Origin of the sequence: Streptomyces sp. MST-110588, from assembly GCF_022695595.1 — a bacterium.
Taxonomy (GTDB): domain Bacteria; phylum Actinomycetota; class Actinomycetes; order Streptomycetales; family Streptomycetaceae; genus Streptomyces.
Genome location: NZ_CP074380.1, coordinates 5,183,015 through 5,397,500 on the forward strand (window position 1 = coordinate 5,183,015; position 214,486 = coordinate 5,397,500).

167 protein-coding genes, 5 tRNA genes, 8 pseudogenes and 3 riboswitches (1 of these 183 only partly in view) are annotated in these 214,486 nt (G+C 70.8%); of the genes and pseudogenes, 85 read left to right on the forward strand and 95 right to left on the reverse strand.

Going from position 1 to position 214,486, the window contains the following annotated elements:
• Both KGS77_RS22690 and KGS77_RS22695 read left to right on the forward strand, forming a co-directional pair.
• Positions 1–824, forward strand: partial view of an immune inhibitor A domain-containing protein gene (locus KGS77_RS22690; RefSeq protein ID WP_242584819.1) — the final stretch only. The gene continues 1,582 nt to the left of window position 1, outside the view; the window shows 824 of its 2,406 coding nt (coding positions 1,583–2,406); its start codon lies beyond the left edge, outside the window; the stop codon is at positions 822–824.
• A gap of 255 nt (positions 825–1,079) precedes the next feature.
• Positions 1,080–1,352: a hypothetical protein gene (locus KGS77_RS22695; RefSeq protein WP_242587625.1), complete on the forward strand. Its 273-nt coding sequence runs from the start codon at positions 1,080–1,082 to the stop codon at positions 1,350–1,352.
• Positions 1,353–1,440: 88 nt separating this feature from the next.
• Here the strand turns inward: KGS77_RS22695 and KGS77_RS22700 are convergent, their stop codons facing one another.
• Positions 1,441–2,037, reverse strand: coding sequence for an isochorismatase family protein (locus KGS77_RS22700; RefSeq protein WP_242584821.1), 597 nt, complete (start codon positions 2,035–2,037; stop codon positions 1,441–1,443).
• A 159-nt stretch (positions 2,038–2,196) separates the two neighbouring features.
• Positions 2,197–3,525: a nicotinate phosphoribosyltransferase gene (locus tag KGS77_RS22705; protein ID WP_242584823.1), complete on the reverse strand. Its 1,329-nt coding sequence runs from the start codon at positions 3,523–3,525 to the stop codon at positions 2,197–2,199.
• A gap of 254 nt (positions 3,526–3,779) precedes the next feature.
• Here KGS77_RS22705 and clpS point away from each other — a divergent pair, with 254 nt between their 5' ends.
• From clpS to KGS77_RS22770, 13 genes and pseudogenes are all read left to right on the forward strand, one after another.
• Positions 3,780–4,073 (forward strand): ATP-dependent Clp protease adapter ClpS, encoded by a 294-nt coding sequence (gene clpS / locus KGS77_RS22710; RefSeq protein ID WP_242587626.1) that lies wholly within the window; start codon positions 3,780–3,782, stop codon positions 4,071–4,073.
• The gene (locus KGS77_RS22715) at positions 4,073–4,720 is read left to right on the forward strand and encodes a DUF2017 domain-containing protein (protein ID WP_242584826.1); all 648 of its coding nucleotides are present in this window, start codon (positions 4,073–4,075) and stop codon (positions 4,718–4,720) included. Before clpS ends, KGS77_RS22715 begins: the two co-directional genes overlap by 1 nt.
• Positions 4,721–5,342: 622 nt before the next feature.
• On the forward strand, positions 5,343–6,827 hold the full coding sequence (locus tag KGS77_RS22720; RefSeq protein WP_242584828.1) for an amino acid permease: 1,485 nt from the start codon (positions 5,343–5,345) through the stop codon (positions 6,825–6,827).
• A gap of 207 nt (positions 6,828–7,034) precedes the next feature.
• A complete protein-coding gene (locus KGS77_RS22725; protein ID WP_242584830.1) occupies positions 7,035–7,460 on the forward strand; it encodes a M67 family metallopeptidase in 426 nt (141 codons plus the stop codon).
• Positions 7,461–7,566: 106 nt separating this feature from the next.
• Positions 7,567–7,641, forward strand: a riboswitch (cobalamin riboswitch).
• Between the two features lie 60 nt (positions 7,642–7,701).
• Positions 7,702–8,754: an ABC transporter substrate-binding protein gene (locus tag KGS77_RS22730; protein WP_242584832.1), complete on the forward strand. Its 1,053-nt coding sequence runs from the start codon at positions 7,702–7,704 to the stop codon at positions 8,752–8,754.
• 131 nt (positions 8,755–8,885) lie between these two features.
• Entirely contained in the window at positions 8,886–9,899 is a 1,014-nt protein-coding gene (locus tag KGS77_RS22735) for an iron ABC transporter permease (RefSeq protein ID WP_242587627.1), read from the forward strand.
• A gap of 128 nt (positions 9,900–10,027) precedes the next feature.
• On the forward strand, positions 10,028–10,873 hold the full coding sequence (locus KGS77_RS22740) for an ABC transporter ATP-binding protein (protein WP_242587628.1): 846 nt from the start codon (positions 10,028–10,030) through the stop codon (positions 10,871–10,873).
• Positions 10,870–11,742, forward strand: a complete 873-nt coding sequence (locus KGS77_RS22745) for a (2Fe-2S)-binding protein (RefSeq protein WP_242584834.1) — start codon at positions 10,870–10,872, stop codon at positions 11,740–11,742. Before KGS77_RS22740 ends, KGS77_RS22745 begins: the two co-directional genes overlap by 4 nt.
• A gap of 89 nt (positions 11,743–11,831) precedes the next feature.
• Entirely contained in the window at positions 11,832–12,002 is a 171-nt protein-coding gene (locus KGS77_RS22750) for a putative leader peptide (RefSeq protein WP_242584836.1), read from the forward strand.
• Between the two features lie 282 nt (positions 12,003–12,284).
• Positions 12,285–12,554: pseudogene (locus KGS77_RS22755) on the forward strand (MoaD/ThiS family protein); the annotation flags it as partial.
• A 128-nt stretch (positions 12,555–12,682) separates the two neighbouring features.
• On the forward strand, positions 12,683–13,633 hold the full coding sequence (locus tag KGS77_RS22760; protein ID WP_242584838.1) for a cysteine synthase: 951 nt from the start codon (positions 12,683–12,685) through the stop codon (positions 13,631–13,633).
• Positions 13,634–13,817: 184 nt separating this feature from the next.
• A complete protein-coding gene (locus KGS77_RS22765; RefSeq protein WP_242584840.1) occupies positions 13,818–14,024 on the forward strand; it encodes a hypothetical protein in 207 nt (68 codons plus the stop codon).
• 376 nt (positions 14,025–14,400) lie between these two features.
• Entirely contained in the window at positions 14,401–15,153 is a 753-nt protein-coding gene (locus KGS77_RS22770) for an MBL fold metallo-hydrolase (protein ID WP_242584842.1), read from the forward strand.
• 97 nt (positions 15,154–15,250) lie between these two features.
• Here KGS77_RS22770 and KGS77_RS22775 read toward each other — a convergent pair whose 3' ends face one another.
• Positions 15,251–16,522, reverse strand: coding sequence for a PTS transporter subunit EIIC (locus tag KGS77_RS22775; protein WP_242584844.1), 1,272 nt, complete (start codon positions 16,520–16,522; stop codon positions 15,251–15,253).
• Positions 16,523–16,745: 223 nt separating this feature from the next.
• A complete protein-coding gene (locus KGS77_RS22780) occupies positions 16,746–18,068 on the reverse strand; it encodes a PTS transporter subunit EIIC (protein ID WP_242584846.1) in 1,323 nt (440 codons plus the stop codon).
• A 227-nt stretch (positions 18,069–18,295) separates the two neighbouring features.
• On the opposite strand from KGS77_RS22780, the gene KGS77_RS22785 reads away from it, so the two are divergent.
• The 6 genes from KGS77_RS22785 to rdgB all read left to right on the forward strand — a co-directional run bounded on the left by KGS77_RS22785 (position 18,296) and on the right by rdgB (position 21,354).
• Positions 18,296–18,529, forward strand: a complete 234-nt coding sequence (locus KGS77_RS22785; protein ID WP_242584848.1) for a PTS glucose/sucrose transporter subunit IIB — start codon at positions 18,296–18,298, stop codon at positions 18,527–18,529.
• Positions 18,530–18,681: 152 nt separating this feature from the next.
• The gene (gene rph, locus KGS77_RS22790; RefSeq protein WP_242584851.1) at positions 18,682–19,413 is read left to right on the forward strand and encodes a ribonuclease PH; all 732 of its coding nucleotides are present in this window, start codon (positions 18,682–18,684) and stop codon (positions 19,411–19,413) included.
• A 201-nt stretch (positions 19,414–19,614) separates the two neighbouring features.
• Positions 19,615–19,752: an SCO1431 family membrane protein gene (locus KGS77_RS22795; RefSeq protein ID WP_242584853.1), complete on the forward strand. Its 138-nt coding sequence runs from the start codon at positions 19,615–19,617 to the stop codon at positions 19,750–19,752.
• Between the two features lie 89 nt (positions 19,753–19,841).
• The gene (locus KGS77_RS22800; protein ID WP_242584855.1) at positions 19,842–20,297 is read left to right on the forward strand and encodes a hypothetical protein; all 456 of its coding nucleotides are present in this window, start codon (positions 19,842–19,844) and stop codon (positions 20,295–20,297) included.
• A 211-nt stretch (positions 20,298–20,508) separates the two neighbouring features.
• Positions 20,509–20,733, forward strand: coding sequence for a hypothetical protein (locus KGS77_RS22805; RefSeq protein ID WP_242584858.1), 225 nt, complete (start codon positions 20,509–20,511; stop codon positions 20,731–20,733).
• A gap of 18 nt (positions 20,734–20,751) precedes the next feature.
• Complete coding sequence (gene rdgB, locus KGS77_RS22810; RefSeq protein WP_242584860.1) at positions 20,752–21,354, forward strand: RdgB/HAM1 family non-canonical purine NTP pyrophosphatase; 603 nt, start codon at positions 20,752–20,754, stop codon at positions 21,352–21,354.
• 73 nt (positions 21,355–21,427) lie between these two features.
• Here rdgB and KGS77_RS22815 read toward each other — a convergent pair.
• From KGS77_RS22815 to KGS77_RS22825, 3 genes are all read right to left on the reverse strand, one after another.
• Positions 21,428–21,512, reverse strand: a tRNA-Leu gene (locus tag KGS77_RS22815).
• Positions 21,513–21,556: 44 nt separating this feature from the next.
• The gene (locus KGS77_RS22820) at positions 21,557–22,459 is read right to left on the reverse strand and encodes an HNH endonuclease signature motif containing protein (protein ID WP_347404521.1); all 903 of its coding nucleotides are present in this window, start codon (positions 22,457–22,459) and stop codon (positions 21,557–21,559) included.
• 170 nt (positions 22,460–22,629) lie between these two features.
• Positions 22,630–24,174: an MFS transporter gene (locus tag KGS77_RS22825; protein WP_242584862.1), complete on the reverse strand. Its 1,545-nt coding sequence runs from the start codon at positions 24,172–24,174 to the stop codon at positions 22,630–22,632.
• Positions 24,175–24,613: 439 nt separating this feature from the next.
• Here KGS77_RS22825 and KGS77_RS22830 point away from each other — a divergent pair, with 439 nt between their 5' ends.
• Positions 24,614–25,120, forward strand: a complete 507-nt coding sequence (locus tag KGS77_RS22830; protein ID WP_242584864.1) for a hypothetical protein — start codon at positions 24,614–24,616, stop codon at positions 25,118–25,120.
• On the forward strand, positions 25,120–26,445 hold the full coding sequence (locus KGS77_RS22835; protein WP_242584865.1) for a HAMP domain-containing sensor histidine kinase: 1,326 nt from the start codon (positions 25,120–25,122) through the stop codon (positions 26,443–26,445). The genes KGS77_RS22830 and KGS77_RS22835 overlap by 1 nt, the downstream gene beginning before the upstream one ends.
• Here KGS77_RS22835 and bcp read toward each other — a convergent pair.
• Positions 26,426–26,893 (reverse strand): thioredoxin-dependent thiol peroxidase, encoded by a 468-nt coding sequence (gene bcp, locus KGS77_RS22840; protein ID WP_242584866.1) that lies wholly within the window; start codon positions 26,891–26,893, stop codon positions 26,426–26,428. The two genes, KGS77_RS22835 and bcp, sit on opposite strands and share 20 nt — an antisense overlap.
• Positions 26,894–27,143: 250 nt before the next feature.
• On the opposite strand from bcp, the gene KGS77_RS22845 reads away from it, so the two are divergent.
• The 3 genes from KGS77_RS22845 (at position 27,144) to KGS77_RS22855 (ending at position 28,438) form a co-directional block, all read left to right on the forward strand.
• Entirely contained in the window at positions 27,144–27,464 is a 321-nt protein-coding gene (locus KGS77_RS22845) for a DUF3618 domain-containing protein (RefSeq protein ID WP_242584867.1), read from the forward strand.
• A gap of 113 nt (positions 27,465–27,577) precedes the next feature.
• Positions 27,578–27,880 carry a co-chaperone GroES gene (locus KGS77_RS22850; RefSeq protein WP_242587630.1) on the forward strand — a complete coding sequence of 101 codons (303 nt, stop codon included), beginning with the start codon at positions 27,578–27,580 and terminating at the stop codon, positions 27,878–27,880.
• A 135-nt stretch (positions 27,881–28,015) separates the two neighbouring features.
• Positions 28,016–28,087: riboswitch (guanidine-III (ykkC-III) riboswitch) on the forward strand.
• 30 nt (positions 28,088–28,117) lie between these two features.
• Positions 28,118–28,438: a multidrug efflux SMR transporter gene (locus KGS77_RS22855; RefSeq protein ID WP_242584868.1), complete on the forward strand. Its 321-nt coding sequence runs from the start codon at positions 28,118–28,120 to the stop codon at positions 28,436–28,438.
• A gap of 67 nt (positions 28,439–28,505) precedes the next feature.
• Here the strand turns inward: KGS77_RS22855 and KGS77_RS22860 are convergent, their stop codons facing one another.
• Positions 28,506–30,839, reverse strand: coding sequence for a transglycosylase domain-containing protein (locus tag KGS77_RS22860; RefSeq protein WP_242584871.1), 2,334 nt, complete (start codon positions 30,837–30,839; stop codon positions 28,506–28,508).
• A 397-nt stretch (positions 30,840–31,236) separates the two neighbouring features.
• Between KGS77_RS22860 and KGS77_RS22865 the strand changes: the two genes are divergently transcribed.
• The 4 genes from KGS77_RS22865 (at position 31,237) to KGS77_RS22880 (ending at position 34,716) form a co-directional block, all read left to right on the forward strand.
• Positions 31,237–32,052: an ABC-2 family transporter protein gene (locus tag KGS77_RS22865; RefSeq protein WP_242587631.1), complete on the forward strand. Its 816-nt coding sequence runs from the start codon at positions 31,237–31,239 to the stop codon at positions 32,050–32,052.
• A gap of 70 nt (positions 32,053–32,122) precedes the next feature.
• Entirely contained in the window at positions 32,123–32,935 is an 813-nt protein-coding gene (locus KGS77_RS22870) for an ABC transporter permease (RefSeq protein ID WP_242587632.1), read from the forward strand.
• A 5-nt stretch (positions 32,936–32,940) separates the two neighbouring features.
• The gene (locus KGS77_RS22875) at positions 32,941–33,927 is read left to right on the forward strand and encodes an ATP-binding cassette domain-containing protein (RefSeq protein WP_242584873.1); all 987 of its coding nucleotides are present in this window, start codon (positions 32,941–32,943) and stop codon (positions 33,925–33,927) included.
• A 93-nt stretch (positions 33,928–34,020) separates the two neighbouring features.
• Positions 34,021–34,716, forward strand: a complete 696-nt coding sequence (locus KGS77_RS22880) for a DUF1707 domain-containing protein (RefSeq protein WP_242584874.1) — start codon at positions 34,021–34,023, stop codon at positions 34,714–34,716.
• Between the two features lie 85 nt (positions 34,717–34,801).
• Here KGS77_RS22880 and KGS77_RS22885 read toward each other — a convergent pair whose 3' ends face one another.
• Entirely contained in the window at positions 34,802–36,100 is a 1,299-nt protein-coding gene (locus KGS77_RS22885; protein WP_242584875.1) for an SGNH/GDSL hydrolase family protein, read from the reverse strand.
• 363 nt (positions 36,101–36,463) lie between these two features.
• Here KGS77_RS22885 and KGS77_RS22890 point away from each other — a divergent pair, with 363 nt between their 5' ends.
• From KGS77_RS22890 to KGS77_RS22900, 3 genes are all read left to right on the forward strand, one after another.
• Positions 36,464–37,900, forward strand: a complete 1,437-nt coding sequence (locus KGS77_RS22890) for a DUF445 domain-containing protein (RefSeq protein ID WP_242584876.1) — start codon at positions 36,464–36,466, stop codon at positions 37,898–37,900.
• Between the two features lie 130 nt (positions 37,901–38,030).
• Positions 38,031–38,228 carry a DUF3311 domain-containing protein gene (locus KGS77_RS22895; RefSeq protein ID WP_242584877.1) on the forward strand — a complete coding sequence of 66 codons (198 nt, stop codon included), beginning with the start codon at positions 38,031–38,033 and terminating at the stop codon, positions 38,226–38,228.
• Complete coding sequence (locus tag KGS77_RS22900) at positions 38,225–39,856, forward strand: sodium:solute symporter family protein (protein WP_242584878.1); 1,632 nt, start codon at positions 38,225–38,227, stop codon at positions 39,854–39,856. The genes KGS77_RS22895 and KGS77_RS22900 overlap by 4 nt, the downstream gene beginning before the upstream one ends.
• An 88-nt stretch (positions 39,857–39,944) precedes the next feature.
• Here the strand turns inward: KGS77_RS22900 and KGS77_RS22905 are convergent, their stop codons facing one another.
• The gene (locus KGS77_RS22905) at positions 39,945–40,940 is read right to left on the reverse strand and encodes an SCO0930 family lipoprotein (protein ID WP_242584879.1); all 996 of its coding nucleotides are present in this window, start codon (positions 40,938–40,940) and stop codon (positions 39,945–39,947) included.
• Between the two features lie 267 nt (positions 40,941–41,207).
• Here KGS77_RS22905 and KGS77_RS22910 point away from each other — a divergent pair, with 267 nt between their 5' ends.
• From KGS77_RS22910 to KGS77_RS22920, 3 genes are all read left to right on the forward strand, one after another.
• Positions 41,208–41,525, forward strand: coding sequence for a DUF6412 domain-containing protein (locus KGS77_RS22910; RefSeq protein WP_242584880.1), 318 nt, complete (start codon positions 41,208–41,210; stop codon positions 41,523–41,525).
• Positions 41,526–41,873: 348 nt separating this feature from the next.
• Complete coding sequence (yidC, locus tag KGS77_RS22915; RefSeq protein WP_242584881.1) at positions 41,874–42,701, forward strand: membrane protein insertase YidC; 828 nt, start codon at positions 41,874–41,876, stop codon at positions 42,699–42,701.
• 142 nt (positions 42,702–42,843) lie between these two features.
• A complete protein-coding gene (locus KGS77_RS22920; protein WP_242584882.1) occupies positions 42,844–43,773 on the forward strand; it encodes a fumarylacetoacetate hydrolase family protein in 930 nt (309 codons plus the stop codon).
• Positions 43,774–43,824: 51 nt separating this feature from the next.
• Here KGS77_RS22920 and KGS77_RS22925 read toward each other — a convergent pair whose 3' ends face one another.
• Both KGS77_RS22925 and KGS77_RS22930 read right to left on the reverse strand, forming a co-directional pair.
• A complete protein-coding gene (locus KGS77_RS22925) occupies positions 43,825–44,301 on the reverse strand; it encodes a heme-degrading domain-containing protein (RefSeq protein WP_242587633.1) in 477 nt (158 codons plus the stop codon).
• A gap of 71 nt (positions 44,302–44,372) precedes the next feature.
• The gene (locus KGS77_RS22930; RefSeq protein WP_242584883.1) at positions 44,373–45,557 is read right to left on the reverse strand and encodes a Gfo/Idh/MocA family oxidoreductase; all 1,185 of its coding nucleotides are present in this window, start codon (positions 45,555–45,557) and stop codon (positions 44,373–44,375) included.
• A gap of 55 nt (positions 45,558–45,612) precedes the next feature.
• Here KGS77_RS22930 and KGS77_RS22935 point away from each other — a divergent pair, with 55 nt between their 5' ends.
• A complete protein-coding gene (locus KGS77_RS22935) occupies positions 45,613–46,893 on the forward strand; it encodes an ROK family transcriptional regulator (protein WP_242584884.1) in 1,281 nt (426 codons plus the stop codon).
• A 128-nt stretch (positions 46,894–47,021) separates the two neighbouring features.
• Here KGS77_RS22935 and KGS77_RS22940 read toward each other — a convergent pair whose 3' ends face one another.
• On the reverse strand, positions 47,022–47,801 hold the full coding sequence (locus tag KGS77_RS22940) for an HAD-IIA family hydrolase (RefSeq protein WP_242584885.1): 780 nt from the start codon (positions 47,799–47,801) through the stop codon (positions 47,022–47,024).
• A gap of 195 nt (positions 47,802–47,996) precedes the next feature.
• Entirely contained in the window at positions 47,997–48,329 is a 333-nt protein-coding gene (locus KGS77_RS22945; RefSeq protein WP_242584886.1) for a hypothetical protein, read from the reverse strand.
• Between the two features lie 577 nt (positions 48,330–48,906).
• On the opposite strand from KGS77_RS22945, the gene KGS77_RS22950 reads away from it, so the two are divergent.
• Complete coding sequence (locus KGS77_RS22950) at positions 48,907–49,110, forward strand: hypothetical protein (RefSeq protein WP_242584887.1); 204 nt, start codon at positions 48,907–48,909, stop codon at positions 49,108–49,110.
• 21 nt (positions 49,111–49,131) lie between these two features.
• Here KGS77_RS22950 and KGS77_RS22955 read toward each other — a convergent pair whose 3' ends face one another.
• Positions 49,132–49,794 (reverse strand): SDR family oxidoreductase, encoded by a 663-nt coding sequence (locus tag KGS77_RS22955; protein ID WP_242587634.1) that lies wholly within the window; start codon positions 49,792–49,794, stop codon positions 49,132–49,134.
• Between the two features lie 188 nt (positions 49,795–49,982).
• Between KGS77_RS22955 and KGS77_RS22960 the strand changes: the two genes are divergently transcribed.
• Positions 49,983–50,582, forward strand: coding sequence for a TetR/AcrR family transcriptional regulator (locus KGS77_RS22960; protein WP_242584888.1), 600 nt, complete (start codon positions 49,983–49,985; stop codon positions 50,580–50,582).
• 170 nt (positions 50,583–50,752) lie between these two features.
• Here the strand turns inward: KGS77_RS22960 and KGS77_RS22965 are convergent, their stop codons facing one another.
• Positions 50,753–51,610 (reverse strand): CbtA family protein, encoded by an 858-nt coding sequence (locus KGS77_RS22965; RefSeq protein WP_242584889.1) that lies wholly within the window; start codon positions 51,608–51,610, stop codon positions 50,753–50,755.
• A gap of 17 nt (positions 51,611–51,627) precedes the next feature.
• Positions 51,628–51,846, reverse strand: coding sequence for a CbtB-domain containing protein (locus KGS77_RS22970; RefSeq protein ID WP_242584890.1), 219 nt, complete (start codon positions 51,844–51,846; stop codon positions 51,628–51,630).
• Between the two features lie 53 nt (positions 51,847–51,899).
• A riboswitch (cobalamin riboswitch) is annotated at positions 51,900–51,977 on the reverse strand.
• Positions 51,978–52,541: 564 nt separating this feature from the next.
• Here KGS77_RS22970 and KGS77_RS22975 point away from each other — a divergent pair.
• A complete protein-coding gene (locus KGS77_RS22975) occupies positions 52,542–53,525 on the forward strand; it encodes a glycoside hydrolase family 6 protein (protein WP_242584891.1) in 984 nt (327 codons plus the stop codon).
• 113 nt (positions 53,526–53,638) lie between these two features.
• Here KGS77_RS22975 and KGS77_RS22980 read toward each other — a convergent pair whose 3' ends face one another.
• Positions 53,639–55,078 (reverse strand): MFS transporter, encoded by a 1,440-nt coding sequence (locus tag KGS77_RS22980; RefSeq protein WP_242584892.1) that lies wholly within the window; start codon positions 55,076–55,078, stop codon positions 53,639–53,641.
• A gap of 58 nt (positions 55,079–55,136) precedes the next feature.
• Here KGS77_RS22980 and KGS77_RS22985 point away from each other — a divergent pair, with 58 nt between their 5' ends.
• On the forward strand, positions 55,137–55,742 hold the full coding sequence (locus KGS77_RS22985) for an ABATE domain-containing protein (RefSeq protein ID WP_242584893.1): 606 nt from the start codon (positions 55,137–55,139) through the stop codon (positions 55,740–55,742).
• A 76-nt stretch (positions 55,743–55,818) separates the two neighbouring features.
• Here the strand turns inward: KGS77_RS22985 and KGS77_RS22990 are convergent, their stop codons facing one another.
• From KGS77_RS22990 to KGS77_RS23005, 4 genes are all read right to left on the reverse strand, one after another.
• Complete coding sequence (locus KGS77_RS22990) at positions 55,819–57,885, reverse strand: kelch motif-containing protein (RefSeq protein ID WP_242584894.1); 2,067 nt, start codon at positions 57,883–57,885, stop codon at positions 55,819–55,821.
• Positions 57,882–59,900, reverse strand: a complete 2,019-nt coding sequence (locus KGS77_RS22995) for a cellulose synthase catalytic subunit (RefSeq protein ID WP_242584895.1) — start codon at positions 59,898–59,900, stop codon at positions 57,882–57,884. Before KGS77_RS22995 ends, KGS77_RS22990 begins: the two co-directional genes overlap by 4 nt.
• 354 nt (positions 59,901–60,254) lie before the next feature.
• On the reverse strand, positions 60,255–60,923 hold the full coding sequence (locus KGS77_RS23000; protein ID WP_242584896.1) for a FadR/GntR family transcriptional regulator: 669 nt from the start codon (positions 60,921–60,923) through the stop codon (positions 60,255–60,257).
• A gap of 184 nt (positions 60,924–61,107) precedes the next feature.
• Positions 61,108–61,181: transfer RNA gene (locus tag KGS77_RS23005), tRNA-Lys, on the reverse strand.
• A 498-nt stretch (positions 61,182–61,679) separates the two neighbouring features.
• Here KGS77_RS23005 and KGS77_RS23010 point away from each other — a divergent pair.
• A complete protein-coding gene (locus KGS77_RS23010; RefSeq protein WP_242584897.1) occupies positions 61,680–62,273 on the forward strand; it encodes a lytic polysaccharide monooxygenase auxiliary activity family 9 protein in 594 nt (197 codons plus the stop codon).
• A gap of 245 nt (positions 62,274–62,518) precedes the next feature.
• The gene (locus KGS77_RS23015) at positions 62,519–63,103 is read left to right on the forward strand and encodes a lytic polysaccharide monooxygenase (RefSeq protein ID WP_242584898.1); all 585 of its coding nucleotides are present in this window, start codon (positions 62,519–62,521) and stop codon (positions 63,101–63,103) included.
• A gap of 128 nt (positions 63,104–63,231) precedes the next feature.
• On the opposite strand, the gene KGS77_RS23020 is transcribed toward KGS77_RS23015, so the two are convergent.
• From KGS77_RS23020 to KGS77_RS23030, 3 genes are all read right to left on the reverse strand, one after another.
• Positions 63,232–63,305: transfer RNA gene (locus KGS77_RS23020), tRNA-Lys, on the reverse strand.
• Positions 63,306–63,425: 120 nt separating this feature from the next.
• A complete protein-coding gene (locus KGS77_RS23025; protein WP_242584899.1) occupies positions 63,426–64,184 on the reverse strand; it encodes an IclR family transcriptional regulator C-terminal domain-containing protein in 759 nt (252 codons plus the stop codon).
• Between the two features lie 281 nt (positions 64,185–64,465).
• Positions 64,466–65,965: an amidase gene (locus KGS77_RS23030; protein ID WP_242584900.1), complete on the reverse strand. Its 1,500-nt coding sequence runs from the start codon at positions 65,963–65,965 to the stop codon at positions 64,466–64,468.
• Between the two features lie 190 nt (positions 65,966–66,155).
• Between KGS77_RS23030 and KGS77_RS23035 the strand changes: the two genes are divergently transcribed.
• Positions 66,156–67,283, forward strand: coding sequence for an LLM class flavin-dependent oxidoreductase (locus KGS77_RS23035; RefSeq protein ID WP_242584901.1), 1,128 nt, complete (start codon positions 66,156–66,158; stop codon positions 67,281–67,283).
• Positions 67,284–67,511: 228 nt separating this feature from the next.
• Here the strand turns inward: KGS77_RS23035 and KGS77_RS23040 are convergent, their stop codons facing one another.
• A complete protein-coding gene (locus KGS77_RS23040) occupies positions 67,512–69,854 on the reverse strand; it encodes a GGDEF domain-containing protein (RefSeq protein WP_242584902.1) in 2,343 nt (780 codons plus the stop codon).
• Positions 69,855–70,215: 361 nt separating this feature from the next.
• Here KGS77_RS23040 and KGS77_RS23045 point away from each other — a divergent pair, with 361 nt between their 5' ends.
• Positions 70,216–71,457, forward strand: a complete 1,242-nt coding sequence (locus tag KGS77_RS23045) for a M6 family metalloprotease domain-containing protein (RefSeq protein WP_242584903.1) — start codon at positions 70,216–70,218, stop codon at positions 71,455–71,457.
• Positions 71,458–71,568: 111 nt separating this feature from the next.
• On the opposite strand, the gene KGS77_RS23050 is transcribed toward KGS77_RS23045, so the two are convergent.
• From KGS77_RS23050 to KGS77_RS23080, 7 genes are all read right to left on the reverse strand, one after another.
• A tRNA-Lys gene (locus KGS77_RS23050) sits at positions 71,569–71,642 on the reverse strand.
• Positions 71,643–71,973: 331 nt separating this feature from the next.
• Positions 71,974–72,594 carry a bifunctional DNA primase/polymerase gene (locus KGS77_RS23055; protein WP_242587635.1) on the reverse strand — a complete coding sequence of 207 codons (621 nt, stop codon included), beginning with the start codon at positions 72,592–72,594 and terminating at the stop codon, positions 71,974–71,976.
• Between the two features lie 462 nt (positions 72,595–73,056).
• Positions 73,057–73,440 carry a hypothetical protein gene (locus tag KGS77_RS23060; protein WP_242584904.1) on the reverse strand — a complete coding sequence of 128 codons (384 nt, stop codon included), beginning with the start codon at positions 73,438–73,440 and terminating at the stop codon, positions 73,057–73,059.
• A gap of 149 nt (positions 73,441–73,589) precedes the next feature.
• Positions 73,590–74,945 carry an AAA domain-containing protein gene (locus KGS77_RS23065; protein WP_242587636.1) on the reverse strand — a complete coding sequence of 452 codons (1,356 nt, stop codon included), beginning with the start codon at positions 74,943–74,945 and terminating at the stop codon, positions 73,590–73,592.
• A gap of 134 nt (positions 74,946–75,079) precedes the next feature.
• Entirely contained in the window at positions 75,080–76,789 is a 1,710-nt protein-coding gene (locus KGS77_RS23070) for a hypothetical protein (protein WP_242584905.1), read from the reverse strand.
• Positions 76,780–78,147, reverse strand: a complete 1,368-nt coding sequence (locus KGS77_RS23075) for a hypothetical protein (RefSeq protein WP_242587637.1) — start codon at positions 78,145–78,147, stop codon at positions 76,780–76,782. Before KGS77_RS23075 ends, KGS77_RS23070 begins: the two co-directional genes overlap by 10 nt.
• Positions 78,128–79,198 carry a phosphatase PAP2 family protein gene (locus KGS77_RS23080; RefSeq protein WP_242584906.1) on the reverse strand — a complete coding sequence of 357 codons (1,071 nt, stop codon included), beginning with the start codon at positions 79,196–79,198 and terminating at the stop codon, positions 78,128–78,130. The genes KGS77_RS23075 and KGS77_RS23080 overlap by 20 nt, the downstream gene beginning before the upstream one ends.
• Before the next feature lie 241 nt (positions 79,199–79,439).
• Here KGS77_RS23080 and KGS77_RS23085 point away from each other — a divergent pair, with 241 nt between their 5' ends.
• Positions 79,440–80,033 (forward strand): histidine phosphatase family protein, encoded by a 594-nt coding sequence (locus tag KGS77_RS23085; RefSeq protein ID WP_242584907.1) that lies wholly within the window; start codon positions 79,440–79,442, stop codon positions 80,031–80,033.
• Positions 80,034–80,084: 51 nt separating this feature from the next.
• On the opposite strand, the gene KGS77_RS23090 is transcribed toward KGS77_RS23085, so the two are convergent.
• The gene (locus tag KGS77_RS23090; protein WP_242584908.1) at positions 80,085–81,626 is read right to left on the reverse strand and encodes a tetratricopeptide repeat protein; all 1,542 of its coding nucleotides are present in this window, start codon (positions 81,624–81,626) and stop codon (positions 80,085–80,087) included.
• A 424-nt stretch (positions 81,627–82,050) separates the two neighbouring features.
• Between KGS77_RS23090 and KGS77_RS23095 the strand changes: the two genes are divergently transcribed.
• Both KGS77_RS23095 and KGS77_RS23100 read left to right on the forward strand, forming a co-directional pair.
• On the forward strand, positions 82,051–82,617 hold the full coding sequence (locus tag KGS77_RS23095; RefSeq protein WP_242584909.1) for a hypothetical protein: 567 nt from the start codon (positions 82,051–82,053) through the stop codon (positions 82,615–82,617).
• Positions 82,618–82,717: 100 nt separating this feature from the next.
• The gene (locus KGS77_RS23100; protein WP_242584910.1) at positions 82,718–83,578 is read left to right on the forward strand and encodes a fused MFS/spermidine synthase; all 861 of its coding nucleotides are present in this window, start codon (positions 82,718–82,720) and stop codon (positions 83,576–83,578) included.
• A gap of 115 nt (positions 83,579–83,693) precedes the next feature.
• Here the strand turns inward: KGS77_RS23100 and KGS77_RS23105 are convergent, their stop codons facing one another.
• Positions 83,694–84,296: a hypothetical protein gene (locus KGS77_RS23105; RefSeq protein WP_242584911.1), complete on the reverse strand. Its 603-nt coding sequence runs from the start codon at positions 84,294–84,296 to the stop codon at positions 83,694–83,696.
• 150 nt (positions 84,297–84,446) lie between these two features.
• On the opposite strand from KGS77_RS23105, the gene KGS77_RS23110 reads away from it, so the two are divergent.
• From KGS77_RS23110 to KGS77_RS23120, 3 genes and pseudogenes are all read left to right on the forward strand, one after another.
• Positions 84,447–85,139, forward strand: a complete 693-nt coding sequence (locus KGS77_RS23110; protein WP_242584912.1) for a response regulator transcription factor — start codon at positions 84,447–84,449, stop codon at positions 85,137–85,139.
• Positions 85,136–86,680 (forward strand): HAMP domain-containing sensor histidine kinase, encoded by a 1,545-nt coding sequence (locus KGS77_RS23115; protein ID WP_242584913.1) that lies wholly within the window; start codon positions 85,136–85,138, stop codon positions 86,678–86,680. Before KGS77_RS23110 ends, KGS77_RS23115 begins: the two co-directional genes overlap by 4 nt.
• A 447-nt stretch (positions 86,681–87,127) precedes the next feature.
• Positions 87,128–88,021: pseudogene (locus tag KGS77_RS23120) on the forward strand (chitinase); the annotation flags it as partial.
• A 100-nt stretch (positions 88,022–88,121) separates the two neighbouring features.
• Here the strand turns inward: KGS77_RS23120 and KGS77_RS23125 are convergent.
• The 4 genes from KGS77_RS23125 to KGS77_RS23140 form a co-directional block, all read right to left on the reverse strand.
• On the reverse strand, positions 88,122–89,555 hold the full coding sequence (locus tag KGS77_RS23125; RefSeq protein ID WP_242584915.1) for a GH1 family beta-glucosidase: 1,434 nt from the start codon (positions 89,553–89,555) through the stop codon (positions 88,122–88,124).
• Between the two features lie 244 nt (positions 89,556–89,799).
• Positions 89,800–90,642, reverse strand: a complete 843-nt coding sequence (locus KGS77_RS23130) for a carbohydrate ABC transporter permease (RefSeq protein WP_242584916.1) — start codon at positions 90,640–90,642, stop codon at positions 89,800–89,802.
• A 12-nt stretch (positions 90,643–90,654) separates the two neighbouring features.
• Positions 90,655–91,677: a sugar ABC transporter permease gene (locus KGS77_RS23135; RefSeq protein ID WP_242584917.1), complete on the reverse strand. Its 1,023-nt coding sequence runs from the start codon at positions 91,675–91,677 to the stop codon at positions 90,655–90,657.
• Positions 91,678–91,728: 51 nt separating this feature from the next.
• Entirely contained in the window at positions 91,729–93,099 is a 1,371-nt protein-coding gene (locus tag KGS77_RS23140) for an ABC transporter substrate-binding protein (RefSeq protein ID WP_242584918.1), read from the reverse strand.
• Between the two features lie 190 nt (positions 93,100–93,289).
• Here KGS77_RS23140 and KGS77_RS23145 point away from each other — a divergent pair, with 190 nt between their 5' ends.
• The gene (locus KGS77_RS23145; RefSeq protein ID WP_242584919.1) at positions 93,290–94,402 is read left to right on the forward strand and encodes a LacI family DNA-binding transcriptional regulator; all 1,113 of its coding nucleotides are present in this window, start codon (positions 93,290–93,292) and stop codon (positions 94,400–94,402) included.
• 183 nt (positions 94,403–94,585) lie between these two features.
• Here the strand turns inward: KGS77_RS23145 and KGS77_RS23150 are convergent, their stop codons facing one another.
• The 3 genes from KGS77_RS23150 to KGS77_RS23160 form a co-directional block, all read right to left on the reverse strand.
• Entirely contained in the window at positions 94,586–96,019 is a 1,434-nt protein-coding gene (locus tag KGS77_RS23150; RefSeq protein ID WP_242584920.1) for a glycoside hydrolase family 6 protein, read from the reverse strand.
• Between the two features lie 106 nt (positions 96,020–96,125).
• Complete coding sequence (locus KGS77_RS23155; RefSeq protein WP_242584921.1) at positions 96,126–97,268, reverse strand: cellulase family glycosylhydrolase; 1,143 nt, start codon at positions 97,266–97,268, stop codon at positions 96,126–96,128.
• A 225-nt stretch (positions 97,269–97,493) separates the two neighbouring features.
• Positions 97,494–98,474: an AraC family transcriptional regulator gene (locus KGS77_RS23160; protein ID WP_242584922.1), complete on the reverse strand. Its 981-nt coding sequence runs from the start codon at positions 98,472–98,474 to the stop codon at positions 97,494–97,496.
• Positions 98,475–98,621: 147 nt separating this feature from the next.
• Between KGS77_RS23160 and KGS77_RS23165 the strand changes: the two are divergent.
• A pseudogene (locus KGS77_RS23165) lies at positions 98,622–99,271 on the forward strand (NAD(P)H-binding protein).
• A 201-nt stretch (positions 99,272–99,472) separates the two neighbouring features.
• Here the strand turns inward: KGS77_RS23165 and KGS77_RS23170 are convergent.
• The 8 genes from KGS77_RS23170 to KGS77_RS23205 form a co-directional block, all read right to left on the reverse strand.
• Positions 99,473–99,862 (reverse strand): hypothetical protein, encoded by a 390-nt coding sequence (locus tag KGS77_RS23170; protein WP_242584923.1) that lies wholly within the window; start codon positions 99,860–99,862, stop codon positions 99,473–99,475.
• The gene (locus tag KGS77_RS23175) at positions 99,859–100,311 is read right to left on the reverse strand and encodes a hypothetical protein (protein ID WP_242584924.1); all 453 of its coding nucleotides are present in this window, start codon (positions 100,309–100,311) and stop codon (positions 99,859–99,861) included. Before KGS77_RS23175 ends, KGS77_RS23170 begins: the two co-directional genes overlap by 4 nt.
• 84 nt (positions 100,312–100,395) lie before the next feature.
• Positions 100,396–101,238, reverse strand: a complete 843-nt coding sequence (locus KGS77_RS23180) for a helix-turn-helix transcriptional regulator (protein ID WP_242584925.1) — start codon at positions 101,236–101,238, stop codon at positions 100,396–100,398.
• The gene (locus KGS77_RS23185) at positions 101,235–101,975 is read right to left on the reverse strand and encodes a DUF6879 family protein (RefSeq protein ID WP_242584926.1); all 741 of its coding nucleotides are present in this window, start codon (positions 101,973–101,975) and stop codon (positions 101,235–101,237) included. The genes KGS77_RS23180 and KGS77_RS23185 overlap by 4 nt, the downstream gene beginning before the upstream one ends.
• A gap of 425 nt (positions 101,976–102,400) precedes the next feature.
• Positions 102,401–102,473 (reverse strand) — tRNA-His (locus KGS77_RS23190).
• A gap of 108 nt (positions 102,474–102,581) precedes the next feature.
• Positions 102,582–103,187 carry an oligoribonuclease gene (gene orn, locus KGS77_RS23195; RefSeq protein ID WP_242584927.1) on the reverse strand — a complete coding sequence of 202 codons (606 nt, stop codon included), beginning with the start codon at positions 103,185–103,187 and terminating at the stop codon, positions 102,582–102,584.
• Between the two features lie 5 nt (positions 103,188–103,192).
• Positions 103,193–104,626, reverse strand: a complete 1,434-nt coding sequence (locus tag KGS77_RS23200) for a helix-turn-helix domain-containing protein (RefSeq protein WP_242584928.1) — start codon at positions 104,624–104,626, stop codon at positions 103,193–103,195.
• A gap of 348 nt (positions 104,627–104,974) precedes the next feature.
• Positions 104,975–105,280 (reverse strand): hypothetical protein, encoded by a 306-nt coding sequence (locus KGS77_RS23205; protein ID WP_242584929.1) that lies wholly within the window; start codon positions 105,278–105,280, stop codon positions 104,975–104,977.
• 373 nt (positions 105,281–105,653) lie between these two features.
• Here KGS77_RS23205 and KGS77_RS23210 point away from each other — a divergent pair, with 373 nt between their 5' ends.
• Positions 105,654–106,175, forward strand: a complete 522-nt coding sequence (locus KGS77_RS23210; RefSeq protein WP_242584930.1) for a universal stress protein — start codon at positions 105,654–105,656, stop codon at positions 106,173–106,175.
• A 421-nt stretch (positions 106,176–106,596) separates the two neighbouring features.
• On the opposite strand, the gene glmS is transcribed toward KGS77_RS23210, so the two are convergent.
• Together glmS and KGS77_RS23220 are read right to left on the reverse strand one after the other, a co-directional pair.
• Positions 106,597–108,426 (reverse strand): glutamine--fructose-6-phosphate transaminase (isomerizing), encoded by a 1,830-nt coding sequence (gene glmS, locus KGS77_RS23215; protein WP_242584931.1) that lies wholly within the window; start codon positions 108,424–108,426, stop codon positions 106,597–106,599.
• Positions 108,427–108,601: 175 nt separating this feature from the next.
• Entirely contained in the window at positions 108,602–108,901 is a 300-nt protein-coding gene (locus KGS77_RS23220) for a hypothetical protein (protein ID WP_242584932.1), read from the reverse strand.
• Positions 108,902–109,111: 210 nt separating this feature from the next.
• Between KGS77_RS23220 and KGS77_RS23225 the strand changes: the two are divergent.
• Positions 109,112–110,739: pseudogene (locus tag KGS77_RS23225) on the forward strand (beta-N-acetylhexosaminidase).
• 203 nt (positions 110,740–110,942) lie between these two features.
• Here the strand turns inward: KGS77_RS23225 and KGS77_RS23230 are convergent.
• Genes KGS77_RS23230 through KGS77_RS23245 form a run of 4 tightly spaced genes read right to left on the reverse strand, consistent with a single transcriptional unit; the run spans position 110,943 to position 117,041 of the window.
• On the reverse strand, positions 110,943–112,103 hold the full coding sequence (locus KGS77_RS23230; protein ID WP_242584933.1) for an acyl-CoA dehydrogenase family protein: 1,161 nt from the start codon (positions 112,101–112,103) through the stop codon (positions 110,943–110,945).
• A 5-nt stretch (positions 112,104–112,108) separates the two neighbouring features.
• A complete protein-coding gene (locus KGS77_RS23235) occupies positions 112,109–113,101 on the reverse strand; it encodes a hydroxymethylglutaryl-CoA lyase (protein ID WP_242584934.1) in 993 nt (330 codons plus the stop codon).
• Positions 113,098–115,386, reverse strand: coding sequence for a biotin carboxylase N-terminal domain-containing protein (locus KGS77_RS23240; protein ID WP_242584935.1), 2,289 nt, complete (start codon positions 115,384–115,386; stop codon positions 113,098–113,100). The genes KGS77_RS23235 and KGS77_RS23240 overlap by 4 nt, the downstream gene beginning before the upstream one ends.
• Positions 115,387–115,409: 23 nt before the next feature.
• Positions 115,410–117,041 carry a carboxyl transferase domain-containing protein gene (locus KGS77_RS23245; protein WP_242584936.1) on the reverse strand — a complete coding sequence of 544 codons (1,632 nt, stop codon included), beginning with the start codon at positions 117,039–117,041 and terminating at the stop codon, positions 115,410–115,412.
• 158 nt (positions 117,042–117,199) lie between these two features.
• On the opposite strand from KGS77_RS23245, the gene KGS77_RS23250 reads away from it, so the two are divergent.
• The 3 genes from KGS77_RS23250 to KGS77_RS23265 all read left to right on the forward strand — a co-directional run bounded on the left by KGS77_RS23250 (position 117,200) and on the right by KGS77_RS23265 (position 120,397).
• On the forward strand, positions 117,200–117,805 hold the full coding sequence (locus tag KGS77_RS23250) for a TetR/AcrR family transcriptional regulator (protein ID WP_242584937.1): 606 nt from the start codon (positions 117,200–117,202) through the stop codon (positions 117,803–117,805).
• Between the two features lie 187 nt (positions 117,806–117,992).
• On the forward strand, positions 117,993–119,150 hold the full coding sequence (locus tag KGS77_RS23255) for an acyl-CoA dehydrogenase family protein (protein ID WP_242584938.1): 1,158 nt from the start codon (positions 117,993–117,995) through the stop codon (positions 119,148–119,150).
• A 164-nt stretch (positions 119,151–119,314) separates the two neighbouring features.
• Positions 119,315–120,397, forward strand: coding sequence for an acyl-CoA thioesterase II (locus KGS77_RS23265; protein WP_242584939.1), 1,083 nt, complete (start codon positions 119,315–119,317; stop codon positions 120,395–120,397).
• Positions 120,398–120,630: 233 nt separating this feature from the next.
• Here KGS77_RS23265 and KGS77_RS23270 read toward each other — a convergent pair whose 3' ends face one another.
• Positions 120,631–121,425: a phosphatase gene (locus KGS77_RS23270; RefSeq protein WP_242584940.1), complete on the reverse strand. Its 795-nt coding sequence runs from the start codon at positions 121,423–121,425 to the stop codon at positions 120,631–120,633.
• Positions 121,426–121,537: 112 nt separating this feature from the next.
• Here KGS77_RS23270 and speB point away from each other — a divergent pair, with 112 nt between their 5' ends.
• Positions 121,538–122,530, forward strand: coding sequence for an agmatinase (gene speB / locus KGS77_RS23275; RefSeq protein WP_242584941.1), 993 nt, complete (start codon positions 121,538–121,540; stop codon positions 122,528–122,530).
• A gap of 166 nt (positions 122,531–122,696) precedes the next feature.
• Here the strand turns inward: speB and KGS77_RS23280 are convergent, their stop codons facing one another.
• The 5 genes from KGS77_RS23280 to KGS77_RS23300 form a co-directional block, all read right to left on the reverse strand.
• Positions 122,697–124,967 carry an ATP-binding protein gene (locus tag KGS77_RS23280; protein ID WP_242584942.1) on the reverse strand — a complete coding sequence of 757 codons (2,271 nt, stop codon included), beginning with the start codon at positions 124,965–124,967 and terminating at the stop codon, positions 122,697–122,699.
• A gap of 191 nt (positions 124,968–125,158) precedes the next feature.
• A complete protein-coding gene (locus KGS77_RS23285; RefSeq protein ID WP_242584943.1) occupies positions 125,159–126,784 on the reverse strand; it encodes an amidase in 1,626 nt (541 codons plus the stop codon).
• Positions 126,785–126,940: 156 nt separating this feature from the next.
• Positions 126,941–127,291 (reverse strand): hypothetical protein, encoded by a 351-nt coding sequence (locus KGS77_RS23290; protein ID WP_242584944.1) that lies wholly within the window; start codon positions 127,289–127,291, stop codon positions 126,941–126,943.
• 351 nt (positions 127,292–127,642) lie between these two features.
• Positions 127,643–129,907 (reverse strand): SUKH-4 family immunity protein, encoded by a 2,265-nt coding sequence (locus KGS77_RS23295; protein WP_242584945.1) that lies wholly within the window; start codon positions 129,905–129,907, stop codon positions 127,643–127,645.
• A gap of 78 nt (positions 129,908–129,985) precedes the next feature.
• The gene (locus tag KGS77_RS23300) at positions 129,986–131,005 is read right to left on the reverse strand and encodes a hypothetical protein (RefSeq protein WP_242584946.1); all 1,020 of its coding nucleotides are present in this window, start codon (positions 131,003–131,005) and stop codon (positions 129,986–129,988) included.
• Here KGS77_RS23300 and KGS77_RS23305 point away from each other — a divergent pair.
• Positions 130,996–132,188 (forward strand): IS3 family transposase gene (locus KGS77_RS23305; protein WP_242584947.1). Its coding sequence is split into 2 segments (ribosomal slippage): positions 130,996–131,260 and positions 131,260–132,188, totalling 1,194 coding nucleotides; the frame shifts between segments, so codons are not numbered across the junction. The genes KGS77_RS23300 and KGS77_RS23305 overlap by 10 nt on opposite strands.
• A 223-nt stretch (positions 132,189–132,411) precedes the next feature.
• Here the strand turns inward: KGS77_RS23305 and KGS77_RS23310 are convergent.
• The 12 genes from KGS77_RS23310 to KGS77_RS23365 all read right to left on the reverse strand — a co-directional run bounded on the left by KGS77_RS23310 (position 132,412) and on the right by KGS77_RS23365 (position 150,062).
• Positions 132,412–132,762 carry a hypothetical protein gene (locus tag KGS77_RS23310; protein ID WP_242584948.1) on the reverse strand — a complete coding sequence of 117 codons (351 nt, stop codon included), beginning with the start codon at positions 132,760–132,762 and terminating at the stop codon, positions 132,412–132,414.
• 46 nt (positions 132,763–132,808) lie between these two features.
• Positions 132,809–133,756 (reverse strand): SUKH-4 family immunity protein, encoded by a 948-nt coding sequence (locus KGS77_RS23315; RefSeq protein WP_242584949.1) that lies wholly within the window; start codon positions 133,754–133,756, stop codon positions 132,809–132,811.
• Positions 133,753–134,994 (reverse strand): hypothetical protein, encoded by a 1,242-nt coding sequence (locus KGS77_RS23320; protein ID WP_242584950.1) that lies wholly within the window; start codon positions 134,992–134,994, stop codon positions 133,753–133,755. Before KGS77_RS23320 ends, KGS77_RS23315 begins: the two co-directional genes overlap by 4 nt.
• Positions 134,995–135,035: 41 nt before the next feature.
• Complete coding sequence (locus KGS77_RS23325; protein WP_242587638.1) at positions 135,036–141,353, reverse strand: toxin glutamine deamidase domain-containing protein; 6,318 nt, start codon at positions 141,351–141,353, stop codon at positions 135,036–135,038.
• Between the two features lie 145 nt (positions 141,354–141,498).
• Complete coding sequence (locus KGS77_RS23330) at positions 141,499–142,014, reverse strand: hypothetical protein (RefSeq protein ID WP_242584951.1); 516 nt, start codon at positions 142,012–142,014, stop codon at positions 141,499–141,501.
• Between the two features lie 170 nt (positions 142,015–142,184).
• The gene (locus KGS77_RS23335; protein ID WP_242584952.1) at positions 142,185–142,679 is read right to left on the reverse strand and encodes a hypothetical protein; all 495 of its coding nucleotides are present in this window, start codon (positions 142,677–142,679) and stop codon (positions 142,185–142,187) included.
• A gap of 124 nt (positions 142,680–142,803) precedes the next feature.
• On the reverse strand, positions 142,804–143,586 hold the full coding sequence (locus KGS77_RS23340; RefSeq protein ID WP_242584953.1) for a VC0807 family protein: 783 nt from the start codon (positions 143,584–143,586) through the stop codon (positions 142,804–142,806).
• Positions 143,587–143,650: 64 nt separating this feature from the next.
• Complete coding sequence (locus KGS77_RS23345; RefSeq protein ID WP_242584954.1) at positions 143,651–145,099, reverse strand: MFS transporter; 1,449 nt, start codon at positions 145,097–145,099, stop codon at positions 143,651–143,653.
• Entirely contained in the window at positions 145,099–146,106 is a 1,008-nt protein-coding gene (locus tag KGS77_RS23350) for a MerR family transcriptional regulator (protein WP_242584955.1), read from the reverse strand. Before KGS77_RS23350 ends, KGS77_RS23345 begins: the two co-directional genes overlap by 1 nt.
• Positions 146,107–146,249: 143 nt before the next feature.
• The gene (locus KGS77_RS23355) at positions 146,250–146,945 is read right to left on the reverse strand and encodes a TetR/AcrR family transcriptional regulator (RefSeq protein ID WP_242584956.1); all 696 of its coding nucleotides are present in this window, start codon (positions 146,943–146,945) and stop codon (positions 146,250–146,252) included.
• A 32-nt stretch (positions 146,946–146,977) separates the two neighbouring features.
• Complete coding sequence (locus KGS77_RS23360) at positions 146,978–149,266, reverse strand: YhgE/Pip domain-containing protein (protein ID WP_242584957.1); 2,289 nt, start codon at positions 149,264–149,266, stop codon at positions 146,978–146,980.
• The gene (locus KGS77_RS23365) at positions 149,238–150,062 is read right to left on the reverse strand and encodes an ATP-binding cassette domain-containing protein (protein ID WP_242584958.1); all 825 of its coding nucleotides are present in this window, start codon (positions 150,060–150,062) and stop codon (positions 149,238–149,240) included. The genes KGS77_RS23360 and KGS77_RS23365 overlap by 29 nt, the downstream gene beginning before the upstream one ends.
• Before the next feature lie 345 nt (positions 150,063–150,407).
• On the opposite strand from KGS77_RS23365, the gene KGS77_RS23370 reads away from it, so the two are divergent.
• The 4 genes from KGS77_RS23370 (at position 150,408) to KGS77_RS23385 (ending at position 160,412) form a co-directional block, all read left to right on the forward strand.
• A complete protein-coding gene (locus tag KGS77_RS23370; RefSeq protein WP_242587639.1) occupies positions 150,408–153,158 on the forward strand; it encodes a discoidin domain-containing protein in 2,751 nt (916 codons plus the stop codon).
• A gap of 182 nt (positions 153,159–153,340) precedes the next feature.
• Entirely contained in the window at positions 153,341–155,053 is a 1,713-nt protein-coding gene (locus KGS77_RS23375; RefSeq protein ID WP_242584959.1) for a penicillin-binding transpeptidase domain-containing protein, read from the forward strand.
• A 73-nt stretch (positions 155,054–155,126) separates the two neighbouring features.
• A complete protein-coding gene (locus KGS77_RS23380; protein ID WP_242584960.1) occupies positions 155,127–156,386 on the forward strand; it encodes an esterase-like activity of phytase family protein in 1,260 nt (419 codons plus the stop codon).
• 150 nt (positions 156,387–156,536) lie between these two features.
• On the forward strand, positions 156,537–160,412 hold the full coding sequence (locus tag KGS77_RS23385; RefSeq protein ID WP_242584961.1) for an ABC transporter ATP-binding protein: 3,876 nt from the start codon (positions 156,537–156,539) through the stop codon (positions 160,410–160,412).
• Between the two features lie 57 nt (positions 160,413–160,469).
• Here the strand turns inward: KGS77_RS23385 and KGS77_RS23390 are convergent, their stop codons facing one another.
• Entirely contained in the window at positions 160,470–160,880 is a 411-nt protein-coding gene (locus tag KGS77_RS23390) for a hypothetical protein (protein ID WP_242584962.1), read from the reverse strand.
• Positions 160,881–161,460: 580 nt separating this feature from the next.
• Here KGS77_RS23390 and KGS77_RS23395 point away from each other — a divergent pair.
• Positions 161,461–162,888, forward strand: coding sequence for a S28 family serine protease (locus KGS77_RS23395; protein ID WP_242584963.1), 1,428 nt, complete (start codon positions 161,461–161,463; stop codon positions 162,886–162,888).
• A gap of 63 nt (positions 162,889–162,951) precedes the next feature.
• On the opposite strand, the gene KGS77_RS23400 is transcribed toward KGS77_RS23395, so the two are convergent.
• Both KGS77_RS23400 and KGS77_RS23405 read right to left on the reverse strand, forming a co-directional pair.
• A complete protein-coding gene (locus tag KGS77_RS23400) occupies positions 162,952–163,563 on the reverse strand; it encodes a hypothetical protein (RefSeq protein WP_242584964.1) in 612 nt (203 codons plus the stop codon).
• Positions 163,564–163,814: 251 nt separating this feature from the next.
• Positions 163,815–165,704: a glycoside hydrolase family 3 protein gene (locus KGS77_RS23405; protein WP_242584965.1), complete on the reverse strand. Its 1,890-nt coding sequence runs from the start codon at positions 165,702–165,704 to the stop codon at positions 163,815–163,817.
• A gap of 333 nt (positions 165,705–166,037) precedes the next feature.
• Between KGS77_RS23405 and dnaE the strand changes: the two genes are divergently transcribed.
• A complete protein-coding gene (gene dnaE / locus KGS77_RS23410) occupies positions 166,038–169,634 on the forward strand; it encodes a DNA polymerase III subunit alpha (RefSeq protein ID WP_277994259.1) in 3,597 nt (1,198 codons plus the stop codon).
• 167 nt (positions 169,635–169,801) lie between these two features.
• Entirely contained in the window at positions 169,802–171,832 is a 2,031-nt protein-coding gene (locus KGS77_RS23415) for a protein-arginine deiminase domain-containing protein (RefSeq protein ID WP_242584966.1), read from the forward strand.
• Positions 171,833–172,113: 281 nt separating this feature from the next.
• Here the strand turns inward: KGS77_RS23415 and KGS77_RS34675 are convergent, their stop codons facing one another.
• On the reverse strand, positions 172,114–172,239 hold the full coding sequence (locus KGS77_RS34675) for a hypothetical protein (RefSeq protein ID WP_277994260.1): 126 nt from the start codon (positions 172,237–172,239) through the stop codon (positions 172,114–172,116).
• 165 nt (positions 172,240–172,404) lie between these two features.
• Entirely contained in the window at positions 172,405–173,322 is a 918-nt protein-coding gene (locus KGS77_RS23420; RefSeq protein ID WP_242584967.1) for a LysR family transcriptional regulator, read from the reverse strand.
• Positions 173,323–173,426: 104 nt separating this feature from the next.
• Between KGS77_RS23420 and KGS77_RS23425 the strand changes: the two genes are divergently transcribed.
• Entirely contained in the window at positions 173,427–174,464 is a 1,038-nt protein-coding gene (locus tag KGS77_RS23425) for an EamA family transporter (protein WP_242584968.1), read from the forward strand.
• A gap of 167 nt (positions 174,465–174,631) precedes the next feature.
• Here the strand turns inward: KGS77_RS23425 and KGS77_RS23430 are convergent, their stop codons facing one another.
• Together KGS77_RS23430 and KGS77_RS23435 are read right to left on the reverse strand one after the other, a co-directional pair.
• The gene (locus KGS77_RS23430; protein ID WP_242584969.1) at positions 174,632–175,486 is read right to left on the reverse strand and encodes a sugar phosphate isomerase/epimerase family protein; all 855 of its coding nucleotides are present in this window, start codon (positions 175,484–175,486) and stop codon (positions 174,632–174,634) included.
• Positions 175,487–175,535: 49 nt separating this feature from the next.
• Positions 175,536–176,468, reverse strand: coding sequence for a bifunctional helix-turn-helix transcriptional regulator/GNAT family N-acetyltransferase (locus KGS77_RS23435; protein ID WP_242584970.1), 933 nt, complete (start codon positions 176,466–176,468; stop codon positions 175,536–175,538).
• Between the two features lie 272 nt (positions 176,469–176,740).
• Here KGS77_RS23435 and KGS77_RS23440 point away from each other — a divergent pair, with 272 nt between their 5' ends.
• From KGS77_RS23440 to KGS77_RS23460, 5 genes and pseudogenes are all read left to right on the forward strand, one after another.
• On the forward strand, positions 176,741–177,892 hold the full coding sequence (locus KGS77_RS23440; protein WP_242584971.1) for a Gfo/Idh/MocA family oxidoreductase: 1,152 nt from the start codon (positions 176,741–176,743) through the stop codon (positions 177,890–177,892).
• A 209-nt stretch (positions 177,893–178,101) separates the two neighbouring features.
• Positions 178,102–179,141, forward strand: a pseudogene (locus KGS77_RS23445) (dihydrodipicolinate synthase family protein).
• Positions 179,138–179,998: a sugar phosphate isomerase/epimerase family protein gene (locus KGS77_RS23450; RefSeq protein WP_242584972.1), complete on the forward strand. Its 861-nt coding sequence runs from the start codon at positions 179,138–179,140 to the stop codon at positions 179,996–179,998. The pseudogene KGS77_RS23445 and the gene KGS77_RS23450 overlap by 4 nt, the downstream one beginning before the upstream one ends.
• Before the next feature lie 260 nt (positions 179,999–180,258).
• A complete protein-coding gene (locus tag KGS77_RS23455; protein WP_242584973.1) occupies positions 180,259–182,469 on the forward strand; it encodes an ATP-dependent RecD-like DNA helicase in 2,211 nt (736 codons plus the stop codon).
• A gap of 211 nt (positions 182,470–182,680) precedes the next feature.
• Positions 182,681–183,970: a citrate synthase gene (locus KGS77_RS23460; RefSeq protein WP_242584974.1), complete on the forward strand. Its 1,290-nt coding sequence runs from the start codon at positions 182,681–182,683 to the stop codon at positions 183,968–183,970.
• A 611-nt stretch (positions 183,971–184,581) separates the two neighbouring features.
• On the opposite strand, the gene KGS77_RS23465 is transcribed toward KGS77_RS23460, so the two are convergent.
• On the reverse strand, positions 184,582–184,887 hold the full coding sequence (locus KGS77_RS23465; protein WP_242584975.1) for a heavy-metal-associated domain-containing protein: 306 nt from the start codon (positions 184,885–184,887) through the stop codon (positions 184,582–184,584).
• 263 nt (positions 184,888–185,150) lie between these two features.
• On the opposite strand from KGS77_RS23465, the pseudogene KGS77_RS23470 reads away from it, so the two are divergent.
• A pseudogene (locus tag KGS77_RS23470) lies at positions 185,151–185,573 on the forward strand (VTT domain-containing protein); the annotation flags it as partial.
• A 341-nt stretch (positions 185,574–185,914) separates the two neighbouring features.
• Here the strand turns inward: KGS77_RS23470 and KGS77_RS23475 are convergent.
• From KGS77_RS23475 to KGS77_RS23500, 6 genes are all read right to left on the reverse strand, one after another.
• Entirely contained in the window at positions 185,915–186,916 is a 1,002-nt protein-coding gene (locus KGS77_RS23475) for a Gfo/Idh/MocA family oxidoreductase (protein ID WP_242584976.1), read from the reverse strand.
• Positions 186,917–186,976: 60 nt separating this feature from the next.
• On the reverse strand, positions 186,977–187,531 hold the full coding sequence (locus tag KGS77_RS23480; RefSeq protein WP_242584977.1) for an SMI1/KNR4 family protein: 555 nt from the start codon (positions 187,529–187,531) through the stop codon (positions 186,977–186,979).
• 57 nt (positions 187,532–187,588) lie between these two features.
• A complete protein-coding gene (locus tag KGS77_RS23485; RefSeq protein ID WP_242584978.1) occupies positions 187,589–188,551 on the reverse strand; it encodes a 2-dehydropantoate 2-reductase in 963 nt (320 codons plus the stop codon).
• A 113-nt stretch (positions 188,552–188,664) separates the two neighbouring features.
• Complete coding sequence (locus tag KGS77_RS23490) at positions 188,665–188,871, reverse strand: MarR family transcriptional regulator (RefSeq protein ID WP_242584979.1); 207 nt, start codon at positions 188,869–188,871, stop codon at positions 188,665–188,667.
• 328 nt (positions 188,872–189,199) lie between these two features.
• Positions 189,200–190,228 (reverse strand): Gfo/Idh/MocA family oxidoreductase, encoded by a 1,029-nt coding sequence (locus tag KGS77_RS23495; protein WP_242584980.1) that lies wholly within the window; start codon positions 190,226–190,228, stop codon positions 189,200–189,202.
• Positions 190,229–190,328: 100 nt separating this feature from the next.
• Positions 190,329–191,276, reverse strand: coding sequence for a sugar phosphate isomerase/epimerase (locus KGS77_RS23500; RefSeq protein ID WP_242584981.1), 948 nt, complete (start codon positions 191,274–191,276; stop codon positions 190,329–190,331).
• 276 nt (positions 191,277–191,552) lie between these two features.
• Between KGS77_RS23500 and iolC the strand changes: the two are divergent.
• The 7 genes and pseudogenes from iolC to KGS77_RS23535 all read left to right on the forward strand — a co-directional run bounded on the left by iolC (position 191,553) and on the right by KGS77_RS23535 (position 202,382).
• Positions 191,553–192,583: pseudogene (iolC, locus tag KGS77_RS23505) on the forward strand (5-dehydro-2-deoxygluconokinase).
• 162 nt (positions 192,584–192,745) lie between these two features.
• Positions 192,746–193,633 carry a deoxyribose-phosphate aldolase gene (locus KGS77_RS23510; protein ID WP_242584982.1) on the forward strand — a complete coding sequence of 296 codons (888 nt, stop codon included), beginning with the start codon at positions 192,746–192,748 and terminating at the stop codon, positions 193,631–193,633.
• 125 nt (positions 193,634–193,758) lie between these two features.
• Entirely contained in the window at positions 193,759–194,730 is a 972-nt protein-coding gene (locus KGS77_RS23515; protein WP_242584983.1) for a 5-deoxy-glucuronate isomerase, read from the forward strand.
• Positions 194,727–196,736: a 3D-(3,5/4)-trihydroxycyclohexane-1,2-dione acylhydrolase (decyclizing) gene (gene iolD, locus KGS77_RS23520; protein WP_242584984.1), complete on the forward strand. Its 2,010-nt coding sequence runs from the start codon at positions 194,727–194,729 to the stop codon at positions 196,734–196,736. Before KGS77_RS23515 ends, iolD begins: the two co-directional genes overlap by 4 nt.
• An 85-nt stretch (positions 196,737–196,821) precedes the next feature.
• On the forward strand, positions 196,822–198,315 hold the full coding sequence (locus KGS77_RS23525) for a CoA-acylating methylmalonate-semialdehyde dehydrogenase (protein ID WP_242584985.1): 1,494 nt from the start codon (positions 196,822–196,824) through the stop codon (positions 198,313–198,315).
• A 147-nt stretch (positions 198,316–198,462) separates the two neighbouring features.
• Positions 198,463–201,393: an alpha/beta fold hydrolase gene (locus tag KGS77_RS23530; RefSeq protein WP_242584986.1), complete on the forward strand. Its 2,931-nt coding sequence runs from the start codon at positions 198,463–198,465 to the stop codon at positions 201,391–201,393.
• Between the two features lie 116 nt (positions 201,394–201,509).
• Positions 201,510–202,382 (forward strand): ABC transporter permease, encoded by an 873-nt coding sequence (locus KGS77_RS23535; RefSeq protein WP_242584987.1) that lies wholly within the window; start codon positions 201,510–201,512, stop codon positions 202,380–202,382.
• Between the two features lie 67 nt (positions 202,383–202,449).
• Here KGS77_RS23535 and KGS77_RS23540 read toward each other — a convergent pair whose 3' ends face one another.
• Complete coding sequence (locus tag KGS77_RS23540; RefSeq protein WP_242584988.1) at positions 202,450–202,776, reverse strand: nuclear transport factor 2 family protein; 327 nt, start codon at positions 202,774–202,776, stop codon at positions 202,450–202,452.
• A 29-nt stretch (positions 202,777–202,805) separates the two neighbouring features.
• The gene (locus tag KGS77_RS34680; protein ID WP_277994261.1) at positions 202,806–202,931 is read right to left on the reverse strand and encodes a hypothetical protein; all 126 of its coding nucleotides are present in this window, start codon (positions 202,929–202,931) and stop codon (positions 202,806–202,808) included.
• A gap of 150 nt (positions 202,932–203,081) precedes the next feature.
• Between KGS77_RS34680 and KGS77_RS23545 the strand changes: the two genes are divergently transcribed.
• Positions 203,082–203,630, forward strand: coding sequence for a hypothetical protein (locus tag KGS77_RS23545; RefSeq protein ID WP_242587641.1), 549 nt, complete (start codon positions 203,082–203,084; stop codon positions 203,628–203,630).
• A gap of 98 nt (positions 203,631–203,728) precedes the next feature.
• Here the strand turns inward: KGS77_RS23545 and KGS77_RS23550 are convergent, their stop codons facing one another.
• Positions 203,729–204,748 (reverse strand): alpha/beta hydrolase-fold protein, encoded by a 1,020-nt coding sequence (locus tag KGS77_RS23550; protein ID WP_242584989.1) that lies wholly within the window; start codon positions 204,746–204,748, stop codon positions 203,729–203,731.
• A 273-nt stretch (positions 204,749–205,021) separates the two neighbouring features.
• Between KGS77_RS23550 and KGS77_RS23555 the strand changes: the two genes are divergently transcribed.
• Entirely contained in the window at positions 205,022–207,355 is a 2,334-nt protein-coding gene (locus KGS77_RS23555) for an FUSC family protein (RefSeq protein ID WP_242584990.1), read from the forward strand.
• A gap of 285 nt (positions 207,356–207,640) precedes the next feature.
• Entirely contained in the window at positions 207,641–208,723 is a 1,083-nt protein-coding gene (locus KGS77_RS23560; protein ID WP_242584991.1) for a rod shape-determining protein, read from the forward strand.
• A 309-nt stretch (positions 208,724–209,032) separates the two neighbouring features.
• On the opposite strand, the gene KGS77_RS23565 is transcribed toward KGS77_RS23560, so the two are convergent.
• Positions 209,033–209,917: a TetR/AcrR family transcriptional regulator C-terminal domain-containing protein gene (locus tag KGS77_RS23565; RefSeq protein ID WP_242584992.1), complete on the reverse strand. Its 885-nt coding sequence runs from the start codon at positions 209,915–209,917 to the stop codon at positions 209,033–209,035.
• A 102-nt stretch (positions 209,918–210,019) separates the two neighbouring features.
• Between KGS77_RS23565 and KGS77_RS23570 the strand changes: the two genes are divergently transcribed.
• A complete protein-coding gene (locus KGS77_RS23570) occupies positions 210,020–211,390 on the forward strand; it encodes an FAD-dependent monooxygenase (RefSeq protein WP_242584993.1) in 1,371 nt (456 codons plus the stop codon).
• Between the two features lie 8 nt (positions 211,391–211,398).
• Here the strand turns inward: KGS77_RS23570 and KGS77_RS23575 are convergent.
• A pseudogene (locus tag KGS77_RS23575) lies at positions 211,399–212,606 on the reverse strand (acyltransferase).
• 325 nt (positions 212,607–212,931) lie between these two features.
• A complete protein-coding gene (locus KGS77_RS23580) occupies positions 212,932–213,744 on the reverse strand; it encodes an SDR family oxidoreductase (protein ID WP_242584994.1) in 813 nt (270 codons plus the stop codon).
• Positions 213,745–214,486: the final 742 nt, after the last annotated feature.

Here is a 214,486-nt window from a genome sequence, read left to right on the forward strand (position 1 = left end):
GGACCCCGCTGGACGGCACCGCCGACGGCAAGGCCATCGGCCGGGACGGCAGCAACCAGCCCGCGCTGAGCGGCACGTCGGGCGCGTACAAGGACCTCGTCTACCCGCTGGACGCCTACGCGGGCAAGAAGTTCGACCTCCGCTTCCGCTACCGGACCGACGGCGGCACCTCGCTGAAGGGCTTCGCGGCCGACACCGTCGCCGTCGTCGCCGACGGCAAGCCGCTGTTCACCGACAACGCCGAGAGCGGCGACAACGGCTGGACGGCCAAGGGCTTCTCGCGGATCGGCGCCTCGTTCACCAAGAGCTACCCGCAGTACTACATCGCCGAGAACCGCCGGTACGTCTCCTACGACAAGACCCTCAAGTCCGGCCCGTACAACTTCGGCTTCCCCGACCGCCGCGGCTGGGTCGAGCACTTCCCCTATCAGGATGGCGTGCTGCTCTGGCTGTGGGACACCTCCCAGCCGGACAACAACGTCAGCCAGCACCCGGGCCACGGGCTGATCCTCCCGGTGGACGCCCACCCCAAGGCCGAGAAGTGGGCCGACGGCAAGGTGATGTCCAACCGCTTCCAGGCGTACGACTCGACCTTCGGCCGGGACCGCACGGACGCGCTGACGCTCCACAAGGGCGGCCAGACCAGCAAGATCAAGTCCAAGCCCGGGGTGACGGTCTTCGACGACCACAAGGGTGTCTACACCGACCCGGAGAACCCGACCGGTGGCGTGACCGTTGCTGACACCAACACCCGCATCAGGATCCTCAAGGAAGCCCATGACGGCTCCACGGTGATCCTCCAGGTGGGTCCCTCCACCCGGTAATCAGTAGAACCGCAGGTCAGATGCGAATCGGCCGTCGCCCACTAGCGGGCGGCGGCCGTTCGCGTTTAGATGCACCCAGCGATTCCTTGTTGACGAAACGTCTCGCGGGGGAGCTATGGGGTGATGTCCATGACCGGTGGCTCCGGCAGGTCCGGTGGCTCCGGCGGTACCGGTGGTACTGGTGGTGGATCCGGTCGTACTGGTGGTGGTTCCGGTGGGGGCTCGGGGTTCGCCAGGCTCCCGGGCGGGAGCGTGGTGGTCGCCCTCTCGCTGCCCAGGCCCGACGGCGGCAGCCGCCGCGTACGCGTCCTGGTGCACGCCGTGAACCGCCAGCGCGCCCTGACCAGGCTGCGCAACCTCGGTCTGCGCTCGGTCTACCTGCGCGGCAACACCCAGCCGCCGACCCCGGACGAGATCACCGCCGTACTGCACCACCCCGACGGGCTGGTCTGGCGCGCGGCACCGGAGGACGACACGGAGTCCTGGCACCCGATAACCGCCCTGCTGCGGCCCGCGGCACACACCTGAACAGCTTGGGCTCCCGAACAGCTTGGGCTCCGGTCCGCACCGCGTTGCCGGGTCCCGTCCCGCCAAAGGTCGGGTCGCCAAGGGGCGGTCAGTCCGTGATGAGCACCGGCTTCCCGGACAGTTCCACCGCCGCCTGCTGGAGCTCCTTGAGCGCCGCCTCGGTCGTCCGCCGGGCCACCCCCGCCGTCAGGTCCAGCAGCACCTGCGTGCGGAAACCTTCCCGTACGGCATCCAGGGCCGTGGCCCGTACGCAGTGATCGGTGGCGATCCCGACCACGTCCACCTCGCTCACACGGTGGTCGCGCAGCCAGTCCGCGAGCAGCCGGCCATTCTCGTCCGCCCCCTCGAAGCCGCTGTACGCGGCGGTGTGGGCGCCCTTGTCGAAGACCGCGTCGACGGCGCCCGAGGCGACGGCCGGCGCGAAGTTGGGATGGAAGCCGCCGCCCTCCGTGCCCGCCACGCAGTGGACCGGCCACGAATGCTCGTAGTCCGGCCGGTCGGAGAAGTGGTCGCCCGGATCGATGTGGTGGTCACGGGTCGCCACGACGTGCCGGTAGCAGCTCCCGGCCGCCTGCCCCACCAGGTCCGTGATGGCGGCGGCGACGTCCGCACCTCCCGCCACCGCGAGGCTGCCGCCCTCACAGAAGTCGTTCTGCACATCGACGACGATCAATGCCCGGTGCATGGTGCAGGCCTTTCGGCTGGAAATCATAAGGATGGGCGCGGGGTATGTGACCGAGGGTAGCCACTGCACCGCTTTTAGGGGAGTGGGCACTTGGGCCCCGCGGGAGCGCGCGGCGCGGACTCCCGAGCGGAACCCGGCGCTCCGCCCGGGCCCGCGCCCTCAGGCGTACTCGGTGGGCAGCACGGCCTCGCCGCGCGAGAGCTGCATCGCCGACATCGGCAGCCCCGCCAGCGCGGCGGTGTGCCGCTCGCGGGCGGCCTCCAGCGGCTCGCGGGCCACCACCCGCCCCTCGCGCACCAGCGGCACCGCCAGCTCCCGCCCGGCCAGCTCCGGCGGCACCGGCCCCGTGCCGATGACCTCCGCCTCGGCGATCCCGTCCTCGTCCAGCCGCCGCGCGGACCACTTCCGGCCGCCGAGCGAGGTCTTGGCGCCCATCGACTTCTTGGCCACCGGCCGCAGCGGGGCGTCCGGATCGTCGCTGTCGGCGCGCGCCACGAGCTTGTAGACCATCGAACAGGTGGGGTGGCCGCTGCCGGTCACGACCTGGGTGCCGACGCCGTAGGCGTCCACCGGCGCGGCGGCCAGCGAGGCGATGGCGTACTCGTCCAGGTCGCTGGTCACCACGATCTTGGTGTTCTTGGCGCCCAGCTCGTCCAACTGCTGGCGCACCCGGTGCGCGAGCAGCAGCAGGTCGCCGGAGTCGATCCGTACGGCGCCCAGGCCCGGACCCGCCACCTCCACGGCCGTACGGACCGCCTCGGCCACGTCGTAGGTGTCCACGAGCAGGGTCGTACCGCTGCCCAGCGACTCGACCTGCGCGGTGAAGGCGTCCCGCTCGCTGTCGTGCAAAAGAGTGAAGGCGTGTGCGCTGGTGCCGACGGTGGGAATGTTGTAGCGGAAGCCGGCCGCCAGGTCGGAGGTGGAGTGGAAGCCGCCGACGTACGCCGCGCGGGCCGCGGCCACCGCGGACAGCTCATGGGTGCGCCGGGCGCCCATCTCGATCAGCGGGCGGTCACCTGCCGCCACGGCCATACGGGAGGCCGCCGCGGCCACCGCCGAGTCGTGGTTGAGGATCGAGAGGATCACCGTCTCCAGCAGCACCGCCTCGGCGAAGGTGCCCTCCACCCGCATGACGGGGGAGCCGGGGAAGTAGACCTCGCCCTCCGGATAGCCCCAAATGTCGCCGCGGAAGCGGAAGTCGGCCAGCCAGGAGAGCGTGGGCTCGTCGAGGATGCCGCGGCCCCGCAGGAAGTCCAGGATCGTCGGGTCGAAGCGGAAGTTCTCCACCGCGTCCAGGACCCGGCCCGTACCGGCCACCACGCCGTAGCGGCGGCCTTCGGGCAGGCGGCGGGTGAAGACCTCGAAGACCGAGCGGCGCTCGGCGGTCCCGCCGCGCAGCGCCGCCTGCAGCATGGTGAGTTCGTACTGGTCGGTGAAGAGCGCAGTCGACGGCACGGCCACCGGCAGCCCCAGGTCTGCTGTGTTCATGCGGAAATGCTACCCCCGTTACTCGTCACTCTGACGATTTCCCTGGGCCGTTTGTCCCCGGGCCGTTTGTGCGATGCCCCACTGTGGGTGGCAGCATGGGGAAGGTGAGCGCCCACCTGTCACCCACCGCCGTCATCGCGTCGCCGCAGCACTGCGCGCTCAGCGTGCCCACAGAACTCGGCTTGCCCGCGGAACTGCACGTTCCCGCGGAACTGCGCTTCCCCGCGGGACTGCGCTTCCCCGCGGAACTCAGCGTGCCCACGGAGATCGAGCGCCCCGAGGCCGGTGAGGCACCCGTGGAGGCGCTGGAACCGGACCTCCCCTGGGTCACGGTCGTGCACAACGACCCGGTCAACCTCATGAGCTACGTGGCGTACGTGTTCCAGTCCTACTTCGGCTACTCAAAGGACAAGGCCCGCCAACTCATGCTCGACGTCCATCACAAGGGCCGCGCGGTGGTCTCCAGCGGCAGCCGCGAAGAAATGGAGCGCGACGTGCAGGCCATGCACGGCTACGGCCTGTGGGCGACCCTTCAGCAGGACCGCTGATGGCCGGCCACTTCGAGCCCCTGCCGGGCGGCGGTGCCGCCGCCCCCCTCGACGAGGTCGAGATCTCCATCCTGCGCAGCCTGGCCGTACAGCTCCTGGAGCTGATCGGGCCCGGCGAGGAGCCCGTCGAGAACGAGGACCCGCTCGCCGCGCTCTTCTCGGAGGGCCCCAGCGAGCCGCCCTCCGACCCGGCGCTGGCCCGCCTCTTCCCCGACGCGTACGGCGGCCCCGACGTCGTCCCGGACGACGACACCCACGCCGCCTCCGCGGAGTTCCGCCGCTACACGGAGAACGACCTCCGCGCCCGCAAACGCGAGGACGCCCTCGCCGTCGTACGGGCCCTGGACGCCCTCCTCCCCGACGGCAGAACCCCCACGGCCTCCGAAACCGCCACCCACAGCCCCAGCGCCCCCACCGGCCCCGGCGGCGCGGTACTCCGCCTCAAGCCGGACGAGAGCCGCCAGTGGCTCGGTGCCCTCAACGACCTCCGCCTGGCCATCGGCACCCGCCTGGAAGTCACCGACGAGGACGACGGCGGCGAACTCCTCCGCCTCCCCGACGCCGACCCCCGCAAGCCCATGGTCATGGCCTACCTGTGGCTGGGCGCCCTCCAGGAGTCCCTGGTGGAAACCCTCCTCCCCGACTAACCCCCCGCTCCCCTAGAAGCCACCCACCCCACTCCCCAAGCCCCCACCCGCCCGAAGCGAGCCACTCCGCCCGGGCAGCGCCACTCCGGCGCGGGGCCACTACTCCGCCCGGAGGGCGCCACTCCGGCAATTGGAGAGCGCTGCTCCGATGCGAGATCAGCGCTCCGGTTCCAGTTCACCGTTCCGGTTCAAGATCACCGCTCCGATACGAGATCACCGCTCCGATGCGAGATCACTGCTCCGGTTCGAGTTCACCGTTCCGATTCGAGATCAGTGCTCCCGGAGCGAGAGCGCTGCTCCGAATCGGGTTGCCTGATCTTGATCGTTCGTTCAACGAACGCTTACATCCGGATAACGATCGCATCACCGGGGCGGTGGGTGTTCCTGCCTGTTTCTGGGAGATGTCCCATTTTGTGGGTGTTTTTTCGGGAGCTTGATCCAAGTCATCACTGGTCGACATCCAAGCTGCCGTGATAGATGTTCACGACCTGCCGTGAGTGACGCCACCCCTGTCGCTGCGGGAGCGCTGAGCCGACCGACCGTCGGCGTGCAGGACTCCATCCGGGGGGATCGGGACCCGATCCGGAAGATCCGGGTCGGAATGGAGAAAGGCGCACCACTCATGACCTCAGTGCAGGTCGACAAGCAACACGACGGCAACGAGGCCGCAGGTTCCGCCCCGGAAGAGGGCTACCAGCGGGGTCTGGGCAACCGACAGATCCAGATGATCGCCATTGGTGGCGCCATCGGAACGGGCCTGTTCCTCGGAGCGGGCAAGGCGATCTCCAAGGCCGGCCCCAGCATCATCCTCGCCTACGCGATCGTGGGCCTGGTCATCTTCTTCATCATGCGGGCCCTGGGCGAGCTGCTCATGTACCGGCCGGTGTCGGGTTCCTTCTCGGAGTACGCCCGCGAGTTCCTCGGCCCGTTCATGGGGTTTGTGACCGGCTGGACGTACTGGCTCTTCTGGGTCGTCACCGGCATCACGGAAGTGACCGCAGCGGCCACCTATGTGCAGTACTGGAACAAGGGCATACCTCAATGGGCCGCCGCGCTGGTCTTCACGGTGGCGCTCTTCGGCATCAACCTGATCTCCGTCAAGCTCTTCGGTGAGCTGGAGTTCTGGTTCTCGATGGTCAAGGTCACCGCGATCATCGGCATGATCCTCATCGGTCTCGGCGTGATCATCCTGGGCTTCTCCGACGCCGGTGACACCGCTTCCTTCAGCCTCCTGTGGTCCGACGGCGGATTCTTCCCCAAGGGCATCGGCGGGACGCTGATGACCCTGCAGATCGTGATGTTCGCCTTCCTCGCCGTCGAGCTCGTCGGCGTCACCGCGGGCGAGGCGACCAACCCCAAGAAGGTCCTTCCGCAGGCCATCAACACCGTGCCGTGGCGGATCGGCCTCTTCTACATCGGCGCGCTCATCATCATCCTGTCCGTCGTGAGCTGGACGGTCTTCGAGCCGGGCGTCAGCCCCTTCGTCGCCGCCTTCGCCAAGATCGGCCTCCCGGCGGGCGCGGGCATCGTCAACTTCGTGGTGCTCACCGCCGCGCTCTCCTCGGCCAACTCCGGCATGTACTCCACCGGCCGGATGCTGCGCGACCTGGCCCTCAACGGCCAGGGCCCCAAGCTCTTCACCTACCTGAGCAAGAACGGCCTGCCGACCCGCGGTACCGCCGTCTCGGTGGCGATGATGCTGGTCGGCGTCTGGATCAACTACCAGTGGCCGGGCGAGGCGTTCAACTACGTCGTCTCCTTCGCGACCATCTCCGGTATGTGGGCCTGGGTCGTCATCCTGCTCTCCCAGCTCCGCTACCGCGCCAAGGCCAACCGCGGCGAGCTGCCGCAGTCCGAGTTCAAGGCACCCGGTGCCCCCTACACCTCGATCTTCGCGCTGGCCTTCATCGCCATGGTCGTCGTGATGATGGGTGTCGACAAGGACGCCCGGATCTCGCTGTACGCGGCTCCGGTCTGGGCGCTGATCCTCGGCGTCGGCTACCTGGCCCTGCGGTCCCGTAACCCCGACGCCTTCGCCGCGGGCAAGGGCGGCGACCGGGCAGGCCAGACGGGTCAGGAGGCCGTGAAGCGGGGTACGAAGGGCTGACGCCCGCCCGACGCCCGCCCGACGCCCGCCCGAACCCCACCTGGTGCCCGCCGGATGCGCGCAGGTACCTGCCGGTACCTGTCGGGCATCCGTCGCCACCCGCCCCTCTCGCGCCTTTGTCCAGCATGCGGGCCCGTACGTACCACCCCTCGGTACGTACGGGCCCGTCCGGCTCTCCGCCCCCGACGCCCTCTTATTCTTGGCGCCATGCTGACCCTCACCAAGGCCCTGTACGACCAGATCGTCGAGCACGCCCGCCAGGACCACCCCGACGAGGCGTGCGGCGTGGTCGCGGGCCCGGCCGGCAGCGGCCGTCCCGAGCGGTTCATCCCCATGCTCAACGCCGCCCGCTCGCCCACCTTCTACGAGTTCGACTCCGCCGACCTGCTCAAGCTCTACCGCGAGATGGACGACCGGGACGAGGAGCCCGTGATCATCTATCACTCGCACACCGCGACCGAGGCATACCCCTCCCGTACGGACATCTCCTACGCCAACGAGCCGGGCGCCCACTACGTCCTGGTCTCCACCGCCGACACCGATGACGCCGGCCCCTTCCAGTTCCGCTCGTTCCGCATCGTGGACGGCGTGATCACGGAGGAAGACGTCGAGGTCGTGGACGCGTACGCCTGAGCGCTCCGAGACAGCGGCGCTCTGAGACAGCGGTGTCCTGAGACAGCGGTGTTCTGAGACAGCGGCGCTCTGAGAGACTGGGCGCATCATCCCGGGCGGCAGGACCCAGGAACCCGGTGCGAATCCGGGACGGTCCCGCCACTGTGACCGGGCTCCTCGCGAGCCCGTGAGTCAGGAACTGACCTGCCGCCTCTCAGCACCGACCAGGGGACGCGGATCCCCCGGAGGAGGCACGGCCAGCATGTCCCGGCGTCGTACGTTCATCGCCGCCGCCCTGCTCGTCCCGCTCACGGCCTGCGGTACCCCGCAGTCCGGCGACGACGGCAAGGCGCCCACCGCCAAGAAGGCGGGCTTCCCGTACACCGTCACCAACTGTGGCGTACGGACCACCTTCAAGGCCCCGCCCGAGCGCGTCGTCACGATGAACCAGCACGTCACCGAGGTGATGCTGGCCCTCGGTCTCAAGGACCGGCTGGTCGGCACCGCCTACCTCGACGACAAGGTGCTGCCGCGCTTCGAGAAGGACTACAAGAGCGTCAAGGTCCTCGCCGCCAAATACCCGTCGTACGAGACGCTGCTCGGCGCCAACCCCGACTTCGTCTACGGCGGCTATGCCAGCGCCTTCGACAAGCAGGAGGGCCGCGACCGGGCCGATCTGGAGAAGGCCGGGATCGCCACCCGCATGAACGTGGAGGGCTGCCCCGGCGGCAAGGCCACCGGCATGGCGCGGCTCCGCCAGGAGATCCGGGAGACCGGCGCCACCTTCGGCGTCCCCGAGCGCGCCGAGGCGCTGATCAAGGAGGCCGACGCCGCGATCGCCGGCACCGAGAAGGCGCTCAAGGGCGTCCGGCCGCTCCGTACGGTGGTGTACGACAGCGGCGACACCGCGGCCTTCACCGCCGGCGGCAAGGGCATCGGCAACGAGATCATCGGCCTGGCGGGCGGCGAGAACGTCTTCGCCGACCTGGACCGGACCTTCGGGGACGTCTCCTGGGAGCAGGTCGTCCAGCGCAGGCCGGAGGTCATCCTCATCTACGACTACGGCGGTACGAGCGTGGCCGCCAAGAAGAAGCGCCTCCTGGAGGACCCGGCGCTCGCCGACGTCCCCGCCGTGAAGAACAAGCGCTTCGCGGTGCTGCCGCTGTCCAGTGTGGTGCTGGGTGTACGTGTCCCCGACGCGGTCGACGCCCTGGCCCGGCAACTGCACCCCGAGGCCTTCAAGAAGCCGGTCGCCGGTGAGAAGACCGCGGCGGACGCAGCGGAGACGGCCACAGCGGAAACGGCTCGGCGGTGACCCGCGGGACACCGGCGTCGACGCCCGCACCGGCTCCGGCACAGACACCGCCCCAGGCGTCGGCCCCCGCACCGTCCCACGCACCCGCACCGGCACCGGCACCACCCCACGCACCCGCACCGCGCCGCCGGCTGCGCCTCACCCTGACCGTCGGCGGGCTCCTGGCGGTACTCCTGGCGGCGACCCTGGCCGGCCTGGCCCTCGGCGCCGTCCGCATCCCGCCCGCCGACGTCCTGCGCGCCCTGACCGGCGGCGCGGAGCCGGGCCCGTTCACCACGATCGTGCGCGACGTACGGCTGCCGCGGATCGTGCTGGGCGCCGTGGTCGGCGCCGGTCTGGCCGTCATCGGTACGGTGCTCCAGGCCCTGGTCCGCAACCCGCTCGCCGACCCCTTCCTGCTCGGCGTCTCCTCCGGCGCGTCCACCGGCGCGGTGCTGGTCGTGGTCCTGGGCATCGGCACCGGCGTGGCGACCACCGTCTCCATGCCGCTGGGCGCCTTCGCCGGCTCGCTGGGCGCGCTGGTCGTCGTCTACGCGATGGCCCGGCGCGGCGGCACCATGACCACCGGGCGGCTGGTGCTGGCGGGCGTCGCGGTCCAGTACATCCTCACCGCCCTCACCAGCCTGGTCCTGGTGACCGCCGCCGAGGCCGAGCACTTCCGGGCCATCGTCTTCTGGACCCTCGGCGGGCTCGGCCAGGCCCGCTGGGACAGCCTGCCGCTGCCCGCCGCCGTCCTGCTAGCCGGGCTCGCGCTGCTCATCGCGCTGGCCCGGCCGCTGGACCTGCTGCTGGTGGGGGAGGAGGGCGCCACCGTCCTCGGGCTGGACACCGGGCGCTTCCGGGCCGCGGTGTTCGTACTGGCCTCGCTGGTCACCGGCGTGCTGGTGGCGGTCAGCGGCTCGATCGGCTTCGTCGGCCTGATGGTGCCGCACGCCGCCCGTATGGTCGTCGGTGCCTCGCACCGCGTACTGCTGCCGGTCGTCGCGCTGGCCGGCGCCGCCTTCGTCGTCCTGGCCGACCTGCTGGCCCGTACGGTCGCCGCGCCGCAGGAGATCCCGGTAGGCGTCGTCACGGCGCTGGCCGGCGGCCCCTTCTTCCTGTGGATGCTGCGCCGGAACTCCCGTGCGGAAGGGGTTACGGCATGACGTCCCGCGCCGCCGACCGCACACCGTCCCGCGACGGGACCACGTACGGCGCCCGGACCGCCTCCCGCGCCGGCACACCACCCGATATCGACACACCACCCGATATCGACACACCACCTCATACCGACATGCCGTCTCCCGCCGCGCTGCGCACCGAAGGGCTCTCGTACGGGATCGACGGCCGGCGCCTGGTCGACGCCGTCGACCTGGATGTCGTGCCGGGCGAGACGGTCGGCCTGGTCGGGCCCAACGGCAGCGGCAAGACGACCCTCTTGCGCTGCGTCTACGGCACCCTGGCCGCCACCCACGGCCGGGTCCTGCTGGACGGCGAGGACCTCGCGCGGGTCACCGCCAAGGCGCGCGCCCGGCGCATCGCGACCGTTCCCCAGGACAGCGTCGGCGGCTTCGAACTGACCGTACGCGAGGTGGTCGCCATGGGCCGCTCCCCGCACAAGAGGTTCTGGGAGGCCGACAACGCGCGGGACGCGGCGGCGGTCGGGCGGGCGCTGGACCGGGTCGGCGTCGCGGAGCTGGCGGAGCGGCCGTTCGCCGGGCTCTCCGGCGGCGAACGCCAGCGTGTCCTGGTGGCACGGGCGCTGGTCCAGCAGCCGGCCCTGCTGGTGCTGGACGAGCCGACCAACCACCTCGACGTCCGCTACCAGTTGGAGATCCTCTCCCTGGTACGGGGCCTGGGCACCACCAACCTGCTGGCGCTGCACGACCTCAACCTCGCCGCGTACTACTGCGACCGCCTCTATGTCCTGCGGGCGGGTCGGGTCGTCGCCCACGGCACTCCGCGGGACGTCCTCACCGCCGAACTGCTGGCCGAGGTGTACGGGGTGGCCGCGGAGGTCGGCGTCCACCCGGTCACGGGCGCGCCGACGGTGGTCTACCTGCCACCGGAACACCGGCCGGCACCGGAACACCGGCTGACACCGGAACACCGGCCGCGAGCGGCGGAGGAGCCGCGGTGACGGGCGGCGTGATGCCGGGCGGTGTGGTGCCGGGCGGCCCGGCGCCCGGCGCCGCGTTCGCCCTTCTCGACGGGCACGGCCCCCGCTACCGCCTGACCGCCGGTGAACCGCCCACCCACGAACCCGGCTGGCTGGCCGCGCACAGGCTGCTGGACCCGTACGGCGCGGAACTGGCCGTTCTGCTGGACACCGAGCACCGAGGCAGCGGCCACCGCACCGCCCACGCAGCCGCCCTCACCCTGATCGCCGTGTACGCGGGCCGGGTCACCGCCGCGGCGGTCCTGTACTGGGCGCTGACCGGCCGTGTTCTGGACGTACGGCCAAAGAACGTGCTGGTGCGCCCGGACCCGGGCCACGGCATCGCGGACGTCCGGCTCCGCGTCCCGCGCCTCCTGGACCCGCCACCCGCCACGCACCCGCCCGCCTCTTCCACCCCTTCCGCTCCTTCCGCCTCTTTCCCTTCCGCCCCTTCTCCTTCTTCCCTCGCCCTCCTCCAACAGACGGTCCTGTCCGCCCACCTGCTGCCGCTGGCCACCGCCCTGCACCGCCGTACCCGCGCCGGGCTGCGGCAACTGCGCGGGGGAGTGGCCCACGGCTGCGCCACCGCCCTGGCGGCCTCCCGCGCCGACCCGGCCCTGATGGCCCGCCGCTGGTCCGCCTTCGCGCGGTCGGCTCCCGGCGGGCTGGCGGACCTCGGCGAGGTCGCCACCGTCACGCGTCCCGACGGCACCCCGCGCCTGGTCTACCTCCGCCGTACCTGCTGTCTCTTCTATACGAGTGCCGAGGCCGTACGCTGCGCCAGTTGCTGTCTGACCAGCGTCGACGACCGGCTCGCGGCTTATGCGCGGCAGCCGCGGCAGCCGTCCTGACCGCGCCGCGTCCCACCTGATGTGCACCGCGGTTCCGTATCCCGAGACGAGCTTCCAGTCCCCGGACCGGGAATCGATACGATGACCGCATGGTTCTCCACGACGTGAGCGATATGACGCCGGGCAGCCTGGCCGCCACGCTCGCTTCGCGTCGCTCGGCCTCCGCCTTTCTCGGGGTCTTCGGATGCGGGGCCGCGCGGCTGCACGTCGACCTGTGCCGCCTCGCCAGCGCGATGTGTACGGGCGGCGCCGCCGCCTGAGCCGGCCCGGGACCCCGCCCGTGACGTACGAGCGCGTACGCTCCTGCCCGCCGCCCGCCCGCCCCTTCGCGCCCTTGCCGGCAGCCGGGACGGACGGGGCGCGCCGGAAGCGCCCTGCACGGCGCGATCGAGCAACAGCACGGCAGACGCAGACGGCAGCACAGCAGCAGTCACCAGCACACCAGCAGTCACCAGCCCGGCAACCACGCCACCGCACAGCACGGCAACCACCACGCCACCGCACCCGGCATCTCGCCACCGCACTCCGACAGGAGCTCTCTCATGGCCATCGAGGTCCGCATCCCGACCATCCTCCGCACCTACACCGACGGCCAGAAGGCCGTCGAGGGCAGCGGAGAGACCCTCGCCGACCTCTTCGCCGACCTGGAGAGCCGGCACGCCGGCATCCGGGAGCGCCTCGTCGAGGGTGACGAGCTGCGCCGCTTCGTGAACGTCTACCTCAACGACGAGGACGTGCGCTTCCTGGAGGGCATCTCCACCCGGCTCACCGACGGCGACAGCATCACCATCCTCCCGGCGGTCGCCGGCGGTTCCGTCCCGGCCGTCGCCGCGGGCTCCCTCCCCACCGCCGCAGGCTCCCTCCCCGCCGCCGCGGGCGCTTCCGCCCCGGCCGCAGACGCCGTCCCGCGTCCGGTGTCCGGCTCCGCCCGGATGCGCTGATGCGGTACGACTCCCCGCTGGCGGCGGTCGGGAACACCCCCCTGGTCCGCCTGCCGCGCCTGTCGCCCTCCGACGACGTCCGCATCTGGGCCAAGCTGGAGGACCGCAACCCCACGGGTTCGGTCAAGGACCGCCCCGCGCTCCACATGATCGAGCAGGCGGAGAAGGACGGCCGGCTGACGCCGGGCTGCACCATCCTGGAGCCCACGTCCGGCAACACCGGCATCTCCCTGGCGATGGCGGCCAAGCTCAAGGGCTACCGCATCGTGTGCGTGATGCCGGAGAACACCTCCGCCGAGCGCCGCGACCTGCTCGCCATGTGGGGCGCGCAGATCGTCTCCTCGCCGGCGGCGGGCGGTTCCAACACGGCCGTACGCGTCGCCAAGGAGCTGGCCGAGCAGAACCCGGACTGGGTGATGCTCTACCAGTACGGCAACCCGGACAACGCCGGTGCCCACTACGCGACCACCGGCCCGGAGATCCTCGCCGATCTGCCCTCCATCACCCACTTCGTGGCGGGACTGGGGACCACGGGCACGCTGATGGGGGTGGGCCGCTATCTGCGCGAGCACGTCCCCGGCGTACAGATCGTCGCCGCCGAGCCGCGCTACGACGACGTCGTCTACGGGCTGCGCAACCTGGACGAGGGCTTCGTTCCCGAGCTGTACGACGAGTCCGTACTGACCTCGCGCTTCTCCGTGGGTTCGGAGGACGCGGTGCGCCGGACCCGTGAACTTCTCGCGCAGGAAGGTATCTTCGCGGGTATTTCGACGGGTGCCGCCCTGCATGCCGCGATCGGCGTCGCCAAGAAGGCCGTACGGGCCGGACAGGCCGCCGACATCGCCTTCGTCGTCGCCGACGGGGGCTGGAAGTACCTTTCCACCGGTGTCTACACCGCCGAGTCCACCGAGGCCGCCATCGAGACCCTGCACGGCCAGCTCTGGGCCTGAACCCGGGCCGGTGCCCACCGGCCCGCCAGGGGCCTCCCGGCACCTCTCCGGGCCCTCTGACCTGCGACGGATCGCCGTACGTAAACACGCAACTGCACAGAAATGCGAAGAATGTCCGGTCGTGTCACGCTGGCTCTGGGCCACCGAGGCCCACGCCCCCTTCACCCAATGAGGAGTGACTTCGATGGGCATAAAGGACGAGATGCAGGGCAAGGCGCAACAGGCCAGGGAGAAGGCGCAAGGCGCCAGGGACCAGGCTTCCGAGCGCGGCCGGCAGGCCGGGGACAAGGCGCGTCAGCGCGCCCAGCAAGGCCAGGACAAAGCGCGCCAACGCGGCCAGAACCGCCAGCAGTCCTTCGACGACATACGTGACGAACTCGACGAGCAGTAGCCGCGCCCGCTGCACGCACGCGTACACGTGCACACGCACGTTCACATACACGTGCACGTACGCACACGCTTACGCGTAGCGCACCCGGCGCACACCCGGAAGGGGCGCACCCGCCAACCGGTGCGCCCCTTCCGCATGCCCGGGCCGGAGTGGGAGCAGTGCTCCCCGAGCGCCCACCCGGACTGGTGATTCCGCCCACAGCTCGCCCCGCCGGAGGAGCCACCAGCCCTTTCGCGCCTTACGCTCGTGGGCACCGCAAAGACCGCCAAGGCCCCGGAACGGACCTGGCAAGGACCTGACAAGGGCCTGGCGGGGTTCCACCGAACCCCCTGGAGGACCCGCCGCCCCGTCCCCGCCCACGGAGGTTCACGCCCGTATGAAGCTCACTGTCGTCGGTTGTTCGGGCTCGTTCCCCTCCGCGGAATCGGCCTGCTCCAGCTACCTCCTGGAGGCCGACGGCTTCAGGCTGCTCCTCGACATGGGCAACGGCGCCCTCGGCGAGCTGCAGCGCCACTGCGGACTGTACGACCTGGACGCCGTACTGCTCTCGCATCTGCACGCCGACCACTGCATCGACCTGTGCGGCTACTTCGTCGTCCGCTACTACCGCCCCGACGGCGGACGTTGCGCGCCGATGCCGGTCTACGGCCCGGCCGGCACCGAACGCCGGCTGACCGCCGCGCACGCGGACCTGCCGTCCGAGAAGGCGATGAGCGAGGTCTTCGACTTCCGTACGCTGACGCCCGGCACCTTCACCATCGGGCCCTTCGCCATCCGTACGGAACTGGTGAGCCACCCGGTGGAGGCGTTCGGCTTCCGCATCGAGCACGACGGCAAGTCACTGACGTACTCCGGGGACACCGGGACCTGCGAGGCCCTGCACACGCTCGCCGACGGCACCGACTTCTTCCTGTGCGAGGCGTCCTTCACGCACGGCAAGGAGGACATCCCGGACCTGCACCTCAACGGGCGGGAAGCCGGCGAGCACGCCGAGCGGGCCGGCGCGGGACGGCTCGTACTGACCCACATCCCGCCGTGGACCGACCCGGGCATCAACCTGCGTGACGCCCAGGACGCCTTCGGCGGCCCGGTCGAGGTCGCCAAGGCCGGCGCGGTCTACGAGATCTGACGCGGCCCGCGCAACGCCGAGGCCCCCGGAACCGCTGACCGGCGGTTCCGGGGGCCTTTTCGTCAGTGCGCCGGGGGGCGGGCCCCAGCGGTGAGGATCAGCCCTTGAACTGGGCCTTCTCCTGCTCGGCGATCTCCTCGTCCGACTCCCGGCCCGGAGTGGGGAGGTTGAACTTGACGATCGCGAACCGGAAGATCACGTAGTAGAGCGCGGCGAAGCACAGGCCCACCACGGCCAGCATCAGCGGCTTGGTGGCGATGCCCAGGTTCAGTACGTAGTCGATCGCGCCGGCCGAGAAGCCGAAGCCGTCCTTCATGCCCAGGGCCCAGGTCAGGGCCATCGAGACGCCGGTGAGCACCGCGTGGATCGCGTACAGCACCGGGGCGATGAACATGAAGGTGAACTCGATGGGCTCGGTCACGCCGGTGACGAAGGCGGTCAGCGCGAGCGAGAACATCATGCCGCCGACGACCTTGCGGCGCTCGGGGCGGGCACAGTGGGTGATCGCCAGGCAGGCGGCCGGCAGGGCGAACATCATGATCGGGAAGAAGCCGGTCATGAACTGGCCCGCGCTCGGGTCCTGGTGCAGGAAGCGGGCGATGTCGCCGTGGTAGCCCTTGTAGTCACCGGCCTGGAACCACGGGAAGGAGTTCAGCAGGTGGTGCATGCCGACCGCGATCAGACCGCGGTTGGCGACACCGAAGATGCCGGCGCCGACCGCGCCGGAGCCGACCAGCCACTCGCCGACGTTGTGCAGGCCGGTGCCCAGGACGGGCCAGATGTAGCCGAAGACGATGCCGATGAGCAGACCGGCGAAGGACGACAGGATCGGGACCAGGCGGCGTCCGCTGAAGAAGCCCAGCCAGTCCGGGAGCTTGGTGCGGCTGTAGCGCTGGTAGATCAGGGCGACCACGATGCCCATCACCACACCGCCCAGGACCTTGGCGTCGGCGGGCTGCGCGACCTCGACTATCTTGCCGTCGACGACCTTTTGGACCTTGGCCAGGCTGTCGTCGGAGAAGGTCGCCAGCACCTTGTTGAAGACCAGGTAGCCGACGACGGCGGCCAGCGCGGTGGAGCCGTCGGACTTCTTGGCGAAGCCGATGGCGATGCCGACGGCGAACAGCAGCGGCATGTTGTCCAGGAGGGCACCGCCGCCCGCGGCCATGAACTCGGCGATCTTCCGCAGGAACGCCGGGAACGACTCGCGGCCGAGCATGTCGGTCTGGCCGAGCCGGACCATCAACGCCGCGGCGGGCAGCGTCGCGATCGGCAGCATGAGGCTGCGGCCGATGCGCTGGGCGACTGCCATGGCCTTGGAGCCGCGGCCCTTCTTCTTGGGGGCCGCCGTGGCGGTGGCCGTACTCATCGGATTCCTCCTGGTGAGGCGGGCGCTCTGAAGGGGGGTGGCCCGCTGGCTTGGTCTACACCACACAGTGGTTTAGACCATTTTTAGCATGTTGGCATCACATAAAGGAATCCGTCATTCCCGGTGGTATGAGCCACACAGGCACCGCAGGCCCAAGCGCCCCCATGCCGGACGGCTTGAGGGCCGGCGGCTGCTTAAGACCTACTTCGGACCTGCTTCAGACCTACTTCAGACCCTGCTTCTCCAGCTCCTCCTCCACCTCTTCGGGCTCGCGGCCCGGGGTGGCGAGGTCGAAGCGGGTGATCACGAAGCGGAAGAGGAGGTAGTAGACGACCGCGAAACACAGACCGATCGGGACGATCATCCATGGTTCGGTGGCCAGACCCCAATTGATCACGTAGTCGATCAGGCCGGCCGAGAAGCTGAAGCCGTCCTTGACGCCCAGCGCCCAGCTCACGGCCATCGAGACACCGGTCAGTACGGCGTGGATCCCGTACAGCACCGGCGCGATGAACAGGAACGAGTACTCGATGGGCTCGGTCACGCCGGTGACGAACGAGGTGAGGCCGACCGAGAGCATCATGCCGCCCACCTCCTTGCGGCGGTGTGGCTTGGCGCAGTGCGCGATGGCCAGCGCGGCGGCCGGCAGGGCGAACATCATGATCGGGAAGAAGCCGGTGGTGAACTGCCCGGCGTGCGGGTCACCGGCCAGGAAGCGGTTGATGTCCCCGTGCACGGCCGTGCCGTCCGGCTTGGTGAAGTCACCGAACTGGAACCACATGAACGTGTTCAGGAACTGGTGCATCCCGATCACCAGCAGCGCGCGGTTGGCCACGCCGAAGATGCCCGAGCCGGTCCCGCCCAGGTCGGTGAGCCACTTGCTGAAGCTCGTCAGCGCGTCCCCGACCGGCGGCCAGATCCACAGGCACACCGCGGCGAAGGCCAGCCCGACGAAGGCCATCACGATCGGCACCAGGCGGCGGCCGTTGAAGAAGCCGAGCCAGTCCACCAGCTTGACCCGGTGGTAGCGCTGCCAGAACCAGGCGGTCAGGAACCCCATGACGATGCCGCCGAAGACCCCGGGGTTCTGGAAGGCGGCCGGGGCCGCGCTGCGGTCCCTGGCCACACACACCCCGCTCCACTGCCCGGCACCGCTGTACGTGGCGCCGGCCGGGCAGTCCTGCGGGAACTGGTGGAGCACCGAGTAGTAGACGAGGAAACCGGCCACCGCCGCCAGGGCCGTGGAGCCGTCGGACTTCTTGGCCATGCCGATCGCGACGCCGAGGCAGAACAGCAGCGGCAGGCCGAGCGAGGAGTCCAGCAGCGCGCCGCCCGCGCCCGCGAAGACCTTGGCCACGTCCCGCCACCCCAGGCCGTCCGCGCCGAAGACGTCGGGCTGGCCGAGCCGGTTGAGGATGCCGGCGGCGGGCAGCACGGCGATGGGGAGCTGGAGGCTGCGGCCCATCTTCTGCAGGCCCTGGAAGAGGCCGGAGGTCCACTTCCTCTTCTGCGGCTCCCGCCGGTGACCCGCCGCGCTGGAACTCATCGGCTTCCTCCGGGCCGCCGGTCCCGCCGACGGCCGACTCGGTACGTGCCGCATACTGGTGGTGTAGACCACTTCGGGTACGCGTTCGGGCGCCCGGAACGTTGCTGCCGGGTGGTCGCCATCTTTCGCCAGGGAACGGACATACGCCTGCATACGTGGGCTGAACGTGCGTTACCGTGTGATCACCGCTCGGCGGACGCCGGCGGCCGAGACAAGCAGGAGTGGACATGGCCAGCAAGGCTGAGAAGATCGTCGCCGGGCTCGGCGGCCTCGACAACATCGAAGAGGTCGAGGGCTGCATCACCCGCCTGCGTACCGAGGTCGCCGACCCGGATCTGGTCGACGAGGACGCGCTCAAGGCCGCCGGCGCCCACGGCGTCGTGAAGATGGGCAGCGCGATCCAGGTCGTCATCGGCACCGACGCCGACCCGATCGCCGCCGAGATCGAAGACATGATGTGAGCCGGAGCCACTGAGCTTCCGCGAACCCCGCGGTCCGCGCAGCAGTTCCCATAGCCCTCGTGGCTGCCCCGGCGCTGCGCCTTCCGTACGAAGGCCCCCTTCCGTGTGTACGCCGGAACGGGGCCCTCGGCATTCCCGATAGGGTCTGTGCCATGTCTCGTATCGACGGCCGCACCCCCGACCAGCTCCGCCCCGTCACCATCGAACGCGGATGGAGCAAGCACGCCGAGGGCTCCGTGCTCATCTCCTTCGGCGACACCAAGGTCTTCTGCACCGCCTCGGTCACCGAAGGCGTTCCGCGCTGGCGCAAGGGCAGCGGCGAGGGCTGGGTCACCGCCGAGTACGCGATGCTGCCGCGCTCGACCAACACCCGTGGCGACCGCGAGGCCGTACGCGGCAAGATCGGCGGCCGTACGCACGAGATCTCCCGCCTGATCGGCCGCTCGCTGCGTGCCGTCATCGACTTCAAGGCCCTGGGCGAGAACACCGTCGTCCTGGACTGCGACGTCCTCCAGGCCGACGGCGGCACCCGCACCGCCGCCGTCACCGGTGCGTACGTGGCACTGGCCGACGCCATCGCCTGGGCCCAGGGCAAGAAGGTCGTCAAGCACGGCCGCCGCCCGCTGACCGGCACCGTCAGCGCGGTGAGCGTCGGCATCGTCGGCGGCGTACCGCTCCTGGACCTGTGCTACGAGGAGGACGTCCGGGCCGAGACCGACATGAACGTCGTGTGCACCGGCGACGGCCGCTTCGTGGAGGTCCAGGGCACCGCCGAGTCCGAGCCCTTCGCCCGGGACGAGCTGAACGCGCTGCTGGACCTGGCCGTCGCCGGCTGCGCCCAGCTCGACGCCGTCCAGCGTGAGGCTCTCGCCGTCACGCTGTGACCCGATACGCCGGGCGCGCCTTGTCCGGCACGCCTTGCTTGATGCGGAATGCGGCCGTGCGCCCCCGGAAGGGCGCACGGCGGTACGACCAGCTATCCGTACCCCGTCCGCCCTTCCTTCCACCCCATCCACTCCTGTGACGTTTTTCTCGTGGGATCTGCGTCTCTAGGAATGAGGCCGCCGGGCGCGCAAGGTGTACCCATGCCCACTTACGCCGCCTTTGCGCCGCGCGCCCGCACCGGCGGGCCCAAGGACGACTCCAACCTCCTGGAGCACATCGCCGGCTGGACCTTCGTGGTCGTCCTGGCCATGCTGCTGACGCAGACCGGCCTTATGTAACTGATCGGTAGATATTCGGCGCCTCGGAAACCTGTGCGAGGCGTCCGGCGTTCTCCCCTTGCTCACGCACTACAGAGGGGGACCCGACCATGACCTCACGCCGGAACGGCGTCCGTGACCGTGCCCGCCGGACCCGTGGCGGCTCTCGCCGCCTCCGCCGTCGCCGTACGCTCGCCACCACCCTGCCCGCCGTGGCCGTGCTCGCCCTCCCCGTCCTGTCCGGCTGCGGAACGTCCATACGGACGGTGGACTGCACCAAGACCGCCGACGAGATCGCCAAGAGCGCCAACCTCCTCCAGGAGGCGGCCTCCACCGCGGCCGACGACCCGAAGGGCGCACGCGAGGCGATCAAGAGGGTCAACAGGGACCTGAACCGCTTCGACGCCCTGGGCAACACCGCCGAAAGCCCCGACCTCGCCGAGGTCGTGCAACGGATGCGCACCGCCATGAAGGACGCCGACGACGCGCTGGACCACAAACGCACGCCGGACCTCACCGCCGTCGAAAGCGGCATCGGCGAACTCGGCCGGATCTGCGTGGAGTGAGGCGGCGGGACGGGCAGCCAGGAAAGACACCGGAAGATCCACCGGCCGCTGCCGCGGGAAGGCGGCCTGAAGGTGCTGACGGGCGGCGCCCCGAGGTGCCGTTGGTTGCCCCGTTGCCGGTCGGCACGGCGGGCCTCCCGGCCGCGTGCGGCGATGAGACGGCACGCCGGGACGCCCACCTCGGCTTCGGCGCCCCGGAACTGATCGCGCGGTGCCGCACCCCGCCCGTACGGAGGTGGTGCGCCGCCTCCTCGAACGGACCGCCCGCACCGAAGCCGGCCGGGTGTCCTGGAAGGCGGCCGGAAAGTGCCGGGCATGCGTCGCCGAGGCGCTGGCGTGGCTGCGCCGCGAGGGCGCCGGGGAGCCTGGCCCCGTACCGCCGGGGGAAGCCGGAACCCCTACCCTCGGCGGCGCCGGACGGGAGCGGTGGCGGTGACCGGGATAATCGCTTCCCATGAAGCGCCTGATCCTCGCCACCCGTAACGCCGGCAAAATCACCGAACTGCGCGCCATCCTGGCCGACGCCGGACTGGACGTCGAACTCGTCGGGGCCGACGCCTACCCCGAGATCCCGGACGTGAAGGAGACCGGCGTCACCTTCGCCGAGAACGCCCTCCTGAAGGCCCACGCGCTGGCCCGCGCCACCGGCCACCCGGCCGTCGCCGACGACTCCGGCCTGTGCGTGGACGTCCTGGGCGGCGCTCCCGGCATCTTCTCGGCCCGCTGGTCCGGTACGCACGGCGACGACGCGGCCAACCTGGACCTGCTCCTCGCCCAGCTCTCCGACATCGCCGACGGCCACCGCGCGGCGCACTTCGCGTGCGCCGCGGCCCTCGCCCTGCCCGACGGCACGGAACGCGTCGTCGAGGGCCGCCTCGAAGGCACCCTCCGCCACACCCCCGCCGGCACCGGCGGCTTCGGCTACGACCCGATCCTCCAGCCCCTCGGCGAAACCCGTACATGCGCCGAACTGACCCCCGACGAGAAAAACGCCATCAGCCACCGCGGCAAGGCATTCCGGGAGCTGGTGCCCGTGGTTCGGGAGTTGTTGGGCTGAGGCGTGACACGCTGCCGTACGACGAAGGCCCGGCCCCGTACGTTCACGGGGCCGGGCCTTCGATTCAAAGGCGTGCGGCCGGAGGGACTCGAACCCTCAAGGGATTTCTCCCACAGCATCCTAAGTGCTGCGCGTGCTGCCAATTTCGCCACGGCCGCGTTCATGCCATGGTACTGGTGCCGCGGCCGTGTGATCCATGGTTTCAGCGGAAGGAAGCGGGCCGCGCGCCACCTCGGCACCAAGTACGGGTCGCTGCGTGGCAATTGGGACATAGGAGTCGGAGGTTTTCGGGGCGGTCGCCACTCCAGTCGCCGTTGATGTGGTCGATTTCGAGCGTCAGGGGTTTCCCGGCCCACACGGGGCCGATCCCGCAGGCGGCGCAGCGCTCGGGTGTGCCGGTCTGCCGGAGGGCCCGTCGCAGCAGAACGGTCTTCGTCCGGCGCGTGCCGTCGTGCTTCACCAGGATCTGTTCGGGCGGCTTCATGGGTGTAGGGCTCGGTCTTCCCCGACGATGGGCCTGGCCCAGGAAGTGGGACGTACTGAGGCCGTCCTCGGCGATCCACTGGCGTAGGAGATGTCGGGTCCGTGTGTTGTCCGTGCGGTCCAGCTTGCGCAGTACGTCGGCCACCGACAGCGATGCGGAAACGGCCTCACGGAGCGCGTCCCGGGTCGGGCGGGGCCGGCTCCTCTCGTATGGGCGCCGCTTTTGGAAGTGTGAGATGTCGATGCCGAACAGCTCGAAGCGGCGGCGGAGATACCGGCGGAGGCGTCTTTTCAAGCGGCTGCTCGGCACCCGGCGGGCGCCGGCGGCCGGCATCTCGACCAGCACATGATCGCCGCAGCGGCGGCGGGAAGCCGGTTTCGTGCGATTCCTGCCCGTGAAATGCGAGGTGTCGATTTCCAAGGCGCGAATACGGCGGCCGATGTGCGTGTGGTGGCCGCCTACGACTTCGAGGCCGAGGTACCGCAGCACCTCGCAGATGTTCGTGGAAGAGCGCCGCGGACTCTTCGGGTCGACGCCTAATTTGGCCAAGGCCTCCGACAACGTACGAGAAGAAGCCGCCGCCTCTGTCAGGCGTTCGCGGGTATAGGGACTGACCGGCATGTGATCCCCCGTTACATCCTTCGGCCCTATCTCGGCTGCGCGTTGCACCCTCGAACTGCTCAATGACCACCGCGCCGCGCGGTTACGCCGACCAGCCGAAAAAATGACCGCGCCCCCGCCCGCCAAGGGCGGGGGCCGCCGTGCCGGGAATCCGGGGGCGGCGGGACGGGTCAGAAGCGGGGTTCCGGGGCTTCGGCGGTGACGAGCTGGGCGGCCTCTTCCTTGGTGGCGACGGCGGGCGGTGAGCCCTCCAGCGGCTGCTGGGCGGTCTCGCGCATGCACAGCACCGCGATCACGCCGACCAGGGCCGCGCCCGTCCCGTAGTAGGCGGGGATCATGTCGTTGCCGCCGACGGCGTCCATCAGCGCGGTGACCACCAGCGGGGTCGTACCGCCGAAGAGCGAGACCGCCAGGTTGTAGCCGATGGACAGTGAGCCGTAGCGCACGCTGGTGGGGAACAGGGCGGGCAGCGCGGCCGACATGGTGCCCAGCAGGCAGACCAGGGAGAGGCCGAGCATCAGCATGCCGGGGATGATCGCGGCCAGGCTGCCCTGTTTGACCAGCAGGAAGGCCGGTACGGACAGGACGAGGAAGCCCAGCATGCCGGCCAGCAGCAGCGGCTTGCGGCCGAAGCGGTCGTTGAGCCGGCCCACGGAGCTGATGAGGAACATCAGCAGGACCATGGTGGCGATGGCCATCAGCAGGCCGTGCGTCTGGTCGTAGTGGAGGGTGTCGGTGAGGTAGGTCGGCATGTAGGACAGCAGCATGTAGTGGCAGATGTTGTATGCGCCGGCCAGGGCGATGCACAGGATCAGCCGGGGCCACTGCTGGGCGAAGATCTCGCCGAGTTTCTTCTTGGGGGCGTTCTCCGAGAGGTGGGAGAACTCCGCCTCGGTCTGCTCGGCGGACTCCCCGGAGCCGTGGGTCCGGGCCGACTCCAGCCGCTGGAAGGCCGGGGTCTCGTCCAGCTTCATCCGCAGGTAGAGCCCCACCAGGCCGAGCGGCCCGGCGACCAGGAACGGGATCCGCCAGCCCCAGTCGAGCATGGTCGCGTCGCCGAGCCAGGCGGTGAGGAGCAGCACCAGGCCCGAGGCGCCGACGTAGCCGGCCAGGGTGCCCATCTCCAGGAAGCTGCCGAAGAAGCCGCGCTTCTTGTCGGGGGCGTACTCGGCGATGAAGGTGGAGGCGCCGCCGTACTCGCCGCCGGTGGAGAAGCCCTGGAGCATCCGGAAGAGGATCAGCAGGACCGGCGACCAGACCCCGATGGAGGCGTAGGAGGGGATCAGACCGATGCACAGCGTCCCCAGCGCCATCATGATCATGGTGAGGGCGAGGATCTTCTTGCGGCCGACGCGGTCGCCGAGCGGGCCGAAGAAGGCCCCGCCGAGGGGCCGTACGAGGAAGGCCACGGCGAAGGTGGCGAAGGAGGACAGCAGGCTGGTGGTGTCGCTGCCGCCGGGGAAGAAGACCTTGCCGATGGTCACCGCGAGATAGCTGTAGATCCCGAAGTCGAACCATTCCATGGCGTTGCCCAGCGCCGCGGCCTTCACCGCCCGCTTGACGATCCGCTCGTCGGTGACGGTGATGTCGGTGCGGCGGAGTTTGGGATTGCGGCGACGGGCAACTGCTCTGAAGAGGGTGCGGTGGCGTCTGAGCGCCGCGGGGTCCTGGCCGCTGGGGCGGTCGGTCTCGGGACTGAGGCTGCCGGTCGGCACGTGTCGCGTCCTCTCGGTCGGGCAGCGCGCGCGGGGCGCGGCAGGAGTGGTACGAGGTAGTGGTGGTACGACAGGTGCGTCTGCGCAGCGCGGCGCGGATCAAACCACTCTGGCCCCACAACGCGACGTACGTCACTCTGCGTGCGCCGTGGAGGAGCTGGATCAGGAGCCGGACCAGGAGTCGTACGCGCAGTGGCGCCCGGCCGTCGCGGAGCGCTCGTGGACCGCCGGGAAACCACCACAGACCGTCACGGACCGCCGTCGGCAGGGGCTGTTACAGAACTGGTACGAACCCGAGCGTTCATCGCGACGTCCGGGCAATCAGGCCGCGTGCCGGACAGGAGAGAGTGGAGCGGTCGATAAGACTCTCGAACGCCCAGCTCGCGGACCGGTCACGCCCACCCCTGTGCGGGGCCCCACCGCCCCGAAGGAGTAGCCGATGACCGACCGCGAAGGCCCCCGCCGGCCCAGTGGGCGCCCCGCCCTGGCGGCCTTCGCCGCGGTCACCGCGCTGGCGGCCGGCGGCGTGTGGTTCAGCCAGGCCACGGACCGGGCGTCGGCGGTGGACGCCGCGCCCAAGACCTCGGCGGTGCAGGACCTCAAGGAGTCCGGCGCGTCCGCGAAGGGCCTGCCCGGCGTACGGGACTGCGGCTTCGGCCGGCCCGAGGTCAAGCCGAAGGTCATCACGCTGGCCTGCGCGGACAAGGGGATGGTGGCGACCGGCATCACCTGGGACCGGTACGGCGCCAAGGACGCGGAGGGCAGGGGTGTGGTGCAGGTGGAGAAGACCGCGGCGGGCGTGGGGACCAATGCCGGGTTCCCGGCGACCCTGCGGCTGTACGGCACCCGGACGCTGGACGGCGCACGCGCTTTCACGGAGCTGGAAGTGACGTACGAGGGCTCGACACCCCTTGGTGACACGACGGAGATGTACAACCTCGCGTGATGGGCATCCGAGGCCGGATCGCCCTGGCCATTTCCTGTGTGACGGCGCTGGCCGTGGTGGTGCTGGGCTTCTCCGTGCACCACATCTCCGAAGCCGAACGCGAGCGCGCGGCCCGTGCCTACCAGGACGACCGGCTCAGTTCCGCGCTGCAGATCTTCGAGCGGGACGGGACGCTGGCGCTGGGCGCGCGGCTGGATGACACCGCCCTCCCGCAGCCGCTGCGGAAGGCCGTCTTCCACGGCCGGTCCGGTACGTACGTCAGCGGTGGCGAGGACCCCCGGGTGTGGGCCGCGACCGGCGTCGGCGGCGGTGGCGACGGTGACGGCGGGGGCGAGGAGAGCGTACGGACGCTGTCGGTCTCGGCGGCGTTCCCCGACGACGACCCGGCGCTGCGGTCGCTGGACCGGGCGCTGATGATCGCCGGGGTCGGCACGGTGGGGCTGATGGCGGTGGTGTCCTGGTTCGTGGCCCAGCGGCTGTCCCGGCGGCTGCGGCACAGCGCCGCGGCGGCGCGCCGGATCGCGGCGGGTGAGCGGCCGGACGCCGGGGCGCTGGCCGGCCAGGGCCGGGACGAGGTGGCCGAGCTGGGCCGCAGCGTGCACCACATGGCGACGTCGCTGGCGGCCCGGGTGGACGCCGAGCGGGAGTTCACCGCCGATGTGGCGCACGAGCTGCGCACGCCGGTGGCCGGCCTGGTCGCGGCGGCGGAGCTGCTGCCGCAGGAGCGGGCCGTGGAACTCGTACGGGACCGGGCGCAGGCCATGCGGCGGCTGGTGGAGGACCTGCTGGAGATATCCCGGCTGGACGCCGGGGTGGAGCGGGCCGACCTGGACGACTGCGAGCTGCCGTCGCTGGTGCGCGGCATCGTGCGCAGGGCGGCCCGGCAGCGGGGCGTGGCGGAGGTGTCCGTCACGGTCGAGGGCGAGCCGCGGATCGTCACCACGGACCGCCGCCGGGTGGAACGGGTGCTGGTCAACCTGCTCGCCAACGCCGCCAAGCACGGCAGGCCGCCGGTGGAGGTCGTGGTGCACGGCTCCCGGATCGTGGTGCGCGACCATGGCCCGGGGTTCCCGGAGGAGCTGCGCGCGGAGGGGCCGCGCCGGTTCCGTACGGCGGCTCCCGAGCGCGGCACCGGGCACGGCCTGGGCCTGACGATCGCGGCCGGTCAGGCGCAGGTGCTCGGGGCGCGGCTGGACTTCGGCGCCGCCGCGGACGGCGGCGCCGAGGCGGTGCTGGAGCTGCCGGACCGTGCGGCGGTCACGCCGGCGCATCCGCCGGCGCCGGCGGACGGCCCGGAGCGGCCGGTTACAGCCCCAGGTCCTTGATGATCTTGGCGACGTGGCCGGTGGCCTTCACGTTGTAAAGGGCGCGCTCGACCTTGCCCTCCTCGTCCACGACGACCGTGGAGCGGATGACCCCGGTGACCGTCTTGCCGTACAGCTTCTTCTCGCCGAAGGCGCCGTACGCCTCAAGGACCTTCTTCTCCGGGTCGCCGACCAGCGTGACCTTGAGGTTCTCCTTCTCGCGGAACTTGGCGAGCTTCTCCGGCTTGTCGGGGGAGACGCCGATGACGTCGTAGCCGTGGCCGGCCAGGAGGTCCAGGTTGTCGGTGAAGTCGCACGCCTGCTTGGTGCAGCCGGGGGTCAGGGCGGCGGGGTAGAAGTAGACGATGACCTTGCGGCCCTTGTGGTCGGCGAGCGAGACCTGCTTGCCGTCCGCGTCGGGCAGGGTGAAGGCCGGGGCGGTGTCGCCGGGCTGCAGTCGCTCGCTCATGGGTCTCTCCTTCTCGGATGGGGTGTGGGGCGTACGGCGTACGGCGCGGGCGCGGCGGACCCGGCGGAAAAGCCGGCCGTACGGTGTCCGAGACTACTGAGGTGCGCTGTACGGGGGGTGCTGTGGGGCGCGGCCCGGCGTGAGCTGACAGACTGTCCATCACCAATTCAGTACGCAGCTCAGTACCCGGTACTCAAGGACCCGGTCCCGTACCCGGCAGGTATCGGCCCGAGACGATGGAGGCAGCGCGGTGTCGGAAGCCAGGACCCCTGCGCAGATCGAGGCGGACATCGTCCGCAGGCGGCAGGCGCTCGCGGTGACGCTCGACGAGATCGGTGTGCGACTGCACCCGAAGACGATCATCGGGGAAGCGAAGGCGAAGACGGCTGCCGCGGTGGACCGTACGGCGGGACGGGCCTACGTGGCTGCCAACCGGGCGGTCTCCGACGTGCGCGCCCAGCTCGTCTCCCAGGACGGGGCGCCCCGGATGGAGCGGATCGTGCCGGTGGCGCTGATCGGCGTGGCCGTGATCGGGCTGCTGGCGCTCAGCTCCAAGAAGCGCCGTTCCTAGGGCCGGGACCCGGGTCGGCCGGGGGTCGGGCGCCGTCCGGGCCCACGGGCAGGTACGGTCATGCCGTGAGCCGGAATAACGCCAAGGACACCCACGACAAGCTGCCCATCCGGATGCTGCACGACCGCGTGCTGGTCCGGACCGACATCGCCGAGGGGGAACGCCGCTCGACCGGCGGCATCGTCATCCCGGCGACCGCCGCGGTCGGCCGCCGACTGGCCTGGGCCGAAGTGGTCGCGGTGGGACAGAACGTGCGGACCGTGGAGCCGGGCGACCGGGTGCTGTACGACCCGGAGGACCGGGCCGAGGTCGAGGTGCGCGGGATCGCGTACGTCCTGATGCGCGAGCGTGACCTGCACGCGGTGGCGGCGGAGCGCCTGGAAGGCAGCGAGGACTCCACGGGTCTGTACCTGTAGACGGACCTGTAGTCGTACCTGTGGACGGACTCGTGGAACGACCTGTGAACGACGTGTAGAACGATGTGCGGGCCCGTGAGGGCGTCCGCGCCGGGTCCGTACGCAGCGGGCGGTGACCGAGGTCACCGCCCGTTTTGTTCGCCTTTTGCTAGGGTCGGAACCACCCGACGAGACGCGCCGTACCGGGTCAGGACAAGACGACGCACCCCTGGAGTCACTGTCCCCGGAGGTGCCGTCATGGCATGGATCCTGCTCGTGATCGCCGGCCTGCTGGAGGTCGGCTGGTCGGTCGGCATGAAGTTCACCGAGGGCTTCACCCGGCTGTGGCCCAGCGTCTTCACCGGCGCGGGCATCCTCGCCAGCATGCTGCTGCTGTCCTACGCCGCCCGTACCCTGCCGATCGGCACCGCCTACGGCGTCTGGGTCGGCATCGGGGCCGCGGGCGCGGCGGTCGTGGGCATGCTGGTGCTGGGCGAGCCGGCCACCGCGGCCCGGATCTTCTTCATCTGCCTGCTGCTGGTCGCGGTGGTCGGCCTCAAGGCGACGTCGGGACACTGATCCCCGGCGCGACGTCAGCCCCTTCGGGGCGGTGATCCCGCCGGCCGGGCTAGGACATCTGCGGCGTCTACGACATCCGCCCGTACGGCATGTACCACCCGGCCGGGCCCCCGTCGATCCCCCCGTTGACCCCGCCGTTGGGCCCCACGGTCGGGAAGCTCTCGGTCGGTCCCACCGTCGGCGGCCCGTTGGTCGGCAGCGGCGGACTGGTCGGCGGTACGAAGGTGGGCGGGGCCGTGGGCGCGGTGGTCGGCGGGGAGGGCGGCGCGGACGAGGACGGCGGCGCGCTGGAGGACGGCGGGGCGCTGGTCGTGGGCGGCGCGGAGGAGCTGGCCGGTGGCTCCGTGGACCGCGGGCCAGCGCCGCTCATCAGTTCCAGGTCGAAGTCCTTGACCGGCTCGTCCTTCAGCGCCGCGGCCGTGTACGCGGCCCAGATCTCCGCGGGGAACCCGCCGCCGTTGACCCGGTCCACGCCCCCCGCGCCGTACAGCGGCTCCTGCTTGGCGGTGTCGGGATTCTGGCCCATGACGGCCACGACGGTGGCCAGATCGGGGGTGTAGCCGGCGAACCAGGCGGCCTTGTCCTCCTCCGCGGTGCCGGTCTTGCCCGCCGCGGGCCGCCCCACGGCCCGGGCCGCCGCCCCGGTGCCGCCGGGGTTCTCCACGACGCCGCGCAGGATCGAGGTGGTGGTGTCGGCGGCCTCCCGGCTCACCGCCGTCTTGTCGCCCCGCTCGGGCAGATGGACGCTCTCGCCGCCCTTGACGGCCTTCTTGACCAGGGAGTACCCGCGCTGCTGACCGTGGTTGGCCAGCGTCGCGTACACCTCGGCCATGTCCAGCACGCTGGGGGTGGCGGTGCCCAGCGCGACGGCTCCCTGGGAGGAACCCAGGCTCGGGGTGTCCTCCGGGACGCCGAGGGCGACGGCGGTGTCCTTCACCCGTTCGGGGCCGACGTCGATGCCCATCTGGGCGTAGACGGAGTTGACGGACTTGTCGGTGGCAGTGGCCACGGTGATCTGCCCGTAGTTGACGTTGCCCTCGTTCTCGGGTGCGAAGCCGGTGGGCCGACCGTTGCGCTCCGCCATCCGCCCGCTGGTGCCGTCGTACGTCGTGTTCGGTGTGATCCGGCGGCCGTCCTGGGTGGTGGACCCGTTCGCCACCGCGGAGGCGAAGACGATCGGCTTGAAGATCGAGCCGACCTGGTAGTCGCGGCGGGTGGCGCTGTTGACGTACTGCTTGGCGTAGTCGATGCCGCCGTACATGGCGAGCACCTCACCGCTGTCCGGGTCGATGGAGACCCCGCCGGCCCGTACGTTGCGGTCCGCCTTGCGCGAGTCGCTGAGGTTGTCCATCAGCTTGGTCTTCACCGCTTCCACCAGGGCGTCCTGGTGTTTCTTGTCGATGGTGGTGGTGATGCGGTAGCCGCCGGCCGCCAGCGTCCGGTCGTCGATGATCTTGTTGGTGGTCAGGTAGTCCTTGACCGCCTCACGCAGATACCCGCGCTGGCCGGAGAGCCCGGTGGGGGGCTTGACCTTGCCGGGCGTGGGGAAGCTCATCGCCTGCCGGTCCGCGGGCGTGAGCCACTTCTTCTTGACCATGCCGTCCAGGACGTACTCCCAGCGCGCCCTCGCCCGCTGCTGGTTCTCCGGGTGGGCCACCACGTCGTAGGCGCTGGGGGAGTTGAGCAGGGTCGCCAGGTACGCGCCTTCGGCGGTGCTGAGCTTGTCGGAGTTCTTGCTGTAGTACGCCTGGGCGGCGGCCTGGATACCGTAGGCGTTGCGCCCGTAGTAGCTGGTGTTGAGATACCCCTCCAGGATCTCGTTCTTGCTCACCTCGCGGTCCAGTTTGATCGCGATGAAGAACTCCTTGACCTTGCGGGAGAGGGTCTGCTCCTGGCCGAGGTAGTAGTTCTTGACGTACTGCTGGGTGATGGTCGAGCCGGACTGCTTGCCCTTGCCGGTGACGGTGTTCCAGGCGGCGCGCAGCATGGCGGCGGGGTCGACGGCGGACTCGGAGTAGAAGTCGCGGTCCTCGGCGGCCAGCACCGCTTCCTGTACGGGCTTGGGCACCTGGCTGAGCGGCACGTTCTCCCGGTTGACGACGCCGTCACGGGCGAGCTGCGAGCCGTCCGCGTACAGGTAGACGTTGCTCTGCGCCTGCGCGGAACGGTTGGCCGGCGGGATGTCGACCAGCAGGTAGCCGGCCACCAGCCCGCCCCCGATCAACAGCAGGAAGAGCAGCGCGGCCCCCAGGACCATGCGCCAGGTCGGGATGACGCGGCGCCAGCCCGTGCGCCGGGGGCGGGACTTCCTGCCCTTCTTCCCGGGGGCGGGCGGCTCCGGGCGCTGCGCCCACCGGGGAGCGCCGCTCCCTGCGCCGTCCTGCTGTGGATCGTCACTCATATCTGTATGGACTCCTCGGCCGCCGCCGAGGGTTGTGCCGCGGCGGATCGGTATCACGTCGGGTGATGCGTTCCCTACGGGAGAAAAGGAACTGTCGCCCGATAAGAAACTGTCGCACCATGCGTTCCAGCCGATGAGGGCGGCGCGCACCTGTGACCGGTCCGTGACCGGCCGAATGGCCTTCACCGGCCACTCGGACGGGTGACAAACGCATGGTGGGGAGTCCGGCCCCTGGACTAGGCTCCGGTGCTTTGGCGTCAGGGGCGGTGACGTGGCGAGCGACGACGGCAGAAACGGGAACGGCGACGACGGCAGAAACGGGAACGGCGACGACCGCGACGACCGCGGTCGCAGCGGTGGTACGAGCACGCGGCGGACACCGGGGCCGCGCGTACGCCTGCCGCAGGCGTGGAGCCTGTACGCGGCCGTGGCGGCCGGCGGCTTCCGGCGCTACGCCACGTACCGTACGGCCACCGCCGCCGGTGTCTTCACCAACACCGTCTTCGGCTTCATCGTCGCCTACGCCTACACCGCCCTGTGGGACCAGCGCCCGCACCTGGGCGGGTACGACCTGCCGCGGGCGCTGACCTTCGTATGGACCGGGCAGGCCATGCTGGCGGCGGCGGCCCTGATCGTCGGCGGCGGCTTCCACGAGGAGCTCCAGGACCGCATCCGCTCCGGTGACATCGCCGTGGACCTCTGCCGGCCCGCCGACCTCCAGACGTGGTGGCTGGCCGCGGACCTGGGCCGGGCCGCCTTCCAGCTCCTGGGGCGGGGCGTGCTGCCGATGGCGGCCGGCGCCCTCGTCTTCGACCTGGCGCTGCCGGGGAACCCGCTGACCTGGGCCGCCTTCCTGCTGTCGGTGACGCTGGCCCTGGTGGTCAGCTTCGCGGTGCGCTATCTCCTCGCGCTGGCCGCCTTCTGGCTGCTGGACGGCTCGGGCGTCAACATGATGTGTGCGCTGGCCGCGATGTTCTTCTCCGGGATGGTGCTGCCGCTGCGGGCCTTCCCCGGCGGCCTGGGCGAGTTCGCCCAGATGCTGCCGTGGGCGGCGATGCTCCAGGTCCCGGCCGATGTGCTGCTGGGCCTGCGGACCGGCGCCGCCCTGGCGCGCGGGCTGGCCTTCCAGGCGGCGTGGGCGGTGGCGCTGCTGGCCCTGGGGCGGCTGATGCAGTCGGCCGCCACCCGCAAGGTGGTGGTGCAGGGTGGTTAGGTCCCGCGGCCCGGGCGGCGCCGTACGCATCGGCGTACTCCTTGAGGACGCGGGCGCCGCCGGCGGCCGGATGGCGTCGGTGGCGCAGGGCCTGCGCGCGTACGGACCGATCGTCTCGATGTGGGTACGCTCCACCCTCGCCTACCGCACGTCCTTCGTCATCATGGCCGTGGGCAACTTCGCCGCCAGCGGCCTGGACTTCGTCACGGTCGTGCTGATGTTCTCGCACGTCGACGCGCTCGGCGGGTTCACCCTGCCCGAGGTCGCCTTCCTGTACGGCACCTCCAGTACGTCACTGGGCCTGGCCGACCTGCTGCTGGGCAGCATGGACCGGCTCGGCCGACGGGTCCGCGACGGCACCATGGACACCCTGCTGGTGCGCCCCGTACCGGTCTTCGCGCAGGTCGCGGCCGACCGCTTCGCGCTGCGCCGGCTCGGCCGGATCACCCAGGCGGGCCTGGTGCTGGGCTGGTCGATGACACGGGTGGAGGTGGACTGGGACCTGGGCAGGGTGCTGATGGTCGTCCTGATGCTGCTGTGCGGCACCGCCATCTTCGGCGCCGTCTTCACCACCGGGGCCGCCTTCCAGTTCTTCGCGCAGGACGCCGCCGAGGTGCAGAACTCCTTCACCTACGGCGGCAACGCCATGCTCCAGTACCCGCCGACCGTCTTCGCCAAGGACCTGGTGCGCGGCGTCACCTTCGTCGTCCCGCTCGCCTTCGTCAACTGGATGCCCGCGCTGCGCCTGCTGGGCCACCAGGACCCGCTCGGGCTGCCGGGCTGGGTGGACTTCCTGGGGCCGGTGGTGGCGGCGGTGATGTGCGCGGGCGCGTGGCTGGCGTGGCGGGCGGGGCTCAGGAGCTACCGGAGCACAGGGAGTTGAACGGCATGGAGGACACGGGGGCCGCCCCGCAGGACCTGATCGTGCTGGAGGGGGTGGAGAAGGTCTTCGACGTACGGCGCAGGGCGGGCCGGCTGCGCCGCGTACGGCACCGGGTGCGGGCCGTGGACGGCATCGGCTTCACCGTGCCGCGCGGCGAGATGGTCGGCTACATCGGCCCCAACGGCGCGGGGAAGTCCACCACCATCAAGATGCTGACGGGCATCCTGGTGCCCAGCGCCGGGCGGCTGCGGGTGGCCGGCCTGGACCCCGCCCGGGAGCGCACCCGCCTCGCCCGCCGGATCGGGGTGGTCTTCGGGCAGCGTACGAGCCTGTGGTGGGACCTGCCCCTGAAGGACTCCTACGAACTGGTACGGCGGATGTACCGCGTCCCGCCCCAGGTCTACCGCCGCAACCTGGACCGCTGCCTGGAACTCCTCGACCTCGGCCCGCTGCTGCCCGTACCCGTACGGCAGCTCTCGCTGGGCCAGCGGATGCGCGGGGACATCGCGGCGGCGCTGCTGCACGACCCCCAGGTGCTCTACCTGGACGAGCCGACGATCGGGCTGGACGTCATCAGCAAGGCGAAGGTGCGGGACTTCCTGCGCGAGGTCAACGCCGAGCGGGGCACCACCGTCCTGCTGACCACCCACGACCTCACCGACATCGAGCAGTTGTGCAAACGGGTCATGGTCATCGACCACGGGCGGCTGGTGTACGACGGCGGGCTGGCCGGGCTGCACGCGGTGGGCGAGAGCGAACGGACGCTGGTGGTGGACCTGGAACGCGAACTGCCGCCCATCCAGGGCATCCCCGGAGCCCGTACGGTCAAGGTCGAAGGCCCCCGGCAGTGGCTGGCGTTCCCCGCCGCACACAGCGCCGCGCCCCTGGTCGCGGCCGTGGCCGAGCGGTATCCGATGGTGGATCTCTCGGTCCGGGAGCCCGACATCGAGGACGTCATCGCCAAGTTGTACGCCGGGAGCACAGCGCTGTGAGGGACGTCCGGCCGTGGCGCGACACCGCTCACGCGCCGCTGCTGTTCCGCCCCTGTGCGGACCGGAAGCGTCTTCGGCGCTTAATCTGTCCGTATGACTGAGGAACTCCCCGAACTCCGTGCCTCCGACACCGACCGTGAACGGGTCGCCGAGATCCTGCGCGAGGCCCTCGCCGAGGGGCGGCTGGCCATGGAGGAGTTCGACGAGCGGCTGGACGCGGCCTACAAGGCGCGTACGTTCGGGGAGTTGAGGCCGCTCACCGCCGACCTTCCGCAGTCCGGTACGGGTACGGGCGCCGCCCTCGCCCCGCGGGCCGCGGGCGTCGCGCCGGCGACCTGGCGGGAGCGCATCGGCGGTGACCCGTCCTCACGCGGCGCCTTCGCCTTCTGGGGCGGCTTCAGCCGCAAGGGACGGTGGACCGCGCCACGGGTCTTCACCGCGGGGGCGTTCCAGGGCGGCGGGGTGATCGACCTGCGGGACGCCAACTTCGAGGACCGCGACATCACGATCCGCTGCATCGTCTTCATGGCCGGCATGGAGGTCGTCGTGCCGCCGGGTGTCGAGGTCCAGGTCACCGGCTTCGGGTTCATGGGCGGCTTCGAGGACAGCGACCACGAGGTCGGGGACCCGGACGCGCCACGGGTGAAGATCACCGGCTTCGCCATGTGGGGCGGCGTCGGCCTCAAGCGCAAGGCGTCCAAGGCGGAGCGGCAGCGGCTGAAGGCCGAGCGCGAGCAGATCCGGCTGGAGAAGCAGAAAACGGACAGGTTGCGTAAGGAACTGGACTGAGAGCATCGGAACTGGACTGCGAGCGTCGGAAAGCGACGGGGAGCGTGTGAGCATGTGACGTCTTGGCCGACCGGCCTTCGGTTCGTCAGCGGTCGGCCGGTGTCCGTGGCGTGAGGCCGGTGACGTTCAGCGCGTCGGCCATGGCGCGGTTGCCCGCGTCGTTGGGGTGCAGATGGTCGCCCGAGTCGTAGGAGGGCCGCAGCCGCAGCGGCCGGCCGGGGTCGCGCAGTGCCTTGTCGAAGTCCACGACCGCATCGAAGACCGTGCCGGAGCGGATCGTCCGGTTGACCGCTTCCCGTACGGCGTTCAGCCTGGGGGAGTAGGCGCGGTGACCGCCGAAGGGCGTGAGCGTGGCGCCGGTGACCCGCAGCCCCCGGACGTGCGCGGACCGCACCACCCGCCGCAGGCCCGCCACCAGCCTGTCCGGGTCGAGCTGACGCGGTGACTTCATGATGTCGTTGATGCCGATCTCCACCACGACCGCCTTGACGCCCGCGCGGGAGAGCGCGTCCCGCTCCAGACGGGAGAGCACACCGGGCCCGTTGTTGGGGGAGAACCGGCTGCCGTCCACCAGCAGCCGGTTGCCGCTGATGCCCTGGTTCAGCACGCCGTAGCGGGGCGCGTCCGGCTCGCTGCGCAGCCGGCCGGCCAGGAAGTCCGTCCAGCGGTGGTTGGCGCCCTCGGTGGAGGCGATGCCGTCGGTGATCGAGTCACCGATGACCACGACCGAGCCGTGCGCCCGCGCGCTCCACACGTCCACGCCCGTCAGATAGCGCCAGGACGGGCTCCTTACGGTGTACGGCGTTCCCGTGGTGTCCCCGGCCCGGTCGCCGCGCGCCAGGTAGGAGGTCTGCCGGGCGTACGGGTGGTAGGTGGCGGGCCCGGCCGGGCCCGGGAGGTAGGTGGTGACCAGCAGGTCCGTGTCAGGGGGTACGGCCAGCCGTACGGGGTCGCTGGTGACCGTGCCCCCGGCCGGGACCGTCACCGTGAGCCGCCCGCCGAACGTCAGCCGGCGCAGCGAGCCCGCCGCCGCGGCGGGGCGGCCCAGGGCCGCGGCCCGCGCCAGGGTGGCGCGGCCGACGGGCAGCGGCCGGGTGCCGTACAGGTTGGAGAGCTCGATACGGGCGCTGGAGCCGCCGACGCTGGTGTGCACCACGTTGCGGACCGACGTCTGCGCGTACCCGTCCAGGCCGCCGCCGGGCTCGGCGGCGGCCGGTGCCGCGGACCATGTGCCCACCCACCGGCCCGGCCCCACGGGTGCCGCCGGGCCGCTCCGGCCGCCCGGGGAGTCCTCGTCGGTGACGGCGTACACCGCGGCCGAGAACAGCACCGCCACCGCCGCCAGTCCGGCGAGCAGCGTGCCGCGGCCCCCACTCCTGGTCATGCGGGCGGTCTCCTAGGGCAACGGGTGAGGGGGTGATCAGGGCGGTCCGGGGGAGGGGCAGGGGGCAGGGGGCGTGCCGGTCCGCCGGTGGTCCGAGGACCGGGAGCCGGGGTCCGGTGTCCAGAGCCCGGCCGGTCTTCCATGGTCCCACGGGGCGGCTGGATGCCGTCCGGCCGCCCCGGGCCGGCACCGGTACCGCGGCGGCAGTGGCCTCTGCCCCGGCGGCGGCACTCGCACCGGTGGCTGAACCCGTACCGGCGCCCCGGGTGGCGCCGGGAACTCGTGGCCGGTTCCAGGAGTAGGTCACAGTTGTACGGACAGTACGCATGGGCGGGTACGGCTCGGCTCGGACAGGTGGAGCGGATGGAACGGACGAATACCGACGCGGCGCCCCGGGCGGGCACCGCCCCGGCCGGTGGCCCGGCGCAGCGCCCCGGCGCTCGTCATGCCCCGCACGGCACCGGCGGCCCTGACGGCTCCGGCGGCGCCGGCGGCTCCGGGGCCCGGCACGGCTTCGGCGCCCTCGGCGGTCCCGGCGGCTTCGGCTACAGCCCCGCGGATGAGGAGAAGCGGCGCGGCGTACGGCGGATGAAGGCGTTCGCCACCGGCCTGCTGCTGGCCGTCGCCCTGGTCTACGCCCTGGCGAAATGGGGCCACTCCGCCGGGGCCGGGAGCTGGACGGGCTATGTGGCCGCGGCGGCCGAGGCCGGCATGGTCGGCGCGCTGGCCGACTGGTTCGCGGTGACCGCCCTGTTCAAACGGCCGCTGGGGCTGCCCATCCCGCACACCGCGATCATCCCGACGAAGAAGGACCAACTGGGACAGAGCCTGGGGGAGTTCGTCGGGGAGAACTTCCTGTCCGGTGACGTCGTACGGCAGCGGCTGCGCAAGGTCGGCATCGGCGCGCGGCTGGGCGCCTGGCTCGCCGAGCCCAAGAACGCCGACCGGGTGACCGCCGAACTGTCCGCCGCGCTGCGCGGCGCGCTGACCGTACTGCGCGACTCCGACGTCCAGGCGGTCGTCGGCGAGGCGATCACCCGTCGCGCGGACGCCCAGGAGGTCGCGCCGGGCCTGGGCAAGATGCTGGAGCGGATCGTCGCGGACGGCGGGCACAAGCGCGTGGTGGACCTGGTGTGCGTACGGGCCCACGACTGGCTCATCGCCCACAGCGACTCCGTCATGACGGCCGTCTCCGGCGGCGCGCCCGGATGGACGCCGCGGTTCGTGGACCGCAAGGTGGGCGAGCGGGTCTACAAGGAGTTGCTGCGCTTCGTGGCGGAGATGCGGGACATGCCCGAGCACCCGGCGCGCGGCGCGGTGGACCGATTCCTGAAGGACTTCGCGGGCGACCTCCAGTCGGACTCCGACACCCGCGAGCGGGTCGAGCGGCTGAAGTCGGAGGTGCTGGGGCGCGGCGAGGTGCAGGACTTGATCGCCTCCGCCTGGGGCTCCGTACGGGCCATGGTCGTGGCCGCGGCGGAGGACGAGCGCAGCGAACTGCGTACCCGGGCGCGCTCGGCGCTGCTGTCGCTGGGCAGCCGGACGGCGCGGGACGGCAAGCTGCAGAACAAGGTCGACGGCTGGCTGGAGGGCGCGGCCGTCCACGTCGTGACGACCTACCGGCACGAGATCACCTCGCTGATCACGGACACCGTGGCGAGTTGGGACGCCGAGCACACCTCAAGGAAGATCGAGGCGCACATCGGGCGCGACCTCCAGTTCATCCGTATCAACGGCACGGTCGTCGGCGCGCTGGCGGGCCTGTGCATCTACACGGTCTCCAGGCTCTTCGGCGGCTGACCCGTTCGGCGACCCTGTCCCCTGTTGCCCGTCGCCTGCCGTCCTCTGTCCGCCGCCCTGGGACCTCCGCCCGCCGCCGCGTGGCGCGGGGCGAGCCGGGCGTGATCCGTCCGCGCTAGTCTCCTCTCCCGTGCTGAAACGTCCCACGCTGCTGTGGCTGCTGGTCCCGTACGTGCTCTACCTGGGCGTGCTGCCCCTGGTGAACCGCGTGACGCCGACCGTGCTCGGCCTGCCGTTCCTGTTCTTCTGGCTGCTGCTGGCCACGCTGCTGACACCGTTGGCGGTGTGGCTGACGTGGCGCGGCGAGAAGAAGCGGGGCCGCGCGTGAACGCCGCCGTCTCGACCTCGATCTTCGGCGCCTTCATGGTGCTGACCGTCGTCCTGGGACTGCTGGCGGTACGTACGCGTGGCGGTACGGGGAAGGGGCGGCGGGGCGGCGGCCTCGCCGAGTGGTCGGTGGGCGGGCGCAGCCTGGGCACAGCCTTCATCTGGGTGCTGATGGCCGGCGAGAGCTACACCAGCTTCAGCTATCTGGGTGCCGCCGGCTGGGGCTACAACTTCGGCGCCCCGGTCGTGTACGTCATCGCGTACATGTCCTGCGGCTACGCCATCGGCTATGTCGTCGGCCCGATGCTGTGGTCCTACGCGCGCCGGCACGGCCTGGTCGGCATCACGGACATGGTGGCCCACCGCTACGGCCGCCCCTGGCTCGGCGCCGCCGTGGCGATCCTGGCGACCGTCTGCCTGCTGCCGTACATCCAGCTCCAGATCACCGGCATGGGCGTGGTCGTCTCCACCATCTCCTACGGCGCGATCAGCCTGAACTGGGCGTACTTCATCGCCTTCGCCGTCACCACGGCCTTCGTCGTGGTCAGCGGGCTGCGCGGCAGCGCCTGGGTCTCCGTACTGAAGGACGTCCTGGTCATCGGAACGCTGGCCTTCCTCGCCGTTTACGTCCCGCTGCACTACTTCGGCGGCTACGGCCCCTTCCTGGACCGGATGGTCGCGCAGAAGCCGCAGTGGCTGACCTTCCCCGGACACGGGCCGGGTGTCCTGGGCGAGGGCTGGTTCGTCACCACCACCGTCCTGAACTCCCTGACCGTGGTGATCTTCCCGACGACGGTTGCGGGCTACCTGGGCGCGCGCAACGCCGATGCGCTGCGCCGCAACGCCATCTACCTCCCCTTCTACAACGTGCTGCTGTTCGTGCCGATGCTGCTGGGCATGGCGGCGCTGTTCGTCGTGCCGGGGCTGGCCGGGGCCGACTCCAACCTCGCCCTGTTCAAGATGGTCGTGGACTCCCTGCCGTCCTGGGCGGTGGGCGTCATCGGGGTGGCCGCGGCCCTGTCCTCCATCGTGCCGATGGCGGTGTTCATGCTGGTCATCGGCACGATGTGGGGGCGCAGCGTGCTCGGTCCGCTGACCCGCCGGAGGGCGGCGGAGGGCACCGGTACGGCCCGTACGGGGGCGGAGGCGGGAGCCGGGGCAGGGGCCGGCGCGGGGGCCGGCCGGGCGCGGCCGTGGCGGACGGACGGTCAGAAGTTCTGGTCGCAGGTGGTGGTGGTCGTGGCGGGCGCGCTCGCGCTGCTGCTGACCTACACCGCCCCCAACACGCTGGTACGGCTGTCGCTCATCTCGTACGAGGGCATGGCGCAGCTCGTACCCATGCTGCTGCTGGGGCTGGTGTGGCGGCGGCTGACGCTGCACGGCGCGGTCGCCGGTCTGGTGACGGGTGTCGCGGTGGTGTGCGCCTTGGTGTTCGGCGAACACGACCCGGTGTGGGGGGTGAACGCGGGGATCGTGGCCCTCGCGGTGAACGTGGTGGTGGCGCTGGCGGTCACCTGGCTGGGTCCGCGGCCCCTGGACGACCGGCCGGATGCGGAGGTGCTGGCGTCCGACGTGGAGCCGCCGCGGGCGGGCGCGGTGGCGGCGGGAACCGGCTCCGAACAGGTGTGAACCGGCTCGGAACAGGCATGAGGCGGGGCGTCGGCCGGCTGCCCGGGCGGTCGGCCGGTCGCCGGGGCGGAACGGGGAGGCCCGGCGGTCAGCCGGCTGCCGGGGTGGTGATCTTCTTGCCGTCCTTGGAGACGGCGAACCACAGGCCGCCCTTGCCCTGCCCCTTGATGTCGCCGGGCTGCCGGTCGCCGGTGAACCAGTAGACCGGCCAGCAGCCGACCGCGAGCTGCCGGGTGCCGTCCGGACGCGTGACCGTACTGATCAGCTTGGCGGCGACGCCGGAGAGCTTGGCCTTGTCGGCGGGCCGGGCCGGTTTCCAGGTGTCCAGGCACGCGCCGACGCAGCCGAACCGCATCGGCCAGGCGCTGTCCTTGTTGAAGCGGTAGAGCGTACGGGCCTTGCCGTCCACGACGATCTCGCCGAGCCGGGGCTGGTCGAGGACCGAGACATCGGCCGGCGGCGCGGCACCGGCCTTCTTGCCGTCGGACGCCAGGGCGTTCCAGGTGCCGCCCACGCCGTGGCCCCTGGCCTGGCCGGGCCCGGTGTCCTTGGAGTAGCGGTACGCGGGCCAGCCGCCGACGGTGAGCTGTTTGGTCCCGTCGGCCCGTACGACCTGCCCGAGGGCGCCCGGGGCGATGCCGGGGGCGGCGGTGACGTCGGCGGCGGGGACCGGCGGCCAGACCGCGGCGCAGGCCCCGGCACAGGTCGCGCCGGACGGCTTGGCGGTGTCCTTGTCGAAGCGGTAGAGGGTCATGCCCTTGTCGTCGGTCACGACGGGGCCGAGCCCGGCGACCGCGCGCAGCGCGAGTGTCCCGGCCGGGGTGGCGGGGCGGGCGGGGGCGTCGGAGCCGTATCCGTCCGAGTCCGATCCCGATCCCGATCCCGAGGCCGGTCCCGAGGCCGGTCCCGAGGCCGGCCCCGAGGCCGAGCCGTATCCGTGGGCGCCGGAGTCCGCCTTGCTGCGCGCCGCGGGCTCGGCCGCGTCGTAGGAGGACGCGCCCCGGCCGGTGCTGCCGCAGGCGGCGGTCAGCGCCATGACGGAGGCCGCGACGGCGGCCACTCCCGCGTGATGACGGTTGCTCATGTTCTCTCCCTGGTGGGCTTCGGCGTGTGGTGGTGGACGCCGTTGCTGCGGGGATACGAGGGCATGGCGGCAGGCGTTCAGCAGGGTCGGAGATTGTCATCCGGTGGCAAAAGCGGCGTCCGGTAGCTCAGTTACCGCCACTGAACGCACAGCACCGTGTGAACCCTGTTCCCTTCCACCCCGGCACTGCGGTTACTCTTGGCGGACGACGCCGTACGGCATGACGGAACGGCGGTCACGACGCCGATCACGGGGAAGGAGGCACGCGTGACGCACCGGACGCACCGCGTCATCGACGCATGGCGGCTGTCCGCCGGCGCCGCGTTCTTCCTGCTCGCCGGATTCCTGCTCGCGCAGAGCGCTCCGGCCTCCGGTCTCGCCGCCGCCGCGGCCACCGCCGCCGTCGTCCTGCTGTGCCGCGCCTTCCTCCTCGCGGCCCTCGCCCGGCCGGAGCCGCCGGGCCGTATCCGTACGGCGATCCGCGACCGGGAGCGCCGTACGGCGTTCCTGCCACAGCGTGATCCCGATGCCGCGGGCCGTCCGCGGCCCCGAGCGCCGGGCCGTCCCCTCCCGACGGCCGCGTAGGCGCTCCACCAGCCCTCAAGGCACCTGGCAACCGAAGCCGTTCGCAACCGAAGTCGCGCCCGGCGCACTCCGAGGCATCCCGGCGCAGCCCGGCGTCCGCACACCCGCGTGTACGCCCGCGCACCGCGGTCCCGCGCGCCGGCTCGGCCCGGTCTGTTCCGGTCTGATCCAGCCTGTTCCGGTCTGATCCGGTCCAGTTTCGGCCGGTCCGCTGCGGTCCGCTTCGGTTCGGTGAGAGGTGAGCCTCCGCAGTCCGTCACGCCGATTCCCCGGCTTCCCGGCCCTTGCGGCCTCTTCCGGGGACCTGCATCCGCTTTCCGGCACGACGAGACCCGTGGAGGGCTCACCATGTCCGTTTTCTCCGCTCTCGGCGCTCTACTGACGTACGTCGCCGACGCACTCGACCCGCTGTTCGGCGCCTCGGCCACGGCCGCCGCCATCGTCCTGTTCACACTGTGCGTACGGGCCGCGCTGCACCCGCTCGCCCGCGCATCCGCCCGCGGCGAAAAGGCCAGGACCGCACTGGCGCCGCGCATGGCCGAACTGCGGCGCAAGTACCGCAACGACCCCGAACGGTTGGCGAAAGAGGTGACCGCCCTCCACGCCGAGTCCGGCACCTCACCCCTGGCCGGCTGCCTGCCCACGCTGCTCCAACTGCCGGTCTTCTTCCTCATGTACCACCTCTTCTCCTCCGGCGACGGCGATCTGCTCGACCACACGCTGCTGGGCGCGCCACTGGGCGGGAACTGGGGGCAGGCGCTGGCGGACGGCGGGGTCTTCGGCCCGCACGGCCTGGTGTACCTGGCGCTGTTCGCGCTGGTCGCGGCGGTCGCGACCTGGAACTACCGGCGGTCGCGTACGACCGTGGCAGCGGCTGCCCAGGCTTCGGCCCAGGCGTCGGCTCCGGCCCGAACCGCGCGCGGTGGTGACCCCGCGCCGTCCGTACCGGGCATGGCGGCCCTGACGAAGGTGATGCCGCTGCTGTCCTTCGGCACGCTGATCACGGTGGCCGTGGTGCCGCTGGCAGCCGGCCTGTACATGGTGACGACGACCACCTGGACGGCCGTCGAGCGCGCCCTGCTCCACCGTGCCGGCACCTCGGAGACGAACCCGAAGCCGTCCAAGGACGTGAAGCCGTCCAAGGACGTGAAGAAGGCTGCCCCTACCTCCGGGTAACGGTCCAGTGCGTGAACGGGGCCTTGCGGTCCGGCCCCCGTTCACGGACGATCGTCCGCACCGCTCGATGGCCGTCCCCATCGGCCGGCCCGGGAGCCACCCGGGCCGATGACCGACCCTGCGACCAACGGGAGTGGAACGGATGAAGCTGCTGCGTGTCGGAACGGCGGGGGCCGAACGCCCGGCGCTGCTCGACGGGGACGGCGTCCTGCGGGACCTGACCGGCCTGGTGCCGGACATCGACGGGGCGCTGCTCGCCGACGACGCGGCGCTGGCCCGCGTACGGTCCGCCGCCGCGTCCGGCCGACTGCCCGTACTGGACGCGGCGGCTGCGGCCGGAGCGGCCGGAGCGACCCGGCCCACCGCAGCCATTGGCGCCACCGGTGCCCCCGCAGCCGCCGGGCTGCGTACGGGCCCACCGGTGGCCCGTATCGGCAAGGTCGTGGGCATCGGCCTGAACTACCACGACCACGCCCGTGAGACCGGTGCGGCGGTCCCCGAGGAGCCGATCGTCTTCCTGAAGGCGCCGGACACGGTCGTCGGTCCGTACGACACGGTGCTGGTGCCCCGCGGCAGCCGGAAGACCGACTGGGAGGCCGAACTCGCGGTCGTCATCGGCCGCACCGCCCGCTACCTGGAAACCGGCGAACAGGCGCTGGCCGCGGTCGCCGGCTACGCCGTGGCGCACGACGTGTCCGAGCGGGAGTTCCAGATCGAGCGCGGCGGCCAGTGGGACAAGGGGAAGAACTGCGAGACGTTCAATCCGCTGGGGCCGTGGCTGGTGACGGCCGACGAGGTGCCCGACCCGCAGGCCCTGGGCGTACGGCTGTGGGTCAACGGCGAACTGCGGCAGGACGGGAACACCGCGGAGCAGATCTTCCCGGTCGCGGAGGTCGTCCGCCACCTGAGTCACTTCATGACGCTCCGTCCGGGCGATGTCATCAACACCGGCACCCCGGCGGGCGTGGCGATGGGACAGCCGGAGCCCAAGCCGTATCTGCGGGCGGGTGACGTCGTGGAGCTGGAGATCGACGGCCTGGGCCGGCAACGGCAGGAACTGAGGAACGCCTGACGCGCGCCTCCGCAGGACCCTGCGCATCCCGCCCCGTCGTTCCTCTCCGCCCTATCCTTCTCCTTCTCCTTCGGAGGCCGCAAAGCGCTCCAGGCCCTGGACGACCAGCGCGTGGTCCTCGTCCTGGGACAGGCCGGACACCGCGACGGCGCCGACCACCCCCGTGCCGCGCAGCCGGATCGGGAAGGCCCCGCCGTACGCGGCATAGCGGTCCGGGTCCAGCCGCGAGGACGCCTCGAACGTACGGCCCTTGGCCCGGAAGCGGGCGCCGACCAGGTACGAGGACTCGGCGTAGCGCTCGACGACCCGGCACTTGCGGGTGATCCAGGCGTCGTTGTCGGCGGAGGTGCCGGGCAGTGCGCAGTGGAAGAGCAGTTGGGCGCCGCGCCGTACGGCGACGGTGACCGCCGCGCCGCGCTCGCGTGCCATGTCCACCAGCAGGCAGCCGAGCCGCCAGGCGTCCTCGTTGCTGAAGGAGTCCAGGACCAGCCGCCGTTCCTGCGCCTCCAGCTCCCGTACCTGCTCCAGCGCCTCGCGCGTACCGCCGCTTCCCGTGCTCGTACTGTCGGTTCCCGCGCTCACGCCACCAGCTCCTGCGCTCACGCCGCCGTCACCTCCTCGATGCGCACCGTACGGCCCTCGGCGGCGGAGATCTTCGCCGCTTCCAGCACGCGCAGGGTGGCCGCGGCCTCGGTCGCTGTCACCGGCGGGCGCCCGCCGGTGCGCAGTGCCTCGGCGACGGCGGCGTAGTAGGCGGGGTAGTCGCCCGGCAGCGTGGGAACGGGCCGTACGCCCTCCGGCTCCGCCGCGGCACCTCCCGCACCCTGGGAAGTGCCCCCGCCCTGGGCGGCGTCCTGTGTGGTGCCGCCGGCCCCGATCCAGCCCCACGCCGACTCCGGCTCCACGCCCCAGTCGTCCCGGTCCGCGCCCGGCCGCAGGCCCGCGCGCAGTGCCGCCTCCTGGGGATCCAGGCCGTACTTCACATATCCGGCCGAGCTGCCCAGTACGCGAAAGCGCGGCCCGAGCTGGGCGGTGGTGGCGCTGACCCACAGGTGGGAACGGACGCCGCCGGTGTGGGTGATGGCGATGAAGGTGTCGTCGTCGGCCTCGGCACCGGGCCGGCGTACGTCGGACTCGGCGTAGACGGAGGCGGCCGGGCCGAAGAGGGTCAGCGCCTGGTCGGCGACGTGGCTCCCCAGGTCGTACAGCAGACCGCCGATCTCGGCCGGGTCACCGGACTCGCGCCAGCCGCCCTTGGGGCGCGGACGCCAGCGCTCGAAGCGCGACTCGAAGCGCTGGACGGTGCCGAGCGCCCCGTCGGCGAGGAGCTTGCGCACCGTACGGAAGTCGTTGTCCCAGCGGCGGTTGTGGAAGACGGAGAGCAGCAGGCCACGGCTGTCGGCGAGGGCGGCCAGGTGCTCGGCCTCGGCGGCGGTGGCGGCCAGCGGCTTGTCGACGACGACCGGCAGCCCGGCCTCCAGGGCGGCGGTCGCCAGCGCGACATGCGTCTTGTTGGGGGAGGCGATCACGACCAGATCCAGGTCGGCGGCCCGTGCGAGGAGGGCCTCGGCGGAATCGGCCGTACGGACCTGAGGGTGCTCGGCACGCGCCTGGGCCTGGCGCTCGGGGTTGCCGGTGGAGACGGTGTCCAGGACCAGGCCGTCGGTGGCGGCGATCAGCGGGGCGTGGAAGACCGAGCCGGCCAGGCCGTAGCCGATGAGGCCGACGCGCAGCGGACGGTGGGTCGCGGCGGGGGAGCCGGGGAGGCCGGGGGAGTCGCTCATGAAACCACTTAAGCAACGCTGTTGCCAAAGTGCAAGCGATGCGGACAATGGAGGCATGACCAGCGGAAATCCCGGCGAGCAGCACGCCGACAGCCTCGGCGGTGACCACACGGGTGCGCGCGTCGGCACCTCCCGGGGCGGCCCCCGAGGCAACGCCCGTCCCGGCGGGGCCAACCTCCCCGCGCTGCGTGACCACAACACCGCGCTGGTGCTCGGGCTGCTCCGCGCGGCGGGCCCGCAGGGCGTCAGCAGGCTGGAGCTGGCCGAGCACGCCGGCCTGACCCCGCAGGCCGTCAGCAAGATCACCGCCCGGCTGCGGGAGGCCGGCCTGGCCGCCGAGGCGGGCCGCCGGGCCTCCACCGGCGGCAAGCCGCGTACGGTGCTGCGCCTGGTCCCCGGCGCCCGGCACGCCGTCGGTCTGCACCTGGACCGCGACGAGAGCACCGCCGTCCTCGCCGACCTCGCGGGCGAACCCGTCGCCGTCCGCACCGACCCGCTCGCCTTCGGCGCGGGCGCCGAAACGGTCCTGGACGCCATCACCCGTCAGGTCGACGCCTTGCTCACCACCGCCACTGCCGCCTCCGTGTCCGCCTCCACCGCACCCGCACCCGGATCCGGATCCGGTCGTGCCCCCCACCTGCTCGGCGTCGGGGTCGCCGCTCCCGGCCCGCTGGACCACGAGGCGGGGATGCTGCACCGCGTGACGGGATTCCCGCAGTGGGACGGCTTTCCGCTGCGCGACGCGCTCGCCGCCCGGCTCGGCCTGCCCGTGGTGCTCGACAAGGACACCAACGCGGCGGCCCTCGGCCCGGCCCAGCGGGAGCACGGCGGCGGCTCGTTCGCCTACCTCCACCTGGGTACGGGGCTGGGCGCCGGGCTCGTCCTGAACGGGACCCTGTACCGGGGCGTACGGACCGGCGCGGGGGAGTTCGGCCATCAGGTCCTCCACCTGGACGGCCCGCCGTGCGACTGCGGCAAGCGCGGCTGTGTGGAGGCGCTGTGCCTGGCGGCGGTGGCACGCGGTGATCTGACGGAGGCGGCCCGCGTCCTGGGGGTGGCGGCGGCGAACCTGGTGGAACTCCTGGACATCGACCGGGTGCTGCTCGGCGGCCGTACGGTACTGGCCCACCCCAGCCCGTTCCTGCGGGGCGTCGAGGCGGCCCTGGCCGACCGCGCCCGTACGCGAGGCGGAGCCACCGGCCGTACGGTCCCGACCGCCCTGGCCCCCGGCGGCCCGCGCGCGGTGGCCGACGGCGCCGCCCACCTCGTCCTTTCCGCCCTCTTCACCGGCTCGCCCGCATCCTTCGCCGCCGCATCCTTCGCCGCCGCCCCCTGACCGGCCGCCTCGGAAACGTTCGCAGTCCCACCATTGCCCCGAACGAGTGGTGGGCCCGGGGACCAGCCACCTGCCACCACCTCCGGGCCACCGGGCAGACGCGCTACGGCGCCCCGGGCAAGCCGACCTCAGACGCGGTCGACCAGGTCCGCGATGGAGTCCACGACCGTCGTCGGCCGGTACGGATAGCGGTCGATGTCGCTCACCGTCGTCAGCCCGGTCAGCACCAGGAACGTCTCCATGCCGGCCTCCAGCCCGGCCAGCACGTCCGTGTCCATCCGGTCCCCGATCATGGCCGAGGTCTCCGAGTGCGCGCCCAGGACGTTCAGAGCCGTCCTCATCATCAGCGGATTCGGCTTTCCGATGAAGTACGGCTCCTTCCCCGTGGCCTTCGTGATCAGCGCGGCCACGGAGCCCGTCGCCGGCAGTGCCCCATCCGGAGAGGGGCCGGTGTTGTCGGGATTCGTCGCGATGAACCGGGCACCGTCGTTGATCAGCCGGATCGCCTTGGTCAGCGCCTCGAACGAATAGGTCCGCGTCTCTCCCAGAATGACGAAATCGGGGTCGGCGTCGGACAGCACATAACCGGCGTCGTGCAGGGCCGTGGTCAGTCCGGCCTCACCGATGACGTACGCGGTACCGCCGGGGTGCTGGTCGTCGAGGAACGCGGCCGTCGCCAGCGCCGACGTCCAAATGGACTCCGCGGGCACGTCCAGGCCGATGCGGTTCAGCCGGGCGTGCAGATCGCGCGGGGTATAGATGGAGTTGTTGGTCAGTACGAGGAAGGGCTTGCCGGATTCACGGAGCCGCTTGATGAAGGTGTCGGCACCGGGCACGGGAATGCCCTCGTGCATCAGCACCCCGTCCATGTCGGTGAGCCACGATTCGATCGGCTTGCGTTCAGTCATGGGGGCCGACTCCTGCCTTGCGGTGACCATGGGATGCCCATGCTATTCATTCCGCCTGGCATCCGGATCTCCGCGCGAGAGGCAATGCCGAAGCCGGTCAGCTCCGTCCCGCCCCGCCCCGCGCCCCCACGCGAGACCCCGCGTCACCGCCCGGATTCCGGGGACGTCAGGACGCGGACACCCCTCCGTTCACGCTCAACCGCCGTAGGGGGAGAAGAAATGAAGCCGCACCGCCAGCCCCAGGAGCATGGCAAGGGGCGGTACGTACCACCAGGTCCGCAGCCTCCGTGTCTTCACGAAAGGAAGTGTGAGGGCGAGGCAGACGACGGCCCAGCCGATTCCGAGGTTGCCGATGAACGTGAACTTCGAAGCCGCGTCGAATTCAACAGCGTCGCCACCGCGGGGCATGAGCTGGACCAGCGTGACGAAGGCCAGTGGGACCTCGGCCACAACCAGGAGGCACGCTCCCAACCAGGTGCCGACGCGCAGCCTGCCGTAGGTGCTTTCGGGGCGGGTGGGCGTCGTCACTGTCCGAGTGCTTCCTTCGCTTGGTCAACATGCTCGTTGAATTGACGGCCGTACCGCTGCGCCCCTTCGCTTCGCTGGTCATCTTCTCGCGCGGAACATCGGCGCACCTGAGCGGGTACGGGGCGGGCGTCGCCCGAATGGCGTAAGGCGTGGGCCGTAGCGGATGCGGGTGGGGGCGCGTGGGCCGACCTTCGGAAGTGTTCGGAGGTTCGCCATGTGCGCGTTGAGAATCACCGTTTGTGCTGTTCTCGTGGTGTCCGGGGCCTGCGCGGTGGCGGCGCCCGCGTATGCCGGGAATGTGTCGACGGGCGGAGCGGGCGGGGCGGTAGGGCCGGTTGTTGTTGTGCCCGGGGCCACGACTCCTGGCGGTGAAGTGGCCCTGCGGGTCTTGGGCTGTCGGGGGAGGACGGGGGCCGCCGTGTCGGAGGCGTTCGTCGCGGATGTGTCGCTGGTCCGGGCCGCCGACGGGCTGGTGGGGGACGCGCGGGTGCGTTCCTCCGCCGTGCCCGGTCGGTCGTACACGGTCTTCGCTCGTTGCGATGGGGACGTTGTGAGGGGGGAAGGGACTGTTCGGGTCGTGGCTCGTACGGCATCCGTGGGGCACGGGGCGGGGCTGCCGGGCGGGGCGTTGGCGGAGAAGCGGGTGGCGGCGGGGTACGGGCTGGAGCGGGAGGGGGCGGTCGCCATGGTGCTGGCGGGTGGCGCGGGGCTCGCGTTGACAGGGTACGTACTGCGCCGGATGCGGCGCCGTACGGGGCCGGGGGACGGTGATGTCCGCTGAGCCGGGATGCGCGCGGGAGCCTTACCAGGGGACGGTTTTGCCGTGGCGGTCCAGGAACTGCAGGCCGGGGGCGCCGGCTTGACCTTCGAGGACGTCGACGACGGCCGGGATGCTCTCTTCGGGGCTGAGCGGTGCGCCGGGTCCGCCGAGCCGGGTCCGATTGTGGCCGGGGTCGATGAGCAGCTTGGTCTGTCCGTCGTCGGCGTGCCGGGTGGCGTAACTGCGCATCAGTTGGTTGAGCGCGGCCTTGCTGGCCTTGTAGAGCTCGTAGCCGTCCTCGGTGTTCCGCGAAATGCTGCCCTGCTCGGAGGACATGACGGCGACGGTTCCGCCAGGTGCGACGAGTCCGCGCAGGGCCTCAAGGGTGCGCAGCGGGCTCAGCGCGTTGGTGATCATCACTTCGGTGAACATGTCGGTCGGGACCTCGTCGATCGGCAGGTTTCCCCGGTCGATCGCGGCGTTGACGAACAGCAGATCGAGCCGGTGGCCCGCCAAGCGCTCACGCAGTGCGGCCAGTTGCCCAGGGCTTGTCATCTCCAGGGATTCGACCTTCAGCCGGCCCTTCCAGGCGTCGGCAACCGCTTGCAGTTCGCCGCCGCTTCGGCGCGTCGTGGCGATGACTCGCCAGCCGCGTCGGGCGAGTTCGTCGGCGAGGACGAGTCCTAACCCTCTGGAGGCGCCGATGACGAGGGCCTGGCGGTCGGTTGCGGTGGATGCGTTGGTTGCGGTGGGTGCGTGGGACGTGGTGGGTGCGTGGGGTGTGGTGGACACATTTGCTCCGTCGTGGGGAGGGCGGTTACCGGGAATTAGACTAGACGCGCCGTTGCGTCTAGACAATGCCATGGGAACCGGTGACGGATATGGTGTCCGGCATGTCCGCAGTCAGCTCTCAGCCCCGCAGGCCGCGTTCCGGCAGCCGGCGCGACGAGGCCGCACGTCTGGCCGTGCTGCACGCCGCAGACGATCTGCTCGTCGAGCACGGCTTCGGCGCCCTGACCGTCGAGGCGATCGCGCGCCGGGCCGGCGTCGCCAAGCAGACGATCTACCGCTGGTGGCCCTCGAAGGTCGAGATCCTCCTCGACACGCTCGTGGAGGACAGCGACAAACGCCTTCCCGTCCCGACGGAGGAGCCCACGGCGCAGAACATCCGTGACTACTTCCGCGGCTTCGCGCGATTCCTCACCCGCGACCCCGCCGGCAAGGTGCTGCTCGCGCTCATCGCCGAGGCGCAGCACGACCCCGGCACGGCCAAGAGCTTTCACAAGCGCTACTTCGGTCCGCGTCGTGACCGGGAACGGGACATGCTGGCGCGCGGAACCGACGCCGGTGAGATCGCGCCGAAGCTCGCCCCCGACGCCACGATCGACGCTCTGGCCGGACCGATCGTCTACTGCGCCCTGACGGGGCCGGGCATCCCCCGCGATGTGGTGGACACCCTCGTCGAGGATCTGCTCAGGCCCCGTTCGGCTTGAGTGGCTCAGCGATTCTTCCGGACCGGAGGCCCGGGGAGGGGGACGGGCCTCCGGTGGTCGGAGGGGGAGCGGGGGAGAGCGGTGGGCAGGGTTTTCGTCCTGGTTACGGGGCCTGGTTACGGGGCCTGGTTACGGGGTCTGGTCATGGAATCTGGTGACGGTGCCTGGTGTTACGGGCCCGCGCCCGGATCCGCCGCCGTACGGGTACGCGTACGGGCAGGGGAGGACCGTGCCGCGGCCCGCAGGCCGAGGATGCCGAAGGCCGCACCGAGCACGGACCACAGCAGCGCGTGGGAGGCGAGGGAGAGCATCCGGAAGTCCCACAGCAGGGTCGCCGGCACCGGTACCGGATCGGGGTTGCCGGGAAGCGTGAACAGCAGGGCGAGGAAGGCGATCACGATGAGGGCCACGGCCGAGTGACGTACGGGATCGGGCCGGCCGGCCAGCCGGCGGTGCACCTGCCACGCCAGCACCATCCCCAGGGCGCCGATGACCACCGCCGCCAGCCACAGCAACTGCCGCTCACCGACCGTCCCGGCGTCACCGACGCCCGGCGGGTTGGCGGGGTAACGCAGGCCCGGCAGCAGCGCGACGCCGGTGAACGCGGCGGCGGCCAGGGTCAGGGCGCGTGACCAGGGCCGGGCGCCCGGGTCCGTACGCCGGTGGACGAGGAGGTGGACGACGGCGAAGAGGACGCCCAGGGCCAGGCCCGCGACGACGGCGGTGACCACCAGCCCGAAGTGCTGGGTGCCCCGCGTGAACAGCTCCTCGTGGTGCGCGGTGACGGCGCCGCCCGCCGCCCCGGCGTGCTCCTCGTGTGCCTGACGTGCTTCCTCGGCGCGGATCGCGCGGTCCATCAGCGGCTCGGCGAGCAGCAGGGAGAACAGTCCGGTCACCAGTCCGGCCAGGCCACCGGCCACCAGTCCGCGCCCCAGCAACGGCAGCGGCGGCGTACGGGCGGGGGCGGAGGCGGACGTGGGCGCCGGTGCGGGCACCGGTGGGTGCGCGGTGTTCGGGGATGCGTTCATGGCGCGTGCGGCCCCGGTCAGTGGCAGGGGGCGCCGAAGAGGTGCCGTCCGTCGTGGGAGAACTCGTGGAGGTAGTTGCCGGTCGCGGAGATGAGGGAGCCGTTGTCGATGAAGACGGCATACAGCGCGACGAGCGCGACGATGACGGCGGCGCCGACGATCAGCCAGTCACGGGTACGGGTCGTGGCGGCGGACACGGCCGCGGGATCGTTGTGCGAGACGGTGTGCAGGGACATCCGAACTGCCTCCTCTTGGGGTTTCCACGCCCCGGCGCAGGAGGACGACGGCTCAGTTCCTGACTCTCCGCGGCGACTCGCGCCCCGGGCTCACAGTGGCGGGACCGTCCCGGATTCGCACCGGGTTCCTGGCTGCCGTCGCCTCGACGTACTGATGTATCGCCGTACTGAAGTTCCGGCGTACCGAAGTGCCGGCGTAGTAGAGGTGCCGGCGTACTGAAGTGCCGATGTGCCGGTATGCCGACGTACTGACGCATCCAGAGTGTGCGTCGGACAGGGTGCGTCGTTCGGAGAGTCGCAGCCGGACCGGCGCATGTCAACATGATGCGGGGGACCGTGCCCGGCCGACGATCCGCTCCCCCCTGGACCGCCGACCGGTCGGTCCTCGACCGCCACGGCGTCAGGGCTGCGGGAGTGGCCCTGCCGCCGGCGGGAGGCGTGATGCGACGCGTGTGCCGTAAACCGACCGGGGACTGGGGCCAGGTATCCCACTCTAGAACGTCTGAACACGGCCGCAATAGGTGCGGTGACGCCGGGCTGTAACAGCTTGTCGACAGGTCGGCATCCCCCCTCGGCCGTATGCCACGATGGATGGGACCGGTCACGTCCCGTGCTCCGAGGGGGAGTGGATGTACGGCAAACTTCCGGGTCCCGTACGGCCCTTGTGCCGGAAGCCGGGAACGAGACCGGGCACCGTGTTCCTGTTGGTGGGGGCGGTGCTGCTCCTGCCGACCGGGTGTTCCTCTTCGGGGGACGGCGACGGCGGCGCGCCTTCCGCGTCGGCCCGACAGCCCGTGATCCGGCCGTCGTTCTGGGTCAATCCGGACAGCAAGGCGGTGCGGCAGGCCGATGCGTACGCCAAGAAGGGCGACTCGGCCGACGCCCGGCTGATCGAGAAGATCGCCACCCGGCCCGTCGCCGAATGGATCGGCGTCGACGACCCGCAGGGCGAGGCGCGCGGCTTCACCGAGGCCGCGGTCAAGGCCGGCCGCCAGGCCCTGCTGGTCCTCTACAACATCCCGCACCGCGACTGCGGCAACTACTCGCAAGGCGGCGCCTCGGACGGCAACGCCTACCGGGCCTGGCTCGACGGTGTCCTGAAGGGCATAGGGGACCGTCCCGCCACCGTCGTCCTGGAGCCGGACGCGCTGCCGCACGTGGTGGACGCGTGCACGCCCGCGCGGTTCCATGAGGAGCGGTACGCGCTGCTGACGGAGGCCGTCGGCAAGCTCAAGGCCCTGCCGCACACGAGGGTCTACCTGGACGCGGGCAACCCGCACTGGATCAAGGACCCGGCTCGTATGGCCGGGCCGCTCAAGAGGGCCGGCATCGGCAAGGCCGACGGCTTCGCGCTCAACATATCCAACTTCCAGACGACCGAGGAGAACACGGAGTACGGCAAGCGGCTCTCCGCCCTGGTCGGCGGCAAGCACTTCGTCATCGACACCGGGCGCAACGGCAACGGCCCGGCGCCGGGCGGGGACGACCCGGAGAACTGGTGCAACCCGCCCGGCCGCGCGCTCGGCACGCCGCCCACGACGAGGACCGGCGAGCCGCTGGTGGACGCCTACCTGTGGGTCAAGCGCCCGGGGGAGTCGGACGGGACGTGCAAGGGCGGGCCCAAGGCGGGGGAGTGGTGGCCGCGGTACGCCTTGGAGCTGGCCCGCAATGCCAAGTAGTGGCCTGGTTCGGTAGCCGGCCGGGCCGTTTCTGGTGGCGGCTGTTCTGGTGACGGTCGGCGCGGGTCATGAGGTGTACGGCGGCTTACCAGGTGTACGGAGGGTCCCGCGGCTCACGCTTTTCGTCCCGCCTCTTCAGTACGCGTCTTCGTACGGACGTCGGTACGGATGTTGGTACGGACTTCCGTACGGCCCTCCGTACGGCTGCGCGCGGTACGGATCGCGGCGGCGGTGAGCACCAGCGCGGCGAGCAGCTCGCAGCCGGCCCCGAACAGCGGCAGTGACGTACGCAGTCCCGCGCCCATGAGCAACCCGCCGGCTGCCGCGGCCACCGTCTGCCCCAGATAGACGGCGCTGTTGTTCAGCGCCAGCAGCATGTCCCCGTGGTCGCCGCCGATGGCCAGCAGCCGGTGCTGGATGAGCGGGAAGCTCGCCCAGTGCACGGCACCCCAGAGCGCCAGGCCCACCGCCGCGCCGGTGACGGAGTGCAGGGCCGGGCCGAGACCGGCCAGGACGAGCGCGAGCAGTCCGGTGGTCACGGGCAGGGCCGCGTCCGGCCGTACGCGGTCGGCGAGCCGTCCGCCGCCCAGGATTCCGGTGAGACTGCCCAGCCCGAAGCAGAGCAGCAGCCAGGTCCGGTCCGTGGCGTCCACCCGGCCGATGGTCTCCAGCAGGGTGCCCAGGTAGGTGTAGACGACGAAGGTCCCGACGATCCACAGGGCGGTGGTCAGCAGCGAGGTGGGCGCCCGGCGGATGCGTACGGCCCCGACGCGGGCAGCGAAAGACGCCGGGGCGGCCGGAGCCGCCGGGGCCGACGCCGCCGCCGGGGCTGACGCCGCCGCCGATGCCGCCGAGGACGAGGCGGTCAGGCCGGGCAGGGGCGGCAGGCAGGCCGCCAGCCCGAGCGCGGTGAGCAGCGGCAGCACGGCGACGAAGCCGAAGGCGAAGCGCCAGGAGCTGAGCGCGCCGATCGCGTTGCCCAGCGGGACGCCCAGGGCGATGGCGCAGGTCATGCCCGCGTACACGAGCGCCAGCGCCCGGCCCCGGCGCTCGGGGGCGGCCAGCCGGGCGGCGGCCGAGGACGCGGTGGCGGAGAACAGCGCAGCCGCCGCGCCCGCGACGACCCGGCTCAGCAGCAGCACACCGAAGTCCGGGGCGCAGGCCGACAGGGCGTTTCCGCACGCGAAGAGGACCAGTACGCCGATCAGCAGGGTCCGCCGGTCGGCCCGGGCGGTCAGCCCGGCCAGGACCGGGGCCGCGACGGCGTAGGTCAGTGCGAAGGCGGTGACGGTCTGGCCCGCGGCCGAGGCCGACAGCCCCAGGTCGGCGCCGAGCGCCGGCAGCAGGCCCGAGACGACGAAGAGGTCGGTTCCGATCGCGAACATGCCCAGGGCGAGCAGCCAGATCTGGACGCCGCCCGTACGACTCTCGGTACCGCCGCCCGCGCCGTTCTCGCCGCCTGCGCCGTTCCCGCCGCCTCTGCCGCTCCCGCCGCCCCTGCCGTCCGTACCGCTCCGGGTCGTGCCGTCCGCCGCCGAGCCCGCCTGAGTCATCGCCGTCACCTCGCTAACCGGTCATGTGGTTACTGGCGCCGTAACCTAACATGGGGTTATGGGTGAACGGCAACGGCAGCGATCACGCTGGGTCTGGTACGGCGGGCGGCTGAGCATCGACTTCGTCAACACGCTCCGGGACAGGTTCGCGGGCGGCCGGGAGCTGTTGTGCGCGCCCGAGGACCTCGCGGCGTGGTGCGAGGCCGCCGGGCTGACCGGCGAGGGGCGTATCGCCGTGGACGAGCGGGCGCTCATGGCGGCCCGGGAGCTGCGCGAGGCCGTGGACGCGGGTGTGGTGGCGGTGGTGCGCGAGCAGCCGTTCCCGCCCGCCGCGGTCCGTACGCTCAACGACTGGCTCGCCCATGACCCCGGGGAGCCGCCGCGCCTCGAACTGGCGGACGGCGTGCCGGTGCTGCGGTCCGAGCCCCCGGCGACGGAGTGGGCCGGCGCGCTGCACCGGATCGCCGCCGACGCCGCCGAGATCCTGGGCGGGGACGGCCGCGCACGGCTGCGGATCTGTGACGGGGTGGGGTGCAGCGCCCGGTTCGTCGACAAATCGGTTGGCCGGCGCCGCCGTTGGTGTCAGATGGCGACCTGCGGCAACCGCGCCAAGGCGGCGCAGTTCCGCCGCTCCGCCACGGCCGGCGGTGCCTCGCCCGCCTGACCGCGCCCGGCTCGACCGGGCCCCGCCTGACCACGGCCCCTCGGGCCGTGCCCGCCCGGCCGTACCGTACGGATCCTCATGGCCCCGTGACGTCCGCGACCGGCACCTTCAGCCACACCGCCTCGGACGGCGTTCCCCGGTCGTCCACGGCGTTGACCATGTACCAGCCGGGCGGCACCAGCGAGGGGTCCTTGGGCAGGGTGATCGTGACGCGACCGTTCTTGGACGTCGTGAAGCCCAGTGCGATCGACCGCTGTTCGATATTGGTCACGTGTGTAAACGAACTGGGGCGGATCAGCCGCATCTTCGCCGGTTTCGGATTCGGTTCCCGACCCGGCTGCGCGGGTGCCGCGCCGCCCCCGGGCGTGTAGGTGTACGTCACCTTGCCGCCCAGCCGTACGGTCCGCGGCCCCGTCGCCGTACCTGTTCCCGATCGCGCCGTTTCCGTTCCCGTTCCCGCTGTCCCCGTTCCCGCCGTCCCTGTCGCCGTCAGCTTCGGCCGGGAGTCCCGGAAGAGGTACGGCGGCGTGTAGAGGTCGATCTCCTGCTGGAAGGTGCCCGGCTTGGTGTTGTCCTTGTCGGCGTAGAGCGAGTCGGAACCGAACGTCATGACCCGGCCGTCCGGCAGCAGCAGCGCCCCGGAGTGGTAGTTGCGGCCCACCAGTGGGTCGGCGACGGGCCGGGCGGTGCCCGCCTTCGGGTCGTACAGCTCCGCCGCCAGGACGTTGCTGTCGCCGCGTCCCCGGTAGTCGCCCGACCCGTTGGTGGTCAGGACCGTGTCGTCCGGCAGGATCACGCTGCTCGGGTAGCGGGCCTTGGCGTACAGGTCGGGGCCGTCCTTGTAGCGCGGCGTGGGGGCGTGCAGATCCACGATCCGGGTCTTGGCCGTGGCCTTGGGGTCCTCGCCGACCCCGCCGCCGCCGAGCACCATGTACCGCTGCTGCTGCGCGGGCGGCAGCAGTACGGACATCGAGGTCTCCAGGATCTTGGGGTCGCTGATGCCCGGTACGACCTGGAACCGGTTGGTCTTCAGGTCCCAGATCCCCGGGACGCGGCCCACGTTGTCCGGCCCGTAACCGGCGTTGGAACCCGTGTAGAAGACCCGGCCCCTGTCGGTCAGGAAGAGGGCCGGATAGGTGGGGAAGAAACGCCGCCCGGGCAGATAGCTCCACTTCTTCGTCCTCGGGTCGAAGATCTCGTTCTTGCCCGGGACGACCTGGCCGATGTCGTCCAGTCCGGAGACCGACAGGACCCTGCCGTCCTCAAGAGTGGTCAGCGTCGGATACCAGCGGGCCTCGTTCATCGGATCGACCCTCAGATAGCGTTCGGCCACCGGGTCGAACTCGTAGGCGTCCTTGATGCCCTGGAAGTCCTTCTTGTCGAAGGACAGTTTCTGCGCGATGCCGTAGAAGTTACGGGCGTCCTCGCCGGTCAGGCCGTGGATGCGGTAGTTGTCCTGGGAGCCGGTGGAGTACGAGCGGCCCTGGCGCAGCGCCTCCACGTAGACGCGGGACTCGCTGTGGGTGACCTTGACCTTCCCCGTCACCCGGTCGACGGTCTTCTTCGCGCGCGGCACCAGCACCGGGTCCTTGGAGACGAACGTCTTGCCGTTCTGCCTGCCGGTGAACAGCGTCCCGGCCGGGAAGGTCCTGGGCGCGTCCGGGTCCTCGTTGTAGACGATCATCAGCCCGCCGGCCTTCTTCACGTCGCCGCCGAGCTTCTCGTAGCGCTGGGTGCCGCCCGCCACCAGCAGGTTGCCGTCCGGCAACTGGGTGTGCCCCGAGCAGAAAAGGTCCTTGGGGGTGGGGATGTCCTTGAAGGTGTTCCTGCGCGGGTCCCACAGGACGCTGCGGAAGGACTTCGCCCGGAAGTTGGCGGCGTTGTTGCCCGAGCCGGCGACCAGCAGCACCTTGCCGGTGTGCAGCAGCGCCGCGTGGATGGTGTTGATCCGGTACGCCCGCGGCACGTCGACCACGTCCCAGTGGCCGTTGCGCGCCTTGTACTCCGGCTGGTTGATCTTGTACTGGTGGTAGCGCTCCGAGGCGAAGCCGAACAGGGCCGGGCCGTTCATCCCGGCCAGCGCGACCACCACGGCCGCGCCTATCGCGAGCCTGCGGGTGCGGCGGCTGGGACGGTACTTCATGTGTGACGTCCTTCAAGAGCGGTCCGTGTGATCTGGTCGGCCATACGATCGGCGTCGCCGGGCGCGGCCCAACTGGGGTGCGGCGCGGGCCGCTGCCCCAGGACCGGGGCCGGGCCCGGGTCCGGAGCCGAAGGGGCCGGTTCCGAAGGGCCCGGGCCCGGAGGTGCCGGCTGCGTCCGCCGCCCGTCCCCGCTGTCCCCCCTGCCGCGCCGACCCCGCCGCTCCCTTCGCTCCCGCCGCAGCGTCCAGCGCCAGGCGACGATCGGTGCCGCCGTGATCAGCAGCGCCAGCGAGGCCCAAGTGATCATCGCCGGGTGGCTGTGGCCGAAGACGAAGGACGAGACCAGGGAGCCGCCGAAGACCACGATGAAGAAGAGGTGGATCCGGAAGGTGCCGAAGAGCGTGTCGGGACTGGAGGAGTCGCCCTTGGGTGTCACCACGAACCTGCTCTTGCGGCGCAGCGCGGCGTCGAAGAGCGAGCGCGCGTAGATCGGTGCGGACAGCGCCGACATCACCATGCCGGCCACACCGCCGGAGCCCTCGGGTTCGTGGGGCGAGACGTTGTGCCGGCGGTTCCATACGTACAGGCCGATCTGGAGCGCGGATGCGTTACCGTACAGCATCATCCACACCGCCGGGTCGATCTGTACGCCGGATGCGCCAAGTCCCAGGAACAGTGCGCAACTCAGCGCGGCCAGGATCCAGTTGAGGGCGGACATCGGATAAAAGATGACCATCATGGTGTAGTTGAAGAACTTGCCCGGCGGCAGTGTGAAGGGCGCCTTCCAGAACTGTTTGAGTATGGTCTCGTACGTACCGCGTGACCAGCGCAGTTGCTGGGTGAAGAAGTCCGTCCAGGCGGTGGGGCCCTCGCCGACGGCCAGCACGTCCGGGGTGTAGACCGAGCGCCATTTGCGGCCGGTGTCCGGGTTGCGGTGGCGGTGCATCTCGAAACCCGTCGCCATGTCCTCGGTGATCGAGTCGTACAGCCCGCCGATCTGCTGCAGGGCCTTGATGCGTACGGCGTTGGAGGTGCCGACGAACATGGGCGCGCCGTAGCGGTTGCCGGCCCGCTGGATCAGGGCGTGGAAGAGGAACTGCTGCGACTCGGCGGCCTTGGTGACGAACGTGTCGTAGTTGCCGTAGACCTGGGGGCCGATGACGAAGCCGATGTCCGGGTCGCGGAAGAAGCCGAGCATCCGCTCCAGGTAGTTGGGCAGCGGTACGTGGTCGGTGTCCACGGACGCGAAGTAGTCATAGGCGTCGCCGTGCGCCTGGAGCCAGGCGTTGTAGTTGCCGTGCTTGGTTCTGGCGCGGTGCGGGCCCTTCTCGCGGTTCCACTGCGGGATGCCCTTACGGGTGAAGTGGTGGACGCCCAGGCGCGCGCAGACCTGCCTGACGTCCGGGTCGTCGCCCTCGTCCAGCAGCCAGATGTGCAGCAGGCCGCGGTGCCGCAGTTTGACCGCGGCCTCCAGCGTCCTGGTCACCATCTCCAGGGGCTCCTTGCCCGGGACGAAGGAGGTGAGGAAGGCGACACGGGTGCCGCTCTCGGGGACGACCGGTACGGGGTCGCGGGCGACGAGCGTGGCATGGGCGTTGGACAGGACGTTCATCGTACGGAAGAACTCGATCAGGCCGATCGAGACGAGCATGATGACGTCAAGTACGAGCAAGGTGTCCGAGGCGTGGTCGCGCCTGGTCCAGTGGGCGGGCTGCATCAGCCAGGCCAGCAGGCCGAGGGAGACCAGGGGAGCGGCGCCGAGGAGCAGCGCCGCGCGTATGCGGTGCGGCTCGTCGGCCAGCAGGCTCCGGTAACGGACCTTGTAGGGGCGGTCCGGGTCGGGCTCGGTGAGCGGACCGGCGAGTCTGCTGTAGTGCTCGTAGTCGTAGCGCGGCAGCGGCCCCCGCTGGGGCCGCCGCTGCCGGTGCTGGCGCGGTACCCGCAGGCGCGTCGTCGCGGACGGGTCGTATTCGTACTGGTGCGGCTGCCGGGCGCCGGTAGGCGGCGACGTCATGAGTCCATCCCCCCGCACGCAGGCGCGCTGCGTGGCGTCAGGTCCGGGTCATCGGTCCGCCCGACCGACCCGGGCTCCATGGTGCCGGCCGCCCGCACCAGGACGTGGGACGGCCGCCTTCCGGTTGCATGTTTCCCGCCCTGGCACCCTCTCAGTGCCCCGGGGTCCCCGACCCCTCGTTCACCGCAACCGGTATTCCCCCCAATTGACAGTGGACCAGGCCCTGTTGGGCTCCGGTCCCCACGTCAGGGTGCCGAAAATCCGGCCTTGATCGCAAGGGATAAACGAGGTCTTTGCCGGGCACGGAAGTGCATTGATGGACGCATTGGATCGGAGGGTGCATTACTTCGGTCATCAACTGCGCAGCCTTTGGCGGATGTTGTCAAAGTGGTCGCGGACCGCCCGCTCCGCGCGCAAAGCGTCGCCGGCGCGCACCGCGTCCAGGATTTCCCGGTGCTGGCGGTGGGTGACCTTCGGGTCCGTACGCAGATCCGCCAAATCCGTCCGTACGCGGTGGAAGGCGTCCCAGAAGGCGTCCAGCACCTCGCTCAACAGGAGGTTGTCCAGGCCACGGTAGAGCGCGGCATGGAAGGCCCGGTCGGTCTCCGCCTCCACCGACCCGCGCTCGGCCTCCCGCGCCATCCGCGCCACGATCGTCTCCAGCTCGGCGAGGTCCGCCGCCGGCACCTGCCCGGCCAGCCGCGCTATCAGGCCGGTCTCCACGGCCTCGCGCAGCTCCAGGAGCTGGCGCAGGCTGTCCTCGCCGCGCAGGTGGCCCGCGACCGTACGGAAGGCCAGGCCCTCGGTCATCGGGGCCATCGACATCGGCCCGACGTACGTGCCGAAGCCGTGCCGGATCTCCACGATGCCCATCGCCTGGAGCGCCTTGAGGGCCTCGCGTACGGAGTTCCGGCTGACCCCGAGAAGCTCCATCAGCTCCGTCTCGGTGGGCAGCGAGGCGCCGGAGGGCAGCCGCCGGTCGATGATCAGCTTCTTGATCCGCTCCTGGATGTCACGCGCCATTCCGCGACTGTGCATCCGATCCCTCCCTGTTGGCCAGCGGTACGCCACGTTCTTGCGGTGACGGGCCCTGTGGCGGTGATGGGCTCTGTGGTGATGGGCTCTGTGGTGATGGGCTCTGTGGTGATGGGGGCGGAATGCACCGAGGGCCTCCTCGCCATTGGCGAGGAGGCCCTCGGTGCGTCTGTGCGCCGCCAGGGACTCGAACCCCGGACCCGCTGATTAAGAGTCAGCTGCTCTAACCAACTGAGCTAGCGGCGCCTGCTGACAGAGAAAACTCTACACGAACTTCCGGGGTGCCTGTGACCGTCGGATGCCTCTGAGCCTCAATACCCGGACTTTTCGGCGGGAATGTGAGCGGGGTCACGGCCGACCCCTTTTTTGCCAGGGGTGGAGCCGGCCGGGTGATCCGCCCGGTATTCCTCTTACGGATTGATACGGATTGATTCGACGAGGCCCGGATATCACCCACCGCATTCCCTCCCTCTCCCCCGGTTCCTTTCCGCTTCCCGCTCCGCCCCCTCTCCCTCTCCGCCCCATCCCTGTCGCGCCGCCACCGCCATTCCGGTCCCTTCCGCTTGCGCTTCGCGCGGCATGGGGGTGGAGCGGAGGGAGGTGAGTGCGCGCCGTACCGGTTGAAGTTTGCAATTGGTCTGGACATGACCAAACCCCGTCGCTAGGGTGCGCGTTGGTCTAGACCGCACTTCACTCAGTTCACGGACACCCCCTCACGGACCCCCGCGTTCTCAGGAGCGAAGCATGCGTAAAAAGCTCAGCGCTGCCGTGGTCGGCCTCGGCATCGCCGGCGTCTCCCTGCTGGCCACCGGAAGCGCCTCCGGCCACGGCTACAGTGACGCGCCCCCCAGCCGCCAGTCGCTGTGCGCCAAGGGCACGGTCAAGGACTGCGGCCCCATCCAGTACGAGCCGCAGAGCGTCGAGGGCCCCAAGGGCTTCCCCGCCGCCGGGCCCGCCGACGGAAAGATCTGCTCGGGCGGCAACGCCGTCTTCCGTCAGCTCGACGACCCGCGGGGCGGTGACTGGCCCACCACTGCGCTCACCGCGGGCCAGGGCTACACCTTCACCTGGCGGATCACCGCCCGCCACGCCACCACGGACTTCCGCTACTACGTCACCAAGGACGGCTACGACCCGAGCAAGCCGCTCACCAGGGCGGACCTGGAACCCGAGCCGTTCATGACGGTACCGATGGGCGGGCTGAGGCCCGGCGAGACGGTGCGGCACCAGGGCACCGTCCCGACCCTGAAGTCCGGCCACCACATCATCCTGGGCGTATGGAACATCGCCGACACCGGCAACGCCTTCTACGCCTGCTCCGACGTCGACATCTCCTGACGGACGCCGGCGGCGGCAGGTGGAGGCCGACGGAGGCCGGCGGCGGTCGGCGGTGGTCGGCGGCGGTCGACCCGGCCTCCGAAGGCCGGCGGCGGCCAGAGACCTCCTCTCGCATCCTCGCCGCGGCGCGATTGGTCCAGACATCGACCTAGGCAGGCCCGGGATCCAGCCATATTCTGCTGGTTGGTCTGGACCGCAACGCACTTGGCTCACAGGACACCCCCCAAGTTCTCCGGGAGCGAAGCATGCGAAAGAAGATCAGCGCGGCCGTCGTCGGCCTCGGCGTCATCGGCGTGTCCGTCCTCGCCACGAGCAGCGCCTCCGGCCACGGCTACACCGACTCCCCCATCAGCCGGCAGAAGCTGTGCGCCAACAAGACCGTGAAGAACTGCGGCGAGATCCAGTACGAGCCGCAGAGCGTGGAGGGCCCCAAGGGCTTCCCGTCCGGCGGACCGGCCGACGGCCGGATCTGCGCCGGCGGCAACAGCCGTTTCTCCCAGTTGGACGACCCGCGCGGCGGCCAGTGGCCGGCGACCCGGGTGAGCCCCGGCTCGTACACGTTCACCTGGCGCTTCACGGCCCCGCACGCCACCACGGACTTCAAGTACTACATGACCAGGAACGGCTACGACCCCAGCCGCCCGGTCACCCGCGCCGACCTGGACCTCAACCCGTTCCTGACCGTCCCCTACAACGGCCAGCGGCCACCGACCACCCTCTCGCACCAGGGCACCCTGCCGGCCCGGTCGGGCAAACACCTGATCGTCGCCGTATGGACGATCGCCGACACCGGTAACGCGTTCTACGCCTGCTCGGACGTCCAGTACTGAGCAGTTTCGTACCGGGGCACCCCGTACCGGGAAGGCCCGCCGCAGGGCCGGAAGAACCCGGAAAGACGAAGAACCCGGAAAAAACACAGTGGGCGTTTCCGTAAGACCGGAAACGCCCACTGCACAGGTGCGCCGCCAGGGACTCGAACCCCGGACCCGCTGATTAAGAGTCAGCTGCTCTAACCAACTGAGCTAGCGGCGCGCGCTGACAGAAGAAATACTACCTGGTCTTTAGGGGTGCTTCTGACCACCTCATCGGACCGGGCCGTCCGAGCGCCGCCGCTGGTCACTTCCTGGGCGGGGGCTCGTGGCGTTCTGGGGGTCAGAGGGTCAGTGAGAGCAGGACCGGGGCCGCCCTCCGGTTGAGGGCGTCGGCAGCCTGGCGCAGGCGGTGGGCGTTCTCCAGGGGCATGGACAGGGCCAGGCAGCCGACCGTCGCACCGGCCGTGATCGGGACGGCCGCGCAGACCGTGCCCACGGCGTACTCCTGGAGGTCCAGCATGGGGACCGTGGGCGGCTGGCTGTCGAGCTTGTGGAAGAGCACCTTCTCGTTGGTGATCGTCCGGGACGTGAGCCGGGCGGTCTTGTGGCGCGAGAGGTGGTCCATGCGGCCGTCGTAGTCCAACTGGGCGAGCAGGCACTTGCCGACCGCGCTGGCATGTGCCGTGCGGCGGAACTCGGCCCATTCGTTGACCTTGGGCGCGCGGGGGCCGTCGGCGTAGTGAAGGATCTTCACCTCGCCGTCGATGTACCGGCTGATGTAGACCGCCGCACCCACGGAATCGCGCAGTTCCACGAGCGTCTGCTGGAGCTTGCCGCGCAGCGCCTCCTCCCGGTCGCCGCCCGTGCCGAGCAGGAGCAGCGACTCCCCGACGACGTACGCGCCGTCGGAGAGCTGGGCCACGTAGCCCTCGTGGCGCAGCATGGACAGCATGTGGGTGAGGTGGCCGGTGGGCAGGCCGGTTTCCCGTGCGACCTGTACGTCGGTCACGCCGCCGGCGTGCCTGGAGATCGTTTCGAGCACGCGAAGGGCGTACTGCACCGAGTGGAACGGCGCGGTCGGCTCGGGCTTCAGCGCCACGGTGTCCCCCTACCAGGTTGTGACCGCTTGCGTTGTCACCGTCGCTGCAGGTCACGGCCGGAGGGCAAGTTCCGGCCGGTACCGCACAGCAAGGCTTCTACCACGATAGCGGTCAACGTCTCGCCCCGGAGGGGGTCTTGACCGAAAAGCCGCGCGTGACATGTGTCCGTCCTGGACAGCGGCACACTGGCATATGTCGCCGTCATCTCGGCTCGATAGTTTTCCGGCCGTGAGGCGCAGGTACGGCTCCGGGAGCGAGGCCCGGGGTGCCGGGGGAGCCCTCACCTTCCGGAGGGCGCAGGTCCCGTGGGCGGTACGGGAGCGGCGCCGCGCCCGGGTGCGGGGAGGCCCGCCGCACCGGCTTCGTAGAGGGCGTGCGCGGCGCGCAGCACCAGCGCGTCGGCGTGCCGCGCGCCGATGAGCTGCACCCCGATCGGCAGCCCCGCACTGTCCACGCCGCAGGGCAGCGTCGCGGCGGGCTGCTGCGTCATGTTGAAGGGGTAGGTGAACGGTGTCCAGCCCGTCCAGCGCCGGTACGGTGCCCCTTCGGGGACCTCGGTGCCCGCCGCGAAGGCGGTGACCGGCACGGTCGGCGTCACCAGCAGGTCGTACGTGCGGTGGAAGCGGCCCATCGCATGGCCCAGCGCCGCCCGTACGTCCACCGCCGCCAGGTGGTCCAGCGCCGAGTACCGTGCCCCTTCCCCGCTGATCTCCCGCAGCCCCGGATCGAGCAGTTCCCGCTGCCCGGCGTCCAGGTGCTGCACCAGCCGCGCGGCGCCGCCGAACCACAGGGTGTGGAACGCCTCCACCGGGTCCGCGATGCCCGGGTCGGCCTCCTCCACCCGCGCGCCCAGCTCGGCCAGCCGCCGTACCGCGCCGCCGACCGCCTCCGCGACGCGCGGGTGCACCGGGTCGTCCTCCCTGCCCAGCCGGGGGCTGTAGGCCACCCGCAGCCCGGCGACCGGCCCCCGCAGCCCCTCCCGGAAGGACCCGGTGACCGGCCCGAGCTGTGACCAGTCCCGCCAGTCGGCGCCCGTGATCACGTCCATGAGCAGCGCCGCGTCCGCCGCGTCCCGGGTCAGCGGCCCGACGTGGGAGAGCGTCCCGAAGGGGCTCGGCGGATACAGCGGCACCCGGCCGTAGGTCGGCTTGAACCCGAAGACGCCGCAGAAGGACGCCGGGACGCGGACCGAGCCGCCGCCGTCCGTCCCCAGGCTCAGCGGGCCGGCCCCCAGCGCCACGGCCGCCGCGCCGCCGCCGCTGGACCCGCCCGCCGTACGCCGCGGATCGTACGGGTTCCCGGTGATCCCGAACCGAGGGCTGTCCGTGACGGCCTTCCACCCGAACTCCGGAGTGGTGGTCTTCCCCACGAACACCGCGCCGTGCTCCCGCAGCCGCGCCACGGCCGGCGCGTCCTCGTCCCGGGCGGCGTCCTCGGCCCGTACGGTCCACGAGCCGCGCAGCGTCGGCGTGCCGCGTGTGAGCAGCAGGTCCTTGACGGTCACCGGCACCCCGTCCACCAGGCCGGCCGGCTCCCCGGCCCGCCAGCGTTCCTCGGACGCCCTGGCGGCGGCCAGCGCCTCGTCGGCATCGATCCGTACGAACGCGTTGGTACGGGCCTGTGCGGCCTGCGCCCGTGCCAGGACGGCGTGGACCACCTCCACGGGGGAGAACTCGCCGCTCGCGTAACCGGCGACGAGCCGTACCGCCGTGTGGTCGGCGAGCCCGGCGGCTTCCGCTACCTGCGTTTCCCCTGCTGCTTCCTGTGGTGATTTCTCCATCGCGTTCTCCTTATGGGAGGGGCGTGTACTCATGGGACAGGCACGTGGGTCCCGCACCCCAGCCGCTTGCCGGCCACGTCAGCCGCTTGCCGACCAGGTCGACCCGCCCCCGCCCGCCCGCCGGGAATAAAACGGAGAAGCTCTCCGGTTGTGTCTCGCGCAGACCAGAGACGCGAGGAGGACCCGCACCGTGAGCGGCGACCACGACGAGATCCGGGGCACAGCCCGAGGCAGCGCACCCGTTCCCCTGTCCGTACTCGACCTGGTGACCGTCGGCGCCGGGCGCACCGCCTCCGACGCCATACGGACCTCCGTCGGCATCGCGCGGACGGCCGAGCGGCGCGGCTTCCACCGCTACTGGGTCGCCGAACACCACTCCATGCCCGGCGTGGCCTCCTCCTCGCCCGCCGTGCTGCTCGCGCACCTGGCCGCGCACACGGACTCCATCCGGCTCGGCTCCGGCGGCGTCATGCTGCCCAACCACGCGCCGCTGGTGATCGCCGAGCAGTTCGGCACCCTCGAAGCGATGGCCCCCGGCCGTGTCGACCTGGGCCTGGGCCGCGCCCCGGGCACGGACGGCGCCACCGCCGCCGCGCTGCGCCGCTCCGAGCGGCACGAGGGGGCGGACGAGTTCCCGCAGCAGCTCGTCGAGCTGATCCGCTTCCTGGACGACGAGTTCCCCGACGGGCACCCGTACCGCCGTATCCACGCGGTGCCGGGACCGGTACAGGCCACCTCGCCCGGCGGCGTCCAGTCCACGCACCGGCCGCCGGTCTGGCTGCTCGGCTCCTCCGGCTTCAGCGCCCGGCTCGCCGGGTCCCTCGGCCTGCCCTTCGCCTTCGCGCACCACTTCTCCGCCGCCAACACCATCCCGGCGCTGGACCTCTACCGCGAGTCCTTCCGCCCCTCGGAGGTCCTGGACGAGCCGTACGCCCTGATCGGCGTCTCCGCCCTGGCCGCCGAGGACGAGGAGCAGGCCCGCCGCCAGGTGCTCACCGGGGCGCTGTCCATGATCCGGCTGCGGACCGGGCGCCCCGGGCTGGTCCCCACGCCCGAGGAGGCCGCGGCCCACCGGTTCACCGAGATGGAACGGGACTTCGTCGACGGCTGGCTGGCCAACATCGTCCACGGCACTCCCGACGCCGTACGGGACGGACTGAACGACCTCGCCAAGCGCACCGGCGCCGACGAGCTGATGATCACGGCCAACGCGCACGGCGGTGACGTCCGGCTGCGCTCCTATGAACTCATCGCGGACGCTTACGGGTTGCCGGGGGCGGCGGCCGGGGCAGCGGCGGAGGAGGGGCCGGGGGCGTAGTGGGGTGAGACGCCCGCGTACGGAGTGACGCGGTGCGGGTAAGGAGCCGGGGCGTACGGGGGAGCGCACGGAAGCGGACCGGGTGGTGCGGAAGCGAACCGGGTGGTGCGGGCGCGGAATCGGGCGGCATGCGCCGTATCCGCTCGTCCGGCTCGTCCGGCTCGTTCCGCTCGTCCGGCTCTTCTTGCTCGTCCGGCTTCTCCCGCTCGTTCTGCTCGTTCCGCTTCCTCAGCTTCCCGTCCGCCGCCCCGCGCTGATCAGGGCCGAGACGCGGTCCGGGGCGACCGGCCGGGAGTACAGCCAGCCCTGGCCCGTGTCACAGCCGATCCGCCGCAGCCGCTCGGCCTGCTCGGCGCTCTCCACGCACTCCGCGGTGACCGTCAGGCCCAGCCGGTGCGCGAGCGCCACCAGCGCCTCGACGATCGTCTCGTCGGCCGGATTCGGGTGCTCCTGCGCGCGAAAGCCCCGTACGAAGGAGCCGTCCAGCTTCAGGACGGACACCGGCAGCCGGCTGAGGTAGGCGAGGTTGGAGTAACCGGTGCCGAAGTCGTCGATGGCGATGCGTACGCCCATGTCGCTCAGCGCCTGGAGCGCCTGGAGCGGCCGGCCGGCCGAGCCCATCACCGCGGACTCCGTCAGCTCCAGTTGCAGCAGCCGCGGCGGCAGCCCGGTCTCGGCCAGGATGTGCGCCACGTCCGCCACCAGGTCGGAGTCCCAGACCTGCCGTACGGCGACGTTGACGCTCACGAACAGCGGCTGGGCGCCCGGGCGTTCGAGCTGCCAGGCGCGGGCCTGGCGGCAGGCGCGCTCCAGGACCCAGCGGCCGAGCTCGACGATCGCGCCGTTCTCCTCCGCCAGTCCGATGAACCGATTCGGCGAGAGGGTGCCGAACTGCGGGTGCCGCCAGCGCACCAGCGCCTCCACACCCTGCGCCCGCCCGTCGCCGAGACCGACCAGCGGCTGGTACTCCAGCGTGAACTCGCCGCGCTCCACGGCCGGGCGCAGCGTACTGGACAGCGCCTGCCGGGTCATCCGGTGCGCGTTGCGCTCGGGGTCGAACAGCGTCCAGCGGGCCTTGCCGTCCTCCTTGGCCCAGTACAGCGTGGTGTCCGCGGCCTGCATGAGCCCGGTGGCGGTGGTGCCGGTCGCGGCCCGCTCCACCACCCCGATGCTGGCCGACACCGACAGCCGCTGCCCGGCCAGGTCGAACGGCCGCTGAAGGGCGTCCAGTACGCGCTGGGCGAGGGCGGCGAGCTGCTCGGTGCCGGTGGAGTCCTCGACCAGCAGCGCGAACTCGTCACCGCCCAGCCGCGCCACCAGATGGCCGCTGCCGTCCAGGTGACCGGTGTCGTCGTCGGTCATCTGGACGGGAGCGGCGAAGGCGGTGGACGCGTCGGACGCGGTGGATGCGTCGGGCATGGCGGTGGACGCGTCGGACATGGCGGATGCGTCGGACGTGGTGGACGCGGTGGATGCGGTGGGGCCGTCGGGCGGCGCCGGGAGGCGGTCCTCGGACAGCTCCTCCACGCAGTGCCGCAGCCGCTGTGCGACCGCGCTGAGCAGCCGGTCGCCGACGCGGTGCCCGAGAGTGTCGTTGACCGCCTTGAAACCGTCCAGGTCCAGGTAGCACAGGCCGATCCGGCCCGTACCGCCCTGCTCGAAAGCGGCCGACTCCAGGGCGCCCGCCAGGCGTTCGAAGAACAGCGCGCGGTTGGGCAGCCGGGTCACCGGGTCGTGCATCTGCAGGTGCCGCAGCCGTGCCAGCAGGTCGTGCCGGTCGCTGATGTCGGCCACGGACAGCAGCACATGGTCCTCCTCCGCCCGCTGCCCGGCGCCCGCGCGGACGCCGCCGCCCGCCGGGGGGACGCCGTCCATGGCCGGCAGGTCGCCGTCCATGGGCAGGTCGGAGGACCCGGGGAGGTCGGTGGGTACGGACATGTCGGCCGGTACGGGGAGGTCGGCCGGTACGGAGAGGTCGGTGGCCGCCGGGAGTTCGCCGCCGGCCGTACGCGTACCGCTCCCGTTGAGCGTGCCCCGCGCGTCGTTGGGCGTGCCGCCCGCGTTCAGTGCGCCGCCCGGGGCGAGCCCGGCGCCGGGGGCCAGCGGCTCCACGGTCACCTCCGCCCACATCGAGTGCCCGTCGGGGAGTTGGAGCCGCCGGGTGCAGCGCAGCCGGTCGCTGCGCCCGCACAGCACTTCCCGGTACGCGCTCCAGATGCGCGGGTCCGCGCCGAGGTCGGTGAGGTCGGCGGCGGTCGCGGCGACCAGTTCGTCCGGCTCGGTGCCCACCAGGTCGCCGAAGGCGGGGTTGGCGGCCAGGACCAGGCCGTCGCGGTTGAGTACGGCCAGGGGGAGCCGGGCGGCGTGAAAGGCGGCGCGGTAGTCGCCGAGGGCGGCGGCCGAACCGTCGGGCCGGGCGGGGCAGGTCGGGCTGTGCGGACCGGAGCAGCCGGGACAGCCCTCACCGCGGCCGGTCCCGGGCATGCCGGACGGTCCGGACGGGCCGGACGACCCGGACGAGCCGGACAGGTCGTCGGCCGGGTCTCTGCTCGCTTCGCTACGCTCCGTCACAGAGGAAAGCATGGTTCCGGGCGCGCGGCCGGTGCCGTCGGGGTATCCGCTCACTGCTCGCTCCCGCATGGCGCTTGTCTCGTGGTGGAGGGGAAATCCGCGCTGGAAAGTGTGGCGATCATAGAGGCTGACACGACGGCCTATCCAGCGACGTAGCCGTGATCATCGGCACCCATGACGGAAGTTTGCCCATTTCTGCTCGGCTCTGTTCATGCGTATCTCGTCAACGACCGTTAGTGACTTTGCGTTACGGGGGTAATCGGTCCGGTCGGTCACTCGCCTGGACCCCCGGAACAGGACGAACGCCGCAAATCAGCCACAGGGTGGTGGAGGTGTTCCGTTTCCGTTCCGGGAGGTCGATGTGGTGCGCGCCCAGACACCCGAGGGAGTGGGCCGTCACCGACTCCGCCGGGTCGCCGCCGTCGCCACCTCCCTCAGCGCGATGATCGCGACCTCCGTCCTGACGGGTCCGGCCACGGCCTTGGAGGCCGTTCCATCCTGCGCCCTGACCCGTACCGACGCCCACCACTCCGAGGGTGTGGATACCTGGAACGGCGCGTACCCGCGTCCCGCACGCCCCCTCAACGCGGTAATGATCTTCCTGTCGTTCCCGGACTCACCGCCCATGGCGGAGCCGCAGAGCCTGGCGGACGAGTACTTCCCGGCCACCTCCCGCTTCTTCGCCCGCGCCTCGTACGGAAAGTTCTCGCTGCGCCCGTTCATACTCAAGCGCTGGGTACGTATGCCGCACGACTCGGACACGTACGGGATAGAGCGGGACTGGGACGCGGACCGCCGCACGGCCTACCTCAACGACGCGGTCGCCGCCGCGGACGCCTCCGTCGACTTCGCCCGCTACGACATCGTGTACTTCGTCGCCGACCCGGACGCCCCCGGCGTCGACGCCGACGCCACCAAGGTCGTCAACCTCGACCACCCGCTGCACGCGGACCACGCCAACCTGCGCCGCTTCGTCACCGTCTTTGAGCAGAGCCCGCCGGACCGCAACGTGCTCGCCCACGAGACCGGCCATGTCTTCGACCTGCCGGACCTCTACCACCGCCCGCAGGACGGCAAGGGGGACTGGGACACCCATGTGGGGGACTGGGACCTCATGGGCAGCCAGTTCGGGCTCGCCCCGGAACCCTTCGGATGGCACAAATGGAAGCTCGGCTGGCTGAGCGACCGCCAGGTGGACTGCGCCGGCGCCCGCGCCACCAGCCTGCACACGCTGCGCCCGCTGTCCGCCCCCATGGAGCCGGGGGACGAGCGGCGGGCGCGGCTGGTGGTGGTGCGTACGGGACCGGGTACGGCGCTGGCGCTGGAGGCGCGTACCGCGGTCGGCAACGACGAGGGCGTGTGCGGCGAGGGCGTGCTGGTCTACCGCGTCCGCAGCGAGATCGCCTCGGGCCATGGGCCCATACAGGTGATCGACGGGCACCCGGGCACCGAGGCGTGCTGGGGGACCTCGGTCTACCCGGCGCTCGCGGACGCGCCGCTGGGCGTGGGCGAGAGCCTGACGGACGAGGCGGACGGGGTACGGGTACGGGTGTCCGGGCGGACGCTCGCCGGGGACTGGACGGTGAGCGTCGGCCGGCGCTGAGCCCGTACGGGGCTGTACGGGGTGGCTGCGTGCTCGTACGGACTCGTACGGAGCCGACCGGGCTCGTATACGCCGAAGGCCCCCACCTCGGTGGGGGCCTTCGACTGTCTGTGCGCCGCCAGGGACTCGAACCCCGGACCCGCTGATTAAGAGTCAGCTGCTCTAACCAACTGAGCTAGCGGCGCCTGCTGACGTGGAAAACATTAGCACCCTGATCGGTGAGGACAAAAATCGGTTTGTCTCAGGAAGAGGTCAGGGCGGTAACGACCGCTTCTGGACGCCCGGCCCCGGGTGTGGTGACGAGGTGGGGAGGGGGCTCGCGGGGCCCGTCGTGAGCCGGTACGTGGTGAGGGGGCGCGGGACGGGGCGGGGGGTGTGATGGTGACCACTGGGACGGCGGGGGCCGGAGCGATGCACGCTGTGGTGATGACGGGTGTGGCGGTGACGGGTGCCGCAGTGACGGGTGCGGCGGTGAGGGGTGCGGCAGTGGCGGCTGCCGCGACGGCATCCCGGGGGTCAGTCGCTCCCGTGCCGCTGTGCTGCCTCCCGCCGCGGGGCCGCAGGCTCGTCCGTCGGCTCGTGCGGCTCCCCGTTCGGTGGCTGTGGCTCGTCCGCCGGCTCCGCCAGGGGGCCGCGGGCGGCACGTATGCAGGCCCAGATCAGGACCTCGGGGCCGGGCAGCCAGGGAGCCCCTACCTCGGGGGCCACCAGCCAGCGCGAGGCCGCGGAGCCGGCGGGGCGCCCCGGTGCCTCCGGGGAGGGAAAGAGCGCCGGGACGGTCACCGCGTCACCGGCGCCGAGGCACAGCAGCGGCGGGACGCGGGCGCCCCACTCCTCCCAGCCGAGCAGCGCGGGCAGCCGCTGCGAGGCACCGGGCACGGTGAACAGCAGGACGCGGTCGCGGTGCACGGCCACCGGCCCGGAGCCGGGCCCGTCCGCCCACAGGCGGTCCAGCATCCGGCGCCCGAAGAGCACCGGCGCGCTGATCACGTCGAAGGCGGTGCCGCAGGGCAGCACGGTCGGCGCGGACGGGCGGTCCGCCCACAGGGCGTGCACGCTGCGGGGATGCGCGCTGGCCGAGGCCAGCCAGTCGGCTCCGGCGAGAGTGACGTACGCGGGGGCGGGAGGCCCGTACACGGAGGCCGGCCCGCCGTACGGGACGGTCGAGGGTCCGTACGCGGGGGTGAGGCGTCCGTACGCAGGTGTGGGACGCCCGTACATGGGGGTGGGCCGTCCGTACGCGGAGGCCGGAGGCCCGTACGCGGGTGTGGGAGGGCCGTATGAGGTGGAAGGGGGGCCGTACGCGGCGGTGGGGAAGGGCGCGGGTGTGGGGGCGGGGAAGCGGACGGGGTCCGCAGGCCGGTCGCTCATGACCGACAGGTCTACCGACCGCTGCCGCGCCGTTCACGGGGATTGCCGGAAGCCGGGACGGAGCGGACCGCGGAGGAGTATCTTCGCCCCCGCATATGCCAACGGTCCGTGATCCTTGCCCCTGCCGCCCCTGGAGTCCCCCTCGCCCCGCGTTGCCCCTTCAGGGCGCCGGGCTCGCCACCGCCACCGGTCCCCCGGCCTCGGCCACCGCCCCCGGGTCTCCCTTCCTCACTCCGCCAGGTCGGGACGCGTCCCGCCGTCCCGCATGAGGCCGCGGCCGAACTCCACCATCTTCTTGGCGTAGTCCTCGGTCCAGCCGGCCCGCTCGGCGATCACGTCGGTGGTCAGCCGGTCGAAGCGCCGGGGGTCGGCGAGCTGGGCCGCCGCCATCGCCTGGAACTCCGTCGCCCGGTCGGCCGCCGCGCGGAAGGCGAGGGTCAGCTCCGTGGAGCGGGTGAGCAGGGTGTGCGGGTCCTCGATCGACTCCAGGTCGAAGAAGTGCTCGGGGTCCGAGGCTGCCTCGGGGGGCTCGAAGAGCAGCGGCGCCGGTTTCAGACGCCGGGGCGCGGAAGCCGTCCCGCGCTGATCGTGAGCCGGTCGCGGCTCGGACATGTACGTACCTCCAGAATCGGGTGCCGCTCCCCATTGTCCCGCCCCTCGCAAGTCCTCCCCCGAACGGCCGCGCCGAGGCCGTGGAGGGAGTCGTAGAGGGAGCCGGGGGCGGGTCCTGTGACGGCGGTCGGGCACGCCCCGTACGGCAGTCAGGGCGTGACCCGGTGGTTGCTCAGGTGTTCCCACACCTGCCAGTTGGCTTCCCAGCCGTCCACGCCGTCGCGCAGGAACCTGAGTTTCTCCTCCAGTTCCGCTCTGCGCCGGTGGGCGTGCGCGTCCGCGGAGCCGCCGGGGAAGGGGACGGTGAGGCCGAGTTGTACGGGTTCGGCGGAAGGGTGGTCATCGAGCAGCTCGGCGACGCCGGCCCGGCACACCACGATGCACGCGTGGCGGTGCCGGGAGGTCAGTACGCACAGCCGGCCCGTCTCCAGGTGGAAGGCGGTGGCGTCGGGGCGGCCGGACAGCGGGTGCAGCACGACCGTGACGTCGAACTCGCGGCCCTGGAGGCGGTTCGCGGTGTCCACGGCGACCTCGCCGGTCCCGAGGGCGGCCAGGGCGGAGCGGACGGCCGCGGCCTGGTCGCGGTGGGCCGTGCCGACCGCGATCCGGTCGGCCGTCAGCGGGACCGGGTCGGGCGAGCGCTCGCTGATCGCCACCCCGCCGCGGTCCAGCAGCCGCCGCACCACTTGGGCGATCGCCCCCACCGCTTCCGGGTCCGTACGGGGCACGTGCCGGGCGGGCAGCTCCAGCAGGCCCCAGCCGGTTCCGGCGGCCTCGTCCAGGACGCGGTCCACCCCCGAGCCGTCCGAGGACACGCGGAAATCCAGTCGGCGCTCGCCCGGACCGGTCCCGCTGTGGAAGGGGGTGTACGGGTAGAACGCGTCGGAGACCAGGGGCGCGGCGGAGGCAGGCAGCCGCCAGGAGACGGGCAGGCGGTGCTGCGGGAGGCCGGGGTTGTGGGCGAGCAGGGTCGTCACCGCGCTGGCCGACGGGTCGTGGGACAGCCCGGCCCACTGGTCGGCGTCGACCATGCTGAACGGGTCGAGCTGCCCCGGGTCGCCGACGAACAGCGCCCGTTCGAAGAGTCCCGCGACGGTCAGCAGCGCGTCCGAGCGCATCTGGTACGCCTCGTCCACGATGGCGTGCGCCCACGGCTCGTCGACCTTGGTGCGGGCCCACTTCGCCGCCGTGGACAGGACGATGTCCAGCCCGGCGAGGTCAGAGATCCTGGCAGAGGTACGGACGGCGGGGAGGGCGCCGAGCGCCGGGTCGTACGCGCCCGGCTCGCTGCTGTGCAGCCGGCCCACGGGCAGCTCGGGGTCCTTCTCGGCGAGCCGCAGCACCAGGTCGTCGACCTGGGCGTTGGTCTGCGCGACCACCATCAGCCGGCGTCCGGCGGCGGCCAGCTCGCGGGCGGCCCGGACGACCAGGGTGGACTTGCCCGCGCCCGGGGGCGAGTCCACGACGACCCCGCGCCGGGTGCCGTGCAGCGTGTCGTGGACGATCGCCTCGGTCGCGGCGGCAGCCGCCGCGCCGGGGTCGGGGTGCCGGGCGGAGTCCGGGTGCGGGGCGGCGGGGTCCGGGTGCCGGGTGGGGCTCGGTTGCTGGGCGGGGCTTGGTTGCTGGGCGGGGACGTGCGTCACAGGAAATCCTCCGCGGTCACGGGATCGGGGGACTCCACGGGGGCGTCACCGAGGAGATCCGGCGGCGGTCCGCCGTGCGTCCACGGCGTGTTCTCCGGATCGGGCAGCTCGGGTCCGCCGCGCGGCGCGTGCTCGAAGAGCGTCCAGCACACCCGCTCGCCCTCCTGGGGAACGGAACCCTCCTCCGGCACCTGCCCGCGCCCCATCCCGTTGGTCAGCCGCACCACCAGCGCGACCGGTTCGGCGTCCGAGGGGCCTTCACTCGCCGGGGCCGCCGCACTTGTGGCATCAGCGCTCCCGGAAGGCGCGGCGTACGGGGCTGACGCGGCGTACGGGGCTGACAGGGCTGGCGAGACGTACGAGAGGAACTCGGCGGTCTGTGTCCTGCCGTCCGGCAGCGGACGGTACAGCTTCACGCCTGCGGACAGGTACGGGCGGTCGGCGGTCAGGAGGGTGACCAGCGGGCGCGGCATCGGGCGTCTGCCCTCGGAGAAGGCCATCTCCACCGCCGTCACCTCCCCCACCAGCGCCTCCCCGGCCAGCCGCCGGCCGGCCATCACCAGCGGGTCGTCCAGTGCTTCCTGCGCGTCCAGTTGCGCCTGTGCCGTCTCCCGGGAGGCGAGCTTGTGCGCGGCCGTGATCGCGTCGTCCCGCCTGGGCTGCGGCGGCTCACCGGCCCGTACGCGGTCGCGGTGGGCGGTGTAGGACCAGCGGTCCCGCTTCCAGCGGTCGGCGACCCGCGCGCCTTCGGGCAGGCCGCGCAGCAGGTCGATGCCGTGCCATACGGCGTCCCACGTGGGCCGCAGCCGGCTCTCTATGAGGCCGCGGACCTCTTCCGCCGGATCCGGTGACGGGTCGCCCTGCGCCGGAAGGGGCGCCGTGCCAAGGGCGCCGGGCGTCCTTGCGGCGTCGTAACGGGCCATCGCGGGGGCCAGCAGCTTGTTGTCGAAGGCCGGGTCCGTGGCCGGTCCGGCCGGCGGGCACAGCAACTGGCCGTCCGCGTCCCGCGCCGTCTCCGCGCGCAGCGCCGCGTCATCGCCCCGCTCGCCCCCGGGAGGGTCGATCCAGCCGAGCAGCGCGCCCAGATGCTGGTCCTCCAGATGGCTCTGCCCACTGGCCCAGTGGCGGCTGAGCAGCCCCGTCATGGACAGCAGCAGACAGGCGCCGGGCACCCGCGCCCGCTCGCCGAAGTGGGTGAACCAGCGGCCCAGCAGCGGCACGTGGGGCGGCGCCGGGTGCGGGGCGTCCGGTTCCTGCTCGGCGGTACGGCGGAACCGCATGGAGCGGCCCAGCAGGCGTACGTACTCCACGCCCGCCGCGCTGGGCACGATCACCTGCGGCGCGTCGCGGCACAACTCGACCTCGACGGGGACCTTCCGGCCCGTCTCCGGGTCGGTCTCCTTGCGCTCCTCGATGTCGACGTCGTCCGCGTACCCGTCCACGTACGGCAGGACGTACTCCGCCAGCTCGGCCAGGAAGGCGAAGCGCAGATCGCGGTCGCGCGGCTGCGGCACGGTGAGTAGCAGCGGCTTCTCCCGGTCCGTGCCGACGAGCGCGCCCAGGGGCGCACCCGCCTCACCCGCGGTGGTCAACGGTACGAAGACCAGCGGCCGTTCGGACAGATGGCGGTGGCGCACCGTGGCCAGCGGCTGGGCGCGGCCCGACGCCATGGCCTCCATCCGGGCCAGCATGGTGATCAGTGACATCCCGCCGCTCCTTCCCCGGCACCCGCACCGTCCCGCGCCGCAGCCCCGTCCCGCGCCGCTCCTCCCCGTGCCGTCGGTGCCGTCTGTGCCGCCTCGCTCAGCGCCTCGGCACGCAGGGCCGCCGCACGGCGCAGAGCCGCCACCGCGGGATCGACGTCCGGGACCGCATACGGGGCCGCATACGCAACCGCGTCCGGGCCGCCGGAGGAGCCACCGGCAGCGGGTACGGGGCCGGACGCGAGCCCCGGATCAGGGCCAGGAGCAGGACCAGGGCCGGGCGGGGACACGGCATCCGGGGGCGCGGCGGTGACGCCGGGCGCTGCCGCCGCCAGCACCTCCTCGACGGTGCGCAGGCCGCCCAGCTCGCCCCGTACGCCACGGCCCAGCGCCTCGACCGCCCCCGCCTCCCGGGCCCGCTCGCGGCAGTGGAAGGCCAGCTCGCAGGCGGCCAGGCACTCGGGGGCGTAGGCCGCGCCGACCGCGTCGACGGCCTCGGCCAGCTCCGCTGCCGGCCGGGTCGCCGTCTTCCCGTCGTCCGCCAGCCGCAGGTCGAAGGTCGTGCCCTCGGGGAGCCCGGCGGCGATCTCCTCGACCCGGGTGAGGCGGGCGAGCTGCCGCCGGGTCGTCGCGAGCTGCCGGCGGACGTCCAGGACCTCGGCGGCCGGGAGGTTGGAGAAGTCCTTGGGGCAGACGAGCAGGACACGCTCCTGTACGTGTGCCGTACGGCCGGTCCGGGCGGCGACCTGTTCGGCCACGTGCCCCAGAGCGAGGACATACACCGCCGCCTGCCGCGCCGCGGCGCCCACTTTGGCGGGGTCGGCCGAACCGTCGATCATGGGGAAGGACTTGATCTCCACGACCGTCCAGCCGCCGTCGGGGTGCACCACGACCGCGTCCGGCTCCAAGTAGGCGACCGACCCGGCCACTTCGAGGGCCAGCAGCGGATGGTCGAGCAGCGCCCATCCGCCTGCGGCGGTGGTCTCCCGCAGTGTCAGGGCCGTACGGGCCGCGCGCCCCTCGGGCCCCGCGGCGGACAGGTCCGGAACCGCCACCTCATCGGGCTCGGGGGGCGGGGCGCCCGCACCCAGGCGTTCGTGCAGCAGCCGCATCAGGTCCGCGCCGCCGTCCGCCTTGACGCGCGCCTCGAAGCCGTTGCCCCGTATGAGGGCGAACTGCGACTGCCCGTAGGCCGCGGGGGAGCCGAGCGCCTGGGCCAGCGCGCCCTTGTCGATCCCGGCGCCGTCCAGCAGCGCACGGCGGCGGCAGCCGGGATTGGCCGCCAGCGCCGCCAGCGCGCGGGCGTCCAGCGGACGCGGGCCGACGCCCGGACCGCGCAGCTCAGCGAGGCGCCGGCGCAGCTCCGCCGTCCGCCGCGGCTGCTGTGGCGCGGGCTGCGACGGGCCGTGCGTCGGCTGCGACGGGCCCGGCACCGGGGCCGCCGCGGCAGGTCGACTGTCGCGGAATACGTTCACCCGCGGAAGTCTCGCATCCGCCACTGACATTCGCGTCGGGCGCATGCGCAACACCGGTGACCGAATGGGCCGGCGCGGTATCGGTCAGCCTGTTCGGCGGATTCGGCTCGCCCGGCCCGGCGGACCCGGCCGGCCCTTGCTGCCTCGTACGGGTCCGTACCTGCCCGGTACGGACCCGGGCGCGCACGCCGTCCGCCAGGCGCAGCGCCGGCTGGGCCAGGAGCCGGCCGGCCACCATCACGGCGGCTCCGGCGAGCGCGTCGAGGAGGTAGTGGTTGGCGGTGCCCATCACGACCAGGGCGACGAGCAGCGGGTAGGCGACCGCCGCGGCCCTGGTGAGCCGGGAGGCGCCGTACAGCCACAGCGCGGCACCGCACCACAGCGCCCATCCCACGTGGAGGCTGGGCATGGCCGCGTACTGGTTGGTCATCCCGCCCAGGCCGCGCGGCGCGCTCGCGTCCTGCCCCCACCACCCGTAGGAGGAGAACCGGGCCATCGTGTCGGCGAAGCCGTCGTCCGCCCCCAGGAGGCGCGGCGGAGCCGTGGGCAGGAGGGTGAATCCCACCAGGCCGATGAGGGTGGAGATCAGCAGCCACGTACGCATCAGGCGGTACCCGGCGGCGTGCCGGTGCCACAGCCATATGAGGACCGCGGGCGTCACCAGATAGTGCAGCGAGGCGTACACGTAGTCGGCGGGGACGCCGAGGGAGGCGTGGGCGGTGAAAAGACGGTTGAGCGCGCGCTCGGGGTCCAGCCGCAGCAGTTCTTCCAGGCGCACTATCGCGTGGCCGTTCCCGGTGGCGGTGCCCGTGTCTCCCCGGGCCAGCAGACGGCCGGCGGAATAGGCCGCGTACAACAGGGCCGTCAGCGGAAGCTCGGTCCACCAGCGCGGCCGGCCACCGGATACCGCCGCGATACGGCGCACTGCGGTGTGCATCCGAAACGTTCTCCCATGGTGCGAAGAATTCCGCGGCGCCCGGTGGCTCCAATTGCCCGGGCGAGGCGCGCCGACTCATCAACCATACGCCGTATGTTTGATGATCTTGCAGGCTGGAGCTGTCTCTCTCGTCACCCCGGGTGTCAGTGGCCTGCGCGATGATGGAGAAGATGGAGCGGACGGAAAACGTCCATCGACAACGACCGAGGAAAAGCCGGGAAATCGGCGAGAGGAATTCCCCATGGCACCGCGCATTCTGCTGGCCCGGCACGGGCAGACGGAATGGTCCCTTTCCGGCAGGCACACCGGCCGTACGGACATTCCGCTACTCGACGAGGGCCGCCGCGGCGCCAAACTGCTCGGCGAGCGGCTGCACCGCGCGCCCTGGAACGGCCTGCCGGACGTCGAGGTCCGTACCAGCCCCCTGGTGCGCGCCAAGGAGACCTGCGAGCTGGCGGGCTTCGGCGGCCGGGCGCAGGACTGGGACGTCCTGATGGAGGTCGACTACGGCGCGTACGAGGGCCTGACCCCGGCCGAGATCAAGGCCGGGCGCCCCGGCTGGTTCATATGGCGCGACGGCGTTCCGGAGGGCGAGACGCTCGCCGAGGTCGCGGCGCGCGCCGATCAGGTCGTGGAGTGGGCGCGCTCGGCCGACCGCGATGTGCTGATCTTCGCCCACGGCCACATCCTGCGCTCCATAGGCGCCCGCTGGCTGGGCCTGGACCTCTCCTTCGCGGCCCGTATCCGCCTCGAACCGACCTCGCTGTCGGTGCTCGGCTGGGCGTACGGCGAACCGGCGATCGAGCGCTGGAACGACACGGGCCACTTCGGCTGAGAGGGCGGGAGCGGGGAGGAGGTCAGGGCCTGGGCGCGCCGGCCGCCGGCGTCACGCCGACCGTCGTACCGATGCGTACCGGTCCAGGAAGTCCGTGACCTCGTCGAGCCCGCGGTGCGGGCGCAGTGTCCGGGCGGTGGCGTCCAGCATCGTGCGGATACGCGCCGACTGGACGACTTCCAGGAGGGAGATCACCCGGCTCCCGGCCGCGGCGGCCTCCTCCGGCTCCCCGCTGTGTGCCAGGTTGTCCGCCAGTTCCGCCGTGAACAGCGCGATGTTCCGGGTGAAATGGGGGTCTTGCAGCGCCACCGCGCGGCGCGCGTGTTCCGCCGCACGCCCCCGGTCACCCAAAGCCGCCCAGCACTGCGCCTCCAGGCCCTCCAGCTCCGCCGCCCCGAAGAAGGACATCCACTCCGGATCGGCGTCGGACGGCCCGTGTTCGAAGAGCCGATGGGCCCGTGCGAGGGCCTGTGCGCAGCCCGTACGGTCGCCCAGCCCCGCCCGGCCGCCCGCCTCGCGCAGCGCGAGCAGGGAGAGCAGGCGCGAGGAGCCCAGGCGCTCGGCGGCGTGCTGGGCCGCCTGGGCGGTACGTACGGCCTCGCGCGGCCGGTCCGCGTCCCGCGCCAGGAAGGCCGTGTTGCAAAAGGCGTGCGCCTCCAGGGCCGGGTCCCCGGCGACCCGCGCGGTGGCCAGGGCCTCGGCGTAGTGCGAGCGGGCGTCCTCGAAGCGGCCGGAGTCGTGCGCCAGCCAGCCGACCGAGATGGCCAGTTCGCCGGCGCCAGCTTGCAGGCGGTCGGTGACCGACCGGTGGTGGGTGCCGGAGTCCAGCAGCGCGTACGCGGCCCGTAGCGGCCGGGCGGCGTTGCGGTAGATGCCCTCCGCGCCGTGCCGGTCGTCCAGCAGCCGGATGCGGCGTACGGCCTCTTCGACGGCCGCCGCCTCGGCCTCGCCGGCCGGGGTCGACTCGCCGTGCGCGCCTCCCCGGATGCCGCTGCGCGTGCCGGAGAGCGGCATCCGGCGAGTGGACGGGGCGGAAGAGGTGTACGGGTCGAATGGGGCGAAAGTGGTGGAGGCGGCGGATGCGGTGGGGAGGAGGGAGGGAAGCGGGGCGAGGCCCAGGGTGACGGCCGAGCCGCCGGTGATGAACGCGCGGCGCAACACGTCGCTCTCCTTGCCGTTCTGGGGAAAACTGTCGCGAGGGTCGATGGGGGCCGCGGTTCCGGGCCCGGGCTCCGGGGGCGCGGTATCGCCCGCACCCCCACCCCCGTCCGTACCCGCAACCGCATGCGTACGTGCCTTGCGCCCGCGTACCGTCTCGCGTGGCGCGAAGCCCAGGTCGGCGAGCGTGAGTCCGGGGAACATATGACGGAACACACGCTCGTAGGCGTAGTTCGGGCAGCGGATCTCCCCGGCTTCCACGCGCCCCACGTAACGCGCGTCGCACGAGACCTGTTCGCCGATGTCCCGGGCGGCGCGGCGCACCGCCGCCGCGAACTCTCCCGGCGACAACCGCCCGCGCAACTGCCGGAAGGCCGTGTTCGGGCGCCGGGCCCGCCCGGGGCCGCTCGCCGAGCCGCTCACCGGGCCGTTCACGTTCGCCGAATCGTTCGGTCCCTCCCGGTGACTGTTGCGGTCGCTGTCGCGGTCGCCTTTCTGGCCGCCGCTCCGGCCATCGCTCCGGCCGCCCTTCCGGCCGTCCGGGGCGTTCCGGCCGTCCGGGCGGTCGGGTACGTTGCGCGACGACGCTGATTGCGCTGGTGGCGACGCCATGGCAGACCCTCCGTGCCGTCTGTGTGGCGATGCCGCGGCCTGACGGTGCGACGGGACGACGGTACCGGCTGTGACCTGACCAACACGCTGGGTTCGCCGACAAAACGACCGTCCTGCGCGCGATCCGCCATGAACTGCCATCCTTTGCCGCGTTATGCCGCCGTAGCCGTTGGTACGCCCCGGCGTTGGAAGGGGTGTAAAGGGAGCGGTGCGGGCATAAGGAGGGGTTTCCTTGTTGGAGACCGGCGTGAGCAGTGACGTCGAAGGCGCCGTCAACAGCGCCGCCGGCGGTGTCGTGGGCCGTCTCGTACGAGGCGCGGCCGGCGCCGTGAGCGCGTCCGTCAACGGCGCCGGCAACGGCGGAAGTTCGCCGGCCACCACCGTCGGGCACCGGCCTTCCTGGGAGCAGAGCGCGCCACCGGCACTCTCTCCGGCCCAGCCCTGGGACCTGGTGACGGTCCCCGCCCGCCAGGGGCTGGAGGCCGTGGACATCCTGCGGCTGCGCGACGGGGTCGGGCCGGTCCTGCACGACGGCTCGTGCGACACCCTCGGGTTCCTGGTGCCCCCGGGCACGGCCGCGGGCTGGGACCTGCCGGGCAGTGCGTGTACACAGACCTACCGGCGCACGGCCGGTGCGGACGGCGCGCGCGAGACCGAAGGCGCCCCGTCCGGGCCGTTGGAGCCGCCCGTCACGGGTACGGGCTGGCTGGTGTCCCCGGAGGGCGCGTACGCCTCGGCCACCGACCCGGCCGACCTGCGGGCGGCGCTCGGCGAGGCGGCCCGTACGATCGAGGCCGTCGACCGCTGCCAGTGAGCCCGGCGACTGCGGGGCCCGCGGTCTGCCCAAGGCCCTGAGGGCGCCCGCTACGCCCGTCCTGACCAGTGGAAACACGCTGACGCGCCATACTGGGTGCATGGCGAAGAGCAGGCGCGGGCGGTCGGGCCCCGAGTCCGTCGTGGAGTCCGTGGCCGGCGGCCGTGCCGAACTGCGTCCGGACCGGGACCGGCCCCGGGGATGGACCCTGCTGATCGACGGCGCCCCGCAGTCCCATGTGGACCTGGACGATCCGGCATACCTGGACTTCGCCTACCAGCGGCGCCTCGGCCACATCGCCGATCTTGCCGCGCCCGCGGGAAAGCCCCTCCAGGTCGTCCACCTGGGCGGCGGGGCCCTGACGATGGCGCGCTATGTGGCGGCGACCCGTCCGCGCTCGACCCAGCAGGTCATGGAGATCGACGCGCCACTGGTCCAACTGGTACGCACCCATCTGCCCTTGGAGAGCGGCTGGCGCATCCGGGTACGCGGCGGGGACGCCCGGGAAGGGCTGCGGAAGGTCCCGGACGGCTGGGCGGACCTGATCATCGCGGATGTGTTCCGGGCGGCCCGCACGCCCGCTCATCTGACCAGCGCCGAATTCGTCGGCGAGGTCCGGCGGGCGCTGCGCCCCGGGGGTTTCTACGCGGCCAACCTCACGGACGGACCGCCGCTGGCCTTCGTACGGGCGCAGATCGCCACCGTCCGTACGGTCTTCGCGGAACTGTGCCTGACCGCCGACCCGGCCGTCCTGCGGGGCAAGCGGTTCGGGAACGCCGTACTGCTGGCCGCCGACCGCGAACTGCCGGTCGCGGAACTGACCCGCCGGGCCGCCACCGATCCGCAGCCCGCCCGGGTCGAACACGGGCGCGCGCTGCTGGACTTCACCGGGGGAGCGGCGCCGGTGACGGATGCGACGGCGGTGGCCTCACCGGCCCCGCCACCGTCCGTCTTCGAGTGATACATCCGTCTTCATGCGATTCGGGCGGCACCGGCAGGACGGTGACCGCCGTCGGGCCCGGCCGCCGTCGGATCCGGCCGCCGTCGGGCCCGGCCGCCGCCCCGTCAGGTCGCCGTCAGGTCGCGTGCTCGTCCGTCGCGACCGTCGGCGGATGGCCGTTCCAGGTGCAGATCACGGATGTATGGGCGCCATTACCGGTGAATTCCACCCGGATCCACTGATTCTGCTCCCACACCTGCATCCGCCACCCCGAGTTGGGGGTCGCCGAGACCAGTTGTGCGGACCGGGTGCCCATGTCGAAGACGACCCGGCCGCCCGCCGTCGCGTAGTTCTTGACCGTGCCGCTCGTGGTGGGCGACAGGGTGCCGCCCGACGACGTACGGGAAGCGCCGTCCGTGCCGAGCCCGCCGCCGCCCGCGCCGTGGGAGGGGGACGCCGGCCGTGAGGCGCCGGGGCCCGCGGAGGCGGAAGGGGAGGGCGTGGGCTGACCCGAGGGCTTGGGGCGGTGGGTGGAGGACGCCTGCGGCGGGTTCCCGTCGTCCGTACCGGTCCGTACGGAAGGCGCCGCGCCGGACAGGGGGAGTGCGCGCGGCGGGTCGTAGACCGTGCCGGCCAGCACGGTGCGCACGCCGAACCACGACAGCGTCACCGCCACTCCTGTGGCCAGCGTCCACGCCGCCGCGTGCACCAGCCCCCGTCTCGAACTCCCTGTGTTCACACCCGCTATAGGAGCACACATCGGCCGTCCGCCTCATCCACCACTCCCGGCCCGGACGTCACCTGCCTGGGCCCTCCCGGGGGCCCGGCGCACGGATGCGGCGTCAACCTCGCGTAAAGAAAATGGTCCTCATGGCGTACGGTGCGGCTCATGGCAAGAGTGCTCGTGGTCGAGGACGACCAGTTCGTACGTTCGGCGCTCATCCGGCATCTGACCGAGGCCTCCCATACGGTACGGAGCGTCGGTACGGCCCTTGAAGCGCTGCGCGAGGTGGCCCATGTCGGCTTCGACGTCGTCATTCTCGACCTCGGACTGCCCGACCTGGACGGGGCCGAGGCCCTGAAGATGCTGCGCGGGATCACCGACGTACCGGTGATCATCGCCACAGCCCGGGACGACGAGGCGGAGATCGTACGGCTCCTGAACGACGGGGCCGACGACTACCTCACCAAGCCGTTCTCCGTGGAACACCTCTCGGCCCGTATGGCGGCCGTCCTGCGCCGCTCGCGCGCCACCGCGACGGGCGCCGAGCCGCCGTCCCGGGTGATCCGCGTCGGCGGGCTCTCCATAGACCCGCTGCGCCGCCAGGCCGAGTTGGACGGGCTGCCGCTGGACCTGACCCGCCGCGAGTTCGACCTGCTGGCCTTCCTGGCGGGGCGCCCCGGCGTCGTGGTGGCCCGCAAGGAACTGCTGGCCGAGGTCTGGCAGCAGTCCTACGGTGACGACCAGACCATCGACGTGCATCTGTCCTGGCTGCGCCGGAAACTGGGCGAGACCGCGGCCAGCCCGCGCTACCTGCACACCCTGCGCGGCGTGGGCGTGAAGCTGGAGCCGCCGCGGTGAGGTGGGCGCTGGTCAAGGTGTGCCTGGCCGTCACGGTGATGGTCGTGGTCGCCTTCGCGGTACCCCTGGGGCTGGTGGTCAAGGAGATGGCACGCGACCGGGCGTTCTCCAACGCCGAACGGCAGGCCGCCGCCATCGGGCCCGTACTGGCCATCACCACCGACCGCACCCAACTGGAGCGCGCCGTCGCCAGCGCCGAGACCGGCTCGGGCGGGCATATCGGCGTTCATGTGCCGGTGGGGGACGAGGACGGCAAAGGGGGCGCGGAGGAGCAGAACCACCAAGACGGTGACCAGGACACCCGAAGCGTCAAAGGCGGCAAGTCGCTTGAGATCGGGGCACACCGGATCGGCCCGCGGGCCGTCGCCGAGGCGATCAAGTTCGGCCGGGCCTCGATCTCGCCGGTCACCGGCGGTTCCGTACTGCTCCAGCCCACCGCCGTCGCCTCGGGCATCGCGGTCGTCGAGGTGTACGTGCCCGACGACGCGCTCACCAACGGCGTCACCACCTCATGGGTGGTGCTGGCCGGCGTAGGACTCGGGCTCGTCGTCGGTTCGGTCGCCGTCGCGGACCGCCTCGGCACCCGCATGGTGCGGCCCGCGAAGCGGCTGGCGGGGGCCGCGCACGACCTGGGCAAGGGCAAGCTGGGCGTACGGGTCCCCGAGGACGGCCCCAAGGAGCTGCGGTCCGCCGCCGTCGCGTTCAACTCCATGGCCGACCAGGTCGTCCAACTGCTGGCCAACGAACGTGAACTGGCCGCCGACCTCTCCCACCGGCTACGCACCCCGCTGACCGTGCTGCGGCTGAACGCCGCCTCGCTCGGCGACGGGCCCGCCGCCGAGCAGACCCGGGCCGCCGTCGCCCAACTGGAGCGCGAGGTCGACCAGATCATCCGTACCGCGCGCGAGCAGAAGGCGCACACCCGGCAGGCCGCCACCGCGGCCGGCTGCGACGCCGCCGAGGTGATCCGTGAGCGGATGGACTTCTGGTCGGCGCTCGCGGAGGACGAGGGGCGCACGGTGAGGCTCGCAGGCGTGCGGCAGCCCGTACGCGTCCCCGTCGCACGCCCCGACCTGGCCGCCGCGCTGGACGCGATGCTCGGCAACGTCTTCCGGCACACCCCTGAGGGCACGGCGTTCGCGGTGGACGTCCACAACGCCGAGGACGCGGTGATCGTGCTGGTCTCGGACGCCGGACCGGGCATCGAGGACCCGGACGCGGCACTGCGGCGCGGCCACGGGCACGGCGGGGAGGGGTCCACCGGGCTCGGGCTGGACATCGTGCGGCGGCTCGCGGAGTCGACCGGCGGTGATGTGCGCATCGGACGGTCCGTGCTCGGAGGCACCGAGGTACGGGTCTGGCTGGCGCTGGACGGCGGCCGGGCGGCGCGCGGCGGCCGGCGGCGCCGTGGCCACCGGCTGCGCCGCAAGCTCGGCGCCCGCGGCAGACGCGCCGCCGGGCGTGCGGTCGGGCGCGCGGTCCGCCGGGCTGCCCGGCGCACTGCCGGACGTGAGGAGAACCGGGCGGCCGGGAGCCGTTGAGACGCGCGCGAACCGCTCCCTCAGCCGTCCCTTCCCCCGTTCCCTTAAATGCTCCCTTCCGCCTCCTTAAGCGCACCATAATTCCGCGGCCGTCCGCGTCTGAACTGCCTATTGTCCGTTTCGTGACCGCTAGCGTGCGGGACGTACGGAACTCCCGAGCCCCCCACGGCTTCCCCCCACGGGTTCCGTACCCCACCCCCCACACCTCTCGTACGCCCGCGCTCCCCCCCACGACGACAGACGACAGACAGGCTTCAGATGACTTCCTCGGCACAGACACACCGTCGGCGCTTGAGCGGCAAGGTCAAGCTGATCGGCGCGGCCTCGGCAGCCGTGATCGCGGCGGGCGGCACGCTCGTCCTCGTCGGCCCCGCCCAGGCCACCAGGGCCGGGCACGGCACCGCGGCCGGAGCGGACGCCGCCGCACCGGCCGCCCGGACGAAGGCGGCGGCCTTCGCGCCGTACCTCGACACCTCGCTCACGCCCGCCTACGACATGGTGGACACCGCGAAGAAGACACCGGTGCGCAACTTCACCCTCGCCTTCCTGACCGCCGGCAGCGGCGGCTGCGACCCCAAGTGGGGCGGCTCCGGTGACCTGCGCGGCGACGCGGTGGCCAGGCAGATACCCGAGCTGCGCAAGGCCGGCGGCGACGTACGGGTCTCCTTCGGCGGCGCGAGCGGCAGCGAACTGGGCGTGGTCTGCCGGTCCGTGGACGCGCTCGCCGGCGCGTACGGAAAGGCCGTGGACGCCTTCAAGCTCACCAAGGTCGACTTCGACATCGAGGGCGGCGCACTGCCGGACACCGCCTCCAACACCCGCCGTGCCAAGGCCATCGCCGCGCTCCAGAAGAAGCACCCGGAGCTCGACGTCACCTTCACGCTGCCCGTCATGCCCGAGGGCCTGACCCAGGACGGCGTGAACCTCGTGGCCGACGCCAAGAAGAACGGCGTGAAGATCTCGGCCGTCAACATCATGGCGATGGATTACGGCGCGTCCTACAAGGGCGACATGGGCGCGTACGCCATCCAGGCCGCCACCGCCACGCAGCGCCAGCTCAAGAAGGCTCTCGGGCTCGGTGACGCGGCGGCCTGGAAGGCCGTCGCCGTGACGCCGATGATCGGGGTCAACGACGTCCAGAGCGAGATCTTCAAGGTGGCGGACGCCCATGAGCTGGTGCGCTTCGCCCGTACCAAGCACCTGGGCGGGCTGTCGATGTGGTCCTCGACCCGCGACAAGCCGTGCCCGGGCGGGCCGCGGAACTCGGCGCAGCCGACCTGTAGCTCGATCGCGCAGAAGCCCCTGGACTTCACCAAGGCGTTCGGCGCCTATCAGGGCTGACCGCCGACTCGCGTACTCATTCTTTCGGCCACCCCCAAGGCGGGGTGCGGCAGGCTTCCCCCCACCTGCCGCACCCCGCCACCTTTATGGTGCGGCGCGCTCACGGCGGCGGGGGCAGTTCGTTGGTGCGGGCGAGACGTGCGTACCAGTGGGCGCTGGACTTCGGCGTACGTGCCTGAGTGGCGAAGTCCACGTACACCGCCCCGAACCGTTTGCTGTAGCCGTACGCCCACTCGAAGTTGTCCAGGAGGGACCACAGGAAGTACCCGCGCAGATCGGCGCCCCTGGCCAGGGCGCGGTGCGCTGCGGTGAGATGGGAGTGCAGGTAGGCGATGCGGCCGGGGTCGTGCACGGTTCCTGCGGCGTCGGGTTTGTCCTCGTAGGCGGCGCCGTTCTCGGTGATGTACAGGGGCAGTCCGGGCGCCTCGCGGTGGAAGCGCATCAGCAGGTCGTACAGGCCGGAGGGGTCGGCGGCCCAGCCCATCGCGGTGCATTCGCCCGGGGGCCGGTGGAAGGCGATGTGCTCGGCCCCGGCCCACGGTGAGCGGGCCGAGGCGCCGTGGCCGTCGTGGCGGGGCGGGGCGTTGTCAGTGCCGGCTGATACCACTGTGGGTGTGTAGTAGTTGATGCCCAGCGCGTCGAGGGGGTGCTTGATGACGGCCAGATCGCTGTCGTGGACGAAGGACCAGTCGGTGATCCGCGCGGTGTCCGCGAGGAGATCGTCGGGGTACGCGCCGTGCAGCAGGGGCCCGGTGAAGATACGCGTGGCCAGCGCGTCCACCCGCCGCTGAGCGTCCAGGTCCGCCGGTGCCCGCGTACGGGCCCGGACGGCCGCCGGGTTGAGGCTGATCATGATGCGGCCGTGGGCGGGCAGGGCCGCGCGCAGTGCCTGTGCGGCGAGTCCGTGCGCGAGGCTGAGGTGGTGGGCCGCGCGCAGCGCCGCCACGGGATCGCTGCGCCCCGGGGCGTGCACGCCCGATCCGTAACCGAGGAAGGCGCTGCACCACGGCTCGTTGAGCGTGGTCCACCACTGGACGCGGTCACCGAGCGCCTCGGCGACGATCCCCGCGTAGTCGGCGAAGCGATGGGCCGTCTCGCGGTGCGGCCAGCCGCCTCCCGCGGCGGTCCCACCGTGGACGTCGGCTTCCAGTTCCTGAGGGAGGTCCCAGTGATAGAGGGTGAGCAGCGGGCGGATGCCGTGGTCGAGGAGGTCGTCGACCAGCCGGCGGTAGAAGTCCAGCCCGCGCTGTACGGCGGGCCCGCGGCCGGTGGGCTGCACCCGCGGCCAGGAGACGGAGAAGCGGTACGCCGTCAGCCCGAGGGAGGCCATCAGCGCCACGTCCTGGGGGCGGCGGTGGAAATGGTCCGCGGCGATGTCACCGGTGTCGCCACCGAGGACCTTGCCGGGGGTGTGACTGAAGGTGTCCCAGATGGAAGGGGTGCGCCCGCCCTCCCGGGCGGCGCCCTCCACCTGGTACGCGGCGGTCGCCGCGCCCCATAGGAAACCGGGCGGAAAACGAAGGGGGCAGGACATGGCGGTACTCCCGTTCACGAAGGCGCGGCGCACGGCGCGGGCCGTACGGGGCGCATGGCGCGAGTGGCTCAGATGGCACAAGTGGTGCGAGTGGTGCGAGCGGTTCGCGGGGGCGGCCCGGCCCGTACGGCGGCTGCTCGTACGGCGGTTGCCCGTACGACGCCGGCCGGCACGGCAGCTCCCACGCTGGCTCGTACGGTGGCTCGTACGGACCCGGGGGAGTGGTGCGGTGGCGGCCCGCCGGTCAGCCCTTGACCGCGCCCTGCATGATCCCCCCGACGATCTGCTTGCCGAACAGGACGAACGCGGCGAGCAGCGGCAGCGTGCCGAGCAGCGCGCCCGCCATGATCACGGACTGGTCGGGGATGTAGCCGCGCCCCAGACCGGTGAGCGCGACCTGCACGGTCGGACTGCCGTTCTGGGTGAGTGCGATGACCGGCCAGAAGAAGTCGTTCCACGCCTGGACGAAGGTGAGCAGCCCCAGGACGGCCATCGCCGGACGGGCCGCCGGGAAGACGACGTGCCACACGACGCGCAGGCTGTTCGCGCCGTCCGTGCGCGCCGCCTCGATCAGCTCGGTGGGCAGCGCCTGGAGCAGGTACTGCCGCATGAAGAAGACCCCGAAGGCGCTGACGAGCGTGGGCAGGATGACCGCTTGCAGATGGTCGGTCCACTCCAGCTCGGCGATGGTCATGAACAGCGGTACGACCCCGAGCTGCGGCGGCACCATCATCGTGCCGATCACGAGCAGGAGCAGCAGCCGCTTCGCCCGGAAGCGCAGCTTGGCGAAGGCGAACCCGGCGACGGTCGAGAAGACCACCGTGCCCGCCGCGACCGTCGTGGCGACGACCGTGGTGTTCAGCAGGGCGGTGCCCATGTTGGCGTCGGTCCAGGCCGTGGCGAGGTTCTTCGGAAGGTTCGAGCCGAACCACAAGGGCGGGGGTGTCTGAGCCAGCCGGGTGTTGTTGCGGGAGGCGGCGACGGCGGTCCACAGCAGCGGGAAGAGCGAGCCCGCGGTGAACAGGATCAGCACCGCACACGTCATCTTGCCGCCGTGCGACTGCCGGCCGGCGCGTCGGACCGTCATGGATCTCCCCCCTCACTCGCCCGACCGCAGCCGGCGGGCGACCAGCGCGTTGACGGCGGCCACCACCAGCAGGATCAGGAACATCGTCCAGGCGATGGCCGAGGCCCGGCCGAGATGGAGGTTCACCCACCCCTGCTCGTACAGATAGAGCCCCAGCGTCTGGTACTGGTGACCGGCGCCGCCCGTGGCCCCGGCACTGCCGCTGAACAGCAGCGGTTCGCCGAAGAGCTGCGTGGCGCCGATCGTCGAGACGACGCAGGTGAACAGGATCGTCGGCCGCAGCGAGGGGACGGTGACGTACCGGAACTGCTGCCACCGGGAGGCCCCGTCCAGCGCCGCCGACTCGTACAGCTCGTGCGGAATCGCCTGCATGGCGGCGAGGTAGATCAGCGCGTTGTAGCCCGTCCACCGCCAGATGACGATCGTGGAGACCGCCAGCTTGGCGCTCCACGAGCCGTTCTCCCAGTCCACGCCGTCGATGCCGACCGCGCTCAGCAGCCAGTTGACCAGCCCGTAGTCCCGCCCGAAGAGCAGTACGAACACCAGCGTGGCGGCGGCCACCGACGTGGCGTAGGGGGTGAGCACCGCGACGCGGAAGAACATCGAGCCGCGCAGCCGGTAGTTGAGCAGATGCGCCAGGCCCAGCGCCATCAGCAGTTGCGGGACGGTGGAGAGCACCCCGATGACGAAGGTGTTGCCCAGCGCGTTCCAGAAGAAGTCGTCGCCGAGCAGCCGGGTGAAGTTGCGCAGCCCGGCCCACTCCATGTCGGTGGGCGCGGTCAGTTCCACGCGGTGCAGCGCGGCCCATCCCGTGTAGAGCAGGGGGAAGAGCCCGAAGGCGGCGAAGAAGAGGAAGAAGGGGGCGATGCAGACGTACGGGCTCCAGCGCAGGTCCCGCCGGTAACGGCGGCTGCGCCGCTCCCGGGCCCGGTCGGCGGCGGCCCGGCCGGCACCGTCCGCACGGCCGTGACCGCGACCGGGGCCGGGAGCGGTGGCGGTACCGGCCCTCCCGGAGGAGGAGCCGGGGGTTTCCATGGCCGCTGCCGCGGCCGGGGGCCCGGAGCGAGGGGTGCGGCCGGCCACGGCTCACCGGTCCAGCGCGTTGTCGATCGACTCGACCGCCGCCCGCCAGCCCTGCTCGGGCGTCCTGCCCTGCTGTTCGACCTGGAGCACCCCCACATCGGTGATGTTCTGGGAGACGGTCAGGTCCTTCGGGCCGAGAACCTGGTGGGGGATGCCCTCGGCCGCCGCGGCGAAGATCTTGCCGATCGGCGCGTCCCCGAAGTACGGGTGCTTGGCGCCCGCCACCGCCGGCAGCCCGTACGCCGCCCGGGCGCTGGGGAAACTGCCCTGCTGTGTGAAGAGCTTCGCCTGCTGTTCGGGCGCGGTCAGCCAGGCCGCCAGTTCGACCGCCTCGCTCTTGTGCCGCCCCGCTTCCGGTACGGCCAGGAAGGAGCCGCCCCAGTTTCCCGGCTTCGGCGCGGCGGCCACGTCCCAGACACCGCGGCCCTTGTCCCCGGCCTTCTCCTTGATGTAACCGAGCATCCACGGCGGGCAGGAGACGGTCGCGAAGCGGCCGTTGGCGTACGCCTGGTCCCAGGACTTCTGGAACTGCTGGAGGCGGGCGGTCAGTTTGCCCGTCGCCGCCCGCATCGCCGCGTCCCACGCCTGCCGCACCGACGGGCTGTCCTTGTAGACCAGCTTGCCGCCACGGTCGTAATAGCGTTCGGCGCTGCTGGAGATCACCGCGTTGTAGACACCGGCGGCGGAGTCCACGAACGCCGTGCCCGCCGGGGCCTTGGCCATGTAGCGCTCGCCCACGTCGAGGTACTTGCCCCAGTCGCCCGCCCAGAGCGCGGCCACCGCGTTCCGGTCGGTGGGCAGCCCGGCCTTGGCGAAGAGGTCCTTGCGGTAGCAGACCGCCATCGGCCCGATGTCCGTCCCCAGGCCCACGGTCCGGCCGCTCCGGTCCGTCGCCTGCGCCCACTTCCAGGGGATGAAGTCGGCCTTCCGCACACCCGGCGCCTTCGAGAGGTCGAGGAGCCTGCCCGCCTGCGTCGCGGTGATCTCGGCGATGTTGTTGACCTCGACCGCCTGGATGTCGGCGAGCCCGCTGCCCGTACCGAGATGGGTGAGCAACTGCGGGTAGTAGTTCTCGTTCCGTTCGATCGAGGTCTCTTTGATCGTGATGTCCGGGTGCAGCTTGGTGTACGCGTCGTAGAGTCCGGCCTGCTTGTAGCCGAAGACGCCGAAGACACCGACCGTCAAAGTGGTCTTCCCGGCGCCCGCGCCCCCAGCCGTACCCGCCGCCGCGCCCGCGCCTGCTCCCGACGACCCGGCCGTGCCGCCGGGCCGGTCGCTGTCCTGGGCGCAGCCGCCGAGCAGTGCGGCCCCGAGCGCGGCGGCGGCCAGGAGGGCCACCGCCCGCTGCCGGGGACCGCGGATCGTCGTTCGCATGGCGTCTCCTCCTGGTGCCCTGCCGACCGTGCGTGCGGAATGTGGGGTGTCCAGTACTGTGGGAGCGCTCCCAGCCGTGATGAGGTGAAGGGTCGCCGTTGCGCGGGGGGCGTGTCAAGGCGTCGCACGCCAACTCCCGCGTCGCGCCTCGTCGTTGAAGGTATGGTCAGGACGGCAGGGGGAGGCGGTCATGACACCAGGCGGACGGCGCGGGGGCGGCCGGCCCACGCTCGAAGAGGTCGCCGCACGCGCGGGCGTCGGCCGCGGCACGGTCTCCCGCGTGATCAACGGCTCGCCCCGGGTCAGCGAGCGGACCCGCACCCTGGTACGGCAGGCCGTCGCCGACCTCGGCTACGTCCCCAACCGCGCCGCCCGCGCCTTGGCGGCCAACCGCGCCGACACGGTCGCCCTGGTCGTCCCGGAAACCGAGACCCGCCTCTTCGCCGAACCGTACTTCTCCGGCATCATCCGCGGCGTCAGCGCCGGACTGGCCGACCACGACATGCAGTTGCTGCTGACCTTGATCCGTACGTCCAAGGAGCGGCGCCGCTTCGCCGACTACCTCGCCGCCCACCGCGTGGACGGCGTGCTCGTGGTCTCGCTGCACGGCGACGACCCGCTGCCCGACCTGCTGGAACGGATGGCGATACCGACCGTGCTCAACGGCCGCCGCACGGCCGGAGAAACGGTTCCGTTCGTGGACTGCGACAACACCGGTGGCGCCCTGAGCGCGCTGGAACACCTCATCGGCCGCGGCCGGCGCCAGGTCGCCACCATCGCCGGTCCGCCGGACATGTACGTGGCCCACTGCCGCCTCGACGGCTACCGCCAGGCCGTACGCGCGGCGGGCCACCCGCCGGACGCCGCGCTCGTGGCGCACGGCGACTTCACCGAGGAGGGCGGGCGGCGCGCCATGCGCGAACTCCTCGCCCGCCGCCCCGCCCTGGACGCCGTCTTCTGCGCCTCGGACGTGATGGCCGCGGGTGCCCGGCAGGAGCTGCGCGAAGCGGGCCGCCGCATCCCGGACGACGTGGCCCTGGTCGGCTTCGACGACTCCGCCATAGCCCGCCACATGGACCCGGCGCTCACCAGCGTCCGCCAGCCGATCGAGGAGATGGGACGGGCGATGGCGCGGCTGCTGATGGAGCAGATCGTCGGGGGTCCGGGCAGCGGGAGCACGGACGGCGGGGACCGGGGCGGCGGCAGCACGAGCGGCGTCGTGCCGGGCCCGCGCGCTGCGGCGCCCTCGCCCGGCGGCCACCTCGTACTTCCGACGGAGCTGGTGCGCCGGGCATCGTCATGAAGACGCCGAGGACGGCGTGAACGGCGCGAACGGCGAGGACAGCGAAGACGGCTCAGGGCGGCAGGCACGGCGGAAGACGTACGCGCACCACGCCACGCCACGCGTCCGCCGTACCGCCGCCCCCGCACCGCCGCCCCAGCGCCCGACGCACGCCGCCGCCGCGTGCCGCCTCACGCCGCCGCCCTACAGCGCCGGATACGCGTTCTTCAGCAGCTCACGGAACTGGGCCGGGAACCAGTGCCCGGACAGCGGAGCGCCGGGCAGCGCCCCCGACCGGTGGTATTTGTTGCGAGGATTGCCCTCGTACGACGGGTCGCACATCCGGTCGAACCCCTTGCCCTCGTCGTTCGGGACCGCCGTGCTCGAACCGTCCGACTCACCCGGCGGCTTCATCCACACGTACGCGTCGATCCCCGCCGCCGGCGCCGCCTTCGGTCGCTCGCCCAGCCCCGCCCCGGCCTGGTTGCACCAGTTGCCGACGTGGATCCGGCGGTCGTACCGGCCCCCGTCCACGTACGCGTCCACACTCGTACGCGGCCCGGGACCGGCGGGCCGCGCGCTGCCGCCCCACCCGTTGCGCGAGGTGTCGATCAGCATCCCGACGTCCGGCCGGAACCCGGCCCGTACCGCCTCCTGCCGGAACGCCTGGGCGAAGGACAGCTCGTCGGTGTAGCGGTTCCAGTCCACCCACTTCGACTCCCGTACGGACCGGCCCGCCACGCTGTCCCCGATCGCGACGTTCTCCTCCTTCAGCGCGCTGTAGTTGGCGGTGTTGGTGATGAACCCGTGCACCTTGTCGACCGTACTGCCCTCGGCCGTGGCCGCCTGGTGCAGCAGCCGCGCGGTGGCGCCGAAGTTGTCGTCCCAGCCGATCCAGCCGTGGTGCCCGGCGTCGATGTAGTTGTAGACGTTGGGGACCGCGCCCAGCTTGTCGAGCGCGTACCCGACGCCTTTGACGTAGTTGCCGTTGGCGAGCATGGCATCGCACTGCGGGGTGGCGGTGGGACGCCCGCCGGTGTTGGTGACGAGGTTGGGCAGCGAGTCGATCTCGATGGCCGTCACGATCCGCAGCGAGGCGTACTTCGGGTCGGCCAGGACGGCCGCGATCGGGTCGATGTAACGGGTCTTGTACGAGTCGATCTCCGTCGGGCCCAGCTCGCCGTTGGAGGCCAGCGCCGCGCAGTCCCGGCCGGGCAGGTTGTAGATCACGAGCTGGACGACCAGCGGCCGGCCCGCCGCCTGCCGTAAGGCGGTGTCCAGATGGCCGCGCAGCCCCATCGTGCCGCCGGTTCCGCCGGTTCCGCCGGTTCCGCCCGTTCCGTTGATCGCCGCGATCCGGTCGAGCCAGACGCCGGTCGGCTGCCCGGCGACCTTGCCGCCGCCCGGCTCGGCCGCCGCCTTCGCCGACCACTCCGGGTTCACATAGACCCCGGCGCCCGCGTACGGGTTGTCGACGCGGGCGGCCGGTGCCGCATGGGCGGGGCCGGGCACGGTGCCGGACGCTCCGGCGGCGGCCAGCACCGCGCAGGCCGCGAGCGCGGCAGCGCGGACACGGGGGCGTACGGCCCGGGAGCGGTCGTGCTGTCGTACGGGAAGCTGTGCGGCAGTGCGTCTCATGTGCGGATCGTCCTTTCTCGGCGGGGAGGTTCGGTGGGGGTGCCGTGCCGTCTGCTGGCGAGGTGCCGTTTAGTGGCGAGGTGCCGTTATGCCGTTCCGTACCGGTTCAGGAAGCCGCGGTCCGGCCCAGCGCCCGCAGGTGATCCCGCAGCCCCACGCCGTACGCGGTGGGCGTCCCCGCGTAGTCGCGGATCAGCGCCGGGCCCGCGGCACAGTCCCAGGTGTTCCAGGTCCAGCCCAGGTACGACGCCCCGCGCCCGTCCAGCCACCGCATGACGCGGTCGGTGAAGGCGTGCGCGCAGGTGTTCTCGCCGATCTCGCCCACGACCAGCGGTACGCGGTCGGCGACCGGCCCCGGCGCCCGGGACCAGCAGCCCTCGTCGGCGCAGGCGTTGAAGTTGTACACGTGCCAGGCGGCGGCGAGGTTGCCCGCCGGGTCCTTGGGTGCGTACGCGGTCCACCGGCTGAGGTCGTTGGCGTACGCCAGGCCGCCCACCAGGACCGGGTTGCGGGCGCCGGCGGCGCGTACCGCGTCCACCAGCGTCTGCATGCCGGCGACCTCGTAACCGATACCGGGGCAGGTCCCGCCGTCCCGCCAGCAGGCCCACGCCCGCTCGGTGTCCGCCGTCGCCCGGTCCGGGTACGGCTCGTTGAACAGGTCGAAGACGACCTCGGGCGCGTCCTTGAAGGTGGTGGCGACCGAGGACCAGAAGGCGGGGGAGTGGCGCCGGTCCGGCATGGGCTTCTGGCAGCTCGCGTGCTCGTCGGCGCAGCCGGCCGAGGGACCGGTGTAGCGGCCGTGGCTCCAGTGCAGTTCGAGGACGGGTGTCAGGCCGTGGGCGATGAGCCGCCGGACGTACTCACGGATCGCCGAGACATAGGCGGCGCCCCCGTACCGGCGGTCGATGTTCGGTGTGCCGAGCCAGCACTCCTCGTTGAGCGGTACGCGGACGGCGTTGGCCCGCCAGCCCGCGATGGCCGCGACGGAGGCGTCGTCCGCCGGCCCGTCGAAGATGCCCCGTCCCTGTACACACGCGAACTCGGCACCGGAACGGTTCACCCCGAGCAGGCGGCGCGTGACGCCCTCACGGTCTACGAGGTGGTTGCCCGCGACATGCAGTTGCGGCGGCGCCGCGACGGAAGCGGCGGCCGGGGCGGGGTCGGGCGAGGGCGGTGACGCGCCCGCCAGAGCGAATACGGCGGCCACCGCCAAGGCGTACAGCCGTAACGGCCTGCGCGATCTGCGCATGAGCGACTCCTCAGATGCGTACGCGGATACCGCTGCCGCGGCCCGCGACGAATGGAAGCGCTCCCACTGGTTCACCCGAGGCTAGTGTCAACCACCCATCTCCACAACGCGGTTGCGTAGTATCGGCCGCTAACTGGCCGGTCCACCCGCCTCCCTCCCCTCTTGACGAAGCACCCGTCCGCCCCAATCCTTGGGAGCGCTCCCACCGGTATCCCGATAAACCTCTCACGCCGCACCACGTACCTCCGTACGGAAGGAGATCGGCGTACTGCCCGTGCGGTGCTGGAAGAACTTGGCGAAGTTGGCGGCGTCGGCGAAGCCGAGGCGTACGGCGATCCGGGCGGCGGTCTGGTCGCCGTGCGCCAGCAGCCGCTTGGCCTCCAGCACCACGCGGCGGTCGATGAACTCCTTCGCGCCCACGCCGGTGGCGGCGGCCGTCGCACGCGAGAGGGTGCGCGGCGAGTAGCCGAGCTGCCGGGCGTAGTCCTCGACGCGCCGGCTGCGGGTGAAGCCGCGCTCCACCGCGTCCCGGAAGCGCAGAAACGTCTCACTAGCCTCACAGACATCCGCACCGTCCGACACCCGCCCGCCGCCCGCGCCCCGCGACCGCACGTCCGCACCTCGCCCCCGCGCACCCCCATCCCCACCCCCATCCCGTACGGACATCCGGGCAGCCCGCAGCACCAGTACGGCCAGCAGGTGCCGCAACACCTCGATGTGCGTCTCCCAAGGCAGCCCCCGCAGCGCCCCGAATTCCTCATGAAGGTGGCGCAGCGCACCGTCCACCGCCCGGGCCTGTTCACCCTCCGGATGGTGGACCGCGGGCCCGAACCAGTCCTCCAGCCGGGCCGCGCCCGCCGTCGCCGCATCGAGGAAGCCGGACTCGAACAGCACCAGCCGCCCCTGCGCCCCGGACAGGTCGCCGAAGTGGTGGACCTGCCCGGGACGTACCCATATCCAGTCGTTCACCGACAGCTCGTACGTCCGGAAATCCACCGTGTGCCAAAGTCGCCCCTCGTCCACCACGAGCAGGTGGTGAAAATCCGGACGGTGCGGTACGGCCAGCGCGCAGGCGTCGGCGCGCCCGCGCAGCTCGGCGAGGGTGAGCACCTCCACACCGGCAGGCCGACCGGCCGGCGCGGTGAACGTGACCGCCGGAACGCTCTCCCCGGCACCCCGCACAGCAGCGTGTCCTTTTTTCACCATCACCAGTCCCGCGCCTACCCGAAAATTACCTACCAGTCGCCCTAGCGTAGAAGGCGTCATCACACCCGATGACCGAAAAAGAAAACCCACAACCAACCCACAACCAACCCACAGCGCGCCCCGGCAAGGGGCCCAGGGAGTACCGACATGTCCAAGATCGCCCTCTTCGGAGCCAACGGCACCATCGGCAGCCGCATCCTCGACGAGGCCCTGCGCCGCGGCCACCAGGTCACCGCCGTCGTCCGCGACCCCGCGAAGATCACCAAGACCGACCCGAACCTGACCGTCACCACCGGCGACGTCCTGGACCCCGCCTCGGTCACCGCCGTCGCCGAAGGCCAGGACGCGGTGATCAGCGCGGTCGGCGGCGGCGACGGCCCGGGCCATGTCGCCACCATCAAGCCCGCCGCCGAGTCCCTGGTCGCCGGCCTGCGCGCCCTCGGCGCCTCCGCACCCCGCCTGATCGCGGTCGGAGGCGCCGGCTCACTGCGTACCCCGGACGGCAAGCAGGTCTGGGACGCCGAGGGACTGCCGGAGTTCCTGCTCCAGATCATGCACGCCCACGGCGACGCACTGGACTTCTACCGCACCGTCACCGACGTACGGTGGACCAACCTCAGCCCGGCCGCGGTCATCGAGCCCGGCGAGCGCACCGGCACCTACCGCACCGCCCAGGACGACCTGATCACCGCCCCCGACGGCACCAGCCGCATCTCCGCCGAGGACTACGCCGTAGCCCTCCTCGACGAACTCGAAACCCCCACCACCTCAACGAACGCTTCACCGTCGCCTACTGACCCCCACAGGGCGCACCACCCACCCCGCCGCCGTCCCCGGGCCCTACTCCCCCTCCCCCTCCCTTCTCCTTGGCAGGCCGTACGCGTGGTGCGCGCGGCGCGGGGTCGGGCTAGGTGTGACCACACCCGAGACTGATACCGATCGCGAGGGTGACCATCAGCCCAGCCGGCACGATGACGTACACCACCACGAGCCGACGATCACTCATCGCCAGGGCCGACGAGCACGGCGTGTGCGCGCTCGTCGGACTCGTCGAACGTCGTCGCGCAGTACCCGCCGGCCTGCGCGACGCGCTGCTGGAGGGCGATGCGCTGCTCCGGATCGCAGGCAAGCCGATCCCACGTGTGTACGAGACAGATCACGGGTCGCCGACGGGCCTGCGTCTTCATGATCTCCAAAAGAGCGGAGAACTCCGGGCGGCGGGCCGGGTCCAGAGCATCTTGCCCGCGATCAATCCACACGCCCGCGACCTGCCATCCGTGCCGCGAGTGGGCGTAGTGGTCACAGCCGTTCAAACGCAAGGCCAGGTAGAAGCTGGACGCCGCGAAATTGCGGTCGTAGATGAACGCGAGGGGTGGCGGGGTGGTCATCGGAATGCCTCCGCGGAGAGTGTGCTGCCGGGGCCGAATGCGGCGCCGAGCGCGATCGGTTCGGTGAGCTTGCCGGTACCGTCCGGTGCCTCCAGCCACGCGCGGCCGTACGCGCTGTGCCCCACCTCGGGGCACAGCAGCGGCCATCGAGCCGGCCGGACGGTGAGCGCGGGTATGTCGTCGAGGTGGTCCTCGGCATCGAGGGCAGTGAGCCACCACGCGCGCCGGCGCTCAGTGGAGACGAGGACGGGGCCCAGTGCTCCGGCGCGGCCGAGCGGGCGCATGGCGTCGACAGAGCGCAGAAGATCGGCCTCGACGACGCGCCATACGTCCGATCGAAGAGGGGCCAGCGTGCTGGTTTTCCACAGGGCGCGTACGGTCGCTGGCTGGACGCTGCACTGTACGAGCCAGGCCGTTCCGGCCTCGGCCGAAGTCGGCGTGGTCGTCATGTGCCGACCGTAGAGCGGTCGATTGCGCGGCTGCTCGGCGATTGCGCGCGATTGCGAATCCAGTAGCCGGGTTGCTGAGATTGCTCAGTAGAGGCCGAGGGATGCTCTCGCGCGGGCGATAAGACGGTGGGCCTGGTGTCCGTATACCGCTGATTCGTTCAACCAGTTCCAAGCGCGCTCGTACAGATCGACGCTGTCCTTGTCGTCAAGCCACATCTCGGCGTTGATCGTCTCGACCGTGACCAGATGATCGTCGTAGATCCAGAACCCGTGGGAGGGAGTACGCCGCAGCTCGGCCGAGAAGGGGATGATCCCCAACTCCACAGAGTCAAGGCCGACGATGCTCATAAGCCGGTCTAGCTGCGCAGCCATGACACCGCGCGGGCACACCAGCACTTGCAAGGCGCCTTCCCACACGAGGAACCGGAACCGCCGACCGGGCTCGTACAAAGCCTCTTGCCGTTGCAGGCGCTTGCGGACCGCGTCCTCGGTATCCCGAGGCGTCTGACGGAACTCCGCAAGCGCAGTGAAGACGTGCCGCGCGTACTCGGCGGTCTGAAAGAGCCCGGGAATGCGGGACACCTCCAGTCCGCGAATGGTCCGCGTATTGGCTGTCACAGTGATGGCAAGCTCCTGCCGGGCACTATGCCCGCCGGCCAGTTGGCGGCGCCAGGTGCGGTAACGCGTCTGCACCGCGTTGAGACGGGCGACCAACTCGTCCGCCACCTCCGGCCGCCCCACAGCACCCGCCCACTCCCAGAGATCTTCGGGCGTAGGAGTCTGCTTTCCCAGTTCCAGGCGCGAGACCTTCGACGCCTGCCAGCCGAGTCGGGCAGCAAGGTCCTTGCCGTTCATGCCAGCCTCGGTGCGCAGCTCACGTAGCCGGGCGCCGAGGGTGGCACGGATCGTCTGGTAGTCGGTGCTCACATAGTGGAACGTACCCGCTGGTGAACCTCAGCTGTAGGCGTGGCGTGGTGCCATGCCGCGTCACGCGCCTGGCAGGCGGCCAGTACCTCGGCGGGGTCCTCGGACACGATGACGCCGAGGGTGGTGTCCTGCTCGTCGAAGACGAACCGTACGAGGACGCGGGAGTCGAACAGCCAGAAATCCCAGTCCGGCAAGCCGAGCTGGGCAGCCTCGGCGCGCGGCATGTTGCGGATGTCCTCGCCGGCCGCGACGTTCCCGAGACCGCTGTCCAACAGGTACAGCTGTCCCTCGGTGATCGGGGAATCGAGCAGCCGTACGCGCTCGAAGCGCTTACCGCCAGCAGTCTGCTTGCGCACGTTGGCACGCCACTCGTTGTCGGGGTCCGCGCTGATGTCCTCGCCGCGCTGCCAGCGCTCCCACTTGGGCGTACCCCGGTCGGCCGCATAGCCGCGGCGAGTCTCCAGCCGCCACGCGGTGTGCTTGAACTCGCGGAAGAGGTGAGCCACGTCAGCGAAGGGAACCATGTCGCGCGGTGCCGATCGCGGAGCGAAGCGGATGAGAAGGTCACGGGGAACGATGACGAAAGTTTCCGAATCGGCGACGTCCCGGAGTTCGGCGAGCTGGGACGGGTTGGTGACGCGGTCGCCTTGGACGAGGATGTTGTCTGTTCCTTCGACCTCGTACAGCGTCGGGCATTCGCCGTCCTCACTGCTGGTGCCGATGAAGCGGAGCGTCATGTGGTTCCTCCCGCGCATAGGGTCCGCCCCTCAGAATGAGCGGAATGCTGCCGTCCTGCTCGGCGATTGCGGGAGATTGCGTGACCTCATGACCAGCATGCGGATTGCGCGCATGTGCCCCTGCCGTAGTCGTAGCCGCAGCGGGGGCAGGGGCACAAATACGTAGCGGCCGGTCGCGGTCGGTCCGGTCAGAGCGCTGCACCAGTAGAGCGGGACTGCCGTCGACGCGGGCGAACCCCACGTCGACGGATGACCTCAGCCCCTCCGGCTCGACGGCCACGGCGACCGGGTCCGACGGCGAAGGAATGCTCGCCACGCCAGGGATGTACGGATGTCCGGGGCGCCTGTGTTCCCGCCGTGCTCCCGCGCATACGAGAAAGATCGAGGCCCGGCCTGCTTGCGCAGGCCGGGCCTCGATCGATCAGGGTGAGTAACGGGACTCGAACCCGCGACATCCTGGACCACAACCAGGTGCTCTACCAGCTGAGCTATACCCACCACGACCGGCTTCGTTGTGGTGCTTTCCGTACCGGCCGAGAAAAAGTGTACAGGGTCCGGAGGGGTGCTCGCTCCCGGCTTTCGCCGAGCCGGGAGCGAGCTGCGTCACTATGGCTGTGCAGGCAGGACGTGCTTGGCCGCGATCGACTTGGCGGTGTCGGAGTCCGGGCCGGGCTGCGGCACGAAGACGGCCTCCCGGTAGTAGCGCAGTTCCGCGATGGATTCGCGGATGTCGGCCAGGGCGCGGTGGTTGCCGCTCTTCTCCGGGCTGTTGAAATACGCGCGCGGGAACCAGCGCCGGGCCAGCTCCTTGATCGAGGAGACGTCCACGATCCGGTAGTGGAGGTAGCCCTCCAGGTCCGGCATGTCACGGGAGAGGAAGCCGCGGTCGGTACCGACGGAGTTTCCGCACAGCGGTGCCCGGCCGGGCTCGGGCACGTGCTGCTTGATGTACTCCATGACCTGCCGCTCCGCTTCCGCGAGCGTCGTGCCGTTGTCCAGCTCGTCCAGCAGCCCGGAGGAGGTGTGCATCTGGCGCACGACCTCGGGCATGGTGGTCAGGGCCTCGGCCGGGGGGCGGATCACGATGTCCACCCCGTCGCCGAGGATGTTCAGCTCCGAGTCGGTGACCAGTGCGGCCACCTCGATGAGCGCGTCGTTCGCCAGCGAGAGCCCGGTCATCTCGCAGTCGATCCACACCATGCGATCGTTCATACGCCTCACCCTACGGGGCGTTCCCGCTGGCCGGGCAGCAGAGGCCGGGCGCCCGACCGGCCGGCGGACTGTTCCGGAACCCGATGGCTATAGGCATCGGATTCCGGTTTGTCCGGGTCCGGCGGGGTGAGCATGGCGGCATTGGCCGCACTGGTCACGTTCGCCATGGTGGTGGCGTGGCCATGTCCTCCTCCCTGGGTGCCATGAACGCCATGACTTCCCTGGCCGCTGTGAGTGCCATGGGGGTGGCCGCCACCCTGTATGTGGTGACCGCCGGGTACGCCCGGTGCGTGCCCGCCCTGCCCGGCGCTCGCCGTCGCCGCCGCGAAACGGTCCGCGGCGGCGCCGATCGGGCCTGTGCGCTCCCCGCGGTCCGGCCGGTTCTCCCGTACCGCCTGCTCCGGCACCCCGTTCTGCGGCCGGCGCGCGCGGTACGCCGCGCGGTAGGCCGCGGGCGAGGCGCCGAGCTGCCGCCGGAAGTGCCCGCGCAGCGCGACCGGCGAACGGAAGCCGCAGCGTCCGGCGACCTCGTCGACCGAATAGTCGGAGGTCTCCAGCAGTCGCTGGGCCTGGAGAACACGCTGAGTGATCAGCCACTGGAGCGGAGCGCTTCCGGTCAGGGAGCGGAAACGGCGGTCGAAGGTGCGGCGGCTCATATAGGCGCGCGCGGCCAGGGTCTCCACGTCGAACTGTTCGTGGAGGTGCTCCAGGGCCCACGCCACGACCTCGGCGAGCGGGTCCGCACCGATCTCCTCCGGTAATGACCTGTCCAGGTAGCGCTGGTGCCCCAGGTCCGAGGCGGTCCGCCGGGGCGGCACGACCAGGCGCCTGGCCAGCGCGTTCGCGGCGTCCGCACCATGATCCGTACGGACGATGTGCAGGCACAGGTCGATGCCGGCGGCCGTCCCCGCCGAGGTCAGCACGTCTCCGTCGTCGACGAAGAGCTCGCGCGGGTCCACATGGACGGACGGATAGCGTTTGGCGAGCGTCGGTGCGTACATCCAGTGTGTCGTCGCGGGACGGCCGTCCAGCAGTCCCGCGGCGGCGAGCACGAATGCCCCCGTGCACAGCCCGACGATCCGGGCCCCCTCTTCATGCGCCCGGCGCAGCGCGTCGAGCGCGGCCGGTGGCGGGGCCTGGGTGATGGACCGCCAGGCCGGTACGACGACCGTGCCCGCCCGGGCGATCGCCTCCAGCCCATAGGGGGCCGACAGCTCAAGGCCCCCCGTGGTGCGCAAAGGTGCATCTTCGCCCGCGCACACAAGTAGTCGGTAGCGGGGAACACCCGCGTCCTGGCGGTCGATGCCGAAGACCGAGAGCGGAATGGAGCTCTCGAAAATAGGGCCGCCACTGAAGAGAAGCACCGCGACTATTTCGCGGCGTCGTCGGGCGGCGAGCTTGCGTGCGGCATCTGGTACGGCAGCGGAGTCCTGGCTCATGGCGCTTAAGCCCCCCTCGGTCGTCTCGCCCTCTCGGTCCTGCACTGTTCCCCCGCCGTGATTGCCAAGATCGAATCTACTGCGTCCCGTGAGGATGGAGTGCCAAGTTCACCACCCACTGCTATGTCGATATGGCAACTTGGCGCGAAGCATTCGATCACGAAGCGTTCCACTCGTAGGGCCTGCTGGGAAGTGCGCCTCACGCCTCTGCCCATGAGTCGTAGGGCACAACCGTGCCGCGCGGTCCTTTCCTCGCAGGTCACACCGGGGTCGGGGGTCGCTTTCGCCAAGGAAGGCAGTCGAACCCGAAGTTGGCTGAAAACGGCCCCGGAGAGGCTTGCGGAGGGGTCATTCCCCCGGCGTACGCCCGTCGAGGTGCCGTCCGCCCCGGTGTGCTCCGGTGCCCGTCCGGCCGTGCCGGCCGCGGTGCGGGGCGACCTCGTCGGCCAGAAGGCGCTGTGCGGTCCGCTCGGACTGGCGCAGCACCGCGCGGCAGGTGCACGTGACCGCCACGAGCCCGGCGGCGGTGCCCGCGGCCCCGCCGAGGGAGGAGCCGCACACGAGGAGGACGAGCGGCACCAGGGCGCAGCAGAAGGCCCCCCAGCGCACGACGTCACTCACCGGATCGGCTGACGTGTTCGACGGTCCGGGCACGGGGGCTCCCTCCAGGCAGGCAGGTACTACAACGCCGCCGGGGACCATGAGTCACCGCGATGGGTACGTACGGGGGCAGGGCGGGGCATTGCCATACGCGCCACGCTCCGGCATGCTCCGGGGAACGTTCGAGGGGCACCGCCTCCCGCACGGACGGTCACCGTCCGCGATGGCCCCTGTGCACCGGGGAGGCGGCGCCGTACTCTTAGGGGTAAGGGATTGGGAAGATGATTCCCGGTCGCATCGTTCCCCTTTGAACTACGGGCACCACCCACTCGATCAAGCCAGCTCAGCCAGCTCAGTCAACTGCCGGATCAAGTCAATCGCCGCCCGCCCGCCCCTCCGCAAGAGGACGTCCCTCGCCGAGACACCAATGGCCGGTCACGAAATCCCCGAACCCGCGGACCGCAAGCAGGTCGCCGATCCGATGGCTGACCTCGAAGCGGCGGAACAGACACGCCACTCCTGCGACCCAGCCTTCCAGCACGGCGTGGTCGTCGGCTTCGACGGCTCGGTCTCCAGCGAGCGGGCGTTGGCGTATGCAATCGGTATGGCCAGGCGCTCGGGCTCCGGTCTGATCATCGTCCATGTGGCCAACCGGCTCCCGACGACCGTATGGGCGGGCTGTGAACCGCCGGTCTTCGTGGACGTGCCGGACCACCGCACCGAAGTCCTCGGGCTGGAGCTCGCCTGCGCCGACCACCTCGCCGAGATCCCCTGGATCCTGGTCGAGCGGGGCGGTGACATCTGCCACGAGCTGGAGGAGGTCGGCCAGGAGTACGCGGCCGACGCCATCGTGGTGGGCTCGACGCACGGCATCGTGGGCCGGATCTTCGGCTCGGTCGCGGGACGGCTGGCGCGGCGCGCCCAGCGGCCCGTCATCGTCATCCCCTGACGCCGACGATACGTCTACGCGCTCGTACGGGTCCACGCCCATGCATTCGTACGGGTTCCCGGCCACCCTTCGGCGTAGCCGGACCCCGGCATCCGTCCCCGGGCGTCTCCCTCGCACCCGCCAAAAGTTGACGGAGCGTTACGCGCAAGAGGGTGGACGGCGGCGGCGCGCATACCTACCGATGCGTAGAGGTGAATTGTGCGGGTGCAAGGGGTAGAACCCGATCAACGGCGCTCGGGCCGTGTGGGCCGTACGAGCCGTGCAGTCTCAGGCCGTGCCGCCGACCGGGAGGTGACGGTTCCCGGAGAAGCGGCATCACCGCCGGCGTAAGGGCGACGCCGGCACAGGGGAGGCGGGTCCCCGCGCGTATGGTGGCACGCGCGGGGAACCTGCCTTTCCCCTTCTCCCTGTTCCGGGCCGGCTACTCGACCGTCACGGACTTCGCGAGGTTGCGCGGCTTGTCGATGTCCCGGCCCATCGCCAACGCCACGTGGTACGCCAGCAGTTGCAGCGGGATACCCATCAGGATCGGGTCCAGCTCGTGCTCGTTCTTCGGCACGACGATCGTGTGGTCGGCCTTCTCCTGCTCCTGGTGCGCGACGGCCAGGATCCGGCCGCTGCGGGCCTTGATCTCCTCCATCGCGGCCCGGTTCTTCTCCAGCAGGTCGTCGTCCGGCACGATCGCCACGGTCGGCATGGCGGGCTCGATCAGCGCCAGCGGGCCGTGCTTGAGCTCGGAGGCCGGGTACGCCTCGGCGTGGATGTAGGAGATCTCCTTGAGCTTGAGGGACGCCTCGCGGGCGACGGGGTAGCCGCGCACCCGGCCGATGAACATCATCGACCTGGCGTCGGCGTACTCGGCGGCCAGCTTCTTGACCTCGTCCTCCATCTCCAGGATCTCCTGGATCTGGGTGGGCAGCTTGCGCAGGCCCTCGATGATCCGCTTGCCGTCGGCGACGGACAGGTCGCGGATGCGGCCCAGGTGCAGCGCCAGCAGCGCGAAGGCGACCACCGTGTTGGTGAAGCACTTGGTGGAGACCACACAGACCTCGGGGCCGGCGTGCACGTACACGCCGCCGTCGGTCTCACGGGCGATCGCCGAGCCGACCACGTTGACCACGCCCAGGACCCGCGCGCCCTTGCGCTTGAGCTCCTGCACGGCGGCCAGTACGTCGTAGGTCTCACCGGACTGCGAGACCGCCACGTACAGGGTCTCGGGGTCCACGACCGGGTTGCGGTAGCGGAACTCGGACGCGGGCTCGGCGTCCGAGGGGATACGGGCCAGCTCCTCGATCATCTGGGCGCCGATCTGCCCCGCGTGGTACGAGGTGCCGCAGCCCAGGATCTTGACCCGGCGCACGCTGCGTGCCTCACGGGCGTCCAGGTTCAGCCCGCCCAGGTGGACGGTGGAGAAGCGGTCGTCGATCCGGCCGCGCAGCACCCGGTCCACCGCGTCTGCCTGCTCGCAGATCTCCTTGTGCATGTACGTGTCGTGGCCGCCCATGTCGTACGACTCGGCCTCCCACTCCACGGTGGTCGGCGTGGCCGAGGTGCGCGAGCCCTCGGTGGTGTACGTGCGGTAGTCGTCCGCCTTGAGGGTGGCCATCTCGCCGTCGTCCAGGGTGATGATCTGGCGGGTGTGCGAGACCAGCGCGGCGACGTCGGAAGAGACGAACATCTCCTTCTCGCCGATGCCGAGCACGACGGGGGAGCCGTTGCGGGCGACGACGATGCGGTCGGCGAAGTCGGCGTGCAGCACCGCGATGCCGTACGTGCCCTCGATGACCCGCAGTGCGTCGCGGACCTTCTCCTCCAGCGTCGGGGCCTGGGAGCGGGCGATGAGGTGGGCCAGGACCTCGGTGTCGGTCTCGGAGGCGAAGGCGATGCCGTCGGCGGTGAGCTTGGCGCGCAGCTCCGAGGCGTTGTCGATGATGCCGTTGTGGACGACCGCGACCTTGCCCTCGGCGTCGGTGTGCGGGTGGGCGTTCTCGTCGGTGGGGGCGCCGTGGGTGGCCCAGCGGGTGTGCGCGATGCCGGTGGTGCCCGCGAAGCGCTTGGGCAGCCGGGACTCCAGCTCCCGGACCCGGCCCTTGGCCTTGGCGGTCTTCAGGCCGCCCGGGGTCTTGCCGGAGCCCTTGGCGTGGATGGCGATGCCGGCCGAGTCGTAACCGCGGTACTCCAGACGCTGAAGTCCCTCAAGCAGCAGCGGGGCGACGTCCCGCTTGCCGATGTATCCGACGATCCCGCACATGCAGTGGCCTCCGAGGTGGATGGTCGGGCAGCCCGTTGGCTGCCGAGGTTTTGGACAGTTGAGCGAATTTGGTGCTGACCGTGGGCCGGCGGCGCTGTCCGCGGGCCGGCGGCACGGGACCGCGGACCGGCGGTGATTTCCGCAGGCCGCCGGTGCTCTTCGCGGGTCGGCGGCGCTATCCGTAGATCATGCGGCGGAGCTGGCGCGTGGAGAGCTCCGGCGGCGCCACGGCCCGGTGCGGCAGCTCACCGGCGATCCGGTCGAAGATCTCCTCGTTGCGCAGTCCCTTGGACTGGAGCTCACGATGGCGTCTGCGGACGAATTCCTCGGTGCTCTCGTCGAAGTACGCGAGGACGTCGAGCACCACCCGGGCGGCCTCGCCGCGCTGTAGCGGCGTGCTGCGCACCAGGTGGTCGACGAGGTCCTCGTGGGACGCGTGGCCTGCGCCATCACTGCGTATACGACGATCGAGCACCCGTTGATACTGAGGTTTCACCGAGACTTTCGCAAGAATCCTGCCCGATATCGGGCAAGCGACACCGAGCCGATGGTAAACAGGCGACAACGGGCGACACGGCAGGCGATATGTCGATGTGTTCAACGTCTTGACCGCTTCGAGAGCGCAGGGTAGTCAAGTGTGAACGTTCGGTTGCTCCACGGCATGTAACGACGTCACAGCACGGCCATGCACGAAGCTCGCCGAAGGGAATTCTCTGTGAGACGACGCAGACTGTTCTGCTCGCTGCTGTTGATCGCCACCGCCGGCCTGGGAACGGCCGGAGCGCTTCCCGCCGCCGGACACGCCGGCCCCCCACCCACCGCCCTGGACCAGGTCGTCCCCGCACCCGCGTCCGTACAGCCGGGCAAGAGCCCGTACACCATCGACCGGCGGACCCATATCCGCGTCCCCGAAGGAGCGGACCAGGCCGAGCGGGTCGGCCGCTACCTGGCGGGCATACTGCGCCCGTCCACCGGCTACAAGCTGCCGGTCACCGACGGAGAGGGCCGGGACGGGATCGTCCTGCGGCTCGGCGGCAACGACACCAAGAAGCTCGGTGCCGAGGGCTACCGGCTGACCTCCGGCCCGCGCGCGGTCACCATCAGCGCCGCCCGCCCGGCGGGCCTCTTCCACGGCGTGCAGACGCTGCGGCAACTGCTGCCCCCGGCCGTGGAGCGGCGCACCGAACAGCCCGGCCCCTGGCGGGTCACCGGCGGCACGATCACCGACACCCCGCGCTACGCCTACCGCGGCGCGATGCTCGACGTCTCCCGCCACTTCTTCACGGTCGGCCAGGTCAAGCGCTACATGGACCAGCTCGCCCTCTACAAGATCAACACCCTGCATCTGCACCTCTCGGACGACCAGGGCTGGCGGATCGCCATCAAGTCCTGGCCCAAGCTGGCCACGTACGGCGGCAGCACCCAGGTCGGCGGCGGCCCCGGCGGCTACTACACCAAGGACGACTACCGGGAGATCCTGCGCTACGCGGCCAGCCGCTATCTGACGGTGGTCCCCGAGATCGACATGCCGGGCCACACCAACGCGGCACTGGCCTCCTACGCCCCGCTGAACTGCAACGGCGTCGCGCCGCCGCTCTACACCGGAACCAAGGTCGGCTTCAGCTCGCTGTGCGTGCCCAAGAAGATCACGTACGACTTCGTGGACGACGTCATCCGCGAGGTGGCCGCGATGACGCCCGGCCGCTACCTCCACATCGGCGGCGACGAGGCGAACTCCACCAGCCACGAGGACTACGTGACCTTCATGGACAAGGTGCAGCCGGTGGTCACCAAGTACGGCAAGAAGGTGATCGGCTGGCACCAGCTCACCGGCGCGCACCCGGTCAAGGACGCGGTGGTGCAGTACTGGGGCTACGACAAGACCAGCGCCAAGGAACGCGCCCAGGTCGTGGCGGCGGCCCGCAACGGCACCGGTCTGATCATCTCGCCCGCCGACCGGTCCTACCTGGACATGAAGTACACCAAGGACACCCGCTGGGCCTGTCCTGGGCGGGCTACGTAGAGGTGCGGCGCTCCTACGACTGGGACCCGGGCAGCTACCTCCAGGGCGCCCCGCAGGAGTCGATCCGGGGAGTGGAGGCTCCCTTGTGGACGGAGACCCTCTCGACCTCCAAGCACCTCGAATACATGGCCTTCCCGCGTCTGCCGGGCATCGCGGAGCTGGGCTGGTCACCGGCGTCCACGCACGACTGGGACGGCTACCGGACCCGGCTGGCCGCCCAGGCGCCCCGCTGGGACGCCCTGGGCATCGTCTACTACCGCTCTCCGCAGGTCCCCTGGCCGACGGCATGACATCTGCCGGCGGCGGGGTGACGATCGTCTGAATCACCTGTCGCCTGACATGCGTCACAGGGCTGCTGTCACAGGACTCCGGCCGGCTCCGCATCCGCGGGGCCGGCCGGAGCAGTGCCGGCCGGCCCCCGGCCCGTTCCCAGCTCGTGCCGGCCGGCTCTCAGCCCGTTCCCAGCTCGTGCCGGCCGGCTCTCAGCCCGTTCTCAGCCCGTGACCCCCAGCTCCCGGGCGATCAGCATGCGCTGGACCTCGCTGGTCCCCTCGCCGATCTCCAGGATCTTGGAGTCGCGCCACATACGGGCGACCGGGTACTCGTTCATGAACCCGTACCCGCCGTGTATCTGCGTGGCCTCCCGGGCATTGGTGACCGCGATCTCGGAGGAGTACAGCTTGGCGAGCGCGGCCTCCTTCTTGAAGGACTCGCCGTGCAGCATCCGGGAAGCGGCGTCGCGCCACGCCAGGCGCGCGGTGTGGGCGCGCATCTCCATGTCCGCGAGCTTGAACTGGATGGCCTGGTTGGAGCCGATCGGCTTGCCGAAGGCGTGGCGGGTGCGCGCGTAGGTGACCGACTCGTCCACACAGCCCTGCGCCAGGCCGGTGGCCAGGGCCGAGATGGCGATCCGCCCCTCGTCGAGGATGCGCAGGAACTGGGCGTACCCGCGGCCCTGCTTCCCCAGGAGGTTGGCGGCCGGGACGCGTACGTCGGAGAAGGAGAGCTCACGGGTGTCCGAGGCGTTCCAGCCGACCTTGGAGTACGGCGCGGCGACGGTGAAGCCCGGGGTGCCGGACGGCACGATGATCGCGGAGATCTCCGGCCGTCCGTCCTCGCCCCGGCCGGTGACGGCGGTGACCGTGACCAGCCCGGTGATGTCCGTACCGGAGTTGGTGATGAAGCACTTGCTGCCGTTGATCACCCAGGAGTCGCCGTCGCGTACGGCCGTGGTGCGGGTGCCGCCCGCGTCCGACCCGCCGTCCGGCTCGGTCAGGCCGAAGGCGCCCAGCATCTCGCCGGCGCACATCCGCGGCAGCCACTCGCGCTTCTGCTCCTCCGTACCGAAGTGGTAGATCGGCATGGCGCCGAGCGAGACCCCGGCCTCCAGCGTGATCGCCACGGAGGAGTCGACCCGGGCCAGTTCCTCCAGGGCGACGCCCAGCGCCAGGTAGTCACCGCCCATGCCGCCGTACTCCTCGGGGAAGGGCAGGCCGAACAGGCCCATACGGCCCATTTCGCGCACGATCTCGTACGGGAAGGCGTGCTGCTCGTAGAACTCGCCGATCTTCGGCGCCACGACGTCGTGCGCGAACGCCTCGACCGTACGGCGCAGTTCTTCGAGTTCGGGGGAGAGCCGGTGGTCCAGGGGCATCGGGATCACTCCTTGTGGGAGAGGGCGCGGACGGTGCGGGAGGGGCTCGGCCGGCCCAGACGTTCGGCCATCCACACGCTTGTGGCGATCAGACGGCCCAGGTCGACCCCGGTCTCGATGCCGAGGCCGTGCAGCATCCAGACGAGGTCTTCGGTGGCGAGGTTGCCGGTGGCGCTCTTGGCGTACGGGCAGCCGCCCAGACCGCCCGCCGAGGCGTCGACGGTGGTGACGCCGTGCTGGAGGGCGGCCAGGGTGTTGGACAGCGCCTGTCCGTACGTGTCGTGGAAGTGCACGCCGATGCGCGGGGTGGCCACCCCCGCCTCGTTCAGCGCGGACAGCAGGGACCGGACGTGGCCGGGCGTGGCGACGCCGATGGTGTCGCCCAGGCTCAGCTCGTCACAGCCCAGGTCGAGCAGGGCACGGCAGACCCGTACGACCCGGTCGACGGGAACCGGGCCTTCCCAGGGGTCGCCGAAGCACATGGACAGATAGCCGCGGACGTGGACCCCGGCGTCCTTGGCGCGGGCCACGACGGGCTCGAACATGGCCAGCGACTCGTCCACCGTACGGTTGAGGTTCGCCTTGGCGAAGGACTCCGTGGCGCTGCCGAAGACGGCGATCCGGCGGGCACCGAGCGACAGTGCGCGGTCCAGACCCCGCTCGTTGGGGACGAGGACGGGGAGGTGGACGCCACCGGAGGCGCGGTGGGCGCCGGGCGCGTGTACGTCGGGCGCGGCGCGTTCGGCGAGGTCGGCGAGCTGGGGGAACAGTGCCTCGGCGTCCGCCAGTTGGGGCACCCACTTGGGGTGGACGAAGCTGGTGGCCTCGATGGTCGTCAGGCCCGCGTCGGCCAGCCGGCGGATGAACTCCGCCTTGACCTCGGTGGGGACGACGCCCTTCTCGTTCTGCAGACCATCGCGGGCGCCGACCTCATGGATGCGGACCCGGGGCGGCAGGCCCTCGGCCGGTACGGCCATCGGAAGTCCGGGCGCGGTCATGAGTCCCCCTTTCCGGCTCCGCCGGCAGCCGGGCCTTCGGGACGGTCTTGGTGACCGCCTTCAGGACTGCCGCCGGGACCGCCTTCAGGACTGCCGTCGGAACCGCCTTCGAGACCGCTCTCGTACGGCGTGACGACCGCCAGCACCTGGTCCATGGCGACCGTGCTGCCGGGTGTCACGTCCAGTTCGGTCACCACGCCCGCGTGCGGCGCGCAGACCACGTGTTCCATCTTCATCGCCTCCACGACCAGCAGCCCCTGACCGGCCGCCACCTCGTCCCCCACGGCCGCCTTGACGACGGTGACCGTGCCGGGCATCGGCGCGGTGAGCGCGTCCACGCCGTGCCCGCCGGCCGCGCCGCGCAGCGTCGCCGCCACCGGATCGTGGTCCTGGACGCACCAGGTCCCGCCGTCCCGGCCGAGCCAGGTGTCCGTCGCGGACGCCGGCCCGGAGCGGGCGACGGCGGTGAAGGCGTGGGTCATGCCGTCCCAGGTGAGGACCGTCCGGTCCGTGTCCGGGCGGTCGCCGCCGGCCACCAGGGCGGCGCGGACGGGCTCACCGTCGCCGACCCGGACCTCGTAGGCGCTGCCGGCCCCGGCCCCCGGCCGGCTTCCGCCGGCCGCGTCCCGTACGCGGACGGTCACCGGATCGTGGCCGGGTACCCGCAGGTGGTGCACCGTCCACGCGGTCTCGCCGCCCAGCCGCCACCCGCTCCGCACGGAGAACGGGTCGGTCCAGCCCTCCTCCGCTGCCGCCGCACCACGGCCCGGTTCCAGGGCCGCCTGCCGCAGCAGCGCGGCGGCCCCGTACACCTCGTCGGGCACCCCCGCCCGTACGAGCGTGTGCGCGTCGCGGTCGATCAGACCGGTGTCCAGATCACCCGATACGACGTCCGGATGGGCCAGCAGCGCGCGCAGGAAGCCGGTGTTGGTGTCCACACCCAGGACGGTCGTGGCGCCCAGGGCGGCCCGCAGCCGGCGCAGAGCGGCCGGCCGGTCCGGTCCGTACGCGATGACCTTGGCGAGCATCGGGTCGTAGGAGGTGCCGACCTCGGTGCCTTCGAGCAGGCCGGAGTCGACCCGTATGCCGTCGCCGGCCGGTTCGCGCAGGGCCAGGACGGTGCCGGCGGAGGGCAGGAAGTCCACGTGCCCGTCCGCCGCCCGTGCGGTCTCCGCGCAGATCCGGGCCTCGATCGCATGGCCGGTGAGGGTGATGTCCTGCTGCGTGTGGGCCAGCGGCTCGCCCGCGGCGACGCGCAACTGCCACTCGACCAGGTCCAGGCCGGTGACCAGTTCCGTGACCGGGTGTTCGACCTGGAGGCGGGTGTTCATCTCCATGAAGTAGAAGGGCAGACAGCCTTCTTGGGCTTCTTGGGCTTCTTGCGCTTCTCGGCTTCCTGCGGTCCTCGGGCCGCTGCCCGGGAGACCGCTGCCCGGGAGACCGCCGCCCGGCACGATGAACTCCACCGTTCCGGCGCCCCGGTAGCCGCAGGAGCGGGCCGCCTGGACGGCCGCCGCCCCCATGGCGGCGCGGGTGGCCTCGTCCAGGAGGACCGACGGTGCCTCCTCGATGACCTTCTGGTGGCGCCGCTGGAGGGAGCACTCGCGCTCCCCGAGGTGGAGGACGTTGCCGTGGCCGTCGGCCAGGATCTGGATCTCGATGTGCCGTGGCCGGTCGATCCAGCGCTCCACCAGGAGGGTGTCGTCGCCGAAGGAGCCGCGAGCCTCACGGCGGGCGGCGGCGATCTCCTCGCCGAGCCGCGCTGCCTCCCGTACGAGCCGCATGCCCTTGCCGCCACCGCCCGCGGACGGCTTGAGCAGCACCGGCATACCGATCTCGCGTGCCGCGTCGGCCAGTTGGTCATCGCTCAGCCCGCTCCCCGAGGAGCCGGGCACGACCGGTACGCCCGCCGCCTGCACCGTCTCCTTGGCGCGGATCTTGTCGCCCATGAGGTCGATGGCGTCGGACGGGGGACCTATGAAGACGAGCCCCGCGTCCGTACAGGCCCGCGCGAAGACGGCGTTCTCGGCGAGGAAGCCGTACCCGGGGTGGACGGCCTGGGCGCCGGTGCGGGCGGCGGCCTCCAGGAGGCGGTCGACGGACAGATAGCTCTCGGCGGCGGGTGCCGGACCGATCCGTACGGCCGTGTCCGCCTCGCGGACGTGCCGGGCGTCGGCGTCCGCGTCGCTGAAGACGGCGACGGAGCGGATGCCCAGCGCGCGCAGCGTACGGATGACGCGGACGGCGATCTCGCCCCGGTTGGCGACCAGAACGGTGTCGAACATGGTGGACATCGTGGGCATCCCTCTCACATCCGGAAGACGCCGTAGCCGGGCGCGGTGGCGTCCCGTTGGGGAAGCGGCGCGTTGGCGCAGGCCGTCAGGGCCAGACCGAGCACCTGACGGGTCTCCAGCGGGTCGATGACCCCGTCGTCCCACAGCCGCGCGGTCGCGTAATAGGCGTTGCCCTGGGTCTCGTACTGCTCGCGGATCGGGGCCTTGAAGGCGTCCTCCTCCTCGACGCTCCACTCCTCGCCGCGCGCCTGGAGCTGGTCGCGCTTGACGGTCGCAAGGACGGAGGCGGCCTGCTCGCCGCCCATGACCGAGATCTTGGCGTTGGGCCACATCCACAGGAAGCGGGGGGAGTAGGCCCGGCCGCACATCGAGTAGTTGCCGGCGCCGTACGAGCCACCGATGACGACCGTCAGCTTGGGAACCCTCGTACAGGCCACGGCCGTGACCATCTTCGCGCCGTGCTTGGCGATGCCGCCCGCCTCGTAGTCGCGCCCGACCATGAAGCCGGAGATGTTCTGGAGGAAGAGCAGCGGGATGCCGCGCTGGTCGCACAGCTCGATGAAGTGAGCGCCCTTCTGGGCGGACTCGGAGAACAGGATGCCGTTGTTGGCGACGATGCCGACCGGATGGCCGTGCAGATGCGCGAAGCCGGTCACCAGCGTCGTGCCGTACTCGGCCTTGAACTCCGCGAAGCGCGAGCCGTCCACGATCCGGGCGATGACCTCGCGGACGTCGTAGGGGGTGCGGGAGTCGGCGGGCACCGCTCCGTACAGACCCGCCGGGTCGGCCTTCGGCTCCTCCACGGGCCGTACGGACCAGGGGAGCGGGGCGCGGTCGCCGAGCGTCCCGACGATGGTGCGCACGATCCGCAGCGCGTGGGCGTCGTCCTCGGCGAGGTGGTCGGTGACGCCGGAGGTACGGGAGTGGACCTCGCCGCCGCCCAGCTCCTCGGCCGTGACGACCTCGCCGGTGGCGGCCTTCACCAGCGGCGGGCCGCCCAGGAAGATCGTGCCCTGCTCGCGGACGATCACCGCCTCGTCGCTCATGGCCGGTACGTACGCGCCGCCGGCCGTACAGGACCCGAGCACCGCCGCTATCTGGGGGATGCCGGCCCCCGACATACGGGCCTGGTTGTAGAAGATCCGCCCGAAGTGCTCCCGGTCGGGGAAGACCTCGTCCTGCATGGGCAGGAAGGCGCCGCCGGAGTCGACGAGATACAGGCACGGGAGGCGGTTCTCCAGTGCGATCTCCTGGGCCCGCAGATGCTTCTTGACCGTCATCGGGTAGTACGTGCCGCCCTTGACCGTGGCGTCGTTGGCCACGATCACCACCTCGCGACCGCTGACCCGCCCGATGCCCGCGATCACCCCGGCGGCGGGCGCGGCCCCTCCGTACATGCCGTCCGCCGCCAGCGGTGCCAGCTCCAGGAAGGGCGAGCCCGGGTCCAGCAGGGCGTCCACCCGGTCGCGCGGCAGCAGCTTGCCGCGCGCGGTGTGCCGGGCCCTGGCCTTCTCGCCGCCGCCCAGCCGCGCCGTCGCCAGCTTCTCGCGCAGGCGCGCCGCCAGTTCGCGGTGCGCGGCCTCGTTGGCGCGCCAGGAGTCGGACGCCGGATCGGCGGAGCTCTCCAGCACCGGTGCCTGCTCCATCGCAGGGAACCCCCTCGCTCGGTCCCGGGTCCGGTTGTGGGCCCGGTCCTGGTTCCGGCCCCGGTGCCGTTCTCGTCCCCGGTCAACGTTGTTAATAGTCGTTAACCCCATTTCCCACAGGTTAACGACCACTAACGCGGCTGTCTACAATTGTTCCCATGAGTACCCAGGCCCCCGCCTCCACCAGCCGCCGTGAGCAGATCCTCAAGGAGGCCGCCCGTCTCTTCGCCGAGCGGGGCTTCCACGGGGTCGGCGTGGACGAGATAGGCGCGGCCGTCGGCATCTCCGGGCCCGGCCTCTACCGCCATTTCGCGGGCAAGGACGCCATGCTCGCCGAACTGCTCGTGGGGATCAGCGAGCGCCTGCTGGAGGGCGGCCGGATCCGGGTGGCGGCCGGCGGCGAGAACCCCGAGGACCCCGAGGCCGTACTGGACGCCCTGATCGAGGGGCACATCGACTTCGCGCTGGACGACCGCCCGCTGATCACCGTCCACGACCGCGAGCTGGACCGGCTGCGCGAGGCCGACCGCAAGCGGGTGCGGCGCCTCCAGCGGGAGTACGTGGAGCTGTGGGTCACCGTCGTCCGCCAGGTCCACCCCGAGTGTGCCGAAGCCCAGGTCCGCGCCTGTGTGCACGCCGTCTTCGGGCTGCTGAACTCCACCCCGCACCTCAGCCGTCCGGGCGCGCTTCCGGGGCGTACGGAGATGGCGCAGTTGCTGCACCGGCTGGCGCGGGGGGCGTTCGGGGCGGTGTCGGCGGTCTGAGGGGCCGGGGCGGCTTGAGCGGTATCTTCCGTGGCCTGTTCCGTGGCTTGTTCCGCGGCCTGTTCCGTCTCCCGGTTCTTCTTCGCATTCGAACAGTTCTGGACAGCGCCCATGACCGGCCGGTAGCTTCGCGCTGAGCAAGCGCTTAGTCGGGCTTTCGGCTGGAGTCGAACACGGAGGGCGGCACATGCGACGTACGGTGTTCAACGAGGACCACGAGGCGTTCCGGGCGGCCATCCGCGACTTCATCGCCGCCGAGGTCGTCCCGTACTACGACGAGTGGATGGCGGCCGGCCAGGCGCCCCGCGACTTCTACAAGAAGCTCGGCGAGCTGGGCGTCTTCGGCATCGAGGTCCCCGAGGAATACGGCGGCGCGGGTCAGCACAGCTTCAAGTTCAACGCAGTGATCACCGAAGAGTGCGCCCGGGCCGGTGTCAGCTTCGGCGGCTCCAGCGTGCACACCGCGCTCTGCCTCCCGTACTTCCTGAAGTACGCCGACGAGGAGCAGAAGCGGCGCTGGCTGCCCCCCTTCGTCTCCGGCGACATGATGACGGCCATCGCGATGACCGAGCCCGGCACCGGCTCGGACCTGGCCGGCATGAAGACCACCGCCAGGCTCTCCGAGGACGGCACGCACTACGTCCTCAACGGCGCCAAGACCTTCATCACCGGCGGCGTCCTGGCCGACCGCGTCATCGTCTGCGCCCGTACCGCCCCTCCCACCCCCGAGGATCGCCGGGCCGGCATCACCCTCCTGGTCGTGGACACCGCCTCCGAGGGGTACGCGGTCGGCCGCAAGCTGGAAAAACTCGGCCTGAAGACCTCCGACACCGCCGAACTCTCCTTCACCGACGTCAAGGTGCCGGTCCGGGACCGCCTGGGCGAGGAGGGCAAGGCGTTCTCCTACCTGGGACAGAACCTCCCGCAGGAGCGCCTGGGCATCGCCTTCGGCGCGTACGCGCAGGCCGCCGCGGCCGTGGAGTTCGCCAAGAAGTACGTCCAGGAGCGCGAGGTCTTCGGCAAGGCGGTCGCCTCCTTCCAGAACACCAAGTTCGTGCTCGCGGACTGCAAGTCCGAGGTGGACGCCATGCAGGCGGTCGTGGACCGGGCGCTGGAGGCGCACGACGCGGGCGAACTGACCGCCGCCGACGCCGCGTCCGCCAAACTCTTCACCACCGAACGGGCCGCCGTCGTCATTGACAAGTGCCTCCAGTTGCACGGAGGTTACGGCTACATGCAGGAGTACCCGATCTCGCGCCTGTACGCGGACACCCGCGTCACCCGTATCTACGGCGGTACGAGTGAGGTCATGCGCTCCATCGTCGCCAAGTCGATGGGGCTGTGAACGGGGGCCAGGGGGGCGGGGGCGGGGGCGGCGCGGTGGGCGGCGCCGGGAGTCACGGGAGGCCGGCCGGTGCGGCTAACAGCCTCCAGGATCACGAGAATTCGGCAGGCATCCTCGGCCACGGGGACGGGGACGGGGCCGGGGCCGGGGCCGAGGACGGGGCCATGGAAGGCGCGTCCGACGGCCTTGGCGCGTCCGACGCCCTCGACGCCGCCGATGCCCCTGTTGCCTCTGTCACCTCTGTTGCCCCTGTTGCTCTCGGCGCCCCGGATGCCCTCGGCGATCTGCTCGCGCTCCTGGACCTCGAACGCGTCGAAGAGAACATCTTCCGCGGCGAAAGCCGGGCCTCGATCGTCCCCCGTGTCTTCGGCGGACAGGTCGCCGCCCAGGCCCTGGTCGCGGCCGGGCGTACGGTCCCCGAGGACCGCCCGCCGCACTCGCTCCACGCCTACTTCCTGCGCCCCGGCGACCCCGGCGCGCCCCTCGTCTACACCGTCGACCGGGTCCGCGACGGCCGCTCCTTCACCACCCGCCGGGTTGTCGCCGTCCAGCACGGCCGGCCGGTCTTCCACCTCTCCGCCTCGTTCCACAGGTACGAGGAGGGAACGGCCGAGACAACGGAGGCAACCGGGACAGGAGGTATGAACGAGACAGGAGAGGCGACCGGGACAGGAGGCGCGACCGGGACGGCGGGGAGGGCGGGCCCAGAACACCAGCAGCCCATGCCGTACGCCCCGGACCCCCTGACCCTGCCCACCGCCGCGGAATCGCTGCCCCGGTACGCGGACCGCTTCCGCGAGCCGGGCGTGGCCGCGCGCCTGCTGGAGGCACGCGCCGCCGTGGACCTGCGCTACGTGGACGAGCCGCCCTTCGGCAGCGTGGGCCGGCCGCGCGAACCCCGCTCCCAGGTCTGGTTCCGTACGAACGGCAAACTCGACGGCGACGCCGACCACCCGCTGCTGCACATCTGCCTGGTCACCTACGTCTCGGACATGACGCTGCTGGACTCGGTGCTGCTGGCGCACGGGCGCGGCGGCTGGGTGACCGGCGACGTGGTCGGGGCGAGCTTGGACCACGCGATGTGGTTCCACCGCCCGCTGCGCGCGGACGAGTGGCTGCTGTACGACCAGGAGTCCCCGATCGCCCGGGGCGGCCGGGGACTGGGCTCGGGTCGCATTTTCACAGCCGACGGACGGCTGGTCGTCTCCGTCGTACAGGAAGGCGTGATCCGTACGCCGCGAGACTGACCAGGCACTCCCCACCGTGCCCCAGGCTCCGAGAGCACCGCTCACGCCCCGGAGCACCGCTCTCCTCCCGGAGCGGCGCTCTTAATTCGGATCGCCGCTCTCAACCCGAAGCGGCGCTCACACTCCAGATCACCGCTCGCGAACTGGAGCACTGCTCCCCATCAGAAGCAGCGCTCTCCGCCCAGAGCACTGCTCACAACAGGAAGCGCTGCTCTCGCTCCGGAGCGGGCTCCTCAGCCCAGCAGCCCCGCGGCGTTCAACAGGTACGCGGTCAGCGGGTCGTAATAGCGCGGGCTCAGCACATGATCGTCCAGCGGGATCGTCACCTGGAGCGTCCCCTCGGCCTCGCCCAGGAACAGCGCCGGGTCGTTGCAGTCCGCGAAGCCCACCGTGTCGATACCGCGCTGACCCGCGCACCCGGCCCACCCATGGTCCGCCATGACCAGGTCCGGCAGCGGGCGGCCCGCCCGCTCCAGGCCGTCCAGGATCGCCGCCATCGGCTCGGGGGAGTGGGTGTGCCACAGCGTCGCACCGCGCTCCAGCACCGCCACGTCACCGAACTGGAACACCAGCCCGTCGTCCGCCCGCAGCCCGTCCGGTACGACGACGATCTCGCAGCCCCGGGCGCGCAGCGCCTCGGCCGTGGCCCGGTGGACGTCCATCAGCCCGCCCGGGTGCCCGGTCGCGAACAGCACCCGCTGCCGGCCCGCGGCGGCCTTGCGCAGCACCGCGGCCGTACGGTCCAGCGCGTCCACCGTCAGCTCGGGGTCGATGGTGTCCTGCCCCTGCCGGTGGTTCGGGTCGTCGCTGACCCCGCACCGTTCGGCCATCACCGCGAGCACGTCCTGCTCGTCCGCCCAGCGGTCGCCGAGCTCCAGGCCGAGCCAGTAGTGACGGTCGCCGTTGGCGAGCTTGCGGTAGTGGTCGAGGTTGTTCTCGCGGGGGGTCGCGACCTGTCCGGCGATACGGGTCCGTACGAGGTGATCGACGAGCTCGGCGCGGCTGGGGGCGGGAGGCAGTATCGGCATGGGGTCATTGTCCCCTGAACCATCGCCTGATGGACGGGATGTCCAGATGCCGGGGTCCTGTCACCAAAAATGTCCATGGTTCAGGCGGCCCCGTACTCCTTAGCCTCCCCCCATGACCACTTCCCCCGCCTCCCCTGCTCCCACCGGTTCCAGCGCCCCCGTCGGCCCCGTCGACTCCTCCCGCATCCCGCGCTACGCCGGCCCGGCGACCTTCGCCCGGCTGCCCCGCCTGGACCAGGTGGCCAAGACGGACGTCGCGGTGGTCGGCATCCCCTTCGACAGCGGCGTCTCCTACCGCCCCGGCGCCCGCTTCGGCGGCAACGCCATCCGCGAGGCGTCCCGCCTGCTGCGCCCGTACAACCCGGCCCAGGACGCCTCCCCCTTCGCCCTCGCCCAGGTCGCGGACGCCGGTGACATCGCCGCCAACCCCTTCAACATCAACGAGGCCGTCGAGACCATCGAGGCCGCCGCGGACGACCTGCTGGAGACCGGCGCCCGCCTGATGACGCTGGGCGGCGACCACACCATCGCGCTGCCCCTGCTGCGTTCCATGGCCAAGAAGCACGGCCCGGTCGCGCTCCTCCACTTCGACGCCCACCTGGACACCTGGGACACCTACTTCGGCGCCGAGTACACCCACGGCACCCCCTTCCGCCGCGCCGTCGAAGAAGGCATCCTCGACACCTCCGCCCTCTCCCACGTCGGCACCCGCGGCCCCCTGTACGGCAAGCAGGACCTGACCGACGACGAGAAGATGGGCTTCGGCATCGTCACCTCCGCCGACGTCATGCGCCGCGGCGTCGACGAGATCTCCCAGCAGCTCCGCGAGCGCGTCGGCGACCGCCCCCTGTACATCTCCATCGACATCGACGTCCTGGACCCGGCCCACGCCCCCGGCACCGGCACCCCCGAGGCCGGCGGCCTCACCTCCCGCGAACTCCTGGCGATCCTCCGCGGCCTGTCCACCTGCAACCTGATCTCCGCCGACCTGGTCGAGGTCGCCCCCGCCTACGACCACGCCGAAATCACCTCGGTCGCCGCCTCCCACACCGCCTACGAACTCACAACGATCATGACCCGCCAGATAGCGGCCTCCCGCACCTGACAAAACCGACGGCGGTCACCCGGAACGGTCGCACAGCTCCACATCCCATACGGGAACATCCGGAACATGCGACCGTCCGGGGGCGCACGGGGACGCGCCTCCAGGGCCGACAGGGCTTGTCCTCACCGGCTATAAGCCCTGCGGCCCGTCCTTGCCCCGCCCCTCCTCAGAACATCTCGGGGTCATTCCAGTGCTCGTCGAAGATGGCGAGCCAGTGAGGATGACCGATGGTGGCGCGATCGATTGCCTCGCCCCATGCCGCCAGGCTTCTTCGGGCATCCGTATGTTCCTGGGATGTGATCAGGGCGCTGCACCGCAAGTGCCAGTAGAGGCCCAGAAGCGTGAAGAACTGTCCGAGGCTGTGGGCGAGGAGAAGGTGCGAGGCGTTTTCTTCGTCGCCCGAATCATGGAAGACCCGGCCGGTCGTGCCGTCAAGCAGCAAGTTGTACCGCACCCAGCGGCCGAGGCGGTGGAAGCGTCCGTCGGCGGGAAGGCGGTCGGTATGGAGTGATGAGCCGGGGAGTTCCGGCAAGCGACCGGCATTGCCCGGCCTGTTCACGTCCTGGACGTAGGCGAAGGGGAGCAGACTGCCAAGCGTTGGGACGCCGATGTCCGTAAGGAATCGGCGTGCCTCGCTGTGCGTAATACCTTCGGGGATTTGTGATGAGGCGAGCGTGGCGCACATGCCGCTGCCGAATGCACCTTCAAGCCATTCCTTGGTAGGCGCACCCGCCCGGCTCGTGGCTTCGGGGAGCGGCCACAGTGCGGAGCGGCAATGCGTACGGAGCAGGGGTTTGCGCCGCCACTCAAGTGCTTCGACCACTCGGTTCGGTTCGGTGATCCGTACGGCGAACAGGCCGCCCTCTCCGCCGTACACGCAAAGGTCCGGACCGGCGTCCGTAGCCCAATTCACGGACTGCGGGTGCCGGGGAATGGGAATGCCGTCCTGGCCGGGGATATCGGCGACCGCCTCGAATGTGCGGCCTTCGACGCTCTCGACATGGCCTCGCAGGTCGCAGTACTCCCAGACGATGGTCGATGCCCCGAGAGCGGCACCGTCATGCAGACGCCAAGTCCGCTCCGCGAACCATCCATCGGCGTCACGATCGATTTCCGTACCGTCCGGATTCTCGTCCGGCAGTTCGTCCTCATCGATTTCGACACGGCTGGCCACGACGGGCGTTCCCGCCACACTCCCCACGACCAACTCGTCCGCACACGCCGCATCACTCGGCGCCGGCCCGAAGATTCCGTACGGCCGCCAGCGCGACCACACCGTTTTCCAGGGCACCGGGCCGCCGCAGCGCAGGAGCTGCTCGGCGAAATCCACCTCACCGCGATTGAGTTCACTCCAGTGCAGCCACGAAACCCACTCGTCGTGCCCGGAAGGCTCGATCCCGTCCGCCTCCATGTAATGGATGGCCGAGGCCCGGCTGCCATGCGGCACACCGTCCGGATATGCCAGTGCCAAGCCGGTGAGCAAAGAGTTCCGGTCCACATTGGCGACGAACGACGCACTGTTCATCAGGTCCCCGAACCGTCCGGCCTGCGCCGCGTGCAACGGCAGCGCGAACGCGGCGTACTCCTCCACCGCACCACGATCCCGCCACTGCTCCTGCGGATACCTGCCGACCGTCCGTTCCCACAGGAACTCGGTGATACGCGCCTGGCTGTCCGGTGCCGCCGGGCGACGCGCCCGTACGAGATCGCGCAGGCCGTCCCGACGGAACCCGACGCGCTCGATGCCCTGCTCATCCCTCCGGATACGGATGAGATCAGGGAATCCGGCGGCCAGCGCCACAAGCTCTTCGTCGCGGGCCGGCACCCCGACGGCATCGCACAAGGCTGCCCAGGCGGCAGGGGAGATCGAGCGCTTCTCGGCCAAAGCCAGTACAGACAACTGCTGATGCTCATCAACGAGCATGTCCGCAGCCGATTCCGACTCCCGCGGCGCTTCCAGCAGCAACTCGTTCTCATGCCGGAGCGGCACCCTGACTCTTTCCCGCCCGACGTCACCCTCGACCACGACACGAATCGACTGCCTGCCGTACATTGCCAACGCAGGGACAAGAACGGTCGCGATCCGCTCCGGCTCCGTCGAGGTCACCGAAGCACCGGCCCAGTGGACATTGCCGAGCAGCACCAGCAGTTCAGCCCCTTGCCGCGCCTGCTGACCGATCGCGTCGCTCAGTGGGTTCTCCCGCATACGGCGGAATTTCCCGTCGTAACCCCATTCGGTGAGCAACGCGGTCGCCACCGCATCCGCGTCCAATCCGCGGCAGTCGACGTACACCGCCTCGGGACGATACCGGCGTACGTCCCGGAGCAGCCGGGTCTTTCCCACCCCCACCGCCCCGGTCACCGGCAGAACCCGTCCCGGATCCGACGGCTCTTCCAACCACCGCGTGAGGTGATCGAGGGCGTCACGGTAAAGCATGGCGGGTGGCTCCGATCAATGATGCTGGTCTGCGACGAGCGGTAAGCGGCAAGTGGCAAGTGGCCGACAGAAACCGATAGCAGAGAATGCCATGTGCAACAGCTCGTCGGTGGAGTAGGTGTCGGCGACGGCCGCCACCCCCTGGCCCAGGTCGGCTACCTGGCACTAGGGGGTGGGGAGCGTCACCGCCGTTACCGGGAAGCGTCGGCCCCTATGGACGGCAGATAGCGCGGTGCTCGCCAGGCGTCGAGCCGGTGCTCCACGGCGGCCCCCAGCGACAAAAGCTTGGCGTCCTGCTGGTCACCGGCCATCAGAAGCAGCCCCACAGGTAGCTCGTTCACGAATCCGGCAGGCACCGACAACGACGGATACCCGGCTACGGCCGCCGGGGTGGAGGACGGAATCACGTCGCTGTCGCCCCGCGCGCAGTCGGTCGTCCAGGCGGGCGGATTCGTCGGCGAGGCGATGGCGTCGAGCCGATGGGCGGCCATGGTCTCATCGATGGACCGCCGGGAGAGATCCTTCAACTCGGCGCGCTTCGCCCGGTACGCCGGATCGGTGGTGGGTGGCGCGGCGAGGGCCTGCTCGAAAAGCTCCTGACCGGCGAAGCACGTCCGCTCCGCCGGATGGGCGCGATTGAACTCGATCAGCTCGGCGAGATTCCGGGGCCCGCTACGGGTGGCGAGATAGGCGTCGATGTCCCGGTGAAACTCACTCAGCAGAGCCGGGAATTCCAGCTCGGCGAGCCGGTCCTGATAGGGAGGCGTCACCTCCACGACCTCGGCACCCGCCGCGCGCAGCTTTTTCGCCGTACGCATCATCAACGCATCGACCTCCGGCCCGAGCGCGGGCAGCCGCCACAGGCCGATCCGCCGGCCGTGCAGACCGCCGGTGCGCGCCGGTTCGTCCGGGCGGGCGACGGCGCCGCCGCTGAGCACCGAGAGGGTGAGGGCGGCATCGGTCACATTGCGCGCCATGGGCCCGGCGGTGTCCTGCTCGGCGGAGATCGGCACCACGCCGGCCCGGCTGACCAGCCCAAGACTCGGTTTGTGACCAACCACCCCGTTCATCCCGGCCGGGCACACGATCGAACCGTCCGTTTCGGTCCCGATCGCCACCTGGGCCAGCGACGCAGCGAGCGCTGCGGCCGAACCGGAGGACGACCCGCACGGGTTCCGGTCCAGTACGTACGGATTGTTGGTCTGCCCGCCCACCGCCGACCACCCCGACGTCGGCTTCGCCGCCCGGAAGTTGGCCCACTCGGACAGATTGGTCTTGCCGAGAATCACCGCCCCCGCGTCCCGCAGACGGGTCACCAGAGCGGCATCGGTCTCCGGCGGCCTCCCGGCCAACGCCAGCGACCCGGCCGTGGTCGGCATGCTCCAGGTGTTCACGTTGTCCTTCAGCAGGACGGGTATGCCGTCGAGCGGACCACGGACGTCACCGCGCCGATGCCTGGCATCGCTGGCAGCAGCCTGACGCAGAGCCGTCGGATCGGTACGCAGCACCGCATGGACCTTGGGATCAACGCTCTTGATCCGCCCCAAATACGCAGCGGTCAACGCCCGCGACGTCAGCGACCCGTCCGCCATCCGAGCCTGCAGCTCAGGGATCGTCACCCTGTCGAGATCAACTCCCAACACCGATGGCGAATCGACCGTCGGTGAACCGCCTGGTAACGAACCGGCCGGTGACGACGCACCGCCGAAGGCCGGCTCGGCGGCTTTCGCATGCGGCAGCGGCGTTCCCGTCCCCAAAGCCGCCGAAACCAGGGCGACGACCAGTACGGCAACCTGTCTTCTTCCCGTTTTCCCCATGACCGGTAGCCGACTACAGCCCGACTTCCGGCGCAAGAGCGCCGCAATCCGCTCCGCGCGGCTCCCGGCCCAGCCTCCGCAGGCCGGCCGAGGCTTCACCCGCACCGGTTCGCACCGGTCGGCCGGCTTCCGACCGGTGACCGACAGGGCGTGACCTCACTGAGGATAAGACCTGTCCACAGTAAGATCGCCGTCCTTGCTCCATTTCTGGCGGCGAACGCACCTCCCTTTGTCGTCGAAAACGTAGTGTTGGGCGAGCTGGCCGTTCGGGTGCCATTTACGCCACTCGCCGACCACCTTTCCCATTTCATTCTGTCCTTCTGTCCTCTTCGACCCATCGGAGTACCACTGGGCCTGCGGCCCGTCCGGGATTCCCTGTGTGTAGTTCGAGAGGCTGATCACTCGGCCTTCGGTGTCCCTCGCGATCACTTCGCCGGTAAAGAGATCTTCTCCATGCCAGACGCGCAGGTGCTCATCCATGTAGGAGTCTTCTTCTTCAATGCGCATTGTTACTCCAGTACGGGCGGGATCTGTGTGTCATTAATTCGCTAACCCTCAGGTGGGAACGGAGGGCGACCGGTGCAAACTCGGAACATCTCTGAAAAGATGCACTGCGATTGAGTGGTTGACGCTGGCGCGTTCATCGCGTTCTATAGAGCACAGCCTTACAATTCTCCGCGAGACGGGCCAGCCAGTCGTTTGCAGGACGAGCCGGGGCGGTGGGTGACGGAGCCATCGCGGGAATCTGTGCTTCGGCAAGGAAGGTTTCCGTCTCCAGACCGGTTCACCGACGGGGTTTACGCCCTTTGCGTGTTTTGCTGGTTCCGGAAAGCGAGGTGTCAGTTTTCCTTGGCCTGATCAGAGTGGCGGGCGGCCATTGCGCTCGGCAATATCCCAGGTGCCATCCTCGAATTCCATGCCGCCAAGGACCGCCTCCCACGGCTCGCTGTCGGCCGCCTGAGGATCGATCTGGCGGTACCAGGCATTGAGTGCGCGTTGAGCATCCCGTCGGTCGGCGCGCGACGAGTAATTCACACGACGAAATTCATCGAACAAGCGCACCATGGTGAAAAATTGCGGAAGGCTGCTACCAACCGGGGCCTCATCGATGCCGTGACCTGTGCCCCGCAGAACCTGTCCCGTTGCGCCATCCAAGAACAGGCCGGCGTGCATCCAGGAGCCGAGAGAGTAAAAAGGCCCCCTATCGGCACTGGCTGAACTCGCTTGTGGAGTCTGCGAGGAGGGCACCAGGCCGCCCCCCGTTTGCAGGTGCAGCAAGCCGGACAAAGCAGGCAGTCCCACATCGGTGAGGTAGCGGCGCGTCCGCAAGTCCCGTACGCCTTCCGGGATCTCGTGGGCGTGAAGCACCCGCCACCTTTCCGCACCGAAGGTTTCCTGCAGCCATCTCCTGCTTCCCGGCGCGCCATTTGCCGCAGCCGTGGCGCCAGGTGGAACGGCGGGAATCGCAAGTTGGACGTGCTCCCCGAGCAGGGGGGTGGTGAGCCAGGCTGGTGCAGTAGTGGGTAGTTCAGCGCTGCTGATGACAGCGAACATGCCACCATCTCCGGCGAACACCCACATACCATCGACCTCGACTCCTTGTGTGACGGCACTTGGGGCTCGCACAGGAGCGGTTGTCGCCTCATGCTCCAGCTCCCACTCGCCGTCTAGTTGTTCCGCGAACGCTGCGCGGACACCATCAGGGACTCGGTCGTAGATCCATTCGGCTTCGTTGAGGGGCTGAGGGACGACGGTAGGATTACCGAGAGGTTCCCCAGTGGCGGGACACCATTCTTGGTGCACATACCTGTGATCTGGAACTGTTGCCTTGTCCGTCGTGATATCACGGGTGGTGAACACCCTCGTGCCCTTTGGGGTCGAGGAGATGCCGAGTTCGTCGACCCTTCCCACCTCCCCTTCTATAGAACCGAACGATCCGCTAGGCCGCCAGCGTGACCAGACCGTTCGCCAGGGAAGTTCGATCCCCGAATCGGCCAGATCCTGGGCAAACTCCCTATCCCCCCTGTTGAGCGCGGAGTGATGAAGCCAGGCCACCCACTCGCCTTGTGTCAGCAGGTGTGCGCCTTGAGCCTCGAGGAGGCGCACATCAGCAGCGACACTGCGCGGGGATACGCCATTTGGGTAGGCCAATGGAAGCGCGTCCCATAGAGACCTATAGGCTATATGTGCCAGTACCTTTCCCTGCGACAGGATGTCACCCAGGGACCCGGCTTTTACCGCGTGTGCTGGGAGCGCACGTGTTGCATAGCGTCGCACTGCACTAGCTGTGTGACCGGGCCGCTCCTGAATGTTGTCCGAGAGGACTTTCGACAGGTGCGACGTGATGCGGCGTTGTGTTACCTGGTCGGCTGGATGCCGCGAACGCCATAGGTGGGCGAGCGAGCGGTCCTTGGTCGACAGCAGTAGTTCTCCTGCTTCGCCGTGCTCAGCAGTCAATACCTCAGGGTACCTGGCCGCTAGTGAGGACCAGTCGACAGGCGGACGAGATGAGTTGGCGAGTTCGCACAGGAGGCTACACACCGCCACGGGCGTCGCTCGCAATTCGGATCCCGCCAAGACCTTGAGGGCGTGTACAAGTTCAGGATCAAAACGTGATTCGGCGACGTCATCGGACATACTGCTGAAGCCATTGGACAGGGGCACGCTATGGTCCCGCGCAGGAGGAGAGCCGAGGCGCTCGGCGTCCCACTCCAGGGCCAGGTGAATGTCTGCGTTCGGAGCCCACGAAATGAGAGAGGACAACGCTCCTGTCACTCTGTGAGGCTCGGAAGACGTGAAGGTTTCGCCAGCCCATTGGGCGTTGGCGAGGACTATCGTATGCGTCCCACGCAAATTTTTACGGAGCGCCTTACGGCCATTCCGGAGATCGCTGCAGTCGAGCGGAGCACCAAAGGCTGCCCATGTACGTAGGGCAACCTCCTCTGCTGTCAGGCCCAGACAGTCCACGAAGATCGCTCCGGGGACACGGCCGGCGACCTTCCACAAAAAAGCGGTCTTACCCGAACCACTCTTGCCCTCGACCACCAGCCGTCTCCGGACACCCTGATGATCTTCTCGCCATTGTTGGATCGTTGTCCACAGATGATCGTTCTGCGTTGACATAAGCGAATCACTCGCACTCTTCGTCCGGGGAATCAAGACTTTACCTTAAGAGAGCAATCCTCTTCCTGCGAAGCTGATTCACAGGCCCTTCAGTCGATCGACGTATGCCTCTCCTTCGGCGGTGAAGGCTTCACGCGCGTCATCCTTGGCCTGCCGGATTTGATCGCCAAGCCCTTCGGCGCGCAGCTCTGCTTCGTTTTCCACGCGTCCTCTGCGGAACCCTGTCCCGTAGAAGATTGGAACCTTCTTGTCGAGCGTCTTGGCAAGGTAGGAGGAACAATCGTTCCCGGATGCGGGGCCGCAAGGCTCACGCTCGGTGTAAAGACTCTTTGTTTTGAGTGGCGCCTTTCCATCCTTTACTCTTTGTTCGTTGATTGCGTTAACGTAATCCATGACGTGGGGCTCGGAGTGGACGCCGCTGGCCCACTCGATTCCCATGGGGAGGGAGCTGTCGGAAATATAATGGGCGGCACCCGTTTCCGGATCGTGTACCTCTACAACCACATAATTTCGATTCGACCAGTCACCTTTGTTCTCGCCTGTCAATTCCTTGAATGCGTTTGCGGTGTACTTGCGGCCTTCGTCTGCAAACGCAGATTTCAAGTCACGACGTACGTCGTTCCGATCCGGAATGCTCTGCTGTTGGTGGTAGAAGCTGCCTGCGGAGCGATGTCCGGTGGCGTTCATCTTTTGAGAAAGTTTCTGGCGGAATTCATTCTGGCGTTCTTGCTTTTCCTTTCCTTCTGTGGTGCTCGGGTCGTGGTCCAGCGGGCGATTGTCTGGATGGTTTGGGTTCGGGACACTTGGGTCCAGCGCGCCAACTTCGAGTTCTCTGTGGAATCTCAGCGAGAGACGGGTGATAGCCGCGACTGCCGCGGTCTGTTGACCGCGCGAAAGTTCGTCGAAGCTGGGGTCACGCAGTGTATCTGTGAGCGTTTGCTTTGATATCCCCTGGGGTTGTCCTGGTTTTCCGCATTGTTGCAACAGGTCGCGAAGCTGGCCGTTGTTTCCCCAAGTGAGCTGTACTGAGATTTGTGGAGTCCCTGATGCCAGGGTTACCGTCCTGGCGAAGGAGAACCACCAGCACCATGGCAGCACCCCGTAAGTATCCGGACGAACTGCGCGAGCGCGCGATTCGCGAGGTCCGTACCACCGGCCGCCCGATCGCGCACGTCGCGAAGGACCTGGGCATCCACAAGGAGGCCCTGCGAGGCTGGGTCCGCCAGGCCGAGGCCGACCGCGGCGAGCGCGGCGACCGGCTCACCACCGCCGAGCTCGACGAGTTGAAGCAACTCCGCAGGGAAGTAGCGGAGTTGAGGCGGGCGAACGAGATCCTGAAAGCTGCCTCGGTGTTTTTTGCCCAGGAGATCGACCGTCCCCGGACGAGGCCGAGCAGGTGATCGACCACCTGCGTGACAAGGGTCTCGGGGTCGATCCCGTCTGCCGGGTGCTGGACCTGTCGCCGTTGACGTACTTCGCCCGCAAGAAGCGGCCGAAGTCGGCCCGCCGGCTCCGTGACGAGCAGCTCATCCCGCTGATCGAGCAGGTCCACGCGGAGTCGGGCGGCACCTACGGCGCCCGCCGGATCACCCGCGCCCTGGGGCGCAAGGGTGTCGAGGTGGCCCGCTGCACCGTCGAGCGGCTGATGGCCGAGCTGGGCCTGGAGGGCGTCATCCGTGGCCGTCGACGCCGGACCATGATTCCGGAACCGTCGGCGCCGCGTCCGCCGGACCTGGTCGACCGCGACTTCACCGCCTCCCGGCCCGATCAGTTGTGGGTGGCGGACATGACGTATGTCCGCACCTGGTCGGGATGGGCGTATGTGGCGTTCGTCCTGGACGTGTACTCGCGGATGATCGTCGGCTGGCAGGTCGCGAACCATATGCGGACCGGACTCCCGATGGACGCCCTGGAGATGGCGCTCTGGCGGCGTCGGATCAAGAAGGACTCCGGACTGATACACCACAGCGATCGCGGGTCGCAATACGTATCAATTCGGTATACCGACCGGCTCGCCGACATCGGCGCCTCCGCCTCCGTCGGCTCCGTCGCGGACTCGTACGACAACGCGATGGCCGAGGCGCTGAACGGCACCTTCAAGGCCGAGCTGATCGAGATGCAGGGCCCCTGGAAGGACGTCGACCAGGTCGAACGCGCGATCTTCCAGTGGATCACCTGGTACAACGAAGAACGCCTCCACTCCGCACTCGACTACGTACCGCCCGCCGAGTACGAGGAAGCCTTCTGGCGAAGCCAGGAGCAAACCCCGCAGTCCGCCTGAAGCAAGATCACCGGACTCTACGAAACTCGGGGCAGCTCAAACCTGTCTTCTTCCCGTTTTCCCCATGACCGGTAGCCGACTACAGCCCGACTTCCGGCGCAAGAGCGCCGCAATCCGCTCCGCGCGGCTCCCGTGCCCAGCCTCCCCAGGCCGGCCGAGGCTTCACCCGCACCGGTTCGCACTGGTCGGCCGGCTTCCGACCGGTGACCGACAGGGCGTGACCTCACTGAGGATAAGACCTGTCCACAGTGAGATCGCCGTCCTTGCTCCATTTCTGGCGGCGAACGCACCTCCCTTTGTCGTCGAAAACGTAGTGTTGGGCGAGCTGGCCGTCCGGGTGCCATTTACGCCATTCGCCGACCACCTTCCCCATTTCATTCTGTCCTTCTGTCTTCTTCGAGCCATCGGAATACCACTGGGCCTGCGGCCCGTCCGGGATTCCCTGGGTGTAGTTCGAGAGGCTGATCACTCGGCCTTCGGTGTCCCTCGCGATCACTTCGCCGGTGAAGAGATCTTCTCCATGCCAGACGCGCAGGTGCTCATCCGTGTAGGAGTCTTCTTCTTCAATGCGCATTGTTATCGCTGCGATCAAGCGGTGGCGGCGCCGGCCGTAGAGCGCATCACATGATGTCCCAGTAGTAGTCGTCCAGCACATGCTGCCAGGCACGGGATGAGGCCGCCGGCGCGTCGATCGCTGCCAGCCAGTGCTGGATTTCTTCCAAGACGTGGTCGGAGTCGCAACCCTTCTGCTTGTAGACGGGCATGTGACTCCAGTACACACCGAGCATCACGGTGAAAGATTCCAGACTGGATCCCACCATCGTGATCTCCGGATGGGACCGGTCAGGGCCCAGAACCGACGTCACGAGCACCACTCGGCCGGTCTTGCCGTCGAGGCAGAGCAGCCCATTGATCCACGTCCCGAGTGCGTAATGCGACTCCGGTACCGTGATGGCGGGTCGGACGTCGGGAAAGCGCGTGGCAACGTCCTGGAGCCCGCCTTGCGAGAGATCGACGGTGTGCATGTTCAACGTGTAGTAGCGGGATACCGCAGGAAATCCGGTGGAGGTGAGGAAGTCACGAGTTGCTGGATCCGATACATCCGCCGGGATGTCGGCGGGGGCCAGCCGGTGTACGACGCCCTCGCCGAAGAGACGCTCCAATTGTTGGTGAGTGGGCTGGAGCCGGGTCGTGTCCAGTGGTCTTGGCACGATGCGACCGTGCGGCCGGTTGGCGAGTTGAACGTACGGCTTTGACGACGTAGTCACATGCTCGGCATCGACCTCGATGGCGAAGAGGCCGCCGTCACCGCCCAGCACGATCAGTGAACCGCAGGCGAGGGCGTCTTCCAATTGGAGTATCCGGATCGTGCCGACAAGGCCTTCTCGGCCAGCCTCGCGAAGGTGCAGTACGCTCGATATGTCCCAGTCCAGCTCGACTTCCCAGCGGGCGGAGTGCTCATGACTCTGTGCCCGGTCGGTGTCGGCCAAAGGCGCCTGGTCCTGAATCAGACGTCCGGTGGCCGCTTCCCACACCTGTTCGTCGCCGGCTCGGTTGACACTGATCACCAAGCCGTCCTGGTCGGCCGGCCGCAACTCGATGATGCCATGCGGCCACGGGTCGGGTGTGTTGAAACAGCCGGCCGGCCTCCAGTGCGACCACACGGTCCGCCACGGCAATGACAAACCTGCCGAGCTGATGGCATTGGCCCGTTCGATATCCCCCAGTTGATTGCCGTGTGGTGCAACCAAGCCAACCATTCGGCGTGTGATTCAGGAGCGATGCCGAGCGCGTCGAGGTAGTGGATATCGGCTGCCGGCGTGCCCGGCACTATGCCGTCAGGGAACTCGCTGGGCAGTACTTCGAGGACAGAATCACGATCGCAGCGGGCCAGGGCTCGGGCGTCCGCCAGTACGTCGGCAAGTTTCCCGGCGGCTGCGGCATGTGGTGCCAGCGCGCGCTTCTCGTACGAGGCGAGCGCACGTCGTTCCTCGCGTTCGGCCTGCGAGAGGAAAAGCTGCAGTACGGTCCGGTGAAAGGCGTCTGCCTCATCATTCGGAGTGCTTTTCCGCAGCACGGCAGCCGCACATTGTGGGGAAAACAGTACACTTTCGTCCTCCGAGCCGCCGAAGGACAAGAAAGAGCAGCGATCAACCAAATCGCTCAGTTCTGCCGTACCGAACCGAAGGCCGCGCAAGTGGCACAGGGCGCTCCACTCGCTGAGCGTCACGCGCTTGGTCTCGGCGAGCGCCAGGGTCTGCAGGGCCGCCAACTGGTTTTCAGGCAGTTCTTCACACTCGGCCTGAAGTCTTTCCGGGCCTGTCGTGGCGGGCATGCGAACGACTGGAGCCCGCTCCCAGAGACTGACGAGACTGCTGTCGATCTCGGCGATGAACCTGACTTTCGAAGGAGGGTTGCGGGGATGGAACGACGAGAGCACGTCTTTGCGAATGTGTTGCGCCTCACGACCGTATCGCGTGTCGCCGCTCCACTGAATATTGGCCAGTAGAATCAGTGGGCTTTCCTCGCACTCCTCGAGGGCATCCGAAAAGTCACTGGGGCCATAACGAAAAGACGATGAGGGCAGGCCAATTGCCTCTGCCAGCTTTTCCAGCAACTGTTGTGCGGTAATTCCGGTGGCATCTATGAGAATAGTGTTCTGTCGCGTCTGGTGCAGCAGCTCCAACACGCTGCTCTTGCCGGACATGGCAGGGCCGTCGAGGTAAAGCACTTCGCCGGGGAAATGCCAGGATGTAATGTGCGACTCGATTGCTTCCATTGCGTTTTCGCTGGGAGTGATTTCCATCTCGCCTCATCTGAAATATGTGCAGGAAATTCTGTGGATGCCTAGGAGTGCAGGCCATCCGGCCCCATTATCATAATCCAAGACCTGGCAAGCCTCGACATGTTGTTGGCGAAGTCTTTGTCGAACTCTTTCTTGTGGTTGATCGAATTTTCTTCACCGCCTTCTATCAGTTCGGCATTCTTTCGGTACCCGGTGGCGTAATAGATGTCAACGCCTGGTACGCGGCTGGACAGTACTTTCGCGCAGTTCGCGTAACCTTGAGCTCGACCGCAGGGTTCACGGTCTGAATAGAGGCTCAAGGGCTCGTATTTTTCCCCGTCCTCGCGTTGATCGTTCAGCCTGTCGAGTGAGTCCAGTATGTGACTTTCCGAGTGCTGTCCAGTGACTTCACCGTCCGCTGGATAGGAGCTGTCCACGATGTATACGACTTGTTTGCTCTTCGGATCGTACACTTCTACGGCGGCATAATTTCTTCCGGTGAAGTCCGGGTGGTGGTCCCCCGATGCCTTCAACGCGTTGAGAATTTTACGGCCGGTGAAGGTTTTTTCGAGTTCTTCCTGGAAAATGGGATCTTTTCGATGGCGGGCGGCCCAATTGGCGCCCTTATGGGCCTCCACGGCAGGGTTGTGGGTGACGTCGGCTCCCTTCGGTAGCGAATTTCCGTCGTCATCAGTACCCTTTTGAACAGCAGCTTCTGACGGTGCGTAGGGGTGGTGTGAATATTCCGGGCTGCTGCCGACGGCGTGTGCCGCGTGGAAGGCAGCACTGAACCGGGCCAGGGCAGCCACGACGGCACCCCGTTCCCCAGGATGCATATCAGCAAAACCAGGGAGAGCCTGGGCCAGGTCGTCGGAGGTGAGTACTGTCCGCTGGGGTTCGCCATTGGGGTGGAGCAGGACATTCCCTTGCTCGTCCCTCTGAGGCTCAGTCAGACGCAATACGTCTGCGAGAGGGATGTTCCCATGCGGAGGCTGAGGCACTGCCCAGCCTTCAAGGCTCTGATATACCGGGTCCATTTCGACCCGGCGCACGTCATTCGTCTGCCGGAGATTCTGTTGATCCGGCATGGGGTACATGTCGTGATGGACGGAGCTGACCGTCTCCACCGGCCCCAGTCGTGGGTGCTGCTTTCGCTGGGGATCGTTCTTGGGGTGGTCCGGGTCCTCCGAGTGTTGAGGCTCGGCACCGGCCGGTGTGGCTGGGGCGCGTCGCTGCGTACCTGCGTGGTTGTCCGATGGGGCGGAGTTGGCATCCGGGACGACAGGGCGGCGGTCGGGATGCAGCGGGATGGCGTGGACGCCGTGGTCGCCGTTGTGGAGGGGGGTGTTGCTACGGCGGCCGGTTTGGGCGTCTATGTAGGTGATTTTGCCGTTGTGGTTGACGGCATTCCAGGCGTGGGCGCGGCCGTGGCGGTCCTGGGTGACGATGACGGCCTGGGAGCCGTGGCCGGCCTGGCGAAGGGTGTTCTCCAGGCGGTTGAAGGCGTCACGGCCGTTGCCGTAGTCGCCGAAGCGTGCGCCGAGGGTGTTCTCGATGCGGTCGCGGCCACCGGTTTCACCCCGGTCGGACGGGGTGCCGTCCGCGTTCAGGTCAGGGGTGCGGTGGGCTGCGGCGGTGGGGTTGCCTGAGTAGGTGTCGGCCGTCGCCAGGGCGGCGTCGACACAGTTGTTGTTACGGCCGGGGGCGTCGGGGCCGGGTTCGTTGATGCGGTTGACCCAGTCGCCGTGCTCGGGGTCCGGGTGCGGCTCCGGGTTGCCGTTTTCGTCCCGGGGAACCGAGTCCGCGACATGCTGCTGGTGGTGGTCGGTGGGACCTTCCAGGCCGCCGGGGCGCTCGCGGTTGCGGGTCTCGGAGGCGGGTGTCGGGTCGCCGTGGTGGTCGGACGGGTCGCTCGGGTCGGAGTGGGGGGTGTGCTGGGGCTGGCCTTCGTGGTCCGGCTGGTTCTGGTGGTCGGGACGGTCGGGAGTGGTGCCTTCGGTGCGATCACTGGGCGCATCAGGGTGTGAGGGATCGCTGACGCCCGCCGGGTCGTGGGGCACCTGGCGTTCGGGGGCGTCGGTGTCCGCGCCGGCGGGGTGGTGGGGGTATGGGGGTTGCTGCTGCTGTGGGTAGGGCTGGTTCTGGTAGGGGGACGGGGGATGGGGCTGCTGGTACGGGTTCGGGTGCTGTTGGTGGGGCTGCTGGTATGGGCTCTGGTGGGGTTGCTGGTAGGGGTTGGGTTGCTGAGGGTGAGGTTGAGGCTGCTGGAGGTATGGGTTGGGCTGTTGGTAGGGGTTCGGGTTTGGTTGTTGATACGGATGCGGCTGCGGCGGCTGCTGGTAGGGGTTGGGCTGGTGGGGCTGGACGTACGGGTTCTGGTGTTGCGGGTGGGGCTGCTGCTGTGAGTAGGGCTGGGGCTGAGGCTGCTGGTGGGGTTGTTGGGGCGGCTGCTGTTGTGGGTGCGGCTGGACGTAGGGGTTCTGCTGGTAGGGCTGCTGGTGCTGGACAGGCTGAGGCTGGGGGTGGGGCTGAGGGTGTTGCTGTTGGGGGGTGGGGTGGGGGGTTTGGGTTTGGGTGGGGATGTAGGGGTTGCGGTTGGCGTCGAGGGTTAGGTGCCAGACGCGGTCGGCGTGGGTGTGGATGGGTTGCTGGCTGATCTGGCCGGTCTGGCTGTCGACCCAGATGACGCGGCCGTTGTGGTTGACGGCGTTGAAGACGTGCGCGCCACCGTCGGTGCCGTCGGCGTTCTTCGGCCAGGTGACGAGGACGGCGGCGCCGGCGCCGTGGCAGGCCTGGCGGAGCTCGTCGGCGATACGGGCGTAGCTGTCGTGGGCGTTCTGGCCCGAGTCGCGGAAGGGGGTGCCCGCCCAGTTCATGATGTTCTGGGCGCCGTCCCGTTCTCCGCTGAACCGGTCGAGCTTGCCCTTGCTGTCCGTGTCCAGCGTGCGTGGCGCGGAGACCTGGGGGTTGCCGTACCAGGATTCCAGGAACGAGCGGGTGCAGTCGGCGCAGTTGTTGGAGCGCCCGGGCACGCCGGTGCCGCCGTCGTTCTGGTAGCGGGCCCAGTGCTGGAACGGGTCCGGGTGCTGCTGCGGGGTGCCGTCGGGGTTGCGCGGGAAGACGTTCAGCAGGGCTTGTTGGTCGTGTGGGGCCGGGGAGTTCAGGCCGCTCGGGTGGTGGTTGAGGCTGTTGCGGATGTCCTGGTAGCTCGGGCGCGGCGGGTGCTGAGGAGCCGGCGGCTGTTGGTGCTGCGGGGGCTGCTGAGGGTGAGGCTGCTGGTGTTGCTGGGGCTGCGCCTGGTTTTGGGCATGGTGGGGCTGGGGCGGCTGCTGGGCGTACTGCTGGTATGGCGCTTGGTGCGGCTGTTGGGGAGCGGCTTGGTGGGGTTGTTGCTGCTGGTGGTGGTTGTAGGGGGTGGGCTGGTGGCTTTGCAGGGTGGGCTGGTGGGGGGCGGGTTGGTGCGGCTGCTGGTACGGGTTGGGCTGGTGTGGCGCCGCCTGGTGGGGGGCCGCCTGGTGGGGTTGCTGGTACGGGTTGGGTTGGTACGGGTTGGGTTGGTGGGGGGTGGGCTGGTGGGCGACAGCCTGGTGGGGTTGTTGGTAGGGATTGGGTTGGTGTGGCGCCGCCTGGTGGGGGCCGCCTGGTGCGGCTGCTGGTAGGGGTTGGGCTGCGGCTGGTGCGGCTGGTGCGGCTGGTGGGGGGTGTTCGGGTGGGGTACGGCGGGTTGCTGGGCGTCCGGCCGGGGGTGTTGGGGCGCGGGGTGTCTTGGTCCGGGCGGGGGCGCTCGTGGTCGCGGTTTGAAGGTGATGGGTCCGGGTGTGGCTGTGCGCGGTCCGGACCGTGATCGGACGGGTGGTTGGAAGTGTCCGGGCGGGGGTTGGGTTGCTGCCCGTTCTGCTCGGGGCGGGGGCGGTCCGGGTGGGGCTGTTGGGTGGGGTCCTGGACGATTTGGGAGCCGTCGGGGCGGCGGTTGTTGTGTGGAGGCGTGGTGGGGGTGGTGGGGCGGGGGCCGTCCAGGCGGGGGTTGTACGGCGGGCGGTCGGGGCGCTGCTGCTGGGTGACGTCCTGGATGGGCCGACGGCCGCCGTCGGGGCGGCGGTTGGGCTGCGAGGAAACGTTTCCGTTGGACGGCGTGGTGCTGCGGGGGGCAGCGGAATGCGCGGTGGTGGGGCCCGACTGCGGGGGCACGGTGGTGGGGGCGCCCATGACGGGGCCCGGGTTCTGCGGGGTGTTCTGCTGAGGGGTGGGCGAGGGCCCCGCGTCGGGGGTGGGGTGTGCGCGGTGGTGGGCGGCGGGGCGGTCGCGGTGGCCGCGGACTGGGTGGACAGCCCGGTGTCGTCGCCCACGTGCGGCATGGGGTCGCCCGGCGCGGGATCGCGCTGCTGTATGGGCTGGCTGTTGGAGGGCGAGTGCTGGACGGGGGCGCCCTGGGGCGGCGCGCTGACATGCGGCATGGAGGGACGTCCGCCGCCGGTGCCGGTTCCCGTACCGGAGCCGTTGTCGTTCGAGGGCGAGCTGGAACCGTCGTTGCTCGGAGGGTTGCCGCTGATGGGCTCAGGGCCGGGCGTGGAGGGCCTCGGCTCGGCGTCGGGCGTGCTGGAGGGCGCGTCCTGGCGCGGTGCCGACTGTTCCGGGGCGGAGTGGTCCGGGGCGGGGCCGGTGTCGGGGGCCGGTGCAGGGGCCGGTGTCGGAGAGGCGTCCGGGTGGGTGGGGGGCGGCGGCCCTGGGGTGGGCTGGGTGGAGACGTTGTTCGGGTTGTTGTTGTCGGGGTTGGGGCGTGCGGAGTCCGGGGTGTGGTCGGGTGCGGGCTGGGTGGTGATGTTGTCGTTGGGGTTGTTGTCCGGGTTCGGGCGGACGGAGTCGGGGGTGTGGTCCGGGGCCGGCTGGGTGGAGACCGGGTCCGGGGTAGGAGTGGGCGTGGGGCGGCTGGTGTCGGGAGCGGGAGTGTTGTCGGGGTGGGGGTTGGGGTTGTTGTCCGGATTGGGGCGTGCGGAGTCCGGGGTGTGGTCGGGCGCGGGCTGGGTGGAGACGTTGTTGGGGTTATTGTCCGGGTTCGGACGGGCGGAGTCCGGGGTGTGGTCCGGGGCCAGCTGGGTGGTTACGGAGTCCGGGGCGGGGCGGTTGCCCGAGTCCGGGGTGCCCGAGTCGTTGTGGGGGGAGGAGGCGTTGGGGGTGGTGTCCGCCCCGTACGGGTTGTGCTTGTCGCCACCCTGGTAACCGGTGTCGAAGGGCGAACGCTGCTCCGGCGGGGGCAACGGCTGCGGCTTCGGGCGGGAGGGGGAGCCGTCGGAGCCGTTGGGGCTGTTGGAGCTGTTGGAGCCGTGGCTGTTGTTCGAGCTGGAGGAGCCGTCTGAGCCGCTGCTGTTGCCGGAGGTGCCGGAGCCGCCGTGTCCGCCATCGCTTCCGCCGTTTGCGCTGGATCCGCTTGATCCGCCGGACCCACTCGGTCCGCCCGTCCCGCCGGATCCGCCGGAGTGCGAGCCCGAGCCGGAGCCGGACCCCGAGCCGGAGCCGGACCCCGAGCCGGAACCTGCGCCGGAGCCGGACCCCGAGCCGGAACCTGAGCCCGAGCCCGAGCCGGACCCCGAGCCGGATCCGCCGCCGTCGCCGCCCCCGCTGCCGCTCCCGCCGTCGCCGTGGTGGCCGGCGGCGGAGTCGAGGCCGTGGCGGGCGCGGCGGCCCGCCTTGCCGGCGGCGCCGTCGCGGAGGCTTTCGCCGAGGGTCTCGCCGGCGTTGTCGATGGCGTCCTTGGCGGCGGCCTTGCCCGCCTTGGCGGTGCGGCCGAGGTCGTAGCCCTTCTGGGCGCCGAAGTTCTGGTTGACGGTCTGTGCGATGATGTCGGAGACCATGGCCTCCAGTGCGGAGATCACCGGCTCCTTGGCGGCTTCCGCGATGGCCTCGAGGAGCTGCTTGGCGACTTCCTTGAGGATGCGGCGGACCACTTCACGGGTGGCCAGGGTCGCGCCGGCCGCGCCGATTTCGGACAGCCCGAGGGTGAAGGGTGCCGCGGCCTGTGCCGCGATGATTTCGGCGGCCAGGATCACCAATTGGGCTATGACGGCGATTTTCATGCCGATGACGAGCGCGGCAGCCGCTTCCAGCGTGTAAGCGATGACCTCGGCCGCCTGGCGGGCGTCGTCGAAATAGCCCGAGCCGCCGGAGAACTTCTCCCACGTCTTGTTGAAGCCCTCGATGGAGTCGCCGGTGTTCTGGCTGAGCACATTGCCCGCGGCGGTGTTGCCGCGGGCTTGGTAGCTCTCGACCTCCGATGCGAACTGCCGCCACACCTGGGCGCATTCGATCAGTTTGTCTTCGTCTGCCGTCGGCCAGTTGAAGCCGAGCATTTCGAGGATCCACTCAAGTGAATCCGGCAGCATCATGGACAAGGCGGAACTCCCCCGTGGACGTGCTCAGTACTGCTACTTGTGCTTACGGCTGCATATGGGAAGGCGGGTGCGGTGATCGGGCCTTCGGGCCGGGAATCAACAGGCCGGCCGGTTCAGCGGCCGGCCCGTCGGAACCGGTTCAGTGAGGTCTCGTGTAGTCGGTATAAGTGACCTTGACGTCGTCCTTCGGGGCCGTCGGGTCGCTCCACGCCTGTTTGTTATCGACGTGCTGCTTCATCAGGGAGTCGTTGAAGTCCTCACCCTCCGCGTAGTTCTTGGACATGGAGGTGAGTGCTTTGCCGATTTCCTGGAGCTTCGCGGAGAGGTGTCCCATCGATTCGTACATGCCGTCGCGCAGGCCCTCGTATGCGACGCCGAACTTCTCGCCGATCTCGTCGTCGCCCCACGGCGGGGAGTCGGCCTTGCTGTCCAGCGTCGTCAGGCCGCTCCAGAACTTCTCACCGAAGGACTTCTCCGGCTCCTTCGGCGTGCTGCCCGGCTTCGGCGGGGTGCCGGGCGGGCCCGCGCCCAGCGCGTGGAGGCCGTCCATTAGCCGTTTCACCGAGCTCTGGAAGTCCTCGCCCAGCTTGACGAAGCTGGTGCCTTCCGCCTTGAGGCTCTCCGGATCCGTCTGGAATCCGCCTGCGCCGGCCACAACGTCCCCCGTCGTAATGTTCGTCGATGATCGATGAGTTCTGCCCGCCAGAGTTTAGGGGGGCCTACTGACAGCCCGCCAAAGGCCGAACCTCTCGGCCGTACCTACGTCAGCGGCGGAGCGGAGTGGGGAGCGGCGGTGGCGGGGCCGGTATCCGTGAGTCGGTGTGTTCAGGGCGTGTTCGGGCGCTGTTGCATCTGGCGGTAGAGCTCCACGGCGGGCTCGGGCGGGAAGTTGGGGAGGAACGTCACTGCGCCGTCGGTCTTCGAGATGACGATGTTGCTGCCTCCGGGCGCGGAGGGCAGGGCGGTCGGGTCCTCGCGGGGCGGGTAGCCGGCGTAGACCAGGTAGCCGAGGTCGAACTCGTGGACCATGAGCGAGGCCGGGCCACCGGGCGAACCGACCTCGGGGAAGTGCATACGGCCGATCTCCAGCGCGTGGTCGGCGTCGGTGGGCACGATGACGGGCGGGATGGAGACGCCCGGCGGAGGGAAGGGCGGGGGGTAGGGAGGGAGCGGGGGAGGTTCGGACCCCGCGTTGCCGGGGGCGCTCCCCGTGTTCCCGGGCTGCTGCGGCGGTTGTGCCGGGTTCCCGCCCCAGTTCCCCGCCGGATTTCCGGCCGGGTGTCCGGACGGATTTGCGCCCGTGTTGTCGGGTTCCGTCATGGAACGTTCCTCCCGTTGCGTTGCCTTTGGCGACAGCGATGACTGCTGGTCAACTTAACGGACGCGGTGGAGGCGGATGTGGTTCTGGGGTGTGAGAGCCGTGGGAGGGGTATTGGGTGGAGGGTCAGCTTGCGGAGGTCGGGACCTGCTGGGCGGGCTGGTCGGTTGCTTCCGCATCGTTCGTTCGGGCCGTCCGGGCCGTCCGGGCCGTTTGGGCGGGGTGGCCCGCTTGGCCGTCCCCGTGGGCCGCCTGCATCCTGGCGCGGCCCTTCTTGGCCGTACGGATCGTGTAGAACATCAGCCCGGCCAGGAAGGCGAAGGGCAGCACGTTGGCGACCCCGACCATGGTGGCGGTGTCCAGTACGAAGGTGAGCGCGGCCTTGATGCCGGCCTCGACCAGGAAGGCGACGCCCCAGACGGCGGTGAGCCGGCGCTGGCTCTTCCGGAAGCCCGGGTACGCGTCCCAGAAGCCGTTCCAGCGGGCGATGCCCTCGGGAGTGCCGTCCGTGGCGAACTTTCGGCCGAAGTAGAACATCAGCGGGCGTGCCATGAACAGGCTGACCAGGTAAGCCGTGCCGACGAGGCCGGTCACCGCGGAGTCTTTCAGGAAGAGGAGCTTGGTGCTGCTGTAGACGAGGGAGCCGGCCGCCCCCAGCAGCAGCGTGAGGAGGATGAGCACGCTGAACTCGTCCAGCCGCCGGTGCAGGGCGTAATACAGGATCATTTCGACCACGGGCCAGCCGGAGATGATCAGCAGGGCCGTCTCCGGCCGTACACCGTGATCGGTGAGCTGTCCGTATGTGATCCAGGGCAGGACGATGCTGAACAGGACCGTGGGGCCCCAATTGAGCAGCAGGGTCTTCCCTGACCCCGAAGCCTTTCCTGGTCGGCTGCCGTCGTCAGCCATGGGATTCCGTTCCCCCGACATCGCGCTCACGCACACTCTCTTCCGGAAGCGATTGATCATCTGATCAACCGGGGGATCTTCGCATGGATCGGCGACGGTCATGAACACGCCAGCCGCGGGTTCGGGGACTCCTGCCGACGACCGCGGCCAGGACGGTGAGGGCCGGTATCAGGGCAAGGGCCGTCGTGCTCCCCTCCGCATCCGCGACCTGGGCGAACACCGCCGCTCCTGCCGCGCCGCCGGCCATGTCGAGGCTGTTGAGCCAGGACATCGTCTCGGTGACGCGCCCTTCCTGGGCCAGGTCGCCGCCCATGGTGCGCAGGGCCGCGAACAGAGCGCCGATCACCAGTCCGGCCAACGGGCAGACCAGGAGCACCGCCAGGGGCGAGAACCGCGCGGTCAGCGCCAGGGCGGCGGATCCGGCCGCGAACACGCAGAGCAGTACGGGAATCCTGGGGCCGCGGGACAGCAGGGTCGGGGCGGCGCCCAGGGCGAGGCTGCCCAGCACGCTGCCGACGGACAGCACACCCAGGTACGAGCCGGTCAGCCCGGCGGCGTCGTACTCCCGTGCGTAGATCGGCAGCACCACGTCCAAGGCGGTGACCGCCGCTACGAAGAGGCCGTTCGTGGCCAGCAGGCGCCGCAGAGGGGCCGAGGCCAGTGGTCCGAGCCGGGGCCGGGAACGACCTGGACGGCTGAGCCGGGGCCGGGAGCGACCCGGACGCGGGGCGGCGGAGGGGGAAGTGGCCGATGGCGCGGCGGTGCCGGCGGCGCTGGTCGTGCCGATGCCGCTGGTCGTGGTGAGGGTCGGTACCGCGATGACGGAGACAGTTGAGATGAGCGATATGGCCGCGAACGGTGCGAAGGGCGAGAGCGACAGGCTGAGCCAGCCGGCGAGCACCGGGCCGGTGATCAGCGCGGTGCCCGTCATGGAGGAGTCGAGGGCCATGGCAGTGGCCAGCGTCCCGGCGTCCATGGCGCCGCCGTGCCACAGGGAACGCATCATGACGGCGACGGGAGGGGCGGTCGCGCCCATGGCCGCGGCGAGTACGCAGACGGCGGCGGCCGGGCACGCGCCGCCGCTCGCCGTCAGGAGCAGCAGGACCGTGGCCGTCAGGTGTACGGCGAGGCAGCCGAGTAGGACCGGGCGGGGGGAGCGCCGGTCGATGAGCCGTCCGCGCAGCGGTGCGGTCAGCCCCTGGCCGATGGCCGAGCTGCTCACGGCGAGGCCCGCGGTTCCGTACGAGTAGTCACGGCTGACCAGGAGCAGCAGGCTCAGGCCGGCCATGCCGGGGGCCAGCTTCGACGCCATGCCGATCGCGGCGAGCCGCCGGAAGCCGGGTACGCCCGTCAACGCCCGGTAATTGCCGAGGAAACGCGGCGGAACAGTATCCGTCGGCCTGGTGGAGTCGGGGGAGGTGGAGTCGGTGGAATCGGTGGTGGGTTCGGCGGTGGAGCCGGTGGGGGAGCAGGCGGTGGGTTCGGTGGCGGGGGCCGTGCCTGGCCGGTCCACTAGCGGGACATCCGGGCGCGAAGGGCCGCGACGGACCAGGCGAGCACCGGCGCCAGGCTCTCCGGCGCGGGCCAGCCGTTGACCACCGCGAGCAGGTGCAGGTACTGGTCCCTGCGTGGGTCGTCCATGCTCTCCAGACGGGCCATGAGACGTCGGCGCAGTTCGGCGTCGTCGAGTCCGTCGTGTCCGGCAGGCTCGGCAGGCCCGGCAGGATCGGCAGGTCCGTCGGACCCGGCGGGCTGGCCGAGGATGTACGCGTAGTGCGCCGTGAGCGCCGCGACGACCGGCTCGGCCTCGGGCGAGGCCGGGTCGGTACCGGCCTCCAGGGCCGGCGTCACCTGGGCGCGTACGGCTTCGGCGAGGATGCGGGGCAGACCCGTGGCGTCGTCCGGGGCACGGTCGGTCGCCAGGTCCCGGGCCATGCCGCGCATGGTGGTACGGAAATCCCGGTCCTGGAACAGCTCGGCCAGGTTCACCCATGCCTCGATCTGTTCGGGTTCGGGGTTCTCGGGCAGCTCGGGAGTCATCGAGCGGGTGACCGCCGCGAAGGCCGGGTGGTCGTGCAGGCCGTCGAAGACGGTGCCGAGGAAGTCGTCGATCAGGGACTGCCGTTCGGCCGCGGAGAGCCTTGCCAGTCTGTGCATGAGATCCAGTTCCTTGGGGCTGGAGCCGCGCCTGGCCACCGCCGTCAGCACCGCGCGGCGCAGCCGCAGTACGCGGATCTGCACCTCCAGCGCCTCTGCGTGCGCCGCGGCCACCTCGGGCAGCGAGACCTCCCGGTCCACGACCTTCCGGATGGTGGCCAGGTCGAGTCCCAGGTCGCGCAGGGTGCGTACGAGATCGAGGCGGGCGACGGCGTCGGCCCCGTACAGGCGGTACCCGGCCGGGCTGCGGTCGGTCGGCGGCACGATGCCGGCGTCGGAGTAGAACCTGACGGTCTTGACCGTCAGTCCCGTCCGCCGTGCCAGATCGCCGATCGAGTGGAGCGTGTCGCTGTCGCCGTTCATGACCCCACCCTCACGTCTCCCCCTACTGGAGACTCAAGCCCTATGAGACAGACGAGCTCTACGAGCCCCGCGGGAACAGGAATGGGAAAGGGGCGGACTCGCGTACACGAGTCCGCCCCTGGGTCTGCCGGAACCGGCCGGGGTTACGGCCGGTGCGCGCTGACGCGTCCCTGAAGGAGGCGCGACAAGGACGCGTGGACGTCCTCCACCGACCGGTGCGGCTGGAAGGACCGCCAGTCCAGCGCCGCCACCAGCACCATGCCGAGCAGGGCGGACGCGGTCAGGGAGATGTCGATCTCCTCGCTCAGCTCGCCGGCGGCCACCGCGTCCCGCAGTACCGTTTCGACGACCGTGATGGCGCGGCCCCGTACCGACGTCACGGTGGACTGCCAGGCCCGGTTGGTGCGCCACAGCTCGGCCACGTACAACTGCGTCAGCGACGGGTAGTGGGCGATGAAGTCCAGCCCGGCCCGGATCATCGCGTCCAGCGCGTCGACCCGCGTGCCGCCGCGCCGCGCCACCTGGTCGGCGGCCTCCTGGAGCGAGGCGGCGAGCAGTTCGATGCCGTCCCGCAGCAGCTCCTCGTACAGGACGTTCTTGCTGGCGAAGTTGTAGTAGACGGTGCCCTTGGCGACCCCTGCCCGGTCGGCGATCTCATCCACGGTGGTGGAGGAGAAACCCTGTTCGGCGATGAGGGTCACCGCGGCGTCGAAGAGCTTGCGCCGGGTGGCCCCGCGGCGCGGCCCGGGGCCGGGGGCGGCGCCGGCGGTGGCGCCGTCCCCGTGCCCGAGAGGGTGCTCGGCCCGTGTTCTCGCGGGTGTGTCCGCAGGCGTGCCCACAGGTGTCCTCGCAGGTGTCCTCGTAGGTGTCGTCACAGGCTGAGTTCCGGGTGCAGGTCCTTCATCCGTACGACCTGACGGCCCCGCGCGGTCAGCGAGGTGAGCGTCAGCGCCGCGATGGTGAAGACCGCCAGCACGATCGAACCCTGCCAGACGATGCCCAGGTCACCACCGGTGATGAGCCTGCGCAGGCCGTCCACGACGTAGCTCATCGGCAGGAAGGGGTGGATCGCGCCGAAGAAGCCGGGGCTGGTCTGCACCGGGTACGTGCCGCCCGCCGAGGTGAGCTGAAGCATCAGCACCACCAGGGTCAGGACGCGGCCGGCCGGGCCCAGGAGCGCGCCGAACAACTGGATGATGGCGGTGAAGCAGGCCGTGGCCAGCAGGAGGAAGGCGACCGTGCCGCCCGCCCGTTCCATCTCCAGGCCCAGGGCCCAGTGCAGGACGGCCATCAGGGCCAGGACCTGTACGACGCCGATGGCGAAGGCCGGCAGCCAGGAGCCCAGCGCGATCCGCCAGCCCGGCGCACCGGCGGCCAGCGCCCGCTTGCCCAGCGGCTGGAGCAGCATGAACGCGACCATCGCGCCGACCCAGAGGGAGAGCGGGATGAAGTACGGGGCCAGGCCGGTGCCGTAGTTGGGCGCCTTGTGCATGGACTGGGAGGCCAGCTCGACCGGGTCGGCCATGACCTTGGTACGGGCGTCCCGGTCCTTCTTGCCGTAGTCGGGGATCTTGGCTACGCCGCTGTTGAGGCCGCCGGCGAGCTTGTTGGTGCCGTCCTTGAGCTTGTAGAGGCCGCCGCTGAGGTTGACCGCGCCGTCCTTGAGCTGGCCGATACCGCCGTCGATCTTGTCGGCGCCACCCTTGGCGTCACCGATGCCGTTGTGGACCTTGCCGGCGCCGTCGGCAAGCCGGCCGGCACCATCGGTCAGTTTGCTGTTGCCATCGGCGATCTTGCCGGTACCAACTGCCAGCGCGTCGATGCCCTGGGCGAACTGGCCCGCACCCTGGGAGATCTTCTGGGCGCCGGCGTTGAGCTTGTTGATGTCGGCGATGGCGGCTTCAACGTCGTTCGCGATGGACGGTGCCTTGTCGGCCACGAGCACCGCGACCTCGTGCAGCTCGTGCAGTTTGGTGCGCAACTGCGTGAAGTCCGTCTTGGCGATGACGCCGTCGACCTTTTCCGCGAGGTCGGCGGCTGCGGCCGTGCCGACCATGATGCCCTTCAGCCGGGGGCAGTCGGCGTCACTGTCCGAGGAACCCTTGCAGCGCTCGTTGTACAGCGCCTGGGCGTCGTTGGCGGTCTGGCGAGCCTTTGCGGCAGCCTGGGACGAATTCCCCGGCAGCTTGCCGAGGTCCTCGTCCAGTGCCTGGGTGAGGTCGGCGACGGCTTGCGCCTTCTCGCCGATTTCCTTGCCGTGTTCCTTGAGGAACGGCAGCCCCTTCTTGGCAAGGCCGTCGACCTTGTCGGCGAGCATCTGAGTGCCGTCCGCCACCTTGGCCGCGCCCTGGCTGAGCTGCTTGGCCTTCGCACTGGCGGTGGCGGCGCCCTGGTGTACGTCACCCGCGCCCTTGCTCAGCTTGCCGGCCTTGTCGTGCAGGGTGTCCAGACCGTTGCTGACCTCGCCCGATCCCTTGTCGAGCTTGCCGAGGCCCCCTGACAGCTTGCCGGTGGCGTCCTTGGCGGTGCCCAGGCCGTCGGAGAGCTTCTTCGAACCGTCCTTGGCGGTGCCCAGGCCCTTGTCGACCTTCGTCGCCCCGTCCGCTGCTTCCGCCGTCTTGTCGTGCAGGTCCGAGAAGGACACGAAGATCTTGTCGAGGAAGCCGCGGGAGGCCTTCGCCGAGGTCTTGGCGCGCAGTTCGGAGAAGACGGACTTGGAGATCGAGCCGACGATGTAGTTGTTGGCGTCGTTCGTACGGACCTTGAGCGCGCCCGTTTCCGGGGAGTCGCCGGCACTGGAGCCGATGCGCTCGCTGAAGTCCTTCGGGACGGTCAGGGTGAGGTAGTACGTACCGTTCTCAAGGCCCTTGGCGGCGTCGTCCGCGCTGACCTCTTCCCAGGAGAAGTACTTGCTGTCCTTGAGGTTCCCGGCCAGTTCGTCGCCCACGTCCAGCTTCTTGCCGGCGACCGTGGCGCCCTTGTCCTCGTTGACGATCGCAACCGGGATCTTGTCCAGGCGGCTGTAGGGGTCCCAGAAGGAGCAGAGGTACAGCGCGCCGTACAGCAGGGGGATCACCGTCAGGGCGATGATGCCGAGCCGGGGGAGCTTGCCCCTGCCGAAACGCTTGAGCTCAAGCGCTGCGAGTTTCGGCGAACGCATGCGCGGCTCCTTCCTGGTGAGAGGCGGACGAGGGGGTGGAGGGAACAGAGGGGGAGGAAGCGGCTGAGGAAGCGGCGAGGGCGGGGGCGGCGGCGGTCGCCGGGGCGGTGGAGACCACGAGGGCGTCGCGCGGGGCCGCGGAGGCCGCCGCGAGCACGGTCGTGCCGTTCCGCGCGATGTTCCGCAGCAACTGCCATGCCTGGTCCCGCTCGTCGGGGGACAGCTTGAGGTCGACGTCGTCGATGGCCAGCAGCCGCGGGCCGTGCATGACCGCCAGGGCGATCGACAGCCGCAGCGCTTCGATGCGTTCCAGGTCCCGTACGGCCGTACGCGTGCCCTTGGGCAGGGTGGCGGGGTCGAGCCCGACGGTCCGCAGTACGGCCTCGACCCGGGCGCGGGTCGCCTCCTTGTAGCGGCGGCCCCAGGGGAAGAAGGCACTCACGGAGCCGGACAGGCGCTGCTTGAGCAGTGCCTGCTCCTCCAGGTGTTCGCCGACGGTCAGGGCCGGTTCGAGGTCCGCGACGCCGGGGACGTGGGCGATGGCCGTGAGGCTGCGCACCGTACCCATGCGCTTGGGCAGCGGGAAGCCGGCGACCGTGGCCTGGCCCTCGGTGAGCCGCATGCGGCCGGTGAGCGCCAGGAGGAGACAGGTGCGGCCGGAGCCCGAGGGGCCCTCGACGGCGATGAGCGATCCGGGCTCGGCGGTGAAGTGGATGTCCTTGAAGGCCCAGCCGCGTGGGCCCTCGACTCCGATTCCCCTGGCGTTGACCGCGGCCCCCTGACGGGTGGTGTCCACGACCCCTCCTTTGATCTGACTGGTCAGTCTAAAAGTGTGCCGCATGCGGGAGGCTGTTGGCCAATCAGGGAGAGTCCGTACGAAGGGTTCCGTGTGACGGCTGAGTCGTTTTAGGGTCACTGGGATCTCTGGTGGCCCTTGTGATTCCAGGGCCGTGATCTTGTGATGAGATGTGCGTCACGCGGCGAGCGTGCGGCCGGCGCGTGCCACGCCCGACCGACGGACGACGGAGGACGATGCACCACTCGGCCCGGCTCCTCGCCCCGCTTCTTGCGGGATCCCTCCTCGCGATGGCGCCCTCCGCCCCACCCCCGACCGGCAGCCACCCCCGACCGCCAGGCGTCCCTGGACCGGCAGGCGTCCCTCGACCGCCAGGCGTCCCTCGACCGCCACCCGCCCTGTGAACGGGGCGGCCAGGGCGACGGCTGGGTGCCGACCGCCACCCGGATCGACCCCAAGGACAACCACCACGCTTTTGTCGGCAACGGCTATCTCGGCCAGCGTGTGCCCCCCAACGGCACCGGATACGCCGCCCCGGGCCAGCAGACCGGCTGGCCGCTGAAGACCCCGCGCTACGACGGCTCCTTCGTCTCCGGCCTGTACGCGCGCGGGCCGCAGAACCTCAAGGGGCGGCAGGCCGTCGCCGCGATCCCGACCTGGACCGGCCTGGACGTCACCGCGGGGCGGGCCCTTACGGGGACCGGCCAGGACTCCCGTGAGGACGGCCGTACGGACGCCCGTCCCGAGACCTTCTCCTCCGCGACCGCCCCGGGCCGCGTCTCCCACTACCGCCAGAGCCTCTTCCTGCGCTGCGGCCTGGTCCGTACCTCACTGACCTGGACCGCCGCCGACGGCCGCGCCACCGACCTGGTCTACGAGGTCTTCGCCGACCGCAACCGGGCGCACACCGGCGCCGTACGGCTGCGGATGACACCGCACTGGGGCGGCGAGGCGACCGTCACCGACCTCATCGACGGGCGTGGCGCGCGCCGGATGAAGCAGACCGGCGGCGGCGCCCGGCCGGCACTCGGAGCCGGCGGACACGGCCGCCGGTCCATGGACGTCACCTTCCGCACCGACGGCACCGGAACCGACGGCGCGGTGGCCTCCACCCTCGTCCCCGGCTCCGGAGTCCGTCCGGCCAGGAGCAGGCCGGCCACCGCGGCCAAAGACCTCGGCAACCGCCAGGCGGTGACCTTCCCGGTGCGCGCGGGCCGGACGTACGAACTGACCAAGTACGTCGGCGTGGACACCGCCCTGACCTCCCGCTCCCCGCGCGCCGCCGCCGGTGCCGCCTCCCGGCAGGCGGCCGACCGGGGCTGGCGGGCCCTGTTCAAGGACCACGCGGCGGCCTGGGAGGCGCTGTGGCGCTCCGGCATCGAGGTCCCCGGGCGGCGTGACCTCCAGGCGTGGGTGCGCTCCGCCCAGTACGGGCTGCTCTCCAGCACCCGCGCCGGCAGCCGCGACAGCATCGGCCCGACCGGGCTGACCAGCGACAACTACGCGGGCGAGATCTTCTGGGACGCCGAGACCTGGATGTACCCGGGGCTGCTGGCCATGCACCCGGAACTCGCCAGGTCCGTCGTGGAGTACCGCTACAAGACACGCGCCGGGGCCCGCGCCAACGCCCGAAAGCTCGGCTACGACGGCCTGTTCTACGCCTGGACCAGCGGCGGCAAGGGCGACCTGGACAGCGAGTGCCACAGCTGGGACCCGCCGCACTGCCGCACCCAGAACCACCTCATGGGCGACATCTCGCTCGCCACCTGGCAGTACTACCTCGCCACCAAGGACACCCGCTGGCTGCGCGAGCGCGGCTGGCCCGTCATCAAGGGCATCGCCGAGTTCTGGGCCTCGCGGGCCACCCGTAACGCCGACGGCAGCTACTCCATAAAGAACGTGGCCGGGCCGGACGAGTACAGCAACGGTGTGGACGACGGCGTGTTCACCAACGCCGGCGCCGCCACGGCGCTGCGCACCGCCTCCCGCGTCGCCGCCGTCCTGGGCGAGCGGGCCCCCGCCGCCTGGAACACCGTCGCGGGCAAGCTGCGCATCCCCTACGACGCCAAGCAGAAGGTCTTCGAGCAGTACGCCGGGTACAAGGGCACCGTGATCAAGCAGGCTGACACGGTCCTGCTGATGTACCCGCTGGAGTGGCCGATGACGCGGGAACAGGCGGCGGCCACCTTGGACCGGTACGCGGCGCGCACCGACCCGGACGGCCCGGCCATGACGGACTCGGTGCACGCCATCGACGCCGCCGGGATCGGCGAGGACGGCTGCTCCACGTACACGTATCTGATGCGGTCCATCAGGCCGTTCGTCCGCGGGCCGTTCGATCAGTTCTCGGAGGCCCGCGGGGACAAGGCAGGCGCCGAGGACCCGCACGCCGGCTCGCCCGCGCAGGACTTCCTCACCGGCAAGGGCGGCTTCCTCCAGACCTTCACCCACGGCCTGACGGGGCTGCGGATGCGCGAGGACCGGGTGCGGCTGGACCCGATGCTGCCGCCGCAGCTCGCCAAGGGCGTCACACTGCGCGGGCTGCGCTGGCAGGGGCGTACGTACGACGTCGCGATCGGCGCGCACAGCACCACCGTGCGGCTGACCTCGGGCGCGCCGATGCGGATCGAGTCGCCGGAGGGCGAGCGGGTGGTCAGCCGGAACGCGCCCGCGGTCCTCAAGACCCGCCGGCCGGACCTGACGGCCACGGACAACGCGGCCCGCTGCGGCACGGCACGCGCCAGCTCGGAGGAGCCGGGGCTGTACGCGGAGGCGGCGGTGGACGGCAACAACGCCACCGCCTGGGTGCCGGCCGGTGCCCAGGACAGTCTCACGGTCGATCTCGGCGCCACCCGGCGCATCGGGCAGATCACCCCGCACTGGAACGGCACCCCGCCCGCCTCGTACGTCACGCAGATCTCCACGGACGGGAGGCACTGGTACGGGACCGGGTACAGCGGCCGGAGCGAGGCGCGCTACGTACGCGTCACGGTGCGCACGGGCGCGGACGCGGGCACGGGGGCGAAGGCGTCCGGGCGTCCGGGACTCGCCGAACTGACGGTCCAGAAGCTGTCCGGCAACTCCGGCAAGGAGTGAAAGACAAGGACAAGGAGCGATAAGGGGCGCTGACGCGCATTGCCCCGCCGACTGGTCTGTGCCAATAGTGACCGTTCCGTTCTCTCATCGGGACGGAAGTGATCGCCTGCGTCCCTTAAAGTCCTTTCCTGCGCATGGGGTGTCGCCGTTGACCGCGGTGACTGCCGTGACCCGGGGAGGACATGGTGCGGACAGGTAAGAAGGCCGTGGTCGGCGGGGTCGTCGCCGTGGTCGTGGGAGCGGCCGGTGTCGGCTGCTACAACGTCTACGAGGCGTTGTTCGCGGACGGTACGGGTTCCGCGACGACCGCCGCCACGGAGACCGACCCGCCGACCGACAAGGAAGTGCGCGAGACCGCGCAGGCATTCCTGACGGCCTGGGCGAAGGGCGACGTGGACGCCGCTGCGGTCCTCACGGACAACGCGGAGGGGGCACGCCAGGCGCTCACCGGCTACCGCGAGGACGCGCTGGTCACCCAGGTGAGCTTCCGCCCCGGGAAGAATTCGGGCGCGAAGGTCCCCTTCACCGTCACCGCGCGGATGACGTCGGCGGATTCCGGGGACGCCAAGGGCAAGGATGCCAAGAAGGCCGGAAAAGCTGACAAGGCCGACAAGTCTGGTAAGGCCGGTAAGACCGGCAAGGCCGGGAACACGGTCACCTGGAAGTACGAGTCCGCGCTGCGCGTCGTCCGCGGGAAGACCACGGGCAAGCCGCTCGTCGACTGGCAGCCGTCGGTGGTCCACCCCGGGCTGCGCCGCGGCGAGAGCCTGGAGACCAGCGAGGAGAAGGCGCCCCCGGTCCGGGTGGTGGACCGCGACGGCACCGAGCTGACCGCCGCCGGTCACCCCTCGCTGAGCGGGGTGCTGCCCGCCCTGCGCGAGAGCTACGGCAGGACGGCCGGCGGCGTCCCGGGCATCGAGGTCCGCGTACGGAACCCGGGCGGCGGCCCGGGACGGACGCTGCGCACGGTCGTCAAGGGCCGCACCGGCACGCTCCGTACGACCCTGGACGAGCGGCTCCAGCGGGCGGCCGAGGCCGCGGTGCGGGACTTCGGGCAGGCGTCGGTGGCCGTGGTCAAGCCGAGTACCGGGGAGATCCTGGCGTTCGCCAACCACCGCACGGACGCGTTCAACGCGGCGTTCGAAGGCAGGCTGGCGCCGGGCTCCACGATGAAGGTCGTCTCGGCGGCGATGCTCATGGAGAAGGGCCTGACATCGGCGGGCGGACGGGTGGACTGCCCCAAGTACGCCGACGGGGGCGGCCGGCAGTTCCACAACCAGGGGTACTTCGCCATCAAGGACGGCACCTTCGCCGACAGCTTCGCCCGGTCCTGCAACACGGCCTTCATCGGCCTCGCCGCCAAGGCCGGCCCCGATGACCTGGCCAAGGAGGCCCGTGAGGTCTTCGGCCTCGGCCTGGACTGGAAGGCCGGCGTGCCGACCTTCGACGGCAGCGTGCCGCCGGAGCAGGGCACCGAGGCCGCCGCCGAGCTGATCGGGCAGGGCCGCGTCCAGGCGAGCCCGCTGAACATGGCCTCGGTCGCGGCCACCGCGCGGTCCGGCTCCTTCGCCCAGCCCGTCCTGGTGCCGAAGGACCTGGACGACCGGCCGCTGGCGCGGGCCCGGCGGGCACTGCCGCCCGCGGTGGCGGGGCAACTGCGGGCCATGATGCGGCAGACGGCGGTCAGCGGGACGGCGCGGCAGGCGATGGCCGGGCTCGGCGGGGACATCGGGGCGAAGACCGGCTCGGCCGAGGCCGACGGGCAAGGCAACTCCGACAGTTGGTTCCTCGGTTACCGCGGGGACACCGCGGCGGCTGCCGTGGTGCAGCAGGGTGGTCACGGCGGCGACGCGGCGGGCACGGTCGTACGGAAGGTGCTCGCGGCGGGCGGCTGAGCGCGGCCGTCGTCGGGGCGGGCCGGCAGGAACCGCCCCGGGGCCGCACCGGGACGACGATCGGGAGAGCCTCATGGGTATGGGTACGGGTACGGACGCGGGTACGGCGCGCAATACGTCCGGCATGGCGGGTACGTCCGGCAGACGGCCGGTCGCCGGCGCCCTCGCCGTACTCACCGCGCTCGCCGTCACCGCGAGCACACTCACCGCGAGCGCACTCACCGCGAGCACACTCACCGCGAGTGCGGCACCGGCCCCCGGAGCCCATGCGGCGCCGCCCCGCGCCGCCCAGACCCGCGCCTGCTCCCCGTACGTCTCCGCCGACGGCTACTCCGACGCCCTGGACAAGACCACCTACCGGGGAACCTACGTCGGCAACCTCTCCGCCCTCGCGGCCGACACCGACGGCACGATCGCCGCCCTGTCCGACCGCTCCGCGCTCCTCGGCCTGGACCGGGTCTCCCACCGCCCCGTACGCGCCCGGCCGCTCGCCGACGAGAACGGCGCGCCCCTGGATTCCGAGGGCCTGGCCGTCGAACCCACCGGCCGCTACCTGGTCACCTCCGAGACCGAGCCTTCTGTACGGCGGTACGGGCGGGACGGCACCCTCATGGGACGGCTTCCCGTACCGGACGCCCTGAAGGTCGCCCCGGCCGGCCGGGCGCGGGCCAACCAGACCTTCGAGGGCCTGACTCTCGGAGGCGGCGGCCGTACGCTGACCGCTTCGATGGAGGGGCCGCTGAGCGGCGACGGCACCGACGCGGCGGGCCGCCCGCTCCTGCGGTTCCAGACCTGGCAGCGGGTGGGTCCCGCCCACACCAAGGGCTCCGAGGGCGGCTTCCGCCTCGCGCGGCAGTACGCCTACCCCGTGGACCCGGGCCTGGGCGTCGCCGAGATCGCCTCCGTCGGGCCCGGCCGGCTGCTCGTCCTGGAGCGCGGCTTCACGGCGGGCGTGGGCAACACCGTCCGCCTCCACCTCGCCGACACCCGTGGTGCGAGCGACGTCAGCGGCGTCGAGCGGCTGCCCGGACCGGACGGCGACGGCCCTGGCACGCGCCCCGTACGCCATGCCGGCCACATCCCTCACACCCACCGCACCCACCACGTCCGTCCCGTACACAAGAAGCTGCTCGCCGACCTCGGGGACTGCCCCTCCCTGGGCGCCCCCGCCCACCAGCCGCAGAAGAACCCGCTGCTGGACAACATCGAGGGGCTGGCCGTCACCGGCCGCGCCCCCGGCGGCCGGCTGCGGCTGCTGCTGGTCAGCGACGACAACGAGAGCGCCCGCCAGATCACCCGGCTGTACCGGCTCACCGTCCGTCTCCCAAGGTGATCCGGCGCCCGCCCTGGGAAGGCCGGACGCCGCCGGCCGCCCCCGTTGCCGCGGCGGGATGAAATCCGCACGCCACGGCGTTGGTCCCTTCCGGACCACGGACAAGGCCGCGGGACGGCCGGATGACGGCCGAGTGACGGGAGGCATCGGGTGACGGGGACGGACACGGCGGGACCGGGCTGGGCGCGGCGGCTGACGCGCTACTGCTGGCAGTACAAGAAGGACGTGCTGCTCGCGCTCGGCTCCTCGCTCGCCGGCATGGCCGTCACCGCGCTGGTCCCGCTCGTACCGAAGCTGATCATCGACGATGTGATCGTCGCGCACGACCGGCCGCTCGCGCCCTGGGCGACGCTGCTGATCGTCGCCGCCCTCGTCGTCTACGCGCTCACCTACATCCGCCGCTACTACGGCGGGCGGCTCGCCCTGGACGTCCAGCACGACCTGCGCGTCCGCATGTTCCGGTCGATATCCCGGCTGGACGGCGCACGGCAGGACGAGCTGAACACCGGCCAGGTCGTCGGCCGTGCCACCAGTGACCTCCAGCTCATCCAGAGCCTCCTTTTCATGCTCCCGATGATGGTCGGGAACGTGCTGCTCTTCGTGATCTCGCTGGTCGTCATGGCGGTCCTCTCGCCGCTGCTGACCCTCATCGCGCTCGCCGTCGCCCCGGCCCTGTGGTTCATCGCCCGGCGCAGCCGCACCCGCCTCTTCCCCGCGACCTGGTACGCGCAGGGACAGGCCGCGGCGGTCGCGGGCGTGGTGGACGGCGCCGTCTCCGGCGTCCGGGTCGTCAAGGGCTTCGGGCAGGAGGAGCAGGAGCGGCGCAAGCTGCGCGAGGTGAGCCGGCGGCTGTTCGCCGGCCGGCTGCGTACCGTACGGCTCAACTCCCGCTACACTCCGGCGCTCCAGGCCGTCCCCGCGCTCGGCCAGGTGGCGATGCTCGCGCTCGGCGGCTGGATGGCCACCCGCGGCCAGGTCACGCTCGGCACCTTCGTCGCCTTCTCCACCTATCTCGCGCAGCTCGTCGGGCCGGTGCGGATGCTGGCGATGATGCTGACCGTGGGGCAGCAGGCCCGCGCCGGTGTGGAGCGGGTCCTTGAACTGATCGACACCGAGCCGGTGATCGAGGAGCGGGCGGACGCGCGGGAGCTTCCCGCCTCGGACCCCGCGGCCGTGGAGTTCGACCGTGTCACCTTCGGGTACGCGCCATCGCCATCGCAGTCGCAGCCGGCCTCGGACGGCAAGGAGGACGCGGCCCCGGACCAGGAGCGGACGCCCCCGGCCCCCGCCCACCCCGTACTCCAGGACTTCTCGCTGCGCATCGAGCCCGGCGAGACCGTCGCCGTCGTCGGCACCTCCGGCAGCGGCAAGTCCACCGTCTCGCTGCTGCTGCCGCGCTTCTACGACGTCTCGGCCGGCCGGGTCCTGGTCGGCGGCCACGACGTACGCGACCTGACGCTGCACTCCCTGCGCGCGGCCATCGGCCTCGTACCGGAATCCAGCTTCCTCTTCTCGGACTCCATACGGGACAACATCGCGTACGGGGTCCCGGAGGCGACCGACGAGCAGGTGTACGCCGCGGCGCGCGCCGCCCAGGCCGACGGCTTCATCCGCGAACTGCCCGACGGCTACGACACCAAGGTCGGCGAGCAGGGCCTGACCCTCTCCGGAGGCCAGCGCCAGCGCATCGCCCTGGCCCGCGCGATCCTCACCGACCCGCGCGTCCTGATCCTGGACGACGCCACCTCGGCCGTCGACGCCCGGGTCGAGCACGAGATCCACGAGGCGCTGCGCGGGGTGATGGCGGGCCGTACGACGCTGCTCATCGCCCACCGCGCCTCCACGCTCGCGCTCGCCGACCGGGTCGCCGTACTGGACGGCGGCCGGCTGGTCGACATCGGTACGCGCGAGGAGCTGGAGGAGCGCTGCGAGCTGTACCGCAGGCTGCTGACCGACCCCGAGGAGCTGGGCGGCGTCCGGCGGGACCCGGCCGGCGCCCTCGCGGACAAGCTGCCCACCCCGGCCTCCGTTTCCTCACCGGCTTCCGCCTCCGCCCCGGCCACCGCGCCCGAGAGCACTGTCAACGGCATCACCCCCAGCCTGTGGGCGCGCCCCGCCGGGGACAAGGAGCCCGTACCCGGTGGCGGCAGGAGCGCTGCGACGGCGTACGACCCGGCAGCGGCCCAGGGAGCCACCCCCGAACTCCTGGCCCAGGTGGCCGCGCTGCCGCCCGCGACCGACACCCCCGACATCGACGAGGAACGGGCCGCGCGCCCCGAGCGCTCATACGGACTGCGGCGGCTGCTGCGCGGCTTCGGCGGCCCGCTGCTGCTGGCCCTGGCCCTGGTCGCCGTGGACGCGGTCGCCGGACTCCTGGTGCCGGTCCTGATCCGGCAGGGCATCGACGACGGCGTACGGCGTGCCGCGCTGGCCGGCGTCTGGACGGCCGCGGCAGTGGCGCTGGCCGTGGTGCTCGTCCAGTGGGTGGCGCAGATCGGCTCCAACCGTGTCACGGGCCGGACCGGTGAGCGGGTGCTCTACTCCCTGCGCGTCAAGATCTTCGCGCAGCTCCAGCGGCTGGGACTGGACTACTACGAGCGCGAGCTGACCGGCAAGATCATGACCCGGATGACGACGGACGTGGACGCGCTGTCCACCTTCCTCCAGACCGGTCTGGTCACCGCCGTCGTCTCCGTCCTCACTTTCTTCGGCATTCTGATCGCGCTGGTCGCCATCGATGTGGAACTGGCCCTGGTCGTCTTCGCCACCCTCCCGCCGCTGGTCATCGGCACGTATTTCTTCCGCAAGCAGAGCGTGAAGGCGTACGAGCTGGCGCGCGAGCGCATCAGCGTCGTCAACGGCGCCCTCCAGGAGAACGTGGCCGGACTGCGCATTGTGCAGGCGTTCCGGCGCGAGCGCAGCGGGGCGGAGCGTTTCGCCGCCGGCAGTGCCGCCTACCGGAACGCCCGGGTCCGCGGCCAGTTCCTGATATCCGTCTACTTCCCCTTCGTCCAGTTGCTCTCCTCCGTCGCGGCGGCGCTCGTCCTGATCGTGGGCGCGGGGCGGGTCGGCGCCGGCACCCTGACCGCGGGCGCGCTGGTCGCCTACCTGCTGTACATCGACCTCTTCTTCGCCCCCGTACAGCAGCTCTCGCAGGTCTTCGACGGCTACCAGCAGGCCGCCGTCTCCCTGGGCCGTATCCAGGAGCTGCTGCGCGAGCCGACCAGCACCCCGCAGGCCGAAAGCCCCCGAGAGGTCAGCTCGCTGAAGGGCGAGATCACCTTCGAGAACGTCCACTTCCGCTACGGCGGCGCCGACGGCGAGGAGGTGGAGGCGCTGGCCGGCATCGACCTGACGATCCCCGCGGGCCAGACCGTCGCCTTCGTCGGCCAGACCGGCGCGGGCAAGTCCACCCTGGTCAAACTGGTCGCCCGGTTCTACGACCCGACCTTTGGCACCGTCCGCGTGGACGGCGTGGACCTGCGCGAACTGGACCTGACCGGCTACCGGCACCGCCTGGGCGTGGTGCCGCAGGAGTCCTACCTCTTCCCCGGTACGGTCCGCGACGCCATCGCCTACGGCCGGCCGGAGGCCACCGACGCGCAGGTCGAGGCCGCCGCGCGGGCCGTCGGCGCACACGAGATGATCGCCGGCCTGGACGGCGGCTACCTCCACGAGGTCGCCGAGCGCGGCCGGAACCTGTCGGCCGGCCAGCGGCAGTTGCTCGCCCTGGCCCGTGCCGAACTCATCGGCCCCGACGTGCTGTTGCTGGACGAGGCGACCGCCGCCCTGGACCTGGCCACCGAGTCCGTCGTCAACCACGCCACCGAGCGGCTGGCCGGCCGCCGTACGACGCTGGTGGTGGCCCATCGGCTGACCACGGCGGCGCGCGCGGACCGGGTGGTGGTGCTGGACCACGGCCGGGTCGTGGAGGACGGCAGTCACGCCGAACTCCTGGCCCGCGACGGGCGGTACGCGGAACTGTGGCGCACCTTCACTGGTGAGGAGGAGCCGGTCGCGGCCTGAGGACTCCTCGCGGCGGGCTCGTAGCGCATCCGCGTCAAAGGCGGATGCGTGCCTTCCTCAATAGCCGCGGTGCATTTTGCCTCGATACTCCTTGCCGGATTTCTTGACTTTCATGTAGCCGCTCGCGTTGTCCACCAGCCCCTTCGAGTTGCAGGTAGGCATGCTGATTTCCCATTTCGCCTCGTTGTTTTCTCCGGACACCTCGTTGATGAACCTGGTGTCGAGGCGGACGCCCGTTTCCCCCCAGGAGGCGGCGAACACGCGGATTTCCGCCTTGTCCCCTTTGTCGTTGATCACGATATTCACCTTGATCAGGGAACCTTCCTTCGGCTTCAGGTTCCCGGTGTAGGCGCTGCCTTTCCAGGCGGCGATGGTGTCTCCGCAGAAGCCGGAACCTCCCTGCGCCGAGGCGGCCGTGGCGTGCGGAACGCCTGCGGAAGCGGCCAACAGAACGGTACCTGTGGCCACTTGCAGGAGACGTCTTACCGGTATGGGCATGAAAGCCGTCCCTTCCTGGTGGATTGCGCGCCCTTTCCTGTCGGCTCTTCCGGGCGCGTGAATCTCCGTACCCGCCGACGGGAAGAACGTCACTGGCGCGTCGGGTGATTGACCCGAAAAGGGTAATGGTGGTGAAAAGCGAAACGATGAAGAGTGGATCGCGTGACGGAGGGGTCAATCGGAAGAAGCCGGGCCCTGCTGCTCCTGCCGGATATGGACACTTCGGACATCGACGCGCTCCGCATGAATCCGGAAGGGGCCACGGCCGGTTGCCCGTCCCGGTTCCAGGACGTATCCGGCCTGGCGGAAATCCGTACGGGGCACCCGGTGCAAGGGGCTGGGCGACGCGCTCACTCCTGCCTCGCGCACCGTACTGCCTCTCTTGCGGCGGGAGTTGACCGGCGCGGGCGCCGCCCTGAACGGGATGGCCGGGGCGCGGCCGGCGCGGCAAGCTCCCCGGACCGGTGCGCCGGGGGGAAATTGGGGCTGGTGGCGGCGTTGCCGCGCCGATAGGTTCACCCAGACCTTTGTCGTCCCAAGGGGAGGGTGTATGCGCAAGGCCACCAGATGCCTGCTGTCGCTCGCGGTGCTCGTCGGCGCCGTGGGTACGGGAACGGGCTCGGCGGGGGCGGCCACCGCCGCCGTACCGCAGAAGACCGTCGACATCAAGGACCGCATCCTGGCGATACCGGGGATGAAGCTCATAGAAGAGAAGCCGGTGCCGGGCTACCGCTTCTTCGTCCTGAACTACACCCAGCCCATCGACCACCGGCACCCGTCCAAGGGCACCTTCCAGCAGCGGCTGACGCTGCTGCACAAGTCGACGGACCGGCCGACGGTCTTCTTCACCTCCGGCTACAACGTCAGCACCGATCCGCGGCGCAGCGAGCCGACGCAGATCATCGACGGCAACCAGGTGTCCCTGGAGTATCGTTTCTTCACGCCGTCCCGGCCGACGCCCGCCGACTGGAAGAAGCTGGACATACGGCAGGCCGCCAACGACCAGCACCGCCTCTTCAAGGCGCTCCACCGCATATACGACCGGAACTGGATAGCCACCGGCGGCAGCAAGGGCGGCATGACGGCGACGTACTACCGCCGCTTCTTCCCCCAGGACATGGACGGCACGGTCGCCTACGTGGCGCCCAACGACGTGAACAACGACGAGGACTCGGCGTACGACCGGTTCTTCAAGACCGTCGGCACCGCGCAGTGCCGCTCCGACCTGCGCACCGTCGAGCGCCAGGCGCTGCTGCGCCGCAAGGAGATGGTCCACCGCTACCAGGAGTGGGCGAAGAAGGAGAAGGCGACCTTCAAGACCGTCGGCAACGTGGACCGGGCGTACGAGGTCCTGGTGACCGACCTGGTCTTCGGCTTCTGGCAGTACCAGCCGGCTGAGACGGCGTGCGCGAAGGTGCCCAAGGCGAACGCCACGAACGACGAGCTGTGGAACTGGATCGGTGAGATCGGCGGTTTCGACAGCTACACCGATCAGGGGCTGGAGAAGTACGTGCCGTACTACTACCAGGCCGGCACCCAGCTCGGTGAGCCGAGCTACAAGTACCCGCACCTGAAGGACCTGCTGCGGTACCCGGGGATCAACAACTCGCGCAGCTTCGTGCCGCGTGAGATACCCATGAAGTTCGACCGGTACGCGATGCGCGACATCGACCGGTGGGTGCGCCACCACGCCGAGCGCATGATGTTCGTCAACGGGCAGTACGACCCGTGGAGCTCGGAGCACTTCCGGCTGGGGCGGGGGTCGGAGGACTCCTACGTCTTCACCGTGCCGGGCGGCAACCACGGCTCGAACATCGCCAAGCTGAAGGAGGCCGACCGCCTCAAGGCGACCGCCGAACTCCTGGACTGGGCGGGCGTCGAGGTCGCGCCGGGCCGGAAGATCGCGCCGCAGGCTCCGTACAACAAGAAGCTGGACGGGCGGGAGGAGTCGCAGCGCATGCCGGTGCTGCGCCCGTAGGGCCGTACGTAGGGCCGTACGGGGACCGGTGACCCCGGGCCGTAGGGCGAACACCTCGGACGGTCACGGCTGGAGGCGGCGGGCGCACCCCACGGGTGCCTCGCCGCCGAGCTGTACGTACAGGGCCGTGGAGGAGGGGCAGTCCGGCCGGGTCCGGACCGTCGCCGTCACCTCGAACTGCGGGGCGCGCTCTCCCGATCCGTCGCAGGCCGTCTCCTTCACCTGCCCGCGTCCGGAGGTGTAGACGCAGTCCCCGACGACCGTGCGCGGGCCGCCGCCCCCGCCGGGGTCGCCCGGGTGCGGCGGCAGCAGATTACGCATGCAGGCGTAGCCGCGGGGCACCGCGAAGTCGCCCTTGACGCGTGGGTCCGGCCGGTACGGGCTGATGTGCAGCACGAAGTCCGTACGGTCCGGGCAGCCCGGACCCTGCGCGGGGCTGCCGTCGTAGCGCGCCAGCACCCGGGCGACGGCGCGCTCGCTGCGGCAGGACACTTCATGGAAGACCGAGCGGCCACGGGTGCTGCAGGTGCCGGGCGCCAGGAAGACCGGGGCGGTGCCGGGCGTGGCCGTACCGCCGCTGCTGCTCGGGGCCGGCGCGCCCCCGGAACGCCGGCAAGCCGTCAGCGTCAGGAGGGTCAGCGCCACCACGCAGCACAGCGCCAGGACCGTGGCCACGGCTCTCGCGCGCCGCCTGCCCTCATGCCTCCTGACCCTGCGCATCGTTGCCCCCCAGCGCTCCCTGCCCGCCGGTACGAGCACGCACGCCCAGCGTGACCCGCCCCTACGGGAGCACGCCAGGCGTAAAGGGCGCATTGCGCAATCCGTACGGGGCGCGCAGTACGGACGATACGGAGAAGCCGGTACGGAGGCTGGTACGGAGGCTCAGCACCGGCCGGGGCAGGCGCGGGCGCCGGTAAGGGAGCCCGTCAGTAGGACAGCCCGTGCCCGATCGGGAAGAGCACCGTGCCCGGCGCGTCCGCGCGCATGACCGGGACCGGCAGCCTCCCCCGGGGACCGTGCTGCCCGGCGATCACCCGGGCCGCGGCCCGCAGTTCCACATCCGTCCAGGAGTACGCGGCCAGCGCCGCCCGTACCCCGGGCAACTGCGCGATGTCGTACGGGTTGCGGACCGCGAGCTGCACCACCGGCTTCCCGGTGGCCAGCAGTGCCCCGACCAGCGCCCGCTGCGAGGAGTCCGCCGTGACGTTGTACGTGGCGACCACCGCCGCGTCCCGCTCGGCCAGGGCGGCCACGGCCCGGTCGATCCGCTCCCGGTCCGGTGCCGTACCGGTGGACAGCGCGGTCGCCGCGAAGCCCAGCGACGTCAGGGCCTTGGCCAGGACCTGTGTGGGCGGGCCACCGGTGCCGGACGGGGACGCCGGGTCGGCGCCGGCCACCAGGATCCGGTGCTCCCGGCGCCGGGAGAGCGGCAGCAGCCGGTCTTCGTTGACGAGGAGGGTGGTGGTGCGGTCCGCGATCCGGTCGGCGGCGGCCAGGTGCCCGCGGGTGCCGACCGTGCGCCGTACCGCTTCCCGGCTGGTGTACGGGTCCTCGAACAGCCCGCGCCGCTCCTTCAGCCGCAGGACGCGCAGCAGCTTCTCGTCGATCGCGCGCTCGCTCAGCTCGCCGCCGCGCACCGCCTTGAGCACGGCGCCGTAGGCGACGGAGAGGCTGGGCGGGTTCAGGAGCTGGTCGACGCCGGCTTTGAGGGCGAGTACCGGCACCCGGTCGTCGCCGTACTTCACCCGTACGCCCTCCATGCCCAGCGAGTCGGTGACCACCACCCCGTCATAGCCCAGGCGCTCGCGCAGGATGCCGGTGAGGATGGGCCGGGAGAGGGTCGCGGGGTCCTCGGAGGCGTCGAAGGCCGGGACGACGATGTGCGCGGTCATGACCGTGTCGATGCCGGCCGCGACCGCCGCCTTGAAGGGCGGGGCGTCCAGTCGCTCCCACTGCCCGGCGGTGTGGTGGATGTAGGGCAGGCCGACATGGCTGTCGGTGTCGGTGTCACCGTGCCCGGGGAAGTGCTTGGCGGTCGCCGCCACGCCCGCGCCCTGGTAGCCCTTGACCTGGGCGGTGACCATGCGGGCCACGGCCTGCGGATCGGCGCCGAAGGACCGTACGCCGATGACGGGGTTGGCCGGGTTGACGTTGACGTCGGCCACCGGCGCGTAGTCCTGCCGGATGCCCATCGCGTACAGCTCCTCGCCCGAGATCCGCGCCGCCGTGCGGGCGTCCTCGCGGGAGCCGCCCGCGCCCAGCGCCATCGCCCCCGGCAGGAGCGTGGCGGGCGCCCCGACCCGGGCCACTATGCCGTGTTCCTGGTCGGTGGTGATCAGTACCGGTACGGGCACGCGCTGCTCGGCGGCGGCCTCCTGGATGCCGTTGGACAGCTCGGCGATCTGGTACGGGTCGCGGGTGTTGTGGGCCCAGCCGAAGTAGATGATGCCGCCGACGTGGTACGTGGCGACCAGCTCGGCGGCGTTGGCGACCCCGATCTCCTTGCGGTTGGACTCCACGTCCGCCGGGTCGGGGGCGGTGGCGGAGTGCCCGTACACCCGCATCACGAAGAGCTGCCCGACCTTCTCCTCCAGGCTCATCCGCGCGATGAGGCGCCGCAGGCCCTCCAGGCCCTCCAGGCCCTCCGGACGCTCACGGGACGCGGCCCGCCCGGCAGCCGCGCCTGCGGGGGACGCGGGGGAGGGGACATCTGCGCCCCGGGGACGGGGAGTGGCGCCCGCGCCGCCGGCACAGGCGGTGGCAGCGGCGGCGGCCGTGACGGCGGCGGTGGTCAGGACGGTACGTCTGGAGTGCATGCCGCGCTCCTTCCGGAGGGCATCCTCAGCGAATTGAAGGAAACGTCCAAGGAGTCACGGATAGCCCGAAAACTACAGCCGGTCAATGCTCGCAGGCGGGGCCGGTCGGGGGACCCGCAAGGGCCCGCCCTCCGTCGGCGCGGTGGATTCCTTACGGTGCTCACGCGCGGTTGACGCCCGGTCAACACATCCCACCGCCGTTTCCCGCGATAGCGCGAGGTCAGCGCGGGACCGTCCGCCGAACGTGGCGGCAGCTCGGCCGTAACGGCATGGCACCGGGCTCCCGGGGCATAGGGTGAGGCCCCTCCCGCGACCCCCGGAGGTGCCTGCCCGGTGTCCGGCGACAGCTTCGTCCATCTGCACAACCACACCGAGTACTCGATGCTCGACGGCGCCCAGCGCCTGAAGCCGATGTTCACCGAGGTCGCCCGCCAGGGCATGCCGGCCATCGCCATGTCCGACCACGGCAACATGTTCGGGGCGTATGAGTTCCAGCAGGTGGCCAAGGGCTTCGACGACGTCAAGCCGGTCATCGGGATCGAGGCGTACGTCGCCCCGTCCTCGCGCCGCCACCGCAAGCAGGAGTTCTGGGGGCCCGGCGGGGTTCGGGCCATGGCGGACGACGGGGAGGGGTCCAAGGACGTCTCCGGCGGCGGCCGGTTCACCCACATGACCATGTGGGCGCAGAACGTCCAGGGCCTGCGGAACCTGTTCCACCTCTCGACCGAGGCCGGTTACACCGGGCAGTTCCCGGCCGGCAAGCCGCGCATGGACATGGAGCTGATCTCCGAGCACGCGCAGGGCATCATCGCGACCACCGGCTGTCCCTCGGGAGCCGTCCAGACCCGGCTGCGCCTGAACCAGTACCCCCAGGCGCGGGAGGTCGCCGGGGCCTACCAGGACATCTTCGGGAAGGACAGCTACTTCCTGGAACTGATGGACCACGGCCTGGACCTGGAGCGCAACGTCCGCGGCGACCTGCTGCGCCTGGCCAAGGACCTGGACATCCCGCTGCTGGCCACCAACGACGCGCACTACGTCCTGGAAGAACACGCCGACGCGCACGACAACCTCCTGTGCATCGGCGTGGGCAAGAACAAGGACGACCCGAACCGGTTCCGGTTCAACGGCACCGGCTACTACCTGAAGACCGCCGCCCAGATGCGGGAACTGTTCGCCGAACTGCCCCAGGCGTGCGACAACACGCTGCTGATCGCCGAGCGCGTCGAGTCCTACGAAGAGGTCTTCGCGCACGAGGACGAGATGCCGCAGTACCCGGACGTCCCCGAGGGCGAGACCCAGGAGAGCTGGCTGCGCAAGGAGGTGCTGCGGGGACTGGAGATGCGCTACGGCGCACCGGTCCCCGAACACGTCCTGGAGCGGTTCGAGACGGAGATGAAGGTCATCGGCCCGATGGGCTTCTCCTCCTACTTCCTGGTCGTCGCCGACATCTGCCGCTACGCCCGGGAGAACAGGATCCCCGTGGGTCCGGGGCGCGGATCGGCGACCGGTTCCATCGTCGCGTACGCCACCCGCATCACCGAGCTGTGCCCGCTGGAGCACGGCCTGCTCTTCGAGAGGTTCCTGAACCCCGAGCGCATCAACCCGCCCGACGTCGACCTGGACTTCGACGACCGCCGGCGGGACCGGATGGTGCGCTACGTGGTGGAGAAGTACGGCGACGAGTACACCGCGATGGTCAACACCTTCGGCAAGCTCAAGGCCAAGAACGCGATCAAGGACACCTCCCGGCTGCTCGGCTACCCCTTCGCCCACGGCGAGCGGATCACCAAGGCCCTGCCCGGCGACGTGATGGGCAAGTCCATCCCGATCAGCGGCATCTTCGACCCCGAGCACCCCCGGTACGGCGAGGCCGGCGAGATCCGGGCGCTGTACGAGGCGGAGCCGGACGTCAAGCGGGTGGTGGACGGCGCCAAGGGCGTCGAGGGCCTGATCCGCAACACCGGGGTGCACGCCGCCGCGGTCATCCTCTCCAAGACCCGGCTCACCGACCGCATCCCGCTGCACATGCGCGCCAAGGACGGCGTGAAGATCACCGGCTTCGACTACCCGTCCTGCGAGGACATGGGCCTGGTCAAGATGGACTTCCTGGGCCTGCGGAACCTGGGCGTCATCGACCAGGCCCTGGAGAACGTACGGGAGAACCGCGGCACCACCATCACCACCGACACCGTCCCTGCGCCCGGCGCGCAGTCGATCCCCCTGGACGACGCCGCCACCTTCCAGCTCCTGGCCCGCGGCGAGACCTTCGGGGTCTTCCAGCTCGACGGCGGCGGCATGCGCACCCTGCTCAAACTCATGGAGCCGTCCCGCTTCGAGGACATCGCCGCCGCCCTGGCCCTGTACCGGCCGGGCCCCATGGCGGCCAACGCCCACACCAACTACGCCCACCGCAAGACCGGCCGCCAGGAGATCACCCCGATCCACCCCGAGCTGAAGGACGCCCTGGAGCCGATCCTCGGCAACACCTTCCACCTGCTCATCTACCAGGAGCAGATCATGGCCATCGCCCGGCAGCTCGCCGGCTACACCCTGGGCGGCGCCGACCTGCTGCGCCGGGCCATGGGCAAGAAGAAGCCCGAGGTGCTGGCCGCCGAGTGGGAGAAATTCCACGGCGGCATGCGGGCCAACGGCTACAGCGAGGAGTCCGTCAAGGCGCTGTGGGACGTCATGCTCCCCTTCTCCGGCTACGCCTTCAACAAATCGCACACCGCCGGCTACGGGCTGGTGTCCTACTGGACCGCCTACCTCAAGGCCAACTTCCCGGCCGAGTACATGGCCGCGCTGCTCACCTCGGTGGGTGATGACAAGGACAAGGCGGGCGTCTACCTGGCCGATGCCCGCAAGGCCGGGGTGCAGGTGCTGCCGCCGGACATCAACGAGTCGGTCGCCGACTTCACCGCCGTCGGCGACGACGTACGGTTCGGTCTGCGCTCCGTACGCAACGTCGGGGAGGGCGTCATCGAGGCCCTGGTGACCTCCCGTAAGACCAAGGGCAAGTACTCCTCCTTCTCCGACTTCCTGGACAAGGCCGACATCACCGCCCTGAACAAACGGGCCGTGGACTCCCTGATCAAAGCCGGTGCGTTCGACTCCCTGGGGCACACCCGCAAAGGGCTGGCCGGCGCCCACGAGGCGGCCATCGACGCGATCATTCCCGTGAAGAAGGCCGCCGCCTTCGGACAGGACAACCTCTTCGCCGCCCTGGACGGCACGGACAGCGCCCAGGAGTCCGCCTTCGGCCTGGACTTCCCCATCGGCGAGGGCGAGTGGCCCCGCAAGCAGCTCCTGGCCACCGAACGGGAGATGCTGGGGATGTACGTCTCGGCGCACCCGCTGGACGGCACCGAACACATCCTGGCCCGCCACCGCGACACCACCATCAGCGAACTGATCGCCTCCGGCCGCACCCAGGGCACCGTACGCCTGTCCGGCCTCCTCACCGGCGTCGACCGCCGGATGACCAAGCAGGGCAACGCCTGGGCCATCGCCGGCCTCGCCGACCGCGACGGCGAGATGGAGGTCCTGTACTTCCCCGCCGTCTACGGCCTGGTCCAGCACGCGCTGCTCCCCGACAGCGTGGTCTGCGTCCAGGGCCGGCTCAACGAGCGGGACGGCGCGGTCAACCTCTACGGGCAGGAACTCCAGGTGCTGGACGTCTCGGCGGCCGAGAGCGGCGGGCGGCTCCCCGTGCAGCTCGCCTTCGCCGCCCACCGGGTCACCGAGTCGGCCGTCGCGGAACTCAAGCGCATCCTGACCGCGCACCACGGCCAGCACCCGGTGCAGATGCGCGTACGCTCCCCCCACAGGACGACCGTCTACGAGCTGGGCTTCCTGGTGGACCCCACCTCCCTCGCCTCCGACATCAAGGGCGCCTTCGGCCCGGACGTCTGGCTGGGCGCGGGCTGATCCGCCCGGCGGTGGCCGGTGGCCGGTGGCGGCCCGACCTGTCCGGCGTCGTCGCCGGCGGTCTTCCGCTCATGCGGGGGCGAGAGGACGAGACGGCCGCCGTTCCTCGTCGGAAGTCTGCTTTCCGGCAGATGTGTGGCAGTTTCCCCCTCGCGGAAAGTGGGGACATGACCGACGACGCTGCTCCACCCGACGACGCTGCTCCACCTGCCCCGCTCGCCTCGCCCGCCCCGCCCTTCGCCGCCCCCGGCCGCCGCCGCGAAGGCCGTCCCCGCCGTGGGCGCCGCCGTCCTGCCCCCGCGAGAGCAGGCGCCTGGGCAGCGGCCCTCCTCGTGGTCGCGGCCGGAACCTCACAGGCAGGCCCCGCGCAGGCGGCCCCGCCCGGACCGGCACTGCGGGCGGACACCAACCGCGACGGCCGCCTCACCCCGGACGACGACCCCGGGAAAGCCGGGTGGACGCGCAGCCGCGGCGCGCTGATGCTGCCCAACGTGGACGACGACCAGCGGCGCTGTGCCACCGCGGGCCCCGGGGCCACACGGCTGCCCGACGACCGCCTCGCCGGCTGCCACGACGCCGCGGACACCGTCGTCAACGGCAAGGCCGACCTCGCCGACCTCGCGCCCGTACAGATCAACGCCGTCCCGCACGTCCGGGCCGGTACCACCGCCACGGTCGCGGCCGACCCCGCCGCCCGGTACCACGTGCGGATCTTCGCCGAACGGCACGGCCGTATGGTCGCGCTGTCGCCCGGCGACCGGCTGACCACGCGGGAACTGCGCCACGGTGCCCGGCTGGGCGTCGAGGCCCGGGACTTCGTACGCGACCCGAAGCGGTGGAACGGCTTCGCCGACATCGTCCTGAGGACCAGCCGCGGCCACGACACCGCCGAGGACCGGGTACGGCTCAAGGTCGCACCGCTGGTCTCCGAGCACGACCTGATGCCCCTACGGCGGGTGATGACGGCCGACCACACCACCGCGCCGGCGGAGGTGGAGCGCGGCAAGCGCTACGACCCGTCCGCGCAGCCCGCGCCCGTACGGCCCGGGGAGGCCGCGTTCCGCCGTGACCTGCGCCGCGGCCTGGACCGGGCCGGGCTGCGCGCACCCCTGTACAACTACCCCACGGGCGGGGACGTGTGGATGCAGGACCTGTTCAAGATGGCCTACGCCTCCATCCCCGCTCCGGGCGGCGGCGAGCACCGCATCCGTGTCGTGGTGCGTTCCGCGGATGTGATGCCGGGCACGGCGACACCCGCCTTCCCGCTCAGGGACGCCTCGCGCAGCGCCTTCCCCCTGCTCCGCGGCCCCGGTACGGGAGTGCTCCAGCAGTACGATCCCCGGCGCGTCGGCAGCGACGACAGCCGGTACTACGGCTCCTTCAGCTCCACCGGGAACTTCGGCACCCTCCCGCCGTATTCCTGGCGTGGCCACCGCTACCCGGTCGGGCGGATCGTCTACGGCGGGACCGGCGGCAAGGAGTCCCCGGACCCCGCCTTCACCCGCATGCTCGCCGCACAGGGCTACCAGCGGCCCATCGCCCTGGACACCGGTTGGCTGGGGGTCGGGCACATCGACGAGTTCCTGTCCTTCGTCCCGGCGCACAACGCCCGCGGCTGGGTGGCCGTCGTCGCCGACCCCGTACTCGGCCGGAAACTGCTCACCGACCTCGCCGAGCAGGGGCAGGGCAGCCGGCCGCTGGTGCGGGGGGTCGCCCCGAAGGACACCGAGGACCCCGGACCGACCATCTCCGAAGCACTGCGCAAGCCCTCCCTCACCCATGGCACCGAGATCGCCCGGCGGGGCATCGACAAGGCCCTGCGCACGCTGCGGGAGGGGGCCGGGCTGACGGAGCGCGACATCGTACGCGTTCCCGCCCTGTTCACCAGGCTCGACCTGCCCGCCGGATACCCGCGCCACGACGTGGTGGCCAACTACCTGCCCGGCGCGGCCAACGGCGTCAGCACCGGCACCGGCGTGTACCTGGCACCACGTCAGCACGCCCCCGAGGCAGGCGGCACGGACGACTTCGAGCAGGCCACGCAGCGGGCCCTGCGCCGGACCGGCACCCGGATCGCCTGGGTGGAGGACTGGGACTACGCCCACCACTTCGGCACCGTCGGCGGCGAAGTGCACTGCGCGACCAACGCCCTGCGCAGCCTGGACGGCACCCGGCCGTGGTGGACCGAACGCGACTGAGTTACCTGCGCTTGCCCTTTGGGCCGCCTGCGCCCGCCTTCAGGCCGCCACCCGGTCGACGTACCGCGTCTCATGAAGTCGACGCCCGTGAGCGATCGGCACGACCAGGGCATACGCCTGCCCGGCGGGCTGCTGCACCCGCGTCGAGCTGCCGTTCGCGCAGACGCCGCGTTGAGGGCAGGGGGCAGGGGCAGGGGGCAGCCAGGAGGCGTACCGCGCCAAGTCCTGAGCCGGACCCAGGTCCCGGCGGAGGGCTGAGCCGTGGTCGGCCCGGTAGCGGGTCATCCGCCACCGGCGCGGTTGGAGGGGGGTGCGCCGGTGGCGGGGTGCTGCCGGTCGCAGGCGGCGGAGAGGGTGGTCAGCGACGCAGCCAGCAGCGAGGCCGACACCGCTCTGCGAAGACTCACCGACAGCACGCACCTTTGACGGACGGGGCGCCCGACGGGTTCCCGTACGAACCCGGTGACCGGGAAATGGTGCGTGGGTGAAGGGCGTGACACGAGCCGGTGGCCCGCGGCGCGTCCGTACCGAGTACTTGGGCACGTTCGTACCGAGTACCTGACCGTGTCATGTCAGCGGTCGACCGGGGCCTGTACGGTCGCCCACTGGTCCTGAAGAGCTCGGACCGCCTCGGTGATGGCCGGGCGGCGGGCCGCGCCGGTGCGCCATACCGCGTACAGCCGTCGTGTCGGCGCCGGTCGTAGGGGCACGGACACCGCTCCCTGCGGCAGTGGGCCGGTACCGAGCCGGGGGACCAGTGCGACACCGAGGCCGGCCGCGACCAGCGCCACCTGTGTGTGGTACTCGGCCACCTGGTAGGCCAGGTCGGGTTCGTGTCCGGCCGCGCGCAGGGTGTGCACCAGCCAGTCGTGGCACACGGAGCCGGGCGGCTGGCATATCCAGCGGTGGCCCCCCAGTTCCTCGCGGCGTACCTCGGTCCGTACGGCCAGGGGGTGCCCGGCCGGGACGACGAGGGTCGACGGGTCGTCTCCGATGACGGCCCGCTCGGTGCCGGCGGGCGCGGGGAGGGAGGAGATGTCCCAGTCGTGGGTGACGGCCAGGTCGATGGCGCCGCGGGCGACCAGCTCCACGGACAGATGCGGGTCGATCTCCAGGAGCCGGGTGTCCAGGGAGGGGTGCCGGCTGCCGAGGCCGGCGAGCGCGCCGGGCAGCAGGCCCCGGGCGGCGGAGGCGAACGCGCCGATCATCAGCCGCCCGGCCGGACGGCCGCGCCGCTCCTCCAGGTCGGTCTCCGCCTGCTCCACCAGGTTCAGCAACTGCTGGGCGGTGGCGGCGAGTTCCTCGGCGGCGTCGGTCAAGGCGATACCGCGGCCACGGCGTTCCAGCAGGGTGGTACGGGTTTCCCGTTCCAGTTTGGCTATCTGCTGGGAGACCGCCGAGGGGGTGTAGCCGAGGGACTCGGCGGCGGCGCCCACCGAGCCGTGCACGGCCACCGCGTGCAGCGCCCGCAGCCGGGACAGATCGAGCATGCGGGCCACCCTCTTACCCTCTTCGAACGTTGAGCGTTGCTACATCCAACCATGAAGAAACGCGCGCTGGTGCTACACGATCCACTCCGGTGATCCTGAGAAACATGCGACCCGTCCATATCGCCCTGGCCGTGGCAGTCGCGGCTTCCTGGGGACTCAATTTCGTTGTCATCGAAACCGGACTCGGCCACTTTCCGCCGCTGCTCTTCTGCGCGCTGCGCTTCCTGGTGGCCGCACTGCCCGCCGTCTTCTTCGTCGGCCGGCCGCCGGTCGCCTGGCGCTGGGTCATCGCGATCGGACTGGTGCTGGGCGTTGCCAAGTTCGGCCTCCTTTTCCTCGGCATGAACCAGGGGATGCCGGCGGGGCTCTCCTCGCTGGTCGTCCAGGTCCAGGCCGTCTTCACCGCGGTCATCGCCGCGGTGGTACTCGGTGAACGGCCCGGCCCGGTACGGATCGCGGGGATGGCCGTGGCGCTGTCCGGCATCGCGGTCGCGGCCGTGGCCCAGGGGACCTCCGGACCAGTGCTCGCCTTCGCCCTGGTCATCGCGGCGGCGCTGATGTGGGGCGTGTCCAACGTCCTGACCCGCAAGGCGGCACCGTCGGACCCGGTGAGCTTCATGGTGTGGGTGAGCGCCGTCCCCGTACTGCCGCTGCTGCTGCTCTCCCTTCTCTTCGAGGGTCCGGCGGCCGACCGGGCGGCCCTGGCCTCCCTCGACTGGTCCGGCGCGGGCGCGGTGCTCTACGTCGGCTGGGTCGTTACCCTCCTGGGTTTCGGCATCTGGAACCACCTGCTGCGTACGTACGACGCGTCCACCGTGGCCCCCTTCTCCCTCCTGGTCCCGGTCTTCGGCATGACCTCGGCCGCGCTGTTCCTGGGCGAGCACATCGACGCGGCCCAGTGGGTGGCTGCCGCCCTGCTCGTGGGCGGCGTGGGCCTGATCTCCATGGCGGGCCGCCTCGGCCGGCGCGACGGGCCCGTACGCGACCCGGAACCCGCCACCACGGCCCCCCTCACCGCAGCCCCCGCCGCCACGGCCTCCGTCACCACGGCGCCCGCCGCCGACGCCGCCACGTCGGCCGTCCCGGTCGACCCCGCCGTTTCGACCGCCCTTCCCGGCCCGTCCGGCGCCTCAAGTCCTTGAGTTCTTAAGTCCTTCGGGTTCGTCCAGCTTCTTCTGCCCCTTCCGCTCCTTCTGTTCCCTCCGCTTCTTCTAGTCCTTTCGATCCTTCCGGTCCTTCTGGCTCCTCGGTCGGTCCTGCCGACCGGGGCCCGTCTGAGCGGCCCGGGGAGCGGGGCACCCGGCCGCGCTCAGCCCGTACGGAAGGGGTCGGCCCCACCGGGTCCGCCCGTTCCATCGGTCCTGCCACACGGAGCGGACCTGCTGGTCCCGCCCGCCCCGCCTGTCGTCAGGAGTTGCCAGAGGTGGGCCAGGCCCGGGGCCAGCAGGGCCGGGAGGTCCGTGGCGTGCGGATACCAGCGTTTCTCGTACTCCCAGCAGAGCCAGCCGTCCCATCCCGCCTCCCGCAGCGGCGCCAGGCACTCCTCCAGCGGCAGCGTGCCGGCGCCGAGTGGCAGGGGAGTGGTGTCCTGCGCCGAGGCCACGTCCTTGACCTGGACGTATCCGAGGTACGGGGCGAGCGCCGCATATGTGTCGGCCGGGGCCTCGCCGGCCCGCCACGGGTGCAGCACGTCCCACAGCGCGCCGATGTTCTTGTGGCCCACGGCGCCCAGGACGCGGGTGGCGTCCGCGCCCGTGGGATGCGAGTCATGGGTTTCCAGGAGGACGCGTACGCCCCGTTCCGCGGCGTACGGCGCCACGGCGGCCAGGTGCCTGGCGGCGTCCGCGTCCGCCTCGGCCGCCGGGCGGTCGCCGCCCCCGGGGAAGACCCGTACGTACGGAGCCTCCAGCTCGGCGGCGAGCAGCACCAGATCGGTCAGCTCCGCCGCCAGTTCCTCCTCCCCCCGCTCGTCACGGGCCTCGGCGACCCGCGCGTAGCCGGCGACGGCCAGGATCTCCACCCCCGCCCGCGCGAACTCCGCACGCACATCGGCCCGTTGCCGCGCATCGATGCGCGGGCTGACCGGTTCCTCGGGGTGGGCGCGCAGCTCCACCCCGGCGAAGCCGGCGCGGGCCGCCAGCCGGGCCACCTCCCCCGGCGGCATTCCGGGTACTCCGAGGGTCGAAAAAGCACACCGCACATCGCTCATGACATCACAGCACCAGACGCCAGTCCTGTCCGACAAGTTTCCGGCCGAAACTGTGGTGCGGCTCCTCAGCCGTCAGTTCGAAACCGGCACGCTCATAGAGCACACGGGCTGCATGCAGGACGGAGTTCGTCCACAGCACCATCTCGCGGTACCCGGCCGTTCGGGCGAAATCGACACACGCGGCCACCAGCTCGCCCCCGATGCCGCGCCCGCGCGCGCCGGGTTCGACCAGGAGCAGCCGCAGCCGGGCGGTATGGGGCGGCTCCTGGTCGTCGGCCGTCTCCCGTACGCACATGACCGCGCCGACCCGTTCGCCGTCCAGCTCGGCTATCCACGTCCGGTCCCACTGCGGGTGGTAATGGCGCACGTACCCCGCGACGATCTCCGCGACCAGGGCTTCGTAGGAGAGGTCGAAGCCGTACTCCTCGGCGTAGAGCGCGGCGTTGCGCTGCACCATCCAGCCGAGGTCGCCGGGCTCGGGTGAGCGCAGCCGCAGTTTCGCCTCGGCCTGCCCCGCGCCGTCCCCGAGCAGCTTCCGTATGGTTTCCATCGACGCGACCAGGCGCGGCCGGTCCGGTGCCGGAACCCGGTCCAAGAGCGTGCCCGCCGACTCGCGTGAGCGCTCCTCCAGCAGGTCCGCGGCCTGTCTGCCGCGCTCGGTGAGCATGACGCACCGGCGCCGGCTGTCCTTGTCCGAGCGGCTACGAGTGATCAGCTCGCGCTCCTCGAACTTCGTCAGGAGGCGGCTGAGGTAACCCGCGTCCAGGGACAGCGAGACCCGGAGATCGGCGGCGTCCACCCGCCGGCTGTGGGCGAGTTCGTAGAGCAGCCGTGCCTCGGTGAGGGTGTACGGGGTGTAGAGGTGGCGGCCGTAATCGAGTGCGCCGATGAGGTTGGTGTAGAAGCGGTTGAACCTGCGGATTTCCTGGACGGCCATCGCCTGTTCCGCCTAACGTTGACTGAGTCAAGCTTAGCGAGATGCTTGACTCGGTCAAGGGTGAAAAAGTCTGGCGCGGGTTGACGTCCTCGCTTGACGTCGCCGCCTGACGTCGATTCGCCATCACTCGACGCCGGGTGCCGACGCGCGCTCGCGCCTCTTGGCGGCCCGGCACGGCGCGAGCTAGCTTCGCCGGGAGCCGCAACGCTTGCTCCGTAAGCCGCAACGCGAGCTCCGTACATACGCGCTCTCTACGCGGGAGGCCCCGGGCAGTGTCGAGCCAGACCGTACGCATCGCCATGAACGGCGTGACCGGGCGCATGGGGCACCGCCAGCACCTGGTCCGTTCGATCCTCGCCCTGCGCGGACAGGGCGGGCTGGACCTCGGCGACGGCACGGTGGCGCGGCCCGAACCCGTCCTCGTCGGCCGCTCCGGGGCCAGGCTCCGGGCGCTGGCCGAACGGTACGGGGTGGACCACTGGACCACCGACCTGGACGCGGTCCTCGGTGACGACAGCGTGGACATCTACTTCGACGCCCAGGTGACCGCCGCCCGCGAGAGCGCCGTACGCCGGGCGATCGCCGCGGGGAAGCACGTCTACTGCGAGAAACCCACCGCCGCCGGCCTGGAAGGCGCCCTCGCGCTGGCCCGGCTGGCGCGGGAGGCCGGCGTCAAGAACGGCGTCGTCCAGGACAAGCTCTTCCTGCCCGGGCTGCGCAAGCTCAAGCGGCTGGCCGACGACGGCTTCTTCGGGCGCGTCCTGTCCGTACGGGGGGAGTTCGGCTACTGGGTGTTCGAAGGAGACCGGCAGCAGGCGCAGCGCCCCTCGTGGAACTACCGCGCCGAGGACGGCGGTGGCATCGCCATGGACATGTTCCCGCACTGGGAGTACGTCCTGCGCGAGCTGTTCGGCCCCGTACGGACCGTGCAGGCGCATGTCACCACGCACCTTCCCCGTCGCTGGGACGAGCACGGAACGCCGTACGACGCCACGGCGGACGACGCGGCCTACGGGATCTTCCAACTGGACGGCGGGATCGTGGCACAGATCAACTCCTCCTGGACGGTGCGGGTGCACCGAGAGGAGCTGCTGGAGTTCCAGGTCGACGGTACGGAAGGCTCGGCCGTCGCCGGGCTGCGCCACTGCCGCGTCCAGCACCGCGGCACCACCCCCAGGCCCGTATGGGACCCGGATGTCCCAGCGGATGGGCGCTTTTGCGAGCAGTGGCAGGAGGTGCCCGACAACGAGACGTTCGGCAATGCCTTCAAGGTCCAGTGGGAGCTGTTCCTGCGCCACGTTCTGCGGGACGCGCCCTGGCGCTGGGACCTGCTGGCCGGCGCGCGCGGCGTCCAGCTCGCCGAACTGGGCCTGGAGTCCTCGGCCCGGGGCTGCCGGCTGGACGTACCGGAGCCGGTGCTGTGACCGCGCCGAACGGCTATGGAAACGGCCACGGCCATGGAAACGGCCACGGCCACAGCCATGGAAACGGCCAGGGCTATGGAAACGGCCACGGCCGAGGCGACGAGAGCGGCCACGGCCACACATACGGTCACGTACGCCCCGGTGCCGGCCCCGAGGGCGCAGAGAAACCCTCCGGCCCTTCCCGTACCTTCTTCGCCGCGGCCCACGTCGTGGCCGACCCGCTCGCCGACACCACCCCGAGGGCCCGGCGGCCGTCGACTGGGATGCCACCCTCGCCTTCCGCCGCCACTTGTGGTCGCACGGCCTGGGCGTGGCCGAGGCCATGGACACCGCGCAGCGCGGCACGGGCCTGGACTGGCCGGCCGCGGCGGAGCTGATCCGCCGGTCCGCCGCCGAGGCCCGGACGGCCGGCGGGCGCCTGGCCTGCGGGGTGGGTACGGACCAACTCCCCGCCCCCGGAGTCCCCTTGAAGCTCGCCGACGTCCGTGATGCCTATGAGGAACAGCTCGCCCTCGTGGAGGACTCCGGCGCGCAGGCGGTCCTCATGGCCTCCCGGCAGCTCGCCGCGACCGCCACCGGCCCGGAGGACTACCAGGAGGTCTACGGCCATCTGCTGCGGCAGGCCGCCCGCCCGGTCATCCTGCACTGGCTCGGTCCCATGTTCGACCCGGCCCTGAACGGCTATTGGGGCAGTACGGATCCGGACGAGGCCACCGGGACACTGCTGCGCATCATCACCGGCCACCGCGCCAAGGTGGACGGGGTGAAGATCTCCCTCCTCGACGCCGGGCGCGAGATCCGGCTCCGCCGCCGCCTCCCTGAAGGCGTGCGCTGCTACACGGGTGACGACCTCCACTACCCCGAGCTGATCGCGGGCGACGCCCACGGCTTCAGCCACGCGCTGCTGGGCGTCTTCGACCCGCTCGCACCCCTGGCGGCCGAGGCCGTACGCCGCCTGGACGCCGGGGACCCGGCCGGCTTCCACCAGGTGCTGGACCCGACCGTGGCGCTCGCCCGGCACCTCTTCCGGGCGCCGACCCGCTACTACAAGACCGGCGTGGTCCTCCTGGCGTGGCTCGCCGGTCACCAGTCGCACTTCACCATGGTCGGCGGCCTCCAGTCGGCGCGTTCCCTGCCCCACCTGAGGAGGGCGTACGAACTCGCCGCCGGGCTCGGCCTGTTCCCCGACCCCGACCTCGCCCGAGCCCGTATGGGAAAGCTGCTCGCGGTGTACGGAGCCGGGGCATGACCGGTACGTACGCGCGTGAGGCAGCCCTGGCCCGCCTGAGCGTCAATCAGCAGACCGTCCGCCAGTGGACGCTGCCGGAACTGGTCACGGGCTGCGCGAAGGCGGGCGTGCGCGGCGTGGGACTGTGGCGCGGGCCGGTCCAGGAGTACGGTACGGCCGCCGCCGCCCGGCTCGTACGCGACGCCGGACTGAGCGTCACCAGCCTGTGCCGGGGCGGCTTCCTGACCGCCGCCGACCCGGCGGGGCGGGCCGCGGCGCTGGAGAACAACCGGGCCGCCGTCGACGAGGCGGCGGCCCTGGGCACCGGCACGCTGGTCCTGGTCTGCGGGGGCCTGCCGCCCGGGGAGAAGGACCTGCGCGGAGCGCGCGAACGGGTCGCGGACGCGCTGGCCGAGCTGGTTCCCTACGCCGCCGAGCGGGGCGTGCGGCCCGCGATCGAACCGCTGCACCCCATGTACGCGGCGGACCGCTGTGTGGTCTCCACCCTCGCCCAGGCCCTGGACCTCGCCGAGCGGTTCCCCGCCGACCGTATGGGTGTGGTGGTGGACACCTATCACCTGTGGTGGGACGACTCGGTCGCCGCCCAGATCGCCCGCGCGGGGGCGACGGGCCGGATCGCGGCCTTCCAGCTCGCGGATTGGGTCACCCCGCTGCCCGAAGGGGTTCTGCTGGGGCGTGGCCAGCTCGGGGACGGGTCGGTGGACCTGCGCTGGTTCCGGGAGCGAACCGACGCGGCCGGTTACACCGGTCCCATTGAGGTGGAGATCTTCAACCCGGCACTGTGGGAACGGGACGGAACCGACGTTCTGGAGGAAACCATCGAGCGGTTCGCCGCCCACGTCCTGCACAACAGGTAACGAAGAAATAACTCACCGAATTGCTGCAACCGTTCTCCGCCCGGAGGGGTCGTATATGTCATCAGGCCCCAAGGGGGAGGAATCCGGGGGATTCGGGGGGGCTGATTTGGAGGGGGACCGAGGGGCCCGGTCGATGGACCGGGCCCCTCGCAGCTTTCCCGGGCCGCCCGGCCCGGCTCCGTCCGCAGTTGTCCACAGCCCGGTTTCCCGCCTGTCCACAGCCCCGGCGCGATGTCGGACCCTGGCGGTACCGTCGGCTCATGTTCACACCAGCCGTGGTCGAAGGGGTTCTGGAGCGGATCACCTATGCCAATGAGGAGAGCGGCTACACGGTCGCCCGGGTGGACACCGGCCGTGGCGCGGGCGAACTCCTCACGGTCGTGGGATCGCTGCTCGGCGCGCAGCCGGGGGAGTCGCTGCGCATGGAGGGCCGCTGGGGCTCCCATCCCCAGTACGGGCGGCAGTTCACGGTCGAGAACTACACCACGGTCCTGCCCGCCACCATCCAGGGCATCCGCCGCTATCTCGGGTCCGGCCTGATCAAGGGCATCGGCCCGAGGATCGCCGACCGCATCACCGAACACTTCGGCACGGACACCCTGGACATCATCGAGCAGCAGCCGGAGCGCCTGATCGAGGTACCCGGCCTCGGCCCCAAGCGTACGAAGATGATCGGCGCGGCCTGGGAGGAGCAGAAGGCCATCAAGGAGGTCATGGTCTTCCTCCAGGGCGTCGGGGTCTCGACCTCCATCGCGGTACGCATCTACAAGAAGTACGGCGACGCCTCGATCTCCGTCGTGAAGAACCAGCCCTACCGGCTGGCCGCCGACGTGTGGGGCATCGGCTTCCTGACCGCCGACCGCATCGCCCAGGCCGTCGGCATCCCGCACGACAGCCCCGACCGCGCCAAGGCGGGCCTGCAGTACGCCCTGTCGCAGTCCACCGACCAGGGCCACTGCTTCCTGCCGCAGGAGCAGTTGATCTCCGACGCCGTCAAGCTGCTCCAGGTCGACACCGGCCTGGTCATCGACTGCCTGGCCGAGCTGGCGGAGGATCCGGAAGGGGTGGTCCGCGAGACCGTTCCGGCGGCGGACGGCGGCGACCCGGTCACCGCCGTGTATCTGGTCCCCTTCCACCGTGCCGAGCTGTCCCTGGCGAGCCAGCTCAAGCGGCTGCTGCGGACGGACGAGGACCGGCTGCCCTCCTTCCGGTCGGTCGCCTGGGACAAGGCGCTGGCGTGGCTGGCGGACCGTACGGGCGCCGAGCTGGCCCCCGAACAGCAGGCGGCGGTGAAGCTGGCGCTCACCGAGAAGGTCGCGGTGCTCACCGGCGGGCCGGGCTGCGGCAAGTCCTTCACCGTGCGCTCCGTGGTGGAGCTGGCCCGCGCCAAGAAGGCGAAGGTGGTGCTCGCCGCGCCCACGGGCCGGGCCGCCAAGCGCCTCTCGGAGCTGACCGGGGCCGAGGCGTCCACCGTCCACCGGCTGCTGGAGCTCAAGCCGGGCGGCGACGCGGCTTACGACAAGGACCGGCCGCTGGACGCCGACCTGGTGGTGGTCGACGAGGCGTCCATGCTGGACCTGCTGCTCGCCAACAAGCTCGTCAAGGCCGTGCCGCCCGGCGCCCACCTCCTGCTGGTGGGGGACGTGGACCAGCTCCCCTCCGTGGGAGCCGGCGAGGTGCTGCGCGACCTGCTCGCGCCGGGCGGCCCGGTCCCCGCCGTACGGCTGACCCGGATCTTCCGGCAGGCCCAGCAGTCCGGGGTCGTCACCAACGCCCACCGCATCAACTCAGGTGTGCCGCCGATCACTTCCGGGCTGCCGGACTTCTTCCTCTTCCCCGAGGAGGACACCGAGGAGGCCGGGCGGCTCACGGTGGACGTGGCCGCCCGCCGTATCCCGGCGAGGTTCGGCCTGGACCCGCGCCGTGACGTCCAGGTGCTGGCGCCCATGCACCGCGGCCCGGCCGGCGCGGGCACGCTGAACGGGCTGCTCCAGGAGGCCGTCACCCCGCCCCGCCCCGGCCTGGCCGAGCGCCGCTTCGGCGGCCGGGTCTTCCGTGTCGGCGACAAGGTCACCCAGATCCGCAACAACTACGAGAAGGGCCGCAACGGCGTCTTCAACGGCACGGTCGGGGTGGTCACCGCCCTCGACCCGGACGAGCAGCGGCTGACGGTGCTCACGGACGAGGACGAGGAGGTTCCGTACGACTTCGACGAGCTGGACGAGCTGGCGCACGCCTACGCCGTGACCATCCACAGGTCCCAGGGCAGCGAGTATCCGGCCGTGGTGATTCCGGTCACCACCGGCGCCTGGATGATGTTGCAGCGCAATCTGCTTTATACGGCTGTTACCCGGGCAAAACGACTGGTGGTGCTGGTCGGCTCCCGCAAAGCCCTGGGCCAGGCTGTACGCACCGTGTCCGCCGGGCGGCGGTGCACCGCACTCGATCACCGGCTGGGGGGTGCGATGTGATGTGCGGGGGAACCTGCGATGTGATGTCAGCCCTTCGTGTCAGCACTTCCCCAATCGGGGCGAAGGGGAGCAGGATGGGCACTTCGGCGGCACTGAGTGCCGCCATAGGGCCCTATGGCCGACCCCGAGTGCACACGCAAGGGCCAAATGGGGGAAGGTATAGGCAGTCAGGGCACCTCGAAGAAGAGGCACAACGTCGGTGAGGGATGACGTGAGCGACAACTCTGTAGTACTGCGTTACGGGGACGGCGAATACAGCTACCCGGTCGTCGACAGCAGTGTCGGCGACAAGGGCTTCGACATCTCGAAGCTGCGCGCCCAGACCGGTCTGGTGACCCTGGATTCCGGTTACGGCAACACCGCCGCGTACAAATCCGCGATCACCTATCTCGACGGTGAGAACGGGATCCTCCGCTACCGCGGCTACCCGATCGAGCAGCTCGCGGAGCGCAGCACCTTCGTCGAGACCGCGTATCTGCTCATCAACGGTGAGCTGCCCACCGTCGACCAGTTGGCGGCCTTCAAGCAGGACATCACCTACCACACCCTGCTGCACGAGGACGTCAAGCGGTTCTACGACGGCTTCCCGCGCGACGCCCACCCGATGGCGATGCTGTCCTCCGTGGTCAGCGCGCTGTCGACGTTCTACCAGGACAGCCACAACCCGTTCGACGAGCACCAGCGCCACATCTCCACGATCCGGCTGCTGGCCAAGCTCCCGACGATCGCGGCGTACGCCTACAAGAAGTCGGTCGGCCACCCGGTCGTCTACCCGAGCAACGACCTCGGTTACGTCGAGAACTTCCTGCGGATGACCTTCTCGGTGCCCGCGGCCGAATACGAGCTCGACCCGGTCGTGGTCAGCGCGCTGGACAAGCTGCTGATCCTGCACGCGGACCACGAGCAGAACTGCTCGACCTCCACCGTGCGCCTGGTCGGCTCCTCGCAGGCGAACCTGTTCGCCTCGATCTCGGCCGGCATCAACGCGCTGTGGGGTCCCCTGCACGGCGGTGCCAACCAGTCCGTGCTGGAGATGCTGGAGGGCATCCAGCGTGACGGCGGCGACGTCGACTCCTTCATCCGCAAGGTGAAGAACAAGGAAGACGGCGTGAAGCTCATGGGCTTCGGGCACCGCGTCTACAAGAATTTCGACCCCCGGGCGAAGATCATCAAGGCGGCGGCGCACGACGTCCTCTCCGCGCTCGGCAAGTCCGACGAGCTGCTGGACATCGCCCTGCGGCTGGAGGAGCACGCGCTCTCCGACGACTACTTCGTCGAGCGCAAGCTCTACCCGAACGTCGACTTCTACACCGGCCTGATCTACCGGGCCATGGGCTTCCCGACCGAGATGTTCACCGTGCTCTTCGCGCTCGGCCGGCTCCCCGGCTGGATCGCCCAGTGGCACGAGATGATCAAGGAGCCGGGTTCCCGCATCGGCCGCCCGCGCCAGATCTACACCGGGGTCGTCGAGCGCGACTTCGTGCCGGTCCAGGAGCGCTGAGCCGCCGGCCCGGCGTCTGTACGACCGCGACCGCGGCTGCGTGAGGAAGCGTGGCCGTGCAGGGAATCGCGGCTGCGTACGGAATGCGGAAAGCGGAATACGGAAAGCGCCCCGCCTCCAGATCCCCCCACGGGTCCGGAGAGCGGGGCGCTTCCCTTCTCCCGGGTCGGATTCCCCCCACGGGATCCGTCCGGGCGTCTGGGTGAGCCCTGCCGCGATCTGCCGGGACGCGCACGTACGGGAGGGCCGCTCAAGCTCCCCGGGCACGTCGCCCCGGCCACGCGGTAGCCGGGCGAGGTCCCCCAAGACCAGCCTGGCCGTCGCGGTACGGGCCCGCCGGGGCACCCGCACCGCACGGTTAGACTCACGACCCCCTTTGATGGTTACGTTCGAATGAATGTGATCTGCGTCTCTTGCCATATGGGGGCGAAAGTGGTCAAGGGCCTCGATCTGGAGATCAAGGCCCTTGAGTATGGGTGTTGTGTCACTTGTGAGAGTTTTGTGGAAGTCGACTGCCGCTACAGGTTCTTCGCGCGGCGTACAACCGAAGCTTCCCTCTCCGGTGACTCCGGTGACTCCGGTGTTTCCGGAGGCTCGGGATTTCCGGCGGCTCAGGCCGCCTGGCCCGCCAGCTCGTACCCCGCCTCGTCGACGGCGGCGCGCACGGCCTCCTCGTCGAGCGGAGCGGCGGAGACGACGGTCACCAGCCCGGTGGTGGCCTCCGCCTTCACCGAGCGGACACCGGGGATCTCCGAGATCTCGGAGGAGACGGCCCCCTCGCAGTGACCGCAGGTCATCCCGCTCACCTTGTAGGTGGTGGTCACCTCGTTCGCCTGGACCTCGCCCGCCTGGGCCTCGGCGGCGGAACCGGAGTGGCAGGAGCCCTCGGGGGTGCAGCAGGAGCTGTTCTCGGTCATGGGATTCTCGATTCTCCTCGTGGTGGCTGGTTGTCGCCCGGGTGCCGGGTGCCGGGTGTCGGGTGTCGTGCGCACCCGTCGGAGGGTGCGGGACCCCGGGACTCCCGGTGCCCTCCGATGACCACCACTCTATACCCCCCTGGGGTATAGAGCCACGCTCGGCTCCCCTTTCCGCCCACCCCGGTCGTACGCGTTGCCGACCGGCGCCCGGCGCGTCAGCCTGGGAGATGTGAGCTCGGGGGAGGAACGAGGAGGCGAGAGCCGTGCACCTGCTCTCCCTGTACGGACTGCTGGCGCTCACCACCGCGCCACCGCTGGTACCCAACTCCGCCCTGCTCGTCACCGCCGGGGTCCTGGCGTCCCAAGGAGGTCTGCACCTGGCGCTGGTCCTGGTGATCGTCACGGGCAGCGCGGTACTGGGTGACCTGCTGATGCACCTGGCCGCACGGCGCTTCGGCGGCCCCGTACGGAGCTGGCTGCTGCGCCGTACGAAGTGGCGGGCCCCGCTGGAGTGGGCCTCGCTGCGGATCCAGCGGCATGGCGTGCCGTTCGTGGTCGCGGTCCGCTTCCTGCCCAGCGGGCGCATCCTCGGCGCGCTGGCGTCCGGGGTGGTGCGCTACCCGGTGCGCCGGTACGTACTCGGCGCGCTGATCGCCGAGGCGGTGTGGGCCACGTACTCGGTGGGGCTGGGCTACCTCGGCAGCATGGCGGCGGGCAATACGCTCCACGCCGCCGGCATCGGTCTGGGCGTCTCCCTCGCGGTCGCCGCGCTGAGCAGCCTCGCGCAGTGGACGGCGCGCCACCGCGCGGCACACCGGGCCGCGACGCCGCACGCTCCGGACGCACCGCACGCTCCGGACGCACCGCACGCTCCGGACACGCCGCACGCTCCGGACACGCCGCACGGCTCCCGTGCCCACCCGGCCCTCAGCCCGCCTGCCCCTCAGCCGCGTACGTCAGCAGCCCAGCCACGTACGCCGGGGGTTTCCCCGCCCGCACCGGAGGCCCACCCGGACGCGCCGACGGTTCACCCGCGCACGTCGGCGATCGTGACCGGCTCACCCGTCCGGCGCGAACGGTCGCACGCCTCCGCCACGTACAGGGCTTCCAGCGCCTCGGCCGGTGAGCACGGGCTCTGCGCCCGGCCCGCCGCGACCTCGGTGAAGGCGGTCAGCTCGGCGACGTACGCGTCGTGGAACCGCTCCATGTAGGTGGCGTACGGCGCGGCCTGCCGCCACGAGAGACCCGGCTGGGCGCTGGGCATCGGCGCACGGTCGTCCAGGCCGACGAAGCGGGCGCCCTTGGAGCCGCAGACCTCCAGGCGGACGTCGTGGCCCGCGCCGTTGTAGCGGGTCGCGGTGACGGTGGCCAGGGTGTCGTCGTCGAACCGCAGCAGGGCCGCGCAGGTGTCCACGTCACCGGCCTCGGAGAAGTACGGCGCGCCGCGGTTGGCGCCCTGCGCGTACACGCCGACCACCTCACGACCGGTGAGCCAGCGCAGGATGTCGAAGTCGTGGATGCCGCAGTCGTGGAAGAGCCCGCCGGACGTCGCCAGGAAGGCGGCGGGCGGCGGCGTCCGGTCACTGGTGCAGGCGCGCAGGGTGTGCAGCCAGCCGAGTTCACCGCCGCGCAGGGCCGCGCGGGCGGCTCGGTACCCCTGGTCGAACCGGCGCTGGAAACCGATCTGTACGGGTACGGAGCCGGCCCGGACGCGCTCCACGACGCCGAGCGTGCCGGGCACGTCCAGCGCCACCGGCTTCTCGCAGAACACCGGCACACCGGCGTCCAGCGCCTGGTGGATCAGTTCGGCGTGGGCGCTGGTCGCCGCGGTGATCACCACCCCGTCCGGACCGTCCGCGTACAGCCGTTCGGGCGTGCCGGCGGATTCGACGCCCAGCGTGTCCGCCAGGGCACCGGCACGCGCGGGGTCGGCGTCGGCGACCACGACCCGCCCGACGCCCGGCAGCGACTTCAGCGTCCCGGCGTGGAACGCCCCGATGCGCCCCGTACCGATCAGACCGATCTTCACGCGCCGGCTCCTTCCGGTTCTCGGTCCGGGTTCCGGCCCGGCTTCCGGCCCCCTTATGCCTTATGGAACGTCTGGAACGGCGAAACCTGAGGTACTCCGGAAGTGGTGATCGTCCAGCGGAAGTTCGTCGAAGATCTCCGACTCCGCGTCGCCGGTCACCAGGACGGACACCAGGAACTCCGTGCAGCTCATGCGGTGGTGCTCCCAATGGGGACCGCGCCCCTCCTTGACGAGCACCGTCCAGCTCCCGGGATCCTGCCGGGGACGCACCAGCCAGTACAGATGCTCGCCGTCTTCCGTGAGGGCCCAGGCGATCACACGGCTGTCCTCCGCCGCGAGTTCGGCCGGCCGGGGCTCACCCAGCTCCCACAGCCTGGAGATCGCCTCCATACGGCCCTCGTTCTCGGCCAGGAGATCGTAGTGTTCGAGTGAACTGCCGGGTTCCAGGACCCAGATGGCCTGGTCGAACCAGCCTCCGCCGTAGGTGTCGATCAGCTCTTTGTAATCCGCGGGAAGGCGGGTTCCCAGTCGGCTCTCCACCCGCCGCCAGTCGTGGGCCCGTGGAGCCGCCGGGGGCGGAAAGGCCCCGGTGAGCCGCTGAACAGGAGAAACCACGGTGCTCCTCAATCCCCTTCCCCGGTGTCGTTCCCGCCTCCTGCCGGGACCCCGCCGTCAGGTGCCGCCCGCCGCCCGCAGCTCCCGGTCGACCGCGCGCAGCAGCGTCAGCAGCATGCTGTTCAGGGGCGTGGCGATGCCGTGCCGCTCGGCCGCGCGGACCACCGCGCCCGTCAGGTACTCGTGCTCCATCGGGCGCCCGGCCATCCGGTCGTACAGCATCGAGGAGCCCCCGCCGGGCGGCACCAGGGTGTAGATCTCCAGCGTCCGCCGGACGTCCTCCTCGCCGATGTCCGCTCCCTCGGCCCGCGCGACCTCGGCGGCCTCGCGCAGCAGGTCCCGGGTGAGCCGGGCCATGCCGGGGTCGGCGAAGATGCCCATGCGCTGCTGGAGGAGCGCGGTGAGCGGGTTGGCCGCGAGATTGGTGAACAGCTTGCGCCAGGCGGCCGTCGCGAAGTCCGCCTCCGGAACGACGTCGATGCCGCTGCCGGCGAGCAGCGCGGCGAAACGTTCGGCCAAGGGCCCCTGGGGTACGTGGAGTTCGCTGGCTATGTGATGGACGATCCGGCCGGGCGCGGTGCGCTCCACGGACATGTAGACGATCGTGGGCAGGATTCCGGTGCCCTCGGGCACCAGGGGCGCTACGCGCTGCTCGTGGCCGAGGCCGTTCTGCAGTACGGCCACGACCGTCTCCGGCCCGCACAGCCGCTCCAGCCACCCGGCGGTGCCTGCCGTGTCCTGGGCCTTGGTGGTCAGCAGCACCCAGTCGGCCGGTCCGACCCGGTCCGGGGCGCTCGCCACGGTGACCGGCGCCTCGAAGACCGCGCCCTCGCTTTCGACCGTCAGGGTCTCCAGTGGCGTACGGACGCACAGGGTGACGTCGTGGCCGGCGCGGTGGACCAACGCCGCCGTGAAGCCGCCGATCGCCCCGCCGCCGATCACGGCGATGCGGCTGGGCGCGGCCGGAGCCGTCGGTATGGGCGACAGGGGCGGTACGGGTGGCGGGGGCGAGGGGGACATGCCTCGATCGTAGGCCCCGCGCGGCGCGGTGTGCCGGGGACGGCGGCGCGCGGGGCCCGCACGGTCCTCCCGTCAGCCGCGGTGCCGGTCCGGCCCCTGCGTACGGTTCCCGTTCAGCCCCTGTCCTCCCGTCGCCCGCCGTGGCCCGGTCTGCGGGCCACCCACAGACGGATGGTGTCGGCGAACCAGTAGGGCTTACCGCTCTCCACCAGGTCCGGGGTCGGCAGCAGACCGTGCTTGCGGTAGGAGCGCACGGTGTCCGGCTGCACCCGGATGTGTGCGGCGATCTCCTTGTACGACCAGAGCCTCCGGTCGGTCATGTGTCTCGCACCTCCCTGTGCCGCGCGCAGCGGCGGCCCGGGATGAGCCGGCGGAGGTACTGCGTGCGGCCTGGCGATGAATCAGCCTGTGCCCGATGAACGACACGTTCCGCAAAGGGGGAGGGGCTGTTGATCCTCTGTGACCAAAGCCCCGCCCGACGGTGACAGACGTGACGGGCGGGCTACGGCTGTCATGGGCCGGAGATGGTGGGACATCCGTTACGTACGACCGCCGACCGCCAGCCGCCGACCGCCAGCCGCCGGCCGTCGACCGCCGGCCGTCGGCCGCCTGGCGGATCCGGCCGCACAAAGAGCAGCCCCCACCAGGTCAGCGGTACAGCGCCGGCCGCTCGATCAGCTCGACCGCCACACGCTCGCCGGTGGCCTGAGCCCGTACGCCCGCCTCGCACACCGCCGCCGCCGCGTACCCGTCCCAGACGCCCGGCCCCCGGACCTCGCCGCGCCGGGCCGCGTCCACCCACCGCTGCACCTGCCGGTCGTACGCGTCCTCGAAGCGCTCCACGAAACCGGGCGTGATCTCCCCGCCCCAGCGCCCCGCGGCGTTCACGAACACCCCGTGGTCGTCCCCGATCCGGGCGGTGCCGTCCTCACAGACCGCCTCGCAGCCGACCTGGTAGCCGAAGCCGCAGTTGAGGAACAGCTCCGTGTCCGCCAACTGCCCGGCCGCGGTCTCGAAGAGGACGAGCTGCGGGTCGCTCAGCCCCTCGGGCGCCCTGCCGGTGGCGACCGGCCGCAGCACCCGTACGGCCGTGATCTCCTCCTCCAGCAGCCAGCGCGTCACATCGATCTCGTGGACGAGCGAGTCGTGGACCGTCATGGCGTCGGTGAAGCCGGGCGGGGTGGCGGCGTTGCGGTGCTTGTGGCGCAGCATCAGCGTACGTCCGTAAGCGCCCTGGGCCAGAAGGCTCTTGAGCCGGAGATAGTCGGCGTCGTACCGGCGCATGAAACCCACCTGCACCAGGCGCCGGCCCAGTCGCTGTTCGGCGGCCAGGACCCGTAGCGCGGCGGCCGGGTCCGGTGTGAGCGGCTTCTCGCACAGGACGGGCAGGCCGTGGCCGAAGGCGGTCAGCAGCGCGGCCTCATGGGCCGGCCCCGGGGTGGCGATCAGTACGGCGTCGACGTCCGGGCGGGCCATGGCGGCGGCCGGGTCGGTGCAGGGCACACACCCCTCGATCCCGGCGGCGACGCCCTTGGCCCGGTCCGCGTCGATGTCGACGACCGCCGCCACCCGTGCGCCGCTGATGACGTCGTTGATACGGCGTACGTGGTCGGCGCCCATGCGGCCGGTGCCGATGACGGCCACGCCGAGCACTGCCTGTCGCGCCTGCTGACTCATCTTCCGGTTCTCCTCGCCGTTCCTCGCCGTTCCTTGCTTGCCTCGCCTCGCCTCGCCTCGTCCCGCCTCGCCTTGCCGGCTTCTTGACCCGCGTGTCCGTTCAGGCGCCGCAGGAGCGCAGGAAACGGCGGGTGCGCTCGGCGATGGGGAAGGGCCGGTCGGGCGGGCAGGGGTACATGTCCTGCTCGACGATCGCGAACAGGTCGACGTCCAGCGCCTGCGCGGCCTCCAGTACGGGCGGCAGCGCCGGTACGCCCAGTGGCGGTTCGCACATCACTCCCTGCCGGACCGCCGGGCCGAACGGCGTGCCCTGCTCGCGGACGTCCGCGAGGACGGCCGGGTCGACCTGCTTGAGGTGCAGATAGCCGATCCGTTCGCCGTAGGTCTTGATGAGCTTGACGCTGTCGCCGCCGCAGTAGGCGTAGTGCCCGGTGTCCAGACACAGGCCGACCAGCCCGGGGTCCGTGCCGTCCAGGAAGCGCGCCACGTTCTCCTCGGTGTCGATGTGGGTGTCGGCGTGCGGATGGAGGACGATGCCGAGGCCGAACTCCTCCCGTACCCGCCGGCCCAGCCGGTCCATGCCGCTGGTCAGGTGCCGCCACTGCTCGGCGGTCAGTTCGCGCGGCTCGATCTCCTCGGCGGTCTTGTCGTCCCGCCAGAAGGAGGGGATGACGACGAGGTGGCCCGCGCCCATCGCCTGCGTGAGTGTGGCGACCCGGGAGACGTGCGCCCATGTCGCGTCCCATACGCCGGGGCCGTGGTGCAGGGAGGTGAAGACGGTGCCGGCCGAGACCTTCAGGCCCCGGTGGGCGATCTCGCGGTGGAGCACGGCGGGGTCGGTGGGGAGATAGCCGTACGGGCCGAGTTCGATCCACTCGTACCCGGCCCGCGCGACCTCGTCCAGGAAGCGGCGCCAGGGGACCTGCCGCGGGTCGTCGGGGAACCACACCCCCCAGGAGTCGGGGGCCGATCCGACGCGGATGCGGTGCAGGACCGGCGGGGGCCCGGGGGCGGCCTGGGGGCTGGCGTCGGCGCGGGGTGCGGTCATCGCTGCGGCTCTCCTTTCGCCGGTCGACGGTGACCGGGAAGGCGCTGAGGGGGTGGTGGGGCACAGCCTTCATGCCGCTGTGAAGAGTGTCAAGGTTTCGTCCTGACATAAGGACTTAAGGACTTTGTTGCTCAAAGGTCTCCGATTCCTTTCGTCTGCGCCTCCTTTGACGTCAGTATGTAAGGACAAAGTGTTGACAGGGTGTGAGCTGCTTGGTTAGACCTGTGGTCGGCGCCTGCCGGCCTCGGCGTACTCGGGTGTACCGAAGGGGATCTCATGACCGAGCCGTACGACCTGATCACCATGGGCCGCATCGGGGTGGACATCTATCCGCTCCAGACCGGCGTCCCGCTGGCGCGGGTCGAGACGTTCGGGAAGTTCCTCGGCGGCTCGGCGACCAATGTCGCGGTGGCCGCCGCCCGCCTCGGGCGCCGTACCGCCGTCATCAGCCGCACCGGCCGCGACCCCTTCGGCGACTACGTCCACCAGGCACTGCGCGAGTTCGGCGTGGACGACTGCTGGGTGACACCGGTCGAGCGACATCAGACGCCCGTCACCTTCTGCGAGATCTTCCCGCCGGACGACTTCCCGCTCTACTTCTACCGCCGCCCCAAGGCTCCCGACCTGGAGATCCACCCCGGCGAGGTCGACCTGGACGCCGTCCGGGCGGCCCGCGTCTTCTGGATGACCGGTACGGGCCTGTGCGAGGAACCCAGCCGCACCGCTACCCTCGCCGCACTCGCCGCCCGTGCGAAGTCGGGCCCCACCGTCTTCGACCTCGACTGGCGCCCGATGTTCTGGGGCGGCCAGGGCGGTGCCTCGGGGGACGGCGGGGCCACCGGCGCCGCGGCGATGGCCGCGGCCCGCCCGTACTACGAGGCAGCGCTCGCCCATGCCACCGTCGCGGTCGGGAACGTGGACGAGGCGGAGGTCGCCACCGGCGTACGGGACCCTGAGGCGTGCGCCCGCGCGCTGCTGGACAGCGGTGTGGAACTCGCCGTCGTCAAACAGGGGCCCGAGGGCGTACTGGCCGTGCACCGCGACGGCCGGAGGGCCGAAGTACCGCCCATCCCCGTAGAGGTCGTCAACGGCCTGGGCGCCGGTGACGCCTTCGGGGTTCGCTGTGCCACGGGCTGCTGGCGGGCTGGGACCTGGAGACCGTGATGCGGTACGCCAACGCCGCCGGCGCCATCGTGGCCTCCCGACTGGCCTGCTCCTCCGCCATGCCGACCGCCGCCGAGGTCGAGGAGTTCCTCGCCGGCCGTACGGGCGTGCGGTCGGCGGCGCCGCGTGGTCCCGGACGCTGACCGCGGGCCCCGGCCGTGTCGGCGCCTGCCCCGGCCGTGTCGGCGTCGCCCTCGTACGCGTCGGTTCCGGCCCCCGTACGCACCGATGCGGGCCGCCGTCCGCGCCGGTTCCGGCCGCCGTACGCGTCGAGCCGAACCCCCACCAAGAAGGTGAGCCACACCTTGACCACTCGGATCTCCGGCCTCGCGACGCTCCGCGCCCGGCACCCCGAAGCCGTCGCCGAGGCCGCGGCGCGTCGTACCCGCCGCCCCTTCATAGGGGCCCGCGGCCGACTGATGATCATCGCCGCCGACCACCCGGCCCGCGGCATGCTCGCCGTCGGCGACCGGGCCCTGGCCATGGCCAACCGCGTCGACCTGCTGGAACGGCTGTGCCTGGCGCTCTCACGGCCCGGCGTGGACGGGGTGCTGGCCACCGCCGACCTCCTGGAGGACCTGCTCCTCCTCGGAGCCCTGGAGAACAAGGTCGTCGTGGGCTCCATGAACCGCGGCGGCATCGCCGGGGCCGCCTTCGAGATGGACGACCGCTTCACCGGCCACCGGCCCCAGGACATCGCCCGACTCCGCTTCGACGCGGGCAAACTGCTGCTGCGCATCGACTACGGCGACCCCGGGTCGCTGGCCACGCTGGAGACCGCGGCCCGCACCATCGACGCGATGGCCGAACGGCAACTGCCCACCTTCGTCGAACCGTTCATCTTCCGCCGGACCGACGGCGAGGCGCGCAACGACCTGAGTGCCGAGGCCGTCACCCGGTCGGTCGCCATCGCCTCTGGCCTGGGCGGCACCTCCGCCTACACCTGGCTCAAACTGCCCGTCACCGACGACCCGGCCGACATGGCGGGGGTGTGCGAGACGTCCACGCTGCCGGTGGTGCTGCTCGGCGGCGCCGTCGGCAGCACCGTCCGGGACCAGGAGGCGGCGTACGAGAGGTGGCGTACGGCGCTGCGGCTGCCGACCGTACAAGGGCTGGTCGTCGGCCGCTCGCTGCTCTACCCGGTGGACGGGGACGTCGCGGCGGCCGTGGACACCGCCGTCGGACTGCTGTGACCGGCGGGGCAACCGGCGGGCAACTGGTGGGGCGACCGCCGGGCCGACCGCCGAGTCGACCGCCGGCGCGAGCCGTGAGAGCCGGATTCCGTCCACTGTCAGTGGCGAGGAGGAGACTTACCGTCATGAACGCACAGCTCCCGTTCCACGTGCCGGCGGGGCGCGCGGCCGAAGGGCCGTACGCCCTGGTCATCGATCCCGAGAAGGCCGGCTGGCACTACTCCTGCCTCCGCGTCCTGGACCTGCCGCCCGGCGGCCGGCACTCCCTGGCCACCGGCGGCGCCGAGTGGATCGTGCTGCCGCTCTCCGGCGGCTGCACGGTCCGCACGGACGACGGCGCCGCCTTCGAACTGGCCGGCCGGGAGAGCGTGTTCAGCGGGGTCACGGACTTCGCGTACGTGCCGCGCGATGTGCGCGTACGGATCACCAGTGGCAGCGGCGGGCGGTTCGCGCTGGCCGGTGCCCGCTGCGAGCGCCGCCTTCCCGCGCGGTACGGCCCGGCGAGCGGGGTCCCCGTGGAACTGCGCGGTACGGGCACCTGCTCGCGCCAGGTCAACAACTTCGCCGCGGCCGGGGCCTTCGCGTGCGACCGGCTCATCGCGGTCGAGGTGCTCACCCCCGGCGGCAACTGGTCCTCCTACCCGCCGCACAAACACGACGAGTGCCGCCCCGGCGAGGAATCCGAGCTGGAGGAGATCTACTACTTCGAGATCGCTCCCGCGCGGGGTGCGGAGCCAAGCGCGGAGCGAGGTACGGAGCAAAGTACGGAGCGAGGTCCGGCGCGGAGCACGGAACGAGGTACGGAAGGGTTCGGCTACCAGCGCGTCTCCCCGTCCGGGCACGGCCGCGGCACCGATGTGCTCGCCGAGGTCCGCGGCGGCGACGCCGTCCTGATTCCCGACGGCTGGCACGGCCCCTCCATTGCCGCCCCGGGCCACGACATGTACTACCTCAACGTGATGGCCGGCCCGGGCCCGGAACGGGAGTGGCTGATCCGCGACCACCCCGACCACGGCTGGATCCGCTCGACCTGGCCCGGCCAACCGGTCGACCCCCGCCTTCCTCTCTACCGAGCCCCCGCAGGAGACGCACGATGAGCGCCCCGACACCTCGTACGGGCAAGGGCCCCGCGACCGACGCCCAAGAGGCCGACGCCCACAAGACCGACATCCGCGAGACCGAAGCCCACACCACGGACGCCACGGACACCAGGGACACCCCCGACGCCCCCGCGACCCGCCGGCTGACCGTCGCCCAGGCCCTGGTGGAGTTCCTGGCCCGCCAGTACACCGAGCGGGACGGCGAGCGGCACCGCCTGATCGACGCCTGCTGGGGCATCTTCGGACACGGCAACGTGGCCGGCATCGGCCAGGCGCTCCTGGAGTCCCGGGGCGCGCTGCGCTACCTCCAGGGCCGCAACGAACAGGCCATGGTGCACGCCGCCGTCGGCTACGCCCGCCAGTGCGACCGGCTCTCCGCCCACGCGGTGACCACCTCCATCGGCCCCGGTGCCACCAACCTGGTCACCGGCGCCGCGCTGGCCACCGTCAACCGCATCCCCGTGCTGCTGCTGCCCGGCGACATCTTCGCCACCCGCCCCGCCGATCCCGTACTCCAGCAGCTCGAAGTCCCCTGTGCGGGCGATGTGTCGGTCAACGACACGCTGCGGCCGGTCTCCCGCTACTTCGACCGGATCACCCGCCCCGAGGCGCTGATCCCGGCCGCCCTCCAGGCGATGCGGGTGCTCGCCGACCCCGCCGAGACCGGCGCCGTCACCCTGGCCCTGCCCCAGGACGTCCAGGCCGAGGCGCACGACTGGCCGCGGGAGTTCTTCGCCGACCGCGTGTGGCGGGTGCCGCGCCCGGCGCCGGACGTCCGTGCCCTTGCCGACGCCGTACGGACCGTACGATCCGCCCGCCGCCCCCTGATCATCGCGGGCGGCGGCATCCACCACAGCCGCGCCGAAGAGGCCCTGCGCGCCTTCGCCGACACCACCGGCATCCCCGTCGCCTCCACCCAGGCCGGCAAGGGCTCACTGCGCCACGACCACCCCGCCGACGTGGGCGGCATCGGCCACACCGGCACCGCCACGGCCGACGCGCTGGCCCGCCGGGCCGACCTCGTCATCGGCGTCGGCACCCGCCACACCGACTTCACCACCGCCTCCGCGACCCTCTTCGCAGCCCCCGGCGTCCGCTTCCTCAACCTCAACATCACCTCCTTCGACGCCCACAAACTCGCCGCGACCCCCCTGGTCGCCGACGCCCGCACCGGCCTGGAAGCGCTGACCCGCGCGCTGTCCGGGTACCGCGTCCCGGCGGCGTACGAGGAGGAGTACCGCGCCGCCAAGGCCCGTTGGGAGGCGCGCGTGGACGCCGCGTACGCCGCCGCGGACGACTCCGTACGCCCCTCGCAGTCACAGGTGCTGGGCGCCCTGGACGCCGTCGTCGACGACACGGACGTGGTGATCAACGCGGCCGGTTCGCTCCCCGGCGACCTGCACAAACTCTGGCGTGCCCGCTCCCGCCGCCAGTACCACCTGGAATACGGCTACTCCTGTATGGGGTACGAGATCCCGGCCGCGATCGGGGTCCGGCTGGCCGCCCCCGACCGGCCCGTGTGGGCGCTGGTCGGCGACGGTACGTACCTGATGATGCCGACCGAGATCGTCACCGCCGTCCAGGAAGGCGTCAACATCAACGTCGTCCTGATCCAGAACCACGGGTACGCCTCCATCGGCGGGCTCTCGCAGGAGACCGGCGGCGAGCGCTTCGGTACGGCGTACCGCTTCCGCGCCCCCGACGGCACGTACACCGGCGACCCGCTGCCCGTGGACCTGGCCGCCAACGCCGCCTCCCTGGGACTGCACGTCATCCGCGCCGCCACCGTCCGCGAACTGCGGGCGGCGCTGCGCGAGGCACGTGCCTCGGACCGGCCCGCATGTGTCTATATCGAGACCGAAACGGCTGACACAGTGCCGGGCGCGCCCGGGCCCCAGGCCTGGTGGGATGTGCCTGTCGCCGAGGTCGCCACCCGCCCGGCGGCGATCGGTGCCCGCAAGGAGTACGACCGCCGAGCCGCCGCCCGCCGCCGCCACCTGTGACCTGACGCGACCTGACTCGACCTGACCCGCCCGAGCCGCCGCACCCCACCCGTACCCCTCCCGTACCGCTCAGGAAGGCCGTCCCATGAAGACCATCAACCACTGGATCGGCGGAAAGCCCGTCGAGGGTGTCTCCGGCCACCACGGCCCGGTCTACGATCCGGCGACCGGAGCGCAGACCAAGCAGGTCGCCCTGGCCTCGGCCGCGGAGGCCGACGCGGCGGTGGCCGCCGCCAAGGAGGCGTACGCGACCTGGGGCACCAGCTCCCTGGCCACCCGTACGGCCATCCTGTTCAGGTACCGCGAGCTGATCGACGCCCACCGCGAGGAGATCGCCGCGCTGATCACCGCCGAACACGGCAAGGTGCACGCCGACGCGCTCGGCGAGGTGGCCCGCGGCCTGGAGATCGTCGAGCTGGCCTGCGGCATCCCGCAGCAGCTCAAGGGCGAGCTGTCCACCCAGGTCTCCACCCGCGTCGATGTCGCCGCCATCCGCCAGCCACTGGGCGTCGTCGCCGGCATCACCCCCTTCAACTTCCCCGCCATGGTGCCCTTGTGGATGTTCCCCATGGCCATCGCCTGCGGCAACACCTTCGTCCTCAAGCCGAGTGAGAAGGTGCCCTCCGCGGCCCTCAGGCTCGCCGAACTGGCCGCCGAGGCGGGCCTGCCGGACGGTGTCCTGAACATCGTCAACGGCGAGCGGGAAGCCGTCGACCGCATCCTGGCCCACCCGGACGTCGCCGCCGTCTCCTTCGTCGGCTCCACCCCCATCGCCCGCCACGTCCACACCACCGGCACCGCCAACGGCAAGCGCGTGCAGGCCCTGGGCGGCGCCAAGAACCACATGCTGGTCCTCCCGGACGCCGACCTCGACCTGGCCGCGGACTCGGCGATCAACGCCGCGTACGGCTCGGCCGGTGAGCGCTGCATGGCCATCTCCGTCGTGGTGGCCGTGGGCGCCACCGCCGACCCCCTCATCGAGAAGATCAAGGAGCGCGCCGCCGCCCTGAGAATCGGCCCCGGCCAGGATCCGGCTTCCGAGATGGGCCCGCTCATCACCAAGGCCCACCGCGACAAGGTCGCCTCGTACGTCACCGGCGCCGCCGCCCAGGGCGCCGACGTCGTCATCGACGGCACCGGCCACACCGTCCCCGGCCACGAGAACGGCCACTGGATCGGCGTCTCCCTCCTGGACCACGTCACCCCGGACATGGACGCCTACCGCGAAGAGATCTTCGGCCCGGTCCTGTCCGTCGTCCGCGTCGACACCTACGACGACGCCATCGCCCTGATGAACGCCTCCCCCTGGGGCAACGGCACCGCGATCTTCACCCGCGACGGCGGCGCCGCCCGCCGCTTCCAACTGGAGGCCGAGGCGGGCATGGTGGGCATCAACGTCCCCATCCCGGTCCCCGTCGGCTACCACTCCTTCGGCGGCTGGAAGGACTCCCTCTTCGGCGACCACCACATCTACGGCAACGACGGCGTGCACTTCTACACCCGAGGCAAGGTCATCACCACCCGCTGGCCCGACCCCGCCGACAGCGGCATCAACCTCGGCTTCCCCCGCAACCACTGATCCCCACCGCGCAAGCGGTCCCGCATCAGGGTCCAGGACACGCTGTCCGCGCAACCGTCGGGTCCGGCGTGCCCGGCCTCTCCGTTTTCCGCGGCTCCATGTACCGGCAATCGGGAGGCGGCTGGGGGCGTACTTAGGATTCAGGGCATGGATCTGCGATTGCGCGGGCGGCGGTTGTATGCGACGGCTGCCGCTCTGGCCGTACTCATAGGCGGTGGTACGTGGGTGGCCACCGCCTCGGACGGTGCGCCCGCCGTGCGCCAGGAGGACCGGGTGCTGACCATGCCGCAGGCCCCGGAAAGCGGGGTGGACGGGGGCGGTAAGGGAGGGGTGCGGATCGACACGTCGTTCTTCACCGCCGAGGACGGGCGGAGGCGGCGTCCCGCCGTACTGCTGGGCCATGGCTTCGGCGGCAGCAAGGACGAGGTACGGGCCCAGGCGCAGCAGTTGGCGCGGGACGGCTACGCGGTGCTGACCTGGTCGGCACGCGGGTTCGGCAAGTCGGGCGGGAAGATCGGGCTCAACGACCCGAAGGCGGAGGTCGCCGACGTCAGCCGGCTGATCGACTGGCTGGCGAAGCGGCCCGAGGTACGGCTCGACAAGGCCGGCGACCCGCGCGTCGGCGTCGCCGGGGCCTCGTACGGGGGCGCGGTCTCGCTGCTGGCGGCCGGGTACGACCAGCGGGTCGACGCCATCGCGCCGCAGATCACGTACTGGAATCTCGCCGACGCGCTGGTACCCAACGGCGTCTTCAAGAAGCTGTGGGCAGGGGTGTTCTTCACGACCGGAGCGGCCGGGTTCGGTACGGAGACGGACCCGGACAAGAAGCCGGAGGAAGGCAGGGGAGAGGAAGGCAGGGGGACGGGGACCGGGGCCGGCGGAGGGGCTTCGGTGGGTGAGGGGCGTACAGGAAGGGACGGCGACAGGCGGCCGACGGCGCGGGACGGCGGCTGCGGGCGGTTCGAGCGGCAGTTGTGCGAGATGTACGAGCGGATCGCCGTCGCGGGCAAGCCGGACGACGCGGCCCGCGCGCTGCTCCAGGAGCGCAGCCCGTCCGCCGTCGGCGACCGGATCAAGGTGCCGACGCTGATCATCCAGGGCCAGGCCGACTCGCTGTTCACCCTCGGCCAGGCCGATGCCATGGCCAAGGCCATCAAGAAGAACGGCGCGCCGGTCGCCGTCGACTGGATCGCGGGCGGCCACGACGGCGGTGATCACGAGACCGCGCGCGTCGAGGCCCGTACGAAGGCGTGGTTCGACCGTTATCTGAAGGGTGAGCAAGGCGCCGACACCGGGCCGGCCTTCCGCGTCAGCCGTACCGGGGGAGTGGACTCCACCAACGGCTCGGCCCGGCTGCGCGGCGCGAGCGGCGAGAGCTACCCCGGGCTGGACGGTGATCCACGCACGGTACGGCTGACCGGCCGCGAGCAGACCATCGCCAACCCGGCCGGCGCCAACCCGCCCTCGGTCTCCGGCGTGCCGGGCATCGGCGGTATCGCCGGACTCAGCCGCCTGACCGGCCTGGGCGTGGGCCTCTCCCTCGACGTCCCCGGCCAGTTCGCGCGCTTCGACTCCGCGCCGCTGACTTCGTCCGTACGGGCCACGGGTGAGCCGAGGACACGCGTACACGTGAAGGCCGACGGACGGGGCGCGGGCCGGAGTACGGACGCGGTGATCTTCGCCAAGGTGTACGACGTCGGGCCGGACGGGCGGCAGCAGCGGCTGCCCGCGCAGCTCGTGGCGCCGTACCGGATCACCGGTGCCGACGGGGAGAAGGGCCGGACGGTCGAGCTGCGGCTGCCCGCCATCGATCATGAATTCCTGGCGGGGCACCGGATGCGGCTGGTCCTGTCCGCGACGGACCTGGCGTACGCCTCGCCGGCCGAGCCCGCCACGTACACCGTCTCGCTCGCCGGGGGCGGGTCTGCGGCTGGAGGGTCCGCGGCTGACGGGTCCGCGGCCGGTGACGACGGCCGTGCGGCCACCACCGGTGTCCTGAGCGTGCCGACCGCGCCCGGCGTACGCAGCGCCGCGGCCCCGCTCCCCGCGTGGACCTGGGGCCTGCCGGTGGCCGGTGCCGTCCTTGCCGCGCTGCTGCTGCTCGTCGGCCGGCGCCGGGCCGCGGCCGGCGCACCCGATCCGTCCCTGGCCGAAGTGCCGCTCCAGATCACGGGCCTGAGCAAGCGGTACGCGAAGTCCGCCGACCGGTACGCCGTACGGGGGCTGTCCTTCCGCGTCGAGAAGGGCCAGGTGCTCGGCCTCCTCGGCCCCAACGGCGCGGGCAAGACCACCACCCTGCGCATGCTGATGGGCCTGATCAAGCCGGACGACGGCGAGATCCGGGTCTTCGGGCACGCGATCCGGCCCGGCGCGCCGGTGCTCTCGCGGGTCGGCTCCTTCGTCGAGGGCGCCGGTTTCCTGCCGCACCTCTCCGGCCGGGCCAACCTCGACCTCTACTGGCAGGCCACCGGCCGTCCGGCACAGGACGCGCACATGGAGGAGGCGCTGGAGATCGCCGGGCTGGGCGACGCGCTCCAGCGCGCCGTGCGCACGTACTCCCAGGGCATGCGGCAGCGGCTGGCCATCGCCCAGGCCATGCTCGGCCTCCCGGACCTGCTGATCCTGGACGAGCCGACCAACGGGCTGGACCCGCCGCAGATCCGCGAGATGCGGGACGTGATGATCCGCTACGCGGCCACCGGCCGCACCGTCATCGTCTCCAGCCATCTGTTGTCCGAAGTTGAGCGGAGCTGTACGCATCTGGTCGTCATGGACCGCGGACAGCTCGTCCAGGCAGGTCCCGTCGCCGAGATCACCGGCTCCGGCGACACCCTGCTCGTCGGCGTCGCACCGTCCGCCGTACCGGTGTCCGACGCGGTGGTGGACAAGGTCGGCGCGCTGCCGGGCGTCACCTCGGCCGTACGGGCCGAGGCGGGCCTGCTCGTACGGCTGGACGGCTCGATCGCCGCCTCCGCACTGCTCGTCGAACTGATCCGGTTGGAGATCCCGGTGGAACGCATCGGTCCGCACCGCCGTCTTGAGGACGCCTTCCTCACGTTGATAGGAGGCACACGATGAGCGCGAGCCGATCGTCGGCTGCCGGGCCGGACGCGGCGTCGGCTGCCGCGTCGGATGCTGAGCCGACTGCCGCATCGACTGCCGCGTCGGCTGCCGCATCGGATGCTCCGGCGGCGGTGCGCGAGAAGACCCCACCGCCCTCCTCACCGCCCTCCGCGCCCGGTTACCACGCGCGCCGCACCCTCCCGCTGCGGGTGGAGGCGCTGCGCCAGCTCAAGCGGCGCCGTACGTTCGTCGTCGCCGCGGTCCTGACGGCACTGCCGCTCGTCCTGATCGCCGCCTTCGCGATCGGCGGCGACCCCGGCAGGCGCAACAGCCGGGTCAACCTCATGGACACCGCCACCGTCTCGGCGGCCAACTTCACCGCGACCACCCTGTTCGTGTCGGCGGGATTCCTGCTCGTCATCCCGGTGGCCCTCTTCTGCGGCGACACGGTGGCCTCGGAGGCCGGCTGGTCCTCGTTGCGCTACCTCCTCGCGGCACCCGTACCACGCGCCCGTCTGCTCCTGAGCAAACTCACCGTGGCACTGCTCTTCAGCGCGGCGGCGATGGTGCTGCTGCCACTGGTCGCGCTGGCCACCGGCTCGGCCGCGTACGGATGGGGGGCACTCCAACTGCCCACCGGGGGCACGCTGCCCGCGGGCCAGGCCCTGCCGCGCCTCGCGCTGGTGGTCGCGTACATCTTCGTCAGCCAGCTCGTCACCGCCGGCCTGGCGTTCTGGCTGTCCACGGTCACCGACGCGCCGCTGGGCGCGGTCGGCGGCGCGGTCGGGCTGACCATCGTCGGCAATGTCCTGGACCAGGTCACCGCCCTGGAGCACTGGCGGGACTTCCTGCCGGCGCACTGGCAGTTCGCCTGGGCGGACGCCCTCCAGCCACAGCTCGACTGGTCCGGCATGCTCCAGGGCGCGGCGGTCTCGGTCGCGTACGCGGTGGTGCTGTTCGCCGCGGCCTTCAGGGGCTTCGAGCGGAAGGACGTGGTGTCCTAGACAACGACGTGGGTCCTGGATCCCTGAAAGAGGCCCGGTTCCGGCTCAGGTCTGCGGGCGCGGCGGATCACAGCCCGCAGACCTGAGCCACCGCGGCCGGATCCCAGTAGAAGGGCCGTACCTCACGGATGCGGCCCTTCCGTACGGTCATCAACTGCACGATCGTCGTCTCCAGCGCCCGCCCCGTCGCGCGCGAGACGAATCGCACCCGGCTGATCACCACCACCTCCGGCCCGGACACCAGTTGTCGCTGCTCCAGGAATTCCATCGAGTGCCACAGCTCGCCCATGACGGCCATGAACTGTTCCATGCCCTCCGGGCCGCGCCAGTCGCCCGCGTACGGCAGGCCGGGCGCCTGCCGGAGGACCACATCCGGGTCCAGGCACGCGGCCATGCCCGCGAAGTCGGCCCGTCAGAAGCGCCCTAGGCGCGCTCCGCCTCGTAGAAACGCTCCAGGGTGGCTTGTACGGCTGCGGTGCTCCCGTCCGCCGGCTTGTCGAGCGGCGTTGTGGTGGATGTCGTTACGTATGAGGTCGTGGGTGTCGTCATGGCATCAGCCAACCTGGAGGACGTGCACCGGACCGGCGGATTTCTGCCGTCGAACCCACGGGCCCATCCGCGCAACCATGCGGCGTCTCCAGATGTCTCCGACAATGAAGACCGGAAAATACGCGCATGACCGGAAGTCGAGGACATCTCATGATCCGCACCTCTTCGCGCGCCTCTTCGGGCGCCACGTCGCGCACCACTTCTCATACCGTCGTTGCCGCCGCGTCCGCCGCCGTACTCGGCCTCACCCTGGCCGCCACCGCGTCCGTACCGGCGTCCGCACAGTCATCGCAGACGCAGACGCAGACGCAGACGCAGCCCCAGGCCCCGTCCGGGATACGGCACCAGCAGACCGACCGCACCGACCCGAACGGCCGCTACACCGCCAAGGAGATCCACCGCTTCCTGGTGAACTTCTACGGTGAGCACGGTCCCACCCCCTGGAAGCGCGCCCACCAGGTCGCGCCCGAGCTCCAGAAGAAGGCCGCGAACACCCCCGACTACGACCTGCTGCTGTGTGCGCAGAACGAGCCGCGGGGCATCTCGGTCGGCAAGGTGACCACCGCGCAGTCGGCCCGGGTCGGCTGGGCGACGGTCACCACGCGCTGGGCCGCGGGCGCCGATCGGCACTTCACGGCGTACGTGGACCTGGACGGCAAGCAGCCGCTCAAGCTCCTGGACGTCTCCTGCTCGGCGTGACTCCCCGTACGACCCGTACGACCCGTCCGTCGTCCATACGTCCCCGTCCGTACGTCCCCGTTCGCCGTCCGTCGTCCGTCGTCCGTCGTCCGTACGACTCAAGCCGCCGGCCCCTGCATGTGCGCGCTGACCCACTGGATGGTGCCCAGCCCCATCCCCTCCACATAGGTGTGCGCGCTGTGCGTGCCACCAGGGACGAGCTGGAGCCGGGTCCGTACCGGCCCCCGCCCGTACCGGGCGAGGAACTTCCTGACCTTGGGCAGGACCGTCCCCTCGCCCGTACCGTCCTGGAAGGCGAGGTAGACCTCGGGCCCGCCCTTCCTGATCAGCCGCTGCGCCAGTACCTCCGGATTGTTTTCCCGCTGCTGACGGGCGTGGCCGTTCCACAGCGGCGAGTCGGGCACGATATCGGGCCCGTTGGGAATGGCGACCGCGAACTTGTCGGGGTATTGGAGGGCGTTCTTCAGCGATACGAAGCCGCCCGACGAAGACCCCATCATGGCCCAGCCCTTCCGGGTGTTCAGGGTGCGGAAATTCGCGCGTACGAGATCCGGTACGTCCTGGCTGAGCCACGTACCGATCTTCGGCTGACCAGGGATGTCGCTGCCGTCGTAATACTGCCTGGCATCCGGGTTCAGCACCGGCATGACGACGATGAAGGGCAGGCTCTTGCCCTCCTTCGACCACCGGGCGAGGTTCTCCTCCAACTTCAGGTCGGCGCCGATCCAGTAATTGACGGGATATCCGGGGCCGCCGGGCAGCGCCACCATCACGGGAAAGCCCTTGTCCGCGTTCCGCTTCTCGTAATACTCCGGCGGCGCCCACACCCACACCTTTCCGGTGAACCCCGACTTGGGGCCGCGGTAGGTGGTCACGCCGATGGGGGTGTTGCCGCCGGCGCCGCCGACCCTGCGCTGCTCCTTGAAGGAGATCGGGTGGGTGGGCATGAGCGCCAGCGACCGCTTGCCCGGCGGGGCGGCCTTGCGGGAGGCGGTCCCCGGGGAGTCGCCGAAACGTACGGGAGCCTTCGGGGCGTCCTCCGTGCTGCAGCCCGCCGTACAGGCGAGTGCGGCCAGAGCGATCAGTGATGCCACCCCACTGCGGATGTTCTTGCGCACGGGACCTCTCCTCGCCATCAGGCCGACCACCGACCGGCTGCCCAACAAGAGGGCACGGGGCCGCCCTCGGGTTTCTCTCTCCCCACCCCCAAGTGGCCCACACCGCCCACCCCGTTGCGGCCCCACCACCGTGACCTGCGCGGTTTACCCCAGGCAACAGTCACCTTTGCCATGATTTTCACGTGATTTTCCCGGTGAACATTCCGAATGCTCCGGCGAATACCCAAGAGCGTGCATTCCGGGACAACGAGCTATGAACCGTATTCTCTCGGTATGACCTGGTCGCGAGCGCTCAAGCAAACCGCCCGCTCCGGGCTGACCATCGAGCGCGCCAAGCTCACCCCGCTCATCGCCGTCCGCGGCTCCGCCGGCGTCGCCGTCGTCATCGGCCTGTGCCTGTGGCTCGGCGACCCGGCCCTCGCCGTCTCCTCCGCCTTCGGCGCCTTCTCTGCCGGCATCGCCACCTTCCAGCGGAGCTGGCGACCGCGCCCGGTCCTGGCGCTGGCCGTCGCCGGCGGTCTTGCGGTCTCCACCTTCCTCGGCTATCTGGCCGCCGCGCACTTCGTCGGCTTCCTGGCCCTGCTCACCGTATGGACGTTCCTGGCGGGCATGGCCTGGGCCGTCGGACCGGTCTCCGGACTGGTCGGTACGCAGACCGTCGCCGTCATGCTCGTCACCGTCACCCTGCCGACCTCCCTGCTCGGCGCGCTGGAGCACGCCGCGATCATCGCCTTCGGCGGTCTGGTGCAGGCCACGCTCATCGTCGTCTTCCCCGTACGGCCCTGGGGAGCGCAGCGCGACGCGCTCGCCGACGCGCTGGCGGCGGAGGCGGACTACGCGCGCCGGCTGCGGCACGACCCGGTGGCCCCCTTCGACCCGCAGCCCCTGATGGACGCCCGGCTCGCCTCCGCGGTGACCCCGCGTCAGGCGAAACGGCGCCCGGTCCAGCTCCACGGTCCGCGCGGACTCGCCGAGCAGGTCAGGCCCGTACTGGCCGCGCTGGCCGACCCGGTCGTCGGCGTGCCGCCGGAAGGTCCCGAGCGGGACCGCGTACGGGAACTGCTCGGCGCCGCCGGCACCGTACTGGACGCCGTGGCACACGCTATCCGGCACGCCGGACCCGTCCGGCTGCCCCCCGAGGCGATGGCCGTCCTCGAAGTCTTCGAGAAGGGGCCGACGCTCAGCGGCGCGGCCCGCCGCTCGGCGCTGCGCCTGATCTCCCTCCTGGCCGACGCCGTCGAACTCACCGACGAGCCGGTCCAGGCCACCCGCCCCACCACAAAGGCCGAACGCGGGCACCTGCTACGGCCCTCGGTACCCAGGCTGATCCCCGTGGCGCTGCGCTCCCTGCGCCGCGAGGCCCGCTGGTCCTCACGCATCCTCCGGCACGCGCTGCGGGTCAGCGCGGTCGCCGCCACGGGCTACCTGATCGGCCACGCACTCCCCTTGGGACACGGCTACTGGGCGCCGCTGGCCTCCGTCATGATCATGCGCCCCGACTTCGGGCAGACGTACTCGCGCGGCGTCGCCCGCTTCATCGGCACCCTGGCCGGGGTCGCGGTCGGCGGCACGGTGACGGCCCTGACGCATCCGCACCCCTACGTCTGCGCCGCGCTGGCCGTCTGCTGCGTCCTGCTGATGTACCTGCTGCTGCGTACGGGCGTCTCGGTGACCTCCGCCGTCGTGGCCGCGTACGTCGTCTTCCTGCTCGGCATCGCCGGCGCCGGCTGGGAACAGACCGTCCAGGAACGCGTGGTCCTGACCCTCCTCGGCGGGCTGCTCGCCATGCTCTCCTACGCCCTCTTCCCCGCCTGGGAGACGCCCCGGCTGCGCGAGCGCCTGGCCCAGTGGCTGGAGGCCAACGGCCGCTACGCCCTTGCCGTCTTCGACGCCTGCGCCAGGCCCGCCGACCGCCGCCCCCGCCAGGTCCGCGAAGCGCTGCTGGACGCCCGCGCGGCCCGCGCCGCCTGGGAGGAGAGCGAGTCGCGCGCCGAGAAGGAACCGGTACGGCACCGCGGGCTCTCTTTGCGTGCCGCCGCGGCGGCTCAGTCCGCGCTGTCCGCCATGGGGCGGGTGACGATGCTCCTGGAGGCCCATCTGCCCGAACGGGACGCGGCGCCCTCTCCGGGGGCCGAGGTGTTCGTGGCCGAGCTGCGCCGCTCGCTGGAGGATGCCGCCCAGGCCGTACGGGAACGGCGCGACCTGGACTGGAGCGCGCTGCGTGCCGCGTGGGAGACGTGGCGGGGGTGGCGCGAGGGCTTCGATGAGCTTGGTGGGGTCGGGAGCTCTGGGGACTCCGGTGGTTCTGGCGAGACCGGTGGTCCTGTCGGGTCCGGTGGTTCTGGCGGGAGTAGTGCTTCTGACGGGAGCAGTGGCTCCGACGGTGTCGCGCTGCGGGCCGCGGACCTCCTCATCGACGCACTGGAGGACCTGGCCGAGGCGCTGTCCCGCGGTCCGGGAGGCCGCAACCGCGCGACACGTACGGGGAGCGACGGCGCGGGGCGGCGCGGTGGCGGGGGGAGCGGCGGCGGAGGCGGCAGTGGTCCCGATGGCGATCCCGGGGATAATGGTCACGACGGCCAGGGCGCGTCACGTACCGAGCGCTGAGCCCGGGCCCGCGGGCGCGGGCCGCCGACCGGACGGGTCCGCCCAGCGTCAGGTCTCGGCCCGCCACGTCTCGGCCCCGACGGGCGGGTGGGCGGCGAGTCGGCTGACGGGCCGGCCGACGACCCGGCCGGACTCGGCGGAACCGTTTGGCCCCGCCTGTAGTCTTGGTAATTGCCCCCAATTGACGCCCTTGGCAAGCCATTGGTGCCGTCTGGGCCGCGATGTCCGAGGGTCCTTCCCCGGGAGGACCTGTCGTCCAGTCGAGAGAGAGCAAGCGAACTCCCCATGGCGTCCAGCACTTCGTCCGGAACGTACGACATAGGCATCGACCTCGGCACCGCCAACACCCTGGTGTACGCACGCGGCAAGGGCGTCGTGCTCAACGAGCCGTCGGTCGTCGCCGTCGATGCGACGGGCGCGGTGATCGCGGTCGGCGCGGAGGCCAAACGGACCATCGGCCGTACGCCTTCCGGCATCACCGCGATGCGTCCCCTCAGGGAGGGCGTCATCGCCGACTTCGACGCCGCCGAGCAGATGCTGCGCGCCCTGATGAAGAAGGCCCTGCCCACCCGCCGCTTCTCCAGGCCGCGCGTCGTCATATGTGTGCCTTCCGGGATCACCGGCGTCGAACGGCGCGCGGTCATCGACTCCGCCAGGGGAGCCGGCGCCCGCGAAGTGCACTTGATCGAGGAACCGATGGCGGCGGCGATCGGCGCCGGACTGCCGGTCGCCGAGCCGGTCGGCTGCATGGTGGTGGACATCGGCGGCGGTACGACCGAGGTCGCCGTCATCTCCATGGGCGGCATCGTCACCGCACAGTCCGTACGGGTCGCGGGCGACGCGCTGGACGCCGCGATCGGCTCGTACGTGAAGAAGAAGCACTCCATGGCCATCGGGGAGCGCACCGCCGAGGAAATCAAGATCGCGATCGGCTCCGCGGCCTGGACCCCGGTCGGCGTCGACGAGGAGGGCGAACCCGACCGCCCCTCCTCCTTCACCGTACGGGGGCGTGACCACGTCAGCGGACTGCCGCGGGTCCAGGAGATCACCGAGGAGGAGATCCGCCAGGCGCTGGCCGAACCGGTGGACGCGATCGTGCAGGCCGTCCACCGCACCCTGGACGAGTGCCCGCCCGAGCTGTCCGGCGACATCATCGAACAGGGCATAGCGCTCACCGGTGGCGGCGCGCTGCTGCGCGGCCTCGGCCAGCGGCTGCGGCAGGAGATGGGCGTGCCGGTGGTGGTCGCGGACGAGCCGCTGGACTGCGTGGTCAACGGGACGGGCAAGTGCGTGGAGGAGTTCGCCACACTTCGGGGGCTGTTGGCCGGCGCCAAGGAACAGCCGCGCAGGACCGTACAGAGGGTCTGACGAGCCCCGGCGCCGGCGCCGACACCGCGCCCGGCGCCGGTTCCTGCCCACCCTTCCGGACCCTGCCGGACCCTTCCGGCCTCGGTTCCTGCCCCACTCCGTCCGGCCCCGGCTCCGTTTCCGCCCGTTCGCGATGCTCCGTAACAGGACCTGCGCCTTCTACGAACGCAGCCGTCGGCCTCGGTCACCTGACCTGCGGGTCCGCAAGGAGGACGACACTTCAACAGATCCACGCCGTCGAGCACGAACTCGATCGCGGGGGATCCCCGCACTCCTGCCATCCGTACGCGATCCCCTTACGCGATCTCCTTACGCGGACCCGGCAGCAGCCGCCCGCCGCCGCTCGATGAAGACCTCCAGCCCGTCAAGGATGCGCTCCAGGCCGAACTGCAGCGCCTGGTCACGTGAGGTGCCGGTCTCGGCGGACGCGACGGCGGCGGCGAGGGCGGGGTAGCGGTCGGAACGGCCGACGAGCAGCTCGTTCAGCGCCGCGCTCATGACCTCCTCGGCCCCTTGCGCCCGTGTGCTGCCCACGCCCATCGAGGCCGACACCTGAGTGAGGGTCCGGATGTGACCGCTCACGATGAGGACGGCGTCGAGCCGTTCGCCGCCGTTCAGTCCCGTGTCCGCGAGGGCGGCCAGCGCGCGCTCGGTCCAGCCGAGTTCGTTGGGGCCCATGACGCGCGGGCCCATGGTCGCGCTCAGGAGCCAGGGGTGGCGGCGGAATACGGCCAGGAGCTGAACGGCCCACTCCCGCAACGCGGCCCGCCAGCCGGTGTCCGGCCCGGTGCCCGACCCGGGGGCCGGTCCGGTGTCCGCACCAGTCTCTGCGCCGACCTGCCCGCCGCCCTCACCGCCGGCCGCGCCCGCCTCCAGGCTGGGCACCTCCAGGCTGGGCACCTCCAGGTTGGGCGGCTCGCCCATCGCCGTGTCGATCATCAGGGCGACCAGCTCCGACTTGCCCGGTACATACCGGTACAAAGACATCTTGGTGAACTCCAGTTCACCCGCGACCCGCTGCATGGACACCGCCGCGAGCCCGCCCAGGTCGGCGATGGCGATGGCGGTGCGGGTGATCCGGTCCAGGCTCAGAGCCGGCTTGGGGCCGCGGCTGGGGCGTTCCCGCCCGCCCCACAGCAACTCCACGCTGCCCGCCTGGTCCCCGAAAACGCTGATCTTCCTGTCTTCAGCCACTCCCGCATTTTAAAACTGTGTCCGTGGTATACAGATCAGTGTCCGCCGGATACAGTTTCTCTCGTCAAGCCAACACCCGACACCCGACGCAAGGAGCGCAAAATGCCCTCTACAACCACGCGCGCAACACGACTGGCCCCCTCACCCAGCCCACCCGTCCGTCCCACCCAACCCGGCCACCCCTCCACCACCCCCGCTCCCCGGTCCGGACGTCCCGCCGGTCCGAGCGTCCTCATCTCCGGGGCGAGCGTCGCCGGTCCGGCCCTGGCGTACTGGCTCAGGCGGTACGGCTACCGCCCCACCGTGGTCGAAGTGGCACCGGCCCTGCGCGACGGCGGCTTCGCGGTCGACTTCCGTGGGGCCGCGCATCTCACCGTGCTGGAGCGCATGGGGATCCTGGACCGGATCCGGCAGCACACCACCGGCGGCGGCAGCCCCATGACCTTCATAGACACTCAGGGACGCGAGCTGGCCTCGCTCCCCGCCGAGTTCGCGGCCGGCGAGCTGGAGATCCTCCGCTCCACCCTCTCCCGCCTCCTGTACGAGCACAGCGCGCAAGCCCCCACCCCGCACCACCGGCCCGGGTATACAACCGAGGCCACCCCACCCACCGAGTACGTCTTCGGTGACTCCATAACCTCCATGACCGAGACCGCGACCGGCGTAGAGGTCACCTTCGAACGGAGCGCCCCGCGCATCTTCGACCTGGTGATCGGCGCGGACGGCCTGCACTCCACCGTCCGCCGGCTGGCCTTCGGCCCCGAGGAGGATTTCGTCGGCCACCTCGGTTACTACGTCGCGGGCTGGGACCTGACCGCCGGCTCGGACATCAGCGACCGGTCGGTGGGCTATGGCGAGCCCGGCCGGATGGTCAGTGTGGGCCGGATGCCCCGACGCACCACCGAGGCGGGTTACCACGGGGAGGTCTTCGTCGTCTTCGCGTCCAAGAAGCTGGCGTACGACCGACGCGACCCGCAGGCACAGAAGCAGCTCATAGCCCAGGCGTACGCCGGAGCCGGCTGGAGAACGGCGGAGCTGATCGACACCTTGTGGGAGGCACAGAACCTCTACTTCGACTCCATCAGCCGGGTCGACATACCCACCTGGTCCAAGGGCCGCATCACCCTCCTCGGCGACGCCGCGTACGGGGCGACGCTCGGCGGGATGGGCACCGGCGCGGCGATCGTGGGCGCGTACGTACTCGCGGGCGAGCTGGCCGCCGCCGACGGCGACCACCGCCGCGCCTTCTCCCGCTACGAACAGCTCATGCGCCCCTACGTCACACAGTGCCAGCAGGGCGGCCAAGGCGTCGGCGAGTTCCTGGCCCCCCGCACCGCCGAAGGAATCGAGACGCGCAACCACATGCTGAACGACCCCGACCAACTGGCAGCCATGTTCCAACAGGGCCACGACATCTCAGCCGACATCACCCTGCCCCTCTATCCCTACCCCTCCCTGCACCCCACCCAGTAGCTGTCCCTTCAGGCGAGCCCCAGCGCGAATCCGGCGAATCCCGTGGCCAAGGCTCCCGCGGCGATCCGCTGTGCCCGGGTCACTCCGGTCCAAGGCGCCTCGAACCGGCGGGTGGCCCGCGCGATCACCACGAGGAGAACCGCGAACAGAGGCAGCCAGGGAAGCCGCGTCAGCATCCACGCGGGGAAGTCCGGCGCGGTGGTCAGCCCGTGCACCGTTCCCAGGAAGGCCGTAGGGACGGCAGCGGCGAGCATCGCGGTCTGGTGCCAGCAAAGAATCGTCATGGCAGAGCCGTTGACCGCCGAAACCGGAGCCCACAGAGCGGGTTTCCGCAACAGCGCCGCGATACGGTCCCGCAGCAGAATGGCCGCCCCGGACTGCGCGGCGGCCAGGGCGATGACCAAGAGCGACGGTGGATGGGAATTCGTACGGTCCTGCCCGGGGACCCCGACCATGCTCGCCGGGTAATGGAACACCAGCAACAGCACAACAAAGACCGCCGTCCCGCCCACGAACAGCAGCCAGGCCCCCCGCCGCCCGAGCCGCTTCTCGCCCCAGGAAACCCCCAACTGATAGGCGAACATCCACCCGGGAAACAGACTGATCAGCCCGACCCATTCAGGTACCGACGCGGCGAAAGGACCGTAACGCAGGAAGTCCACGACCGCGATGGTCGCCGCCAGCGGCGCCGCCGCCCACCCACCGAGCCGCCGGGAGGCCGCCACACAATAGGGAGTCAGCGCGGTCACCACGGCATACACGCACACGAACCACAACGGCTGCACGACCAGCGTCGCCCCGGTGCGCAACGTCACCAAAGGCACCCCGACCGCGTACAACAGCGGCGCCAGCAACGCCCAGACCGCCGTCACCCCCACCGCGGGCCGAATCAACCGGGCCAGCCGCCCCCGAATCCACGCCCCCGTCGACTCCCCCGCCCCTGCGCCCGCCGGTACGACTGCACCGAGGCAAAACCACCCACAAGGAAAAACAGGCCCAGCATCTGCAACACCCAGGTGATGGGCGCCAGAGGGGCAAAACTCGACAACGGACTCTCGTTGTGCAACGCGCCGTCCGCATCCCGCGCGAGCCCCCCGATAAGCCAGTGCCCGGTCGGCACGGCAAGCAACGCCAGCGCCCGCAAACCGTCAATAGCACGATCCCGCTGCCCCGGAGCAACATTTCCACCGCTACTGATGACACCTGACGGCAGCATTCTCGGCCGAAGTCGTTCAGGTAGACTCACGCGTTCGCTTTTCTCTTCGGAAGCGGCATGCCGACACCCCGCTCATCACCCGAGCAGAAGCCGGCAACTCGACCACTCAATGCTCAGCCGAAGCGAAAAATCCCACAGTAAGGCCAGCGCCCCAACCATGGTGGTGCTGACTGCACTTCCCCCCAGGGGGCCACCCCCCGCTCCCACGGGGGCCTGCCGCAGTGACATGCAGCACCACCCGGCCACGCTCCATACGCACAAGGACCCACATCGGACCCGGAGCAAGACACCGAAGCGGGCGCGGCTGCCACTCGGCCGCTGGTCTCTACGGGGTGCGGGGCTCCAGGCGGTAGGTGAAAGCGGCAGTGCCGGGGTCGAGGGCTGTTGCGCCGCCGTCGACGGTCAGTACCGCGCCGTTGACGAAGGACGCGGCGGGGGAGAGCAGCCAGGTGATCGCCTCGGCGACCTCCCGTGGGTCACCGGGGCGGCGCGCGGGAAGCAGTCGGGTCGCCTCGGTGTACGCGGCCTCGGTGCCACCGTCCCCGAGCCCCGCCTCCTCGGCGAAGCGCGCCATCCGGCGATCGGCCATATCAGTACGTACCCAGCTAGGGCACACCGTGTTGGCGCGCAGCCCCTGTGGTCCGTAGTCGACGGCCAGGGAGCGGCAGAGCTGGAGCAAGGCCGCCTTGGAGGTCGCGTACGCGGCATTGCCGACACCGTTGCGCAGCGCGGACACCGAGGCCACCGCGACGACCGAACCGCGCGACTTCAGCAAGTGCGGCAGCGCGGCGCGCAGGAGCAGGAAGGGACCGGTGAGGTTGACGCGCATCACGGCCTCCCAGTCCTCGTCCGACAGCTCGCCCACGGTGCCGCTGCGCCCGATGCCCGCATTGAGTACGAGGCCGTCCAGGCGGCCATACGTGGCGACGGCGGTATCCACCAGGTCGCGTACCGCATCGGGATCACCGATGTCGGAAGGATGGGCCAGGGCGCCGGTCTCCTCGGCTATATGGTGCAGCGGCTCCGGCCGCCGACCGGAGACCACCACCTGATGGCCCGCTTCCCGCAGCAGCCGGGCGGTGGCGGCACCGATTCCCGTTCCGCCGCCGGTGACGATGACTGCTTGTTGTTCAGACATGGGTCCTCAACCTCCGAGACGACCGGATGCGAGCTGTGTGATCAGACGTATATACCCAGGGATGTCGGCCGCACCCGATCGACGCGACCCGCGCCCGGCCCGCGCGCCGACAGAGAGCGGAGCGAAGCGAGCGGCAGCCGACGCCCCGAGCCCGGGAGGGGGGTCCGCACCACGCCCATAGATCGTGTAGTGTTCTCCGAGTTGCCGCGGCGCCGACCGGCCCGGGGCAGCCACTCACGCCGCACCGGCGGCACACCACTACTGCACGGCCCCTGAACGGGATGAATTTCGGCATGCCGGAATTCGAAACCGGACTCGATTATGAGTCGCCAGGGAAATCCGCTAAAGTGGTGGACACGCCGGAAGGCGCGAAACACCCCCTCCGACAGGTAATCGGAACCGAATTCGAACCGGAAACGGAACGAAATGAGGATCTGCTAGAGTCGGAACCGCGGAAAAGCCGAAAGGCCGGACCGCACCGGCGGAAATCAGGCCCGGAAGGATCTGATAGAGTCGGAAACGCAAGACCGAAGGGAAGCGCCCGGAGGGCCCGGTGAAACGGGACCGAAGGAAGCGTCCGTTCCTTGAGAACTCAACAGCGTGCCAAAAGTCAACGCCAGATATGTTGATACCCCGTCCACCGGCTTCCGGCCGGAGGATGAGGTTCCTTTGAAAAGCCCACCGGCACCGATGGTGCGGGTGGCACACACAGCGAGGACGCTGTGAACGGGCGGCTTATTCC

Excerpts from the sequence above, each read along its gene's own strand:
- KGS77_RS22700 (WP_242584821.1), bottom strand. The coding sequence starts at position 2,037 with ATGCACCGGGCATTGATCGTCGTCGATGTGCAGAACGACTTCTGTGAG.
- KGS77_RS22705 (WP_242584823.1), bottom strand. The coding sequence starts at position 3,525 with ATGAACACAGCAGACCTGGGGCTGCCGGTGGCCGTGCCGTCGACTGCG.
- KGS77_RS22715 (WP_242584826.1), top strand. The coding sequence starts at position 4,073 with ATGGCCGGCCACTTCGAGCCCCTGCCGGGCGGCGGTGCCGCCGCCCCC.
- KGS77_RS22720 (WP_242584828.1), top strand. The coding sequence starts at position 5,343 with ATGACCTCAGTGCAGGTCGACAAGCAACACGACGGCAACGAGGCCGCA.
- KGS77_RS22725 (WP_242584830.1), top strand. The coding sequence starts at position 7,035 with ATGCTGACCCTCACCAAGGCCCTGTACGACCAGATCGTCGAGCACGCC.
- KGS77_RS22730 (WP_242584832.1), top strand. The coding sequence starts at position 7,702 with ATGTCCCGGCGTCGTACGTTCATCGCCGCCGCCCTGCTCGTCCCGCTC.
- KGS77_RS22740 (WP_242587628.1), top strand. The coding sequence starts at position 10,028 with ATGCCGTCTCCCGCCGCGCTGCGCACCGAAGGGCTCTCGTACGGGATC.
- KGS77_RS22750 (WP_242584836.1), top strand. The coding sequence starts at position 11,832 with ATGGTTCTCCACGACGTGAGCGATATGACGCCGGGCAGCCTGGCCGCC.
- KGS77_RS22760 (WP_242584838.1), top strand. The coding sequence starts at position 12,683 with ATGCGGTACGACTCCCCGCTGGCGGCGGTCGGGAACACCCCCCTGGTC.
- KGS77_RS22765 (WP_242584840.1), top strand. The coding sequence starts at position 13,818 with ATGGGCATAAAGGACGAGATGCAGGGCAAGGCGCAACAGGCCAGGGAG.
- KGS77_RS22770 (WP_242584842.1), top strand. The coding sequence starts at position 14,401 with ATGAAGCTCACTGTCGTCGGTTGTTCGGGCTCGTTCCCCTCCGCGGAA.
- KGS77_RS22775 (WP_242584844.1), bottom strand. The coding sequence starts at position 16,522 with ATGAGTACGGCCACCGCCACGGCGGCCCCCAAGAAGAAGGGCCGCGGC.
- KGS77_RS22780 (WP_242584846.1), bottom strand. The coding sequence starts at position 18,068 with ATGAGTTCCAGCGCGGCGGGTCACCGGCGGGAGCCGCAGAAGAGGAAG.
- KGS77_RS22785 (WP_242584848.1), top strand. The coding sequence starts at position 18,296 with ATGGCCAGCAAGGCTGAGAAGATCGTCGCCGGGCTCGGCGGCCTCGAC.
- rph (WP_242584851.1), top strand. The coding sequence starts at position 18,682 with ATGTCTCGTATCGACGGCCGCACCCCCGACCAGCTCCGCCCCGTCACC.
- KGS77_RS22795 (WP_242584853.1), top strand. The coding sequence starts at position 19,615 with ATGCCCACTTACGCCGCCTTTGCGCCGCGCGCCCGCACCGGCGGGCCC.
- KGS77_RS22800 (WP_242584855.1), top strand. The coding sequence starts at position 19,842 with ATGACCTCACGCCGGAACGGCGTCCGTGACCGTGCCCGCCGGACCCGT.
- rdgB (WP_242584860.1), top strand. The coding sequence starts at position 20,752 with ATGAAGCGCCTGATCCTCGCCACCCGTAACGCCGGCAAAATCACCGAA.
- KGS77_RS22820 (WP_347404521.1), bottom strand. The coding sequence starts at position 22,459 with ATGCCGGTCAGTCCCTATACCCGCGAACGCCTGACAGAGGCGGCGGCT.
- KGS77_RS22830 (WP_242584864.1), top strand. The coding sequence starts at position 24,614 with ATGACCGACCGCGAAGGCCCCCGCCGGCCCAGTGGGCGCCCCGCCCTG.
- KGS77_RS22835 (WP_242584865.1), top strand. The coding sequence starts at position 25,120 with ATGGGCATCCGAGGCCGGATCGCCCTGGCCATTTCCTGTGTGACGGCG.
- bcp (WP_242584866.1), bottom strand. The coding sequence starts at position 26,893 with ATGAGCGAGCGACTGCAGCCCGGCGACACCGCCCCGGCCTTCACCCTG.
- KGS77_RS22850 (WP_242587630.1), top strand. The coding sequence starts at position 27,578 with ATGCTGCACGACCGCGTGCTGGTCCGGACCGACATCGCCGAGGGGGAA.
- KGS77_RS22855 (WP_242584868.1), top strand. The coding sequence starts at position 28,118 with ATGGCATGGATCCTGCTCGTGATCGCCGGCCTGCTGGAGGTCGGCTGG.
- KGS77_RS22860 (WP_242584871.1), bottom strand. The coding sequence starts at position 30,839 with ATGAGTGACGATCCACAGCAGGACGGCGCAGGGAGCGGCGCTCCCCGG.
- KGS77_RS22870 (WP_242587632.1), top strand. The coding sequence starts at position 32,123 with ATGGCGTCGGTGGCGCAGGGCCTGCGCGCGTACGGACCGATCGTCTCG.
- KGS77_RS22875 (WP_242584873.1), top strand. The coding sequence starts at position 32,941 with ATGGAGGACACGGGGGCCGCCCCGCAGGACCTGATCGTGCTGGAGGGG.
- KGS77_RS22880 (WP_242584874.1), top strand. The coding sequence starts at position 34,021 with ATGACTGAGGAACTCCCCGAACTCCGTGCCTCCGACACCGACCGTGAA.
- KGS77_RS22885 (WP_242584875.1), bottom strand. The coding sequence starts at position 36,100 with ATGACCAGGAGTGGGGGCCGCGGCACGCTGCTCGCCGGACTGGCGGCG.
- KGS77_RS22890 (WP_242584876.1), top strand. The coding sequence starts at position 36,464 with ATGGAACGGACGAATACCGACGCGGCGCCCCGGGCGGGCACCGCCCCG.
- KGS77_RS22905 (WP_242584879.1), bottom strand. The coding sequence starts at position 40,940 with ATGAGCAACCGTCATCACGCGGGAGTGGCCGCCGTCGCGGCCTCCGTC.
- yidC (WP_242584881.1), top strand. The coding sequence starts at position 41,874 with ATGTCCGTTTTCTCCGCTCTCGGCGCTCTACTGACGTACGTCGCCGAC.
- KGS77_RS22920 (WP_242584882.1), top strand. The coding sequence starts at position 42,844 with ATGAAGCTGCTGCGTGTCGGAACGGCGGGGGCCGAACGCCCGGCGCTG.
- KGS77_RS22930 (WP_242584883.1), bottom strand. The coding sequence starts at position 45,557 with ATGAGCGACTCCCCCGGCCTCCCCGGCTCCCCCGCCGCGACCCACCGT.
- KGS77_RS22935 (WP_242584884.1), top strand. The coding sequence starts at position 45,613 with ATGACCAGCGGAAATCCCGGCGAGCAGCACGCCGACAGCCTCGGCGGT.
- KGS77_RS22940 (WP_242584885.1), bottom strand. The coding sequence starts at position 47,801 with ATGACTGAACGCAAGCCGATCGAATCGTGGCTCACCGACATGGACGGG.
- KGS77_RS22960 (WP_242584888.1), top strand. The coding sequence starts at position 49,983 with ATGTCCGCAGTCAGCTCTCAGCCCCGCAGGCCGCGTTCCGGCAGCCGG.
- KGS77_RS22965 (WP_242584889.1), bottom strand. The coding sequence starts at position 51,610 with ATGAACGCATCCCCGAACACCGCGCACCCACCGGTGCCCGCACCGGCG.
- KGS77_RS22970 (WP_242584890.1), bottom strand. The coding sequence starts at position 51,846 with ATGTCCCTGCACACCGTCTCGCACAACGATCCCGCGGCCGTGTCCGCC.
- KGS77_RS22980 (WP_242584892.1), bottom strand. The coding sequence starts at position 55,078 with ATGACTCAGGCGGGCTCGGCGGCGGACGGCACGACCCGGAGCGGTACG.
- KGS77_RS22985 (WP_242584893.1), top strand. The coding sequence starts at position 55,137 with ATGGGTGAACGGCAACGGCAGCGATCACGCTGGGTCTGGTACGGCGGG.
- KGS77_RS22990 (WP_242584894.1), bottom strand. The coding sequence starts at position 57,885 with ATGAAGTACCGTCCCAGCCGCCGCACCCGCAGGCTCGCGATAGGCGCG.
- KGS77_RS22995 (WP_242584895.1), bottom strand. The coding sequence starts at position 59,900 with ATGACGTCGCCGCCTACCGGCGCCCGGCAGCCGCACCAGTACGAATAC.
- KGS77_RS23000 (WP_242584896.1), bottom strand. The coding sequence starts at position 60,923 with ATGGCGCGTGACATCCAGGAGCGGATCAAGAAGCTGATCATCGACCGG.
- KGS77_RS23010 (WP_242584897.1), top strand. The coding sequence starts at position 61,680 with ATGCGTAAAAAGCTCAGCGCTGCCGTGGTCGGCCTCGGCATCGCCGGC.
- KGS77_RS23015 (WP_242584898.1), top strand. The coding sequence starts at position 62,519 with ATGCGAAAGAAGATCAGCGCGGCCGTCGTCGGCCTCGGCGTCATCGGC.
- KGS77_RS23030 (WP_242584900.1), bottom strand. The coding sequence starts at position 65,965 with ATGGAGAAATCACCACAGGAAGCAGCAGGGGAAACGCAGGTAGCGGAA.
- KGS77_RS23060 (WP_242584904.1), bottom strand. The coding sequence starts at position 73,440 with ATGTCCGAGCCGCGACCGGCTCACGATCAGCGCGGGACGGCTTCCGCG.
- KGS77_RS23070 (WP_242584905.1), bottom strand. The coding sequence starts at position 76,789 with ATGTCACTGATCACCATGCTGGCCCGGATGGAGGCCATGGCGTCGGGC.
- KGS77_RS23080 (WP_242584906.1), bottom strand. The coding sequence starts at position 79,198 with ATGCACACCGCAGTGCGCCGTATCGCGGCGGTATCCGGTGGCCGGCCG.
- KGS77_RS23085 (WP_242584907.1), top strand. The coding sequence starts at position 79,440 with ATGGCACCGCGCATTCTGCTGGCCCGGCACGGGCAGACGGAATGGTCC.
- KGS77_RS23100 (WP_242584910.1), top strand. The coding sequence starts at position 82,718 with ATGGCGAAGAGCAGGCGCGGGCGGTCGGGCCCCGAGTCCGTCGTGGAG.
- KGS77_RS23110 (WP_242584912.1), top strand. The coding sequence starts at position 84,447 with ATGGCAAGAGTGCTCGTGGTCGAGGACGACCAGTTCGTACGTTCGGCG.
- KGS77_RS23125 (WP_242584915.1), bottom strand. The coding sequence starts at position 89,555 with ATGTCCTGCCCCCTTCGTTTTCCGCCCGGTTTCCTATGGGGCGCGGCG.
- KGS77_RS23130 (WP_242584916.1), bottom strand. The coding sequence starts at position 90,642 with ATGACGGTCCGACGCGCCGGCCGGCAGTCGCACGGCGGCAAGATGACG.
- KGS77_RS23135 (WP_242584917.1), bottom strand. The coding sequence starts at position 91,677 with ATGGAAACCCCCGGCTCCTCCTCCGGGAGGGCCGGTACCGCCACCGCT.
- KGS77_RS23140 (WP_242584918.1), bottom strand. The coding sequence starts at position 93,099 with ATGCGAACGACGATCCGCGGTCCCCGGCAGCGGGCGGTGGCCCTCCTG.
- KGS77_RS23145 (WP_242584919.1), top strand. The coding sequence starts at position 93,290 with ATGACACCAGGCGGACGGCGCGGGGGCGGCCGGCCCACGCTCGAAGAG.
- KGS77_RS23150 (WP_242584920.1), bottom strand. The coding sequence starts at position 96,019 with ATGAGACGCACTGCCGCACAGCTTCCCGTACGACAGCACGACCGCTCC.
- KGS77_RS23155 (WP_242584921.1), bottom strand. The coding sequence starts at position 97,268 with ATGCGCAGATCGCGCAGGCCGTTACGGCTGTACGCCTTGGCGGTGGCC.
- KGS77_RS23160 (WP_242584922.1), bottom strand. The coding sequence starts at position 98,474 with ATGGTGAAAAAAGGACACGCTGCTGTGCGGGGTGCCGGGGAGAGCGTT.
- KGS77_RS23170 (WP_242584923.1), bottom strand. The coding sequence starts at position 99,862 with ATGACCACCCCGCCACCCCTCGCGTTCATCTACGACCGCAATTTCGCG.
- KGS77_RS23175 (WP_242584924.1), bottom strand. The coding sequence starts at position 100,311 with ATGACGACCACGCCGACTTCGGCCGAGGCCGGAACGGCCTGGCTCGTA.
- KGS77_RS23185 (WP_242584926.1), bottom strand. The coding sequence starts at position 101,975 with ATGACGCTCCGCTTCATCGGCACCAGCAGTGAGGACGGCGAATGCCCG.
- orn (WP_242584927.1), bottom strand. The coding sequence starts at position 103,187 with ATGAACGATCGCATGGTGTGGATCGACTGCGAGATGACCGGGCTCTCG.
- KGS77_RS23200 (WP_242584928.1), bottom strand. The coding sequence starts at position 104,626 with ATGAGCCAGGACTCCGCTGCCGTACCAGATGCCGCACGCAAGCTCGCC.
- KGS77_RS23210 (WP_242584930.1), top strand. The coding sequence starts at position 105,654 with ATGGCCGGTCACGAAATCCCCGAACCCGCGGACCGCAAGCAGGTCGCC.
- glmS (WP_242584931.1), bottom strand. The coding sequence starts at position 108,426 with ATGTGCGGGATCGTCGGATACATCGGCAAGCGGGACGTCGCCCCGCTG.
- KGS77_RS23230 (WP_242584933.1), bottom strand. The coding sequence starts at position 112,103 with ATGCCCCTGGACCACCGGCTCTCCCCCGAACTCGAAGAACTGCGCCGT.
- KGS77_RS23235 (WP_242584934.1), bottom strand. The coding sequence starts at position 113,101 with ATGACCGCGCCCGGACTTCCGATGGCCGTACCGGCCGAGGGCCTGCCG.
- KGS77_RS23240 (WP_242584935.1), bottom strand. The coding sequence starts at position 115,386 with ATGTTCGACACCGTTCTGGTCGCCAACCGGGGCGAGATCGCCGTCCGC.
- KGS77_RS23245 (WP_242584936.1), bottom strand. The coding sequence starts at position 117,041 with ATGGAGCAGGCACCGGTGCTGGAGAGCTCCGCCGATCCGGCGTCCGAC.
- KGS77_RS23250 (WP_242584937.1), top strand. The coding sequence starts at position 117,200 with ATGAGTACCCAGGCCCCCGCCTCCACCAGCCGCCGTGAGCAGATCCTC.
- KGS77_RS23255 (WP_242584938.1), top strand. The coding sequence starts at position 117,993 with ATGCGACGTACGGTGTTCAACGAGGACCACGAGGCGTTCCGGGCGGCC.
- KGS77_RS23265 (WP_242584939.1), top strand. The coding sequence starts at position 119,315 with ATGGAAGGCGCGTCCGACGGCCTTGGCGCGTCCGACGCCCTCGACGCC.
- KGS77_RS23270 (WP_242584940.1), bottom strand. The coding sequence starts at position 121,425 with ATGCCGATACTGCCTCCCGCCCCCAGCCGCGCCGAGCTCGTCGATCAC.
- speB (WP_242584941.1), top strand. The coding sequence starts at position 121,538 with ATGACCACTTCCCCCGCCTCCCCTGCTCCCACCGGTTCCAGCGCCCCC.
- KGS77_RS23280 (WP_242584942.1), bottom strand. The coding sequence starts at position 124,967 with ATGCTTTACCGTGACGCCCTCGATCACCTCACGCGGTGGTTGGAAGAG.
- KGS77_RS23285 (WP_242584943.1), bottom strand. The coding sequence starts at position 126,784 with ATGGGGAAAACGGGAAGAAGACAGGTTGCCGTACTGGTCGTCGCCCTG.
- KGS77_RS23290 (WP_242584944.1), bottom strand. The coding sequence starts at position 127,291 with ATGCGCATTGAAGAAGAAGACTCCTACATGGATGAGCACCTGCGCGTC.
- KGS77_RS23295 (WP_242584945.1), bottom strand. The coding sequence starts at position 129,907 with ATGTCAACGCAGAACGATCATCTGTGGACAACGATCCAACAATGGCGA.
- KGS77_RS23310 (WP_242584948.1), bottom strand. The coding sequence starts at position 132,762 with ATGCGCATTGAAGAAGAAGACTCCTACACGGATGAGCACCTGCGCGTC.
- KGS77_RS23320 (WP_242584950.1), bottom strand. The coding sequence starts at position 134,994 with ATGGAAATCACTCCCAGCGAAAACGCAATGGAAGCAATCGAGTCGCAC.
- KGS77_RS23325 (WP_242587638.1), bottom strand. The coding sequence starts at position 141,353 with ATGATGCTGCCGGATTCACTTGAGTGGATCCTCGAAATGCTCGGCTTC.
- KGS77_RS23335 (WP_242584952.1), bottom strand. The coding sequence starts at position 142,679 with ATGACGGAACCCGACAACACGGGCGCAAATCCGTCCGGACACCCGGCC.
- KGS77_RS23340 (WP_242584953.1), bottom strand. The coding sequence starts at position 143,586 with ATGGCTGACGACGGCAGCCGACCAGGAAAGGCTTCGGGGTCAGGGAAG.
- KGS77_RS23350 (WP_242584955.1), bottom strand. The coding sequence starts at position 146,106 with ATGAACGGCGACAGCGACACGCTCCACTCGATCGGCGATCTGGCACGG.
- KGS77_RS23360 (WP_242584957.1), bottom strand. The coding sequence starts at position 149,266 with ATGCGTTCGCCGAAACTCGCAGCGCTTGAGCTCAAGCGTTTCGGCAGG.
- KGS77_RS23375 (WP_242584959.1), top strand. The coding sequence starts at position 153,341 with ATGGTGCGGACAGGTAAGAAGGCCGTGGTCGGCGGGGTCGTCGCCGTG.
- KGS77_RS23380 (WP_242584960.1), top strand. The coding sequence starts at position 155,127 with ATGGGTATGGGTACGGGTACGGACGCGGGTACGGCGCGCAATACGTCC.
- KGS77_RS23395 (WP_242584963.1), top strand. The coding sequence starts at position 161,461 with ATGCGCAAGGCCACCAGATGCCTGCTGTCGCTCGCGGTGCTCGTCGGC.
- KGS77_RS23405 (WP_242584965.1), bottom strand. The coding sequence starts at position 165,704 with ATGCACTCCAGACGTACCGTCCTGACCACCGCCGCCGTCACGGCCGCC.
- KGS77_RS23415 (WP_242584966.1), top strand. The coding sequence starts at position 169,802 with ATGACCGACGACGCTGCTCCACCCGACGACGCTGCTCCACCTGCCCCG.
- KGS77_RS23420 (WP_242584967.1), bottom strand. The coding sequence starts at position 173,322 with ATGCTCGATCTGTCCCGGCTGCGGGCGCTGCACGCGGTGGCCGTGCAC.
- KGS77_RS23425 (WP_242584968.1), top strand. The coding sequence starts at position 173,427 with ATGCGACCCGTCCATATCGCCCTGGCCGTGGCAGTCGCGGCTTCCTGG.
- KGS77_RS23430 (WP_242584969.1), bottom strand. The coding sequence starts at position 175,486 with ATGCCGCCGGGGGAGGTGGCCCGGCTGGCGGCCCGCGCCGGCTTCGCC.
- KGS77_RS23435 (WP_242584970.1), bottom strand. The coding sequence starts at position 176,468 with ATGGCCGTCCAGGAAATCCGCAGGTTCAACCGCTTCTACACCAACCTC.
- KGS77_RS23450 (WP_242584972.1), top strand. The coding sequence starts at position 179,138 with ATGACCGGTACGTACGCGCGTGAGGCAGCCCTGGCCCGCCTGAGCGTC.
- KGS77_RS23455 (WP_242584973.1), top strand. The coding sequence starts at position 180,259 with ATGTTCACACCAGCCGTGGTCGAAGGGGTTCTGGAGCGGATCACCTAT.
- KGS77_RS23465 (WP_242584975.1), bottom strand. The coding sequence starts at position 184,887 with ATGACCGAGAACAGCTCCTGCTGCACCCCCGAGGGCTCCTGCCACTCC.
- KGS77_RS23485 (WP_242584978.1), bottom strand. The coding sequence starts at position 188,551 with ATGTCCCCCTCGCCCCCGCCACCCGTACCGCCCCTGTCGCCCATACCG.
- KGS77_RS23490 (WP_242584979.1), bottom strand. The coding sequence starts at position 188,871 with ATGACCGACCGGAGGCTCTGGTCGTACAAGGAGATCGCCGCACACATC.
- KGS77_RS23495 (WP_242584980.1), bottom strand. The coding sequence starts at position 190,228 with ATGAGTCAGCAGGCGCGACAGGCAGTGCTCGGCGTGGCCGTCATCGGC.
- KGS77_RS23500 (WP_242584981.1), bottom strand. The coding sequence starts at position 191,276 with ATGACCGCACCCCGCGCCGACGCCAGCCCCCAGGCCGCCCCCGGGCCC.
- KGS77_RS23515 (WP_242584983.1), top strand. The coding sequence starts at position 193,759 with ATGAACGCACAGCTCCCGTTCCACGTGCCGGCGGGGCGCGCGGCCGAA.
- iolD (WP_242584984.1), top strand. The coding sequence starts at position 194,727 with ATGAGCGCCCCGACACCTCGTACGGGCAAGGGCCCCGCGACCGACGCC.
- KGS77_RS23525 (WP_242584985.1), top strand. The coding sequence starts at position 196,822 with ATGAAGACCATCAACCACTGGATCGGCGGAAAGCCCGTCGAGGGTGTC.
- KGS77_RS23530 (WP_242584986.1), top strand. The coding sequence starts at position 198,463 with ATGGATCTGCGATTGCGCGGGCGGCGGTTGTATGCGACGGCTGCCGCT.
- KGS77_RS23540 (WP_242584988.1), bottom strand. The coding sequence starts at position 202,776 with ATGGCCGCGTGCCTGGACCCGGATGTGGTCCTCCGGCAGGCGCCCGGC.
- KGS77_RS34680 (WP_277994261.1), bottom strand. The coding sequence starts at position 202,931 with ATGACGACACCCACGACCTCATACGTAACGACATCCACCACAACGCCG.
- KGS77_RS23545 (WP_242587641.1), top strand. The coding sequence starts at position 203,082 with ATGATCCGCACCTCTTCGCGCGCCTCTTCGGGCGCCACGTCGCGCACC.
- KGS77_RS23555 (WP_242584990.1), top strand. The coding sequence starts at position 205,022 with ATGACCTGGTCGCGAGCGCTCAAGCAAACCGCCCGCTCCGGGCTGACC.
- KGS77_RS23560 (WP_242584991.1), top strand. The coding sequence starts at position 207,641 with ATGGCGTCCAGCACTTCGTCCGGAACGTACGACATAGGCATCGACCTC.
- KGS77_RS23570 (WP_242584993.1), top strand. The coding sequence starts at position 210,020 with ATGCCCTCTACAACCACGCGCGCAACACGACTGGCCCCCTCACCCAGC.
- KGS77_RS23580 (WP_242584994.1), bottom strand. The coding sequence starts at position 213,744 with ATGTCTGAACAACAAGCAGTCATCGTCACCGGCGGCGGAACGGGAATC.